208 protein-coding genes, 1 rRNA gene and 7 pseudogenes are annotated in these 228132 nt (G+C 37.6%); 52 read left to right on the forward strand and 164 right to left on the reverse strand.

Annotation, left to right across the window (positions count from 1 at the left end; all coding sequences use genetic code 11):
• Together SLH51_RS01175 and SLH51_RS01180 are read right to left on the reverse strand one after the other, a co-directional pair.
• A 16S ribosomal RNA gene (locus SLH51_RS01175) occupies positions 1 to 74 on the reverse strand; the annotation flags it as partial.
• Positions 75 to 330: 256 nt separating this feature from the next.
• Entirely contained in the window at positions 331 to 1203 is an 873-nt protein-coding gene (locus SLH51_RS01180; protein WP_335958476.1) for a nucleotidyltransferase-like protein, read from the reverse strand.
• Between the two features lie 272 nt (positions 1204 to 1475).
• Between SLH51_RS01180 and SLH51_RS01185 the strand changes: the two genes are divergently transcribed.
• The gene (locus SLH51_RS01185) at positions 1476 to 1829 is read left to right on the forward strand and encodes a YgzB family protein (RefSeq protein WP_335958477.1); all 354 of its coding nucleotides are present in this window, start codon (positions 1476 to 1478) and stop codon (positions 1827 to 1829) included.
• Between the two features lie 277 nt (positions 1830 to 2106).
• Here SLH51_RS01185 and perR read toward each other — a convergent pair whose 3' ends face one another.
• The 4 genes from perR to SLH51_RS01205 all read right to left on the reverse strand — a co-directional run bounded on the left by perR (position 2107) and on the right by SLH51_RS01205 (position 4096).
• Complete coding sequence (gene perR / locus SLH51_RS01190) at positions 2107 to 2544, reverse strand: peroxide-responsive transcriptional repressor PerR (protein WP_335958479.1); 438 nt, start codon at positions 2542 to 2544, stop codon at positions 2107 to 2109.
• Between the two features lie 90 nt (positions 2545 to 2634).
• Positions 2635 to 2934 carry a cyclic-di-AMP receptor gene (locus tag SLH51_RS01195; protein ID WP_335958481.1) on the reverse strand — a complete coding sequence of 100 codons (300 nt, stop codon included), beginning with the start codon at positions 2932 to 2934 and terminating at the stop codon, positions 2635 to 2637.
• Between the two features lie 203 nt (positions 2935 to 3137).
• Positions 3138 to 3611, reverse strand: a complete 474-nt coding sequence (gene bcp, locus SLH51_RS01200; RefSeq protein ID WP_335958483.1) for a thioredoxin-dependent thiol peroxidase — start codon at positions 3609 to 3611, stop codon at positions 3138 to 3140.
• A 62-nt stretch (positions 3612 to 3673) separates the two neighbouring features.
• Positions 3674 to 4096 carry an ion channel gene (locus SLH51_RS01205; protein ID WP_335958484.1) on the reverse strand — a complete coding sequence of 141 codons (423 nt, stop codon included), beginning with the start codon at positions 4094 to 4096 and terminating at the stop codon, positions 3674 to 3676.
• A 189-nt stretch (positions 4097 to 4285) separates the two neighbouring features.
• Between SLH51_RS01205 and SLH51_RS01210 the strand changes: the two genes are divergently transcribed.
• Positions 4286 to 5578: a glutamate-1-semialdehyde 2,1-aminomutase gene (locus SLH51_RS01210; RefSeq protein WP_335958485.1), complete on the forward strand. Its 1293-nt coding sequence runs from the start codon at positions 4286 to 4288 to the stop codon at positions 5576 to 5578.
• Positions 5579 to 5872: 294 nt separating this feature from the next.
• On the forward strand, positions 5873 to 6949 hold the full coding sequence (locus SLH51_RS01215) for an FUSC family protein (protein WP_335958486.1): 1077 nt from the start codon (positions 5873 to 5875) through the stop codon (positions 6947 to 6949).
• Between the two features lie 88 nt (positions 6950 to 7037).
• Here SLH51_RS01215 and SLH51_RS01220 read toward each other — a convergent pair whose 3' ends face one another.
• From SLH51_RS01220 to fabL, 5 genes are all read right to left on the reverse strand, one after another.
• A complete protein-coding gene (locus SLH51_RS01220) occupies positions 7038 to 8783 on the reverse strand; it encodes an ABC transporter ATP-binding protein (RefSeq protein WP_335958784.1) in 1746 nt (581 codons plus the stop codon).
• Between the two features lie 147 nt (positions 8784 to 8930).
• On the reverse strand, positions 8931 to 9458 hold the full coding sequence (ntdP, locus tag SLH51_RS01225) for a nucleoside tri-diphosphate phosphatase (RefSeq protein ID WP_332691436.1): 528 nt from the start codon (positions 9456 to 9458) through the stop codon (positions 8931 to 8933).
• 303 nt (positions 9459 to 9761) lie between these two features.
• Positions 9762 to 9962: a gamma-type small acid-soluble spore protein gene (locus SLH51_RS01230; protein ID WP_335958488.1), complete on the reverse strand. Its 201-nt coding sequence runs from the start codon at positions 9960 to 9962 to the stop codon at positions 9762 to 9764.
• A 172-nt stretch (positions 9963 to 10134) separates the two neighbouring features.
• Positions 10135 to 10335 (reverse strand): gamma-type small acid-soluble spore protein, encoded by a 201-nt coding sequence (locus SLH51_RS01235; RefSeq protein ID WP_335958490.1) that lies wholly within the window; start codon positions 10333 to 10335, stop codon positions 10135 to 10137.
• 69 nt (positions 10336 to 10404) lie between these two features.
• Complete coding sequence (gene fabL / locus SLH51_RS01240; protein WP_335958492.1) at positions 10405 to 11154, reverse strand: enoyl-[acyl-carrier-protein] reductase FabL; 750 nt, start codon at positions 11152 to 11154, stop codon at positions 10405 to 10407.
• Positions 11155 to 11254: 100 nt separating this feature from the next.
• Between fabL and SLH51_RS01245 the strand changes: the two genes are divergently transcribed.
• The 3 genes from SLH51_RS01245 (at position 11255) to SLH51_RS01255 (ending at position 13074) form a co-directional block, all read left to right on the forward strand.
• A complete protein-coding gene (locus tag SLH51_RS01245) occupies positions 11255 to 11476 on the forward strand; it encodes a cytosolic protein (RefSeq protein ID WP_335958494.1) in 222 nt (73 codons plus the stop codon).
• A gap of 190 nt (positions 11477 to 11666) precedes the next feature.
• A complete protein-coding gene (locus tag SLH51_RS01250) occupies positions 11667 to 12632 on the forward strand; it encodes an NADPH:quinone reductase (RefSeq protein WP_335958496.1) in 966 nt (321 codons plus the stop codon).
• A 106-nt stretch (positions 12633 to 12738) separates the two neighbouring features.
• Positions 12739 to 13074, forward strand: a complete 336-nt coding sequence (locus tag SLH51_RS01255; protein ID WP_335958498.1) for a hypothetical protein — start codon at positions 12739 to 12741, stop codon at positions 13072 to 13074.
• A 58-nt stretch (positions 13075 to 13132) separates the two neighbouring features.
• Here the strand turns inward: SLH51_RS01255 and SLH51_RS01260 are convergent, their stop codons facing one another.
• Entirely contained in the window at positions 13133 to 13891 is a 759-nt protein-coding gene (locus SLH51_RS01260) for an SDR family NAD(P)-dependent oxidoreductase (RefSeq protein WP_335958499.1), read from the reverse strand.
• 241 nt (positions 13892 to 14132) lie between these two features.
• On the opposite strand from SLH51_RS01260, the gene SLH51_RS01265 reads away from it, so the two are divergent.
• A complete protein-coding gene (locus tag SLH51_RS01265; protein WP_335958500.1) occupies positions 14133 to 15545 on the forward strand; it encodes a hypothetical protein in 1413 nt (470 codons plus the stop codon).
• 296 nt (positions 15546 to 15841) lie between these two features.
• Here SLH51_RS01265 and SLH51_RS01270 read toward each other — a convergent pair whose 3' ends face one another.
• From SLH51_RS01270 to SLH51_RS01310, 9 genes are all read right to left on the reverse strand, one after another.
• Positions 15842 to 16042 (reverse strand): hypothetical protein, encoded by a 201-nt coding sequence (locus SLH51_RS01270; protein ID WP_335958501.1) that lies wholly within the window; start codon positions 16040 to 16042, stop codon positions 15842 to 15844.
• Positions 16043 to 16177: 135 nt separating this feature from the next.
• Complete coding sequence (locus SLH51_RS01275; RefSeq protein WP_335958502.1) at positions 16178 to 16417, reverse strand: ferredoxin; 240 nt, start codon at positions 16415 to 16417, stop codon at positions 16178 to 16180.
• A gap of 17 nt (positions 16418 to 16434) precedes the next feature.
• Complete coding sequence (locus tag SLH51_RS01280) at positions 16435 to 17427, reverse strand: NAD(P)/FAD-dependent oxidoreductase (protein WP_335958503.1); 993 nt, start codon at positions 17425 to 17427, stop codon at positions 16435 to 16437.
• 262 nt (positions 17428 to 17689) lie between these two features.
• Positions 17690 to 18169 (reverse strand): GlcG/HbpS family heme-binding protein, encoded by a 480-nt coding sequence (locus tag SLH51_RS01285; protein WP_335958785.1) that lies wholly within the window; start codon positions 18167 to 18169, stop codon positions 17690 to 17692.
• Positions 18170 to 18188: 19 nt separating this feature from the next.
• The gene (locus SLH51_RS01290) at positions 18189 to 19652 is read right to left on the reverse strand and encodes an aldehyde dehydrogenase family protein (protein ID WP_335958504.1); all 1464 of its coding nucleotides are present in this window, start codon (positions 19650 to 19652) and stop codon (positions 18189 to 18191) included.
• 80 nt (positions 19653 to 19732) lie between these two features.
• A complete protein-coding gene (locus SLH51_RS01295) occupies positions 19733 to 20455 on the reverse strand; it encodes a TenA family transcriptional regulator (RefSeq protein ID WP_335958505.1) in 723 nt (240 codons plus the stop codon).
• A 155-nt stretch (positions 20456 to 20610) separates the two neighbouring features.
• On the reverse strand, positions 20611 to 22074 hold the full coding sequence (locus tag SLH51_RS01300) for a hypothetical protein (protein WP_335958506.1): 1464 nt from the start codon (positions 22072 to 22074) through the stop codon (positions 20611 to 20613).
• 81 nt (positions 22075 to 22155) lie between these two features.
• Entirely contained in the window at positions 22156 to 22923 is a 768-nt protein-coding gene (locus SLH51_RS01305) for a creatininase family protein (protein WP_335958507.1), read from the reverse strand.
• 217 nt (positions 22924 to 23140) lie between these two features.
• Complete coding sequence (locus tag SLH51_RS01310; RefSeq protein WP_335958508.1) at positions 23141 to 23425, reverse strand: 2Fe-2S iron-sulfur cluster-binding protein; 285 nt, start codon at positions 23423 to 23425, stop codon at positions 23141 to 23143.
• Positions 23426 to 23733: 308 nt separating this feature from the next.
• On the opposite strand from SLH51_RS01310, the gene SLH51_RS01315 reads away from it, so the two are divergent.
• Positions 23734 to 24048 carry a hypothetical protein gene (locus SLH51_RS01315; RefSeq protein WP_335958510.1) on the forward strand — a complete coding sequence of 105 codons (315 nt, stop codon included), beginning with the start codon at positions 23734 to 23736 and terminating at the stop codon, positions 24046 to 24048.
• A 142-nt stretch (positions 24049 to 24190) separates the two neighbouring features.
• Here the strand turns inward: SLH51_RS01315 and SLH51_RS01320 are convergent, their stop codons facing one another.
• From SLH51_RS01320 to SLH51_RS01330, 3 genes are read right to left on the reverse strand one after another with little or no spacing between them, the layout of a single operon-like run.
• Positions 24191 to 24652 (reverse strand): RidA family protein, encoded by a 462-nt coding sequence (locus SLH51_RS01320; RefSeq protein ID WP_335958512.1) that lies wholly within the window; start codon positions 24650 to 24652, stop codon positions 24191 to 24193.
• Between the two features lie 37 nt (positions 24653 to 24689).
• Positions 24690 to 24842, reverse strand: coding sequence for a hypothetical protein (locus SLH51_RS01325; RefSeq protein ID WP_335958513.1), 153 nt, complete (start codon positions 24840 to 24842; stop codon positions 24690 to 24692).
• A 57-nt stretch (positions 24843 to 24899) separates the two neighbouring features.
• Entirely contained in the window at positions 24900 to 25232 is a 333-nt protein-coding gene (locus SLH51_RS01330; protein ID WP_335958514.1) for a 2Fe-2S iron-sulfur cluster-binding protein, read from the reverse strand.
• A gap of 756 nt (positions 25233 to 25988) precedes the next feature.
• Here SLH51_RS01330 and SLH51_RS01335 point away from each other — a divergent pair.
• Positions 25989 to 26204, forward strand: a pseudogene (locus SLH51_RS01335) (IS4 family transposase); the annotation flags it as partial.
• An 863-nt stretch (positions 26205 to 27067) separates the two neighbouring features.
• Positions 27068 to 27307, forward strand: coding sequence for a YczF family membrane protein (locus SLH51_RS01340; RefSeq protein ID WP_335958515.1), 240 nt, complete (start codon positions 27068 to 27070; stop codon positions 27305 to 27307).
• A gap of 14 nt (positions 27308 to 27321) precedes the next feature.
• Here SLH51_RS01340 and SLH51_RS01345 read toward each other — a convergent pair whose 3' ends face one another.
• The 11 genes and pseudogenes from SLH51_RS01345 to SLH51_RS01400 all read right to left on the reverse strand — a co-directional run bounded on the left by SLH51_RS01345 (position 27322) and on the right by SLH51_RS01400 (position 41783).
• Positions 27322 to 28518 (reverse strand): Ger(x)C family spore germination protein, encoded by a 1197-nt coding sequence (locus SLH51_RS01345; RefSeq protein ID WP_335958516.1) that lies wholly within the window; start codon positions 28516 to 28518, stop codon positions 27322 to 27324.
• 19 nt (positions 28519 to 28537) lie between these two features.
• Positions 28538 to 30117 (reverse strand): annotated as a pseudogene (locus SLH51_RS24385) (spore germination protein).
• A 52-nt stretch (positions 30118 to 30169) separates the two neighbouring features.
• Positions 30170 to 31288, reverse strand: a complete 1119-nt coding sequence (locus SLH51_RS01360; RefSeq protein ID WP_335958519.1) for a GerAB/ArcD/ProY family transporter — start codon at positions 31286 to 31288, stop codon at positions 30170 to 30172.
• A gap of 1011 nt (positions 31289 to 32299) precedes the next feature.
• The gene (gene sda, locus SLH51_RS01365) at positions 32300 to 32479 is read right to left on the reverse strand and encodes a sporulation histidine kinase inhibitor Sda (protein WP_335958520.1); all 180 of its coding nucleotides are present in this window, start codon (positions 32477 to 32479) and stop codon (positions 32300 to 32302) included.
• Between the two features lie 56 nt (positions 32480 to 32535).
• Entirely contained in the window at positions 32536 to 33435 is a 900-nt protein-coding gene (locus SLH51_RS01370) for a DMT family transporter (protein WP_335958522.1), read from the reverse strand.
• A gap of 207 nt (positions 33436 to 33642) precedes the next feature.
• Entirely contained in the window at positions 33643 to 34881 is a 1239-nt protein-coding gene (locus SLH51_RS01375) for a M24 family metallopeptidase (RefSeq protein ID WP_335958524.1), read from the reverse strand.
• Between the two features lie 701 nt (positions 34882 to 35582).
• Entirely contained in the window at positions 35583 to 36821 is a 1239-nt protein-coding gene (locus SLH51_RS01380; protein WP_335958526.1) for a M24 family metallopeptidase, read from the reverse strand.
• A gap of 87 nt (positions 36822 to 36908) precedes the next feature.
• On the reverse strand, positions 36909 to 38039 hold the full coding sequence (locus tag SLH51_RS01385; RefSeq protein WP_335958527.1) for a sugar ABC transporter substrate-binding protein: 1131 nt from the start codon (positions 38037 to 38039) through the stop codon (positions 36909 to 36911).
• Between the two features lie 165 nt (positions 38040 to 38204).
• Positions 38205 to 39215 (reverse strand): ABC transporter permease, encoded by a 1011-nt coding sequence (locus tag SLH51_RS01390; RefSeq protein ID WP_335958529.1) that lies wholly within the window; start codon positions 39213 to 39215, stop codon positions 38205 to 38207.
• Positions 39216 to 39264: 49 nt separating this feature from the next.
• Entirely contained in the window at positions 39265 to 40257 is a 993-nt protein-coding gene (locus SLH51_RS01395) for an ABC transporter permease (protein ID WP_335958531.1), read from the reverse strand.
• Positions 40254 to 41783, reverse strand: coding sequence for a sugar ABC transporter ATP-binding protein (locus tag SLH51_RS01400; RefSeq protein WP_335958532.1), 1530 nt, complete (start codon positions 41781 to 41783; stop codon positions 40254 to 40256). Before SLH51_RS01400 ends, SLH51_RS01395 begins: the two co-directional genes overlap by 4 nt.
• 442 nt (positions 41784 to 42225) lie before the next feature.
• Here SLH51_RS01400 and SLH51_RS01405 point away from each other — a divergent pair, with 442 nt between their 5' ends.
• From SLH51_RS01405 to SLH51_RS01420, 4 genes are all read left to right on the forward strand, one after another.
• A complete protein-coding gene (locus tag SLH51_RS01405; protein ID WP_335958533.1) occupies positions 42226 to 43266 on the forward strand; it encodes an autoinducer 2 ABC transporter substrate-binding protein in 1041 nt (346 codons plus the stop codon).
• On the forward strand, positions 43256 to 45073 hold the full coding sequence (locus SLH51_RS01410; protein WP_335958535.1) for a cache domain-containing sensor histidine kinase: 1818 nt from the start codon (positions 43256 to 43258) through the stop codon (positions 45071 to 45073). Before SLH51_RS01405 ends, SLH51_RS01410 begins: the two co-directional genes overlap by 11 nt.
• Positions 45070 to 46716, forward strand: a complete 1647-nt coding sequence (locus SLH51_RS01415; RefSeq protein ID WP_335958537.1) for a response regulator transcription factor — start codon at positions 45070 to 45072, stop codon at positions 46714 to 46716. The genes SLH51_RS01410 and SLH51_RS01415 overlap by 4 nt, the downstream gene beginning before the upstream one ends.
• Before the next feature lie 92 nt (positions 46717 to 46808).
• The gene (locus tag SLH51_RS01420) at positions 46809 to 47870 is read left to right on the forward strand and encodes a substrate-binding domain-containing protein (protein ID WP_335958538.1); all 1062 of its coding nucleotides are present in this window, start codon (positions 46809 to 46811) and stop codon (positions 47868 to 47870) included.
• Positions 47871 to 48047: 177 nt separating this feature from the next.
• Here SLH51_RS01420 and SLH51_RS01425 read toward each other — a convergent pair.
• Together SLH51_RS01425 and SLH51_RS01430 are read right to left on the reverse strand one after the other, a co-directional pair.
• Positions 48048 to 48271, reverse strand: a pseudogene (locus SLH51_RS01425) (IS5/IS1182 family transposase); the annotation flags it as partial.
• Positions 48272 to 48673: 402 nt separating this feature from the next.
• Positions 48674 to 48919 (reverse strand): substrate-binding domain-containing protein, encoded by a 246-nt coding sequence (locus SLH51_RS01430; protein WP_335958540.1) that lies wholly within the window; start codon positions 48917 to 48919, stop codon positions 48674 to 48676.
• Between the two features lie 46 nt (positions 48920 to 48965).
• On the opposite strand from SLH51_RS01430, the pseudogene SLH51_RS24390 reads away from it, so the two are divergent.
• Positions 48966 to 49127 (forward strand): annotated as a pseudogene (locus SLH51_RS24390) (IS4 family transposase); the annotation flags it as partial.
• Positions 49128 to 49294: 167 nt separating this feature from the next.
• On the opposite strand, the gene SLH51_RS01435 reads toward SLH51_RS24390, so the two are convergent.
• The 10 genes from SLH51_RS01435 to SLH51_RS01480 all read right to left on the reverse strand — a co-directional run bounded on the left by SLH51_RS01435 (position 49295) and on the right by SLH51_RS01480 (position 59780).
• Entirely contained in the window at positions 49295 to 50542 is a 1248-nt protein-coding gene (locus tag SLH51_RS01435) for a benzoate/H(+) symporter BenE family transporter (RefSeq protein WP_335958542.1), read from the reverse strand.
• 136 nt (positions 50543 to 50678) lie between these two features.
• Positions 50679 to 51467 carry an enoyl-CoA hydratase/isomerase family protein gene (locus SLH51_RS01440; RefSeq protein ID WP_335958544.1) on the reverse strand — a complete coding sequence of 263 codons (789 nt, stop codon included), beginning with the start codon at positions 51465 to 51467 and terminating at the stop codon, positions 50679 to 50681.
• A gap of 19 nt (positions 51468 to 51486) precedes the next feature.
• Positions 51487 to 53049 carry an AMP-binding protein gene (locus tag SLH51_RS01445; protein ID WP_335958546.1) on the reverse strand — a complete coding sequence of 521 codons (1563 nt, stop codon included), beginning with the start codon at positions 53047 to 53049 and terminating at the stop codon, positions 51487 to 51489.
• A 4-nt stretch (positions 53050 to 53053) separates the two neighbouring features.
• Positions 53054 to 53548 (reverse strand): (2Fe-2S)-binding protein, encoded by a 495-nt coding sequence (locus tag SLH51_RS01450; RefSeq protein ID WP_335958548.1) that lies wholly within the window; start codon positions 53546 to 53548, stop codon positions 53054 to 53056.
• Positions 53545 to 54423: an FAD binding domain-containing protein gene (locus tag SLH51_RS01455; RefSeq protein ID WP_335958549.1), complete on the reverse strand. Its 879-nt coding sequence runs from the start codon at positions 54421 to 54423 to the stop codon at positions 53545 to 53547. Before SLH51_RS01455 ends, SLH51_RS01450 begins: the two co-directional genes overlap by 4 nt.
• A 12-nt stretch (positions 54424 to 54435) precedes the next feature.
• Entirely contained in the window at positions 54436 to 54891 is a 456-nt protein-coding gene (locus SLH51_RS01460) for an SRPBCC family protein (RefSeq protein ID WP_335958551.1), read from the reverse strand.
• Positions 54888 to 57320: a xanthine dehydrogenase family protein molybdopterin-binding subunit gene (locus SLH51_RS01465; RefSeq protein WP_335958552.1), complete on the reverse strand. Its 2433-nt coding sequence runs from the start codon at positions 57318 to 57320 to the stop codon at positions 54888 to 54890. The genes SLH51_RS01460 and SLH51_RS01465 overlap by 4 nt, the downstream gene beginning before the upstream one ends.
• Positions 57321 to 57908 carry a nucleotidyltransferase family protein gene (locus SLH51_RS01470; RefSeq protein WP_335958554.1) on the reverse strand — a complete coding sequence of 196 codons (588 nt, stop codon included), beginning with the start codon at positions 57906 to 57908 and terminating at the stop codon, positions 57321 to 57323. It lies immediately after the preceding gene.
• Positions 57909 to 57916: 8 nt separating this feature from the next.
• Positions 57917 to 59005, reverse strand: coding sequence for an XdhC family protein (locus SLH51_RS01475; protein ID WP_335958556.1), 1089 nt, complete (start codon positions 59003 to 59005; stop codon positions 57917 to 57919).
• Positions 59006 to 59030: 25 nt separating this feature from the next.
• The gene (locus SLH51_RS01480; RefSeq protein ID WP_335958558.1) at positions 59031 to 59780 is read right to left on the reverse strand and encodes a response regulator transcription factor; all 750 of its coding nucleotides are present in this window, start codon (positions 59778 to 59780) and stop codon (positions 59031 to 59033) included.
• Positions 59781 to 60240: 460 nt separating this feature from the next.
• Here SLH51_RS01480 and SLH51_RS24395 point away from each other — a divergent pair.
• A pseudogene (locus tag SLH51_RS24395) lies at positions 60241 to 60898 on the forward strand (IS4 family transposase); the annotation flags it as partial.
• Positions 60899 to 61059: 161 nt separating this feature from the next.
• Here SLH51_RS24395 and SLH51_RS01495 read toward each other — a convergent pair.
• The 19 genes and pseudogenes from SLH51_RS01495 to SLH51_RS01585 all read right to left on the reverse strand — a co-directional run bounded on the left by SLH51_RS01495 (position 61060) and on the right by SLH51_RS01585 (position 83402).
• Entirely contained in the window at positions 61060 to 61782 is a 723-nt protein-coding gene (locus SLH51_RS01495; protein WP_335958564.1) for a LytR/AlgR family response regulator transcription factor, read from the reverse strand.
• Between the two features lie 69 nt (positions 61783 to 61851).
• On the reverse strand, positions 61852 to 62823 hold the full coding sequence (locus SLH51_RS01500; RefSeq protein ID WP_335958565.1) for a sugar phosphate isomerase/epimerase family protein: 972 nt from the start codon (positions 62821 to 62823) through the stop codon (positions 61852 to 61854).
• The gene (locus SLH51_RS01505; protein WP_335958566.1) at positions 62820 to 63998 is read right to left on the reverse strand and encodes a Gfo/Idh/MocA family protein; all 1179 of its coding nucleotides are present in this window, start codon (positions 63996 to 63998) and stop codon (positions 62820 to 62822) included. The genes SLH51_RS01500 and SLH51_RS01505 overlap by 4 nt, the downstream gene beginning before the upstream one ends.
• Before the next feature lie 41 nt (positions 63999 to 64039).
• Positions 64040 to 65011: an ABC transporter permease gene (locus SLH51_RS01510; RefSeq protein ID WP_335958568.1), complete on the reverse strand. Its 972-nt coding sequence runs from the start codon at positions 65009 to 65011 to the stop codon at positions 64040 to 64042.
• Complete coding sequence (locus SLH51_RS01515) at positions 64992 to 66488, reverse strand: sugar ABC transporter ATP-binding protein (RefSeq protein WP_335958570.1); 1497 nt, start codon at positions 66486 to 66488, stop codon at positions 64992 to 64994. The genes SLH51_RS01510 and SLH51_RS01515 overlap by 20 nt, the downstream gene beginning before the upstream one ends.
• Positions 66489 to 66539: 51 nt before the next feature.
• Entirely contained in the window at positions 66540 to 67724 is a 1185-nt protein-coding gene (locus SLH51_RS01520; RefSeq protein ID WP_335958571.1) for a levoglucosan dehydrogenase, read from the reverse strand.
• A 35-nt stretch (positions 67725 to 67759) separates the two neighbouring features.
• Entirely contained in the window at positions 67760 to 68941 is a 1182-nt protein-coding gene (locus tag SLH51_RS01525; protein WP_335958572.1) for a substrate-binding domain-containing protein, read from the reverse strand.
• A gap of 26 nt (positions 68942 to 68967) precedes the next feature.
• Positions 68968 to 69777 (reverse strand): sugar phosphate isomerase/epimerase family protein, encoded by an 810-nt coding sequence (locus SLH51_RS01530; RefSeq protein ID WP_335958574.1) that lies wholly within the window; start codon positions 69775 to 69777, stop codon positions 68968 to 68970.
• Positions 69778 to 70025: 248 nt separating this feature from the next.
• Positions 70026 to 71021, reverse strand: a complete 996-nt coding sequence (locus tag SLH51_RS01535; protein ID WP_335958575.1) for a LacI family DNA-binding transcriptional regulator — start codon at positions 71019 to 71021, stop codon at positions 70026 to 70028.
• 229 nt (positions 71022 to 71250) lie between these two features.
• The gene (locus SLH51_RS01540; RefSeq protein ID WP_335958576.1) at positions 71251 to 72120 is read right to left on the reverse strand and encodes a sugar phosphate isomerase/epimerase family protein; all 870 of its coding nucleotides are present in this window, start codon (positions 72118 to 72120) and stop codon (positions 71251 to 71253) included.
• 33 nt (positions 72121 to 72153) lie between these two features.
• A complete protein-coding gene (locus tag SLH51_RS01545) occupies positions 72154 to 73185 on the reverse strand; it encodes a zinc-dependent alcohol dehydrogenase family protein (protein WP_335958577.1) in 1032 nt (343 codons plus the stop codon).
• Between the two features lie 142 nt (positions 73186 to 73327).
• The gene (locus tag SLH51_RS01550; RefSeq protein WP_335958579.1) at positions 73328 to 74518 is read right to left on the reverse strand and encodes a substrate-binding domain-containing protein; all 1191 of its coding nucleotides are present in this window, start codon (positions 74516 to 74518) and stop codon (positions 73328 to 73330) included.
• A gap of 445 nt (positions 74519 to 74963) precedes the next feature.
• Positions 74964 to 75686, reverse strand: coding sequence for a LytR/AlgR family response regulator transcription factor (locus SLH51_RS01555; RefSeq protein ID WP_335958581.1), 723 nt, complete (start codon positions 75684 to 75686; stop codon positions 74964 to 74966).
• A 236-nt stretch (positions 75687 to 75922) separates the two neighbouring features.
• Positions 75923 to 78841, reverse strand: a complete 2919-nt coding sequence (locus tag SLH51_RS01560) for a substrate-binding domain-containing protein (protein ID WP_335958583.1) — start codon at positions 78839 to 78841, stop codon at positions 75923 to 75925.
• Positions 78842 to 78956: 115 nt separating this feature from the next.
• A pseudogene (locus SLH51_RS01565) lies at positions 78957 to 79843 on the reverse strand (IS4 family transposase); the annotation flags it as partial.
• A gap of 200 nt (positions 79844 to 80043) precedes the next feature.
• Positions 80044 to 80721, reverse strand: coding sequence for a GntR family transcriptional regulator (locus tag SLH51_RS01570; protein WP_335958585.1), 678 nt, complete (start codon positions 80719 to 80721; stop codon positions 80044 to 80046).
• A 177-nt stretch (positions 80722 to 80898) separates the two neighbouring features.
• Positions 80899 to 81621 carry a TenA family transcriptional regulator gene (locus SLH51_RS01575; protein ID WP_335958505.1) on the reverse strand — a complete coding sequence of 241 codons (723 nt, stop codon included), beginning with the start codon at positions 81619 to 81621 and terminating at the stop codon, positions 80899 to 80901.
• A gap of 378 nt (positions 81622 to 81999) precedes the next feature.
• Positions 82000 to 83094, reverse strand: a complete 1095-nt coding sequence (mutY, locus tag SLH51_RS01580) for an A/G-specific adenine glycosylase (RefSeq protein ID WP_335958587.1) — start codon at positions 83092 to 83094, stop codon at positions 82000 to 82002.
• Complete coding sequence (locus SLH51_RS01585; RefSeq protein ID WP_335958588.1) at positions 83094 to 83402, reverse strand: hypothetical protein; 309 nt, start codon at positions 83400 to 83402, stop codon at positions 83094 to 83096. The genes mutY and SLH51_RS01585 overlap by 1 nt, the downstream gene beginning before the upstream one ends.
• A 230-nt stretch (positions 83403 to 83632) precedes the next feature.
• Here SLH51_RS01585 and SLH51_RS01590 point away from each other — a divergent pair, with 230 nt between their 5' ends.
• Positions 83633 to 84619, forward strand: coding sequence for a metal-dependent hydrolase (locus SLH51_RS01590; RefSeq protein WP_335958589.1), 987 nt, complete (start codon positions 83633 to 83635; stop codon positions 84617 to 84619).
• Between the two features lie 47 nt (positions 84620 to 84666).
• On the opposite strand, the gene SLH51_RS01595 is transcribed toward SLH51_RS01590, so the two are convergent.
• Entirely contained in the window at positions 84667 to 84933 is a 267-nt protein-coding gene (locus SLH51_RS01595; RefSeq protein ID WP_335958591.1) for a YfhJ family protein, read from the reverse strand.
• 90 nt (positions 84934 to 85023) lie between these two features.
• Between SLH51_RS01595 and sspK the strand changes: the two genes are divergently transcribed.
• Together sspK and SLH51_RS01605 are read left to right on the forward strand one after the other, a co-directional pair.
• On the forward strand, positions 85024 to 85182 hold the full coding sequence (gene sspK, locus SLH51_RS01600) for a small acid-soluble spore protein K (RefSeq protein ID WP_335958593.1): 159 nt from the start codon (positions 85024 to 85026) through the stop codon (positions 85180 to 85182).
• Between the two features lie 54 nt (positions 85183 to 85236).
• Positions 85237 to 85398, forward strand: coding sequence for a YpzG family protein (locus tag SLH51_RS01605; protein WP_332691472.1), 162 nt, complete (start codon positions 85237 to 85239; stop codon positions 85396 to 85398).
• A gap of 28 nt (positions 85399 to 85426) precedes the next feature.
• Here SLH51_RS01605 and SLH51_RS01610 read toward each other — a convergent pair whose 3' ends face one another.
• The 3 genes from SLH51_RS01610 to recX form a co-directional block, all read right to left on the reverse strand.
• Entirely contained in the window at positions 85427 to 85750 is a 324-nt protein-coding gene (locus SLH51_RS01610; RefSeq protein WP_335958595.1) for a YfhH family protein, read from the reverse strand.
• Between the two features lie 49 nt (positions 85751 to 85799).
• Positions 85800 to 87461 (reverse strand): L-lactate permease, encoded by a 1662-nt coding sequence (locus SLH51_RS01615; protein ID WP_335958596.1) that lies wholly within the window; start codon positions 87459 to 87461, stop codon positions 85800 to 85802.
• A gap of 120 nt (positions 87462 to 87581) precedes the next feature.
• Positions 87582 to 88394: a recombination regulator RecX gene (recX, locus tag SLH51_RS01620; protein ID WP_335958597.1), complete on the reverse strand. Its 813-nt coding sequence runs from the start codon at positions 88392 to 88394 to the stop codon at positions 87582 to 87584.
• Positions 88395 to 88520: 126 nt separating this feature from the next.
• On the opposite strand from recX, the gene SLH51_RS01625 reads away from it, so the two are divergent.
• From SLH51_RS01625 to SLH51_RS01655, 7 genes are all read left to right on the forward strand, one after another.
• A complete protein-coding gene (locus SLH51_RS01625) occupies positions 88521 to 89429 on the forward strand; it encodes a TIGR01777 family oxidoreductase (RefSeq protein ID WP_335958599.1) in 909 nt (302 codons plus the stop codon).
• A gap of 327 nt (positions 89430 to 89756) precedes the next feature.
• Positions 89757 to 90308, forward strand: coding sequence for a GNAT family N-acetyltransferase (locus SLH51_RS01630; RefSeq protein ID WP_335958787.1), 552 nt, complete (start codon positions 89757 to 89759; stop codon positions 90306 to 90308).
• A 64-nt stretch (positions 90309 to 90372) separates the two neighbouring features.
• Entirely contained in the window at positions 90373 to 90492 is a 120-nt protein-coding gene (locus SLH51_RS01635; protein ID WP_335958600.1) for a YfhE family protein, read from the forward strand.
• Positions 90493 to 90825: 333 nt separating this feature from the next.
• A complete protein-coding gene (ectA, locus tag SLH51_RS01640) occupies positions 90826 to 91329 on the forward strand; it encodes a diaminobutyrate acetyltransferase (protein WP_335958601.1) in 504 nt (167 codons plus the stop codon).
• An 81-nt stretch (positions 91330 to 91410) separates the two neighbouring features.
• A complete protein-coding gene (gene ectB, locus SLH51_RS01645) occupies positions 91411 to 92694 on the forward strand; it encodes a diaminobutyrate--2-oxoglutarate transaminase (RefSeq protein ID WP_335958603.1) in 1284 nt (427 codons plus the stop codon).
• Positions 92695 to 92760: 66 nt separating this feature from the next.
• Positions 92761 to 93153, forward strand: coding sequence for an ectoine synthase (locus SLH51_RS01650; protein WP_335958605.1), 393 nt, complete (start codon positions 92761 to 92763; stop codon positions 93151 to 93153).
• A gap of 168 nt (positions 93154 to 93321) precedes the next feature.
• Entirely contained in the window at positions 93322 to 94593 is a 1272-nt protein-coding gene (locus tag SLH51_RS01655) for a HAMP domain-containing sensor histidine kinase (protein ID WP_335958606.1), read from the forward strand.
• Between the two features lie 78 nt (positions 94594 to 94671).
• Here SLH51_RS01655 and SLH51_RS01660 read toward each other — a convergent pair whose 3' ends face one another.
• On the reverse strand, positions 94672 to 95628 hold the full coding sequence (locus SLH51_RS01660) for a 2-hydroxyacid dehydrogenase (RefSeq protein WP_335958608.1): 957 nt from the start codon (positions 95626 to 95628) through the stop codon (positions 94672 to 94674).
• 146 nt (positions 95629 to 95774) lie between these two features.
• Positions 95775 to 96071: a hypothetical protein gene (locus SLH51_RS01665; protein ID WP_335958609.1), complete on the reverse strand. Its 297-nt coding sequence runs from the start codon at positions 96069 to 96071 to the stop codon at positions 95775 to 95777.
• A gap of 291 nt (positions 96072 to 96362) precedes the next feature.
• On the opposite strand from SLH51_RS01665, the gene SLH51_RS01670 reads away from it, so the two are divergent.
• Positions 96363 to 96623, forward strand: a complete 261-nt coding sequence (locus SLH51_RS01670; RefSeq protein ID WP_335958611.1) for a hypothetical protein — start codon at positions 96363 to 96365, stop codon at positions 96621 to 96623.
• A gap of 42 nt (positions 96624 to 96665) precedes the next feature.
• Here SLH51_RS01670 and SLH51_RS01675 read toward each other — a convergent pair whose 3' ends face one another.
• Together SLH51_RS01675 and rlmD are read right to left on the reverse strand one after the other, a co-directional pair.
• Complete coding sequence (locus tag SLH51_RS01675) at positions 96666 to 97574, reverse strand: alpha/beta hydrolase (RefSeq protein ID WP_335958613.1); 909 nt, start codon at positions 97572 to 97574, stop codon at positions 96666 to 96668.
• Positions 97571 to 98965 (reverse strand): 23S rRNA (uracil(1939)-C(5))-methyltransferase RlmD, encoded by a 1395-nt coding sequence (gene rlmD, locus SLH51_RS01680; protein ID WP_335958614.1) that lies wholly within the window; start codon positions 98963 to 98965, stop codon positions 97571 to 97573. The genes SLH51_RS01675 and rlmD overlap by 4 nt, the downstream gene beginning before the upstream one ends.
• 132 nt (positions 98966 to 99097) lie before the next feature.
• Here rlmD and SLH51_RS01685 point away from each other — a divergent pair, with 132 nt between their 5' ends.
• On the forward strand, positions 99098 to 99460 hold the full coding sequence (locus tag SLH51_RS01685; protein WP_335958616.1) for a GAF domain-containing protein: 363 nt from the start codon (positions 99098 to 99100) through the stop codon (positions 99458 to 99460).
• A 70-nt stretch (positions 99461 to 99530) separates the two neighbouring features.
• Here SLH51_RS01685 and pdaA read toward each other — a convergent pair whose 3' ends face one another.
• The 7 genes from pdaA to SLH51_RS01720 form a co-directional block, all read right to left on the reverse strand.
• Complete coding sequence (pdaA, locus tag SLH51_RS01690) at positions 99531 to 100334, reverse strand: delta-lactam-biosynthetic de-N-acetylase (RefSeq protein ID WP_390183868.1); 804 nt, start codon at positions 100332 to 100334, stop codon at positions 99531 to 99533.
• A 159-nt stretch (positions 100335 to 100493) separates the two neighbouring features.
• Positions 100494 to 101165 carry a hypothetical protein gene (locus tag SLH51_RS01695; RefSeq protein WP_335958618.1) on the reverse strand — a complete coding sequence of 224 codons (672 nt, stop codon included), beginning with the start codon at positions 101163 to 101165 and terminating at the stop codon, positions 100494 to 100496.
• Positions 101166 to 101242: 77 nt separating this feature from the next.
• A complete protein-coding gene (locus tag SLH51_RS01700) occupies positions 101243 to 102787 on the reverse strand; it encodes a fumarate hydratase (protein WP_335958619.1) in 1545 nt (514 codons plus the stop codon).
• A gap of 400 nt (positions 102788 to 103187) precedes the next feature.
• Positions 103188 to 103646, reverse strand: coding sequence for a spore coat protein GerQ (gerQ, locus tag SLH51_RS01705; protein WP_335958620.1), 459 nt, complete (start codon positions 103644 to 103646; stop codon positions 103188 to 103190).
• 26 nt (positions 103647 to 103672) lie between these two features.
• Positions 103673 to 104149, reverse strand: coding sequence for a cell wall hydrolase (locus tag SLH51_RS01710; protein WP_335958622.1), 477 nt, complete (start codon positions 104147 to 104149; stop codon positions 103673 to 103675).
• A 763-nt stretch (positions 104150 to 104912) separates the two neighbouring features.
• Positions 104913 to 105554, reverse strand: a complete 642-nt coding sequence (locus tag SLH51_RS01715; RefSeq protein ID WP_335958623.1) for a histidine phosphatase family protein — start codon at positions 105552 to 105554, stop codon at positions 104913 to 104915.
• Between the two features lie 12 nt (positions 105555 to 105566).
• Entirely contained in the window at positions 105567 to 105755 is a 189-nt protein-coding gene (locus SLH51_RS01720) for an SE1561 family protein (protein WP_335958624.1), read from the reverse strand.
• 168 nt (positions 105756 to 105923) lie between these two features.
• Between SLH51_RS01720 and yfkAB the strand changes: the two genes are divergently transcribed.
• Positions 105924 to 107033, forward strand: coding sequence for a radical SAM/CxCxxxxC motif protein YfkAB (yfkAB, locus tag SLH51_RS01725; RefSeq protein ID WP_335958790.1), 1110 nt, complete (start codon positions 105924 to 105926; stop codon positions 107031 to 107033).
• A 106-nt stretch (positions 107034 to 107139) separates the two neighbouring features.
• Here yfkAB and SLH51_RS01730 read toward each other — a convergent pair whose 3' ends face one another.
• The 7 genes from SLH51_RS01730 to SLH51_RS01765 all read right to left on the reverse strand — a co-directional run bounded on the left by SLH51_RS01730 (position 107140) and on the right by SLH51_RS01765 (position 112955).
• A complete protein-coding gene (locus SLH51_RS01730) occupies positions 107140 to 107946 on the reverse strand; it encodes a YfkD famly protein (RefSeq protein WP_335958625.1) in 807 nt (268 codons plus the stop codon).
• Between the two features lie 201 nt (positions 107947 to 108147).
• Positions 108148 to 108762 (reverse strand): YczE/YyaS/YitT family protein, encoded by a 615-nt coding sequence (locus SLH51_RS01735; RefSeq protein ID WP_335958626.1) that lies wholly within the window; start codon positions 108760 to 108762, stop codon positions 108148 to 108150.
• Positions 108763 to 108790: 28 nt separating this feature from the next.
• Entirely contained in the window at positions 108791 to 110170 is a 1380-nt protein-coding gene (locus tag SLH51_RS01740; protein ID WP_335958628.1) for an MATE family efflux transporter, read from the reverse strand.
• Positions 110171 to 110472: 302 nt separating this feature from the next.
• Positions 110473 to 110862: an OsmC family protein gene (locus SLH51_RS01745; RefSeq protein WP_335958629.1), complete on the reverse strand. Its 390-nt coding sequence runs from the start codon at positions 110860 to 110862 to the stop codon at positions 110473 to 110475.
• Positions 110863 to 111283: 421 nt separating this feature from the next.
• Positions 111284 to 111628, reverse strand: a complete 345-nt coding sequence (locus SLH51_RS01755) for a hypothetical protein (protein ID WP_335958631.1) — start codon at positions 111626 to 111628, stop codon at positions 111284 to 111286.
• 94 nt (positions 111629 to 111722) lie between these two features.
• Positions 111723 to 112679, reverse strand: a complete 957-nt coding sequence (locus SLH51_RS01760) for an MBL fold metallo-hydrolase (protein WP_335958632.1) — start codon at positions 112677 to 112679, stop codon at positions 111723 to 111725.
• A gap of 129 nt (positions 112680 to 112808) precedes the next feature.
• Positions 112809 to 112955, reverse strand: a complete 147-nt coding sequence (locus SLH51_RS01765; protein ID WP_335958633.1) for a hypothetical protein — start codon at positions 112953 to 112955, stop codon at positions 112809 to 112811.
• Positions 112956 to 113411: 456 nt separating this feature from the next.
• Between SLH51_RS01765 and SLH51_RS01770 the strand changes: the two genes are divergently transcribed.
• The 3 genes from SLH51_RS01770 to SLH51_RS01780 all read left to right on the forward strand — a co-directional run bounded on the left by SLH51_RS01770 (position 113412) and on the right by SLH51_RS01780 (position 116142).
• Positions 113412 to 113561, forward strand: coding sequence for an FbpB family small basic protein (locus SLH51_RS01770; RefSeq protein WP_335958635.1), 150 nt, complete (start codon positions 113412 to 113414; stop codon positions 113559 to 113561).
• A 136-nt stretch (positions 113562 to 113697) separates the two neighbouring features.
• Entirely contained in the window at positions 113698 to 115029 is a 1332-nt protein-coding gene (locus SLH51_RS01775) for a cytochrome ubiquinol oxidase subunit I (protein ID WP_335958636.1), read from the forward strand.
• A 75-nt stretch (positions 115030 to 115104) separates the two neighbouring features.
• Positions 115105 to 116142 carry a cytochrome d ubiquinol oxidase subunit II gene (locus SLH51_RS01780; RefSeq protein ID WP_335958637.1) on the forward strand — a complete coding sequence of 346 codons (1038 nt, stop codon included), beginning with the start codon at positions 115105 to 115107 and terminating at the stop codon, positions 116140 to 116142.
• Between the two features lie 182 nt (positions 116143 to 116324).
• Here SLH51_RS01780 and SLH51_RS01785 read toward each other — a convergent pair whose 3' ends face one another.
• Positions 116325 to 118100, reverse strand: coding sequence for a M3 family oligoendopeptidase (locus tag SLH51_RS01785; protein ID WP_335958638.1), 1776 nt, complete (start codon positions 118098 to 118100; stop codon positions 116325 to 116327).
• A gap of 171 nt (positions 118101 to 118271) precedes the next feature.
• Here SLH51_RS01785 and SLH51_RS01790 point away from each other — a divergent pair, with 171 nt between their 5' ends.
• Complete coding sequence (locus SLH51_RS01790; RefSeq protein ID WP_335958639.1) at positions 118272 to 118721, forward strand: Lrp/AsnC family transcriptional regulator; 450 nt, start codon at positions 118272 to 118274, stop codon at positions 118719 to 118721.
• Positions 118722 to 118869: 148 nt separating this feature from the next.
• The gene (locus SLH51_RS01795; RefSeq protein WP_335958640.1) at positions 118870 to 119076 is read left to right on the forward strand and encodes a zinc ribbon domain-containing protein; all 207 of its coding nucleotides are present in this window, start codon (positions 118870 to 118872) and stop codon (positions 119074 to 119076) included.
• Between the two features lie 115 nt (positions 119077 to 119191).
• On the opposite strand, the gene SLH51_RS01800 is transcribed toward SLH51_RS01795, so the two are convergent.
• From SLH51_RS01800 to rnhA, 5 genes are all read right to left on the reverse strand, one after another.
• Positions 119192 to 120649, reverse strand: a complete 1458-nt coding sequence (locus tag SLH51_RS01800) for a catalase (protein WP_335958643.1) — start codon at positions 120647 to 120649, stop codon at positions 119192 to 119194.
• 62 nt (positions 120650 to 120711) lie between these two features.
• Complete coding sequence (locus SLH51_RS01805) at positions 120712 to 121164, reverse strand: TlpA family protein disulfide reductase (protein WP_335958645.1); 453 nt, start codon at positions 121162 to 121164, stop codon at positions 120712 to 120714.
• A gap of 79 nt (positions 121165 to 121243) precedes the next feature.
• Positions 121244 to 121789, reverse strand: a complete 546-nt coding sequence (locus SLH51_RS01810; protein ID WP_335958646.1) for a peroxiredoxin — start codon at positions 121787 to 121789, stop codon at positions 121244 to 121246.
• A 244-nt stretch (positions 121790 to 122033) separates the two neighbouring features.
• A complete protein-coding gene (locus tag SLH51_RS01815; protein WP_335958647.1) occupies positions 122034 to 123395 on the reverse strand; it encodes an aldehyde dehydrogenase in 1362 nt (453 codons plus the stop codon).
• A 146-nt stretch (positions 123396 to 123541) separates the two neighbouring features.
• On the reverse strand, positions 123542 to 124168 hold the full coding sequence (rnhA, locus tag SLH51_RS01820) for a ribonuclease H (protein ID WP_335958649.1): 627 nt from the start codon (positions 124166 to 124168) through the stop codon (positions 123542 to 123544).
• Between the two features lie 86 nt (positions 124169 to 124254).
• Here rnhA and SLH51_RS01825 point away from each other — a divergent pair, with 86 nt between their 5' ends.
• Both SLH51_RS01825 and SLH51_RS01830 read left to right on the forward strand, forming a co-directional pair.
• Complete coding sequence (locus tag SLH51_RS01825; RefSeq protein WP_335958650.1) at positions 124255 to 124392, forward strand: hypothetical protein; 138 nt, start codon at positions 124255 to 124257, stop codon at positions 124390 to 124392.
• A 69-nt stretch (positions 124393 to 124461) separates the two neighbouring features.
• Positions 124462 to 124713, forward strand: coding sequence for a hypothetical protein (locus SLH51_RS01830; protein ID WP_335958652.1), 252 nt, complete (start codon positions 124462 to 124464; stop codon positions 124711 to 124713).
• A 163-nt stretch (positions 124714 to 124876) separates the two neighbouring features.
• On the opposite strand, the gene SLH51_RS01835 is transcribed toward SLH51_RS01830, so the two are convergent.
• The 3 genes from SLH51_RS01835 to SLH51_RS01845 all read right to left on the reverse strand — a co-directional run bounded on the left by SLH51_RS01835 (position 124877) and on the right by SLH51_RS01845 (position 127546).
• Positions 124877 to 125731 carry a polysaccharide deacetylase family protein gene (locus SLH51_RS01835; RefSeq protein ID WP_335958653.1) on the reverse strand — a complete coding sequence of 285 codons (855 nt, stop codon included), beginning with the start codon at positions 125729 to 125731 and terminating at the stop codon, positions 124877 to 124879.
• A gap of 80 nt (positions 125732 to 125811) precedes the next feature.
• On the reverse strand, positions 125812 to 126144 hold the full coding sequence (locus SLH51_RS01840) for a hypothetical protein (protein WP_335958654.1): 333 nt from the start codon (positions 126142 to 126144) through the stop codon (positions 125812 to 125814).
• 646 nt (positions 126145 to 126790) lie between these two features.
• Entirely contained in the window at positions 126791 to 127546 is a 756-nt protein-coding gene (locus SLH51_RS01845) for a YkgJ family cysteine cluster protein (protein WP_335958656.1), read from the reverse strand.
• Between the two features lie 195 nt (positions 127547 to 127741).
• On the opposite strand from SLH51_RS01845, the gene glcT reads away from it, so the two are divergent.
• The 4 genes from glcT (at position 127742) to mreBH (ending at position 132375) form a co-directional block, all read left to right on the forward strand.
• Positions 127742 to 128569 (forward strand): glucose PTS transporter transcription antiterminator GlcT, encoded by an 828-nt coding sequence (gene glcT / locus SLH51_RS01850; RefSeq protein WP_335958658.1) that lies wholly within the window; start codon positions 127742 to 127744, stop codon positions 128567 to 128569.
• 183 nt (positions 128570 to 128752) lie between these two features.
• On the forward strand, positions 128753 to 130783 hold the full coding sequence (ptsG, locus tag SLH51_RS01855; protein ID WP_335958660.1) for a glucose-specific PTS transporter subunit IIBC: 2031 nt from the start codon (positions 128753 to 128755) through the stop codon (positions 130781 to 130783).
• Positions 130784 to 130810: 27 nt separating this feature from the next.
• Positions 130811 to 131095, forward strand: coding sequence for a YflJ family protein (locus SLH51_RS01860; RefSeq protein WP_335958661.1), 285 nt, complete (start codon positions 130811 to 130813; stop codon positions 131093 to 131095).
• 272 nt (positions 131096 to 131367) lie between these two features.
• On the forward strand, positions 131368 to 132375 hold the full coding sequence (gene mreBH, locus SLH51_RS01865; RefSeq protein WP_335958662.1) for a rod-share determining protein MreBH: 1008 nt from the start codon (positions 131368 to 131370) through the stop codon (positions 132373 to 132375).
• Positions 132376 to 132689: 314 nt separating this feature from the next.
• Here mreBH and SLH51_RS01870 read toward each other — a convergent pair whose 3' ends face one another.
• The 13 genes from SLH51_RS01870 to SLH51_RS01930 all read right to left on the reverse strand — a co-directional run bounded on the left by SLH51_RS01870 (position 132690) and on the right by SLH51_RS01930 (position 149016).
• A complete protein-coding gene (locus tag SLH51_RS01870; RefSeq protein ID WP_335958663.1) occupies positions 132690 to 133484 on the reverse strand; it encodes a carbon-nitrogen family hydrolase in 795 nt (264 codons plus the stop codon).
• 33 nt (positions 133485 to 133517) lie between these two features.
• A complete protein-coding gene (locus tag SLH51_RS01875; RefSeq protein ID WP_335958664.1) occupies positions 133518 to 133931 on the reverse strand; it encodes a DUF3052 domain-containing protein in 414 nt (137 codons plus the stop codon).
• A 305-nt stretch (positions 133932 to 134236) separates the two neighbouring features.
• On the reverse strand, positions 134237 to 136087 hold the full coding sequence (locus SLH51_RS01880; RefSeq protein ID WP_335958665.1) for a PTS fructose transporter subunit IIABC: 1851 nt from the start codon (positions 136085 to 136087) through the stop codon (positions 134237 to 134239).
• Position 136088: 1 nt separating this feature from the next.
• Positions 136089 to 137012, reverse strand: coding sequence for a 1-phosphofructokinase (gene pfkB, locus SLH51_RS01885; RefSeq protein WP_335958666.1), 924 nt, complete (start codon positions 137010 to 137012; stop codon positions 136089 to 136091).
• A complete protein-coding gene (locus tag SLH51_RS01890; RefSeq protein ID WP_335958667.1) occupies positions 137009 to 137764 on the reverse strand; it encodes a DeoR/GlpR family DNA-binding transcription regulator in 756 nt (251 codons plus the stop codon). The genes pfkB and SLH51_RS01890 overlap by 4 nt, the downstream gene beginning before the upstream one ends.
• A 178-nt stretch (positions 137765 to 137942) precedes the next feature.
• Positions 137943 to 139847 (reverse strand): ABC-F family ATP-binding cassette domain-containing protein, encoded by a 1905-nt coding sequence (locus tag SLH51_RS01895; protein WP_335958668.1) that lies wholly within the window; start codon positions 139845 to 139847, stop codon positions 137943 to 137945.
• 128 nt (positions 139848 to 139975) lie between these two features.
• Positions 139976 to 141031, reverse strand: coding sequence for a nitric oxide synthase oxygenase (locus tag SLH51_RS01900; protein ID WP_335958669.1), 1056 nt, complete (start codon positions 141029 to 141031; stop codon positions 139976 to 139978).
• Between the two features lie 141 nt (positions 141032 to 141172).
• On the reverse strand, positions 141173 to 141652 hold the full coding sequence (locus SLH51_RS01905; protein ID WP_335958670.1) for a glutathione peroxidase: 480 nt from the start codon (positions 141650 to 141652) through the stop codon (positions 141173 to 141175).
• Between the two features lie 91 nt (positions 141653 to 141743).
• On the reverse strand, positions 141744 to 142460 hold the full coding sequence (gene treR / locus SLH51_RS01910) for a trehalose operon repressor (RefSeq protein ID WP_335958672.1): 717 nt from the start codon (positions 142458 to 142460) through the stop codon (positions 141744 to 141746).
• 28 nt (positions 142461 to 142488) lie between these two features.
• A complete protein-coding gene (gene treC / locus SLH51_RS01915; protein ID WP_335958674.1) occupies positions 142489 to 144165 on the reverse strand; it encodes an alpha,alpha-phosphotrehalase in 1677 nt (558 codons plus the stop codon).
• Positions 144166 to 144505: 340 nt separating this feature from the next.
• Entirely contained in the window at positions 144506 to 145915 is a 1410-nt protein-coding gene (treP, locus tag SLH51_RS01920; protein ID WP_335958676.1) for a PTS system trehalose-specific EIIBC component, read from the reverse strand.
• A 268-nt stretch (positions 145916 to 146183) separates the two neighbouring features.
• The gene (locus tag SLH51_RS01925; RefSeq protein ID WP_335958678.1) at positions 146184 to 147497 is read right to left on the reverse strand and encodes a polysaccharide biosynthesis protein; all 1314 of its coding nucleotides are present in this window, start codon (positions 147495 to 147497) and stop codon (positions 146184 to 146186) included.
• 247 nt (positions 147498 to 147744) lie between these two features.
• Positions 147745 to 149016, reverse strand: a complete 1272-nt coding sequence (locus SLH51_RS01930; protein WP_335958679.1) for an ATP-binding protein — start codon at positions 149014 to 149016, stop codon at positions 147745 to 147747.
• A gap of 578 nt (positions 149017 to 149594) precedes the next feature.
• Here SLH51_RS01930 and SLH51_RS01935 point away from each other — a divergent pair.
• Positions 149595 to 150206: an FMN-binding negative transcriptional regulator gene (locus tag SLH51_RS01935; RefSeq protein WP_335958680.1), complete on the forward strand. Its 612-nt coding sequence runs from the start codon at positions 149595 to 149597 to the stop codon at positions 150204 to 150206.
• A gap of 132 nt (positions 150207 to 150338) precedes the next feature.
• Here SLH51_RS01935 and SLH51_RS01940 read toward each other — a convergent pair whose 3' ends face one another.
• The 17 genes from SLH51_RS01940 to gnd form a co-directional block, all read right to left on the reverse strand.
• Positions 150339 to 150872, reverse strand: coding sequence for a chromate transporter (locus tag SLH51_RS01940; protein ID WP_335958682.1), 534 nt, complete (start codon positions 150870 to 150872; stop codon positions 150339 to 150341).
• Positions 150873 to 151454 (reverse strand): chromate transporter, encoded by a 582-nt coding sequence (locus SLH51_RS01945; protein ID WP_335958683.1) that lies wholly within the window; start codon positions 151452 to 151454, stop codon positions 150873 to 150875. It lies immediately after the preceding gene.
• Between the two features lie 32 nt (positions 151455 to 151486).
• Positions 151487 to 153139, reverse strand: coding sequence for a gamma-glutamyltransferase (ggt, locus tag SLH51_RS01950; protein ID WP_335958685.1), 1653 nt, complete (start codon positions 153137 to 153139; stop codon positions 151487 to 151489).
• A gap of 223 nt (positions 153140 to 153362) precedes the next feature.
• Positions 153363 to 154208, reverse strand: coding sequence for a transglutaminase family protein (locus SLH51_RS01955; RefSeq protein WP_335958686.1), 846 nt, complete (start codon positions 154206 to 154208; stop codon positions 153363 to 153365).
• Positions 154205 to 155167, reverse strand: coding sequence for an alpha-E domain-containing protein (locus SLH51_RS01960; protein WP_335958688.1), 963 nt, complete (start codon positions 155165 to 155167; stop codon positions 154205 to 154207). The genes SLH51_RS01955 and SLH51_RS01960 overlap by 4 nt, the downstream gene beginning before the upstream one ends.
• Before the next feature lie 25 nt (positions 155168 to 155192).
• On the reverse strand, positions 155193 to 156623 hold the full coding sequence (locus SLH51_RS01965; RefSeq protein WP_335958690.1) for a circularly permuted type 2 ATP-grasp protein: 1431 nt from the start codon (positions 156621 to 156623) through the stop codon (positions 155193 to 155195).
• Between the two features lie 198 nt (positions 156624 to 156821).
• The gene (locus tag SLH51_RS01970; RefSeq protein WP_335958692.1) at positions 156822 to 158663 is read right to left on the reverse strand and encodes an ABC transporter ATP-binding protein; all 1842 of its coding nucleotides are present in this window, start codon (positions 158661 to 158663) and stop codon (positions 156822 to 156824) included.
• Complete coding sequence (locus tag SLH51_RS01975) at positions 158656 to 160392, reverse strand: ABC transporter ATP-binding protein (protein WP_335958693.1); 1737 nt, start codon at positions 160390 to 160392, stop codon at positions 158656 to 158658. Before SLH51_RS01975 ends, SLH51_RS01970 begins: the two co-directional genes overlap by 8 nt.
• A 172-nt stretch (positions 160393 to 160564) precedes the next feature.
• Positions 160565 to 161566 (reverse strand): C-terminal binding protein, encoded by a 1002-nt coding sequence (locus SLH51_RS01980; RefSeq protein ID WP_335958695.1) that lies wholly within the window; start codon positions 161564 to 161566, stop codon positions 160565 to 160567.
• A 39-nt stretch (positions 161567 to 161605) separates the two neighbouring features.
• Entirely contained in the window at positions 161606 to 162754 is a 1149-nt protein-coding gene (dgoD, locus tag SLH51_RS01985; protein ID WP_335958696.1) for a galactonate dehydratase, read from the reverse strand.
• Between the two features lie 25 nt (positions 162755 to 162779).
• Positions 162780 to 163415 carry a bifunctional 4-hydroxy-2-oxoglutarate aldolase/2-dehydro-3-deoxy-phosphogluconate aldolase gene (locus tag SLH51_RS01990; RefSeq protein ID WP_335958698.1) on the reverse strand — a complete coding sequence of 212 codons (636 nt, stop codon included), beginning with the start codon at positions 163413 to 163415 and terminating at the stop codon, positions 162780 to 162782.
• Between the two features lie 24 nt (positions 163416 to 163439).
• Positions 163440 to 164390 carry a sugar kinase gene (locus tag SLH51_RS01995; RefSeq protein ID WP_335958700.1) on the reverse strand — a complete coding sequence of 317 codons (951 nt, stop codon included), beginning with the start codon at positions 164388 to 164390 and terminating at the stop codon, positions 163440 to 163442.
• A gap of 73 nt (positions 164391 to 164463) precedes the next feature.
• Positions 164464 to 164724 carry an HPr family phosphocarrier protein gene (locus SLH51_RS02000; RefSeq protein WP_335958702.1) on the reverse strand — a complete coding sequence of 87 codons (261 nt, stop codon included), beginning with the start codon at positions 164722 to 164724 and terminating at the stop codon, positions 164464 to 164466.
• A gap of 118 nt (positions 164725 to 164842) precedes the next feature.
• Positions 164843 to 166114 (reverse strand): TRAP transporter large permease, encoded by a 1272-nt coding sequence (locus SLH51_RS02005; protein ID WP_335958703.1) that lies wholly within the window; start codon positions 166112 to 166114, stop codon positions 164843 to 164845.
• 12 nt (positions 166115 to 166126) lie between these two features.
• On the reverse strand, positions 166127 to 166678 hold the full coding sequence (locus tag SLH51_RS02010) for a TRAP transporter small permease (protein ID WP_335958704.1): 552 nt from the start codon (positions 166676 to 166678) through the stop codon (positions 166127 to 166129).
• A 141-nt stretch (positions 166679 to 166819) separates the two neighbouring features.
• Positions 166820 to 167881 (reverse strand): TRAP transporter substrate-binding protein, encoded by a 1062-nt coding sequence (locus SLH51_RS02015; protein WP_335958706.1) that lies wholly within the window; start codon positions 167879 to 167881, stop codon positions 166820 to 166822.
• A 525-nt stretch (positions 167882 to 168406) separates the two neighbouring features.
• Positions 168407 to 169300, reverse strand: a complete 894-nt coding sequence (gnd, locus tag SLH51_RS02020; protein WP_335958791.1) for a phosphogluconate dehydrogenase (NAD(+)-dependent, decarboxylating) — start codon at positions 169298 to 169300, stop codon at positions 168407 to 168409.
• 345 nt (positions 169301 to 169645) lie between these two features.
• On the opposite strand from gnd, the gene SLH51_RS02025 reads away from it, so the two are divergent.
• Together SLH51_RS02025 and SLH51_RS02030 are read left to right on the forward strand one after the other, a co-directional pair.
• A complete protein-coding gene (locus SLH51_RS02025; protein ID WP_335958707.1) occupies positions 169646 to 170503 on the forward strand; it encodes a MurR/RpiR family transcriptional regulator in 858 nt (285 codons plus the stop codon).
• A gap of 27 nt (positions 170504 to 170530) precedes the next feature.
• Entirely contained in the window at positions 170531 to 172072 is a 1542-nt protein-coding gene (locus SLH51_RS02030; RefSeq protein WP_335958709.1) for a gluconokinase, read from the forward strand.
• A gap of 53 nt (positions 172073 to 172125) precedes the next feature.
• On the opposite strand, the gene SLH51_RS02035 is transcribed toward SLH51_RS02030, so the two are convergent.
• The 10 genes from SLH51_RS02035 to uraD form a co-directional block, all read right to left on the reverse strand.
• Complete coding sequence (locus tag SLH51_RS02035) at positions 172126 to 173313, reverse strand: ATP-binding protein (RefSeq protein WP_335958712.1); 1188 nt, start codon at positions 173311 to 173313, stop codon at positions 172126 to 172128.
• Between the two features lie 106 nt (positions 173314 to 173419).
• Positions 173420 to 174103: a Na-translocating system protein MpsC family protein gene (locus tag SLH51_RS02040; RefSeq protein ID WP_335958713.1), complete on the reverse strand. Its 684-nt coding sequence runs from the start codon at positions 174101 to 174103 to the stop codon at positions 173420 to 173422.
• Positions 174104 to 174464: 361 nt separating this feature from the next.
• Complete coding sequence (locus SLH51_RS02045) at positions 174465 to 175145, reverse strand: Na-translocating system protein MpsC family protein (RefSeq protein ID WP_335958714.1); 681 nt, start codon at positions 175143 to 175145, stop codon at positions 174465 to 174467.
• A gap of 240 nt (positions 175146 to 175385) precedes the next feature.
• Positions 175386 to 176252, reverse strand: coding sequence for a fumarylacetoacetate hydrolase family protein (locus SLH51_RS02050; protein ID WP_335958716.1), 867 nt, complete (start codon positions 176250 to 176252; stop codon positions 175386 to 175388).
• A gap of 18 nt (positions 176253 to 176270) precedes the next feature.
• Entirely contained in the window at positions 176271 to 177455 is a 1185-nt protein-coding gene (locus SLH51_RS02055; RefSeq protein ID WP_335958718.1) for an amidase, read from the reverse strand.
• 18 nt (positions 177456 to 177473) lie between these two features.
• Positions 177474 to 178718, reverse strand: a complete 1245-nt coding sequence (locus tag SLH51_RS02060) for a pyridoxal-phosphate-dependent aminotransferase family protein (protein ID WP_335958720.1) — start codon at positions 178716 to 178718, stop codon at positions 177474 to 177476.
• Between the two features lie 29 nt (positions 178719 to 178747).
• Positions 178748 to 180067 carry a Zn-dependent hydrolase gene (locus SLH51_RS02065; RefSeq protein WP_335958721.1) on the reverse strand — a complete coding sequence of 440 codons (1320 nt, stop codon included), beginning with the start codon at positions 180065 to 180067 and terminating at the stop codon, positions 178748 to 178750.
• Between the two features lie 236 nt (positions 180068 to 180303).
• Complete coding sequence (locus SLH51_RS02070; protein ID WP_335958722.1) at positions 180304 to 181329, reverse strand: ABC transporter substrate-binding protein; 1026 nt, start codon at positions 181327 to 181329, stop codon at positions 180304 to 180306.
• 53 nt (positions 181330 to 181382) lie between these two features.
• Positions 181383 to 181739 (reverse strand): hydroxyisourate hydrolase, encoded by a 357-nt coding sequence (uraH, locus tag SLH51_RS02075; RefSeq protein ID WP_335958723.1) that lies wholly within the window; start codon positions 181737 to 181739, stop codon positions 181383 to 181385.
• A gap of 84 nt (positions 181740 to 181823) precedes the next feature.
• Entirely contained in the window at positions 181824 to 182345 is a 522-nt protein-coding gene (gene uraD, locus SLH51_RS02080) for a 2-oxo-4-hydroxy-4-carboxy-5-ureidoimidazoline decarboxylase (RefSeq protein WP_335958724.1), read from the reverse strand.
• A gap of 508 nt (positions 182346 to 182853) precedes the next feature.
• Here uraD and SLH51_RS02085 point away from each other — a divergent pair.
• The gene (locus SLH51_RS02085) at positions 182854 to 184527 is read left to right on the forward strand and encodes a PucR family transcriptional regulator (protein WP_335958725.1); all 1674 of its coding nucleotides are present in this window, start codon (positions 182854 to 182856) and stop codon (positions 184525 to 184527) included.
• Positions 184528 to 184614: 87 nt separating this feature from the next.
• Here the strand turns inward: SLH51_RS02085 and SLH51_RS02090 are convergent, their stop codons facing one another.
• The 14 genes from SLH51_RS02090 to SLH51_RS02155 all read right to left on the reverse strand — a co-directional run bounded on the left by SLH51_RS02090 (position 184615) and on the right by SLH51_RS02155 (position 201123).
• Positions 184615 to 185241, reverse strand: coding sequence for a nucleotidyltransferase family protein (locus SLH51_RS02090; RefSeq protein WP_335958727.1), 627 nt, complete (start codon positions 185239 to 185241; stop codon positions 184615 to 184617).
• Positions 185231 to 186334 carry an XdhC family protein gene (locus SLH51_RS02095; protein ID WP_335958728.1) on the reverse strand — a complete coding sequence of 368 codons (1104 nt, stop codon included), beginning with the start codon at positions 186332 to 186334 and terminating at the stop codon, positions 185231 to 185233. The genes SLH51_RS02090 and SLH51_RS02095 overlap by 11 nt, the downstream gene beginning before the upstream one ends.
• A 38-nt stretch (positions 186335 to 186372) precedes the next feature.
• Positions 186373 to 186882 (reverse strand): (2Fe-2S)-binding protein, encoded by a 510-nt coding sequence (locus SLH51_RS02100; RefSeq protein WP_335958729.1) that lies wholly within the window; start codon positions 186880 to 186882, stop codon positions 186373 to 186375.
• A gap of 99 nt (positions 186883 to 186981) precedes the next feature.
• On the reverse strand, positions 186982 to 189267 hold the full coding sequence (gene pucD, locus SLH51_RS02105; protein WP_335958730.1) for a xanthine dehydrogenase subunit D: 2286 nt from the start codon (positions 189265 to 189267) through the stop codon (positions 186982 to 186984).
• Positions 189251 to 190159 carry an FAD binding domain-containing protein gene (locus tag SLH51_RS02110; RefSeq protein ID WP_335958732.1) on the reverse strand — a complete coding sequence of 303 codons (909 nt, stop codon included), beginning with the start codon at positions 190157 to 190159 and terminating at the stop codon, positions 189251 to 189253. The genes pucD and SLH51_RS02110 overlap by 17 nt, the downstream gene beginning before the upstream one ends.
• A 730-nt stretch (positions 190160 to 190889) precedes the next feature.
• A complete protein-coding gene (gene mutM / locus SLH51_RS02115; RefSeq protein WP_335958733.1) occupies positions 190890 to 191699 on the reverse strand; it encodes a bifunctional DNA-formamidopyrimidine glycosylase/DNA-(apurinic or apyrimidinic site) lyase in 810 nt (269 codons plus the stop codon).
• 91 nt (positions 191700 to 191790) lie between these two features.
• Positions 191791 to 193320, reverse strand: a complete 1530-nt coding sequence (locus SLH51_RS02120; RefSeq protein WP_335958735.1) for a spore germination protein — start codon at positions 193318 to 193320, stop codon at positions 191791 to 191793.
• Positions 193321 to 193329: 9 nt separating this feature from the next.
• Positions 193330 to 194535, reverse strand: a complete 1206-nt coding sequence (locus SLH51_RS02125) for a Ger(x)C family spore germination protein (RefSeq protein ID WP_335958737.1) — start codon at positions 194533 to 194535, stop codon at positions 193330 to 193332.
• The gene (locus SLH51_RS02130) at positions 194532 to 195665 is read right to left on the reverse strand and encodes a GerAB/ArcD/ProY family transporter (protein WP_335958739.1); all 1134 of its coding nucleotides are present in this window, start codon (positions 195663 to 195665) and stop codon (positions 194532 to 194534) included. Before SLH51_RS02130 ends, SLH51_RS02125 begins: the two co-directional genes overlap by 4 nt.
• A 5-nt stretch (positions 195666 to 195670) precedes the next feature.
• Positions 195671 to 195895: a hypothetical protein gene (locus tag SLH51_RS02135; protein WP_335958741.1), complete on the reverse strand. Its 225-nt coding sequence runs from the start codon at positions 195893 to 195895 to the stop codon at positions 195671 to 195673.
• A gap of 213 nt (positions 195896 to 196108) precedes the next feature.
• Positions 196109 to 197560: a sucrose-6-phosphate hydrolase gene (locus SLH51_RS02140; RefSeq protein WP_335958742.1), complete on the reverse strand. Its 1452-nt coding sequence runs from the start codon at positions 197558 to 197560 to the stop codon at positions 196109 to 196111.
• Between the two features lie 2 nt (positions 197561 to 197562).
• Complete coding sequence (locus tag SLH51_RS02145; protein ID WP_335958744.1) at positions 197563 to 198519, reverse strand: aminoimidazole riboside kinase; 957 nt, start codon at positions 198517 to 198519, stop codon at positions 197563 to 197565.
• Between the two features lie 180 nt (positions 198520 to 198699).
• Positions 198700 to 200070, reverse strand: coding sequence for a sucrose-specific PTS transporter subunit IIBC (locus SLH51_RS02150; protein WP_335958746.1), 1371 nt, complete (start codon positions 200068 to 200070; stop codon positions 198700 to 198702).
• A gap of 222 nt (positions 200071 to 200292) precedes the next feature.
• The gene (locus SLH51_RS02155) at positions 200293 to 201123 is read right to left on the reverse strand and encodes a PRD domain-containing protein (RefSeq protein WP_335958750.1); all 831 of its coding nucleotides are present in this window, start codon (positions 201121 to 201123) and stop codon (positions 200293 to 200295) included.
• Positions 201124 to 201326: 203 nt separating this feature from the next.
• Here SLH51_RS02155 and SLH51_RS02160 point away from each other — a divergent pair, with 203 nt between their 5' ends.
• Entirely contained in the window at positions 201327 to 202634 is a 1308-nt protein-coding gene (locus SLH51_RS02160) for an ATP-binding protein (RefSeq protein WP_335958752.1), read from the forward strand.
• Between the two features lie 49 nt (positions 202635 to 202683).
• Here SLH51_RS02160 and SLH51_RS02165 read toward each other — a convergent pair whose 3' ends face one another.
• From SLH51_RS02165 to SLH51_RS02175, 3 genes are all read right to left on the reverse strand, one after another.
• The gene (locus SLH51_RS02165; RefSeq protein WP_335958754.1) at positions 202684 to 203613 is read right to left on the reverse strand and encodes an aminoglycoside phosphotransferase family protein; all 930 of its coding nucleotides are present in this window, start codon (positions 203611 to 203613) and stop codon (positions 202684 to 202686) included.
• Between the two features lie 351 nt (positions 203614 to 203964).
• Positions 203965 to 205572, reverse strand: a complete 1608-nt coding sequence (locus SLH51_RS02170; protein ID WP_335958756.1) for an ABC transporter permease — start codon at positions 205570 to 205572, stop codon at positions 203965 to 203967.
• Positions 205572 to 206489, reverse strand: a complete 918-nt coding sequence (locus SLH51_RS02175) for an ABC transporter ATP-binding protein (RefSeq protein ID WP_335958758.1) — start codon at positions 206487 to 206489, stop codon at positions 205572 to 205574. Before SLH51_RS02175 ends, SLH51_RS02170 begins: the two co-directional genes overlap by 1 nt.
• Positions 206490 to 206686: 197 nt before the next feature.
• On the opposite strand from SLH51_RS02175, the gene SLH51_RS02180 reads away from it, so the two are divergent.
• The 3 genes from SLH51_RS02180 (at position 206687) to SLH51_RS02190 (ending at position 209705) form a co-directional block, all read left to right on the forward strand.
• Positions 206687 to 207274, forward strand: coding sequence for a TetR/AcrR family transcriptional regulator (locus SLH51_RS02180; protein WP_335958760.1), 588 nt, complete (start codon positions 206687 to 206689; stop codon positions 207272 to 207274).
• Positions 207275 to 207443: 169 nt separating this feature from the next.
• The gene (locus SLH51_RS02185) at positions 207444 to 209180 is read left to right on the forward strand and encodes an ABC transporter ATP-binding protein (protein WP_335958762.1); all 1737 of its coding nucleotides are present in this window, start codon (positions 207444 to 207446) and stop codon (positions 209178 to 209180) included.
• A 162-nt stretch (positions 209181 to 209342) separates the two neighbouring features.
• Positions 209343 to 209705 (forward strand): DUF2188 domain-containing protein, encoded by a 363-nt coding sequence (locus tag SLH51_RS02190; protein WP_335958763.1) that lies wholly within the window; start codon positions 209343 to 209345, stop codon positions 209703 to 209705.
• A gap of 155 nt (positions 209706 to 209860) precedes the next feature.
• On the opposite strand, the gene truA is transcribed toward SLH51_RS02190, so the two are convergent.
• The 4 genes from truA to SLH51_RS02205 form a co-directional block, all read right to left on the reverse strand.
• The gene (gene truA / locus SLH51_RS02195) at positions 209861 to 210598 is read right to left on the reverse strand and encodes a tRNA pseudouridine(38-40) synthase TruA (protein ID WP_335958765.1); all 738 of its coding nucleotides are present in this window, start codon (positions 210596 to 210598) and stop codon (positions 209861 to 209863) included.
• A 613-nt stretch (positions 210599 to 211211) separates the two neighbouring features.
• On the reverse strand, positions 211212 to 211322 hold the full coding sequence (locus SLH51_RS24635) for a biotin/lipoyl attachment domain-containing protein (protein ID WP_472779948.1): 111 nt from the start codon (positions 211320 to 211322) through the stop codon (positions 211212 to 211214).
• A gap of 13 nt (positions 211323 to 211335) precedes the next feature.
• Complete coding sequence (locus SLH51_RS02200; protein WP_335958767.1) at positions 211336 to 212631, reverse strand: Glu/Leu/Phe/Val family dehydrogenase; 1296 nt, start codon at positions 212629 to 212631, stop codon at positions 211336 to 211338.
• A gap of 58 nt (positions 212632 to 212689) precedes the next feature.
• A complete protein-coding gene (locus tag SLH51_RS02205) occupies positions 212690 to 213607 on the reverse strand; it encodes a proline dehydrogenase (RefSeq protein ID WP_335958769.1) in 918 nt (305 codons plus the stop codon).
• A 402-nt stretch (positions 213608 to 214009) separates the two neighbouring features.
• Between SLH51_RS02205 and SLH51_RS02210 the strand changes: the two genes are divergently transcribed.
• Both SLH51_RS02210 and putP read left to right on the forward strand, forming a co-directional pair.
• Entirely contained in the window at positions 214010 to 215581 is a 1572-nt protein-coding gene (locus tag SLH51_RS02210; RefSeq protein ID WP_335958771.1) for a sigma-54 interaction domain-containing protein, read from the forward strand.
• Between the two features lie 313 nt (positions 215582 to 215894).
• Complete coding sequence (gene putP, locus SLH51_RS02215; RefSeq protein WP_335958773.1) at positions 215895 to 217421, forward strand: sodium/proline symporter PutP; 1527 nt, start codon at positions 215895 to 215897, stop codon at positions 217419 to 217421.
• 200 nt (positions 217422 to 217621) lie between these two features.
• Here the strand turns inward: putP and pruA are convergent, their stop codons facing one another.
• From pruA to SLH51_RS02240, 5 genes are all read right to left on the reverse strand, one after another.
• Positions 217622 to 219253: an L-glutamate gamma-semialdehyde dehydrogenase gene (pruA, locus tag SLH51_RS02220; protein ID WP_335958775.1), complete on the reverse strand. Its 1632-nt coding sequence runs from the start codon at positions 219251 to 219253 to the stop codon at positions 217622 to 217624.
• Between the two features lie 900 nt (positions 219254 to 220153).
• On the reverse strand, positions 220154 to 221836 hold the full coding sequence (locus tag SLH51_RS02225; RefSeq protein ID WP_335958777.1) for a glycoside hydrolase family 13 protein: 1683 nt from the start codon (positions 221834 to 221836) through the stop codon (positions 220154 to 220156).
• 210 nt (positions 221837 to 222046) lie between these two features.
• Positions 222047 to 222844: an endonuclease/exonuclease/phosphatase family protein gene (locus SLH51_RS02230; RefSeq protein WP_335958779.1), complete on the reverse strand. Its 798-nt coding sequence runs from the start codon at positions 222842 to 222844 to the stop codon at positions 222047 to 222049.
• A 318-nt stretch (positions 222845 to 223162) separates the two neighbouring features.
• Positions 223163 to 223660, reverse strand: a complete 498-nt coding sequence (locus SLH51_RS02235) for a PTS sugar transporter subunit IIA (protein WP_335958780.1) — start codon at positions 223658 to 223660, stop codon at positions 223163 to 223165.
• A 44-nt stretch (positions 223661 to 223704) separates the two neighbouring features.
• Complete coding sequence (locus SLH51_RS02240) at positions 223705 to 224463, reverse strand: MurR/RpiR family transcriptional regulator (RefSeq protein ID WP_335958781.1); 759 nt, start codon at positions 224461 to 224463, stop codon at positions 223705 to 223707.
• Positions 224464 to 225301: 838 nt separating this feature from the next.
• Here SLH51_RS02240 and SLH51_RS02245 point away from each other — a divergent pair.
• Positions 225302 to 226876 (forward strand): PTS transporter subunit EIIC, encoded by a 1575-nt coding sequence (locus tag SLH51_RS02245; RefSeq protein WP_335958783.1) that lies wholly within the window; start codon positions 225302 to 225304, stop codon positions 226874 to 226876.
• 346 nt (positions 226877 to 227222) lie between these two features.
• Here the strand turns inward: SLH51_RS02245 and SLH51_RS02250 are convergent.
• A pseudogene (locus SLH51_RS02250) lies at positions 227223 to 227613 on the reverse strand (VOC family protein); the annotation flags it as partial.
• A gap of 47 nt (positions 227614 to 227660) precedes the next feature.
• Here SLH51_RS02250 and SLH51_RS02255 point away from each other — a divergent pair.
• Positions 227661 to 227834, forward strand: coding sequence for an ester cyclase (locus tag SLH51_RS02255; protein ID WP_335958793.1), 174 nt, complete (start codon positions 227661 to 227663; stop codon positions 227832 to 227834).
• The last annotated feature ends 298 nt before the right edge of the window (positions 227835 to 228132 follow it).

Consider the following 228132-nt stretch of genomic DNA (forward strand, 5'->3'; position numbering starts at 1 on the left):
TTGGTCCGCTCGACTTGCATGTATTAGGCACGCCGCCAGCGTTCGTCCTGAGCCAGGATCAAACTCTCCATAAAAGTTGAGTTGATTCGCTCAAAATGCATCGCTAACGATACTAAGTTATTTCAACCTATCAATGATAGGATTTATTGACGAGAAAACATGTTTCTCTATTTCGCTTGGCTTTTGTTCAGTTTTCAAAGAACTACTTGTCACTCGTTAGCGACTTGAACATCATAACATTAATGCTGAAAAGCTGTCAAATGTTTTTTTCGCGCCTCGTCAGCGACAAGTAATAATATATCACGACCCAATTATTCCGTCAACACTTTTTCAAAACTTTTTTACCCGATAAAATGTTTTTACGATTCCCTCTGCTTTTGTTTCTATTTTCTTAATAGAAACAAAGTCTTTTTCAACTAAGTGACGAACAAGAAGTTCCAGATCCACACAATAGTCTTCTACCTCATTTAAAGACATAAAGTCAGCTATCGAATAAATATCATCTGTCCCTTGTACAAGGGACAGAAAATGCTGACTTCCCATTTCTGTTTTTGAATGAATAGCAAGTTCCGTTGCTAAAATAAGAAGTTCAATGCGTTTCTCTAAAGTCTCTTCACTTTTTAATAACTCTTGATACAACTTATATGTTTGGGGTTCAATATGTCGCACCTGTTCCCACACTGTCACCTCAGGATAAAAGCCATGATGAATAACTGACAACCGAGCGAGATGATGAAGCGAATGCATCATATTACTGAACGCATCAAAATAATGTCCATTGTGAAACAATGTTTTTCCTTCTTCAAATCTTCTTAACATCTTCGTAAATTGAATTGTCATTTTTTTCGAACGGTCACCAGGCGGAAACGATTCAATACGTTCTTTCACATCTTTAAGAAACTCATTACGATCAAAAACAATTTTCCCATTTACTAACCAATCAACTAGACGCCTATGATTTCCTACTATTAATGTTTGATGCATCATAGCTTGACTCAGCGAGTGAAAAGATACACGTCTTTCTCCTAGCTGATAATGTTTTACTTCCCATGAGATATCTTGATTATGATTAATCAGCACAATAACAACGTCAAATCCGTCCGTTACAGATAAAGGAAGTAGGTCTTTTTCTATAATAAGAATCGCAAGCGTTTCTTTCTCACTCGCCCGATCCTGATAAAGTTGCCGTAATAACACGTCCATAAAAATGTCCCCTCTCAAATAACTACTTCGACTCCTACATGTAACAGCTTTCGATTATAGCTTTTTAACAGTCACTTTAGGATTCAAACATAAATAGGTTCTACACAAGACAGTCATTTCCTGCAAAAACACATAAGGAATCTTCATAACCTGTTAACAATTCTACAAAAGAGAATAAGCAAATAATATGCTATACTACTAGTACTTGTTTTAAAAGGTATTGCATTGACATAGCAACCAACCTATTGCTTTAAGATTTAGGAGGGACCAACTTGGCTTTAAAGTATACAAACAAAATAAATAAAATCAGAACATTTGCCTTATCACTTGTCTTTGTAGGAATTCTTGTTATGTATATCGGCATATTCTTCAGAGAGTCGTATATCATCATGACAATCGCCATGTTACTAGGTTTTCTATTCATTATCGGTAGTACCGTTGTTTACTTTTGGATTGGCATGCTTTCAACAAAGACCATTCAGGTTACCTGTCCAAACTGTGGCGGCGCCACAAAAATGCTCGGACGTGTCGATGCTTGCATGCATTGTAGTGAACCTTTAACAATGGACAAGTCTCTCGAAGGCAAAGAGTTTGACGAGAACTACAATCGTAAAAAAAGGAAGTAGAGCAGAGGGCACTGAGTGTAGCCGTTGCCATTGGTGTGAGAAGTGTCTTACACCTTAAAGCCCGCGAATTGAGTGGGTTTCTCAATCCGCGGGCGCGCAACGTGCAGAGCCATTACCGCTTCCTTGATGGACTTTCTTAGTGGCTTTTAGAGCACTCTACTTCCTTTTGTTACTTCCGTATCTCATTTACAAAGCTTTTCCACGTCGCAACCTTTCCGACTAACTCATCTTTCCAATATCAAAAAAACCTCCCTATAAGGAAGGCGAAAAAAATATCTTAATGCTCAACTTTATCTTTGCACTTAGGGCACGATCCATATATTTCCATCCTATGATTATGAATCTTAAATCCCGTAACATGTTCAGCTAATGTTTCTACCTCGTCTAAACCAGGGTAATGAAAATCGACGATCTTCCCACAATCCTCACAAATAACGTGATAATGGTCAGAAGTCACAGAATCAAATCTGCTCGATGCATCACCATACGTTAATTCTTTTACGATGCCAGCTTCCTTAAATACACGCAAATTGTTATATACAGTTGCGACACTCATATTGGGAAACCGTCCCTCTAAAGCTTTGTATATATCATCAGCAGTTGGATGCGCAGTTGATTCATAAAGGAACTCTAGTATCGCATGACGTTGTGGAGTCATACGCACACGTGTGCTTTTTAAAGCATCAAGCGCATGTTGCAAGCGATGATCTGACATTGTCATGCACCTCTCTTCCAAGTAACGATTCTTATTTTATAATGAGTATAATATAAAAGAGGATTTTTTGTCAATGTTCCCCTTGACACTCTACTTCCCAATTGTCATAAATGGAGCTGCATCTTTTACATTTAGCAAGAACGAAGTATAACGATGCGCTTGCTTGCTCTTTCGTTGCTTACGTTTCTCAAGGTCAAGACAAGCAGACTTTAATGCTTCTTGCAACTGTTCTATATCCTTTTCTTCCACTCCAAACAAGAAAGTTGTATTGCCTTTTCTCCAAAAACCTCCTGAACTTGCCAATTCCGTCATCCTGTATCCTTGTTTTTTTAACTGTATTTCCACTTCATCGGCATATACATTATCAATAATGCACACAAGTAGTTTCAAAGTACATCCCTCCATTCATATTCCCTTTACCTACATTATTCGATTTTTACAATCGATGTTCCTACTTATAGATATGTTATAAGCAAATTTCTCAATTCTTTCTATTACTGATAAGAGGGATTTTCATCACTACTAGGGAAAGATACAATGTGATATTTCGTTCAAAATAGGCAATTAAATAGGAAAGTGAAAATGATACACCCTTACTCACTAAGCTCATCTTTCACAAATGTAAGTGCCTCTTGTACATGGTCCTTTACCTTTACTTTTCGCCATTCTTTAACCAACTTACCATCTTTGTCAATAATAAAAGTAGAACGTTCAATTCCCATATATTCTTTACCGAAATTCTTCTTTAATTTCCACACGCCATATTGCTCTGCTACTTGATGTTCCTCATCAGCTAGCAGGATAAATGGTAGTTGATATTTCTCTATAAATTTCTCATGCCTACTTACCGGATCAGGACTTACCCCAATAATGACTGTATTAAGGGCAGAAAAGTTCTCGACTTCATCGCGAAAATCACAAGCTTGAGTCGTACATCCAGGAGTCATGTCTTTCGGATAAAAGTAGAGAATAACATGTTTGCCACGATAATCTTCTAACGAAACGACTTCACCATTATTGGCAGGTAAAGAAAATAGAGGAGCTTCTTGTCCAATTTGTAAATTCATGTACACTCATCCTTTCGGGTATTTTCTAAGATAAGCGTAGCCCAAGTTTTAATGAAAGACAACTATTCTTCCTTCTTTGTTACATGCAAAAATGTTGTTACGACAAAGGCTGCTGGAAGTAAATATCCAAACAGAGCCTGTACAATTGCAATGAAACGCCCTATCCCAATAGGAACTAGATCACCATATCCAACAGATAAAAGTGTGACTGCACTAAAATAAATAATATCTTCTATTAAGTGATTTACCGTCCCCTCAACATGAGAATTCCCTTCTTTTAACACTTCCATCCCAAGTAATTCTAATCCAAGATAAAGAATTGAAAAGGACAAAATAACCGTAATATAAACAAGAACAAGCAATGTAAAATGCCTTAACGAAACCGAATGAGTACCACGGATCGGTCGATAACGTAAAAGCATCAATAGACTCACAATAGTACCAACTGTTGCAATAATTAATACTATAGATAATATCCAATTCACTTTATCACCTCTCCTCCTCAAAATAACTTATGAAGTGACCACACTCTCTAGAATAAAAGAGGATATTTCAAAAGGATAATTTTTGAAACATCCCAGAAGTAATACGCTCTTATGGTACATACTTGCTCTAGTTCTCTCACTATGGTTGAATAATTTACAGAAGATACTTGAATCAGAGGAGGAACAAACATGAACTGGACAAACTCAGAAGATTTATATAAAGAAGCACAAGAACATATTGTTGGCGGAGTCAATAGTCCTTCGCGTGCTTTTAAAGGGGTAGGAGGTGGAACCCCGATTTTTATGGAGAGAGCAAAAGGTGCTTACTTTTGGGATGTCGACGGGAACCGCTATATCGATTATTTAGCAGCATATGGTCCTATTATTACCGGACATGCTCATCCTCACATTACAAAAGCAATTTCACAAGCTGCAGAAAACGGGGTATTATATGGAACTCCGACAAAATTAGAAAATCAATTTGCCAAAATGTTAAAAGAAGCGATTCCTTCTCTTGAGAAAGTGCGGTTTGTAAACTCTGGAACTGAAGCAGTTATGACCACCATTCGAGTTGCAAGAGCGTACACAGGGAGAGATAAAATCATTAAATTTGCTGGATGTTACCACGGGCATTCCGATCTAGTACTCGTAGCAGCTGGATCTGGTCCTTCGACTCTTGGCACTCCTGATTCTGCAGGAGTAACAAAAAGTATCGCTAAAGAAGTCATTACCGTCCCTTTTAATGATATTGAGGCATATAAAGCAGCGCTTCAGAAATGGGGAGAAGAAATTGCAGCCGTTCTCGTCGAGCCAATTGTCGGCAACTTCGGGATTGTTGAACCAGAACCAGGCTTCTTAGAAGCAGTTAACCAACTAACTCATGAGGCTGGGGCACTTGTTATTTACGATGAAGTAATTACCGCTTTTCGTTTTATGTATGGCGGAGCACAGAATTACCTCGGGGTTGAACCTGATATGACGGCACTAGGTAAGATTATTGGTGGAGGTCTCCCAATTGGTGCCTATGGCGGCCGAGTTGATATTATGGAAAAGGTTGCTCCATTAGGTCCCGCCTATCAAGCTGGTACAATGGCTGGTAACCCTGCATCTATGAGTGCCGGAATCGCTTGTTTAGAAGTGTTACAAGCAGATGGCGTTTACGATGAATTAGATCGCTTAGGAGCCCTTTTAGAAACAGGAATCCTTGACCTTGCGAAAAAGCACGAGCAAACTATTACTATCAATCGCTTAAAAGGTGCCCTTACCGTGTATTTCACTTCTGAAAAGGTAGCCAATTATAAGCAAGCAGAACAAACAAACGGCGAGCTCTTTGGAACCTTTTTTAAAGAATTGTTAAAAAGAGGAATCAACCTAGCCCCCTCCAAATATGAAGCATGGTTTTTAACGATTGCTCACACGGATGCGGACATTAACGAGACATTGAACGCTGTAGACGAAGCATTTGCAGCAATGAGAAAATAAGATTTATTTAGGATGATAAATGTGGCCAACCTTTTTTTATAAGAAGGCTTACATTCGTCATCCTTTTTTTATCATACTAATAACACTTGATTAACACGAAAATCCATTGTATAGTACCCTTCGGCATTAAATTTCAGGGTATTCCCGTAACGTATTTGAAATACTATTAAATGAGCAATTTACTTAAGTTGTTTCCCTGAAATGTTATAGGTTCTTAAGTAAGAAGCTATAACATTTTCACCTTTAAGAAAAACAATATGTAAAACAAACGAGACGAAGGAGTTAAGTCAATTTATGAAATTAGGAGCTCGTATATTTAAAACAGGGCTTGCTGTCATGCTCTCACTTTATTTAGCGATGTGGTTCGGACTTGAACCACCCATGTTTGCAGCCCTAGCTGCAGCGATCGCCGTTCAACCATCACTGTACCGAACATTCCAAACGATTTTGGAGCAAGTACAAGCGAATGTGATTGGCGCTGTATTAGCAGTTATTTTCGTTATGACGTTTGGACATGATCCTTTCGTTGTCGGTCTAGTTGTCGTACTTGCTATCGCAATTATTTTAAAAGTTAAATTAGAGCCTACTACGATTCCACTCGCAATCGTTACTGTCATTATTATTATGGAAAGTCCATCGACTGATTTCATTCAATTTGCAACTGGTAGATTTGCACTTGTTATCCTTGGGGTATTAGCAGCATTCATTATCAATCTTTTCTTTATTCCTCCAAGATATGAAACGAAGCTCTTTCACAAGTTTCTAAAAGCAACTGAAGATATTAACCAGTGGACGATGTTACTTATCCGTCATGCAGCTGATCACCGTGCACTAAAGAAAGATTTAAGCCGGCTAGAAGAAGTAATGGTCAAACTAGAAAATGTGTATTTGCTCTATAAAGAAGAAAGAAATTATTTCATGAAAAACAAATACGGCAAAGCTCGTAAAGTTGTCCTTTATAGACAAATGCTCGTTACCGTTAAAAAATCGCTTTTCGTTTTAAAGAACTTTGAAAGGCGTACAGAAGAGCTGAATTTGATGCCTGATGAGACTCATAAAAAATTTGAGCAACAACTTGATTATTTAACAACCTTTCACGACAGAATTTTATTACGTTATGTTGGGAAAGTTCACTCAAGTCACTCCGACGAGTTAATTGATAAGATGAATAAAGGAAAAGAGGATATGATGAACTATTTCATTAGCCTTAAAGATCAACCTTGTATTAATGACAACCAGTGGTTACACCTCTTGCCCGCTGTATCACAAATGATTGAATATCAAGAACAACTCGAGCACCTTGACCACTTAGTTGATAGTTTTTTTACTTATCATGAAAATGAAGTTAAAATTCAAGAACCAGAAGAATAAACAAAGAGATCTGACTACAAGTCAGATCTCTTTGTTTATTCTAAGAATGTATTAAAAATGAGAGAAACGTCTCTTTTAACAACGACAATTACGTTAATTGCTGCACTTCAAACAATTTTTTATAGCTTCCCGCTCGTCTCATTAATTCATCATGACTGCCAACCTCAGCGATTTCTCCGTTTTCAATGACAACAATACGATCTGCATGTGTAATCGTTGATAAGCGGTGGGCAACGATAAAGGTCGTCCGATCTTTTGCTAATTTTTCAAGAGCTTCCTGTATAAAATGTTCACTTTCTAAATCGAGTGCCGATGTAGCTTCGTCAAAAATAAGGATAGGTGGATTCTTCAAGAAGACCCTTGCAATTGCTACACGCTGCTTTTGGCCTCCAGAGAGTTTCACTCCTCTTTCCCCAACCTCGGTGTTATACCCATTTGCAAGTCCCATAATAAATTCATGAGCATTGGCAGCTCTTGCTGCTGCAATCACCTCTTCGTCAGTTGCTCCGGGCCTTCCCATTAAGATATTTTCTTTTACAGAGTCACTAAATAATATATTATCTTGCAGTACCATTCCGATATTATCACGTAAACTCCGCACTTGATATTGTCTTATATCTACTCCATCAAGTAAGATCTGACCAGAAGAAACATCATAGAAGCGTGGAATTAAACTAATAATCGTACTCTTACCACCCCCACTCATCCCAACAAAAGCAATCGTCTCCCCCTGTCTCACATCTAAATGCAAATGCTTTAGTACAGGCTTCTCATCTTCGCTATATTTAAATGAAACATCTTTAAATTCCAAATGGCCTTGTGCTCGTTTTAGAGATTTGGCATCAGACTCATCTTCTATGTCATATTTCTCATCTATAAACTCAAACACTCGGTCCATTGATGCTATTGATTGCGTCAAAGTCGTTGAAGAATTAATCAACCTCCGTAATGGGCCATATAATCGCTCCATATAAAGAACAAAGGCTGTCATTGCACCAACTTCAAGACTACCAGTAATAACAAAATAACCCGCAACAAAAATAACAAGTAATGGCGCAACATCTGTAATCGTATTAACAACAGAAAACGTTTTTGCATTCCATTTTGTGTGGTCAATGGCTCTGTCTAAAAAGTTTCCATTTCGTTTGGCAAACTGAGTCTGCTCATGATCCTCTAATGCAAAACTTCGAATGACGCTCATCCCTTGAACACGTTCATGTAAATGTCCTTGTACTTCAGCTAATGCTTGTGAACGAACCCTCGTTAAGTGTCGTAACTTAGCATAAAAATACTTGACTGAAAATCCATAAAACGGAAACATCGAAACAGCAACAAGCGTTAACCACACGTTTAGGTTTAACATAATAATAATGGCAATAATTATTGTAAAAAGATCGAGCCAAATATTCATCAAGCCGGTAATAACAAAGTTCTTCGTTTGCTCAACATCATGTATGACACGCGAGATCACTTCTCCCACTTTTCGATTGGAATAAAATCGTAAGCTCAACTTTTGAATATGTGTAAATAATTGATCACGGATATCATACAGAACTTTGCTTCCAATCCATTGTGCAAAATATTGACGAAAATACTCAATAGGCGGTCGCAGCACAACAAAAATGACAAACATAACAGCCATAATTTTCATCAACATGGAAATCTTTTCATCTTGTGTCATCGCTTCTGCAAAAATTATATCATCAATAATATACTTCATGACTAGCGGGATTAATAATGGAATACCAAATTTAAATATTCCAATCATAATTGTAATCATGATTTGTTTCCAATATGGCTTGACGAATGCCATGTAGCGTTTTATACTATCCAGCTTCGCCACCCCCTCTGTTTTAAGACAAAAGCCTGACTCATGACGAGAGACAATTTTCACTCTCAAACAGGAGTCAGACCTTTTTTATAGTATCAAAATACACACGTTGTTTTACATTTTTAGAACTCCAGCCAAAGCCAGATTCCTCTATCGATATTGTAAAAATCGCTCATACCAATTTTCAACAAACTGTGGCGCGAACGGTCCTTTTCTCTGGTGGATCCAAGAGATTAATTCATCGACACTTCTTTTTAAAATGTCATCTACAGCAGGTGGATAATTCATCTGTTTTCTGTGCAAATCATATTCATCTTCATCTAAGAGCTTAAAGGTCATGTCAGGGAACACCTTAATATCAAGGTCATAATCAATATACTTTAACGCTTCTTCATCCCATGTAAAAGGTGACCCAAGGTTGCAATAGTAATAAATACCATCTGATCGAATCATACCGATTGTGTTAAACCATTGTTCGGAATCAAAATAGCAAATAGCCGGCTCACGCGTTCTCCAATTCCTTCCATCCGATTCCTTCACGAGAATACGGTCATTCCCTCCAATTACAACCTTTGACGTCCCCTTAAGCACGATTGTTTCTTCCCAAATGCGATGAATCAATCCATTATGCTTGTAGCTATGGATTTGAATATTGCTTCCTACTTTGGGAAAATTCATAATAAACTCCCTTCTGCAATTATTTCGGACGTCAGTAGGTAGAGTAGTGCAAATTATTCCAATTTAAATTTCGCCCTTGTCCTACTCTATTCTCTACTAATAATTCTGACTTAATCATTTCAATTGCTTCCATTCATTCCTATTATAACGTTTCCGTACTTATTTTGAAATGTTAAGATCATTTTTGAATAAAATGCCTAGGAGGGATTAAATACAAAGGGGCGTGCAGAGCCATTGCGGCTTCTCCTAATCAAAAAAACACCCTTTGGACGAAGATGCCAAAGGGTGCTTTGTTTTAATGCATTATTGTTGTTGTTGGTTTGAAGAATTTTGCTGTTTACGAGCAGCTGACTGTGCATTTTGCTGGCGAACTTCTTGTGCGTTTGTTTCACTAGCAAATTCTGTACCGTATTTCCCTTGTGCAGAAGCTGCGTTTTGCTTGCGAACTTCTTGAGCATTTGTCTTAGAAGCTTGCGGTTGACCTTGTTGGTTTTGTCTATTCATGTAATATCACCTCCACGACTATTAAGATGTCCGAGGGGACAAGTCTTTATTCAACCTAAATTAAAAAGCATAGTTCTCTTTTTCATTATTCTCTGTGCAATGAGCCAAGCCGTTGTACAAAAACAAAGCACCCTTTGGACGAAGATGCCAAAGGGTGCTTTGTTTTTGTACATTATTGTTGTTGTTGGTTTGAAGAAGCTTGCTGTTTGCGAGCAGCTGACTGAGCGTTTTGTTGGCGAACTTCTTGAGCATTCGTTTCGCTAGCAAACTCAGTGTTATAGCTGTTACCTTGAGCAGAAGCTTGGTTTTGTTTTCTTACTTGTTGTGCATTTGTTTTTGATGCTTTGTTTGGTTGATTTGGTTGGTTGTTCATGTGATATCACCTCCACGAGTATTAAGATGTCCGGGGGTGAATTGCTTTATTCAACTAAATTATTATTTATTATGTCAAAAGTGAAATTCCACCATCAACAATAATCGTTTGACCACGTATCATTTTCGCCTCTTCAGACAGCAAGAATAATACTGTATTTGCTAAATCCTCAGCTTCTACAATACGACCAGCTGGTGTTCTTGCTGCTGCATCAGCAAGTAATTCCTCACGATTTGGGAAATGTGTTAATGCATCCGTATCTACCGCCCCACCAGATACAGCATTCACAACAATTCCTTTTTCAGCGAGCTCAACCGCTAAATATCGTGTTAATGCCTCAACAGCCGCTTTAGATACCCCAACCGTTGTGTAATTTTTCAAATAACGAATCGAACCTAATGAGCTTAAACTAACGATATGCCCTCCACCTGTTCTTTCCATTCTTTTTGCCGCTTCTTGAGCACAGAAAAGCAATGCTTTACTATTAATATCCATCGTCCAGTCCCAATGACTTTCTTCTAGCTCCATAAGTGGACGTAATACCCCAGATGCTGCATTATTCACTAAAATATCTAACCTTCCATACTCTTCATCAATTTTGTCAAACAGCTCTTTTATTTTTTCAGGCTTTCCTACATTTGCTTTCACGACAAGAGCTTTACGGCCAAGGGCTTTTATTTCTTTTGCTGTATCTAACGCTGCCTGTTTGCTTCTCGCATAATTAATTACGATGTCATATCCTTTGGCTGCTAATTTAAGAGCAATCATTTTACCTATACCGCGACTGCTTCCTGTTACTAACGCTACTTTTTGTTCCATATTCAATCCTCCAGTATACTCTTTTCGTTCCTCATTATATCGTATAGACACAGACAGGAACAGGAACACTATCACAAACAACGTTAGGAGGAATCACTTTATGTATGTTGGAAGAGATATGACAGAGCTTTCCATGATGTCCATTGAACAGTGGACCGATAAAGAGTTAGGTTATTTTCATCACGGACTACAGCAAATGACCCCTTATTTAAATGTAGAAGGCACTAGTATTCACCGTGAAATCATCCGTGAAATTGAAGCGCGAGGTGGCTTACACCAAGAGGCTACTTGGACACAAGGTACGAAACCTCATTACGATTAACTCTAGTCAATCAAAAACTAACTCCATTATGGAGATCCAAGAATAAATGGCAGCTACTTTCAAAAGGAAAACTCACTTTTTTGAAAGTAGCTGTTTATCAGAGCAAAGCTTTCAATAGGAAATTGGATATTTTTCGTTTAGAATAGAAAAAAGAGATAAATTCTATGTACATAGATAAAGGAGAGGTAAAATGAAAGCGGTTGTTTATGAAACTTATGGTGAACCTAACGTACTAACTGTATCTGAAGTACCGAAGCCCTCCATTAAATCAAATGAAGTGCTCGTACAGGTAAGGGCAAGTGGGGTAAATCCTGTCGATACATATTTCCGAAAAGGAATTCGTCCAGTTGATTCTTTTCCGTATATTCCACATTTTGATATAGCAGGAGAAGTAGCAGAGGTCGGCTCAGCTGTTAACAATGTTCAAATTGGTGATCGTGTTTGGGCAACAAATGCTAAAGGCGCTTCTGCTGAATATGTAGCAATTTCAGCTGATCTTGTTTTCCCATTACCAGTCGATAATACGTTTGAAGAAGGTGCAGCCATTGCGATGCCGTTTATGACAGCTTATCTATCGCTGTTTAACAGAGGGCATTTGCAATCAAATGATTCTGTACTGATCTTCGGGGGAGCTGGCGCAGTTGGGCACGCCGCTATTCAACTAGCCAAAAATGCAGGTGCACATGTTATCGCAACTGCGAGTACAGAAGCTAAAGCTACCATTGCCAAAGCAGCTGGTGCTGACGACGTAATTGTTTACCAAACAGAAGATCTCGTAACTCGGGTGAAAGAACTAACTAACGATAGTGGTGTATCCCTTATTTTAGATATGTCTTTGAGTGAAAACATGAAGAAAGATCTTGAAATGATAAAAGTGGGAGGTCGTATCATTACTGTAGGATCACCTGTCAATAACACTCCACCTTTATTGTGGAGACAATTAAACATGAAGCACGCTTCTCTTACAGGGGTATTTTTATTTACCGCTCCTAGAAATGAGTTGATCGATGCAGGAAATACAATAACCAAAGGATTTTCCACTAAGTCACTGCAAGCACATATTGGAAAAGTATTCTCATTCAAAGAAGCAGCAAATGCTCATGAAGCTGTAGAGAAAAAAGAGTATGATGGTCGAGTGATTCTCATTCATTCTTAATTCTTTAGAACACTCACACAAAAGGATATTCCATAAATAATTTTCAAAGTAAGATTTTAATTTCTGGAGAAAATAAAAATAGCTTACTTTGGAAAGGAGCATATTTATGGAAAAGCAATTGTTTTATGTCAATTTAAACCCGATCAGCATGGATACAATAAACCCAACTCGTGTCGATGATGGCCAATTAATTGAATATGAAATTGAAGCAACTCCAGCAGAAAAAAAGGCATTAGAAGATTTATTGCATGAAGTACAATCACATGATTTAGAGCTTGGTAATTTATTTACGTTTCGACATTTCGATGATAGCAAAATTGATGATGATCGCAATGAATACCAACGAGGATTGAATGATGTATACGAAGAGCTTTACCGCTTAGGTACAGCTGAAACAAAAGAAAAAATAAGAGAAATTCACATGATAAACGACGATCAATAAAGAAGTGGGGTCTGCCCCCCGCTTCTTCACTGTACAGTATTAAATTGGAGTCTGACCCTTAGAAATTAGATTTCGACTGTCCTCCATCTACATTAATGGTCGCACCAACAATCCAATTTGCTTTTTCTGAAGCTAAAAATGTGACGACGTTTGCGATTTCTTCAGCCGTACCAAATCGACCAGCTGGTATTTCATCCTGAACAAACTGCTCCATTTTCTCTGGATTTTGCTCTATTCTTTTTTGCCAATTTCCTGTAGGGTGCAAAATAGAACCAGGTGCAACTCCATTTACGCGAATTCCATCTTTAATAACCTCATCAGCGAGTGATTTTGTAAAACTAATCATAGCAGCCTTTGCACTATTATACGTAACTTTTCCACCAGATTCTCGACCAAAAATCGAGGAAATATTAATAATACTTCCCGCTTGTTTTGCTTTTAAATGTGGTAATACAAGCTTGCTAAAATGAACAGTAGAGAAATAATTAAGTTCAAATGCATCATGGAATAAACGTAAATCCGTTTCTGCTGTCGTTGATCCATTACTCCCACCAACATTGTTTACAAGAATATCAATTGTGCCAAAATACTCAAGAGCGTCTTTAAATACCTTCTCTCGCTCGTTTTCATTTGTTAAATCGGCTTGAAAGATAGAAATTCCATCTATTTCACTTTGGGCAAGCTCCAACGCTTTCCTGTCTCTTGCCACAATAGCTACTCGAGCACCTTCTTCTTGAAACCCCATTGCAATTGCTTTTCCAATTCCCTTTGAACCGCCCGTAATCAAAACAACTTTATCTTTTAAATTCAAATTCATTTTTTTTGCCTCCCATTAGTATGCAAGTATTCCCCAATTATACTCAATATGAACCCTCTTCCCTTGCATCTATAATTTTACAGTAGTAGACTAATTGAATCATAGTGTTAGCTATCAAGAAAAAATGTTTCATAATTATTTTATAAATTTGACAAACGGCATTTGGTATTTGGTATACTATTTGTATAATCGTATATAATTTAGTATCCAATTATCCTTCTTTATTGAAATGGAGGGCGTCATGTTAAAGTACTTATTCGGATTTGCGATATGTTTATATTTAATTTCAAATGTAATATCGCACCCTCTCCTAGATTTAGTTATATCCCTAACTGCATTACTAGCTGTATTGTGTAGTTTACTATTTGTAAAAAAACTTGTACTTCTATTTGGAATCATTTTTTTAACGTTAGGATGTACATTGCTTATAACAAGTGAATCTAGTACTGGGAGTTATGTGATGTCATTTGGTGAAATGTTAAATTTGCTTACACTATTCGCCGTTATTCCCGTTCTCGCTTTGCCAATTAAATTAGGAAATTATGCGAAAGAAGTTCAGGCAGTTATCCAAAAGAAAATTAGTAATTCTGGTCAGCTTTATATGGTCTCTTCTGGGATTTCTTTTTTTCTTAGTTCGTTTATGAATTTAGCTGCCCTTCCTATGACTTATTATGCGATAAGATCATCAGCTGATATTTTTGCTATTAAAAATAAAGAACGCTTTATTTCACGCTCAATTACACATGGGTTTGCCATGCCTTTGCTATGGACTCCAGTTACACCCATTGTCGGAATCGTAATAGAGATGACCGGTGTCAGCTTTACTAGCGTATTACCTATGCTAATCATATTAAGTGTAATCGGATTACTCCTTGATTGGGTAACAGCTAATTTTTTGTCAAAAAGAAATACACCTACGAAAAAAGGGCTAGAAGCTTCTACCAACAACTCAGTAACGCAAGTCAAACGAGAAATTTCTGCAGCAAGTGAAGTTCAGTATGATTCTAGTAACTCAAAACGTCTTGTCCATATCTTAATAGCAGTTTTACTTTTAAATTGTGTCATTGTTGTTTTTGATTTAGTATTCTCACTCAGTTTTCTATTCTTAGTTAGCATTTTAGTTATTCCATTTTCATTTGTTTGGTCATTGCTATTAAAAAAAGGTAAGAGTTATTTTACTGGTTTGAAGGAACACTTCAAAACTCATTTACCTAAAATGAAGGATCAATTTTTTCTTTTCTTAACGGCCGGTTTTTTTATTTCGACTATTAGTATCTCTGGCGCTGATAAAACAGTTAATACATATTTGGGTGGAGTAATTGACTTAATTGGCGTCAATATCTTTTTGGTCCTGTTACCTTTTATTCCAGTTATGCTTGCATTTATCGGTATCCATCCAGCCGTTGTATTTGCACTTATTGCTGAAGCTATTAATCCTAGTTTACTAGGTCTATCTCCTATCGTACTTACTGTTGCAATGCTTGGTGGTGCAGTTCCTGCATTTTTAATGGGACCTTATAACGCAACAGTGGGCGTGATGTCAAATATTATTAATACAAGTCCATTTAAAATATCAAACTGGAATTTCCAATTTACCTATCTATATATGATCATACTTATCGTATTTCTTCAAATACTGCAATATATCATGTAAGAAAACGAAAAATGCAATATTATCTCATAAAAAGGTGATTCAAACGAAGTATCTTAGTCCGTTTGAATCACCTTTTTTAAGTCGAGTGATAAGCCTTCTTTTGATTTTTATATTTGCTTTCTATACACAGCTTTATTCTTCTTCTCCTGTCAATGATAAAATGTATTCAACTTTTAGATAATTTTATGAAAGAACGTATAAGGTTAAGAAAAAAATCTTTATTTAGTAGACAACTCAAAAAAGACTGCCGCAAACATGGCCAATTAAATGACCTTTTGCGACAGCCTCGTTTAGTATTATTGCTCCCAAATTACTGGTGGTTGACAGATTACTTTTGATTGTTCATTCTCTATTTTTATCTCTTTTAGCCAAGTGCAGCTTTTACAATTCATTTCACATACAGTCCCGTGCATGGCACAAGGAATAGTCCCTTGTGAAACATAAGCCTCTCTCACTTTAAACATATGGTCCCACCAATCTAACTGTTTCGAAATCATGTTCCTCTCCCTCTCTCAATCCAAAATAAAACAAATGGCACATTGTATACCAAAAAAATCTATTGAAAAACTTTCAACTTTTATATTGTAACACAAATTCACTCTTGTTGAAAGATTTTCGCACCTATATTAATATTAGCCTATTTCAATTTGAAATGGTTCATTCTCGACCTTAATTGATTCTGTCGGACAGCCTTCTTCGGCATCGATAAGATCATCCTCTAAATCATCTGAAACCTGCTGTGTTCCAGTATTATTATCTAATATCACTTCTGCTAAACCTTCCTCATCATAATCAAAAATCTCTGGAGCGACTGCCCCACACGCTCCACATGCTATACAAGTTTCTTTATCTACCATCGTGTATTTTGCCATCTGTATCCTCTCCTGTTTTAAGCAAATATAGAAGTACTATGAAGTGGTTGTACTTTAGCTTTTGGATCTATATAAGACTTTGCATTATTAACTGCTGTAGGGGCCTCTCCAAAACCGGTGGCAATTAATTTTATTTTGCCATCAAATGTACAAACATCGCCTGCAGCATAAACTCCTGGAAGATTTGTTTCCATTCTTGAGTTAACAACAATTGAATTTTTTTCGATTTCTAACCCAAATTCTTTAAGCGGTCCAAGTGAAGATACGAAGCCGTAATTGACAATGACATCATCAACATCAATAATTTCCTTTTCATCGCTTTTATTTTTCTCGATAACAACAGAATTTATCTCGTTTTCTCCTATAAATTCTATTGGATTATATGGAGTTTTAATTTCAACGCTAGATGACATCAGCTGGGTAACACTATGTTCGTGAGCTCGGAACTTCTCGCGACGATGAACAATTGTTACTTTTGAAGCAATTGGTTCTAACATAAGAGCCCAGTCAACGGCTGAATCTCCTCCTCCACAGACAACAACTTTTTTGTTACGGAATTTTTCCAAATCATCAATAAAATAATGGAGATTCTTATTTTCATATTTTTCAATTCCGGGCACAGCTAACTTTCTTGGTTGAAATGCACCATTACCGGCTGTAATAATAACTGTTTTCGTGTAATGTTCTTCCTGATTGGTCGTTAGTTTGATTACCCCATCAGGCATGGTCTCAAGATCCTCAACCGTTTGTTCTAGACAGATTTTTTGTTCAAATTGAGCCATCTGTTCCTTTAATGAATTCACTAATTCTTGAGCTCTAACCTTTGGAAAGCCTGCCACATCATATATATACTTTTCCGGATATAACGTAGACAATTGTCCACCTAGTTGAGGAAGGCTCTCGATTATCTTTACAGAAGCATTTCTCATCCCCCCGTAAAAAGCAGCAAACAAACCTGTAGGTCCGCCCCCAATAATCGTTATTTCATATACTTCAGAATCTACTTTCATTGTAACCCTCCTCGAAAGTTCCCCTTTTTCTACCGTTATCTTTCGTCTAATCTATTTCTTACTAGAGCAAGCTGTGCATTTCTTTACACAAGTCAGTTTACTGGATGGCGATACATTCACTTGATTCTTATTCCCCTTTTTACACATACACCATACCACCCCTTATTGTATTTTGTATACCAAAACTATTAATAAAAAATACATGCTCCTAGTAGAATCACGTCATAACGTTATTCAGAACGCTATGACGAGCTTATTTGTATTATTTTTTAATGTCAGCAGTTGTGATGACCTCTAAGTTCTGATCAGCTAAGTGTTTAGATAATGCTTCTAGCGCTGCAGTACCCACAGCAATGTCTTGTTCGCCATTTCCACCACTAACACCAACACCACCAACAACTTCACCATTAACGACGATTGGAAAACCCCCAACAAATACAGCAAACTTCCCTGGGATCATATGTTGAATTCCAAACGCCTCATTGCCTGGTAACGCTGGGCCGTTTGGCTCTGTATTAAAAAGATGAGTCGAACGCTTATGGCCTGCTGCTGTAAAACCTTTTGCAATTGCAATTTCAGGACCTGTAATCCGAGCGTCAGTCATACGCTCTAATGCAATAACATATCCACCATCATCTACAATCGCTATCGTTTCTAAAACATTAATATCTTCTGCTTTTTGTTTCGCAGCTTTAATCATCAGTTGCGCTTCTTCTAATGTTAGTTTAAGTGCTTGTTTCATCATGCAAACCTCCTAGAAATTAATAGCCTATATAAACTGTTTTAATTTGAGTAAAGAATTCCAATCCAACTCTACCTGACTCTCTAAATGTAGAAGTACTTGATTTTTTCAATCCACCAAACGGTGCATTTATCAAATTACCTGTAGTTGTGCGGTTTACTTTTACAGTTCCAGCTTCAATATCTTTAGTAAACTGCTTCGCAAGCTTCAAATTGTTCGTTACAATTGATGCAGATAAGCCATATTCAACATCATTTGCCACCTTGATAGCTTCCTTATAGTCTTCTACCGAAATAACAGCGATAACTGGACCAAAGATCTCTTCTTGAGCAATACGCATAGTCGGTAATACGTTCGTGAAGATGGCAGGTTCAATAAAGTAGCCAGCATCATAGCTTGATTCTTTTAACTGTTGTCCGCCATATTGTAACGTTGCTCCTTCTTCTTTGCCGATCTCAATATATTTTAATACATTGCTTAGTTGTTTTTGATTTGCTAACGGACCTATTGTTGCTTCTTCATTTAGCCCATTTTTAATAATAAGTTTTTGCGTTTTTTCAACTAACTTTTGCGTGAATTCTTCTGCTACAGATTTCATAACAATGACACGACTCGTCCCTGTACATGCTTGCCCTGTTAAGGAAAATCCACCATTTACAGCTAGCTGCGCAGCTTGATTTAAATCGGCATCATCCATTACAATTAGTGGATTTTTCCCCCCTAATTCCATTTGGGTTCTTGTCGTTAGCGCTACTTTGCGATGAATGTCTTCGCCAGCTTGGGTGGAACCAGTAAATGTGACGGCCCGAACAGCCGGATGTGTCATGAGTCCATCACCAATTTTAGAAGCAGAGCCTGTGACAAAATTTATTACACCTTTAGGAATACCAGCTTCATGTAAAGCTTCTACTAATCTTAGTGCGATAAGGGGTGTATCCGATGATGGCTTAAATACTACCGTGTTTCCCGTTATAAGAGCAGGTGCAATTTTTCTGGCTGGAATCGAAATTGGGAAGTTCCAAGGAGTAATGACAGAAATAACTCCTAGAGGCTCTCTTTGTGTAAATACATCCATATTCGGATCGTCGTTCGGGAAGGTTTCCCCTGTGAAACTTAATCCCTCTACTGCATAGTATCTAAGAGTTTGAGCGGTTCTCTTTACTTCTCCTTTAGCGGCAGAAATAATTTTCCCTTCTTCTCTAGTTAATTCTTCTCCATATTGATCAACTTTGCCCTCTAAGATGTCTGCAGCTTTATTTAAAATGGCTGCCCGTTTCGCAGGCGATGTAGCAGCCCAGTCAGGAAATGCGTTATTAGCTGATTCAATCGCTTTATTTACTTCTTCAGCTGTTGCCTGTTGAAAGACTCCAACCACATCGCTTGTATCTGCAGGGTTAATGCTTTCAAACGTTTTTTGACTTTCACTTAAAAGCCATTCCCCGTCTATGTAAAGTCCGTAATTTTGTACATTTGTTTGTAACATAAAATCACCCTTTCTTACTAGATTAGAAGAATAACTTCGACAGCTTACGTAAAACTGCCGAAGTTATCTATTGTTATCCTTTATACTGACACAGGCTCTTCAATATCACCTTTTAAATATGCTTGATACAATCCGTCCATGTACATACGTCGCATATCAGCCCCTGTTCTAACAATGTCTAAGCAACGTTGCTGTAATTCTGGTGTGTTCGCATGCTCTAGTACAATGGAATATCCACGCTCACCATGAATTTCATCCGATACGATATGCAAGTCAAAGAATTCAATTTCTTCATCTGTAAATCCGTATTGTTCACGAAGAATTGGCGTTTGCTTACGATAGATCGCTGGAACTTGTGATTCAAGACCAACTACTAACGCTGCTGTTGCCACAACGAAATTCTCTCTTGATGCAACGGAGTAGCACCAGCTTTGCAACCCTCGTGTTGTTGCAAGCATATTCTTTGGATCCTCTACTCGCTCTTTTGTTGTTCCACATGTTTCAGCAAAACGAATTAGCAAGTCTGTGTGGCGATCCCCTGCGATTTCTTCTTCGTACATGTTTTGCAATGTAAAGTCTTTTGCATCCGTGTATTGTTCTGGTGTATTCATATAAATATTCGCTAAGTAATCCGCAAATGGCCCGACGTAATGATAGTGATTTTCTGCCCATCTAGCAAAGTGCTCTCTTTTCAACTTCCCTGTTGCCCAAGCTACTGTAAACGGTGCTGCTTCACTATGATTTCCTTTAATCGCTTCCTCTAATTGCTTTCTGAATTCCTCACGTGATAATAGTTCTGCCATGTCGTATTCCTCCTCTTAATTTATAAATATTACACTCAGGTACACTGTATAAAGTATTTGGTATACCATTTATGATTTAAACTAATCTTAGTAGATTCTGGTCTAAGTGTCAACAGTAATTTAAGAATTTTCTGATTTTCCAATAAGCATGCTTTCTACATAATAAATAATGCAATACAGGAAGCGACAAATAGACCAATCATAACAGGTATAAAGTTTCTTCGTACTAAATCAATAGGTTTAACACCTGCAACCCCTGCATCTGCTGCTACGCCAAATGCCCAAGCTGCTAATGTACCACCACCAGCAAAAATAGCCGCAACTTGTCCTAATGAAGCGAGTACAGCTACATCGACTCCAGCACTCCCGCCTAATCCAGCTGATAGAGCACCAACTAAAGGTAATCCTGAAAAACCAGAACCATCCATTCCCGATAAAAGAGAGATAATGACCATTCCAAACGTTAATGTGACATTATTGCCCCCTATATATTGAGCCATTGCATTCCCTAAATCAAATAGAAACCCTGGAGAACCCTCACCTAAAACTGCCGCAGAATGCGCAGGATGTCCTAAAAAGAAAAAAGCAGCAATTGGAATGACTGGAGCAAATATTTTAATCGCAAAGAAGAACCCTTCTCGTAAATGCGAAACAATTCCTTCGATTGATCTTTGACCTTCTCCAAGTATCGTAGAAATGATTAAAAGCGCAACAGCTGTTCCACCTATTAAAGCAGTGGCATCTCCACCTTGAATCGCATTTTCTGGGTTAAAAAATGCTCGATAGACCATTGTTCCAACAATCAATAGTAAGGCAACCGGCACCAAGATAGAAAGAAATCTTGCATGCTTTCCATATTTTTCAGAAGCAACTTCTGAAGCTGCTGCAATCTCCTTTTTTGATTGAACTATCTCTTTATCTAAAAATGTATCTTCAGTTGCACTTTTTAAAATGCCTTTTTTCATATCTCTTTTAATCGTGTAAAAAGCAATTGTGATAGATACAGCACCAACAACAAATGAAAATAGTGCAGTGTACGGTAGTAATTCTGTTGAAGTTAAACCTGCAGCAGTAGATGTTAATCTCGTAGCACCTTGAATAACTAAGTCTCCTGAAAGAGCCATTCCATGCCCAAATAGATTAAGTGATACAGCAGCGCCCATTGCTGGGAGACCCATCTTCATCGCAACTGGAATCAGTACCGTTCCTACTAATGCAACTGCTGGTGTCGGCCAAAAAAATGTAGCGGCAAGGTACATCGTAGCACCTAATACAAAAAAAGCTGAGGTTGGATTAACCATAAGTTTTTTCATTGGCGCAATCATAAGTTTATCTGCACCTTGTGTTTGCAATGATTTTAACATTGCAACCATTAAAGCAATAACTAGCATGATGTCGAATAGTTCAACACCTGCATTTAGAAACGCCGCAAATACAACTTGAAACCCTCCAATTAAAGTATCAGTTGCACCTTGGCCTGAGCGAAAAACCAAACCTAAAATAAAAATTCCAATAATTGAAGGTAACACTACATCACGCCTGAAAATCATAAAAGTAAAAATTGTTACAATCACTAATAAGAAAACCCAATGAGAAGCCGCCAAATTAACTGATTCCATAAGTTAGATGTCCCCCTAGAGTAGATGTATATGGTTCTTATGATCAGCCACTCCCAATAGTTCTCTCTCTATTTTTACTATTTAGACAATTTTCTCTGCTTCTGTCTCTAATACTGTTTCAATTGCTTCTGTTAAATTGCCTAACGCCTCTTCAACAATAGCTTCTCCCATTTCTATACTTGCCTTTGTTGCATCCCCAATACAGCCATTTTTCGTCATTTCTTCATAATTATAATATCCTTGAAGCGTACTCCCTGGTCGTAACATTTTCCATTTTCCAGGTTGAATATCTCCTTTTTCCAGCTTCGAAAATCTAACAATATGTGGAGCTAGATATAATGCTTCTGATACTTCTCTTTCACAACTATGACCAAAAAGCGGAGAATCAATGTATTGTTTCATTGCTTCTTTTGCTGATGCTGTTGTTTTTGCTAAGTAGATTTCTACACCTAAATCTTTAGTCAGTGTTGTTATAGCTAAATTTAAGGTCGTTTGATTTCCTCCGTGAGAATTTAGAAGTAGAAATTTCTCAATCTTATGTTGTTTTAATGATTGAATCATATCCCTTATAATCGCAATAAGAGTGTCTGGACTAAGAGAGATCGTTCCTGGAAAATTCATGTGATGCGGCGATACTCCCATATTAACTGTAGGTGCCACAATCACATTTGGGAATAATCTCTCGGCTAAGCGCTTTGACATCTCTTCTGCAAGTACTGCATCACAGCTTTCAACCATATGAGGTCCATGTTGTTCATGAGCACCTACTGGGATAATAGCCATTTTAGCTGTTTTCAAAGCATGCTCTACTTCTTCCCAAGTCATTTCAGTTAATATATAAGCTTTCACTGTAAGTTCCTCCTTCCCTTTAGTATTCGGTATACCAAAACTCTACCAATTATTATGCATTGGTTCATCTACTATGTCAGATAACATCACGCTTTTTTACTTATTTGAATTATATAGGCAACAAACCCAAAAAGAAAGCGCTTTCTACAATATTACTAGATCACCAAAAGGAAATCTAGCATTAATTATTGTATTTTGTATACCATTTTTAACCGGGCTAACTTTGCTCTAATTCAATATCTTCAGTAATCGTTAACTGACAGGTTAACCGGTATCCTTCTTTCAGCTTATCACCTAACATTTTTTCTTCTTTCCAATTTGGAGGATTCAGATGTTCCGCTCCACTTAACACTTTAGTAGTACATTTCGTACACTTTCCCATTCCACATCCATATGAAAGGTTAGGAAATTTCTTAATTCCAGCTAATACTACTAAATTTGCACCTGGGTCTACCTCTTGAGCATATAATAAATCTTCTTTGTGCAACGTAACTTTTGGCATAAACACCTCTCCTTATCGTTTTAACTATCTGTATATTAAGAACATTATAAACATTATAAAACAAAACCAATTAGAAATCTAGAAAAAGTTGGGTTCCATTAGATTCTATTTTAAAGCCCCCCTCCTCTTTAAACCCTCCATATCCAGCTGACAAGCGAATTACAAGTAGACCCGAATTTTTTCATCAATGATAGAAAATTTCTCTACTTTTCTTTTAAAATTACAGTAAAACGCTTGAACTTAATTGATTTTTCAGATAACATAGTGGTATACCAAATACAATAATATTTAAGAGGAGTGATTTTTAAATGGCAAAGTACATTATCTTAACTAATAAGGATGAATATCAGACGAACCTTGTTACAGCAGGACTTGAAATAATTGAAACTTATCAATATTTTTTCTTTGATCAATTAAAGGCAAAATATTCAATTGCACAAGTACATGACGATTCGATCAAAATTACATTAACAGAAGAAAAGGACGGCAAAACGTATATAAATAATATCCCTGTTAAATTCTTTGAAGTGTTCGAAACGATCGAAGGAGCACAAGACGAATTAAAAGAATTAGCTGGTCCTAATTCAGATAGTTCTAGACTACAATTAGAAGTAGCCGTTTAAATGTTTTAACAAGGTCTGTCTCTCTTTAAGAGGGGCAGTCTTTTCGTTTCTATTCTTTTTCAAATACACTCTATTCGCAAACCAACCAAAAAACATTACCCCAAATAGAATGGCGGAGTAATGCTTCTATCCTTCCAAAATATTATTCAAATAATTCAACAATTAAATCCGTTTCTACACTCGCATTCCCTGGTAAAGACTGTACGCCTACTGCACATCGGGCATGTTTACCTGACTCTCCATATAAATCTATAAATAAATCAGATGCTCCATTTACCACTTGTGGAATATCGCTAAAATTCTCAGTACAATTTACATAGCCTACAAGTTTAACTACTTGCTTAACTTTATTGAAATCTCCGACGACTGATTCAATTACTGCTAAATGATTTAGAGCACAGATTCTTGCTGCCTCATATCCTTCGTCTACAGTCAGAGAATCTCCTACTTTCCCTTTATACTGAACCACCCCATTAAATTTAGAAGTGATTCCACTTATATAAAGTAGATTTCCAACTTGTTTCGCTAATAAATAATTTCCTGATTGTTTCGGGAGGACAGGTAGCACAAGTTCGCGTTGCGATATTTTTTCTTCAATTTTCATAACTATTTTACACCTCGTATATCTTATCTAGTTCTACTTATGCCATTGCTAGATACTTAAAGTAATAGATTTCAAACCTCGCCTCTTGATTACAAAACCGACAAGGGGATTCAAAAGATGCTTTTCTTATATGAGGTACTTTCAACATTTTTATTCCATCATGTACATGCTTTTGACAAACTAAAATCAAATTGACCCCCTCCAGTTATCTAAGTAATGTATTCGTAAATTAGCTGGTAACTAATAACTACGATGACTTTACACGTTGTACTTTCCTACGTTGTACCTGTTTGGTAAAATCTTCATCCCACGAAACTGAGATATCTCCAGTTGTAAATGTTTGACATGCTAGGCGGTACCCTTGTGCCAACAATTCGTCTCCGAGTTTCTTTTTCTCAGCCGGCTTAATCTTATCTAAATTTTCACTTCCCTCTTCAATTTTCACCACACATGTACCACAGAACCCTCCTCCACAACGATTCGGTACTTTCCCATCATATCTAAGTGAGTTTCGTAGAATATTAGAATCAGTGGGTACTTCAATTGATTTATCAATGTTTTTAAAATGGATGTTTGGCATAAGACAACCTCCTAATATATGTTTTCCTTCTCATGGTATACAATGTACCACATAATCCGTTATCGATCAAGTTGTTTTTTGAATTATGCGAATTCTTATGTCGTGTCTTCTTACACTACGTCTAAATCGATAAAAAACAATACATCTTTCAACTGTTATGATGTTCGATCCTGACACATGACAGCATCATTGCAGTTCCAACGAACAATTTCTAACCAAAAAGAGTAGCCTATTTTTATGAGCTACTCTTTTTAGAAAATTCAATACAAAAAGATATTATTCAAATATTATGATAATTTTAAAAAACAAGAAAGTGTTACAAAATTAATATCGCCAGTATTGTTGCTACAACTAACCCACCAACTACCGGGATGCGGTATACAATATACTATGTGTACACTAAGTAATCAATGTAATTATTTTGAATTGTCAGAATGGTCAACATGGAATTTTCTGCTTTAAGACTTTAACCTTCGATACAAAACGTTTTATTATTGCGGACGCAAAAAAATAAAAGCTAATAATCACTATATGTAATTACTCAACTTTCGCACCTAAAAAAACACGTTCATCCATTGACATTATTACTTCTGTTGTCAGTCATGTATATTCCTTGACACGGTTTTCAATAAATGAAAAAACACTTCGTTCTTTGGTATAGTGAGATTGTCGAGAAATCACTACCAAGCAGAAGAGGTGCCTCTATATGATAGATCAAAAACAACCAAATAATCAACTACCAAAAGAATTAAAATACGTACAATCGGAGGTCTTTTCTTTGACCTTTGTGATGAAATCAATGAACTCGACTGGGCTGTCGCATTGCAGCAATTGTTCGAGCTTCTTGAAGATGCCATCAATAAGACAAACAAAAAAATCCAAATACTAATTAAAAGTCAACTCCAGCACTGGTTTGGCAATTTGCCTAATTATATCAATGCTTATTTGCCAAATTCACTCTGCGAAAGTTGAGGTGTTAATAATAGATAACTAACCAAAACCTACGTAAGCAAACGTTAGAGAATATCACTATTGACTTATAAACGAATTCTTTATCCCTACCTAACATTCTGATCAACGCTCCTCAAAACATCCTTCAGAAAATGAGCTAGATAATCAGATTTTTGTGGGAGTACAAGGTTCTTTGCATAGTAGCCCCAACTGACCCATATCACCTTTACTTCTGTATTTTTGCAAGCGATTATGCCCCGTAGTTAATCACCAACATACAGAACCTCTGATGTTCCTAACCGATGCTCGTAAAGAAACCGATGGATTAATTTATCCTTTCCAAATACCTTATTAGAACAACAGACCTCTACTGTACTCTCTACTTTTTTTGTTGTAACACCCTTTGCTTTGAATCGGCAAGTGGTCCATCAAAATTACATAATTATCCATCATTCTCTCTGTCAATTCAAGCGTATTAAAGATAGCTCGCATAAGATAATTTATCTCAAACCAAAAGTGACACTTTTCTTGTACTAACTACGCAGTTTCATAGCCATCTTTTTATAACAAACAATTCCTTTAATATCGGAGACAATCGACTTCTTGTGAGATATTCATCCAATTTCAGGTTTACTTTCGCGTACATCGCCTTTAATCAAGTGAGAAATCCTTGAAATCTGATTCATGACTAGAAGTCTTCTTATTTCTTTTTTTAAAATAATTCATCTTAGTTTAGGATAAAATAATTCTAAGTTCTTATGTAAGGGAAACTGTAGTATTCATTATACAGACGAGATCGTAAAGACAAGATATCGGTTTTCCGCTGCATTTTCAACGCTTATTTTATAATGAAAGAGTAACCCATTTTAGGGGGCAATATTTTAATGAGAGTATTAGTTGTATTTATCGCTATCTTTTTTGTTAGTATTTCTATGTTGATTGTTGCAGACCTTCTAGCAGGTATGACTTTTCGAGAAGCAATTACTATCTTACACAAGTCGTTTTATGTTTTGACAATAGCAGAGTTACTAATCATGGCAACAGCTTTTACAATCCCTTTTATTATACCTGTATTAACCTTTATAAGACAAAAAAGAAAAGGAAATAAAAGGGAAAGTCGATAATTAGCCTTTTTTCCTTATTCTTTAAGATGATGGGGATTGACTCTCATACCAATGCGTCGAATAAAAGCTTCGACTTTAACACTAACCTCAACTTCAGCGAATATGTCCGGCCAATCTTTTTTTAACTCAGCCCATTCACTAGGTTTTGCCCGCTCTAATTCGGCAGCAAAACCAAAAATATCACTTTTTTTGCTTTTTGCATCACTTACCGCCTTCAAAACATTTTCCTTCGTCAATTCCTCCCATTGAGTTTGAAGCTTTATAAGTGCTTCACGCGTACTCATATCTATTGGACATTGACTTTCTACAATAGCTCCTTCTTCACGTATATGAATAGAATAAACAGGTTGACCATCTTTTACTTTTACTTGAATATCCGTTTTGGAATTCACTAATTCAATCGCAATACCTTCTTTTATTCCTTCACACGCAATATTATCTACTGTACCGTCCATTTCATTCAACACTCTTAAGGTCCCTTTTTCCTCATCGCCATCTATCCAGGAAGCAAGCTTTCCGTCCTTAAATAAGGCAATTCCCTTAAGCTGAAGATAGGCTCCCAACTCTGTTTGTTCCAAGTTAGATTTTAGTATCCCTTGACTTGGATGTCCTACAATTTGAATCCCATTTATTGAAGGCTCTCCTTCACCCATAAGTTTTCTAATCGTATCTGCAATATTTACATTTATAGTTTTCCCAAAAATACTTGAGGAAATATCTACACGTTTATTCAAAGCTTTAGCGGAGATATCCTCTAAGGGTGTTAACATTTTTAAAATAGAAGTCGCATCTGTCCCTCTTGCAACAAGCAATTTTGAGTTAAGTCGTAATTCAGGTGCTCGGTCTAAAAAATCAAACAACGGATCAATTCCTTCTTTCGCCAATTCTTCACCGATAATCACAATTTGAGAATGTGCGAAGAATAACTGCCTTGAAACTTTTTGGGATGCTTTTCGCACAGCACCAAAAAGTGTAGGACTTGTTTCTGAATACACAATTATCGGTACTCCCTCTCCTCCTCCGTTCATCGCAACAGATCCTATACCCGGATTAACTACTTGAAAAGAAACCCGAAATTCATTTGTTTCTGGTACTTTATCAATCCCCATTCCCATCACAATACCTAGATCACTTAGTTCTCTGTTATTCCAACAGCCTATAAGCATTACTGCCAAAAACAATAAGAAAAAAACGAGTACTAATCTTTTCATTGGACACTTTCCTACCTCCTTACTTTTCAGGAGTTTGATTTTTTTCCATAAAACGAGTACTACCCTTTTGACTAGTGAACTCCGGCCTTGAATAAAACATATTTAAAGGTAGACGGAATAGTGTATCTTTCTGATCATCAGAAACGAAAGGAGCAAAAGGAGTCATATACGGAACCCCAAATGAGCGCAGTCCGCATAGATGACCGATAATCATGAGACTTAAAAGAGCGATACCATAGAAACCTAACACTGCGGCGGATGCCATCATAATAAAACGGAGCAAACGAATAGAAAAAGCCATATTGAACATCGGCATCGTAAAACTGCATATTCCCGTTAAGGCTACAACAATCACCATAGCGGATGATACAATTCCAGCTTCTACGGCAGCTTGTCCCAAAACAAGAGCCCCAACAATTGATACTGCTTGACCGATTGCCCTCGGCATTCGAACCCCTGCCTCACGCAAAATTTCAAAGGTAAATTCCATAATTAAAGCTTCAATAAAAGCTGGGAAAGGAACCGCTTCTCGCTGTGAAGCTAAACTCAATAATAGCGCCGTCGGGATCATTTCCTGATGAAACGTAATGGCTGCTATATATATGGAAGGTCCAAATAAAGAAATGATAAAAGCTATATATCTTAAAAAGCGAATAGCAGTTGCCACTTCAAAACGTTGATAGTAATCTTCTGAAGTTTGGAAAAACGTAAAAAATGTGACCGGAGCTATTAAAACAAACGGTGTCCCGTCGACAAAAATTGCGATTCGGCCCTCCAGTAAATTAGCAGCTGTCATATCTGGTCTCTCTGTGTTTAGTAATGTCGGGAATGCTGTATTTGTTTCATCTTGAATTAATTCTTCTATGTTTTCAGATTCCAAAATAAAGTCAATTGAATATCATTAAGTCTGCTTTTTACTTCTTCAACGATCTCATCGTTGGCAATGCCTTTGATGTACATGATTGCGACACTAGTTTGGGTTACATGTCCCACTTTCATTCTTTCTAACCACAGGTTCGGGCTTTTAATTCGCCTACGTACAAGTGAAACATTTGTTCCAATGGATTCGGTAAAACCGTCTTTTGGCCCCCGAATAACCACCTGACTTGATGGCTCTTCAATACTTCTCGAATCTCCTCCTGGTGTATTACAAGCAAGAGCATTACAGCAACCGTCGATTATCAGAAGCGATTCGCCTGATAGAAGCGACAAAATGACACTATTCTTGTCTTTAAGAACCTCAACTTCTCCAATCGTTACTGAGTGTTCATAAAGAAACTCAAATTTTTCTTGGCTCAAAGAAAAGCGATCAAATATTTCTTTATCTGCTTTACTCATTAACGAATTAAGAATAAACTCATTTACCGATTCTTGATTCGTTAATTCTTCAATATATAACACCGCTGCTTGAGTAGAGCTTCCTAATACAAATTCGCGAATAATAATGTCAGAGCTATTTCCGAGGAGCTTTTTAATATATTGAATATTATCATGCAAATTAATAGAAAAAAAATCACTCTCATTGCTTTTTTTCATTCTCTTTTGATTTCTTTCTTTGTCCTCCCTATTATATCTACGAAACCGATTCCAATAATCCATGATTCACCTCCTGGTTCCTAATCTGGTTCCCTTCTTGTCATATAGAGGTATCTTATAGTTTCCTATCAACTTGAAAACCCTTAACCTTTTTTAACCAATGGACGATTAAAAGAAACAATGGGATTATTACACCAAATGTAGGCAATAACCAATGTAAAACAATGAGCCCCTCCTCTGCATGCTCAGGAAAGCTCCATGCCGACATATTGGATATAAAAAGAATCACAACTCCTACCGGGTATGCAAGTTTTCTCTGTTCTAATACTTTAAAGATATCTGCTGCGATAGCCATTGAAGCATAAGCGTATACGGTCATCTTAAAAAAAGCACCAATAATCAAGGTAAGAATGACCAAAGCATCAATTCGTTGAATAAATTCTGCAATATTAACGAAACCAATCGCTGTTAATAAAGGAAATGTCGATCGAGAGTAAATCTCTTCCCCAAGTATTGCTATTTCGACACCATGGGTCCAACTTAGAAACAAACCACTTACCAAAATAGCCAATATTCCAGTTTTTCTTACTTGTTGTACCCGATTGATATTAGGAAAGATCGTTGTGAAGCAAATAAGTTCTGCGAATGGAAATAAAAAAATATAAGGATAAGCAGCTATTAAAGTTGTCTTCCACCTTCCATCTCCAAATACAGGATATAAATTACTTAAGTCAATGATTCCTGAAAAAATCATTAAAACATTGCCTATTACCCCTAAAGAAAAGATAAGAATCAAATAAATTTCCGCTAGTCTAAAAAATACTTCGAGTCCCTTATATAAGATGTAAATGACGACCACAATCATAGCAGCTTCTACTACAATAAGCGGTGTCTGGTCATACGCAGCAGAGACGAGCAAATCGCCAGCTTCGCGTAAGTTTCTAGCAGAAATATAAATAAAAAAACCAATATACAGAAGACTCAGACTCCAACCGATATACGTCCCAAAAACTTTTTTCATATAACCGCTAAGGATTAAATCTGGATACGCCCGAAACAGGTAGTCAAATAATAGGAAGAGTAACACCCCGCCTGGTATAGCGAGAAGAATTGCGAGCCATACTCCTCGCTCCCCTTGAAAACCGATTGGAATAACTAGTGCAGTGCCGAAATTGAATAATATAATCATTGCAAATAATTGGCTCCGGCTAATGACTTCTTTTCCCTTTTTCATTATTTACTCCCTTAAATTTAGTTCTATTTTTACTTTTCCCCCAATTCAAATGGTTTTATTAATAAAATACCAACTGATATAAAGTTTTGTTAAATTTACATATTTAACCATTTGTCTTAACTCCATAAAATACTCACAATTAATTAAAATTTCACAGATTGAGAGTAAGTTAAAGAGACTTAACAGCTTTTAAGTCTTTTTATTCATGCAACGCAATCAGTAGATATGAATACGAATATAAAAAATAGGAATTTATAGCTTCTTTGATAAAGGAGAGTAAGTAATTGGGTTTGTATTTGTATAATCGATGTGATTGTAATCAGAAAAAAGGGAAACTATTTACGAAAGCCTATTTTTACCAAGAACAGATTATTAAGTTTAAACTGGGCACCTGATTATTCAAGTGCTGTTTTTAATTTCCTATATGTATGTAACTGTAGTATCTTCAACAAAACTTGTACTGTTTAAAAGACCACTGTGCAGGTTTATAGCTTTAAGGGTATAGCGATTTCTTCTATTAATTGGTTTGAATTGACATTCTCAGATTCAGACCCTTTCTTAATGTTAGAAATCGCACAGGGAAACGTGCAAAAATTCACTTTAATTTTGTTACCTTAGTTTACAATGCTTCTAATATCTACTAGCTAAAACAATTAAAAAATCCTCTACAACGGTCAAGTATAGATGATTCCACTTATCCATTGTAGAGGATTATCTTTTTGAACTACATGCACAAAATTCTCCAACCATTACATCACTTTCCTAAACTTTTTCTTAGTATATATTCGCTTATATCCGCTGGTTCGGCTTGAGGATTATCCGTATCGCGGCGATATAAGAAGTTTGTTTATTGAATAAAAATACATTGCTTTTTCTTTCTAAATTTCCAGCTGTATCGGATAGCGCTAGCTACCTCTGTTTGTTCAAATCATTATTTTATACCAATTATTGATTAGAGTTCTTGTTGAACCGAAACCGCTAGGCAGCTTATGAATAAAGAAGAGGTACAGATTAATTCTTCATACTTTTCGGCAAATCTCTGGTGGTGACTGGGACTGTTAATTCACAGGCACCATCCCAATCCCTTAGTAGTAATTCAATTTCAAACAATTCAATAAAACTACTTTCTAGATTCATATCAACAGCCTTTTCATATGCTTCTAATAAATCACCATTCGATATTTGCAACATATTACCTCTCCTTAAATTATTTCCCACGATCCAAAATTAAGGGTAGTGACCAGCACCTACATACTGCTCTCTAAATTCTTAGCAGGCTGAATTTTTCTTCTACTAACATGCGTTAACATGGCACTCACCAAAATTAAAATGATCCCAACTTTTTGCATTGGACCAAGAATATCTTGGAATAAGAAATAGCTAAACATGACCGTCACAACGGGTTCAAAAATGCTTAAAAGAGCTGCCTTAGAACTCCCAACCCTTTCAATCCCCATTGCAAAGGTGAGAATCGATACAAAAGTTGAAAAAAAAGCTATTCCAAATATCGCAAACCATCCTACAGAGCTAATCGTTAACGAAAAGTCCTGTCTGACCATTGAAAATAAAAATAACGCTATCGCCGCAAAGCTTGTTACATAAGCAGAACTAAGGAATGGACTCAATTGATTTTGAATCTTTTCCGTTTGTACAATGTAAAGAGCATACACCATTGCAGTACCGAGTGCGCACACGATCCCTAGTATATTAATTTGATTAAAATTTGTACCTAGAATAAAATAAAGTCCAGCTAAGGAAAAGAGGATAGCCATTAATCTAGATATTTCAATCGAATGCTTATACAATAAACTAGTCAAAATTACAACAAAAACAGGATACATATACATCACCATTGCGGCTAATGATACCGGCAGTAAGGAATAGGATGTAAACAAAAGAATAGCCATCAGCGCATATCCTCCTGTCCCCATCATAAATAACGTGATCATTTGTTTTAAAGGCTGTCGATACGGAATTTGTTTGTATAAAATCCAAGACCAAAACAAAAGTGCCGCAATGAAAAATCTAAAAAATAATAGAGTACCAATGCTAACATCTGAAGCGTATGCATACTTTGCAAGGATTCCCATTATTCCAAAGCAAACAGCAGAAAGTAAAACAAGAATCGATCCATACAATTTGTCCAACTAATATCACCTCACAGAGCTATATTTTCTCTTCAAAACACATAACTATTAAAATGAAGTAAGTGGTTGGGTAAAAAGAAGGCACAGATCGGCTGCCACCACTTCATATTGATCGTGGATTACCTATCTGTGCCTTCACAACCTACTATCAATTGATTATTCTTGGTTCAGCTTGATTATTGCAGACGAAACCATACTATGGTAAAATTAGTCTACATATAGGAATCGGTTAAAGGTGTGAAGCGGCTCCAATCCGTTTTTACGTACGATTACTTGGTCCTCTGTACGTACACCACCGATTCCAGGTACGATTAGAGATAGTTCATATGCGAATGTTTGGTTTTCTTGTAAAACATTATCGCAGGCTGGTCCAATCTCTGGAATCTCTTCTTCAGGATCCATTCCTGTTGCATGGGCTCCTGTACGGCCTTCACTAACTTCTACCAAGTACTCAGCTACTCCGTACTTCTGGAAGGCTTCCTTAATGACTCGATCGGCCTCAATTCCTGTCATTCCTGCCTGGATTTTTTGTAAGCAATCTTCATATCCTAGCGAACAAGCTTCCATGATACGTTTCGCTTCATCCGTTACATTTCCATAACAAATGGTACGAGCGTTATCAGAAGCGTAATCATTTACACGAATACCGTAATCCATCATGACAAGATCACCACGGTTAATTGGGCGTTCTGTCGGACGTTTAAATAGTACATCTGTGTGTTCACCTGCTTGAATCATGATGTCGTAAGCGATACTATGTCCACCATTCGCAAACATTGCTGCATAGACTAAAGATGTTGCTTCTAATTCCGTAATTCCTTCACTATCGCGTAATAGGTCCATTAGCATTTGAATCCCTGCATCACTTACCCGAGCTGCACGTCTCATAGAAGCGATTTCAGCATCATTTTTAACAGACTTTAAATTCTCGATAATGTGTGAACGTTGGATATCTGCTTCATAAAGTGCATCATTAATTGGGAACCAGAATTCTAAATCCATAAACGCCCAGCCACTTATTCCTACTTTTTTCGGTTTGTCTTTCTCAGCACGTTCTTTTAAGAATGGAGCCCACTCTGAACGGATTTCTCGGATGTCTTCACCTAGCACCTTCATTGCTGAGCTTCCGTGAGCTGATGGGATCTCACTTGATGGAAGAAATAGGACTGGGTCACGTCCAGGAACTAGGTACATTAGCATCGGCTGCGGGTATACACCATCAATCGTACGATAGTTTACTAACCAACGAATGTTCGACATACGGTAGCAGTCACCAAATACTATTAACGCATCTAAGCCTTCTTCTTCAATTTTTTTGTTCGCAAGTTCGACACGTGCTTTATACTCTTCATTCGCAATTGCTTCACCTGGTCCTTGGAAATGGCCATAACGTACTAATTCTTCAAACCTCTCTGGTATCCATTTTAACGCTGCTTCTTTAATCATATTTTATTCCCCTCTCGCTCTTCTTTTTTTAACTATCATGCATTCTTTCTTCACACTGTAAAAGGAAACGTTTTCAAGTAGCCGTAACAGAAATTTTTTTGTGTTTCTTGTTGTTATGCGCTCTACCTGACTCTTAATTAAGAATTACTATTTTACTAGATCCATTAAGATATTTGATTTTAACCCGCTATAGTTTCTGTAGGATCCCCCCTTTACTTGTTGCTAAAATACTTACTTCTTTCGGCTACATCTATACTATATCTCACATCAGTTATTGGGATAAGTAGACAATCTTTTGTTAGGGGGGATAATAATCTGATAGATGATAATATTCAAACTTTTAAATAACCTAGGCCTTTTTAAGTCTTCAAAATGCTATACATCACACTGGATTTCTCCCTAAAATTAGTGAACGACCAGACCCAAAAACGTCCATAAAAGCTTGTATGTAAGAAAATGATAACGGATGAAAAAAGCACTTGTAAGCCTTGAACACTGTTCCCATAGAATGGATGGTTTATGTCTGTAATAGCACCTTACCAAGCTTTTTAAGATTAAATTTACGGCTAGCAGGGTAAGACAAGTATGGTTTTCTTGGACACTTTAAGGCTTGAATTGCAAAAGGAACAGACCGTTTCCTTCTTTTTTTAGAGAAGAAAACAAATCTGTTCCTGTCTATTGCTAGATTATGAGATTGTAATTTAATCTACATATAAGAATCGATTAAACGTATGCAACGGCTCCAATCCGTTCTTACGTACGATCACTTGGTCCTCTGTACGTACACCACCGACTCCAGGTACGATTAGAGATAATTCATATGCGAAGGTTTGGTTTTCTTGTAAAACATTGTCGCAGGCTGGTCCAATTTCCGGAATTTCTTCTTCAGGGTCCATTCCTGTTGCATGAGCTCCCGTACGTCCTTCACTTACTTCTACCAAATATTGCTCTACCTCATATTTTTGGAACGCTTCTTTAATGATTCGATCGGCTTCAATTCCCGTCATTCCCGCATGGATTTTTTGCAAGCAATCTTCATAGCCTAGTGAACAAGCTTCCATGATGCGTTTCGCTTCATCTGTCACATTCCCATAACAAATGGTACGAGCATTATCGGAAGCGTAATCATTTACACGAATACCGTAATCCATCATAACAAGATCACCACGGTGAATTGGGCGTTCCGTCGGACGTTTAAATAGTACATCTGTGTGTTCGCCTGCCTGAATCATGATGTCATAAGCGATACTATGTCCACCATTTGCAAACATCGCAGCATAGACTAAAGATGTTGCTTCTAATTCCGTAATTCCTTCATTATCACGCAATAAATCCATTAGCATTTTAATCCCAGCATCACTTACCCGAGCTGCACGTCTCATAGAGGCGATTTCCGCATCATTTTTAACAGACTTTAAATTCTCGATAATGGTTGAACGTTGGATGTCTGCACCAGATAGTGCCTCATTAATTGGGAACCAGAATTCTAAATCCATAAACGCCCATCCACTTAAGCCTACTTTTTTTGGTTTGTCTGTGGCAGCACGTTCTTTTAAGAATGGAGCCCACTCTGAACGTATTTCTCGGATGTCTCCTCCTAGCACCTTCATTGCTGAGCTTCCGTGAGCAGATGGAATTTCACTTGATGGAAGAAATAACACAGGGTCACGTCCAGGAACTAGGTACATTAGCATCGGCTGCGGATAGACACCATCAATCGTACGATAGTTTACTAACCAACGAATGTTAGACATACGGTAGCAGTCACCGAAGACAATTAACGCATCTAAGCCTTCTTCTTCAATTTTTTTGTTCGCAAGTTCGACACGTGCTTTATACTCTTCATTCGTAATTGTTTCACCTGGTCCTTGGAAATGACCATTCCGTACTAAATTATCAAACTTATTCGGTAACCATTTTAATGCTGCTTCTTTAATCATTTTTCATTCCCCGCTCTCTCTTTTAAGTTTAGCGTTCTTCAGCTTAATCTACTTTCATTTATAAAAAATTTAATGACATTGTGCTTATTAACGTTTGGTATTAAGAGCCCAATCTGTGTAAGCTTCGAGCGCATCGACGTTATTTTCATCAACAATAACAGTTGGCACATTCTGAACTTTATCGATCGTGTATCCTAGAACTTGATGCATGAACACAGACTTAATAAACTCGCGCCCCATATCAACAGGACCAACATTAACAGTTGCTGTCAGCTTTCCATTTTTGATTGATTCATAACCAGACATGAGGCCATCAGCTCCTACTACGATAATCCCATCTTCACCGTCCCAAAGCTTCATACCTCGACCTTCCACAGCTTGAACAGCCCCAATAGCCATTTCCTCATTCTCTCCATAGATAAAATCTACATCAGGGTTAGCTTGAAGCAAGTTTTCAGCTGCCTGCATTCCTTTATCTCGAACATAGTCTCCACGTTGTTCCCCAACAATTTCTAACCCAGGATACTGATCGATCGCCTCAAGGAAACCATTTTTTCTTGAGGTTGACCAATGTCCAGGTAATCCCCAAATTAATAGAATTTCCCCTTCTCCATTTAACTTTTCAGCTGCATACTGACCTACTAGATAACCTGCTTGATAATGATTGTTATAGCTGATGACCGAAACGGCTTTCAGTTCGTCCTCATCCCACATCTCAGCTGGCATATTAAACATATAAATCATGGTTCCTTCTGCCATAGCCTTTTCATAAACGGCGTTCATTGAATCAAAGTCACCTGCTGAACTTACCAAAATGGCATCATAGCCTTGTGAAGTCCAATTCTCAATTGTTGCTACTTGTGATTCTACAGACTGATGCTCAGACGGTGCAGCCATTTGGAATTCGATTTCCACACCAAATCTATCGCTTAATTCATTCATCATCGTATTAGCACCGTGCTCAATAATATCATAGAATTCAGAAGCCGCCGGCGGTGCAAAGCCAATTTTAAGTGTAGTGCCTTCAGTATTATTTCTTACTAGCTCTGCAAATTGATTATCTCCCCATTGATAAACAGCACCTGATGATGTAGCAGCAGATGAGTCACTCTCTGTTGTACTATTTGCTTCAGACGTACTATCACTACAACCTGAAACCATAATAATTGCTAACAGAGCTAATACTAACAATTTCAAACCTGCATTTTTAATTACCACTTTTTTCGAACCTCCTAAAATTTATTTGATATGCTGCCATTTACTTGTGGTTATTCACCTCCTTTCAAGTAACACAGCATGAGTTTTTAGCAAATATTCTTTCATCTTTGTGAATAAATAAATAAATAAATATTGATTATCATGTTTAGCAAAACCATATATCATCTATGCCTCTGCTTTTTCTACCTTCTTTCTATTAAATAGATTTGTCACAATCGGCACAGCTACGGCAAGAAGAATAATCAACCCTACAACGATCGTTTCCCAATATGGATCTACGTTTTTTAGGTTCATGGCATTTTTGATAATAAATAATAGAAATGCTCCAAGTGCCGTTCCGATTAAAGTACCTTTTCCGCCCGATAAAAGCGTTCCACCAATAATCGCCGCTGCGATCGCTTCTAATTCATACCCTTTTCCCATTTCAGGATGGACGGTCGTGAGTCGTGAAGCCAAGAGAATACCTGCAATTGCAGCTGTCAGTCCAGATAAAGCGTAAACTTTAATCGTCACCTTATCGACTTTGATTCCAGATAGACGTACAGATTCTTCACTGCTCCCAAGAGCTAAGACATGACGTCCGAACTGCATTCTACGATATAGCAACAGGAGTCCGATAAGTAACACAATGGCGATAATGACTGGAAATTGAATACCTAAAATACGTCCTTGACCGAAAAAGTCAAAATTGCTATGCATATACCCCCTAAAAGGCACTGCTTCAGTCCAAACATAAAGGATGCCTCGCAAGATAATCATCATTGCTAACGTCGCAATAAATGGAGATATCCTTAGTTTTGTAATGATAAGACCATTCACAACTCCTATTATGATTCCTACAACAAGGGCTGCTATAATGGCTATCGCAATATTTACCTCTTGTGCAAGTAACCAGGCGGTCATACCGCCACTAATCCCAACTGTTGATCCAACCGATAAATCAATACCTCCCGTTGACAGGACAAAGGTCATACCAAAGGCCAATATCATAACGAATGAGGCTTGCTGAAGAACATTTAAAAGATTAATAGAGGTAAAGAAATGTTCTGAAGCAAATGACATCACAATCATAATGATGACAAGAACCGAAAATAAACCTATTAGGTGTCGATCGATTTTTTGAGGCAATTTGAAAGCATTTTGCCTATCAACGATTTCTAGACTTTTATTCTCCACGTTTGTACCCTCCTTAAGAAAACTTTTATTTTTTCTCGTCGTTTACCATTTAACTTTTTCTTGCCATATAACGTTCAATACCGACCGCAATAATGATGATTACACCCGTTATAATTAAACGATAAAATTGGTTAACTGCTAGAAGATCGAGACCATTTAGTACAAGAGCTAGGATCAGGGCACCAATTGCTACACCAACTACACTAGCCTTTCCTCCAAACATACTAGTCCCACCAATAACTGCTGCAGCAATCGCTTCCAATTCATACCCATTTCCCATAAGCGGCTGGACGGATGTAAGACGCGATGTGAGAAGAATGCCTGCAGTTGCAGCCAATAATCCTGATACAGCATATACTGATATTTTGAGTTTATCAGTGGAAACCCCAGATAGACGCGCCGCTTCTTCATTAGTACCCAAAACAGAAACGTACCGCCCAAAGCTTGTTGAATTATAAACAAAGTAAGCTATCACAAAAATGATAAATGTGATCAATACAACCGTAGGAATTCCCAGCACTGATCCTTGTGCAAGAAATGCAAATTCAGGTGTTGCAAATCCCCTAATCGGATCTTCCTTTGTGAGAAGCATTAACAAGCCTCGTGCTATATAAAGCATCGCGAACGTAACTAGAAAAGCTGATACTTTTAATTTCGTAATAATGACTCCATTTACTACCCCTATTATTAATCCAGTCAAAAGTCCGGCTAAAATCGCAATCCCCATGCCGGAACCGCTCATCATCATCCAACCGGTAATCCCTCCAGAAAGACCAAGGATGGATCCTACTGATAAGTCAATACCTCCAGTTGCAAGTACAAACATAACACCTAAGGCAATAAGCATGATAAACACGGATTGCACAAATAAGTTTGCTATGTTGTTGACCGTTAAGAAAACGGGTGACGCTATTGAAAGAAAAAGAAACAATGCGATTAGGAGTACCAGCACTCCAACTCCATCACGTGAAAAAAGCATTAGTAAATTTTTTTTCAAATTCGTTTCCACTTTAGAATTCGTTTCTACTTTAGAATTTATCATGCTTTATGACCTCCCGAAGCGTAAAACGTAATATTCTCCTCTGTAGCTTCTTCACGTGAAAACTCATGGGCAAATTCCCCTTGATGCATGACATAGATCCGGTCAGCAAGCCCCTTTAGTTCGAGCAGATCTGAAGAAACCATGAGGATTCCTCCTCCATTAGCTACAAATTCTGACATCAAGTTATAGACTTCAACTTTAGCCCCAACATCGATACCTTGTGTCGGTTCATCAAAAATTAGCACTTTTGGTTTTGTATACAACCACTTAGCTAAGATGACTTTCTGTTGATTTCCTCCGCTTAAAAACTTGACTTTTTGTTTTTCAGAAGGAGTCTTAATACCTAAACGCTTAATATAATCCTTAGCTATTTGTACTTCCTTCTTCTTATTTATTACAAATTTCATTGCTACAACTTTATTAATAGAAGTAATCGTGATATTTTTACTTACCGACATTCCTGTTAATGCCCCATGTAATTTTCGGTTCTCAGGCAAAAGCCCAATACCAGCCCGGATTGCATCGCGCGGTGACCGAATCCGAAATTGTTTCCCACTAACAGATACGGATCCTGACCTAATTGGATCTGCCCCCATCACAGCCCGGACCGTTTCCGTTCGACCTGAACCAGCAAGTCCAGCAATTCCAACAATTTCACCTTCTCGGACATGAAAGTTGATGTCTTTCAAAATTCCAGGTCGACTTAAATTCGAAACTCGGAGAATTTCTTCACCAATTGGTACTGTCTGCTTTTCGACAAAATTGGTTATCTCCCGCCCAACCATCAATGAGACAAGGTGATCGACACTTGTTTCATCAGCATTCACAGTTTTAATGTGTTTCCCGTCACGCATGACATGAAAACGATCGGTAAACAAGAATAGTTCATGTAGATGATGAGATACGTAGATAATCGAAACTCCTTGCTCTTTCAAAGTATGAATAAAGTCAAACAGTACATCTCGTTCTTCTTCAGCTAGAGACGCTGTCGGCTCATCCATAATGACAACTGAAGCATTCACCGAAAGCGCTTTCGCAATTTCGATTACGCGGTTTTTCAGCGCGCCCAGTTCTGAAACAGGCCGATTCAGATCCTCAACAGTAGAAAAGAAATTTCGATAAAGCTTCTCCGTTTCTTGATACATTGTCTTCTCGTCCAAAAGTTTTACGGCACCGCCAAGGAACGATTTAACAACCTCTCGTCCAAGGTAGACATTTTCTACCGCCGTTAAATGCTGAGCAAGAGAAGGTTCTTGAAAAATAGTACTGATCCCTAATGCCTGAGCATGCTTGGTATCTTGTATTTCTACTTTCTCTCCCCGAACCCGTATTTCACCGCTGTCCTTCTGATAAAGACCTGATAAAATCTTGATTAATGTTGACTTGCCTGCACCATTTTCTCCTACCAGTGCCAGCACTTCCCCTTTCCTCACTTCTAATGACATATTGTCAAGAGCTCGAACACCAGGAAATCCCTTATTGATTCCTGTCAACGAAATAAGGACATCATCGTTCTTACTTGCCATCTGCAGCCCACACTCCTTTCTCATTTTTGTTCAGTGTACGCGGGAATTTTGTCCTATCAACGAATAGATTTAATCCAACAATAATTTTCGACATTTCTCCACTTACTAGATTGGGATTGTTTCTTTGTTTCTGTAAGAAGTTCTCCCATTTTGGCGTTGTCTATTTTTCTTCTCTCCTTTCAAAAATTTTAGTTTTAGTATTGGTGTTGCTGTAAATTTACTATATCTCACCTTAATCATTCAGATAAGTGGACAATCTTTCGTTAGGGGGGTTAATATTCTGATATGACTGATTTTTTAGACAATTAAGCACTCTACTTGTTTTTTTTGTCGACATTTAGATGAAACAATGATATATATTAAAACAGGCCAGTAAGGATAAACCATTTCTTTAGAACTAAACAGGAAAGGGTCTTATGAACTAAATAAAGGAGTGATTTATTTGAGAAAAAAAATCCCGCTAATTTTCATTCTATTTTTTGTAACCGCTTGCAATTTTAACCAATCTTCAGGTGAAGTCATTTACGTCAATGCCGTTAAAGAACAACAAAGGGAAAAAATAAAGAAGGAAGAAGCTCGGGAAGACATGTATACCATTGCTCTTGTCCCGAAGATAAGCGGCACTCCATACTATAATGCTGTTTTTGAAGGTGCCAAAGAAGCAGCACGAGATTTGGGGATAAATCTAATCTTTACCGGAGCTTCTACTACCAGTTTTGAAGAACAAGAGAAGATTGTTGAAAACTTAATTAGTCAAAAAGTAGACGCCATTGCCATTTCTGCCTCTGATCCTTTCAAACTGCTACCGGTCTTAAATAAGGCCCGTAAAAAAAATATAAAGGTTCTAACATGGGATTCAGATACGGACCCCACCGGAAGAGATTTTTTTGTAAATATGGTAGATTCACAAACGTTAGGATTTCACCTAATGGACAGCCTTGCTTCGACTTTAAATGAGAAAGGGGATTTCGCTATCATAACTAGCTCAATAAGTTCGCCTAATACAAATGAATGGATTAAAGCAATGAAGATACGACAGAAGAAGTATTATCCTAATATGAATTTAGTCCAAATAGTTCAATCGGACGACAACTACGAGAACGCCTATCATGAATCGAAAAAACTTATTAAACATTATCCGAATTTATCGGCAATTGTCGGGGTCAGTCCGGTTGCACCTCCTGCAGCTGCGGAAGCGGTAATGGAAGTTGATACTCATGACATATATGTTTTGGGAACTGCTTTGCCAAATACAATGCGAAGCTACTTAGAAAATGAGGTTGCGCAAAATATCACTCTTTGGAGCCCTCAAAAGTTAGGCTACTTGACTGTAAGTCTAGCTAAAAATTGGCTTGATGGAGATTCCCCCCTCGATCAGCAATACGTCCCTAACGTAGGAAACATAAGGGTATTGGACAACGTTGTGATTATGGGAGAACCTATCGTATTTACAAAGGAAAATATCGACCAATATGACTTCTAATACGAAGTTTAATCAATGGTGGAGACCACGAAACTACCAACTACGGACGAAACTTATCATTACTTATGTCTTATTGACGGTAGTACCAATGACGATTTTAGTTTACATCTCATATTATCAATATACGAAATCGATCGAGGAACAATTGGGGGAATATATTCCAAAGATGTTAGACCAAGCAAACCGAAATATTGATAAACAAATGACAGAATTTGAGAGTCTGCCGGAGCTTCTTTATAACTCAACCCGTGTTTTATCAATACTTAGAAAAAATCATTATAGCTCTCAGTCTGAACGTCATAATGATATTTTTACTGTAAACAGTTATTTATCAGAAACGTACCTTTCTGATAAAAGTCCAATTTTAGGTGTTTTTGTCTCTTCAAAAGATCGATTGTTTTCAAGTACAAATGTTTCTTATACAGGCCAAATCCCTACCAAACTAACAAGTTCGGAAGATATCATCTTACAACATGAGACAAACCTCCGTTTTAAAGGGAAGCCGCCATTCTTTCTTCTAGTCAAAGATATCTACGATTATGAAAACCGAAGAAACATCGGCAGCATGTCGATTGCGCTCCACTTATCCTTTATTGAAAATGTATTAACCGAAATCAAACATCGAAATGAATCTGAAATTTCGGTTATAAACAAGGAAGGAAGAATTATTTATCATCCCGATAAACATTTGATCGGCACTAGTGTGAATATGGATGATTACCCAATTCATAATGGCAGCTTCCGAACCGTTAAGAATAATGAAAGAATGCTAGTTAGTGTAAGTGAGTCAGAGCAAATGAACTGGATTCTTATTCATAGCATTCCCTTTAAGCATTTAACAGAGAAAGCGGATTTAATTAAGAATATAACCCTTATCTTCTTTGTGATTATCTGTTCTGCTACAGTTGTCATTTCTATTTTCACAGCTTGGAGTGTAAGTCGTCCTATCTATAAGCTGATTCATTTAATGAAAAATGTTGAAAAAGAGAATTTTCAATCCGTCTTGAAAGTCAACTCCAAAGATGAAGTCGGAATGCTGACAATAAGTTTCAACTCTATGATTTCTAGAATTAGAGACCTGATTCAACAAAACTATCATATTGAGCTTAGGCAAAAACAAGCTGAGTTGTATGCATTACAATCTCAAATCAATCCGCACTTTATGTACAATACCCTTGAAACCATCACGATGGCAATTGAAGAAGATGACGATGATACTGTTGTGCAAATGGTTTCTTTACTTGGAAAAATGCTCCGCTTCTCTTTAAGTAATAAAGATCGCATTGTTCAATTTAATAAAGAAGTTGAGCACATTCGCAATTACTTAACGATCCAAAAGTTTCGATTTGAAGAAAGATTGAATTTCAAGATTGACTCAGATATTGATTTAATACAGCACTATTCACCAAAATTCATTTTACAGCCAGTTATCGAAAATAGTATCAAGCACGGATTGGAGACCCGTAGAGGAACTTTAACTTTAGGGATTACTATATTCACCGCAGAAGGAATACGGCCAGGTACAAAAGATATTATCATTCGTGTTGAAGATGATGGAACAGGCATTGATCAAGAGTCACTGGACAAGATTAATAAACTACTAAAATCTGACCCAATAGCAAGGAGAGACTCTGGTTTTGGTTTAATAAACGTCCATGCAAGGATTATTATGATATTTGGTGAAGAGTACGGTCTTACAGTTCACAGTCCAACCAAAGGCGAAACGGTAGTAGAGATGCGGATTCCAGTTATAGACGGAATTGAAAGCGTTAAAAAATACGAAAGAAAAGAGGAGGAGATACAGTGAATAAAATCAAGACCATCATTGTCGATGACGAGATACGAATTCGCAGAGGGGTTGAACGGCTGCTTAAAAAAGATGGCGATCAATGGGATATTATTGGAACTTTTTCTGACGGAATTGAAGTGATAGAGTTTTTAAAACAAAACCCAACACAAATAGAATTGTTAATTACTGATGTGAAAATGCCTGAAATGGATGGATTGACACTGATCAAAGAAATTAATAAATTAAATCCCAACACTAAATATTCATCCATCATTGTTAGCGGATATGATGATTTTCAATTTCTGCAGACAGCTATTCGTGAAGGTGTTTCCGACTATATTTTAAAACCAATCGATCGAATTGAATTTGCAGAACTGCTTAATAAAGTGAAAGAGAACATTCATGAACAAAGAAAAAGAAACTTTCAATGGAATGATTTAGTGAAACAAGCAAATAAACTCTCAACAACGAAACAAACCCAGTTATTACGTGATGCAATGTCTTCAAAGCCCGAAGACATTGCTATGATGTACTGGGTGAAAGATTTTCCAGATGGCATCTATCAACTTCTATACGTAAGCACTGATGAGTTCCCTGCTAAAACGAAAGAATATACTCCTAAAGACTGGCAGACTATGACCTATGCAGTTGAAAACATAGTAGATGAGTTCACAACAAACTTTTCTAATACGAATCAGGAAAATAGGGGCTGGTGGTGGCGAGAGAGCGGTTTTCACTTTTGGATACTTCTTTTTAATCCAAAGCTAGAAGAGGATGAGTTTTACGAAAGAGGCAGAGAGTTTAGCAATGATCTAAAGTCAAGTATTCAATTATATACGCGATTTCGTTTTTCCATTGCTCAAAGTTATCCTTTTGAAGACATTTCAGTCCTATCCGAAATGAAAAAACAGCTCCAATCTACAATCCGTATGAAAATGCTTGTTGGCGGCAACAAGGTTTTCCCCTCTCTCGGATCAAATGAAATGGAAACGGGTAAAGAAAAATCTACTATTACAGTTGAGGTCAAAGAACTATTAAACAAGCTTATCAATATGATAGGTAGTAGTAATACGACAGAATTTGAAAATGAATTACATTCATTATTTAAATATGTCACAAAGTTTCAATCTCCTTTAGAAATTGAGTACACGATTCAATACATTATCGTTCACATGTATCGCGTGTGCATGGAAAATCTCGAACCTAGCGTTTTTATGACTGACTTGGACGAGATGGTCGATTCACTTAAAACGGAATCAAATTTGTTTCGGTTTAAACATTTACTAAAACAACTCGTACTTCAAGTTCATTATAAGCATATTGCCTATCAAGAAAACCATACGTATGATCCTATCGTAAAAGCGAAGTTATGGATTCAAGAAAATTATAGAGAAAAAATAACCATTAAAGAAATTTCTGAGATGGTTTATATGAATCCCACTTACTTTTGTCAATATTTCAAGAAACAGACAGGCCAAACGGTTTTGGATTATATTACCGACCTTCGCTTAAAAAAAGCGAAAGAGATGTTACAAGAGACAGAATTAAAAGTCACAGAAATTTCCTCTTTATTAGGCTATCAAGATACTAAGTATTTTAGTCGTTTATTTAAACAAAAATGGAATAGGTCACCTTCTGAATTCAAAAAATATCATAAATAACATGTAATTGTAACCGATTACAAAAATATTCCAAGTTTCCCTAACTTCTGTCATTTATATCTTTTTAAAAAGTAAAATGGAGGGAAAAACCAATGAAATGGCTTAAAATATTTGTATTAACGGGCAGTGCAGTCATGTTTCTAATGGTAACAGGCTGTGAGAATAAAAAAATAAACAGCGGTACAGATACGGACCATATCGATTCTAATTTAGGCTCAGACATTCCTATAGATTATGGATTATTTTGTGGAGATGAATGTCAGGAAGCTTTAACGGTACAAACTTCATTTGATTCCATTAAAGGAAAAGTAGGGCTTATTGCTTCCGGCAAATTTCCATATGGGTTAGGAACAGAAAGAATGGGACAAGAAGCAGCTAATAAATATTTCCCAGGGATGGAACTTATTACTGGGAACGGAAATAGTGATCCCGCTCTTCAATCCGCTATTATCAATGATTTCATTTCTCAAAACGTAGATGTGATTGTCATTGACCTTGTTGAAAAAAATTCAGTAAACGAAGCCCTTATACATGCTAAGGAAGCAGGAATTCCGGTCATCACCATTGATAGATGGACACCAGTGGAAGTGGTAAGTCTCATCAAAGCAGAAGATGTTGAGGTGGGCAGAAAGGCTGGACAACACGTAGTAAGTTTATTAGAAGGAAAAGGTAATGTTATTGAGATGAAAGGGACAGAGGCTTCCACTACAACGATTGACAGACATGAAGGGATTTTAGAAGCGTTTATCGGTTATCCTGACATTAAAGTAATAGAAAGTGTAAATGCTGATTTCGATGAAATTAAAGCTTTTCATATGATGGAAGAGCTTCTTGAACGCTTTCCAAAAGGAGAAATTGATGCTCTTGTTTCTCATGCCGACGTCATGACTATGGGGGCAACACTAGCTATCAGGGCTGCCGGAAGAAAAGGCGAAATCGCAGTAGTAAGCGTAGATGGTCAAGCATCCGCTCTGACTGCAATTGAAGCAGGCACTATCGATGCAACCGTTGCTTACCCTATCGCTATGCCAATGGGAATTATTGCAGCAGCAAAAGTTTTGGCAGGAGAAGCGATACCTGAATTTATTCAGCTAGATGCTCCGCTCATCACAAAAGAAAACGTTTCTAATTATATAAATACGTTAGGGTATTGAGGATGTAGGAGGACGGGAAGCAACGGGACGGTTCGAGACTGGTGAAAAAGTACCGTTTAAAGTTCTCCAATTTCAATTAAGCACAAAAATTTGAGGTCCAAAACTTAAGAACCAATGAATTTTTAGAGAATCTAACTCTAAAAAGGGAATACCTTAGCGGTATTCTCCTTTTTCTTAGGAGACTATCGCGGCAATTCTTTTAATATTTACTGCTATAGTCGGCTAATTTAGATTGTTTAGACATACCTAATAGACCGTACCCCCTAGCTCGAAATAGGCCATGAAACCTTTTGAGCTCCGTATTTTCACCTTCAATTGAAGTTTTTTTTATAATTTTTCTAGAAACTCCTCATTTTTTGGTACTGAGAAATTTGATAAAACTCTGTTGTATTTTTCCCAACGAAAAATTAAGTATAAAGCCTTGATTTCTTACTTCTACGTGCAATTTTAGCTACTTTTACCAAACTGACATTATACTTCTGAGCAACATCTCTAATGGATTCTCCCCCTTCAGCGGCGATTATTGTTTCTAAAGGAATTTTTCTCACAATAAAAACTGCACCTCTAATTGTTAGTTTTCTCTAACAATTTGGGTGCAGTTCAGTGTGTGGTATTCTTTTGCATAGAGTTTCTCCTTTGAATCGGGTTTTCAGCGACTATGATTCTACCAAGGAGAGACCCTTTTTTCATCTATTTTGCTCAAATCCTACCGCGCTTTCGCTTGCTGACCTCCTCATCCAAGTAACGGAAATTTCCATTACTTGGATGAGGGGGTTTTTTCTCTTCTCCCACAAACATTTTACTCATACATATTGTACTGTAACTAGTTTAATATTAGGGTACTTTGCCTCCAGCCGAGCAACAAACCCTTGGTAGCGTTGATTTGTTACATAAAAGTCTGGTGCATAATACATTGCGGCTACTTCACCTTCGCGCCCAATTGCATTTGCCAGTTCATCAGCAATATTCATCCCAAGTCCAAAACTATCTGCTGAAACAACTGATACATAATCTTTGCCTGGTTTCATTCCCGCTGCCGGCTGATCCATAAATACAATTTTTGTTCCGCCTTCAGCAAGAGCTTTATAAGCACCCTGGGCTGTAGCATTACAGCAATTAATCGAGCTTCTTCAAGATGTCTTGAAAAAGACGAACAAACAAACACAACAATTACTTAAAAATCAACTATCACAATGGATTGCAGGTTTACCAAGTTACATCAGGGCTTACCTGCCTAATTTGGCCTGCGAAAGTTGATAAACTCTGTATTATTTACTAAAATACTAGTATTAACATTACTTTCTTTTATTCGTACACCACCTCCTCCATTTCTATCAATAAAAGAACCTCCCAAAAGGACTCACACAAAATATTTAAGAAAAAAGAAAGCCTCACCCTATAAATAGGCAAGGCCCCACCTCTATTTAAGCGCTTTCATTTTTTAGATTGTCCATCTCCCTATTTTCTTCTTTCGTAGGAAAGTGATTTCGTTCAATGATAAAAGAGACGAGCACCCCTCCAATAATAGCCCAAAATGGAGCACTAATATTAAAGAAACTAACTCCTGACATAGCAATGACTAATGCGAAGAACGTTCCAATCTGAAATTTCCGTTCAGAAAAAGCAGCTTGCAGTGAACTTACCAACACACCAATCATGGCTAGACCTGCAACCGTACTAACTAAAACTCCTGGCATCGCCGTTACAAATGGGACAACCACTCCAGCTAACAAGCCGAATATAGCAAATAAAACTCCATTTACAACAACAGCAGCATAACGCCCTTCTTTTTTCTCTCCTGCCTCATCAGAAGCACAAATCGCAGTCATAGGTCCCGCTACGTTCGCATTATGTCCACCGAATAATGACGTAACGATTCCTCCAATCCCACTCCATGTAGTCATTTTATTAATCGGTGGTTTATACCCTTGTGCCATAAGAACACCTGATGCCTGAGCATTCTCAGCTCCAATTACTAACAAAGCAAGCGGAATCGCGATCGAAACAATTGCATCAACACTAAACGTCGGGATGACGAGTTGCGGAATGATTAATCCACTTTGCATTTCTCCCATTTGGAATTGATTTAAGAAAGCCGCTAAGATAGCCGACACGGCAAAAGCTGAAAGAATAGGTGGAATTTGCTTCAAATATTTAGAAGAGAGTAAGTAAACGAGTATAGCAGAACCTGCAATAATTGGAGCTGCTTCTAAAGAAGTAATCATTCCAGTACCAAAGCGAATCATCGCTCCGACAATCATGCCCATCACAATTGGGACCGGAATCCAGTACATAATTTTTCCTATTAATCCTGTTACCCCTAAAATCAATACAATAATACCCGCAATAAGGTAAGCACCGGCCGCCTCCTGGAGGGAAAATTGTGTCAAGGCTCCTGCAACTAATACAGCTCCTGGTATCGAGTAAGCACCTGCAATCGGTTGGCGATAACGTAGTGATAAGAATAAGCCTAGTAAGCCACCAAAGAAATAGATCGCAAATAACCAAGAAATCGCTTGTTCGTGCGTTAATCCACCACTAGCTGCTCCACCAATTACAATCAGAGCTGGCCCCGTACATCCAAAGATCGCAGCTAATGTCCCCGCACTAAACGTATTAATGTTTAAATTACTAGACAGATCCGAATGCGTACTTCCTTTTTTATCACTCATTCTCAAAACCCTCCTTTAAAAATGAACGGTTGCACATCTATACAGCGGACTCAAAACAACAGGGTCTGACCCCTAGACGATAGGATGTTATGCTAACTAGTCGGGGGCAGACCCTTTTTCGTCACCATCACCTCAATTATTCACCGATGAAATTAGGCTTTCTTTTCTCGACAAATGCATCGACACCTTCTTTAAAATCTTCGGTTGTTCGTAAAAGGCCATATGCTTTTCCTTCAATTTGTAACCCTGCACTTAAAGGTGTCTCTTCAGCGGCATTTAATACCTCTTTGCAAACCTTTTGCGCTAAAGGTGAGAATTTCACTAGCTCTTTCACAAGAGAATCTATTTCTTGTTCTAATTCATCTTTTGCAACAACTTTCGTTAGTAACCCCCATTGATACGCTTCATTAGCAGGGATCCGTCGTGCTCGCATGATCATGTCTTTGGCTCGTGTTAATCCAACAGCTCTTGCTACACGTTGTGTCCCTCCACTACCAGGAATCATGCCTAAGTTCATTTCAGGTAATCCTAAAAGTGTGTCATCTGCTGCAATTCTAAAATCACACGCCATCGCTAGTTCAAAACCGACTCCAAACGAATATCCTTGAAGTTGAGCAATGACTGGTTTTGGAGAACGTTCTGGTGCAGCAACGTTGACAGCAAGATGTGATAACGCTTCTTGAGATGTTTCCATAAATTCAGGAATGCTTCCACCAGCACAGAAGGCTTGTGTTCCCTCTCCTTTTAAGATAATGACACGAACATCCTGATCTTCATTTAACTCATCAAAGATTTGAGAGATTTGTTTTCTAGCTAGCATGCTGATGTAATTCATTTTTTCTGGGCGATCAAAAACAATCGTAGCTGTTTGCTTTTCTTTATTTTTTTCAATGCGGATATGATCATACTTGGACGTTGTATTCATGTGGAATACCCCTTTCTATTTACCCTACAATTTTTTTGTTTTCATCTTGATAAAGCTCGTATTCACCTGTTCTCAATTTACGACGAAGAACCTTTCCTACTGGACTTTTCGGGATTTGTTTCACAAATACATAATTTCTCGGTCTTTTAAAATTCGATAGTTTCGGATTGTTTTTACAAAAGTCATCTAACTCTTGAACGGTTATGGAAGGATCTTTCGGTACGATAAAAGCCGAGACCATCTGTCCCCATTTTTCATCATCTTCTCCTACAATCGCAATCTCCGAAACTTTTTCATGCTTTGATAAAACATCTTCCACTTCAAGCGGATGAATGTTCTCTCCTCCGGAAATGATCATGTCATCTACTCTGCCAACGACATAAAGTTCTCCGTCATCATCAAGCACTCCAAGATCACCGGTGAAATACCAACCTTCTCGAATGGCCTTAGCCGTAGCATCTGGTCTGTTCCAATAGCCCTTAAAGGCTTCGATCGAATCAAGATTCGCGATGATTTCCCCTATCTCACCTTTTTGAACTACATCATCAGGAAGAGACGAACCGTCTGCTTTTGCCTCTACGAGACGAATATTTTGATGAAAACCAGCTTTGCCAGCGCAGCCAGGCTTAGCTAATACATTTGAACAAATCGTAAATGTATAAATTTCTGTACTGCCATAGTGATTAACAAATACTTCCGGATTGAATTGCTCAATGCATTTCTCTGTTAGCGATGTTGTCATCGAAGCACCGGCGTAACCAAGTTTCTTTAGTTTTGCTAGTTTATATTTAGAAAAATCTTGATGATAGATGATATCGTGGTAGAGAGTTGGAACAAAATATACACAGGTGATTTCTTCGTTACTGAGAATTTCAAGAGCTTCTTTTGCATCGAAGTCTGGCAATGCCGCAAATTTGCCATTTAAAAAGGCGATTGATAACAATGATCTCATTCCCATCGTGTGGTAGAGCGGCATCGTTCCTAGTGTACTTTCGCCATCTTGATAGTGATTTTGAATAATGTGCGCCATCGCAGCTGCGTATTCATTTTTATGGCTTCTTGGGACTCCTTTCGGTTTGCCGGTCGTGCCCGAGGTGTAGAGCATGACGGCAATATCATCATCTGAGATGAGTGGCTCATTGTAGCTCCCAGGACTTCTTTCAACTAATTCATAGTAATCAATATCAGCTCCTTCCACATCACCAAACCCAATCAGGATTGGTCGCTCCTGAAACGTTGCATGTAAGACAGCAGATTGCGCGACACTTTCAAAGATAACAGCTTTTGAGGCAGCATCATTTACACAGTATTCGACCTCTTTCGTAGATAGTCTATAGTTAATTGGTGTATAAACAGCCCCTAATTTTTGCAATGCCCAATACATGACAGCGTTTTCAACTCTGTTTTTCAATAAAACGATCACTCGGTCATGTTGCTCAACCCCCATCCTTTGTAAGGATGATGCAACCTTGACAATTTCTTGCTTAAACTGACTGTACGTATATCTTCTGTCTCCTTCTACAATGGCCGTTCGATTTGTGTAGCGATCGACAATAAAGTCAAACATTACCGAAAGATTCATTGAATCAACTCCTCTCTAGTACTTGATTATCACGTTTTTCATTCACTGTTTTTTCAATGGCTTTTAGAATTCCATCGTAACCAGTACAGCGACAAAGGTGACCTGATAACATTTCTTTTACATCATCCATTGATGGATTTGGTGTTTTATCCAAATAATCTTTCGTTGAAAGAAGAATTCCCGGTGTGCAAAATCCACATTGGAGGCCGTGACATTGTTTGAAATTTTGTTGAAGAGGACTTAATTGACCATTTTCAGATAGTCCTTCAACTGTCGTAATTTCATGATGATCGACTTGGACTGCAAATATTAAACAGCTTCTGACTGCAGCTCCATTAACAATTACAGTACAGGCTCCGCACACACCATGCTCACATCCTACATGCGTGCCAGTTAATCCACAATTTTCACGAAGGAAATCACTCAGCAACAGTCTTGATTCCACCACTTCCTCATACACTTTTCCATTAATGGAAAGTTTCATCTCATGGACACTCACACGATCACCTCCTTTGCTCGGTTGTAAGCACCCACAATTGTTTGTTTTGCTAACACTTTCGCTTGATGTCTCCGATACTCCGCTGAAGCATGTAAATCAGATTCTGGATCAACGGTCGCTTCGACAACCTCCTCCACTTTCGAAAATAAAGAGTCAGATAAACGTTCTCCCTTCATGACATCACTGATCTCTTCAAGAAGAAGAGGGATGGCTTCGACACCACCTAACGCAAGTCGAATGTTCTCGATCCTATTTTGATGATCAACCGTTACTTGACAGGCTGATGCTACTAAGGCAAAATCTCCATGGCGACGAGAGATTTCCTTAAATGAAGAACCGACACGCCCAGACCAAATGGGAATATGAATTTCTGTCATTAATTCAGTCGGCATCACATCTGTTGTTAAGTAGGTGACGAAGAAATCTTCGACGTTTACTTCTCTCTTTTCTTCTTTTGACGAAATAATCGCTGTCCCGCCCAAGGCCATTAACGAAAGCGGAATTTCTGCAGTAGGATCTGCGTGCACTAAGCTTCCTCCAAATGTTCCTCGATTTCGTGTTTGCACATGACCTATATATGGGATTGCCTCACTTAGCAATCCGCTATAGGTTTGAATCATGTCTGAGGTCTCCACCCTGCTTTGTCTCGTAAGTGCTCCTACTTTGAGAACTCCTTGATCAACCTCAATAAAATCTAAATCATCTAGTCGATTGATATCGATTAAGCATTCAGGTGCAGACAGTCTCATATTCATAATCGGCACCAAGCTTTGGCCTCCGGCAATAATTTTCCCATCAAACCCAGATTCATCTAATAAATCCAAAGCTTCATCGACATTAGTAGGGCAATAATAATCAAATTTTCCAGGCTTCAAAGTTTCTCCTCCTTAGGCACTCTTCTCCATTCGCTTTAATTCCTTCCCAAATTTCTTGAAGAAATCTTGAATGATTAATTTTGCAACCCCGCTCAACATGCGCTGTCCGACCATTGCTACTTTGCCAGCTACCTCAGCTTCATAGCTGTAAGATAAAGTGGTTGTATTCTCATCAATCGGAATTAAATCAATCTCTCCAATTGCTTCTACATTGCCAGGTCCCCCTGCTCCTTTCACAATCAATTTATAATGCTTTGGTTTCTCAATATCAGCAATTTCAATCGTAGATTCATATTTTCCTTTTACAGCTGCAATTCCAATCGCTAAGTCGGCTGTGTATTTATTCTCTTCAATCAAGTCTAGCTTTTTACAACCCATGATGCATTTCTCTAATACGTGTGGATCGAGTAATACTTCCCATGATCTTTCAATTCCAGCTTCTAATGTTAAACTTCCTTTTCCATTCATTTCATCTTCACCTCTTTTTGTAATGTAACATCACTTTTTGCGAGCAAGCTCCAAATCTTGTTTGGGCTCAGTGGCAGAGAATCAATCATAATTCCATACGGTTTCAAGGCATCACTTACTGCATTCGCGATGACACCAGGAGCACTCATAGTATTGCCTTCTCCTAACCCTTTTGCTCCAAGTGGTGTGAGCGGAGATGGTGTCTCAATATGCTTAATGGTGACCTTAGGAATTTCCGGTGCAGTTGGACATAAATAATCCATAAAAGAACCCGTTAAAAATTGTCCCTTTTCGTCATAGGCGAGTTCCTCATATAGGGCCCCCCCTAATCCATGCACGAGTCCACCGTATATTTGACCGTCAACAATCATTGGGTTTAGTAGTTTTCCAGCATCATGAACGGTAAAATAGTCTTCTATTTTTACCTCTCCAGTATTAGGATCTATCTCTACGGTGACCATATCAGCCACAAACCCATACGTAACCGAAGAATTAATTAAATCATTCTCATCTGGCGGCTCGGCGATTTTCGCTGTGTAATAATACGTCTCATAAATCCCTGGTTCCATCTCAGCTGGTAACGATAGTGGGTTCCAATGCGCAGCTCCTGCCACTCGCTTTAGTGAAATCGAATTATCTGGATTGCTTTTCGATTTGACAGAAGCACTCTCTATTATAAGATCCTCTTCTTTTTCATCTAGTAAATGTGCGGCAATTTTCAGTAGCTTCTTTTTCACTTTGTGTGCTGCATAGAAAATCGCACTTGATCCAAGGGAAGCAAATCTACTCGAATAGCTTCCAGAGGCAATCGACCATGCACTCGTTGATGTATCAAGTTCAGCAACGACGTTAATGTTCTCAGCAGCTATGCCTAACACATCGGCAACAATTTGTGCCGCAACTGTTTCATGTCCTTGACCTGAGGGAGTCGTACTAATCCGAACGTTCACATTGCCCATTGGATCCATAGAGATCGTCGCAGCCTCTGCACAGCCTGACTTCGGCAGGGAAGAGGAGCGTTCTTGGGGTGTTAAAGCAATCGTGATATAGCCCATATTCGAGCCGGATGGTTCAACGATACAGGACAAGCCGACACCAAATAGCTTGCCTTTTTTTCTTGCCTCTGCTTGCTTTTGTCTGAACTCTTGATATTTGCCTGTTTCCAATACAAGCTCAAATCCTTTTTCATAATCGCCACTGTCATACATTCCACCCGAAGCGGTTTGATAAGGGAATTGTTCTTTCTTAATGAGATTGGTCCGAATAACATCTGCTGGATCTAAATCTAGCTCATGCGCGATCATTTGCATTAATCTTTCTAATGGGAAATAGAGCTCTTGACCGCCATAGCCTCTAATAAGTCCTGTAGGCAATTTATTCGTCATAATCGCATACGCATCAATCATTAAATTCGGGATATCATACGCCCCTGTTGAATTAGCATGTGTCCGGTACAAACAAGCTGGTTCAGGTGCACGAATATACGCCCCGACATTATCAATCATCTTCATTTTTAGACCTTGCACTTTTCCATTTTCGTTCACCGCGGCTTCAATATAGGTCACTCGATCTGTTCCACTTGAACTTGCCGATAAATGCTCTTGACGATCTTCTATCCATTTAACCGGACACCCAACGATTCGGCTAACAACAGAACAGAGAACGATATACGGGTACGTCCCCGCCTTGATCCCGTAGCTTCCACCAATGTCTTTTGGAACAATGATTCGTAAGCGATTGCTTGGAATTTTTAACGCTCCCGCCATAACAGCCTGAATGACAAATGGCCCATGAAAGTTTGCATGTACGGTATATTTATTTGAACTTTGCTCGTACTGAGCAATCACCCCATATGTTTCAACAGGTGTAGCTGAATACTTCGGAAACGTAAATTTGTGTTTAATTATACGATCTGCAAGGGTAAAGGCATCGTCCACATCGCCATAATGAAACGTTCGATGATTCGCGATATTTGACCCGACATTTTCATGGAGAATAGGAGCGTCCTCCTCCAATGCTCGTTCAATATCTACATTCGGTTCCAATGTTTCGTAAGACACCTTCACTAGCTCTGCAGCATCTTCAGCTATATAACGATTTTTTGCTACGACAACCGCTACAGGCTCGCCAACATATCGTACTTTATCAATTGCAATGGGATAGTATTTAACCGGGGCACTTACCCCTACACTAAATGGATGTAAATAGGGCAAAACATCCTGACCAGTCACCACCCCTTTGACGCCAGACACCTTTAATGCTTCTGAAACATCAATCGATTTAATTTTCGCATGCGGATACGTACTTCTAACGATCGCAACTTGTGCGGTACTTGGTGGTGTAGCCAAATCATCAATGTATTGACCTTGCCCTGTTAATAATCTTGCATCTTCTACCCGTGCAAGGGGCTTACCTATCGATTGATCCACTTAAGAAACCTCCTCCCGAAGTAATCGTTCATAATCTGATTTTGTATCAATATCTTGTATTGGCTCTTTTCCTGTCTCAGTATAGTAGACCTGCTCTTTGTACTTCTTCACAATTGAGCGTCCCCCTTCATCCCCTTGTATAAGTCGCAGATCACAAAAGTACTGTTTATCGAATAAGACTGGATGCCCACGTTTGTTCTGATACGTTGCTTGGACAATCTTTTTTTGATGTCTCTCATAATCATGGAGCACAAAGTCAATTTCAACGGCTGATAGTAACGGTTGATCTCCTAACAAAAACATCACAGCATCAACATCACTAGGAATCGATTCGATCCCGACTTTCACCGATTCCGACATTCCAATAGAAGCTTCATCATTCACCACAACCTTGGCACCATTCATTTTCTTTTCTTCATTTAGGATTGGGAACAGGTGCGAATTAACCACAATCGTAACTCCTGATAACGACGAATTTAGAGCATGACGAATGACATGGTAAATGATAGGCTCATTTTTATAAGGCAATAACAGCTTTGCCGTCCCCATTCGTCTTGATAGTCCTGCCGCAAGGATAATACCCCACACGTTCTTTTTTACAGACTCAATAATGATTCACTCTCCTTTTTCACCTCACTTAGCTTTCGTCCCGTTCCCCCTCTGTACACGAGCATGATTTCGGCTAAGATACTAAGCGCGATTTCTTCAGGAGTTTTCGAACCAATATCTAAGCCAACTGGACTATGAATGAGTTGTTGTTTATCAGAATAGATATCTGTTTTAAGCAATTCCTTCATTCTCTTCCGTGGGCCTAGCAAACCGATATAGGCAACGTTCATGTTGATAATTTCTTGAAGGATCACTTGATCTTGTAAAAAGTTATGAGTCATGACAATTACATAAGAGTTTGTCGTGATTTCAACAGTTGGAAATCTCCCCGCTGCATAATGTGTTTTCTTAACAACTGAACTGAAAACTTCTTGCTCAAGATGGCTCAGCCGATGATCTACTAGTTCCACATTCCATTTCAAACTCTGCGCGATTTGAACTAACGGAATTGCATCCGGACCCGCTCCAAAAATCACTAAATGTGGCGGTGGCGTTGTGAAATCGTAGAAGATCCTTACATCATTGCCTCCCCTAACAGTTGATAGAACCGATTGACGATGACATAATTGTCGATGAAGATCTACGACGACATCTTGATATGGAATAATAGACGTATCGATGTGATCTAGATTGATGAGCCATTGTTCACTAATAAAAGACGATGATTTAGCATCAATCACTTTAACGATACAGAGACTATGTGATTGCATGAGAGAAAAGGCAGCCACCAAGCTCTCGGTCGTTTCTGGTTGTTGCACAGGCAAAAAAGGTTCTAATAAAATGGTTATTTTGCCATTGCAGCCAAGACCTAATCCCCAAATGAGATCATTTTCATCTTGAAAGTTATAATGAACGATGGTTCCCCTTCCTGTTTGTAGGACAGATGCTGCATGTTCTTTTAAATCACTCTCCACACATCCTCCACTTACAAGACCTGTAATTATGCCGTCTTCTGAGATGAAACATTTCGCACCGACTTTCTGATAAGATGAGCCCTCTGTTGAAATGATCGTTCCCAAAACACCTCTCACTCCATCTTGATGACAACGCTTTAATTCTTGATAGATAGAAAACAAGTTTTAACACCCCTTTCCTATTAATCTACTTCCAATGGAACTGTTCCCTGTATTCACTTGGTGTTTTGCCCACCAATTTCTTAAATGCTGTAGCAAAGTAACTAGGATTTGCAAACCCAGTATGATGAGCAATCGCTTCAATCGGTAATGAGGAGAGTCTAAGCAAGTCTTTAGCCTTTTGAACCCGAACGAATAATAAATACTCTACTACCGTCATCCCCGTCTCTTCCTTAAATAGACGACTTAAATACGAAGGGCTCAAATACACTTTATCTGAGACTTGCTTTAGCGTAAGTGTTTCATGATACTGATTTTGAATAAATTGAATGGCACTTTCGATTGGATTTGTTAAATCAGTAGAAAGTGCTTGATTGCTTTTCAACCCTTGGTTAATTTCTTTACTAATAGTAGGAGTAAGGACTCTATCAAAGGTTTCAATCAATTCATTCTTCGTAAGCGGTTTCAAAAGATAGGAAGAAAAACCTGAATTTAAAGCATTTTGAGCTAAGTTAAACATTTTTAGTTGAGTTACCACAATAACAGGCAATGAAGGATACAATTGAAGGGCTGCTCTCCCGAATTTTATCCCATCCATGTCTGGTAAAGACAAATCAAGTATTAGAGCACTTGGTTGACTTTGCTTTAACAGCAGCATTCCTCTTTTAGCTGTGTTTGACTTGTAGATCGATAAGAATCGATACTTGCTTTTTTGCACGATACTAGCGATCTCATTGATTGCTACTTTATCATTATCTACTATTAATAAATCCGCCAACCTTTTCCCTCCTCACACATAGTCTATAACAACTCTTGTTAAAATTTTTTCACTATCTTATTATTCCACCTTTAATATTTTGACTTATCATACTATTGTTGTGACGTTGGTTACTTTCTTTGATGAATCAACTCCAACTTAACAAGAGATTGCCTCTGAAAAAAGCCAAGGCTGTCATCAGCAGCAAAATCAACCTGATATTTCGCATTATGTATCATTTTTTTTACTTTGCTCAGAAGTTAAGCGCTGTCTCAGACTGCCTCAACCTTTTGTTGTCAGGTTTATATAAATTACTCAACTTTCGCACCTTGAAAATTGACCTTGTTTTAGATCTATCAAAGCTTTAAGAATGATTAACTTCACTACTTGACGAGTGCCTTGAAACATGAAAAGGCACCTCATTCTTTGGTATAGTGGAATTGACTAGAAACCATTACCACAAAGAAGAGGTGCCTTCTCTATGATAAATGAAAAACACTCAAATGAGCAACTACCAAATGAACTTTCAACTGTACTCTCTGAATTACAAGTAGCGAAACACTTGCGTCAAGCAGGTATTCGAAAAAACTTTGGCTTTTCTTGTGCCTATTTGTTTCAGCTTGTTTTCAGTCTGATCTTTCATCAGAAGAATTGGTTTACCCTTGTCACATCTAAGAAGAATGATTGTTTTCCTGGAAAAGATCCCGTCTATCGTTTTTTTATCATTCCAAGTTTGCTTGGCGGAAATTCCTTTACATTTTAGTGCAGCGACGATTCAAAAAGTCAGTGTTCTTACATCAAAAGACCGTCCAAAAGTGCTCATCATTGATGACTCTACGTTTGATCGCAATCGTAGTAAACAGGTCGAGTTACTTGCCCGTTGTTTTGATCATGCTTCTCTGAAAATGCGATTTTATAAAGGATTTCGAATGCTTACATTAGGCTGGTCAGACGGACACACATTCATGCCGGTTGACTTCTCTTTACTAAGCTCAAAAACGTCTTCTATCAACGGCATTAATCAAGAGATTGATAAGCGATGTTCAGGTTATAAGCGCCGTATCGAAGCGACCCAATCTGCCCCTGATCAAATCCCGGCAATGATTGAACGAGCCTTATCCAAGGGAATTGAAGCTTCTTCAAGATGTCTTGAAAAAGACGAATAAACAAACACAACAATTACTTAAAAATCAACTATCACAATGGATTGCAGGTTTACCAAGTTACATCAGGGCTTACCTGCCTAATTTGGCCTGCGAAAGTTGAGTTCTTAAGTTATAAGTTCTCTGTAAGTAATCCCTCACCCCACTCCCGTCTTCAAACTCTGCAACTCTAACAATTTATGCTTCGATATCCTTGCCGTCTCCGAATAATTTTTAAAATGAGCCTTATACATCTGACCTACTGTTTCCACTCTAGTCAAGTGACCCAAGTTAATGATATACGACCGATGTGCGATCATAAAACGGGAATCGAGAAGATGTTCGTAGCTGGCTAATGGCTCGTTTGTTTGATATTTATAATGTTCCGTATGAATAATCGATTTCCGGTTAGATTTTTCAATAAATAGAATCTCTTCAGGTGAAAGAAAGGTGATCTGATTGTTTCTCTTAATCATTAAATCTTTATTTGCATGACCTTTTTCAATAATGATACGATTTTGATATAATCTTGTTTCCGCACGCTCTAGAGCCGTGAATAATCTTTCTCTTTTGATCGGTTTGACAATATAATCGACAGCGCTTACCTCAAACGCATCTAAAGCATAATTGTCATAACCTGATATAAAGATTACCTCAAGAGACGGATGAAGTCTTTTGCATGTTTTCACTGCCTCCATTCCATTCAAAAAAGGCATTTCAATATCTACTATCGCAATATCTGGTTTTTCATTCATAATTAAGCGAACGAATTCTTCTCCATCTACTGCTTCACCAGCGATTTGAAAGCGTGAAAGATTTTCAATAAAGCACTTTAATAGTTTTCTTGAAGCCTTGTCATCCTCAGCAATTAATACTTTCATTATGACCCCTCCAAGTTCCCAAATATAATCAATATATAAAGAAGCAAGGGAAATGCCCCTTGCTTCTCCTTACGCCCACCACATTTCCGAGATTTCTTCTTTAAAAAGGGATGCTTTTAAAAGTGCTATCGCTTTCCCTAGTCCTTCATCAATGGATGCAAGCATATCTTCGTGTTCAATTGAGAGGACGTAGTCGTATCCAACTGCCCGAAGTGCGCTGATCATATCGTGCCACGTCTTTGCGTCATGACCATATCCTACCGTTCGAAACGTCCATGAACGATCAAGGACTTGACTATAATGTTTCGTATCAAGGACACCATTCACACTGATATTCGCTTGATCTAAATAAGTATCCTTTGCATGAAAGTGGAAAATAGCTTTTTCACGTCCAAGTTTTTTGATTGCTTCAACTGGGGCAATTCCTTGCCAGACAAGATGACTAGGATCAAAGTTTGCTCCTATCATAGGGCCCACATGTTCCCTTAATTTCAGCAATGTTTCTGGATTATAGACAACAAAGCCAGGATGCATCTCAAAGGCAATTTGGTTGATTCCATGTGATTTAGCGAATGCTGCTTCTGTTTTCCAATATGGAATGACAACCTCATTCCACTGCCATTCAAGCATTTCGCCATATTCAGGCGGCCATGAACAAGTAACCCAGTTCGGGAACTTTGCATCTTTGTGATCACCTGGACAACCGGAAAACCCATTTACTACGGGTACTTCTAAACGTTCTGCTAATAAAACGGTTTTTCGCCATGACTCATGGGATTCATTTGCAAACTTCCTGTTAGGATGAAGCGGATTGCCATGGAAGCTCAACCCGCTAATGCTAAGGCCTCTTGCTTCAATGGCTTTTTTGTATTCGTTTAATTTCGTAGGGTTATCTAGTAATTCATCTGGATTACAATGACTTGTCCCAGGGTAGGTTCCCGTACCTAACTCGACTGTTTCTATCCCCATTTCAGCAACTTTATCTAGCATTTCTTCAAAAGGCAGATTTTGATAGAGGACGGTAAAGACTCCTAGTTTCACGACTTGACCTCCTGTCCCACGTTTACTTTCACCCACTTTTGGTTTGTATGACTCTCTAGAATCGCATCTGTAATACACATGGAAAGGTGGCCATCAGCAAATGTTGCAAAGTTTGTTTGATCCTTTAATGGATCTTTTCCTTCATATATAAATGTGTAGAAGTTTTTCATCATATTTTTTAACGCATCAGGCCAGCCTTCATTATGACCACCTGGGTGATGAATCGATCCCTTCGCTTCATCGTTAAACAACGCTGGGTCTGCAAGAAGAGTTTCATTTGCACGGCCGCGATGCCCGAGCCATAGCTTCTCTGGTTCTTCCTGATTCCAATAAGCGGAACTTTGGCTGCCGTTAATTTCAAAGCTTAATCGATTTTTACGTCCTGCACTTACTTGCGATACAGTAAAGACACCACTTGTACCGTCATCAAAGCGAACGAGAACGGATGCATAGTCCTCTGTATTGATTGGTACCTCTTCATACTGTTGGTCCGCTGTCTCTTGAGCTCCAAAAGTAGCCACATTTCCGATTGCTTTCTTTCTTACTGGAATAACAGTCGCTAAATCCGCAAATACTTCAACAATTTGTTTACCCGTTACGTGTTGGACGGTATCACACCAATGGGAGCCAATATCAGCTATCGCACGCGACTTCCCACCTGATTCTGGAGCTAACCGCCAATTATAATCAGTCTCATATAACAGCCAATCCTGCAAATAGCTTCCGTGAACAAGATTTACTTTCCCTAACTCATTGTTTTTAATCATCGTTTCTAATTGCTTTAAAATAGGGAATTGGCGATAGTTAAAGTTAACCCCGTTAACAACGTCATGCTCTTTAGCTAACTCTAGCAATTCTCTTGTTTCGTCACTTGACATCGCTAACGGTTTTTCTGATAAAACATGTTTACCTGCTAAAATAATCTCTTTATTAATCGCAAAATGCAGATGATTTGGCGTACAATTGTGTACGACTTGAATCTCTTCATCGCGCAGCATTTCCTTGTAATCTCCGTATGCCTTTGGAATGCCTAACTCAGCCGCTTTTTGTTCAGCTGCCTCAAGGCTCGATTCTGCTAGTGCTACTACCTCAACAAATCCTAATCGTCTGACCGCTTCAATGTGAGTCGGTCCTATAAATCCTGTTCCAATGACACCTACTTTGATTTTATTCATACTAACTCACCTCTCCTATCTCATTAAAAACTGTTTTTTCTTTATCGTTTCTTTGCTTTGCGTCCAAACGCTACTGCTAAAATAATAATCAAGCCACTAACCATCATTTGCTGACTGACATCTAAGCCCATAATGATTAAACCATTATTAATCGTTCCAATTAAAATTGAACCAAAAATCGTTCCAACGACTGTTCCAACTCCGCCAAACAGACTCGTTCCACCAAGAATAACGGCTGCAATAACAGAAAGCTCTGCCCCTTCACCGAAGGTAAAACGACCGGCCTCAAGTCTACCTGCATATAACATACCAGCAAAACCAGCCATCATCCCTGAAGATACTAAGGCGATTAGTTTGACACGAGCTGTATTGATCCCAGAGAATCTAGCTGCGCTTTCATTTCCCCCTGTTGCAAGAGTTTGTCTGCCAAACGTTGTTTTTCTTAAAATAATATGACCGATTACCGCTATTAAAATCGTCCAAACGAAAAGCATCGGAATCGGCCCTAAGCTTCCAGAACCAAATAAGAAAATAAATGCATCGTTTAAGATTGGTACAGGAGCTGTTCCTGTAACCCACATCGCAATCCCTTTCACAATAATCATCATTCCAAGCGTGACAAGAAAGGATGGAATCAACACCTTTGTAACAAGAAGTCCATTGATTAAGCCAATGATTGCTCCTGTTCCAAGTCCTGCAAGGATACCACCAACTGTACCGAATGATTGGATCGCTAATGCTGCCGTTAAAGAAGATAAGGCCGCAATCGAACCAACCGATAAATCAATTTCGGCAGTTGAGATCACGAATGTTACCGCTACAGCCATAATTGAAATCATTGCTGTTTGTCTAACAATATTTAAAAGGTTATTGGTTGATAAAAATCCATAATCATAAAGCGTGATTGAAAAAATGATGAAAACTCCAATAAAAGCAATATAGACAATGTAATTTTGCCAATCAAAAGCAGGACGTTTTGTTGCAGTTGTAGTATTAATGACTTTGGATTGCATGTTCTAAATCCTCCTCCGATTTAATTTCCTCACGTAATAATTCACTTGTTACCTTGCCATTTTTTAACGTAATAATTCTATCTGAAACAGCTAAAAGCTCTGCTAGTTCAGAAGAAATGACAATAACGGCTTTCCCCTGATCAGCTAACTCACGAATAATTTCAATAATCTCGGATTTTGAACCGATATCAACTCCATTTGTCGGTTCATCAAGGATTAATATATTCGGTTCATTAGCTAACCATTTTGCGAGTACGATTTTTTGTTGATTCCCGCCTGATAAGAGATTGGTAGACTTATAGATACTATCCGTTTTAATATTTAACTTTTCAACGAACTGCTCGGATAGTTGATCTATTTTCTTCTTATTCATAAACCCAGATTTCGATACTTTCTTTAAGATTGGGTAAATGATATTTTCTTTTACTTCATGGGTCAGTACTAATCCTTGTACTCGTCGATCTTCTGGAACTAACGCAATCCCAGCGTTAATGGCATCTTGCGGCTGTTTTATTCTGACCGCTTGACAATCCACAAAGACCTCTCCAGATCTAATTGGATCGATACCAAATAATGCTTGCGCCAGTTCTGTCCGCCCGCTTCCCATTAAACCTGCAATACCAAGAATTTCTCCTTTATATACATGGAGATCTACTCCATTTACTTTCGATCCTGAATGTAAGTCCTTCGTTTCTAACATCACTTCTTCTTTTGAGTATGAACGAGGCTTCCAACCAAAGCTTGACTCCATCGATTTACCAACGATATGTTGAACAAGCTCTTCCATGGTTAAATCAGCTGTGGGACTTGTAATCACAAATTTGCCATCCCGCAAAACAGTTATCCGATCGGAGACTTGAAAGATTTCATCCATCCTGTGCGAAATATAAATGATTGACATACCTTCTGACTTTAATGTCTCAATCAACTCAAACAATGTTTCGGTTTCATTTTTTGATAAGGTTGCGGTTGGCTCATCCATAATTAAGATACTTGCCTTTTGAGCAAGTGCCTTGGCAATTTCGGTCATTTGCCAAAAGCCGACACTTAGATTTTCGATTAACATATCTGGATTAATATTGACATTTAATTGCTTTAAAAGATCTTCAGTTTGAATATACATCGCTTTTTCATCTAAAAATCCATTGCTTTTCTTTAATTCACGATTTAAAAAAATGTTTTGTTTTACTGTTAAGGAAGGGATCACACTAAATTCCTGGAAAATCATCGCTACACCGTTTTCTTGTGCATCTTGCGGCTTTTCAATCTCTACCTCTTTGTCATTAATGACAATTTTTCCGCTATCTTTCTGATAGACACCCGTTAGAATTTTCATTAACGTTGACTTTCCAGCTCCATTCCCACCCATTAGTGCATGAACTTCACCTTTTTCTAACTCAAATTCAACATGATCAAGTACATTTATCCCATTAAAAGATTTTGATATTTCTGACATTCTTAATGCTAGCTTTGTCATAAAATCACCCTTTGTTTAAAGGGGGGTAATGAATTACCCCCTTTATTGTAATTAAGGAATCGTTACTTCTAATTTGTTTACTTTTACCCACTCGCCTTTTTCAGCAGATTCCAAGATTGCATCACTAATCACACAAATTTGGTATCCATCATCAAAGTTAGGGGAAACCTCCGTGTCATCGGCAATGGCTTTCACAAAATCATAGACTTCGATAATTTTCGTATCTCCATATCCGATTCCTAATGCAGGAATTGGCCATAGCCCTTCTCCGTATGGGTGTGCAGGACCTGTATATACTGTTCTAAAGCCTTTACGATCGGCTGGGTCATCGGCAAAGAAAACTTGTAATTCATCGCGACGCTCATAGTTAAAAATAAGTGAACCTTTCTCCCCGTGAATTTCAAATGTAAGGAAGTTGTTTCTGCCGTGAGCGTTACGAGTTGCTTCAATACTTCCAACGGCTCCATTTTCAAATTTTAAAAGTGTCATTAACTCATCATCAACATCAACTTGTCCTTTTGGTACATCTTCCGCTGACTTTACGGTTCCTAATTTATCAACACCGCCAGTTTGGATCGGTCTTTCTTTCACCCATGTTTGTGTATGTGCCATTACATCAGAGATTTCACCAACTAAATATCTTGCAAAATCAACGACATGTGTCCCGATATCTCCTAACGCCCCTGAACCAGCAATGTCTTTTTTAAATCTCCAAGAAAGTGGAGAATTCGGGTCTGCAGACCAATCTTGCAGATACGTTCCACGGAAGTTTAATACTTTTCCGATCGCCCCTTCTTCAATATATTTTTTTGCAAGGGCAACAGCAGGTGTTCTACGGTAGTTAAATGCAACCATATGCTTGACTCCTGCTTCTTTGACCGCATCCAGCATCGTTTTCGCCTCAGCTGCATTACGAGCTAATGGCTTTTCTGAAATAATGTGTTTTCCTGCTTTTGCTGCTGCAATGGCAATCTCTGCATGAGAATCATTCGGAGTTACAATGTCAACGATGTCAATATCAGGGTTGTTGATAATATCCATCCAATTTGCTGTATATTCGTCGTATCCAAGTCGAGCTGCAGCATCTTTCGCTAACTCTTCTGTTACATCGGCCACCATTTTACGATATGTCAGCCCTGGAGCTGGCCAGAAATACATTGGCATCCCTGCATATGCTAGTGAATGTGCTTTTGCCATAAATCCTGCACCAATTAAACCTACGTTATATGTTTTCATTTTGAAATTCCTCCCTTTATTAAGTGAAATATAAATTAGTTATTTTGAAATGCATCTTGAACTTCTTGTGGAGCTGATGTCGAGTAAACCATTTCCCATGCGTCGAGAATATTATCCTGTGTTACTGTTAAAGCAGGTACGGCCACGTAAGATGGCGTTTCCTTATCTAACAGTGCGTAACCAGCTAAAATGGCTTCTGCGACTCCTTGGTCATAAGGAAGTTGGGCTCCTAGTCCTTTAATCGAACCACCTCTTGCAATGTTCAAAGCTACATTTGCACCTAAATCAATGGTTGTAATGACTAAATCATCTCTACCCGCTGTTCTAGCAGCTGCTACTATTCCTTCAGTTGGTACATCCCACACACCAAAGATGCCGTCTAGATCAGGGTTTGTTGTCAACATGGCTGAAGCTACCTGTAGTCCATCATCCGGACCACTAATTCCACTACGAGCTACAATTTCAATGTTTGGATACTTTTCTTGAATCGTAGCCTCAAATGCTTCTGATCTTTGCTTTGTTACAAAGAAATCTGCATCATGGTAGACGACACCGACTTTCCCATCTCCACCAAGCTCTTCTGCCATTACTTCAGCAGCAGCGATTCCATTTCCATAGTTATCAGCGGAAACAACGCTTACATAATGTTCATTATGATTTAAATTGCTTGGTACATTATCCATAAATACTAAGTGAATCCCTTGTTCAGCCGCTCTTCTAAATGCAGAAGAAGTGGAAACAGGATCTGTTGGAATACTAACAATAATATCCGGGTTTCTTGCCATTACGGTTTCAAGGTCGGACACTTGTTTTTCTGCGCTAAATTGCGCATCTGTTACGGCAATGACTTCAATTCCCATTTTCTCAAAAGTCTTTTGCAACCCATTTATTTGCGCATTTGACCAATCATTACCTGCATAGTGCATAACGAGAGCTGCTTTATAATTTCCTTCTCTGATTTTTTCAATGTCTTCTACGGTTAGCTCTAGTGTACTGGCAGAAACCGCCGTTTCTCCATATGGCCCTTCACTTTGAATGACCGCATCCGCATCAATATTCGGATTAATTGTAATTGGCTCTAGCGCAACTTCTTCGTTTGTTTCAGTGGTAGATGGTTGCTCCTTAGCACCGTTTGAAGTGCTCTCTGAATTACATCCAGCTACAACTAGCATTCCTGCTGCAAAAGAAGTAATGGCCAACCATTTAAACTTTTTCATTTTAACGCCCCCATTCTTTATTCGTTTTATTTGTAAAAGTTATTTAGGAAATCCAAACTAATTTGCGCTCCCTTCTTCGGATCATCGTAGCTATCTAATTCCACCGTTACCCATCCGTCGTAATTCATTGCTTGAAGCGCTTCAATTACTCCTTGTAAGTTTTGCTCTCCCTCACCTAATGGCAGGAAGTCTCCACCTTTTAAATCTTTCAAGTGAACGTAAGGGATACGATCCTTATATTTTTTAATAAATTCAATCGGATCTTCGCCGCCCGCTTCAATGTGGGCTGTATCCGGGCAAAAGTTAATCGATGTAAATTGTGCAATCTTCTCGACTTGCTCTGGAGACTCTCCCAATGAACCTAAATGCGGATGATAGCTCGCAACTAACCCATTTGCTTTCGCAATCTCACTTACGCGTTCTAAAGCTTGTCCTAATTTTTCATAGTCGCTTTCTAAAATCCCTGTACTTCTTAGCGCTCCCCCGCCAACGACTAAATGCTCTGCACCGAATTCAGCAGCAAGACTTGCCGCCTTTTCAATTTTTGCTAGCTCTTCCTCGAGGATTTCATCGAAAATAAAGTTTCCTCCAGAATAAACACCAATCAACTTTAGTTTTAAAGAGTCCATCAATATTTGAAACTCTTCTTTCTTATTTTCATATTGCATCAGATTTCCATCGAAAATTTCAAAGCCCTGATATCCTACACTCGAAAGATCCTCTAATGCTTTTTCCGTTGAACCATTTGTTAAATAATAACCATCTTTAATTGAAGTAACTCCTGCCGGGTGTCCAACAACACCACCCCATGTATTTGTTTGATATCCTAGTTTCATATTTTTCTCCTCCAATTCAAATCAAGTAATTTGTACAGTTTTCACACGATCTATTGCTTGCATCACCCCCCTTAAAGAATGTAAAGGATTACAATTAAAACAGTGAACATTCTAGACTCCTACTTAAAAGTGGGAATAATTTGTAATGGATTACATTTAACCAAACTAAAACTCCCAATTAACTAGGAATTATAAACTGATTGTGTCTATATTTTGTAAAGGATTACATTTTAGCAACTTACTTTTTTTCAGACCTTTTTTACGCAAGAATTTCTGATAATAAGCTTGTCATCTAAAATATATTGACTTCTAATAATCTTTTTATTTTTCATCAGCTTTATAAGCAGATCCATCGCTTTGTTCCCAATTTCAAAAGCCGGTTGAGCAATCGTCGTAAGCTCTGGTTCAACAATCGTTGAAAACTTGATATTATCAAACCCTATGACTGAGATATCAGCAGGAACTCGAAAATGTTTAGACTTGATTGCCTTAATGGCCCCAAGTGCCATTTCATCATTAGCGGCAAACACTCCAGTGGGAAGCTGATTTAGAGCCAGTAGCTTATTCATTACATTAAAGCCACTTTCATAAGTGAAATCCCCTTCTTGAATAAGTACCGGATCGACGGTTACATTATATTGGGCCAACGCTTGATAAAATCCCTTTAGCCGATCCTGTCCGAGAACGCTGGTAGTCGGTCCTGATATAAAGGCTATTTGTCTATGTCCCAATTGAATCAGATATTCGGTCGCTTTTCTTGCAGCACTGATATTATCAATTGATACTGTTGGGATACTTGAACCTTCTATATACTCACAAGCTAGAACGACGGGATATTGATTTTCTACTATATTTACAAGTTCTGAATTCATTACTGTTAAAAAAATCATGCCGTCTGCTTTCTTCTGTCTAAGAAGATCTACATAACCACTCTCTAACTCTAAGTCATTGGTTGTATCTTTTATTAAAACTTGATAACCATTTGCGGCTGCAACATATTCGACCCCTCTAAGAACCTTCGAGAAAAAGGGATTTGAAATATCTGGAACAACGACAATGACTGTCTTTGTTTTCAGTGTTCGTAACTGGCGGGCTAATATATTGGGATGGTAATCTAACTCTTTTATCGCTTTCAAAACCCTTCCCATCGTTTCTTTCCTAACCGTATGAGGGTTGCTTAACACCCTTGAGACGGTAGCAGTAGAAACATTTGCCCTTTTGGCTACATCAACGATTCTTACCATTTTTGTTCGCTCATTTCTTTTTTTTTAACTCTATGCTTGCATTGTAAACGGATTCAGCATTAGTGTCTAACTTGTTTCAGACATCATATTTCTGATTTCGGAAGCGCTTACTTTTAATTCGGACACGAATTTCATTCATTCAGACAAAAAAATCACAAATTATAAGAATTTTTAAAGCCCGCAATCAACTTTTGTCGATTACGGGCTTGCTAGTCTACCATATGTTCATTTAAGTTAGAGGCTGATCCTCTCGTCTATCTCCATAAATCTGCTTTACTTTTCCTCTTAAAAATTCAATTGATTTTTTCGCATACCAATCTGGTTCTGCTTGCCTTGTGTGAAACCCTACTTCCATTGATAAATATCCATCATAGTTAATATCTTTTAATGCCTTCAATACCGCGTCAAAATCACATCTACCTTCCCCAGGTGGAAGCCGGTCATTATCAGAAATATGAACGTGATGAAGTTTATCTGCCATCTTGTACACATAGTCACTTGGAACTTCATTCCGATACAAAGCATGGAACGTATCAAACATCACCTTTACATTCGATAATCCGGTTTGCTCACTTAATAGTAAGGCATCATCTGCTGTCTCTATTAAATTACTATCTGCCGGCGTAGGCTCAACGACCATCGTTACACCAAGATCTTTTGCATATTCGGCGACTTCCGTTAACGCTTCTAAGCTATAATTCCAAGCTTCCGTTTGAGATGTCCCGTGAACTACCCAGCCTGCAATCCACATCACAGTCGGGCATTCCCATTCAGAGGCTAACCGAACGACATCCTTATAATGTTGAATCGTAAACTCCCTTTCCTCTTTCAAAGGGGAACTAGGATTTACTCCAGGTCCGCCACCGGGGGCAGGAAGCATTGCAGATACTTTTAAATTCTTCTCCTTAAGTAAACGTAAAATCTCTCGTCTTCGTTCCGGTGATAAATAATCTGGCCAAGCATGCGGACTTGCACATCCAATCTCAATGGCGTCATATCCAAACGAAGACAGTCTTTTAATCACCTCTTCTAATGGATACGAAGGAACCCAAACTGGAAAACCACTATAAGCCCACGTATTAAAAGAAATACCTTTCACTTTCAACAACTCCTTCTTCGTTCCTTTGAATGTTTATTCCCAAACAAACACAGCTTTTTCTGTTTTTCTTTCATCGAATAATTTGAAAGCCTTCTCTGCTTCTTCTAACGTAAACGTATGGGTTACTAACTTTTCTACAGGTAATTGTTTTCTGACAATGAATTCTGCAATCTCATCAAATTCCTGGATTGGGAAATACCACGAACCCATGACTGTTATCTGTTTACGGATTAACTGTTCACTTGGGTGGATTTTCAGTTCCTTATTTTCACCTATAAAAGCAACTCTTCCATGAGCTCTTACACTATTTAATGCATCATTTTCCGCAAATGGACTACCAGAACAATCAATAGCCGCATCTGCTCCGCGATCGTTTGTAATCTTTCTAATTTCTGCTAATATATCAACGTTCTTCCCATTGAGTGTATAATCTGCTCCTAATTCTTTCGCAATCTCTAGCCGTTCATCTAACATATCAACAGCAATCACTGTCGCTCCTAACCCTTTTGCAATCATGACACCTGCTCCACCCATAGGTCCCATGCCGAAGATGACGAGCGTATCTCTTCCTGAAATCGCCATTCTTTTTTGAGCGTGATATAACGTACCAACCGCATCTGTAGAAACAGCAGCCGTAATATAACTCATCTCATCAGGAAGTCTCATGCAGTTTTCTTCAGGTACAACCATATAATCGGCATCTCCTCCATGAGAATCAAAACCGATACATTTAAATTCCTTGCAAAACATTTTATATCCGCTTTTACAATGTGCACATTCTCCACATCCAAGCGCTAAGTATACCGCAACCCGATCACCAGATTTAAAATTTGCTACACCTGCTCCTACTTCTTTTATCACGCCTGCTGGCTCATGCCCAGGAACTGTACAACCTGTTTTTGTTCCTTCAAATACAGAAGTCCCGTAATACAAACTCATATCACTGCGGCAAATAGCTGAAGCTTTTAATTGAACCAGTACTTCCCCCTGCCCTGGCTTGGGAATCTCCATTTCTCTTACTTCTACTTTTTTATCACCAGGAAAAAACACAGCTTGCATCGTCATAGAATAGCCTCCAAAATTGTTAGTTTCGTATATTAAATAACCGCACCTTACAAAAGGAACTCGTATTGAAGCTTCCTTGAAAACTTCTAGACTCGAAACCTTCAAATACAGTTCGATTCCGAAAGATGCATATCTTATCATATTATTTCAATGCATCTTGTACATTTGCAGGTGCTTCTACCCCATAGATAAGCTCCCAAGCATCTAAGACATTTTCTTGCGTTACTTTAATGGCAGGAGATGCGACATAAGGTGGTGCCTCTTTTCCAAGAACAGCATAACCTGCAAGGATGGCTTGAGCTACACCTTGATCATAAGGTAGTTGAGCTCCAAGTCCTTTTACAATTCCATCAGAAGCGATCGATCTCGCAACATTCTCCCCTAAATCAACGGTTGTAATAATTAAATCTTCTCTGCCGGCTGCTCGTGCAGCAGACATGACACCCTCTGCCGGCACATCCCAAGGAGCGAAAATTCCATCTATATCAGAGTTTCTAGTAATCATCGCTGATGCTACTTCCTCTCCATCATTCGGGCCCGTAATTCCACCTTTTGCAACGATTTCAATGTTTGGATACTCATTTTTAATCGTTTCCTCAAAAGCATCAGAACGGTTTTTTGTTACAAAGAAATTAACATCATGATAGACGACACCTATTTTTCCTTCCCCGCCTAGCTTTTCTGCCATAATATGGGCTGCTGCTGCCCCGTTACCAGAATTATCTCCTGATACAATACTTATATAATCTTCACCGGGCTCAAGACCTTCTGCCACTCCATCCATGAATACTACGTTTACTCCTTGCTCAATCGCTTGTTTATAAGCCCCTGCAGTTGAAACAGCGTCAACTGGCACCGAGATCATAATGTCTGGCTGTCTAGCTAACACGGTTTCAATATCATTTACTTGCGTTTCAGCACTGAATTGCGCATCCGTTTCGGCAATCACTTCAATCCCCATTCTTTCAAAGGTGTCTCGCATCGCCCCAACTGCGGCATTCATATAATCCGTACCAGAATAATGCATAACAATCGCTGCTGTGTAGCCTCCCTCTCTAATTTGCTGAAGCTCTTCCTCAGTAAGGATTAAATCCTTGGCTGATTCAGCCTGTTCACCATGTGGCCCTATATCTAAGACATCCAAGTCAGGGATATCTGGATTAATCGTCAATGGTCCTGTAAACGTATTATCTGGATCTGCCTCTTCTTCTATTTCTTTTACCACTTCATCATTATCTGCAACTGTTTCCGAAACTTCTTCACCATTGCAACCAACAACGAAAACACTTAGTCCTAACATGAAAAGCATCGATAGTAGAATTCTCTTTTTCATAATGAAACCTCCCTTTTTTATCAAAGCCTTGAAAAAATCATTTTCATGAATTATCACTTCACGTTTTTCCATCACCTCCTCACAAGAATGTAACCGATTACACATTACGAATAGATCATACTAAACCACTAATTTTACTAGGAATTATAGGTTGAACTGACTTTTCCATTTCGATTGTTTTTACATTGGGTTTTATAACTCTCTTTTATTGCTATAATCAAATTGTAAACGCACTCACTAATCGTGTCTAACAAGCTTTAGACATGTAATCAATTCAATTGGGAGCGTTATCATTTCATTCGATGTTCTATTTCATTCTTTTAGACAAAATAGTCATAATTTTTAAAAAGATTAAAGCCCACAATAATCATTAAGTTATCGTGAGCTTTTGTAATCATTTAATGATGGTTTAAAAAAGGCTGCCTTTACCATTTTCACTGTCTTTTTAATTGGATAATGATTTTAAATGTTGTAATTCTACTAATTTCTGCTTTGAAACCCTTGCTGTTTCGTTATAGTTTTTGAAATAAGCCTGATACATTCGACCAGCTGTCTCTACTCTTGCTAATTGATCAAGATTTATTAGATAAGACCTATGTGTTGCCATAAAACGGGGCCCGAGAACGTTTTCGTAAGTCGTTAATGGCTCATTTGTTTCATATTTATTATCCTTCGTATGAATAACCGTTTTCCTATCCAATTTTTCAATAAATAGAATCTCTTCAGGTGGCAGAAAAGTAATTTGATTGTTTCTTTTTATCATGATATCTTTATTTTTTGAAGCTTTTTCACTTGGTATACCGCTTTGATATAATCTTTTTTCCACTCTTTCTAAAGCTGTATACAGTCTATCCCTTTCGATCGGTTTAACAATATAATCAACAGCACTGACATCAAAAGCATCTAAAGCATATTGATCATGTCCTGTTGTAAAAATTACTTCTAAAGAGGGAAGTAGCTTTTTGCAGGATTTAACTGCTTCTAGTCCATTCAATAAAGGCATATCAATATCAACTAAGGCGATATCTGGTTTATTCTCCATGACAGAGCGGATTAATTCTTCTCCATTGGCCGCTTCTGCAACAACTTGAAATTGTGGAAGCGTTTCAATAAAGCACTTTAATAGTTTTCTTGAAGCCTTATCATCCTCAGCAATCAATATTTTCATTTATAAGTACCCTCCAATAATTGGCCTATTATTAATGTCCACCTATTTGTGAATGTTATTAGGACAACTATGAAAAAAAAGATTTTTTCTACAAATTATTAATCGCATCAATTATATTACATTCCAGTAAATAAGATATGAGGAAGCGTTCCATTTATTTTATTTATAACTTCCTTTTAACTATACTTATTAATAAAAGTACCTATACACTTTTGGCATAGATACTCGGCTTTTCCTTATTTTAATGTACGTTGAATAAGATCGGGAGCATCCTCATTGTAAACAAGCCTCCAAGCTTCTAAAAGATTTTCTTTTGTTACTCTTAGAGCTGGAACAGCCACATAAGGTGGTGTTTGTTTTCTGAGAAGTGCATACCCTGCCAATATCGCTTCTGCTACACCTTGTTGATAAGGAAGCTGGGCACCCAATCCTTGTATGCTTCCATCCTTGGCCATTTCTAGTGCAGCATTAAAGCCTAAGTCAATCGTCGTGATGACCAAATCACTTTTTCCAACAGCTTCAGCTGCCTTCATCGCTCCTTCTGCAGGTACATCCCATACAACGAACATGCCATTCATGTCAGGATTTTTTCTAATCATATCAACTGCCACTTTTTCTCCATGACTCGGGTCGGTAAAGCCTTCCTGGGCAACGAGTTCAATACTGGGGTATTGCTGCTTAATCGTCTCTTCAAAACCTTCTGTTCTTTGTTTTGTTGCAAAGAAATCGGCATTGTGATTGATTATGCCAACCTTCCCTTTTCCTCCTAATTCTTGACCCATAATATGAGCTGCCTCAATACCGTTGCCAAAGTTATCAGCAGATACGATGCTGACATAATCTTTACCATGCTCTAGCCCCTTTGGAACATTGTCCATAAATACTAGCTTTACGCCTGCGTTAGCAGCCTTTTTATAAACACTTGCCGTAAAGATTGGGTCTACTGGAATGCTTACAATGATATCTGGCTTTTGAATCAAAATGGTCTCAATATCTTCTACTTGCTTTTCCCATTTAAATTGTGCATCCGTTACAGCAATTACCTCAACCCCCATTTTCTCAAAAGTTGATGTTACACCTGCAATTTGAGACTTTGACCAATCATTGTCGGCATAGTGCATTGCTATAGCCGCCCTATACTTCTTTTCCTTAATTTTTTTTAGCTCTGTCAAAGATAATTGAAGCGTCTTTGCTGAAACCGCCTCTTCTCCATACGGGCCTGTGCTTAATATCGTATGATGTGGAATATTTTGTGTAATCGAATTGTTTAATGTCTCACTTACAGTATTCAAAAACTCTTTAACATGAATTGGTTTTGACAAATAGTTATCAAACCCCTTTTCCAAAGTATGTTGAATATCAAGAGGCATCGCATTTGCACTTACAGCAATAACAGCGATATCTTTTGTTTGTTCCTTTGCTTTTAACATGTCAAACACTTCATATCCATTCATATCCGGGAGACTTAAATCAAGTAATATCAGATCTACTTTTTCAAAAGCAGCCTTTTCCAACCCTTCTTTCCCGTTGCTAGCTGATAAGAGTGTATAAGAAGGTTGAGATTTAATAATGTTTTTCACCAAGTTCAGATTGGAATCGTTATCTTCAATGTACAGCAAAGTGTAGTGTTCTGACTTTCCTTCTACAGACTTAAGAGGTTCTACCTCGTCTTCCCATCGGATGACAGGCTTTAATTTTTTTGGTAGGGGCAAGCTAAAACAAAATTCACTACCTTTGCCTTTTTTACTCCTTACACTTATGTTCCCGCCCATTTGCTGCACTAGCTGTTTAACTAAAGACAACCCAATCCCTGTCCCCTCTTCTTCTGTACCTTCCACTCGATAAAACGGGACAAATATTTTGTGATATTCTACCACTGAAAAACCAACACCCGTATCAACAATATGAACAAATTGATCGTCTCCTTCTAAATAACTGTTGATCATGATGTTTCCATTTTGCCGATTATATTTAATGGCGTTTTCTAAAAGGTTAAGGAGTATTTGCCTCAGTCGAACAGGATCAGCTAGAACGACCATATGATGCTGTAGATCTAGTTGTTTTTGAATACGAATATTTTTCTTTTTAGCAAGAGGCTGAACAATGTTGATACATTCATCGATAACGTTTAGAAGAGGGACCTCTTCTATCGAAACTTTTAATTTCCCCGTTTCGATTCTTGATAAATCTAAAACTTCATTAATTAAACTTAATAAAAAACTCCCTCCTTTTAAGATTTCTTGCACATAATCGCGTTGTTGATCATTTAACGAGTCATCAAGCTCTAATAACTGTGCAAAACCAAAAATCCCATTTAACGGTGTGCGCAATTCATGACTCATTTTAGAAAGAAAGTCCGATTTAGCCCTATTTGCTTTTTCAGCCTCTTCTTTTGCTTGAATGCAAGTGTTCTCCATTTCTTTTCTTTCTGTAATATCAGAAATACTTACAAGTGAGGCCCGATCACTATGATCACGCATTGTAAGAGGTTTTGAGTTAACTGAAAGCCATTTAATTTGATTATTCTCGATGTCCTTTACTCCCACAATCGAGTTATGGAAGGAAATGCCCTTCTCTAGTGTTTTCACTCCAGGTAGTTCAGAGTAAGGTAAATGGGATCCATCCTCTGCAACATATTCAACTTCCTTCCACCCATATGTATAATCACCTATTAAGCCGATCATCTTTTGAAAGTTTTCATTTAAAGCGGTGACTTTACCATCTTTTTCAATTATGATTACAGCTTCTGACATCGTTTGAAGAACGTCCTCATATAAAGAGTCTGTATTTACCAGCTCATTTTCTAAAGAAGGTTTGTTACTTTGGATGAAAGTGCCGATTACCTCTACAATCTCACCATTATTAAATAAAGGTGCTAAAAAAGCTATATAATCATTACCTGTTAACTTTGTTTCATATTGAATAAATTGACCTTCCCAAGCCTGGTAACAATACTTGTTTATGATACCGGACAATTCACTAGGGAATATATCTTCTAGCTTTTTTCCATACACATCTTCTTGGCTAAATCCAAAGTTGTCGAGCAAAATCCCATCACAATAAGTAAAAATAAAGGTGCTCCTTCTTTTGGTAAATCTACAGACAAGTCCCCTTTCCGTAACGTTTAGTGGAGTATTAGATATAGAGTCAGACATTCATTTTCCTCCTAATTTACGGTATTGAGTCCGTACAAAAATAATAAGTACTCAACTTTCGCACCTAAAAAAACACGTTCATCTATTGACATTATTACTTCTGTTGTCAGTCATGTAATTTAACTGGAATGCCATTGGCTTGTTTCGTTTGAATTGAGCGAAGAATTCCTTTCTTTCCTTGAATAGGAGAAGCTAACTGATAAAGTTCCTTCAAACTAACCTTATTATCATGGATAAGATAACGTTGCTTTAAGTTTTTTACCATGCCAATGACATCAAGACCTTGATCATGGATCTCTTTAATAAGCGGTTGATGTGTAAACCAAGTATCCATCAGCACATAAGAAGCTTCTTTACCTGTGTTCATTGCACGTTGAATCATCGTCGGAATATGTTCAGGTGCAGTTTGTAAAGCTTCTAAACGGCGCTTATATCAGAACTGCGCTTGTCAATTTTATGTGACATTCCATTGATAACACTGTTTTTAGAGCTCAATAAAGAAAAGTCTACAGGCATAAACGTTGTACCGTCAGACCAACCCAATGTAAGCATACGAAAGCCTTTGTAAAAGCGCATTTTTTGAGAAGCGTGGTCAAAACAACGCGTAAGAAGTTCAACCGATTTACTTCGATTTTTATCATATGAAGAATCGTCAACAATCAGCACTTTGATACGCTCATGATTCGTAAGCTTACTTACTTTTTCAATCGAGTGTGTGCTTAATAAAAGTAGAAACCTTCTCCATGAATAAGTAGAACGGTTTAAGAAACGATAGACCGCGTCTTTAGCTGGAATATCCGTAGATTTCTTACTTTCGAGTGTTCGAAACCAGTTTTTGTTTTCAAAGATCAAACAGAAAATGAGCTGAAATAAATAAGCACAGGTAAAGCCAAAAGACTTGGTAATTCCAGCTTTTCTAAGATGTTTCAATACTTTTAGTTCTTTAAAGGTAGATTTTATTTCATTTGGTAGTTGCTTAGTTTGGTCATTATTCGCTATCATATAGAGGACACCTCTTCTGTATGGAATGTTTGATTCTCGACAAATCAACTATACCAAACGGATAGGTGTTTTTTTATGCATTTTTATGTGTCAATGATAGTACTTGAATAACATCAGCAACTACTGCTGGTTGAACTTATTGAACTTTTATCGGTGCGAAAGTTGAGTAATTATTAGCTCAGTCGTTTTTAATTTTTATATTAGCTTTCATTTTCTTTTGATTTTTCGATAGAACTTAGATAGGCTTTCTTCGAATTCTCAATATGAATCTTTGTTAAATATTCAGCCATTTCCACTTCTTGATTTCTTACTGCTTTGAATACTTCGAGATGCTCTTTCATCGCCTCTTCCATTCTTCCTTCAACTTTTCGCCCAATAGTAGCAAACGCTCTTATATAGTCCATTAAATCAACAAGCATTTCATATAACTTAGGGCTTTTTGCTGCTTTGTAAAGAACATGACTGATCTCAATATGCAAATGAGACAAGTCACCACCTCCCTTACCATTTAACGCGAACTCTAGCCGCTCAATCCATAAATCAAGCTCTTCTTTCGTTTGTTCGTTTAATTTCTGTGCAGCTAACTTTGATGCAAGAACTTCCAAGGAAGATAAAATTGTAAATACTTCAATAATATCATCAGTAGATGTATGAGATACTATAACTCCCTTACGTGGGACCGTGTTCACAAAACCTTGTGATTCGAGGCGGAACAAAGCCTCGCGAATAGGCGTTCTGCTTATCTTAAGTTTTTCAGCTAATTCTCGTTCTACTAAGCGGTCACCTGCTTTATATTCTCCTTCCAATATAAGGTTTTTTAAATATAAATAGGCTCTCTCACGAATCGATAAAATATCTTGTTCTAACCATTCCTTCATCTACAACCCCTCCATCATTTTCTATATAGTTATGTAAAGTATACAACAAAGATATTCGAAAAACTTGGCTCGCGCCCGATTCCTTTCAAAATAAATCAAACTCGTTCTTTCCTCTCCTTCAAAAAAAGAGTAGTCAGCATGTTAGGCGACTACTCTTCCATAAGAAGATAGGAAAATTTATACAGATACAGGCTCTTCAATATCACCTTTTAAATAAGCTTGATACAAACCATCCATATACATACGTCGCATATCAGCCCCTGTTCTAACAATGTCTAAGCAACGTTGCTGTAATTCTGGTGTGTTCGCATGCTCAAGTACAATGGAATATCCACGCTCACCATGAATTTCATCCGATACGATATGCAAGTCAAAGAATTCAATTTCTTCATCTGTGAATCCGTATTGTTCTCTGAGAATTGGCGTTTGTTTACGATAGATTGCTGGAACTTGTGATTCAAGACCAACTACTAACGCTGCTGTTGCCACAACGAAATTCTCTCTTGATGCAACGGAGTAGCACCAGCTTTGCAACCCTCGTGTTGTTGCAAGCATGTTCTTTGGATCCTCTACTCGCTCTTTTGTTGTTCCACATGTTTCAGCGAAACGAATTAGCAAATCTGTGTGGCGATCCCCTGCGATTTCCTCTTCGTACATGTTTTGCAATGTAAAGTCTTTTGCATCCGTGTATTGTTCTGGTGTATTCATATAAATGTTCGCTAAGTAATCCGCAAATGGCCCGACGTAATGATAGTGATTTTCTGCCCATCTAGCAAAGTGCTCTCTTTTCAACTTCCCTGTTGCCCAAGCTACTGTAAACGGTGCTGCTTCACTATGATTTCCTTTAATCGCTTCCTCTAATTGCTTTCTAAATTCCTCACGTGATAATAGTTCTGCCATTTCATATTCCTCCTCTTAGTTATAGCCTCTTTGGTTTATGGTATTTTGTATACCAAATCTAACTCTATTAAAACAAACAATTTCGGGCTTGTCAATCGCTTATTTAAATATTCGGATAATTTTTAGTTGAGCTTGCATAATAGCCCATACTCCTATTTTCTCCATAATTGTACAGACTGACTATGCAATGGGGAATTGCGAGGCCACTGAAAAAGGTTGCTTTTTAGCGGCCTTGGGATTTGCTTCTTTTTCATCTATAATAACCCTTGATAAAGCCCTCTTCAAAAAGTGTGTGTGATGACTTAACAAACTGTGTTTATTGCATCGAAGTTTTTCTGTAAAAGAGAAAGACATTCATCTCAATTTTATAATCCCCTCTTATATAATTGACTGTTTAATAATTTTTTGATGTGACACTGGAAAGGCATGCTTTTCTAATTCGCTTATCTCTACCCATTTTCTTGAAGCTTGTCTTTCTCCTGGTCTACCTGAAACGATTGTTTCATAAACAGAGATATTCCAAATCAGATGCGAAAATATATGTTCTACTTTGTGAATAGGTTCTTGAATTTCAGCATCAATATCATAGTCATTTAATAATTTTCCTTTTAGAACACTTGATTGATTATCGGTAATACTCGTCTCGAAATTTGGAAATTGCCAAAGTCTTGCTAATAACCCAGTCGACGGTCTTCTCTCAATTAATACCTCATCACGATCATTCCGAATAACGACGGCCGCCATTAGTTTTGACGTTTGTTTTTTCTTTTTAGATTTTACAGGCAGTTCCGTTTGGATTCCTTTTTCGTAGGCACGACAATGCTCGCGAACTGGACATAATAAGCAGCCAGGCGAAGTCGGTGTGCAAATAAGTGCTCCGAGCTCCATTAAGCCTTGATTAAATGAAGATGGATCAACTTTTGAAACAAGCTCATAGAGTATTTTCTCAAATATAATTCGTGTCGATGATTTAGCAATATCGTTGTCGATCAATAATATTCGTGATAATACACGCATGACATTGCCATCAACAGCTGGTTCTGGTTTGCCGTAAGCAATACTTAAAATAGCTCCTGCTGTATAGGGACCAACACCTTTTAATGTTGAGATTTTCTCTCGTGTATCTGGTACCTCTCCATTGTATTGGCTGACGACCTCTCTTACAGCGCTTTGTAAATTCCGTACACGCGAATAATACCCAAGACCCTCCCATGCTTTTAAGATACGATCCTCTTCCGCTTCAGCAAGATCCTCAAGTGTTGGGAATTCACGTATGAAGGCCTGGTAATAGGGAATTACTGTCTCTACCCTTGTTTGTTGTAACATCACTTCAGAAACCCAAATACGGTATGGATTCTTTGACTCTCGCCAAGGTAATTCTCGCTGATTTTCATTAAACCAATTTACTAAATCTTGTTGAAAAGTTGTAACTTTAAAATTTTTAAGCTGTTCTTGTTCCACTTGATTATTCACTATTCCTTCCTTTGAAATGCCCAACAATGTATTTTCTCTGCTCCTCCGCTAATAAATGGTACAATTTGACTAAAAACAGGGTGATCTGTAGACCGACGTATTTTTTTTAATACTTGATAATGCGATGATGTAGGTACTTCATACATTTCGACATATAAATAAGGTTGATCTTCAGCTACATACCATTGAATGTTTGCTGCTTCATAATTAGGAAGTGTTTTAATAATTTCTGTCATCGCAACTTCATATTCTTTGATTTTTGTCTCATCAACTTTATATTCCATAAAAATCTGTAAAGGTTTCGTCATTTCTTTGCTTCTCCCCTTTTTAATCATCCATATTTCGGGTATAAATAAACTATATCATCTTTTAAAAGATAGTTCATAAAGGGAAAGCTCTTTCCCTTTATGAACTATCGCAAAGCAGTGAGCGAAACCGTTTTAAGCTTCGAGAGAGGTAGTGTTTTTTTCAATCTGCTAGCGCGGCATGTAAAGCCATTGTACACACATCTAAACTTTTAAGGAGGTATCTCAACACGATGGACACAGGTACACATGTGGTAATGGGTGTTGCACTCGGAGGATTAGCAACCATCGATCCGTCTATAGCAAATGACCCAATACTTCCCACCTCGATCATGATAGCTACAATCATTGGCTCCCAAGCACCTGATTTTGATACCATATTAAAATTACGAAATAATGCCGTATACATACGGAACCATCGTGGAATCACTCATTCCTTGCCAGCAGTCCTTCTGTGGCCAATATTAATTACTTTTGGGATCATTTCATTTACCCCTGAAACAAATTGGCCCACAGTCTTACTTTGGTCTTTTATCGCTGTTTTTTTGCATGTATTTGTTGATATTTTTAATGCGTATGGAACACAGGCACTAAGACCTCTTTCTAATAAATGGATCGCACTCGGTGTTATTAATATTTTTGATCCATTTATCTTTTTTAGCCATCTTGTTGCATTTGCAATATGGGGCCTAGGACTAGTATCACCTGGTCCAACCATTCTTGTTCTGTATTTCGTGTTAATTTGCTATTATATATGGCGTATTACAGAGAAACAACGTGTTGTCAATCATGCAAAAACCTTACACCCAGACGCTACACATGTATTTGTTTCACCCACAATCCGTTGGAACCAATGGCATGTTGTCATTAGAACACCTGAAATTATGTTTGTTACAGAGTCTAGAAATAATGAAATTGAATATTTCGAACAATTTTCATTTGATCCTATTCCAGATATTCCTGTTATTAATGCCGCCAGAAAAGACTCTAACTTGTCTGCCTTTTTATCATTTTCACCCTCTTACAGATGGGAAGTTGAAGATAAAAAAGACGGGATAACCGAGGTTCGCTTTATTGACCTACGCTATCGTAGTAAAGGTCACTATCCCTTTGTAGCTATTGTTGCGCTTAATCAAGATTTAGATATTATAAGTTCTTACACTGGTTGGGTATTTAGCGAAGACACCCTTCAAAAGAAACTAAATATTGTTACGGAGTAATGTGATGTGTGAAAAGGCTGTTTTTAAACCTTTTCACACATCTTTTTTTAATGTTTAAGTTCGTCGTCCTGATTCAAATGCGAGAACTTTTCTTTTGTCGAGGTATACTTGTGTAAAAATGGTCCATATTGTTCTATCCACTTAACAACAATTTTCTCGGTAGCATCTTGACCTTTATATGACCAACCACCTTTAGCTCTAGTTGTTTCAAAATCTTCCCATAAATTTTCTACCCAAGTTCTTGCTTGAGATGCTGTAATATTGGAATTAATTGATAATAACTGATCAGTCAAACGTTTAAAACGATCTTCCATACAGTTTCCTCCTTTGACAATGTTTTCGCCTTATAACTTAAAACTCATGTGCTTATACTACTATTGAACACGTTGGAAGGAGGTCCACTAATGCGAAATAAAGCAAAAGGCTTTCCGAATCATATTAAGTTCGAGGGGAATTCACCAAAAGATATTAGAAATAAAAACGAATCCAAGCGAGCAGATTTAAATATTAACACTCGTCCTCGTGATCGTATGAGAACTTCTGATGGTGATACGAACAATTAATATAAGTAATTAATGAACGTTAATTACACCAACGTTTTCTGGAGGTGCCATACTATGGGTAAGAGGAGTCAGAATTTCCAAGCCGGACAAGAATATAAAAGTCCATTTGATTCACCACGTGCGAACCCAAAGCACTCAGCACACCAAATAGGCGGCGAGACCCAAATGAGTCAAACCGATATTAAAGTTAGGTCTCACCGTAAAGCACAAAGATAATGTAATTAGTATGAAGGAGAAGCTTTTTTTAAGCCTCTCCTTCCCTTTTAAGAATTATTGAAATAGGAACCGCTTCAAGAGTCGTCTGATTATCACGATAACCCCAAGCGAAATAACCATTCATATAGGAAATTTGAAAGCTTGATCCTCCTTCAATTTCATATGTTTTACCAGGCTCGTAATCATCAGGATTAAGCAAATATGCTTTTGCTAATAGTACTCTGCGCTCATAAACTGCAAATTCACTTGACATCCCTAATTGCTCCGCCTTTTTCGCTTTTTCGTTTAAACGGGCAATTTCTGTTCGTAGCTCATACTCTGTCATTTCACTAAACCTTTTTTGTTGGTCCATGTCCTTTACTCCCCCATTTCATCCCCTATATTATAGAGGAAAGAACTTGTTACAACAAATATGATAACACTAGGCCAATTACCCCTGAGAAACCTGCATAATAAAGCATCGGCAACATCGTCATTCGGATGATAGTTCCTTCTTTCCCAACAAGACCAACGACAGAAGCTGCAGCAACTACATTTACTACACAAATCATATTCCCTGCATTAGCACCGAGTACTTGTAGTCCTAAAACAAGCATCGGGCTAAGCCCCGTTTGATCTGCCACATTAATTTGAAATAAAGAAAACATCATATTACTAAATGTTGCACTTCCGGAAATAAATGACCCTAATGCCCCTATAAAAGGAGCAACAAATGGCCAGGCATCCCCTAAATAAGCTGATGCTTGATATGCTAGCTCTACTGGCATACTTTCAAGTCCAGCAAAGTTTACTCCAGAATTAATAAAAATCCGAACCATTGGAACCGCTGTAAATAATGTTATAGACGTCCCAATTAGAGCTTTTCCTGACACTGAAAATGCCATCTTTAGTGAAGCCATTTTCATACGATGCATAAAGAAGGTTAAAACAACAACAAGTAAAAAGATCGTTCCAGGTAAATACAAAGGCTGAAAATTAGCACTAATTTCGGTGCCAAGTATACTTTCCCAACCAATAACCCAGTTTAGCAGCCATTGTTTAATTGGCAAAACATCAAGACGAGTTAATACAAGAATGAATCCAAGTAAGACATACGGAAGCCACGCAAGCCAAAGCGATAAAGTGACAGGCTTTTTGCTTTTGTCTATGGCAATTGTCCCAAACCATTCTTTATTCCAAGTTTCTTCTTTTCCAAAATCCCACGTTTCTTCTGGCAAAAACCAACGTCTTTTTAAAGCAAATAGAACACATAGTAATCCGGATAAACCTCCGATAATTGCTGGAAATTCAGGTCCGATAAATGTTGCTACGATTAACGCTGGAACAGTAAAACTCACTCCAGCAAAAATAGCGAACCTCCACATGACGAGTCCTTCTTTCCATGAGCGGTTTTCACCAAAGAAACGGGTCAGTATAAGAATTAAGATAAGAGGCATAAAGGTTCCAACGATGACATCTATTTGCATAACTTGTGACGCCAAATGGCGCAGAAAATCAGTCATCGTTACATCGGCTAAAAAGCGTGCTGCTACTGGAGCTAATTCAGCTCCTTCTTGTAATCCTTGCTGCACGCCAACAATAACAGGGGTTCCTACGGCCCCAAATGAAACCGGACTACTATCGGCTATTAGTGCTAACACAACAGCAGCAAGAGGTGGAAAACCTAAAGCGACAAGCAGAGGTGCTGCAATGGCAGCTGGGGTTCCAAAGCCAGCTGCCCCTTCAATAAAAGCACCAAATAACCACGCAATAAGAATGACTTGAACACGTCGGTCATTGCTAAGTCCAAGGAAACTATTGCGAATCGTATCAATTGCTCCACTAGCTTGTAATGTATTTAACAAGAAAATCGCCCCGAACACAATATATAAAATAGAAAGACCAATTAATATTCCTTCTACTGATGCTGCTGCCAATTGAACAACCGGTACATTCCAAAAATAGTAAGCAATAATTGCTGTAACGAATAAGCTTATTGGCATCGCTTTCATTGCTGGCATCCTCAAAATGACCAAGAAGACTAATACAGCAATTATTGGTGTTAACGCGATAACTGTCATCATCTATTTTCCTCCTCCTTTTGAGACTGAGATGTTCTTTAGTATTGGAATTCTTTCTTTTTTCTATTATATCACCAAATGCTCAACGTTTCACAAACTTTTCCGAAATAAAAAAAGGAGAACTCACTCTTCCCCTTCGTCTATATAACGATCAATTAATTCCATCGAAAATCCTTTGCGATATAGGTGCTGTTTTACTCTTTGCCAATACTCCCAACCAGTATATTTTTTTTCGAATTTCCTTTTAATTTTTTCTCCTTGAAAACAAATAGCTTCCCACTCTTCTATTTGCTCACTTTGAAAATCGACTAGCTTAAACGCTTCAACGATTACTTCCCGAGAAAATCCTTTTGTTAACAATTGATTTGTAAGCTTATCTCTAAAAGCATTGATCGACAATTTGCTGCTGCGCTTTGTTTGTTGCTTTTCTAACCATTTGACTAATTGGTCAATTTGCTCAAGTTTTGAATAATAGTCTAGTGCGTTATCAATAATTGAATCCTTTACCCCTTTTTGCTTAAGCTCTTGTTTTAACTTCAATGGTCCTTTCATGAGTGTTAACCGTTTTGAGCGAATATAGGCAGAAGCAAACTCTTTATCATTTAATAAATCTTGATTTACTAATTGATCAAGTACTTGATCAATATGCCTTGTTTCTTTTTCTTTTTTCTCTAAATACTGACGCATTTCTAAAATTGACCGGGGACGATACGATAGGTAATTAATAGCTAGGTTATATGCTTTCTTCTGTTCATCTTCATCAATTAATTCAATTAATTTCTCTTCATTTATTTCTAGACCTTTCGTTAATCCGTGTTTTATTAATAAGTCCTCATCGACACTTAGGGCATATTCAGCTCCATGTCCTTTACTTAGAAAGATGTTGTAGCGACTTTTGTTTCGTTTTTGAACCTCAATTTTTGCAATTACTGTCATTTAGGCCACCTCGCTTGTAGCTATTTTTTTGAAAAACATTACATTTAAACGTACACTATCTATATATCCCTTTTTATTACATTCCACATTTATGAGCAAGTTCATATAGAACAAGGAGGCAAAACTATGAATATTGCGATTGCCGGAGGCACCGGATTTCTCGGGACTAAATTAACCACTCACCTAGTTGAACAAGGACATACCATTTTCATTTTAACAAGAGATGCCTCAAACAAACCAGCTAAACCTCACGTTCATTATGTCGAATGGCTCAACGAACATGCTGCTCCAGAAGATAGTCTGGGTAAGCTTGATGCAGTCATTAACCTCGCTGGAGAATCAATTGGCCAAGGAAGATGGACTTCCAAACGAAAAGAAAAAATCCTGCAAAGTCGCATCCACTCAACTCGTTCTGTTATTGCTCTAATAAAAAAATTACCTAACAAACCTGACGTATTAGTGAATGCCTCAGCCATTGGCTATTATGGCAACTCATTAACCGAAACATTTACCGAACACTCTAAACCAAGTGAGAAAAATTTTCTTTCGCATGTCGTTCAAGAATGGGAAAAAAAAGCTGAACTTGCTAAAGAACAGGGTGTCAGAGTGGTGTGCTGCCGACTTGGAGTTGTATTGGATAAGGAGGAAGGTGCACTTAACCATATGGTACTTCCCTATCGTCTTTTCATTGGTGGGCGACTTGGGTCAGGGAAACAGTGGATAAGTTGGGTTCATGTTGATGATGCGATTCGTTTGTTTGAATTTGCAATGCTTCAATCAAGCATTGAAGGCGCTTTTAATATTACAGCACCTATTCCCCTAACAATGAATGAATTCGGAAAAATTATCTCAACTGTTTTAAAAAAACCTCATTATCTTCCCACTCCTGCATTCGTAATAAAAATCTTGCTAGGAGATATGAGTACCCTTGTCCTTGATGGTCAAAAAGTATTGCCAAATAAAGCTATATCACTAAACTATCGGTACGTATTTCCTACATTAAATGAAGCTTTAGAAGGTACATTCAAATTGTAATGGTAATATGATCAATTTGGCAGATTTTTTCACGAAAAATTAATAAAAAACAGGTATCTTTTTCTGAAAAAAACATTTAATATATAAATGGATTCAAGAGTAAACGAACGTATTTCACTCAAATTATACTGTTCACCTAAGATAAACACGCTAGAATCCCCTATACTGCTTTATAGACAATTATATGAGCATTGGGAAGGCAATTGGTGCGCCACCAGCGATGCTGGTTCTAGTGGGTTCGATTCCCACCCCGAATTTGATATGAACGACTATTAAATTCGAGGGTGGAGCGACATCTCCCCCTCAATAAAAGGAGGGCTTTTTGTGATTTTAAAAAAACGAGACGTCGCTGATTGTCATGCTTTGTTCGAATTGTTGGTGGACCCGGCCGTGTTTCCATTTGTTCGTCAGAAGGCATATTCATATGATGAGTTTGTATTCTTAACAAAACAGACAATAGAAGCTGAAGAGCGCGGCGAACTCATCTCCCGCACAATTGTCGATGAGTGGGGTGCACCGATTGGGACGATTAATTTGTTTGACATTTCGAATCAAAGTGGTTTCTTAGGAACGTGGATAGGAAAGCCTTACTTTGGCAAGGGCTATAATAAGACAGCAAAGGACGCTTTTTTTGAAGAACTATTTTTCTCTTGTGATATCCAAACGGTATTTATGCGGATACGCAAAGAAAACATACGATCTTACATGGCTGCAAATAAATTACCTTATTGCACTCTTGCAAATGAAATAAGAAGCGATGTCTATAATCAAATCAATGCAGAAAATGATGTATATAATCTGTTTCAAATCGAGAAAGATCAATACCACCTTCATTTAATGAGAACGGCACAAGATGCACTTGAAATAAAAGAAGCGTAAGATGGTTAATATTAATCAATTTTGACTATACTAACTACTAAACTTATAGAAAGTGGTGGTCAGTATGGAAAGTAAGAAGCGCCGTGCTCAAGAAGAACGTAGTACATTGCGAAAGGCTCAAGAAGTCCGTTTCGGATCAGAGTTTCGAGCTGCTGATCGCATAGCAAATAGGAGCAAATCATAAAGATGTGCTGACCTTAAAAGAGAAAGATAGCCTTTTTTAAAGGTTTATCTTTCTCTTTTATTATTAATTTTTAGATTTCTCTAGAGCTTCAACCCCCTATCTAATAAGGGTTTCGAAGTTTAAGATCAATCTGTCTATTTCAATTAGTTAGAATACTTAACCATTTAGAAGCATTTTCAGCAATGATTGCCCCTACATACCTTAATCACAGCTAAGCGTTCCTCATGCTAGTTAATCCCTGTTAAGCTAAGTTGCGTCATGCTCCGACTCCCCTTATGATTATACAAGTAAACAAAATATGGATGTAAGGGGGATACCAACATTAAAAGTCAAATGGCTCCTGCTCCTGTAAAAATAGATTCGGTTAGCTTTAGCAAACCAACTGTTGAAGATGGAGCAGCAATGTGGGAATTAGTAAATGAGTCGACACTCGACCAAAACTCTGCTTACAAATATATTATGATGTGTGAGTTTTTTGCTGAAACATGTGTTGTCGCGAAAGAAGACGATCAAGTTGTTGGATTCGTCACTGCTTTTATTCCTCCAGAGCGACAAGATGTTGTATTTGTTTGGCAAATCGGTGTTCATTCTTCGCAAAGAGGAAAAGGATTGGCTTCAAAACTACTAGATGATCTTGTGCAGCGCGATGGCTGCAAAGAGGTTAAATATGTTGAGGCTACGGTTACTCCATCAAATGAAGCATCTCAAGCGCTATTCCGTCGCTTAGCCCGTAGTTATAATACCGAATGTGAAGTAAGTGAGTGTTTTTCAGAAGACCTCTTCCCTGAAGCAGGTCATGAAGAAGAACTTACTTTCCGAGTAGGTCCGATTAAATAAGGATTAACATAAAAAGGCTAGGTATGATGAACGAACAAAAATACATTACCCAGTATAGGTAATTTAGGAGGAAAAAAGATAATGAGTCAAACAGACATGAAAATTTTTGAAAAGCTTGAATCTGAGGTACGTAGTTATTGCCGTAGTTTTCCTACTGTATTCACAAAGGCAAAAGGCTACAAAATGTGGGATGAAAAAGGAAAAGAATATCTAGATTTTTTCTCTGGTGCAGGTGCACTCAATTACGGGCATAATGATCCGGCAATGAAAGCAAAGTTAGTCGATTATATCTTAAGTGACGGCATCACGCATTCACTTGATATGGCAACAGCACCAAAAGCTGAATTCTTAACAACGTTTAACGAGGTTATATTAAAACCAAGAAATCTAGAATATAAAATTATGTTTCCTGGTCCTACTGGAACAAACACAGTGGAAAGTGCATTGAAATTAGCTCGTAAAGTCACTGGGCGTACAGATATTATTAGTTTTACAAACGGATTTCATGGTATGACAATTGGAGCACTTTCAGTTACTGGTAATGCTTTTAAGCGTAAAGGTGCTGGAATTCCATTACAAAATGTTGTGACAATGCCTTATGATAGCTTTGTTAATGACAACCTCGACACTCTGGAGTATCTCGAGCGTTTCCTAGAGGATGGAGGTAGCGGAGTTGAAATTCCTGCTGCAATGATCCTCGAGACAGTCCAAGGTGAAGGCGGTATTAATGCTGCTAGTTTCGAGTGGTTACAACGCATAGAACAAATTTGTAAGCGTTGGGGCATTTTGCTTATCGTTGATGACGTGCAAGCAGGTGTAGGTCGTACTGGAACGTTCTTTAGTTTTGAAAAAGCTGGAATTAAACCAGATATCGTATGTATGTCTAAATCAATTGGTGGTTACGGCTTGCCACTTGCAATTACACTTATTCGCCCTGATTTAGATATTTGGTCTCCTGGTGAGCACAACGGAACTTTCCGTGGTAACAACCATGCATTTGTTACAGCAACTGCTGCTCTTTCATATTGGAAAGATGAAAGCTTCGAAAAGAACATTCAAGAAAAATCGGAGAAAATCTTTAGCTTCCTAGAAAGAATTGTTACAGACTATCCTGAATTACAAGGTGAAGCTCGTGGTCGTGGTTATATGGTCGGGATTAAGTCTGAAATTGAAGGGTTATCAGGTCAAATTGCTGCAGAAGCGTTTGAACGTGGGCTTATTATCGAAACATCGGGACCAAAAGATGAAGTATTTAAGCTCTTCCCTCCATTAATTATTGATGACGCAGGCTTAGAAAAAGGGTTTGAAATTATTGAAGACAGTGTGAAAGCTGTTCTAGGAGCAAAAGAATTAGTAACATCTTAATAAAAAGAGGATTTCTATACTCCTCTTCTTCATATTTATTGAAATAGATACTCGGAGGTAATAGACATGAAAGTAGTTAAACTAGCAGACGTACTTGGAACAGATCAAGAAGTAGATGGCGGTACTTGGGTCAGCCGTCGCCTTGTATTAAAAAAAGACGGAATGGGTTATTCCGTTCACGATACAATTATTAAAGCAGGTACAGAGACTCATATTTGGTACCAAAACCACCTTGAATCTGTTTATTGTATTGAAGGTGAAGGCGAAGTTGAGACTCTTGCAGATGGTAAGGTATGGCCTATTAAGAAAGATGAAATTTATGTATTAGATAAAAATGACGAACACCTTCTTCGTGCAAGTGAAAAGGGCGATATGCGTATGGTTTGTGTATTTAACCCACCAATTACTGGGAGAGAAGTACATGACGAGAATGGTGTTTACCCTGTTGATGAAGATTAATAGAAACAAAAAACAGCTGGCTAATTATTAAGTCAGCTGTTTTTCATGTTTGTAAAACTTTATTAACGAAAAATATTTTTAAGAAAGTTTATCTACCTTTAAGAAGGATATTGTACTAGTAACAAAGAAGTACTTTAGTAAAAACATTGTAGAAAAAGAGGGAAAATTGTGAGTGACATCATATCTGACCATCAAGTGTTTTTATTAAACCTCTCCTTTATCTTTCTTCTGTTTTTTATTTACCATAAATACATTGAGGGAAAAATTGATAAAGTATCAAATGAATTTTTAATTGGTGTCATTTCAGTGCTTTCCATTATCCTATGTATGACGTTTCCCTTTTCACCGTCTCCCGGTTTCTATTTTGACTTTAGGCAGATCCCTTTTATCATAGGTGTTCTTTATGGTGGACGTAAAGTTGGTTTCTTTCTATTAATTACCTTACTCTTGTACCGAGGAATTCTAGGGATTGATGCTGGTTTTTATTCTTCTATCATTATCTACACAATGATATTTTTTGGTTTGTGTTTTATAACACCTCGTTTTCAAGATGCTGCAAAGTTTAAATCTAAACTACTTATAGCCGTTATAGCAAATGGTTTAAGTGTACTATTATTACTCTATGTTATATTTATTTTTAATGTAAACTTAACAAAAGGAGGCTGGCTCTCTCTTTCCTTATTTTATGGAGTTCAAGTGATTGTCATGTTTTTTTTCATCACATTTATTGAACGTGCTAAAAAAGAAAGTTATGTCCTTAGTGAACTGAAAGAACTTGAAAAGCTAAAAGTCGTTAGTGAAATAGCTGCAAGTATTTCTCACGAAGTTAGAAATCCACTTACTGTAACAAAGGGCTTTCTTCAACTTCTCCAAGATAAGAGTATAGCCGAAGAAAAAAAAGATTTTTATATTCGGCTCTCACTCAATGAGTTGGAACGAGCTGAAGTAATCATATCTGACTATTTAACGTTTGCTAAACCTTCATTAGAAAACGTCGAATTACTGGAGATTAATGAAGAACTAGAATACATTATTAAGGTCGTTACTCCCTATGCGACCATGCGGAACTGTAAGGTTAACTTTCTGAAAATGAGTAATATTTTTATTGCAGGTGAACGTCAAAAGTTCCACCAATGTCTCATTAATATTGCTAAAAATGGGATAGAAGCTATGCCTAAAAACGGGCAACTAACAATTTGTTTAAAGGAATCAGAAAAACATGCGATTATTTCCATTGAAGATACAGGGATCGGGTTAAGCAAGGAGCAAATTCGTAGATTAGGAACACCTTACTATTCAACTAAAACAACAGGTACAGGTCTTGGCACAATGGTTGTTTTTAGTATCGTTAAAGCGATGCGTGGTGAAATACAAGTCAAGAGTGAACAAGGAATTGGAACATGTTTTACCATTACACTTCCTAAAGTAACGATGAACTAAATCTACTTCTGAACGCTATACATATATAACTATTCAACAAAGCGCGCTAGGAACATGTCCTAGCGCGCTTCTAATGATCTACTTCACTTGATGGACTAACGGGCGTCCTTCTAACCCATTACGCAAGTTTTCACTTGCAAGCCTTGCCATGGCCATTCTTGTTTCAATTGCAGCACTTCCGATATGCGGTAACACCGTCACATTTCTCAACTGTAATATACGGTGATTTGAGTGAATAGGTTCTGAATCAAAAACATCCAATCCAGCAGCAAAGATCTCGCCACTATTCAAAGCCTCATATAAAGCATCTTCATCGACATTCGTTCCTCTAGATGTATTGATAAATACTGCTGAATTTTTCATTCTTATAAACTGATCTCTCCCCATCATTTTATAAGTATCTTTTGTTGACGGGGCCAGAAGTACAACATAATCAGACCTCTCAAGCAGTTCATCTAGCTCACAATACTTGGCATCATGTTCTTTCTCAACCTCTTCATTTCTACTTCTATTATGATACAGGACCTCCATTGAGAAACCTTTTGCTCTGCGCGCAACGCCTAAACCAATTCTCCCTAACCCAATGATTCCAATTGTTTTCCTGTTAATTTCTTGACCTGTCAAAAAGAATGGTGCCCAGCTTTTCCACTTATTTTGGCGGATGATATCCATCCCTTCTACCAACCGTCTTCCAGAAGCCATTAATAGTGCAAATGTCAAATCTGCCGTTGCTTCTGTTAATACCCCCGGCGTATGGCCAACTACTATCCCCTTTTTTCTAGCTTCTTCTAAATCAATATTGTCATAGCCGACCGCCATTGTACTAATCACCTTTAAACAATTAGCATGCGCCAGTAAATCTTTATCAATTTGATCTGCCACATTTGTAAAAAGACCATCAGCATCTTGTATTTCTTCAAGTAATCTCTTACGAGGCATAGGTTCGTTTTCGACTTCCCACATGACAACTTCGTACGTTTCTAACAATGACTCAATTGCTTCATTGGGTAGCTTGCAAGTTATAACTATTTTCATAAGTATTACTCCTTGTCATGAACGTTTTCGAGTTAGCTCAATAAGGCTAAAACCATTCTTGTTGAGCTTGATGGGACAATTAATGGCTTCTCTCATTATTCAAGGTATTTTAACAAAAACAAATGCACCCTTGTTGAAATACCTCTTTAGTGAAGATGCAACTGTTGAAATGTTAGATCATCTTTCGTAACTCCAAGTGTCTCTAAAAATTCATACACATCCGTAAAAGACTTCACAGGATACTGCGTTTGACATATGTTTGACGCTTCGCTTATGTTCTCAAGAAATTGTTTATCTTGAGCTAGTTCTTTTTGAAGCTTTAGCAGAAGTTCAAGTATTTCGTTATCTTTCTCAAAGGTGACGTGTCCATTACTCTGATTAAAATAAACAATTAATGGTACCTGAGTAAATGGATGTACAAAATGTGCTTTATAAAGGTTCATCTTTCTCCTCCTTTACATTCGTTCTCTCTGTTACAAGTAAGGATTGCAATAATAAAAGTCATTAATATTATGTAATTCATGCTACAACTATTTCTATTCGACAAATTCCAACGAAAACCTCCTAAGCTCCTGATAAACTAAAGAAAAAACAATCATAATTGGAGAATTCATAGGAATTATGTCACACAATTTTTTTCGGAAATTACCTATCATCATAAAAATTAACAGGCATTTATTATCGCTCCTTTTAATACTCTTAAATGTAACAGCTATTATAAGGAGGGATGCCAAATGTCTACAGAACCTACTCAACCTCTAAAAAATGCCGGACTAGCTGCAGTTCTTAGTGCACTATGGTGTGGACTTGGCCAAATTTACAATGGCCAAATAGGAAAAGGAATCGCCTTTATGATTATTCAATTTATTAACGCACTACTAATGTTCATTTTTATTGGCTTCATAACCTATCCAATCATGTGGATATGGGGAATGGTAGATGCATATCGGCAAGCTGAACAAATGAATATGCAATCTAGAGACGTAGATAATTAACCAAAATGGTCTGGCCACAAAAGAAGCCAGACCATTTCAACTTTATGTTGACAAGTAATTCCGTAAGATAAAAAACGTTTGCTCCCTAATCACTTCTGATTCATTCAACAACTGATGACGCCCATCTTCTATCAATGTGATAGTGCTATTGGGATACAACAAGATTGTTTTTTTTATTCCCAGCGTTCCATTTACGGTTCGGTCGTTCTGACCTTGAATCATTAAAAAAGAAAGATCTTCACGTACCTCCTCACCTTCGTCCTTGAACCACCTACCTAAAGCATGAAGCCAACTTACAGGTAAGACCTTTTCCTGTAGCGGGTCTTCTTTCGTAAAAGAAAGATACGCCTCTTCATTAGAATTTTGTGTAAATACCCTCTTGAACTTTCTTAAAAAAGGTTTTGCTAAAACTAGCCCAATACTAGTCATACGCCATAAATACGGTTGAAATAAGGGAGCAATAAGTGCCATTTTAGAAAACGAACCTTTATTTCTTTTTTCAAATTCCAATCCGATCATCGCACCTGTACTATGGGCTACTAGAAAGGGGCTATTTGTTCTCGGTAAAACGAGTGAATCATAAACAACTTTTAATGTGTCAAGATACTCTTTAAAATAATTAATCGTCACTCGTTCCCCACTAGAAAGTCCATGACCAGGTAGGTCATAGCAAATCACTTCATAGTGCTGTTCAAGTAAGAAACAAATGGTCTTGCTTAATGATCCAGCATGATCGAGGTAGCCATGCAGCAGCAAGACAGTTCCTCTACTTTTTTCAGGCTGAAAATGTTGGGCAAATATGTTATATTCTAATGCTTTGATATAGCCGTACCGGTGTAAAACACCAGAAAAAGGTAACTCATAAAAACTTTTGTATACATTCATATGCTTACTTTCTATACCAAAACGCAGTCGTTCGGCTTGAATCATTTTTACTGCTTGTGTAATCATTCTCTTCTCTCAAGCTCTGTCACACTTTCAACCTGAGATGTCCAAGGAAACATATCTACTGGTTGAATTGACTTCACTTTATAACCTTTTTTACATAAACGATCAACATCTTTTGCTAAGGTGGACGGATTACAAGAAACATACACCATTCGCTTAGGCTTTACTTCAATAATTGTCTGGAGCAACTTGTCATCACATCCTGAGCGAGGCGGGTCTACAATGACAACATCAGGCTTCCACCCTTCTTTCTTCCAGCGTGGGAGCCACGTTTCCGCTTTTCCTACTTCATAGGTAACATGATGATACCCATGATTTTTCGCATTGGCCCTTGCATCGTCTATCGATTCAAGGGTCACATCCATTCCTCTTACTTCGGCTGCGTCACTTGCCAACCACAGTCCAATCGTACCGACGCCGCAATAAGCATCAACAAGCTTTTCTTTTCCCGTTAACTTTGCTGCATCTTTCACAACATTATATAGCTTTACCGTCTGTGCTGGATTTAATTGAAAAAACGCCCGTGCAGATAAACCAAAAGAGAGATCACCGAGCTTTTCTTCTATTACCTCGTCTCCAGCCAAATGAACTGTTTTTTCACCAAAAATGATGGATGTTTTTTGTCCATTAATGTTTTGAACAATTGATGTCACTTCGGGTAGTCGTTTCTGTATTTCCGAAACGATTGCCTCTTTTCTTGGCAATGTTTCTTCTTTTGTGACAAGAACTACTTGAACTTGTCCGGTTGCAAAGCCAACACGTGTTACGATCGTCCTTACGACCCCTTTGTGCTTGCGTTCATTATAGATCGATACATTTAGGTCTGCTAATATTTGTTTAACGACTTGTGTGACTTTATTGGTTGCTTGATGTTGCACCTTACACTCCGAAAGATCGATCAATTTATGAGAGTTCATCGCATATAGGCCAGCAATCACTTCTTCACCTTTTTTAGCTACTTGTAGCTGGCTTTTATTTCGATAATCCCATGGGTCATCCATCCCAATTGTTTCATGAAGCAATCGTTTAGTTACATCAAGCTTTGTATAACGTTCAAAAGCCTGACGAACAATATCTCGTTTCTCACGAAGGGTTGCCTCATATTTCATATGCTGCAATTGACATCCGCCACATTCTGTATAAACTGGACAAGGCGGCTCGATCCGTTCGTTTGACTTTTTCCGAATTTTCATCACTTTTGCTTCTGCAAACCTTGGATTTACCTTAGTTACTTCTGCAACAATTTCTTCATTTGGAAGAGCCCCAGGAACAAAAACAACTTGTTTTTTAAAATACCCTACCCCTTCTCCGTTGATCCCTAAGCGCTTAATCGTAAGCGGAAATTGCTGCCCTATTTGCATACTTACCTTTTTTTCTACTTGTTTTTGTTTCATATCGTTCAACTCCGTCCTTTTATGCGCCCCTATTATAGCATGATCCCACATTTCTTCCTAAACTTACTAGACCGAAAGTTGCTACACATCTGCTAGAATAGACAAAGAGATTTAAAAAGAGGAGAGATTATTTTGTCTATACCTACAGATGTAGCATCATTACAAATTATGGCCCATGTTTACAAACGTGAAGGGTTACAATCAATTTTCAATAAGACTGTGGAAAGTCTTGTAGAACAAGTCCTTTACATTGACTGGGTTGGTATTTATATGTACGAGAATTTAGATCATAGATTGGTAGCAGCCTCTTCCTTTGAAGATGACCTTAAGTGGGAATGCAACGGAGAATTAAAATTCCCTATTACCAATTCAATGGAAGAAGAAATCGGCATGATGGTTGTTCGAAGCCGTCAGCCAATTGCATTTGATGTAACCGATGTAAGTACATTAGAAACAATTGCCGCAGCCATTGGTCAAGAAAGTTATGCAAATTAGGTAAGTGATAAAAGGTCTGACCTTCCATGTATGGGTACCTCCCCATACACGAAAAGTCAGACCTTCTTTTTCATGGAAACGGCAGACTTTCTGTTTGCTTGCTAAACATTAAATCATCGAGGCTTTTGAACTCATAGCCTTGTTTCCTAGCATCATCAATCACACGTGGCAAAGCTTCAGCATTATCACTAGAAACAGAATGAATTAACATGATCGCACCAGGATGAATTCGTTTCATAATTTGATTATAAGCGTAATCGCCACCCTTTTGTTTATCGACTTCCCAATCTTTATAAGCCATCGACCAGAAAACGTTTGTATACCCTAGTTTCTCTGATAGGACTAACGAACGTTCACTAAATTGACCTCTTGGCGGACGAAGATAATTCATTTCTTTCACTCCCGTAATCTCGGTAAAACGTTCTTTTACTTTGTTCAACTCATTCGTTAAGCGTCCGTCCCCTACTTCTGGTAAGCTTGGGTGATGCCAAGAGTGATTCCCAACGATATGTCCTTCTTCTACCATTCGTTCGACCAACTCAGTTGCATTATTTAAGTAATGACCGGTCACAAAAAAAGTAGCAGGAACTTCCTTTTCTTTCAGAATATCGAGAACTTTTGCAGTATAGCCATTTTCATAGCCATTATCAAACGTTAAGTAAAGTTCTTTTTTGGTCGTATCACCAATAAAAAAACCGTTCGATTTCTCTAGTAACTCTAAATAAAGAGGTTCCGTTGTAACGGGTTTGTTTTCTTTTTCGGGTTTGTAACTCCAATTATGAGTCGTATTGCTGTAAGCTGAAGCGAGTGGTGTTACACATCCCATAAGTGCTATGAAAATGAGCGTGGCTACAATCGTTGTTTTCTTTAGCATCATCATCATTCTCCCTCATTTTTTTTGTAGTTTATCACTTATGAAATTCCTTTATGTATGTTTAGTTATTTATCCTATAGTATGTGTGAATTGCAACAATGGAGCTAATGGCTAGCACTTTTTCAGATTCCGGTAAGTCAGCAGTTACATCTACGACATCTACCCCATCAGCGAACATCTCCATCGCTTCCTTAGGAACTCTCCCGGTCGCAAGAAAAGCAACTGTTTGCCCGATGTATCAATGACTTTAAATTCATGCCCTCCCATTCCTCCTTCAACAGATGCGATTTCCATTCCATTTGGATCTTGGATACGTATGTCAAATCGCATGAAGTTACGCCAATTATTATAATAGCGCCCGATTTCTTTCCCTTTTTCGTTATAAAGAACTAATGGGCTTTCCCATTCTCCCGCTTTTGTTATCGTTAGTATCTGTTTTTGATCGACATAAAATGTATAATCAATCGGTAAAAACCCTCGAATACCTAATAGGTGTAACGGCAACTTCCATATTTGCCAATTTTCCTTAACATTCTCTTTCGCATATGCCAACCGTTGCCCTTCTAACGAAAAGAAATGAAATTGTTTGAGCCAATGCAAATCAACTTGAAATAAAATACAACTCGAACTCATCAATTGATTGGTTCTATCAATCGTTACTTTTTTTATTTCTCGCTTTGCTAATTGATTGGTCCACCAAGAAAAGCTATAGAGAATAAGAGTCATTAATGTACAAGACAACAATGCTTGAATTTGTCTTGCTCCTTCTTGAAAGGATTTAAAACCATGAACAAAGTCAATCAGTAACAGAAAATCAAAAGACCAAATCACATAAATGCGATTTGGTCTTTTGAAAATGTTATTTATTGTTTTCTCGCTAAACAGCTCCCGTTAAAATACGACTCTTTTTATTTAAAAACTGGTTCTTTAAACTGTGCTAGCTTTTCAAGTGATGACTGAGCGACATCCGCATGAAGGCTGTTTCCGTGCGAGTCCATAGTGACAATCGCGGCAAACCCTTCAACTTCTAAATGCCACATTGCTTCAGGGATACCAAACTCCATTAAATCAACGCCTTTTACCTTTTTAATACAGTCTGCATAGTATTGTGCTGCCCCACCAATTGCATTGAGGTACACTCCACCATGTTCTTCAAGCGCTTTTAACGTCTTTGGACCCATGCCACCTTTACCAATCACAGCACGAATGCCAAACTTCTTCATAATATCACCTTGATACGGTTCTTCACGAATACTCGTTGTTGGCCCAGCTGCTTTTACATGCCATTCTCCTTGCTCGTCTTTCATCATAACAGGTCCACAATGGTAAATGACTTGACCATTCAAATCAATGGGTGCGTCATGATCCATTAAGTGATGATGAATCGCATCTCTTCCTGTATGCATCATTCCATTAATAATAACTACGTCCCCAACTCGTAACTCACGGATTTGCTCTTCTGTGATCGGCGCTTGTAAGACGACTTCTCGAACTTCACTTTGCTCTTTTGCCGCTACTGCAATTTCCTTATCCGATTTGTTTAAATCAAGTTGTTCACCGTCTTTGTAAAGCCACTTTTGTATTTCCCCTGATTCTTGATCAAGGATGACACCTAAACGACGATACGCCCAGCAATTATAGGCAACTGATACAAAAAAGCTTGCTGGTAATCGGTTCATCGCTCCTACTTTACAGCCAAGCAGTGTTGCTTCACCACCAAAGCCCATTGTTCCAATCCCAAGTTTATTGGCATTTTCTAACACATAATCTTCGAGCTTACGAAGTTCTGCGTTTTCATTCACATCATCCACTTCACGGAATAACTGTTCCTTTGCTAATGAATAGCTAGTTGTCCGGTCTCCACCTATGCCAACTCCGATGAAGCCTGCGCTACAGCCTTGTCCTTGCGCTTGATACACTGAATGCATAATACATTTTCGAATTCCATCTAAATCACGTCCCGCTCGTCCTAAACCTTCTAGTTCGGTAGGCAAACTGTACTGAATATTTTTATTCTCACAGCCCCCACCTTTTAAAATCAGACGTACATCAATCACATCTTTTTCCCACTGTTCAAAGTGAATCACTGGAGTACCTTCACCTAAATTATTCCCAGAATTCTTCCCTGTGAGTGAATCAACTGAATTTGGACGAAGTTTCGTATCAGCTGTTGCTTTTTCAATTGCTCGGTAAATTGCTTTTTTCATTTCAATTTGATTTACACCAACTGGGACTTTGATTTCAAATGTTGGCATCCCAGTATCTTGACAGATCGGTGATACATTCACATCCGCCATACTAACATTTTCTGAAATGGTCGATAGGGATAAGGCAGCTCGTGTCCCTGCATTTTCTTTTTCTTTGGCAGCAGCAATAGCTCGTCGTACATCATTTGGTAGATTTGTAGATGTTTCAACAATTAGTTGATACATACTTTCTTCTAATTTCTTCATTGCATCCATCTCCCTTTTTTACGTACAATCAAAATTTCTTCCACTCCTATTATAATGGCAGTCTAAAAATTCCGAAAGAGCAAAGTGGAAGCGCGTTCAACAAAGGGTAGACTCATTTGCCTTGCCTGTCTATTCCCTCTTGAATGTTATTCTTTTATTGTATGATAAAAATAGCCACTCACGATTAGCAACGGGTTCAGTTTTAGGAGGGAAACCGTAATTTACATGGCTAAATAACATATAAATTATTCATGAAATTTACGACTAATTACCAGTGCAATTAGCATAAGAAAACGTTCGTTCAATAATTGCCGAATTTGCATTCTATATATGGTCAGAACTAAAAACCCGCTCATGAAGTGACCCCAAGAAGTCAGCGGGTTTTTAGCGTTCTACAAACTCATTCAGATGTTTCCATGGACGCCTGGATAGCCGGATTAATTTCCGTGTGAGGATAGTTAATTTGTTCATCAAATTCTACCCAGTCGAGATTTGCCATCATAAGCAAGTAGCGTTTACCACTGGACGGGTCACTGATGATGATATGGTCACGTCCTGCTGTTTCAACGCGCCCGTGGTAAACCATTGCATTCCACTCGTTGTTACCTTGGTAAGTAAAGTAGAATGTACCAATCTTGCCTTTATTGAAGCGCAGAATATTTTCGATAAACGATTCTTCCACCACGCCCATCGGTAGCTGCTGCCCAGTCCCCATCGGAACCACTGGCACATTATACGCGGGTCCAGAAGGCATACCCGCAGGGAAGCCGCTTGGTTGTTGTCCGGTATTGTTCTGCATCATGGGAGCTGGATAAAAACCAGCATTCATTGGATAATAACTAGAATTTCTACAAGTCATGAGAAGGTCATCTCCTTATTATTTTTTCATCTATAAAACTCTGGGCAGTAGCCCGGTACAGCGATGTAGAAGCAATGATTTTTGTGCGCAAATTCGAACTGCGTCATAGGGGATCTTGGCATCGTGGCAGTACATGGATCACGGTATGTTTGCCCCGGACTCGGATTGAAAAACCACAAATTCATTCTGGCTCGAGGATTCCTATGACCTTGCAACAAATTCCTGGCCCTTTGGAGGTCTTCTTCGTTGGGACGCTGTGTATACAATGCTCCATTTAGAACAGGCTCGAAGTGAGGAATTCCAGTTCCCGGTATGGTTTGATAGATGGCATGTCTGATATTGCGCAAATTTTTGAAGTCCGGTTCACAGTCTGCCTCGACCCGATTGGCCACAACTGTTCCTACCATGTCCATCCCTTCAGCTCCCTCACCGATCGCCTCCGCCAGCATGAGCTTTGCTAACTCCTCCACGTCACGTGAAGTATGTTTTATTCGCCTTCCCATTTTCTCACCCCCTTCGCCTTATACAAGTAACTTATTACCTGAAGCTAGTTTTGGTAACTTGCCTATCCGCCCAAACTTGGAAATTGCATCTTCAACGAAAAGAGTCTTGTCCTTTTCCCTAGTTTTTTACTACACAAATATGATTTATTTGAATACTTATTAATCAATGTAAATAAGTATTTATATCTAAAAATGATATGTTTTGATACGTTAGTTTTAGCGAAATTAAAAAGAAAACGATTTCAAAAAGAGATCAGCTTTAAAAATTTGTTATATTCAACGCTAGCTAGCCGTTCATGCAGCATAAAATCATTGCTGCACCACAGAGAATGAAAATGGTTAGGCAGCGGCAATACTGATATTGAGCAGGGTCTTTTTAAGCATTGTCTTTTTTCTATTCTTGAAGAAACTTATTTTCATGGTAGTTGAATAACCTTCACTATCATTTTAAAATAAAATCCCATAAACCTTTGAAATCCTTCAATAAACAGAAGTGAAATAGGAGGCCACTGAAAATAGCGTCTGTATTAACAGGCATTTTAACACTACTTTTAACAAGGGACTAATAGCTATTAGTCCCTTGTTATTTACCTTGCTAATAACGGTGTTTATTCTTGTGTTAAAAACAGGTAAAGGCTGATACAACACATTGAATAAGACCAAATCACATCCGATTTGGTCTTGAAATAATCGTGTTATTTGCTGCTTTCTCTCCCTGAACTGAACCCGTTACACTTTGAGGACGCCTTGTTCCGTTTGCCTTTTAGAGGAAACCTACTTGTGATTGATCATCCATTAACGATTCTAGATGCTGTGTACGATTCGTATAATGAATCAGTGGTTTATTACTATTCTTTGACCATTCAATATGAGTGATACTTGTATTTTGTATTTGAAATGGGCGGTGCAACGTTGGCCACTGATCGCCTGTTAACAAATACATTAATAGAATACTGATAAACCCTCCGTGAGATACAATACCAACATCGTCATTTTCGTGTGCCAACTGCAATTGATCAATTACATATTGACAGCGCTTCGTTAGAGCATCTGTCGTTTCAGTTCCGTTTATTCCAGAGGTTAATATTGAACGTTTCAACGTAGCAGGGAACTGTTCATATATTTCATTTCTGGATAACCCTTGCAATGGACCTAAATGTACTTCTCTTACTTTCTCCCACTTGTGTACAGTAAGACCTTTTGCTTGTCCAATGACCTTAGCCGTATCATACGCCCTCGTTAAATCACTACTATAAAGATAGTTTAGCTCGATATTTTTTAAATAACGAGCGACAGATTCCACTTGTCGTTTGCCTAATTCCGAGAGTGGGTAGTCCTTACAACCTTGAATTTCCCCATTTAAATTCCCTAGTGATTCCCCGTGACGAATCAGATACAAGTTCATGATTTCAACTCCTTATTCTGACCAATCATAACGGAATTGTTTACACTTTGTCTCAATGTCATCTAGCATTGCTAGAAGTCGATCAATTTCTGCCACTCCCGCTTCTTCTGGATCTATATTTTCTAGAACGTTCATCACCATGTCTAGTCTGTTATGCAAATAGTTCATTTGTTCTTTTTTATCATGAATTGCTCCACCCAATTATGTTCGCTCCTTTAGCTAACAAGCATTTTTATGTATAAAGTGTAACAGATTCCAACTACCTTCACAATGAAGTGAACTCTTTTGGAGAAACTAGCCCTTTTGAAACATTGGTTTTTACGTTATGATTAAAAATAGTGACGATAAAAAAGGAGTACGATCTTTGTGATTGACATCTACCCTACAATAACCCCTTCCTATGATCCATGGGAAGCATACGAAGATATAAAAGAGTTTGGAAATTTAAGGCTGACAAACATTGAATTTACAACTACCACTTTATGTAATATGCGGTGTGAGCATTGTGCGGTTGGGTATACATTGCAAACGAAAGACCCAAATCCCCTTCCACTTGATTTGCTTATTAAACGTCTAGATGAGATTCCCAATTTGCGTGCATTTAGTATCACTGGTGGAGAACCGATGCTATCTATGCAATCAGTTGATCAATATGTCGTACCTCTTTTGCAATATGCTCATGAAAGAGGAGTCCGCACTCAAATTAATTCAAATTTAACTCTTGATTTAAAACGATACGAGAAAATCATCCCCTATTTAGATGTTCTTCACATTTCTCATAATTATGGGAGTGTTGAAGATTTTGCTGAGGTTGGGTTTGCCGTAATGGACCGAAAGCCAAGCTTTGCACAACGAGAAAAACTATTTAAACGAATGATTGAAAATGCAAAGATATTAACGAGTCGAGGTGTGATTGTTTCAGCCGAAACAATGATTAACAAGCGAACGCTGCCTAATCTTGAAAAAATTCATAATCAAATTGTTGAAATGGGTTGTCAACGACACGAAGTTCATCCTATGTATCCAAGTGACTTTGCAAGTAAACTAGAGGTTGCTTCACTAGCAGATATTCGCTCTGGTATTCATAGGCTGCTTGATTCACGAAATAAGAGTATTTGGATGTTATTCGGTACTCTTCCTTTTTATCCTTGTAGTGAAAACAAGGAAGACCTTCTCTTACAAAAAAGACTTATGGCAGAGAAAAATGTTACCGTTCGGAACGACCCAGATGGACGGTCGCGCCTGAATGTGAATATCTTTGATGGAAACATCATTGTAACGGACTTTGGTGATACCCCTGCTTTAGGAAATATTCAAGACACATCGTTACAAGACGCTTATCGCACATGGATGGATTCTGACCTTGCGAAGTCATTAAACTGTCATTGTCCTTCGGTAAACTGTCTAGGACCAAATGTGCTTGTAAAGGATGCCTATTATAAAGAGGTAGACTTTCAGAAACGTTATTCAAATATCTAAGGGTGACTTAAAACGTAAGGTCTGAGCCCATGCCGCACTTGACTTGGAAAGATCCAAGATTGTGCTGACTTACCGGGATCAGACCCTATATCCCCTAAACAGCGACTTATTTAGGTTGATTTGCCGCTACAAATGCAAAGGAAAGGTGATCTTGAACTGGGATCCATGCTCCAATTCCTTGTTGCGTTACATTTTTCACTTCTAACTTACGTTTCCCACCTTTAAACGTTAGATATACCTCTCCATATGTTACTTTCCCTTTTTCATTAGCAGCAGGAACATAACTATGCAAATACCCTACTTGCTTAGGTGCGATGTTGTAAGTGTTATTTTTTTTCGTACCTTGACCAATAACGGTTTCAAATGATAATGGTAAATTGGTATGTTCTGTTGCTTTAATCATCATCATCTTTTTAACTGCTTCACTATTTGGGATTTTAGCCGTTAACCCGCCACTCACTTTCTTTTGTTGCTCTTGATGGTAGGTTAATTTTTGTGGGGAGCGTCCACCTCGGTTATCTGTATAATTCGTATTTACTTTTTGAAACTCCCAGTTCACCTCAGTTCCTTCTGATTCATAAGCTAATGGCCACTCGCCTAAATAAATCGAAGCTCTAAAACCTAAAGCTAATTTGGAATCATTAATTGTTGATTCATTTAAAATTCGAATTAAATCCGGGTTTTCTATTTGGACATCTGTTGTCTCTAATAATTCTTCTGCCAAGGCACTTGGTTGTAAATATGGTAAATCTTGAGTTGGATTCGTGTACGTATTTTCTTTTGAAATCTTCACCACAGAATCAGGCACTTTAAACCCTTTATCTTCAACTTTTTTTCCTTCTCCTTCTGCAAATACTTGTACAGATGCTACTAATAAGAACATCGTAATAAGTACTATGATCACTCGTTTCACCAAAATAACCTCCTCATATCAATTAGGGACTTGTTGTCATTAGTTTGATTCATTAAAACAAAAATTATCCATCCCTACCGCAATCATAATTTTTATAACACAATCTCGAAACAAGGATATTAGCTATGATTTTTGTTGCACTTTGATTTAAATGAAAGAAGCAGCTCATAACCCGAGCCGCTTCTTATTGTTATTTATTTTTTAATGTGCCGTTTTCCAATTAAGCTTTTTTCCAACTCGTGGGAAAAACCATTGAATAAGTGGACCAAGTAAAAAAGTGACCAAAATAGTTCCAACGCCAATTGGACCGCCGAAAAGAAAGGCTACAATTAACGCAATTAATTCAGCGATTGTTTTCGCAATCATTATTTTCACACCTAATAAGTCTCTAATGGCAAACATAAAACCATCAATTGGCAAAAGAGCAAATTCAGCTTGCAAATAAATAGATGCTCCAAATGCCAGTATTACAATCCCAAGCAATAAAATCATTAGCTGCAAGAGCAGACCACTAAATAATGTATGTTGAAAAACGACGATTAACCAAAAATCAATAAAATAACCTAGAAGGACAATCGTAAGTAATGATAAAACAATTGGACGTGACCTTGTGATGAGAGCATTTACTATAATTAAGATGATTCCTATAAAGATGACCCAATTTCCAACCGTAAAGGGTGTTTTCATAGCTAACCCCACATTTAAGGCATCCCAAGCCCCCGTACCTAAGTCAGCTAAAATAGTCATTGTTATACCAAACGAAACAATTAGTAATCCTCCTCCGTAACTTAAGGCTCTAATTAATTTAGCTTTCATGTATCATTCCTCAATTCTATTATTTCCATTACGATCCTTTATTTTCTCTGTTGTTTCCCGTTTTTTCGCCGATCTCTTCACTAATTTTCCGCCAATTTCCGAGGAAATAGTACCCCACTGCAATGAGACTACTAATAATAAAGCTTACTCCCATTCCTAATGCAATTCCTCTTTCATCAAACCACATTGAAAAAAGGACAGTTAAAGGATATCTTAAGATCCAAAATGAAATAATATTTAATATTAATATGGGAAACATTGCACCTGCTGCTCTAGCTATGCCATTTAGTACAAAATTAACACCCAAAAAAGGATAGAAAAAAGCAATTGTTTTAACATACATTGTACCAAATTGAATCGTCGCTTCATCTTGAACAAACATTCTAATAAAAAGTTCTGCACCAAAAAAAATAATTGTGCTTATTGTTAAGGAAACTAAAATAATTAGCAGAAGTGCTTGTTTGGCTATTTCATTCACGCGATCCCATAATTTCGCACCAATATTTTGACCTGCCATACTGTTCACTGCTGATCCTAATGTCAGGGCTGGGAGCATAATAAGACTATCTAATCGCTGAGCTGCCCCGAACCCCGCGACCACTCCTTCCCCAAACCCAGTTACAACCGTCATAATAGCTAGAATACCTGCAGAAATTGCCATCATAGACAATCCTGCTGGAAGTCCCATCTTAAATAAAACTATAAAATATCTTCTTTCAGGAAACGTTGGAATTTGAAAGGGGACGTTGGCTCTTTTGATTGAATACCACAACCCATAAGTAAAAGCCGACCCTTGCGAAATGATTGTCGCATAAGCAGCTCCGTCTATTCCAAGCTGAAATACATGAATAAACAACGGATCTAGTACTACATTTAGTAGCACAGCAATAATAATAAAACGAATCGGTGTTTTACTGTCACCTAACGCTCTCAAAACAGTGCCTATGAAATTATAACCAAATAAAAACAAGATCCCTATGAAGTTAATCTGCAAATACGATTGTGCTAACGGCAAGATGTCCTCTGGTGTTCCCATTACCCGTAAAATGGTCCCTGAAAAAAGAAAACCTATTAACCCAAGGAAAACGGCTAATGTCCCTAATACGAAAACAAAAGCATTTAGTGACTCTTTTAAGCCAACTTGATCGTTTGCCCCTCTTCTTTGACTAATAACCGTTAACGTTGCTCCATTTAACCCAATAATAAACGATAATGTCGTAAAAACTACAGTTGCCGAAATTGTAATAGCTCCTAGAGCACTAGGTCCAAGGAGATTTCCCACCCAAAGTGAATCTACAAATTGATACGATGCTTGAAGTAAATTCGTAAGAAAAATAGGCCAAGAGAACATGATCATTTTGCCCATTATTTGCCCTTTGGTAAAATCAATTTGATTCGTTTCTGACATGATGATCTCCTTCTTTTATACAAGGGCTCGTCCACAAGGTAAGAAAAACACCACTTATGCTGAAATAGCGGTGTCCGTTTGTTGATTCGTATGTTTATTTAATAGCACAATTTGATGAATATTTTTGTTGCAATCCACTATGTCACCACAGCAAAAAGGAATAAATTCCAACCAACGATGTAAGCTACTCCAATAAAGAGTAAGATATTCATCCAAAACATTGACTTTCCTGGTATGATTGCCAGTATCACAATAAAATATGAGGTGGCTCCACAAGCTAATACTACGATGAAACAAGCGTTTTACTCATCATCCTTATGTTCAAATGTCTCAGTAATTTGAATCGAGTTCTTAACTGATTGGTAAATAGGACAATTCTTCCTTGTAAGATCCATTATTTTTTCTATCTTTTCATCTGACGCATCAACATGAGATAAAATAAAATGAAGGTGGATATCCGTTACTTCATTTGCTCCTTGTTCATTTCTTTTCACATCTGCTTTGATCCGAATATCTTTATAATCAACTCGCTTTTTATCTAATATTTTTCTTAAAACACCACCGCTACATACAGCAATAGACGATACAAGAAGTTGATATGGTCTAAATCCAAAATCAGCATTACCTGAGACTTCAAGCTGACCAAATTCAAGATCCGCGACAAAACTGTTTTCCTTCATTATAAATTCCATCTACTACACTCCTCCTTTTTTTCACACGTTTACTATTGTACCAGTCTACACATGCAACGTCATGTTCTTTTGCTCTTTTGGCGGTGGTCATTCACAAAAGAAGAAGCTACAATAAAAAAGTCGGCAAAATATAAAGGATTAATTACATGACAGACTTAACACCCAAATCACTCTAGGAATATTCTTTGTGGGATTGCCTTTAGCATTGGAAGTTTGCTTGGTCCTTATTTAGGTGATCTATTTATTCAATTCATCGATTCAATTAGTTTTTTATCATTTTAAGCGGGATGTTATTATCATCTTTTTGTTTGTAACGGTTCATAAATTTCAAACTTATTGTCTAATAGACAATGACAACCGCACAAAGAGGTGACCTTATTTCGGTCACCTCTCCATTAGTCCAATCAGAGCTATGTATGATTTATTTTCTTAAGCTCTTCATTTCTTCTGCTGCTTCTCTTGTCGCTTTGACAATTTCTTCAGAGCTTTCTTTTAAATGTGAGGCTGTCTCTCCGAGGACTTTCACATCATTTGAAATATCTCGTACAACACTAGACACCTCATTAGCAGTATTCTTCACTTGGTCAAATATCTGTTCTCGATTCTCGCGAATAAAATGAATTGCATTACTCGTTTCTTCCCTTGCTTGTTTCAATTCAATTAGAACTCTTGTTCTCCACTCTTTTTTAAGAAAAACAATTGAGAGTAGTAATACTCCAAAAATCCATAACATTTTGAAAGAATTGGTTTGTTTTTTGGGTTCCATTTTATTCCTCCTCTTTTTGTTCTTGCTTATATTTTATCAAGAAAACTAGAGAAAAGGAAAGATAAGGAACAATTTTTCGTGAATGAACAATCATTCATTCCGTGAAATAAAAATAACTTCCCTCTTTCTTCATCGTAACTTCTCCTTGTTCTACTAACAAATCTAAATGTCCAAACGTTTCTGAAAAGGTTAAATCAGGTTGTAACATATGTTTTTTCTTAAATAACTCATAACTAATCTCATTAGCTGACATCTTTTTTTCAGAAATAAGTGCTTTAATAACTTTAGCTCGCTCTAAATGCCCTTGGAGTCTTTGACTTGCTATTTCGTTTACTTCATAAATAGTTTCTCCATGACCCGGATACAATTTAATAATATTTAACGTTTTTAAAAGTTGTAGCGATCGCCGATATTGTAGTAATGTCTTCGGCCTCTCTTCATCTTCCATTGGTGCTTCAAGTAGCGCATTGGAAGAAATCGAAGCTAATAAAACATCTGCTCCTATAGCTGTCTTATCACGTTCACGAACAATCATAATATGGTTTTGAGCATGCCCCGGTACTTCAATGACTTTCCAACCGAAAAGCCCTGGCACATCATCACCATGTTTCACTAAAACCTGAAGGTCCGTTTCTTCTATAAAGCTGATATACGCCTCACTAGTATATTTTACTTTTTCGATCACTTTCATTGGAACACCATGCTCTTTATAAAACAATTCGAAAAACTCTATACACCGCTTTAGAAAAGAGTGATCTTTCGTAAGCCACGGACGTAGATAACGGTGTCCAATGATCGTTGCATGGGTGAATAGACCTGCAAGTCCTACATGATCAGGGTGATGATGTGTCAATATAACTTGCTCAATGTCTTTTAATGAATATCCGAGTTTCTTCAATGAATTTACTAGTACTTCTTCACCTTCTTTTGTTAAAGGCCCTGTATCAACCAATGTTAGTTTCTCTCCACAGATTAAATAGACATGAACTGGTCCAACCTGGAAAGGTGTTGGTATCGTTAATTGATGAATTGTTTCGGCACAAACTTCCACTAAGGTCCCCCTTTCTTCATTTATCACACAAAAAAGAGTGACACTATTTGTTTATCAAACTAAAACAATTTCTTTAAAAAAGGAAATTATTATAGTTTAAAAACAAAACTAGGCACCCTCATCCATGTATTAATTATATGCTTGAGTTAATAAATGATCTGTTTCTAATTTTTCAAAACCGTCGTGACCTGACTTCTTTAATTCATTTAACTCACTGGCTAGCCGGTCTAATTTCTTTTGCATCTCTTCTATCATTTTTTTCTCTGAAACTGTCATGATTTCTCTCTCCCTTTTTCTAGTGTTTAAAAGTGATCGAGCAGTCGCTCACTTTTCACTTACACTTTTACTATCTTTTTTAATGGTAAGAATATTCTAACAATAAGATAAGCAGTTGTAAATAGATTTTATAAATATTTTTTTTCCATTATTTCGTTTATTAACAAGGTTGTGAATAACTATGTTAATAACTATTAAATGACTGTGAATAACTTGGATAAGTTTGTGAATAATTTTATTGATTCGTATCCAAGTCTCTTAATAAGTTAAAATATGTTCCGTTTTCACTTCGAGTCTATGTTTTTTCGATGATTATTAGAACCGAAAAAAAGATTCGACAAATATATACAAAATTATTAAATTCGAAAAATTGTAACAATTCCAAAGGCTACTAACATTAAATCATTGATATACTGTAATTAGGAACAACTAATATAACGTAAGGTGGCGATAAATGTGAGAAGACAATCCACTTCATTTGCAGATCTTGTTTTAGAAAATAAAAAACAACTTTTAAATGATCCAGAAGCATTAGCTAAAATAGAAGAACGAATTGACGAACGTTCTACAAGTGACAAAGAAAAGTATACAAAGGAAACAAAATAAAAGGAGCGAGATTACCAATTAAGGTAACTCGCTCCTTTTTCTTTTACAAATTGGAAATCTTTACGAATAGAACCAACATGATTAACGCACAGTAAAAGTGGTTAGATAACTTGAACTGTGTGAAAGGAAGGAACGTATGGATAATGTTATGCTTGCACGAATGATATTTGGCTCTTCTATTGCTTTTCACATTATCTTCGCAACATTAGGTGTTGGAATTACTTTGATGATCTTATTTGCTGAAATCATGCGAATCATTCGAAAAGATGAAGATTATGGACTTCTCGCCCAACGGTGGACAAAAGGGGTTGCCATTTTGCTTGGTGTTGCGATTCCTTCCGGGACAATTGTCGCAGTAATGCTCAGCTTACTATGGCCTGGTTTTATGGAAATTGTCGGACAAGTCATTGCTTTGCCCTTCCAAGTTGAAATATTTGCCTTCTTTCTAGAGGCCCTTTTTCTTTCTATTTACATCTATGCTGCTGATCGACTCTCACCAGTTATGAGAATTGTTAGTGTATTTTTCGTAGCACTTGGAGCGACCGCTTCTGCTGTTTTAATCACCAATGCACATGCTTGGATGAATACACCGAGAGGCTTTGACCTAGTTAATGGACAAGTAACAAATGTTAATCCTCTCGCTGCTGTTTTTAACCCTAGCTTTTTTGTGACTTCATTGCATGTCGTTGGAAGTGCCTATATGACAGGTGCCTTTATTCTAGCTGCCGTTGCTGCTTATAAACTTTTTCGTGGTGGATTAACAGAAAGAGAGACAATTTATCATAAAAAGGGATTAACACTCTCCCTTGCTATTGCACTTATTATGTCTGTTTATACATTAAACAACGGTCATGATACGGCAATTATGTTGCATGAGCACATCCCCGTGAAACTCGCTGCAGCTGAAGGCTTATTTGAAACTCAAGCCAACGCTCCCCTCGCTATTATGGGGACACCTGACCCCGAAGCTGGAAGAGTCATTGGTGGAATTGAACTACCGGGCATGCTCAGCTGGCTTGCTACAGGATCGACCGATGGCGTAGTAAAAGGATTAAATGACTATCCACGAGATGAGTGGCCACCATTGTTCGTTCATACGTTATTCAATATAATGGTAGGAATCGGCTCCGCTCTCCTTGGATTGGCTGTTCTATTTTGGACCATTTGGTTTGTTAGAAGAAAAAGAGAAAACAGGTACCCTAAATGGCTATTAGCTGGGGTTGTTGCCTCTGGTCCCCTTGCAATGATTGGCATTGAGACAGGATGGATTTTCAGTTGTACCGGCAGACAGCCCTGGACCATCTATGGTGTCCAACGTACTGGTGAAGCCGCCACAAATTCAGGGAATTTAGGAATGTTGTTTGTGCTGTTTATCTCTCTTTACGTCGTATTACTTGTCTTAACGGCACTTGTGATGCATTTCTATTTTAACCGAAATCCTGTTTCAAAAGAGTTACACGCCGTATAAGATTATTCAAAAAGGATGGTTGCTCCCTTTTGAACAGTCTCTTATTGAAACGCTCTATATACGAGGGGGATTATAATGGACGATGTTTATATTGCGATTATCATTTTATGGTCGTTTTTATTTATTTATGCAATAGCAGGATCAATTGATTTTGGTGCTGGTTTTTGGGCGATGTATTACCGAAGAAGACAAGACACAAAAGCTGCTAGTATTGCAAATCGTTATTTATCGCCATCATGGGAAGTTACAAATGTCTTTCTCGTATTACTTGTTGTAGCCTTGGTAAGTTTTTTCCCAGGTGCTGCATCAACACTGGGTACGTTAATGATTGTTCCTTTTTGTCTCGTTCTTTTCCTGCTGACTATTCGCAGTGCCTTTATGGTTTATTCATATTCGGTTCAGAAGTACACAAATATGCTTATCATGATATCGGGTATTACTGGCCTACTTATACCAGCTCTGTTGATTAGTATTTTACCAGCTGCCATTGGAGGGTTTGTTGAAGTCATTGGCGACCGACAATATGTCCTTGTAAACGAGTTGTTTTCTAGTCCAACCTTTTATACACACCTAGGATTTGGCTTAAGCACAGAATTATTTTTATCGTCCTTGCTTTTAAGTGATTATGCAAAAGAAGCAAACTCAGAAGAGACGTATCATGTCTATAGAAAAAATGCGATCATCTTAGGCCCAATTACGTTATCTTTTGCTGTAGGAGCAATTTTGACATTAATTCCTGAAGCATTTTGGATGTTTGAAAATATGGCGAATGAGTGGTTATGGTTTACGTTATCCTTGCTTGCCTTCTCTATTGGCTATAGTGCCCTCTGGTGGCCTGCAAAGAAATTCGGAGTCGGTCGTCCTAGAGTAGCTGTTCTCCTAATAGCGTTGCAATTTGGGTTGGCTAGCTTTGCTTATGGCTCTGCGCATATGCCTTATTTCCTCTATCCAGATGTAACGATCTACGATGCCTTTACAAATGAAGTGATGTTCCGTTCTCTTCTAATTGGATACGGTGTCGGCATGGCCATCTTGATTCCGGTATTTATTTGGTTCTGGCGTCTATTCATGAAAGATAAACGGTACTTACGACAAGAAGGCTCACCTCATTAACTAAGAAAAACCGACGACAGTCGGCTTTTCTGCAATGAGCGAAACCGCGCTTTGCTTTAAGCCTTTTCTGTGTGGTTTTCTCAGAAAAGGCGTGCGGCGTGTGTAGCCATTGCTCTTCTTTTGAGTAAGCTTTCATACTTCCTTGAAGATCAGCAATCTTTACTTCTTTTATAAATTAGACACTATTTGCTTTTTGTTAACTCCAAAAACTCATCAACATCAACTAAAATCATATCGATTGCCTCTTGCCAAAATGTTTTGCTTGTTAAATCAACATTCAGATGCTTCTTAGCTAAATCTTCAACTGTCATGCTCGCTGTATCTTGAAGCAATGCAATATAATCATCTTCAAATGACCGCCCTGTAAAAACAGCTTTCTTATAAATCCCCAAGCTGAATAAAAAGCCAAACGTATAAGGAAAATTATAAAACGGAACTCCCGTAATATGAAAATGAAGCTTTGAAGCCCAGAAAGTTGGTGAATAAGCAGAAAGCTGATTGCCATAAGCTTCTCTTTGCGCTTCTTCCATTAACGCATTTAATTCTTCTGCTGATAACAATTTCTCCTTACGCGCTTCATAAAATCTCGTTTCGAATAAGAAGCGAGCATGTATATTCATAAAAAATGCTAGTGATCTTGAGATTTTGTTTTCCAGAAGTGAAAGTTTAACGTCTTTTGTCGGTGCTTCTATTACTAATGCATCCGCAATAATCGTTTCAGCAAACGTTGATGCCGTTTCAGCTACATTCATTGCATAACGTTGAGCCAATGGATCCATTTCTTTTAAACAATGACCATGATAAGCATGACCAAGTTCATGAGCAAGAGTAGCAACATTAGCCATCGTACCATCATACGTCATAAATATACGCGATTGTTTTGACAATGGAAATGACGTACAAAAACCACCAGGTCTTTTCCCTGCTCGGTCCTCTGCTTCAATCCATCCATCGCGGAGCGCTCCTTCTGTAAATGTTGCAAGCTTTGGACTAAACGTTTTAAAGTGTTTAATAATTAGGTCACAAGCGTCCTCATACGATATGGACGTATCTCCTTCAACAGGTAGAGGTGCATGAACATCATGCATTGCAAGTTTCGTTACACCTAATAAACTAGCCTTTCGCTCCATAAACTCATAAAATCTAGGTTTGTTATCCGTAATAGTGTCCCACATCGCTTGAAGTGTCTCTTCCTTCATACGATTGATTGTAAGTGGCTCTTTTAACACATTGTCCCAACCTCTGGCGCCATATAGGTTAAGTCGAAAACCTGCTAAATGATTGAGAGTTGAAGCAAATAAATCGGACTCTTTCTCCCATGCCTTTTCAGAAGCAGCGGTAGCAAGCTCTCTTACTCCACGGTCTGAACTGTTTAAGCGATTTTGTATTTGTCCAGCTGACAATAATTTCACTACCCCATTTTCCTCAAAAGGGATTTGCATGCGTCCAACTGCTTGATTGTATACATCCCCCCATGCATGGTATCCGTCAATTGCTAATTGTGCAGCCAGTTTCTCTTCTTTAGGTGGCAACTTTTCTTGTGCTTGCACACGACGCTCCTCAAGATTAAACGTCACACCTGTTAATGATGGCCGAGTTACCAATTCATCCCACTGTTCATCCGTTAACACTCCAAGTACATCTTCAATGATGCCCCAAACATTTTGCAGTTTAGTCATCTGTTCTGTAATTTTACCTTGCCAAAGCGTTGCTTCTTTGTCTTTAACATTTTGAGCCGTTAAACAACTAATAAATGCACTTGCTTGTCGTGTACGCTGCATTTGTATTTGAACATTATGTATTGAGCTCTCTAAATGGTCCAGTGTTACTTCTTCTTCAATTGACTGATCCAACTGCTCTATTAAACGATCAGTTTCCTGTACAAATTGTTGAAACTCTTTTGACTTACTCCCTCCTGGAAAAATGGACTCTAAATCCCATACCTCAGGATACTTCATTCTATCACTCCCTCTACACTATTTCGAAACTCGTAGTAATATTCTACCAGAAAATTACTGAAACTTCATTGAAAACTCTAACTATTTGATTGGAAATGAGGAGAAAAGATGCGTATCATTCCTAACTTGATTTATAATAGAACCATAACAATACATAAAGGTGTGGTTGATATGAAACTAGACACTACCGATAAACGTATTCTACAGCTGTTAACAATCAATGGGCGGATGTCATATGTTGATATTGCGAAAGAACTGGGTCTTTCGCGAGTCGCTATTAGAGAGCGGATTAACCAACTAATTGAAGAGGAAGTTATCGAAAAGTTTAGTGTTGTCATTAATTCTGATAAAGTAGGGAAAAAAGTGTCTGCATTTTTTGAGGTAGATTGCGAACCAACGTCCCTTGTTGCTGTAGCAGAAACCCTAGCAGAGAACCCAAAAGTTGCTAGTTGCTATCAAATGACTGGACCTAGCACACTTCACATGCATGTTCTTGTTGAGGATTTTGAACAGCTTGAACACTTTATTAACGAAGAGTTATACGCGTTAAAAGGGATTACGCGTGTAGAAAGCCATATCTTGTTAAGGCGATTTAAAAGTCGAAGTGGAATGAAATTATAATAAAAAATGGAGCTTTCCTTAGAGTAACGGATTCAGTTCAAGGAGAGAACACAACAAATTACACTACTATTTTAAGATCAAATCATGCGATTTGGTCTCTCCTTTTTGTTGTTAAACCAATGTTCTTAGTTTTTCAGGAGTGATTTATATGCAGGAAAAAGGCTGCATTAAATGCGGACATACCGAAGCCAAAACTAAAGAAATTGCTACAACTGGAACGGGACTGTCCAAAATGTTTGATATTCAACACAACAAATTTCTTGTCGTATATTGTACAAATTGTAGTTATTCAGAATTCTATAATAGTCAAACTTGTACTGCATCAAATGTCATTGACTTTTTCTTCGGAGGATAAACATAAACATATCTATTATCATAGCTTTAAACGAATCAAGAGGCAGACTCCAAAAGGAGACTGCCTCTTTCACTTTGTTCCCAAAAATAATAACCACCTTTTGGAAAAAACTCTATTAATTATTAATGTGTTGTAAATATGGTGTTATGTCTAGATCTAAATTCTTAGCCAAACGCTTTCCTAACTCTTCATCTGCACGATAGAAGTTACATATAGCGAGTAACTTCGTTTGTTCTGCAACAGACGAAATATCCGCCGTAATATTTTTCACAAGCGCATCCTGCTCTTCTTTTGAATAACGACGGTACACTTGACCCGCTTGACCAAAGTTGTTTGTCTTATCAATTTCTTGTCTGCCACTAACCCCTTGAACAGACATTTTTGGATCAGCATACGCACCATCTTCTTTTGATGTGTGCTCATAACGGTTCGGTTCGTAGTTAATACGGTCTGTTTGTTGCTTAAATGTCATCGCACCATCACGCTGGTTATTGTGAACTTGTGCGAATGGGCAATTAATCGGAAGCTGTAAGTAATTAGGTCCAACACGATAACGTTGTGTATCAGAATAAGAGAATAGACGACCTTGGAGCAATTTATCTTCAGAAGGTTCAATTCCAGGTACAACAACCCCTGGGTTAAACCCAACCTGTTCCGTTTCAGCAAAAACGTTATCTGGGTTTTTATTAAGTGTCATTGTTCCTACTAATTGATAAGGAATGTCTTCTTCAAACCAATCTTTTGTTGCATCTAACGGGTCAAAGTCAAACTTATCCATATCAGCAGGATCTAAAATCTGCACATAAAAATCCCATTCCGGATAGTCACCATTTTCAATAGCTTCATAGAGATCTTGACTTGCATGATTAAAGTTTTCTGCTTGAATTTTAGCTGCTTCTTCCGCTGATAAGTTCTTGACACCTTTCTTTGGTACCCAACGGAATTTGGCATAAACAGTGTTGCCAAACTCATTAATGAGTTTGAGTGCATGCACACTTGAGCCCCGCATGTGACGGTAATCAGCAGGAATTCCTTCATCAGACAAAAGGTGCATAAGCATGTTTGTTGATTCAGGTCTTAATGACCAGAAATCCCAGTAACGATCAGGATCTTGACGGTTCGTGCGCGGGTCTGGCTTTAAAGAATGAACCAAGTCAGGAAACTTCATTGCATCACGAATAAAGAACACAGGCAAGTTATTCCCAACTAAATCCCAGTTCCCTTCTTCTGTGTAAAACTTCGTAGAGAAACCCCGTGGATCACGTAATGTTTCAGGTGAGTGGGTTCCATGAATTACCGTTGAGAACCGAACAAATACAGGTGTTTCTTTGCCTTCATCTTGAAATAAAGCAGCTTTTGAATAACGCTTCAGGCTATTCTTCACCTTAAACACACCATGTGCACCTGCACCACGAGCATGAACAACTCGTTCAGGAATACGCTCTCTGTCAAAATGAGCTAGCTTTTCAATCAATTGATAGTCTTCGAGAAGTGTAGGTCCATTTTGACCAGCTGTACGAGAATTTTGATTGTCATAAATTGGTGCACCTTGATTGGTAGATAACTTTTTCATTCTTTCCCTCCTCCAATTCCCCTTTTAAATTTCAAGTTTTCGTACAGAAAACTTCTACTATTCTACTTAACTTCTTGACCTAACACGCGGTTAACTCTTTTTCTTAACATATCCATACCACTTCCCCCAGCTTGGAAATGTCTTAGTTTACCTTCAGCATCAAACACATAGTAAGCTGGAACATACTTGTTTTCAAACGCATCTGTTAACTTGTGTTCACTGTCAACAAACGTAGGTTGAATAATATCATGACCTTGAGCCATTGCCTCAATAACAGACATGTCCAAATCGTTCTCTGATCTTGGCATATGAACGGCAATCACGTTTAAATCATCATCATATTCATCACGGAACTCATTAATATCAGGCATTGCCTCTTTACATAGACCACAACTTACAGACCAGAAATGAATCAATGTCGCCTTTCCACTTTGTAACAATTCATCCTTTGTTACTTCTCCATTCAACCAAGCAGTTGCTCCTGTTAATTCTGGCATTTCTTCACGTAGTTTCATAACTTCCACTCCTTGACATGTATATTCTTTTAAACAAAATCTATTAATCTAAATCGATTATTTTTATTTTTTTATCGTCTTACAGGGTTGATTGTCCAGGTTTCCAATTCGCCGGACACAAGCCTCCAGTTTGAAGAGCTTGTAATACTCGTAGTGTCTCATCTACATCGCGTCCAATATTGTTGTGATTTACTACAGAGTACATTAATTCACCTTCTGGACTTATAATGAAGAGACCGCGTAGAGCTACTCCCTCTTCCTCAATTAACACCCCATAATCGCTGGAGACGGCGTGATTTGTGTCTGCAGCTAAAGGATACTTCAGCTCTCCGAGACCATTTTCTTCACGAGACGTATTAATCCAAGCTTTATGTGTGTGTATTGTATCAGTTGAAACACCAATGACCTCTGCATCTAAATCTTCAAACTCATCGTAACGGTCACTCATAGATGTAATTTCTGTTGGACAAACGAATGTGAAATCCATTGGATAAAAGAAAAGAACGGTCCATTTATCCTGTTTCATATTTTTTTCTAAACTCGCTTTTTCAAAATCTTGATTCGGCATTACAGCATCCATTTCAAAGCGCGGTGCCTGTTTTGATACCATACGTTTGTCAGTCATCTATAACAACTCCTTATTAATAATAATTATTATTTGATTACGTTTATCATTGTATAAAACCTCGCTAATGATGTCAACTATAAACAATAATAATTTTAAAGAAAGAATAAACATTGTTTGTTAATATATATAAATAAACCTATGGCATCAATGGATCCATAGGTTTATTTATATATTTATATTTCTTTATTACCTTCTCATCTTTACCCCATTATTGAAAAAGTATCATTAATCAAACGTTTGTTTAACGGAGTAATTTCCGCAAGATCGTCATCGTTTTTTTGTCTTGTTTATACCGAACAGGAACATCAAATAGAGTTGATTGAGTTAAAATACTTTTTTTATGTGTGAAAGTGGCAAAACTTTCGTAACCATGATAAGCGCCTGTCCCACTTTCACCTTTTCCACCAAAAGGCAAGTGAGGGGTGGCTAAGTGCATTATCGTATCATTTATACATCCACCACCAAATGGCAAGCCATGGATTAATTGATTCTGGACCTCTTTGTTTTCCGCAAACACATATAAAGCCAATGGATTCGCCCCCTCTCGAATGCGCTCCATCACTTTATCATATTCGGTAAAGCAAAGAACAGGCAAAATAGGACCAAATATCTCCTCATTCATTATCGAAGCATCCCTTTTAACATTTCTTAGTACCGTTGGATAAATGGTTAACTTCTCGTTGTCACTTTTCCCTCCTACTACAACGTCGCCATCATTCATAAAGGAAAGCAAACGATTAAAATGACGTTCGCTAACAATCTTAGGATATTGTAACTGTTCATACTTTTCATCAAATAAGTTCTTAATATGTTTTTTTAAATGGGAGTAAAACGCTTCTTCTACTTCTTTATGAACGAAAACATAATCTGGAGCTACACATGTTTGTCCGGCATTGATAAACTTCCCCCAGACAATTCTTTTTGCAGCCAAATCAAGCTTTGCGTCTTTATTAACTATAGCAGGGCTTTTCCCACCGAGCTCTAATGTATGTGGCGTTAAATTTTTTGAAGCAGCTTCCATTACTTTCTTCCCTACACTGACACTCCCTGTAAAGAAAATATAATCAAAGCGTTGAGCAAGTAGCGCTTGACTTACTTCCACAGCGCCTTCGGCAACAGCGATATATTCATCAGTAAAATACTCTTTTACTAAATTTGACATGACACTTGATGTAGCTGGTGTTAATTCCGAAGGTTTCAAAACTGCACAATTCCCTCCAGCAATTGCCCCAACTAAAGGCGCAAACGCTAACTGCAATGGATAATTCCAAGGGGCTATAATAAGCGTTACACCATGTGGCTCGTGGTGAATATGCCCTTTTGAACCAACATGCGACAAGGCTGTCTTTACCTTTTCTCGTTTAGCCCATTTTGGTAAATGTTTTTTCATATGGCTAATTTCTTGATAAAGCGGCCCTAACTCTGTAAGAAAAGCTTCTTCCTCGGATTTATTTAAATCCTTTCGAAGCGCTTCTACTATTTCTGTTTCACGTTTCTTTAGCGCCCACTTTAGTAGCGTTAGTTGCTTCATGCGAAAAGAAATATCTCTTGTCGCTCCAGAATAAAAGTAGCTTCGTTGCTTCTGCACTAAACGTTCGTACACTTTTTCCCCCCCTTAACTTGTTACGATAACTAAATCGAAAATGAACGAAAACAAGAAAACAAGTGTACTCAATATTCCATTGCCAATCAATCTACTTGTAAACCGCGGAGAACAAATCTGACAGCAGCAAATCCATTCCTCCCTCCTTACTTTCTTCCATAATCAGCCTTAATTTCTCCCCATTTTTCCGTATGCCACTTTGCAATTTTATTGGGATAATGATTTGTTTGCAGCCATTTTTCAGCACGATCCATTAAAGACCAAATATAAGCCGTATTCTCATTTCTCTCTAATGTCGATTTGGCTTTCTTTTGCTTGACCCATTTTATTGCTGTCATTGAATCAGAATAAATAGTTTTTGAACTTTCCTGCTCTTTTAAATACGCAAGTCCGTGAACAATCGCGAGAAATTCACCCATATTATTTGTTCCAATATGGATTTCATCATGAGCAAACAAGATCTCTCCCGTTTTTGTATCGACTCCTTTGTATTCGACAATGCCTGGATTGCCCCTGCAGCCTACATCAACAGAAATGCTATTCCAATCAACTTCCTCAGTAGTTTCATGCGTTGATGGTTTTGGTTTTGTTTTTGACTTCAACTTATTTGAGCTAGTTCCTCCTGTAAAAGCAGCATCTGCTTCTTCTTTACTCGGGAATGACTTAAATCTTGCCCCTGTATATCCTTTCACTTGCGCCTCACACTCTAACCAAGTTGAATAAATTCCCGGCTTTCTTCCTTTCCAAACGACATAATACTTCTTTTTCGCCACAATGACACCTACTCTTGTATAAGATTTTAATCTAAAGAAATAGTAACAGTGAAACCATTTTTAAACAATCAAAAGGAGGACATCCAATGAATAAACGTAACAGACAAAAAGGCAAAGCACTGACTAATAATCAAACACCGAAAGAATCCTTATTTAACGAAGAAGTGGCAAGTGAAATGATTGATAACGGTACAAATAAATCAAATCATAAAAAGAAAAAATAATTTTTCTTTGATTTGAATATTTCCTACTATTTCATCCGATAATGGTGTTAAAAAGAGGTGTTATCCGGCGTGAATGTGACTATTAACCGAAAGCGTTCAGTTAAGGAGCCAGGTGACCTGATTAGCACAAAAAAAGACAAGCTCTATGCCATTATCGAAGACAGTGGTGAAAAATACCCCTACCACCTGCTTTGCCTTGAAACATTCAAAATTATTCAAAGCTATGACTCAGTACCAACCAACCAAGAAATTGAAGAAGACATCGGTGATAAACTTAACGGTATCTACCAACACACAGACTCACATATAACACTAAATTAGCAAACTCAGGCCCAGCCAAAAAGAAAGTATGCTTCTTACTATCATTTGGCAACGGTCTGAGTTTTCCTTCGTATTTAGTCAAATGCCTTAATTTTTTTAACCCTTTCCTCTCCATAAAAAAAGAACGATTGATCAAATATCACAATCGAACCCTACTCTTCAATCATTTCAAGTCTACGCCCTCTAATTTTACAAACGAATAACCCCGTTCCCGTAAATCTTGAACTGCTAGCGCAACACCTTCTGCAGTTCCACTACTAGGTTGATTCATATGGAGAAGAGCAATGGAGCCCTTCTCGGACCCCATTAACGCTTGATGAACCTGAGCTGCAGAATAGGTCGCCCCCGCATCTCCCAAGATATCAAAATTAACGACCTCAAGCCCTAGCTCATTAACCAATTCAACAGCTATTTCATCGTAAAAAGCCGTTCCTGACCTAAAAAGCGTCGGTGCTCGTCCTGTTAACCGCTCAATTGTTTCCTGATTTCCCATTACTTCTCTTTCCACATCTGCAGGACTATTTGTACCTTCAATCCCCCAAGCTATTTGGCCCGATACAGACAAAGGAACGTGGTCTGTGCCGTGATTCTCAATTTGAAAAAGAGGGTCATTCGCTAAATCCAAAAATAGAGCTTCATGTTCTAGAATCCATCGTTCATTTACAAACAGGGTAGCTGGAACTTCTTCTTCTCTTAAAAATTCAATAAGCTTTTTATCATACCCATTTCCATAAGGTCCACCACACGCATCAAACGTTAAGGCAATTACCTTATCATCCGTGTCCATTCGGGTTTTCACACCATGAACCGCTTCTCCCCACTGTACAGGCTCACGATCACTATATTGAAACAAATCAATTTCAATTAATTCCTCTTCTTGTTCATTTGTATTCACTTCACTTTTCATTGGTATCTTGTTATCTTCTACAATGTCTTCTTTCGAAACTTCCTCTGTCTCTTCCGTTTGGTTACACGCAACCAATCCGAACAGTAGAACCAAACCTATCAACCATCTCATTTAGATCCCTTCCTTTTAAAAGCAATCATCTCTATGTACAACAAACCCCCTAAGAATTATACCTTAGGGGGCTGATTTTTTTACTCATTCTTGGACGATTCTTTTTCATGCTTTTCTGACTCTTCATACCAGTCATCTAATACTTTCGCATCAAGTACTCTACCTTCCACAAATGAAGACTGCTTATCTAGGAATAATTGTTTCCAGTTAACTTCCATATCCTCAGCAATCTTTACTACCGTTAACAACTCCTGCCACGCAACATAACGTTTGTACCAGAAAAATTGAGGTTGCTCTGTCATGTATGGGTAAAGATCGTCAAATTCAGTATGCTTACAATCTACAGTTCTTTCAAATTGGCGCTTCGCTTCCGACACTCGCTTTTCAAAATACTCATTCACATTTACATCCATTTGCAATCCCTCCCTGAAAATCCTACCCTATATATCTAAGACAAAAACAAGACAACACCTAGTAGTTATTATAGTCTATGCATCATCACAACGATAAAGAATAGCTATCTCACCATATACTAATAATAACACGAGATATGCACATTCTAAATGATAAATATTTAGAAAATTATAGAGAATGTACCAAAAGGGTGGTTTTCCCTTTTGGTACATTCTCTAAGCAATGAGTGGAGCCGTTGCTTTCTTTTTAGCCCATTATGAGTGGTCTTCTCATAGTGGGCGTGCATCGTGCGGAGCCATTGCCTTTCCCTTTTTCATTCACACACTTGTACCAAAAGGGTGCTTTTCCCTTTTGGTACATTCTCTAAGCAATGAGTGGAGCCGTTGCCATCTTTTAAGCGTTTAGGAGCGGTTTTCTCCTAAACGCGCGCAACGAGTGGAGCCATTCCCGCTCTTCGCTGAGAAAAGGGCCGAACTGCCCTTTTGTTCTAACTCATAGCAATGAGCCGATGCTTTCTTTTTAGCCCACTATGAGTAGTCTTCTCATAGTGGGCGTGCATCGTGCGGAGCCATTGCCTTTCCCTTTTTCATTCACACACCTGTACCAAAAGGTCGACTGTTTCCTTTAAGCACGATCTCTCTCTTTTTAACGCTCCAATGACTCAAGCTCTTCTTGTAACAAAACCGGCAAATAATTCACATCTCCTGCATCGGCTGGATAAGAGAAGCCTAGCTCCTTATCCTCAACCACTTCTAGTATTTCTTGAATAACCTCATCCATTCCTTGAACATAGAAGCGGTGTAGGAACTCATAACTAACTGGTTCCTTAGGGAGAACCTCTTTTTCACAAACAGATACATCAACGTAATTAGTATACGTTCGACATGGAATTGGGCGCACTTCATATGCCATACATTTGCTTGTTTCAAGATTAAGAAAAACACACGGAAGAGCTAGCTCTTTATATTTTCTTTTAAACTCTTGATCTTTTCGAAAATCTAGCATTTTTATATCATTTAAAATAGACGAATGTTCGTGTAAGTACGATCTAATCTGTTGTAACACTACCTGTTTTCTCTCTTTTTGTTGTTGTGCAATATACATAAGCATCAATTTCACTTCTAAGCGAGTAACAATGATCGGAAAATAACAGCAATGGGCACAGCCAACTTGACAAGTCGGTGTTACGTTGATTTCTTTTTCAATAGTTTCAATTTCCCTATTTACTTGCGCTAACAATTTCTCAAGTGATTCCGTTAAAACCGAGGTAACGTGCTTGCCCTCACTTTCGTCCAATATATCATCAACTGTATTAAAAAAAGGTTGCTCATAATCATAAATCCGCTTATTGATTTGTTCTACTTTTCTTTTTATATCATCATAAGTTAATTGTTGCTTCACATCATACACTCCTTACTCTTTCCCCCTTCCATATTAGTGTATATCTTTACAAAAATCGACTGTTTTCTCGATGTGGCAACTATTGTCTAATATATTACGAATAATTATCATTGACGTCTGTTTTTTTTATCGATATGATAAAAGTGGAAATTAGTGTAGTTTCGACAAAATTCTAGCTATTGAAAGGAGGAAACCATGTTATCCGTAAAAAAAGTACTTAATAATAATGTCTTAGTCGCAGAGCATCCAGATTATGAAGAAGTGGTCTTAATCGGGAAAGGACTCGGTTTTGGAAAAAAGGCCGGGGAATTAGTTGCCGGAGAGCAAGCTGAAAAGTTCTTTGTATTAAAAGAAGCCAAAGAACAAGAACAATACAAACAATTATTGGATTACGTAGATGAACATTTCATCGGCTTAATGAACGATATAATTGAAATGGTAGAAGAGAGATTTTCCGTTCAGCTTCATGAACACATTCATATCGCCTTAACTGACCACCTTTATTATGCGATTAAACGAGTCAAGCAAGGCTTAGATCTCAAAAATCCATTTCTGCCTGAAACCGAACTTGCTTATCCAAAGGAATTTTCTGTAGCCACTGAACTAATTGACTACTTGAGTGATAAATTAGAACTTGAAATTCCTCCTGGAGAAATTGGATTTGTTGCCCTACACATACACAGTGCGCTCACAAGACGTTCGTTAAAAGAAGTGAATCGACATACTCAACTTATAGCTGAATTGGTTCAAGTAATTGAAAAGTCTTTACAACTTCAAATCGATCGAAAGGACGTCAACTACTTACGACTTGTCCGACATCTACATCATGTGATTGAACGAATAAATAAAGGTCAATATTTCGATAATCAAGAAACATTAAAGAATGTCTTGCAAGCAGAATATCCAATATGCTACAATCTTTCTTGGAAATTGATGAAAATTATGCAACAAACATTAAAGAAAACGATTCCAGAGGCTGAAGCTGTATACTTAACATTACATCTTCAAAGACTCTCGAAGTAATAATATTCTTTTCACGTGTTACTGATTATGCAGGCATGAGGGGAAAGGATTAGGTAGTACAAGAATAATTGATAAGAGGATCTCTTATCTTTCTTCTGTGCTAGCTTCCTTGCCACTCATGCCTTTTTTGTTGCATAAAAATCAATTAACATCTTCAAACTAAATATACAAGGAGGAATTATTATGTTTAAAAACTCATTTGGTGTTATGCAACGTGTCGGTAAAGCACTTATGCTTCCTGTTGCCTTATTACCAGCAGCCGGTATTTTGCTTGCGTTTGGTAATGCACTTCAAAATCCCGATTTAATAGCTCGAATCCCTGCTCTTGAAACTGGTTGGGTTGTGATGCTAGCTAGTATTATGGAGAGTTCTGGCGATATCGTATTTGCTAACCTTGCACTTCTCTTTGCCGTTGGGGTTGCCATTGGACTCTCAAACGGGGATGGGGTTGCAGGCCTTGCTGCACTTATTGGATACTTAATTATTAATGTGACAATGAGTGTTACTGGAGGGATCACACCAGAAATGGTTGCAGATGACCCTGGTATCACCAATGTACTAGGTATTCCAACTCTACAAACTGGAGTATTTGGCGGGATCATTGCCGGGTTGTTAGCCGCATTTACGTATAAAAAGTACTTTAATATGGAGTTACCTTCTTACCTTGGGTTTTTCGCTGGAAAGCGCTTTGTCCCAATTGCAACAGCTTTCTTTGCCTTATTTATCGGGATTGTCCTCCATTTCATATGGCCAACGATTCAAATTGGATTGAACAATGTTTCTTACTTAATGGTTGAATCAAACCAAACCATTTCAGCCTTTATCTTTGGGGTGATTGAGCGTGCATTAATTCCATTTGGTCTCCATCATATTTTCTACTCACCATTTTGGTTTGAATTTGGTCAGTATACTAATGCAGCAGGACAAGTTGTCCGTGGTGACCAACAAATCTTTTTTGCACAAATTCGTGATGGCGCTGAGTTAACTGCAGGTACGTTTATGACAGGGAAGTTTCCTTTCATGATGTTTGGACTTCCAGCAGCTGCCCTTGCCATTTATCACTGCGCACGTCCTGAACAAAAGAAATTAGTAGCTGGTATTATGGGTTCTGCTGCTCTTACCTCTTTCTTAACAGGTATTACAGAGCCACTTGAATTTAGTTTCTTATTTGTTGCACCAGTCCTATTTGCAGTTCATGCAGTGTTTGCCGGTCTTTCTTTTATGACAATGCAACTTCTCGATGTCAAAATCGGGATGACGTTCTCAGGCGGTGTTATTGACTTCTTATTATTTGGGGTCCTTCCTAACCGAACTGATTGGTGGCTTGTTATTCCTGTAGGATTAATTATGGCTGTCATTTACTATTTTGGCTTCCGTTTTGCTATTAAAAAGTTCAACTTAATGACTCCAGGTCGTGAAGAAGTGACAGAAGAAAAAGACACACCTTCCAGTTCTAATACTTCTGAATTGCCATATGCTGTGTTAAAAGCTTTAGGCGGAAAGGAAAACTTAACTAATTTAGATGCTTGTATTACTCGTTTACGTGTTAGTGTAAACAATGTAGATAAGGTTGAAAAAGACACGCTGAAGAAGCTTGGCGCTTCTGGTGTGATGACGATGGGGAATAACATTCAAGCGATCTTTGGTCCGCGCTCTGACCAAATTAAATCGCAGATGCAAGACATCATTAGTGGACGTACTCCAACTCCTACTGAAGAGCCAGCTCAAACAAAAACAAATGATGCTGTTTCTGGTGATGTTTCATTCACTTCTCCTTTAGCTGGAAAAGTGATTCCAATAACTGAAGTTCCTGACCAAGTATTTTCAGGAAAAATGATGGGTGATGGCTTTGCCATTGAACCAAGTGAAGGGATCGTAAAATCACCAGTTTCTGGGACGATTATGAACCTCTTCCCGACAAAGCATGCGATCGGAATCTTATCTGACGAAGGAAAAGAAATCCTAATTCACGTTGGTCTTGATACAGTTAATTTAAAAGGGGAAGGCTTTGAAACCTTTATCAAACAAGATGATAAAGTTAAACAAGGACAAGAGCTTCTTCGTTTTAATTTAGATTACATTAAAGAAAATGCTACATCAACGATAACACCCATTGTCTTTACAAACTTAGCTGATGATGAATTCATCCATATTAATAAACAACAACAAGTTCAGTTAAGCGAAGAAAATGTTATCTCCATTAAACAGAAATAACGTTCTTAGTTCACCATTTGAATCAACATGCATCCAGCAAACAAAACGAGGAAGCGAATCTGCTTGCTCGTTTTTGTTTGTATTACGAATGAAAGGACTGATCTTAATGTATGTTGTAGTAAAGGTTGGTACGTCGAGAAATTAAAAGAAAAGGGAATTCGTTATATTGACGGGCGTAAATTCGAACGTTACAAAGCCAATATATCAGCTAATATGTACTATGGAAACAAACAAAAAATCAGTAAAAATACCCACATATTTCCTCCCGATTCCCATAATCGTACAAATACCTGCGGCCTACTTTTAGCATGAGTTAGACACTCCTCCCTCTCATTAACAACAACTTTAGACATAGATACAAAGACCCGATAACTTAATAATTTCTAATACTTTCCTTTTTTCTAGGCAAATCCCTTAGTACTTCCGTATTCCTTTCACATTCTTACATATAAGATGAGAGAAATTCCTCTATGTTATCTTTCTATTCATTGTTAAAATCAAGACTTAGCTAGGAAATGTGTTGAAAAATAGATTTAATAACTAGCACACATTCTAGAATTAGATTTAAAAAAGTTGGTGAAAGCATGTTTGCAAATGCAGAAATAGGAATTGACTTAGGAACAGCCAATATCCTTGTATACAGTAAAGGCAAAGGTATTATTTTAAACGAACCATCCGTTGTAGCACTTAATCTTGATACAAAAGAAGTATTAGCAGTTGGAATCGAAGCAAAGAATATGGTCGGGAAAACACCTGCCAACATCGTTGCAATACGTCCTCTTCGCGATGGTGTCATTGCAGATTTTGATATGACAGCAAGTATGCTAAAAGCAATTATGAAAAAGGCAAGCAAAACCCTTGGCCTATCTCTCCGAAAACCAAATGTCGTGGTCTGCGCGCCTTCAGGTTCAACATCAGTCGAACGTCGTGCTATTTTAGATGCTGTTAGAATCTGTGGTGCCAAAAATGTACACATCATTGAAGAACCTGTTGCCGCTGCAATTGGATCTGGTTTGCCTGTAAATGAACCGATTGCTAACGTTATTGTTGATATCGGTGGGGGAACAACTGAAGTTGCCATTATTTCGTTCGGTGGAGTTGTCACTTGTCATTCGATCAGAGTCGGTGGAGATAAATTTGATGAATCCATAATACAGCACGTTCGAAAAGCTTATAATGTTTTAATTGGTGAACGTACGGCAGAACGTATTAAGATGGAAATTGGATATTCACCGGTTGAACATGAAGCTATGGAAATGGAGATTCGCGGACGCGATCTTGTCGATGGATTACCGAAAACTGTCACCCTACATTCAACAGAAATTCAACAAGCAATTAATGAATCCATGCATCAGCTCCTCGAATCTATCCGAGCTACACTTGAAGACTGTCCACCAGAACTAAGCGGAGATATTGTCGATCAAGGCATCATGTTAACAGGTGGAGGCGCGCTATTTAACGGAATTCAAGAATGGCTCTCAGGCGAGATATCTGTTCCTGTTCATATCGCAGAAAATCCGCTAGAGGCAGTAGCAATAGGAACAGGTCGTTCATTGAAATTTATCGATAAACTTCAAAAAGTTTCAGTATAGACACAGGAAAAGAGCACTCAAAAGAAGGACACAGAACAAGTTTGGTTTCCGAGGCCACTGAAAAAGGTCGATTTTTTTCCTTTTTCAGTGGCCTTTAAGCAATGAGCGCAGCCGTTGCCATTGGTGTGAGAAGTGCCTCACACCTTAAAGCCCGCTATGAGTGGGTTTCTAATCCGCAGGCGCGCAACGTGCGGAGCCATTGCCGGCTTCCTTGATGGACTTTCAGTGGCTTCCTTTTATTCCTTTTCAGTAGCTTCTAGTTTCCCCCTTGTTCTGTAGCCATTTTCTTGTTAAACAAACGTTTATTTAAATAACTACAAATCACCGTATAACTTCGGAACTCTACTTGCAAAAACAGGTACTTCCTTTCGAATGCGAGTAACTTCGTTTAGATTAAGATCAACAGTAAACGTCTCTTCTTCTACCTGAGAAGCCTTTGTTAGCGTCTCTCCCCATGGAGTAACAACCATAGATCGTCCAGCAAACTTAACACCATCATGCGTTCCAACCCTATTACAACTCACAACAAAGACTTGATTCTCAATCGCTCTCGCTTGTTGAAGGATTTCCCAATGTTTCACTCTCGCCAAGGGCCACTCTGCAACGACAAAGACCACCTCTGCTCCTTGTAATGCTAAGGAGCGAACAAGCTCAGGGAAACGCAAATCGTAGCATATAATAACTCCCATCTTTCGTCCATCGAATTCAAATACTTTGACAGCATTATTACCACCTTTTAGATAAAGATGTTCATCTAACATTGGAACAAGATGAATCTTATCATAAGTATAGATAATTTCTCCTTTGCGATTAAGAATATACGAGCGATTAAAAATGCCTCCCGCTTCTTCAACAGCTATGGAGCCAGCTATAATATTCACATGATGCTTACGCGCTAATTCTTTTAGAAACGTTTCAGTTTCCGCTTCATCCTCTCTAATAACTTTTTCAAGAATAGGAAGCGTATAGGCCGTCGTCCACATTTCAGGTAATACAAGAACATCAGGTTGTTGTTCCTTCAAAACTTGGTCCACCCAATCTAGTACTTTTTTACGATTTTCTGCTGGTTTACCTGCGATAATGTCCATTTGATACGTAGCTATCTTCATTTTCTAGTCACCCTCCCATTTTTTCACAAACCATTATTCCTGTTTCGTCCGTTCTTTCCCTTTTTCCGTAACGGCAAATGTCCTTTTCATTGTTTTAATTTTATCAACTTGGCGAAATCGAAGGGCTGACCAATCTTCATCAATAGCGACTTGTCTAACCGGTTCATAGCCTTCTTCACCAAGCATGGCACCGACCTTATCTCTACTACAATCAGAGCCTTTATATTTCTTTGAAGACTTCTTCGGATAGCTTAGCCAGAGTATACCATCTTCTTCAATGACATCAACTGCTTTTCCTGCCATGGTTTTAATCTCTTGATTTGTTGTTCCAAAAATATGAATAAACCGATATATGTCGCTTTTGATTTCAGTATGTACTTCTGCTTCAAATTGAGTGATGACTTCTTCATATTCTTTCGGAGCTCCTAAAATCAAAACTTCGTTCATATTCTCTTTCCACTGTAGTTTTTTAATAACAGGATGCATCGCTATAATCAACCCCTTACGTATTATAGTCTTTTCATTATATCACTTAATAATAATAAGAAAGAAATCGTAGGCTGAGCTCTTTTTAAGAAAGGTTTAGATTATTCGTGCACCTTTCATAATTTCAAATGCAGCAGTAGCTCTAATCACTCTCCCTTCACTATAAACCTTTCCCGTAAGCGCAACCACACTAATATGATATATTCAACCGTAAGTAAAAAAAAGAAGGAGAGACTGATTTTGTCTCTCCTTCTCATTAATAATTATTAAACCGTCTTTTTCTTCCAAATTCCTAATATCGCTGCCGTTACAATAGCACCAACTATAATAGCCAGTAAATACATAAACCAACTACCCGATACAAGTCCAACGACGAAAATTCCACCGTGCGGAGCTGGTAATCCGATACCAAATAATGCTGTCAATCCACCTGCTACGGCTGCACCAGCAACGGCTGCAGGAATAACACGACCAGGATCAGCTGCCGCAAAAGGAATGGCTCCTTCTGTAATAAACGACGCTCCCAAAATATAGTTTGTCTTTCCTGCTTCTTGTTCTTGCTTCGTGAATTTACGCTTAAAGAACGTTGTTGCAAGAGCAATCCCAAGTGGCGGGACCATACCACCAGCCATAACAGCAGCGTGAGGTCCAAAGTTGCCAGCATCAATCATTGCAATACCAAACGTAAATGCTGCTTTATTGATTGGACCACCCATATCAATCGCCATCATTCCACCAAGAATAATCCCTAGTAACATCATATTTGTTGTACCCATTCCGCCTAACCAGCTTTCAAGGCCACTGTTAATTGCACTTAATGGTGTAACAAGTAAAAGCATAATCATACCTGTAATAAAAATATTAAGTACTGGATAAAGAAGAATCGTTGTTATACCAGCTAGCGATTGCGGCATTCCTGCTAATAGCTTTTTCACTAGAAGTGCTACATACCCTCCTAAGAAACCAGCGATTAACCCACCAAGAAATCCCGCCTCGCCATTAAAGGCGATTAAGCCCCCAACCATACCAGCAGCAAAACCCGGACGGTCTGCAATACTCATTGCGATAAAGGCAGCAAGAACAGGAATCATAAGAGCAAAGGCCGTTCCTCCACCAATATCCATTAACATTTGAGCAAATTCATTATTTAAATCAATATCAATTAAAAAGGATAAAGCGATCAGAATCCCGCCACCAACAACAAACGGAAGCATATTCGAAACACCGTTCATTAAGTGTTTGTAGAAACCTCCACCTATTTTGCCTTTTTCTTCTTTATTGCCACTAGCTTCACCAGACCCTTTATAAATAGGTACATTTCCCGACTTTGCTTGTTCCACAAGCTCTTTTGGACGTCTAATTCCATCTGTTACAGGTACATCAATTACTTTTTTGCCTGAAAAACGATCCATCTCTACTTTCGTACTAGCAGCAACAATAATAGCTTTGGCATTATCAATCTCATCTGCAGTTAAACGGTCCTTAATCCCTCCAGAACCATTTGTTTCAACTTTAATTGTAAGACCTTGCTTTTTCGCTTCATCTTTTAATGCATCTGCTGCCATAAATGTATGAGCGATTCCTGTTGGACACCCTGTCACAGCTAAGATATCATAGCCATCTTTAGACGGTGTTTGTTCGGCAGCTTCTTTTTCTAATTGCTCTTGTTCTTTCTTATCAATGGCAGCTAAGATGTCCTCTTCTGACTCTGCTTTTAATAAAGCTTCTCGGAAAGCTTCATCCATTAGGAATGTAGACAAGCGTGAGAGTGTAGCAAGGTGGGCTTCATTTGCTCCTGCAGATGCCGCGATCATAAAGAACAGATGAGTCGGTTGTCCGTCAAGGGCTTCATAATCTAAACCACTTTCTGAACGTCCAAAAGCAATCGCTGGCGTCTTTACTGCTTCACTTTTGGCATGGGGAATAGCAATTCCTTCGCCAAGACCTGTTGTACTTTGTTCTTCCCTTGCCAAAATTGCCTTCTTATAGTCATCCGCATTGTTAAGTCTTCCAGCTTTATCTAAATTTCTTACTAACTCGTCAATTGCTGACGCCTTATCATTCGCACTCATAGTAAGTACGATTGTATCTTTCTTTAATAAATCAGAGATTCTCACACTACTCACCCTTTCCTATTTCACTAATGGTAATTTCCTTCATAAGTGTCTCTACATCTTCTCTTTGAGCAAATCCTTTCGAAAATGCCGTTGCACTCCCTGTCGCGACCGCAAACTTAAATGAATCTTCTAAGTTCATCTTCTCTTTTTTAGCAGCTAAAAAGCCAGCAACAACAGAATCACCTGCACCTACAGAGTTTCTCACAATTCCTTTAGGTGTATTTGCATATAAAATTTGTTCGTTAGTTCCTAAAATTGCTCCATCTCCTGCAAATGAAACGAGAACATATGTAATCCCTTTCTCTATCAGTTTGCGAACGTATGGAACAGCTTCTTTTGGTTCCTTCAATTCTACTGAGAATAACTCTCCTAACTCATGATGATTTGGCTTAATAAAAGTTGGCCTTTTCTCAATAACCTTCTTCATCGGCTCACCACTTGAATCAATGAAAACTTCTGCTTTTCTATCAAGAGCCCCTTGGCATAATGTTTCATAGATATCATCAGGAATCGTCGAAGGTACACTTCCCGCTAGTACAAGGGCATCCCCTTCGTTAAGAACAGATAATTGTTTTTGCAATTGCTCTAAATATTCATTTTTAATGTCTGGTGATACACCATTTATTTCTGACTCAATTTTGCCCTTAACTTTAATATTTATTCGGGTATCTCCATTAACTTGAATAAAATCCGTTTCAATGCCTTCTTTTTCAATAACATCTCTTACATAATCTCCGGTGAATCCGCCTGTGAAACCAAGCGATTTGCTATTGTGCCCGAATCTCTTCAACACTCTTGAGACATTGATTCCTTTTCCACCTGGAGCTTTGTAATCATAAGTTGAACGGTTTAATGCACCTACATTCAGCTCATCAATCTCGACAAAATAATCAAGCGCAGGGTTTAAAGTGACAGTATAAATCATAAGGTAACCACCTCTAAGTTTGTAATTGTACGAAAGTCGTTGTAGTATTCTTCATCCAATTTTGTGCTCGTGATGATAGTGACATCGTAAGCATTGCTAAACTTGCTAAAGGACACTTCTCCGAACTTGGAATGATCAGCTAAAATATAACTTTGGCGTGAACGTGTCACTGCATTTTCTTTGATAAATGCCTCTTCCGGATCAGGTGTCGTACAACCATCCTGTACCGTGAGTCCATTCACCCCAAGAAACGCTTTATCAAATCGAAATGATTCCAGTGTTTGAATGGCACTTCTACCAACAAAGGCTCTTGTTCCATGCTTAACATACCCACCAATAATATGTGTTTCAATATTTAGATCTATTAACAAAGAAATATTCATAAGTCCATTTGTAACAACAACCACTTCCTTCCCTTCTAAAAAAGGAATAATCTCAAGTGTCGTTGTACCTGCATCAAGAAAGATACAATCGCCATCTTCGATTAACGACGCTGCTTTTTCAGCAATCCTCATTTTTTCCCGACTGTTTTTGATCGTTTTTTCTGCTACAGTTGGTTCAGCTAGCTTTTTCTGAAGCAGTGTGGCTCCTCCATGAATACGCTTTAATTTTTTCGCCTTTTCAAGGTCAGTTAAATCTCTTCTAATCGTTGATTCAGAAGCGTTTGTCTCATCGACTAGCTCTTGCATTTTCACTGTCATTCTTTCTTTAAGCAATGAAAGAATTCTCTCGTGACGTTCAATCGTGAGCAAGATTCATCACCCCTCTTTAACTACATACCTAATTATACAATCAACTTCAATCAACTTCAATCATTTTCAACCATTTGTCGAAATAAAAAAGAAAGCGCTAACCACCTTATAGGTTACCGCTTTAGAGAAATTATTATGAATATAACAAAAAACTTTTTTCGACAGTATTCTACTATACTTATTTTTTGTGACTGTTTTCTATTTCTTCAACTAAAAGTGATAATTCTGTCCACCGTTCAATCGTTGTTTCCAGATCCGCTTCTAGCTGTTCCTTTTCTTTCATCCGTTCTTGAATAACACCATAATCGCTACCTGCAGCAATAATTTCTTCTTCAACAGTTTCAATTTTTTGCTCGAGCTCGGTAATCTTGTTTTCAATTTCATTCCATTCTAATTGATCTTTATACGAGAGCTTTTTACGGGGTTCTTTTTTGGACTCTCCTTGCATACGAGAATCTTTTTTTTCTACTTTAGTCTGCTCAAATTCAACCTGCTTTTGCGCTAGATAATCAGTATAATGTCCTTGAAATCTTGATACGATACCTTCCCCTTCAAAAACAAGCAAATGATCAACAACTCGATCAAGAAAATAGCGATCATGAGAAACGGTAATCACAACACCTGGAAATTGATCTAAATAATCTTCAAGAACCGATAATGTTTCGGTATCTAAATCATTTGTTGGCTCATCTAAAAACAATACATTCGGCTCTGTCATTAGCACTTTTAGCAAATAGAGGCGTCTGCGTTCCCCACCTGATAACCGACGAATGTACGTATATTGCATTGATCTTGGAAAGAGAAAACGTTCGAGCATTTGTTCTGCTGTAATAACAGTTCCATCAACGGTATACACAACTTCTGCAATTTCTTTTATATAATCAATCATACGTAACGAGCCGTCTATTTCCTCATCCTCTTGTGTGTAATACCCGATTTTGACCGTTTCACCTGTTGCAATAGTTCCATGATCAGGCTGAATTCGACCAGCTAACATATTTAATAGTGTTGATTTCCCACTTCCATTTGGTCCGACAATACCGAGGCGTTCTCCTTTAACAATTAAATAATCTAGCGATTGTATCAACACCCGTTGATCATAGCTCTTTGTTACGTCAGTCAGTTCAATGACTTGCTTTCCTAAACGCTTTGAACCAATTGCAAAGTCAAATTCTCCTCGTTGTGTCACACCTTCTTCTGCTTTTAACGCTTCGACTCTTCCAATACGTGCTTTTTGCTTCGTCGTTCTCGCTTTAGCTCCGCGTTTAAGCCATGCTAACTCACGTCTTAAAATATTGGCACGCTTTTGATCTCTTTGCACTTCCTGCAACTCACGCTCAGCTTTTTTCTCTAAGAAGAGCTCATAATTGCCTACGTAAGTAAACAACCTTCCTTGATCAAGCTCATACATATTATTCGTAACTCGATTTAAGAAGTAACGATCATGCGTTATTAAAATAATCGACCCTTTATATGTTGATAAGAAACTTTCAAGCCATTCAATTGTTTCATGGTCAAGGTGGTTCGTAGGCTCATCTAACAAAAGCAAGTCTGCTGGTTGAATGAGTGCTTTTGCAATGGCAACACGCTTCTTCTGCCCACCGGAAAGTTGTTTAATAGTCGTTCCAAAATTCGTGATACCAAGTTTTGAGAGTATTGTTTTGGCGATCGTATTTGCTTCCCATGCGTCTAGTTCGTCCATCCGTTGTTGCCATTTTATAAATTGTCGTTGATACTCATCACGTTCGGGTTCTTTCTCAAATAATAAAAGGCTTTGTTCATAAGCACGCATTGCCTTCATTATTATTGTATCGCCAAAATAAATCTGTTCCATTACTGTTAACTCTTCATTTAATTCTGGTTGTTGCGGCAAATATTCAATTTGAAAATCATTGGCATGAATAAGATTGCCTTTATCTGCCGATTCAATTCCTGCAAGAATCTTTAGAAGAGTAGATTTGCCTGTTCCATTAATTCCAATTAGACCAATTCGTTCTTTCTCTCTTATTGTAAATGAGAGGTTATCAAACAATGTCTTATCGCCATAGGTTTTCGTTAATCCTTCTACTTGTAGCATGCTCATATATTTTCCGCCCTTTATTTCTTTACTTATGTATCTATCTTATCGCAACTTAGACTTTGTTGCATCTTCTTACATCAGTTTTCTAAGGTACAGTATCGGTTCAAAAAAAGAGCAACAGTATTGTCGCTCTAATACATCCGGTCTTGATAAAAGTAATTTGGCTTAACTACCTTATTGTCATACCTTTTGTGAAAAATATGAGTGGCAGCAGGAGACATAGGTGGGATAAGCCAGGACCAGTTTCCCGTAATATGTCGCCCTGATCCACTTTCTTGTTCTTCAAACTGCTTGAACTGTTTTGCTGCTGTATGATGATCAACAATACTAACACCAGATTCCTTGAAGGAATGCAGTACAGCAACATTTAACTCCATGAGTGCACGGTCTTTCCATAATGTTGAGTCACGTGTCGTATCAAGCCCCATTACAGCTGCCACTTTCGGCAAGACATGATAACGCTTTTGATCTGCTAAGTCCCGGGCACCAATTTCAGTTCCCATATACCACCCATTAAAAGGAGCTGCCTCGTAGGTTATTCCACCTATTTCAAGCTTCATATCAGAAATAAACGGAACAGCATACCACTTTAATTGAAGGTCCGTAAAATCTTTGAAGTTGGGATGGCTAATCTCAACCTCAAGAATGCACTCTTTTGGAATTGAGAAATACTTTGGATTATTGTTTCCGATTTGAATAACCAATGGCAAAATATCGTAAGGAGTCTTTTCTCCTTGCCAACCAAGCTTTTCACAATAAGTTGTAAAAGCTACCGAATCAGGATCACCAATAATGCCATCTTTTGTTTCATACCCAGCATACCGAATAAGTTGGTGATTCCATATTCGAACGTGCCCTGATTTAAAAACCGTAATCGTCGGAATGATCTTGCCTCCGTTGGTTCCATATTGAAGATGAAAGAAGAGCGCGTTAGCAACTTCCTCTTCGGTTGTCAACATTCGTTCATCTATAACATGCATCGACTGCCAAAATAAGCGTCCAATACAACGATTACTGTTCCTCCATGCCATCCGTGCTCCATGTGCTAATTCTTCATATGTATGTGTATACGTATTCGAACTAGCTATTTCTTCTTTAACTTCAAAAAGTCTTTCTTTGATCGCCTGTTCACCTTTCCCTAATTCGCGATAACAAGTATTAATAAATTTTCGAGTCTCATCTAGCATTTCGGTCCTCCTCGTTACATTACTTCTATTGTTATTATTTTGGGATTATATCCAAATTTCACTCTTATACTTACATCATACGTTACCCAGGTATCAAGAAATTGGTCTAAAAAAAACACGCCCCTTATTTAAGAGACATGTTTAATCTACGAGCAACTTACGAATATCCTCTTCTATTTTCTCCGGAACAACATTTGGTCCATAACGGCAAATAACCTTGCCTTCTTTATCCACTAAAAACTTTGTGAAATTCCACTTTATTTCTGATGATAAAATTCCTTTTTGTTCTTTCTTTAAATACTTATAAAGAGGAGCAGCATTCCTGCCATTTACTCGAACCTTTGCGAATAAAGGAAAAGTAACACCAAAATCAAGCTTACACGCTTCTTCCATTTCATCGTTACTAACCGGCTCTTGTCCCATAAATTGATTACAAGGAAAACCTAGAACAGTAAAGCCATTATCTTTATAATCTTGATATAATTTCTCAAGCCCATTAAATTGGGGAGCGAGACCGCATTTGGTAGCCGTATTAACAATTAATAGCACATTTCCCTTGTAACAATCCAAAGGTATATTTTCACCGTTCGGTCTCAAAACAAAGAATTGATGTACACTCATCGAAACCCCTCCTACTACATATTTACTCATATTAGTACCATTATACAGAGGGGTGTTAACAACAGACGAATGATTTGCTCAAGATTAGTTTTTACCGAGTTCTTCTTGCAAAATCAACAAACCGAAATTTATCAGGACGGTGTCTAGACTCCGTATATTGAAACATCGAAGCATCATCAAAATATACATGGCTCCTTACAACAACAATCGTATCGTAGCCTCTTAAATCCAGAAGCTCGCGATCTTCGTCTGTCGGTGCTTCAACAGTAATTTCCTTTTTAGCAAAGCTGATTGACAATCCAAGAACTTGTTCAATGTATGCATAAATGGACCGCTCACAAATATCGACAGTCAATCCTGGAACAAACGAAGAAAGCAGGAAATCTTTATCTAAGATGATGTTCTCTTTATCAATCTCTCGAACTCGAACAACCTTCCAAATATCCAGTTCTTCCCCTGTCTGAAAATGCTCTTGAATATCTGCAGGCATACCTTGTTCTTCAAGAAACACAACATTGGTTTTTGCCCTTTTCCCCATCTTGTCTGCTAATTCACGAAAGCTAACGAGACCTGAAATCGGAAAATTGATTTTTGTAACGTCTAATACCATGGAACCTTTCCCTTGCATCTTTTGAATGTATCCATGTTCAGACAATAACTTTAACGCTTTTCGTATCGTTTCTCGAGAAGCCATATACGTGTCAGCCAACTCATTTTCTGAAGGAAGAAGCTCATTTGCTCTTAATATTCCATTTTGTATTTTCCCAGCTAAATCATCATATATTAATCGGAATTTATTTATTGTCATCGTTAACCACCTAGATTAGTGTAACATGTTACTTCACATAATACACGAGTGACTCATAAGGGCGAAGCTTCATCGTTATTTCAAGAGCGTTGGAGTCTTCGTAATTTGATAGCAATAATTCACTATTTGAACTTTTAGCAGCCCACTCTTCAGGTAAGGTAAATGTTGCATCACTGCCATAAAAGTTGTTAATGACTAGAACTTTCTCATCCCCATTCGTACGTTCATATACAAAAACTTGAGGATCGTCTTCCAACAAGAGCTTATAATCTCCAACTGTCAGAATGTTGAACTCCTTACGCAGCTGAATTAATTTTTTATAATGATAAAACACTGATGTAGGATCGGCTACCGCTTGTTCTGCGTTAATTTCTTGATAATTGCTTGCAACCGGAATCCACGGAGTTCCTGTTGAAAACCCAGCATTTTCTTTGGCATTCCATTGAACAGGAGTTCTAGAGTTATCACGAGATTTCCGTTTAATAATCTCCATAATTTCCTCTTCTGGAATTCCTTTCCCCTTCATGATTCGGTAATAATTCAGCGTTTCAACGTCACGATAATCATCAATTTTCTCAAAACTAGGATCCGTCATTCCAAACTCTTCACCTTGATAGATGTACGGTGTCCCTTGCATCATATGAATCGTTGTCGCTAACATTTTTGCTGACTCATTATGATAGGTTGTATCGTTCCCATACCTCGTTACTACTCTTGGTTGGTCATGGTTACACCAGAAAAGCGCATTCCATCCTCCGCCTTGATTCATCTCAACTTGCCATTTTGTTAATATTTGCTTCAAAGCTAGAAAATCAAAATCAGCTAATGCCCACTTCTCTCCGTTTGGATAGTCGACTTTCAGATGGTGGAAATTAAAGGTCATACTTAATTCATTGCGGTCTGGATTAGAATACTTAATACAGTGCTCAATAGAAGTTGAGGACATTTCTCCAACCGTCATACTATCATACTTCGATAATACTTCACGATTCATCTCTTGTAAGAATTCATGCACCCGCGGGCCATCTGTATAAAACTTTCGGCCATCTCCTGGTGCAACAGACCCATCATCATTTGGAAACGATTGGTCTTTTGAAATTAGATTAATGACATCTAAACGAAACCCATCAATCCCCTTCTTAAACCAGAAATGCATCATATTATAGACATGCTTTCGTAAGGATTCGTTTTCCCAGTTTAAATCAGCCTGTGTTACATCAAATAAATGTAAATAATACTGCTTTGTCTCTTCATCATACATCCAAGCATTCCCACCAAACTTTGATTGCCAGTTTGTCGGTTCCCCTTCGTCAATAGGCTCCTTCCAAATATAGAAGTCACGGTATTGGTTCTCTTTTGATTTCTTTGACTCTTTGAACCAATTATGCTCAGTTGAAGTATGATTCACAACAAGATCCATGATTAATTTCATTCCACGACTATGCGTTTCCTTTAACAAACGGTCGAAATCCTCCATCGTGCCGTATTCATCATGAATCGAATAATAGTCAGAAATATCATACCCGTTATCCATCTGAGGTGACGCATAAACAGGTGTAAGCCATAGCACATCCACCCCTAGATCTTTTAGATAATCTAACTTTTCAACAATCCCCTGTAAATCACCCACACCATTCCCTGTTGTATCATTAAAACTCTTTGGATAAATTTGATAGACGACTGACTTTCTCCACCATTCCTTCATTCTTCATGCACCTTCCTTTTATCTCTGTAGCAAATATCCCTTTGCTTCATATGGATGTAGCGTAAATTGCTGCTTGATGTTATTTTGTTTTTTCATTTATTACTAGCAAAAAGGCTCAACTCAATTCTGATAGTAAACACAGATGCTTTTTGTAAATGAAGAGTGTCGAGTACAACGTTAACCATCAACTTAAGTAAGAGTCTTCCCACTTTAAATTTGTATATACAAGTTTACTTGTTTCGATTGAAAAAAACAAGGGTGCAACCAACACACAGCTTCCAAATTACTTGGTCACTGAGATTGCTAAATGCACCCTCTCTTTTGTTAAATAAACATTTGTTTAAATATCTTTACGCGTTTTGGCAAATAGGAATGTTAACACAAGCGGTACAACAACAGCAATAACCATTCCGATTGCAAAGATAAGCCATTTCCCCGCTTCAATTGAGAAAATACCAGGCAAGCCACCTACACCAATTGACGGTGCCATGACCGAGTTAAAAGTAATCCACATTGCTGCAATAGCTGAACCAATTACCGCGCAGATAAATGGAAAACGATAACGTAAGTTCACTCCAAACATCGCTGGTTCAGTAATACCAAGGTACGCTGAGACAGCTGATGTAAAGGATAACCCTTTTACCTTTTCATCTTTTAGTATGAAATACATCGCGAGCGCCGCTGACCCTTGTGCAATATTAGAAACAGCCACAATCGGCCATAAGAACGTACCACCAATACTTCCTATTAGCTGAAGGTCAACTGCTAAGAACGTATGGTGCATACCAGTAATTACTAATGGAGCATAGATCGCACCATATAAAAGACCACCTAAAATAGCAAAATTATCAAAAATGCCGACAAATAATGCGGTAATTCCATTTCCGATTGCAAATGTAACTGGACCAATAGCAATAAAAGCAATGAACCCTGTAACAAGCAACGCAATCGGTGCCACAACTAACAACTGAAAACCATCGGGAACACGTTTTTTTAATGTGATTTCAATTTTAGCAAGTACATACGCAGCTACTAAAATTGGCAAGACCTGGCCTTGATAACCTACCTTTGCAACATCCAGTCCAAATAAATTCCAATACGGAATCGTTCCAGCTTCTTGAGCTTCCCCATATGCCCAAGCATTTAGCAAATCTGGGTGAACAAGCATTAACCCTAGAACAATACCTAGCAATTCATTTCCACCAAATCGTTTAACAGCTGACCAACCAATTAAACCTGGCAAAAATACGAAAGCAGTATTAGCAATTAAGTGAATAATATTAGCAAAATCGGCCCACTGTGGAAACATTTCTACAACAGATTGATCTCCGAAAATCCCAGGTGCTGTTAGAATGTTATTAATCCCCATTAATAAACCAGCCGTTACAATTGCAGGCAAAATCGGAATAAAGATATCCGCGAGCATCTTAACGGCTCTTTGTAATGGATTCAGATTCTCTGCAGCAGCTTTCTTTGTCTCTTCTTTCGTAGCCTCAGAAATTTCAGCAAGTGCGATAAACTCTTTGTATACTTTGTCAACCGTCCCTTGCCCGATCACTACTTGAAATTGACCATTTGTTGAAAATGAACCTCGTACAACATCAATGTTTTCTAAAGCTCCTTTATCAACTTTCCCTTCATCTACTAGGGCTAGGCGTAAGCGTGTAACACAATGAGTTGCCGACGCTATGTTTTCCTTACCACCTAAGGCAGCGAGTATTTGTTTCGCTGATTCTCTTAACTCACTCATCTTTATTCCCCTCTCTGTTAACGTTTTCATAACTGTAACAACTTTATATATATATTCAACCTTGTATATACATGCTGATTACGGTTTCATTCTAACTTGTATATACATATTAGTCAACAACTTTCCTCTTTTTTTTGTAGATTTTCCTCCCATGTATGAATTATTCCTTAAAAAGGTAATACCAAACGTAAAAGGAAAGAGGGTGCCTCATTTTCAAAGGTCTTTCCCTTTGGATTGAGACACCCTCTTTAAGAGAGGTAGTTTCATATTATTTTTTTGTTAGGAACAATGTCACCCCTATTTTATTGCATATCGTCACATAATGAAGAAGTGTAAGAAGCACGGCCCCCATATTCATTCCAAGGATAATACCATCCATTTGCATAGTTGGCATGGAACCAAGGAAATACATTGTTACAAATGAAAAAACAGTAGAGTAAAGTGCATGAAGAAATGCATCCTTTACTAATCCAAGCCCGATCAGATACGCTTGCATTGGAATTACAAAAAAATGAAACAAAAAGTATGGAACAAGCAATTGTAAATAGCGAATGGCTGGAGAATTTTCAAAAAAGAGACTCGTTAACGGTTCAGCAAAGAAATAGAAGACTATAACAGCCGGTATTCCATATGATGCTGTTACTAACATGACTTTTCTAAGTAACGAACGTAATTTTTCTATATTTCCTTTTGAATACGCCTCCGAAACAGTTGGTATTAACACAATTAATAGAGAATGAGCAATAAATGCCGGAAAAAAGCCAATCGTAAAAGCAACCCCAGCCATTTTCCCATATTGCACCATCGCAAGTGAATCCACCATCCCTGCCTTCACTAGTGTTTCTTTAATAAAAAATGGCTTTACGGCGAAAGTGGCCGCATGAAATATTCGCAATCCCGTTGTAGGAATTGATACTTCAAGCAAACTTTTTCGCACCTTACTACCAGACAAGGCAGCTCGTGGTCTCTTTTTCAAAACACGCATTTGTACTAAAAAGGCAATAAATAAAAAACTCAGCACAAGGAATTCACTTGCAATCAAAGTTGAAAGAGCAACTAACAAGGCTACTTCTGCTTCAAATGAAGTAGCCATAAAGAGGACTATTAATAGAACTAGCTGTCCGGCTCTTCTTAGAAAATTAGCTAATGCAATTTTCCCCATCCTTTGTGCTCCCATGAAGTATCCTCTTGCAACGGATGATAAAGAAATGATTGGAATCAGCAAAATAAACAACCAGGGCACAAGTGGATGATATCTGTCAAACACTGGAATAAGAGGGAGTAACCATAATGCAATAGCTGAAAAAAACACAGTACTAACGATCGCAAATCGCAAAGCATGCATTAACATACTTCGATGAAAAATTACATCCTTTTCTGCGACAAACTTTGAAATCGATATCGGTAATTCAAGGCTAGCTATAACGACTATAAATAGGATCGTTGGCAAAATTGACATATACAAGCCGAGACCTTCTTCACCGAGTTCTCTAGCTAATATCATATTAATTAGAAACTCAATACACTCACCTATGAATGCTGCAACTATTAACAATAATGCACTTTTCAAAAAGATATTCATCGCTTCTCTCCCTTACTCCTGTCCATAATTTATATGAGACAAGTCCTTAAATTATGGTAAAAGGAAAAAAACTTCTTATCGCAATTTCATGCAAAAAGAAAAGACAGATTGAAATAAGGTTAATGAACGCAGCCTTTGCTTCGTTTTAAGGGTTTCTCAATCCGCAGGCGTGTGTGGAGCCATACTACTTCATCGAGTGTGATTTTTCTTTTAAATATCAAAAAAACCAACCATTATCAGGTTGGTTTTACTCATTATGTAAGATGTTTGAATCAACAGGTAAAACAATTGTCACTTTTGTTCCAACGTTAACTTTACTTTCGTATCTAAGAGTGCCACCCATTTCCGCAATGATGCGGAACGATACCATTGTCCCAAGACCAGTCCCTTTATCCTTTGTCGAATAAAAAAGTGTACCAATATTAGTCAATTGTTCATTAGACATTCCTTTTCCTGTGTCTGTTATCGTTATTTTAACGACAGTTTTATCTTCTTCAAGGTCCACATTCACTTTTCCATTTTTTGGTGTTGCTTCTATCGCATTTTTAATCAAATTAATTAGTACTTGTTTAAATTGATTTTGGTCACTTCGTACAGTTGTTTTATTGGATCCTTCAATTTTCAGTTCTACATTCTCTTTCAAAGCATACGGAGTGAGAATATTAACGATTTCCCTAAGAACTTGGTTCACTTCCATCACTTGAACATTTTTAGAATGAGGCTTAGCAAAATTCAGGTAGTCACTTATTATTTCTTCTGCTCGATTCATCTCACAAAGTGCAATTGAAAAATAATCGTTATTCTTCCCTTTTTCATCCTTTTGCATTAGTTGAAGAAATCCTTTTACAACAGTTAATGGATTGCGCACTTCATGTGCAATTGATGCAGCTAATTCACTTATCGCATTCATTTTAACGGCCCTCTCCATTTCCTCCTGCATTCGCCTTCGTTCTAGCATCTGCTCAAGAAGAAGAGTAGCGAATCCAACAGCCACAATCAAAGTTCCCATTAACACAAAAATGTAAAAAATAACCTGACCAAACTGATACTGAAAATCCCCAAGTAACTGTAAATAAATAGTCAATAACGTTAACTGGATAAAAGTTGGCAAAAAAACCAAACTTATTACAAAACAAACCCTTTTCCACTTTTGATTGACTTGCCGATATCGATTGGCATATAAATTAAAAATAGTAGATGAAACAACCACTACAACATAACCGATAATGATGTGGTCACCACCTAAATAGGTTCGAGTGAGCAAAATAACGCCACAAACAATCCATCCTGCTCTTCTTCCACCATATAAAAAAGCGAGCACCAGCAAGACATAACGCAAATCCCAATATAAACCTTGCTCTTCAAACGCAAACACCATGCATAAAACTGCAGCTATTGCTAGCAAAGTAGTCAAGATCACCTTTGACTGACTTTCCTTTCTATCATTGACAAAAAAACTCATCACCATTAATGGCATTAATACAATTAATACATTTAAAAGGAGTTTTTCAGCAATCATGTAAAGGCTCCCCACCTTTTATACCCACTCTGGGATTCTTTTATTCTTAATAATAGATTACAGCATTATTCGACACTCTCCTCCAAAATCCTGCATATTACCTAATTATTCCTAAAAAAAGGTTGTTCTAAAAGAGAACATTTCTCCTTTAAAACAACAAAAAAAACATTCTTCGGAAAACAAATCTACTATAATTGAAGCTATTATCTTTCTTAAGGGTACCTTGGTAATACCTCATTGATTGAATCAACGACCGCTCCAACGATAAGACTTTCATCCCTAGTTTTAATAAGTGGAGGTGCTAGAGTGAAAACATTATTATATGCTGCTACTGTGACACCATTTTTCCAATCAACACGCCCTTCTCTTTACACTTTGCAATAGCATCATTCCTATACTTCACCTCAATCGGTTCCTTCTACTATCAAAGTTTATTGGATATTTATGTTAAAATGAAAATAGAGATTGTGAAGAAATGTACTTACAAGAACGGGCAGAATACTTTTAGAAGGGTTATTTGGTATTTCATAGAGAATTTATACAGTATTAATTAGAAAATTTCGAAAGGAGAAAACCTCATGTATATTCCTTCGCACTTTAAAATTAAAGATGAAACAATGATTTACAACATTATAAATGAACATAGCTTTGCGACTCTGTTTTCTCAGCACAATGGAGTACCTTTTGCTACTCATTTACCGTTAATTTTGAACAAGGAGAATACATACTTATATGGACATTTTGCTCGTCCAAACCCTCAGTGGAAAGATATCTCGACTCAAACGGTATTAGCGATATTTCATGGTCCTCATTGTTATATCTCTCCATCTTGGTATGAGACGAATAAAGCTGTACCAACATGGAATTATGTAACTGTTCATGTTTATGGAGAAGTCGAACTTTTAGAGGATGAACATGAGTTAACTAACTCTTTACATGATATGGTATTGAAGTATGAAGCTCCTAACAGTTCATACAGATTACAAGAAGTAGATGCTGAGTTTCTTGCTGGTATGAACAAAGGAGTCCAAGGTTTTAAAATAAAAATCCATAAGGTAGAAGGAAAAGCTAAGTTAAGTCAAAACCATTCATTCCAACGACAAGAGCTAGTTCTTAATCAACTAGAACAAATTTCAAATACAGATGAGCAACAGATTTCCTCATTAATGAAGGCAAATCTAAAAAAGTGATTGTTTAATCTTGTTGCACGAACGGGAGCTTGAGTTGAAAAAGCGATTGAAAATAAATGCAAGTAATGATCCAGTTCATAAAACTGATCCCATTTTTATATACAAAAAGCACCGCAATATGCGGTGCAATTTTTAAAAACTTAAAAATATAGCTCCATATCCTAATCCGCCTAATATCACAAATGCAGGATGTACCTTCCATTTTTCAAGAAACAAAAATCCTAATACTAAAAGAATTAACGTATGCCAAACTCCTGCACCTAGATAAGAACTTTCTAAAAAGCGAAACGTCATGACAGCTAATAATATGGCAATCGTTGGTCGTACAAGCGATGTCATTCGTTTTACTTTTGGTGATTCTTTAAATTTATATAAAATTCCTAATAAAACAACCATTAATATCAATGAAGGTGCGACAGTTGCAAAAACACCTATAACTGCTCCGAGCACTCCTCCAACTTCATAACCAATATAGCCAGCCATTTTCGTAGCAATTGGTCCTGGGAGTGCATTTCCTAATGCTAGTACTTCACTAAATTGTTCGACTGTCATCCATTGATAACGCGTGACCACTTCATACTCAACTAACGGAATCGATGCAGGTCCCCCGCCATATCCAACTATTCCTGGGATAAAAAATGCTAGAAACAATTCCCAATAAATCACTTAGACCACCCCCCTTTCCTTTTGCCCCTTATTTTCTTCATTTTTCTTTTTATCAGGCTTTAATAAAGCATAAGAAAGTAAAAGAGCAATCAATAACCCTGGGTGTACATGTACTAGTTCTATTAGTATAAAACTTGCCACTATAAGTCCAATACTTACTATCCATCCGAGACTTTGTTTCGATTTTTTAAAAAAGTCCCATGTTAAGACCGCCATTAAGATCACAACGATCGGCATAACACCTCTTGTCATTCCCGCAACCCAAGGTTGATCTTTAAAAGAGGCCAACGTCGTCAGCAAAATTATCATCAGAAAAATAGTTGGGACAATTGATGACAGCACCGCATTCAACATACCAGGTACACCAGCAACACGATAGCCAATATAGCCAGCCATTTTTGTGTTTATTGGACCTGGCAATGTATTCCCTAATGCTAAAACATCACTGAATTCATCGTCGTTCATCCATTTAAACGTTTTGACTACTTCTTTATGAACAAGAGGAATTGCGGATGGACCTCCACCAAAACCTAACATTCCTGACCGGAAAAATGCGATAAATAACTGTAAATGAGTTTTCATTTTTAAACTCCCCTCAACATAATAATGCTTTTTTAATATCCAAGAGCCAAGCCATCTCCTCTTGGATCAGATCCTCCGAGCTTTATATTGTTAGTATTAATTAATATCGCACCAGCATGCCCCATAATATCCGTAAATTCATCTACCATTTCTACATCATGACCTAACGTTTCAAGTGAACTGACTGTCTGTTTAGGAACACGGGATTCAATTTTTACATTGTTTGAACCAGCGCCCCATGTTCGACCATATAACCATCTAGGCGCTTCAATCGCTGCTTGCACATCAAACTGATAGTCAATAATCCGGGTTACAAGCGTTGCTTGTGTTTGCGGCTGGCCTTCTCCTCCCATCGTTCCATAAACTAGATAAGGTGCATCACCCTTTAATAACATCGCAGGGTTTAACGTGTGAAAAGTTCTTTTATTCGGTTCTAGACAATTAATATGATTTGGATCTAACGAGAAGAAACTTCCTCTATTTTGTAATAGAACACCCGTATTCTTGGGAATAATACCAGAACCAAAATCGTGATACACACTTTGAATAAACGATACTGCATTCCCTTCTTTATCGACTACACCAAACCAAACCGTATCCCCTTTTGGATCTAATTGCTTCTCCATTGCTTTTGACAACTGATGATTAATTTGATCTGCCAGTTCCATTCCATGTGATTTTGAGAGGAGCTCTTCTACTGGTATATGTGAAAAAGCAGGGTCTGTTAGCCATCGGTCCCGATCAGCGAATGCTAATTTCGTAGCTTCAATCAACAAATGATAGTATTCACTTGACCCCTCTTCCATCATTGCTATATCAAAATTATTCAAAATATTCAAAATAGATAATGACGCCATTCCTTGCGTGTTTGGCGGGAGATTATACGCTGTGTAGCCTCGGTAATCAACACTTATTGGCTCAACCCAATCGGACGTGTGACATTTAAAATCATTGAGAGTTAATAAGCCTCCATTTGCGTTGAGGTCAGCCACTATTTGACTTGCTATATCTCCTTCATAGAACGCTTTACTCCCCTGTTCAGCAATAAGTTCCAATGTTTGCGCTAAATCAAGCTGCTTCATCCGCTCTCCTTTTTTGTACACTGAACCGTCTTCTTTTAAAAACGTTCGAGCAAATTCAGGAAAACGTTGGAGGTTTCTAAAATCACGATCCTTTTCATTTAGATTCACTTTAGTCCAATATTCTTGGCTTAGTGTAACTCCAAATCCTTGCTTGGCATAATGAATTGAGGATTGTAATAACTCCTTCCAAGAAAATGTGTTTGATAATGCTTTTCTCGAATATTGATAAGCTTGGTCCCAGCCAGCAACTGCCCCCGGAACTGTATTAGCCGATAAATAACCTCTAGCAGGGATCGTTTGTAATCCTTGTTCTTTATACAAAGAGATCGTAGCGTTCTCCCCAGAACGACCACTACTATTCAGCGCTTTCACTTCTTTTGTTTTAGCATTATAAATTAACCAAAAGTTGTCTCCTCCAATGCTATTCATATGAGGATAGACAACTGCAATGGTTGATGCTGCTGCAACAGCAGCTTCAACAGCATTCCCCCCGTTTTGTAATACATTCATTCCAGCTTGCGAAGCTAAATAGTGAGGGGTTGTAATCATTCCATTTGGAGCCATCGTTGTTGCACGGTAAGCTTGATCTCTTTTATAAGTCATTATGAACCACGCATCTCCCTTCTCTCTTACAGACTATTATAATATCTTTTGTTAATATTTTTAAGTGTTTTTTGAACAAAAGTAATAAATAAATAAAAATAATTAAACAAAAGGGTATAATTTTAGATAAATACATTCCGCATGATAATATATTGCATTGACGAGTGAAGTCCTTTGTATATGAAAAAGACAGGGACAAATTACAGTTCCTGTCTCAAAAAGCTTACATAGCTTTTACCGATATTGACACATTCATTTCTTGTTCAGCAACCCCATAATACACACCCTTTAATGGCGATACATCAGCATAATCTCTTCCTGTCGCTACACAAATATGATGATCAAGCGCCAACATATTGTTTGTTGGATCAAAGCCAACCCAGCCGTGATTAGGAAAATAAACTTCGACCCAAGCATGCGTGACTGAGTCACCACGCATGGCCACCTCTTCACCCGAATAAATGTACCCACTTACATATCGTGCGGGAATACCTTCATGGCGGCAAACAGACAGCATCATATGGGTGAAATCCTGACAAACTCCAGTTTTCTTATCGAAAGCTTCGGCTGCAATCGTTTTAACATCAGTTGTACCTGGCATGTAGGAGAAATTTTCATAAATATAGGAATTTAACCTCTCTATAAACACATAGCGATTCACAGCATTTCGATTCAATGTTTCACTTATCATGTGTAACGCTTCTGTTGAAAGAGTAGTATAATTTGTCTGCATTAAAAATTCGGCAAAATCCTGTTTAAATTGATTGCTTTCCATAACCTCTTCAACTTCATCAGTCATGTTTACAAATGAACAGCGATGGTTCAATTCGATAACTGATCTAGTTTGTACATGCAATTGGTCATGGGGAGCCCATATATAAAAAGTAACTACATCATTCCCCCAGTAATCATTATGTTCTGAACAATAAGCTTCAGGAGTAATCGTTTGTTCATAAGAAAGAACCTTTTGATTTTCACTTGATAGAGGTTTAAATATACTTTGATTAATGCTCTGTCTTATTGGTGAACTGTATTGGTAATGAGTGCTTTGAAGCACTTCGTATTTCATAATGATTTAATCTCTCCTAAGTAGTAGGTATCCATAATTGCAATTCCTACATCATCGCATAATTGTTGAAGCCTTTGAAAGTAGTTATGAATGGAAATAGAGATTTGATCAAGAGACTCGTAACTTACTTCATCTAATAGCTCAGTTAATTTATTATGTAGTCCTTCTGTATAGCTATTTACTCCGTCCTTTTCTAACTTCCCAAATGCATATAATAATCGTTTTACATTAAAGGTAGCCGAACGCGGCAGCGTCTCATCAAAAACCAAGTAATTAACAACTTGTAAGGGCTCAATAAACGCATGATATTTTTGTAAATAAGATTCATATCCCCCCAATGAATTTAATACCGCACTCCAATAATGATAATTCACACTGTCTTTATTATCTCTGGCGCTAATTTTTTTATGATAATACACGTCAAGAGTTCTTGTTAGCTTTCTTAATCGCTCTAAATGTTTTCCAAACATAATAAAGGAATAAGATTCACCTCTTGGCATTAGACCCGTAATTATCCCTTGATATTGAAAAGATTTCTCGAGTATCATTTGAAAAAAGTCATTTAGTTGTTCGATTGTTACACCTTTTATTGGAAATGTTCGAATTTTCAAATATAAATCATTAATTACTTCCCATAGTTCGATTGGAATAATCTCTCGAATTGCCTTTGCATTTTCTCTCACAATCGAAATACACGAGTTAATTGAGTTTGCATTCTCCTTCTGGAAGGCAAGATATTGAATAACATTGGAACGATTGCACTCAGAATACACTTGATAAAAATGAGTGATATCCCCCGATATCATTACCAAATCCCCCCAATTATCTTCTCGCTCTATTTTTGGATTATTATTCTCTAAAATACTGACCAATCGAACGGATAACAATTTCGTTATATTTTCCGCCCGCTCCATGTTTAGTGACAACCAATACAATGAATCCGCAACACGACTTAACATATCTATCCCTCATCTCTATTGTAACTTACTCTAATACCCAAGTATCTTTCCCTCCGCCACCTTGTGAGGAGTTTACTACAAGCGATCCTTTGCGTAAGGCTACTCGGGTTAGCCCACCAGGTACGACATGCGGAACCTCATTCAGTACAACATAAGCACGCAAATCGACATGCCTCCCTATTATTCCTTCTTCTGTAAAAGTTGGTGATTGAGAAAGTGAGATCGTTGGCTGCGCAATGAAAGCTTCGGGATTTCCGATTATCTTCTTACGGTAAATTGCCTTCTCCTCTGCTGTAGCTTGAGGACCAATCAGCATGTTATAACCACCGGATGAATTTCGTTCTTTGAAAACTAAATCATCAAGATTAGCTAGAGCATACTCATAATCCGTTTTATTTGACAACTGATATGTCTTCACATTATGTAAAATGGGCTCTTCCTTTAAATAGAAGCGGATCATATCTGGTACGTATGCATATGTCGCCTTATCATCCGCAACTCCATTTCCCACACCATTGGCTATGGAAACATTTCCAGCTCGATATGCATCAATTAAACCCGGAACTCCAATTAAAGAATCTTCTCTAAAGACAAGAGGGTCTAGGTAATCATCGTCAATTCGTCTATAGATCACGTCAACTTGTTTTAACCCCTTTGTTGTTTTCATGTAGACGACTTGATTGTTTACAATTAAGTCCCGGCTTTCTACCAATTCTATCCCCATCTCTTTAGCAAGGAAACTATGGTCGTAATAAGCTGAGTTATAAACTCCAGGAGTCAACAATACTATTGTTGGGTGCTTTTTATGATTAGGTGCAATATATTTCAACGCATCATGCATTTCATGTAATTGATTTTCTAATGACTCAATCGAATAACCATTAAAAAGATCAGGAAATAATTTCCTCATTACAAACCGATTTTGAAACACATAAGAAAGTCCTGAAGGGTTTCTGATATTATCTTCTAGAACTAAATAATTCCCCTTATCATCACGAATCAAATCAATACCCGCGATAAAGATACGTTTTTTCCTAGGAACATTAATGCCGTGTACTTGGTGGTAAAAATGGGGTGAGGTAACAATTAAATCTCGAGGTACAACTCCTTGTTTCAGAATTTCTTGATCCATATAGATATCTTCTAAAAACGCGTTAAGCGCCAATACTCTTTGCTGCAATCCCTTTTCAACTACATTCCATTCCTCTTTTGAAATAATTCGTGGAAGGGGGTCAAACGGCATCGTTCTCTCTGTCCCTTCTGAATTATTGTATACGGTAAAGGTGATTCCTTGCCGAATAAAATTTTGTTGTGCTAATTGGTAACGTGACTCTACAATCTTTTTGTCTAAAAGTGAGATATTATCATACAATGGCTGATAGTGTGAATGAGGAGATTCTTTTTTAGCGAACATTTCATCATAAAAGTCGGTTGAAACATCGTAATTTTTTATCATAAGAAGCACCTACCTTTGAAGTTTGCTTTAAAGAATTCGTCAAGAATTTCAGTAATCCTCTACAATTTCTTCAATATTATGTAAGATAATGTACCGAAACTATCATTATTCAAAAAAAAAAAGCTCAGTACACGGCTGAACTTTACTAAAGTAACAATTTAGAGGCAATAGTAGACGTAGGTTTTCTTTAGAGCAAACCTACATATGATCAGCCTCGTCATTCACTAATTGAGTACACATTTCATAATAATATCCCTTTTCTCTTAATAGCTCATTATGTGTTCCTTTTTCAGATAGCTGACCATCCTTTAATACAAAAATTTGATCTGCTTGTTTAATAGTGTTTAGCCTATGAGCTATGACAAAACTTGTTCTTCCTTTCATGAGCCTTTGCAGAGCTTCTTGTATTTTTATTTCAGTAATAGTATCAATACTACTCGTCGCCTCATCTAAGATCAGAATAGATGGACTCGCTAACATAACCCTTGCAATTGATAGCAATTGCTTCTGCCCTTGACTAATGCCACTGCCATCCTGGTCAAGGATTGTATCATATCCCTTCGGAAGATTTCTAATAAATGAGTGAGCGTTTGCGAGTCTCGCCGCTTCTTCAACTTCCCCGTCACTTGCTTCTAACCTACCATAACGAATATTTTCCCTAATTGTCCCCTGAAAAAGATAAGAATCTTGAAGTACAAATCCAGTATGTTGACGGAGAGAATTGCGTTTTACGTTTCTAATGTCATACTCATCTATTGTAATCGTACCAACCTCTGGCTCGTAAAATCGTGAAAGCAAGTTAATAATCGTTGTCTTTCCCGCACCCGTCGGTCCTACAAGAGCAATTGTCTCACCAGCTGTCACGTTAAAACTGACATGCGAAATCGTTTTTTGTTTTTCCTCATAGGAGAATGATACATTTTTAAAGGAAACATCCCCTCTTATGTTATCTAGCTCAATTGCACCTTTCATGTCTTGTTCTTCTTCTTCATCAATCACCTCAAATACCCGCTCCGCACCGGCCACGGCAGACAGCAGCGTATTAAATTGATTAGCAAGATCATTTAAAGGTCGAGTAAATTGTCTAGAGTACTCAACAAAAATGACAATTACACCAACCGTAATTAAACCACGAAATGCCAACACCCCACCAATCCCCGCTATAAGTGCAAAGCTTAGGTTATTTAATACATTCATTAATTTCGGAATAAACCCAGAGTACGTTTGCGCCCAAAAACTAGCTCCTTTTAATCGTTCATTCATTTCTTTAAAGTGCTCAATCACATGCTGCTCTTTTGAAAAAGTTTTGACAATTTTCTGACCAGTGATTGTCTCTTCTATATATCCATTTACATCCCCTAAATGTCTTTGTTGCTCTTTAAAAAAAAGACCAGTGCGACGTGTAATCCACTTCATCCCGAGTACCATTACAGGAACGACAGCTAAGGTGATAATGGTTAACATCGGACTTAGCCAAAACATAACAAGAATAATTCCGATAAAAGTTAGGACACTGGAGAAAATTTGAATCACGGAACTATTTAAAGTCGTACTTACATTTTCCATATCATTCGTTAATCTACTCATGATTTCCCCGTGTTGGCGCTTGTCTAAATATGAGATCGGAAGTTTTTGCAAACGATTAAATAATTGCATTCTCATCGAATAGACCGTTTTTTGAGCGACTCCAATCATCCAAAAATTTTGTAACCATACCGCTAGAGAATAAAAAATATAGATAAAGAAAAGGAAAAGCAATAATTTAAATAATCCATTTATATTACTCGTCACTAAGTAATTATCAATCGCCATGCCAATTAAAAACGGCCCTAACAAAGTGAAGAAGGAGCTTAAAATAACCATCATAATCACAAGAAGCAAATATTTTTTATGTACAGATAGATATGCCCAAATCCTCTTTAACGTACTTTTCCAGTTCTTTGGCTTTGCTTTCGTATTTAAAGGCTTTTGACTGTTCACAATAGATTCAGTCAAAGAAATCCTCTTATAACGAAAAGGCTTCATTAATTGATTAGACATCTTGGAACTCCTCCTCTCTCAATTGCGATTGATGGATTTGTTGATAAAGATGAGACTGTTGTAATAATTGCTCATGATTTCCTTCAGCAGCTTTCTTCCCCTCATCTAAAAGGATAATTTTATCAGCGTTCATTGCTGTACTAAGTTTCTGTGTAATAATTAACGTTGTACAAGTATAGTTTTTCAATGCTTGTAAAAACCTCGCTTCAGTCTTAACATCTAATGCACTCGTACTATCATCTAATAATAATAATTTCGGCTTGCGAATCAGCGCCCTTGCTATAGAGAGACGTTGTTTTTGACCACCAGATAAGTTTACTCCTTTTTGTCCAATCTTCGTTTCATATTGATTTGGCAATGATTGAATCAGATCATGAATTTGAGCATGTTTTGCTGCTTCCTCTACTTCTTGTAGCGTTGCATGATCATTTCCCCACTGTATGTTCTCTTTGACCGTACCTGAGAAAAGAAAAACTTCTTGCGGAACATAGCCGATTTTCTTTCGCAGATCATCTATCTCAAATACTTTAATGTTTTGACCATCTAGGAAAATGTCTCCTTTACTAGTTTCATATAATTTAGGAATGAGTTGAAAAAGAGTTGATTTCCCTGAACCGGTTGCCCCTAGAATAGCTAATGTATCCCCTTGATCAACAGTAAAAGAAAGATCATTGATCACATTCGTTTTCATATTAGGGTAATGAAATGAAACATGTTTAAATACAACTGATCCACCATCTAGGTTTGCAGCTGATTCATGACCTCCCTTTTCTCCATCCCTTTCAGATTGGTCAATTTCTAATACATCAGCAATCCGTTCTGCCGATGCCTTCGCTCTGGAAAATACAATAATAATCATGGAAAATACAGTTAAAGCCGATGTAATGCGAGTTGCATAGTTAACAATCGCAACGATTTCTCCTACCTGGGCTCCACCGGCTTGCACTTCAAAACTACCAAACCAGAGAATTGCCATAATTCCTACATTCATGAAAAGAAGTAATACGGGCATAGCCACTTCCATTAGCCGGAGAGCAGAGATCGTTTTCTCCATCAATGCTTCATTGCTTTTTTTGAATCGATTGCCTTCATATCTATGTCTAACAAACACTTTCACTAATCTCATCGCAGTAAGGTTTTCACGCATGACATGGTTCACACCATCTAACTTAGCCTGTACAAGACTAAAAAGAGATCCACCTTTTTTCATCATCCAAATCAGAAATAATACAATCAGTGGAATCATAAAGACAAGAATTAACGCTAGTTTCGCATTCACGAAAAGGGCCATGATCGTCCCACCGATTATTAGCAAAGGAGCTCGGAGCATAATACGTAAACTCATAAAGATTGTATTTTGTATTTGTGTTACATCATTTGTCATCCTCGTAATAAGAGAAGATGTTTGAAACCGCTGTAGCTGTGTAAAAGAAAACGTTTGAATCCTTTTATACAAACCTGATCTTAGATCAAATCCAGTACTTTGACTTACATGCGCCGCGTAAAAAGAGTTAACAACACCAGAAACAAATGCGAGTAGCGACATCCCTATCATAATCGCTCCCCACCTTATTATGGCAGCAAAGTCCTCTTGCATAATTCCATCGTCAATGATTTTAGCGAGCAATAATGGATGAATCAGTTCAACTGTTAGTTCTACTAACATCAATATTAATGCTATATAAACAGGAAATTTATATGGTTTTAAAAAGGAAAAGACTTTTGACATAACAAATTCCTCCACCAATAATATATGAAGTCTTACTTTTCGATAAGCGAAATAACGACATCTCTATTATCATAGCTTATTTTAGTGAAATTCTCTAACATAATTTTGAATTATTAGAAAATAATTTAACAAAAAAAACAGTAGCTTGAAGATCGCTACTGTTCTATCACATTTAGTTTTTGTCTTTTAAAGACACCTTTGCTTTTACATCTCTATTAAACAAATATGTTGGGTAATATCCACTTAAAACATCAGCGACATTCTCAGCAACTTTTCGTTTAAGTTCAAGCTGCGCCTCTTCTGAGTACCATGCTACATGAGGATTTATAATAACATTGTCCATTGTAAGTAACGGGTTATTCTCTTGAATCGGCTCTTGTTCCACAACATCAAGGCCAGCTCCAGCAATTTTGCTTTCTTGCAAAGCGACAATTAATGCTTGTTCATCAACAACAGGGCCTCTTGATGTATTAATAATAAACGCTTCCTTTTTCATTACATTAAATTGTTCTTCTCCGATCATCCCTTTTGTACTTTCAAATAAAGGGGCATGGACCGAGATAAAATCAGCACGTGCACATAATTCATTTAATTCTAGTAGTTCAACTTGTAATTCATCTGCGACCTGTTTCGAAACAAATGGATCATACGCAACTACTCTTAACCCGAATGCTTGAGCTTTTTTTGCTAATGATTGTGGGATTCTGCCAAGACCAATCAACCCTAGTACTCGATTACGCAACCTATAAATCGGCATACTCACTTTGAAATCCCAGTTATGGTTTTTCACTGCGTTATTCAATAGAACAACCTTCCGAGCACATGCCATAATTAGTGCAAACGCATGGTCTGACACTTCATCCATACAATAATCGGTAACATTTCCTACAATGATTCCTTGTTCAGTTGCAGCGTCAACATCAATTGTGTTCACACCAACCCCGTAACGAGAAATCACCTTACAATTCGTTAAGTTTTCAATCACTTTTCTCGTAATCGGTGCATATTGATTAATAATTCCATCAGCATCTTTTGCCGCCTCAATCACGTCTTCTTCCGTTTTGCATTGGACAGCTACAAATTCTACACCGATTTTTTCTAGCACTTCTTTTTCAGGTGCTAATGTGTCATATTCAAAATCGGTCACGACCACTTTAAACGAATGTTTACTCATATGTTCCTCCTTTTATTTAATCAAGGATCACAAATAGCCTTACCATTCCGCTACCGTACCATCCTTATGGCGCCAAACTGGATTTTTCCAGTTATGTCCTACTTCCGCCATCTTTCTTATATGCTCCTCATTCATTGAAATTCCGAGTCCGGGAGCTTGAGGAATTTTCACATGACCATCCTCATAATGAAAAACAGATGCATCTGTTAAGTAATCCAATAAGTCACTTCCTTCATTATAATGGATGCCTAAACTTTGCTCTTGAATAAATGCATTATGCGCTGTCGCATCAACTTGTAGGCACGAAGCTAGTGCAATTGGTCCTAAAGGACAATGCGGAGCAACTGCGACATCGTAAGCTTCTGCCATTGAGAATATCTTCTTACATTCTGTAATTCCTCCAGCATGAGATAAATCAGGCTGTATAATGTCCACATACCCATCTGCTAATGCATGTTTAAAATCCCAGCGCGAGTACATTCTCTCGCCCGTTGCAATCGGAATATTCGTATGTTGGGCTATGTCTCGTAACGCTTCATTATTTTCAGGAAGGACAGGCTCTTCAATGAACATTGGTCTAAATGGTTCTAATTCTTTCGCAAGGATCTTTGCCATTGGCTTATGAACACGTCCGTGAAAATCAATTCCAATCCCAACATACTTGCCTACTGCTTCCCTAACTGCAGCAATTCGTTCAATGACTTGATCAATTTTCTCGTACGAATCAACATATTGCAATTCTTCTGTTCCATTCATTTTCACTGCAGTAAACCCCGCATCGACGACTTTCTTTGCAGCCTGACCAACATCATTCGGTCGATCTCCGCCTATCCATGAATACACTTTTATAGATTCACGACACGCTCCGCCTAGTAATTGATAAACTGGTGCATTAAAGTATTTACCTTTAATATCCCAAAGAGCTTGGTCAATTCCAGCAATTGCACTCATTAAGATTGGACCACCACGATAGAACCCTGAACGATAAAGAACATTCCAATGATCTTCAATTCGTAATGGATCTTTACCAATTAGATAGTCACTTAATTCTTCAACGGCAGCTTTTACTGTACTAGCTCTACCTTCAACGACTGGTTCTCCCCAACCTGTAATTCCTTCATCCGTCTCAATTTTTAAGAAACACCACCTAGGCGGAACAATAAAACATTCAAGTTTCGTAATTTTCATTGAAATCAGTCCTCTCTACACTTTTTTAAGAACGGGCCTTCTTAATAGCTGTAACAAAGTCATTGGATTTGGCAGTAAGTTCCAATAAATATTCATCTGTTATATCACGTTTCGTATCGACAAGCGAACTTCCTAAACCAACAGCTACTCCTCCAGCTTTGATATAGTCTGACACATTTGATAAGTCTACCCCTCCTGTTGGCATTAAAGGGATATGCGGGAGTGGACCATGAACATCTTTTAAATATTTCGGACCAAAAACGTTGGCTGGGAATACTTTTATGACATCGGAACCGTTTTCATATGCTGTCAAAATTTCTGTAGGTGTTAATGCCCCAGCAATACTAATCACACCATATCTCTTTGTAAGACGAATCGTTTCTACATTCACCGTTGGAGAAAAAATAAATTTTGCCCCTGCCATAATGGCTACTCGAGCTGTTTCTGGATCGAGTACCGTACCTGCTCCTACTATGACATCATCTAATTCTTCAGAAACTTGTTTGATTAACGTTAAAACATTCGGTGTTTCTACTGTAATCTCTAATGTTTTAACTCCTCCGTCACGCAAAGCCTTTGCAATAGAAAGAATCGTTTCCGGTTTTGCCCCTCTTATGATCGCTACAACACCATTGTTTTGAATCTCTTGTAATAAACTCATCTTTTCTTCCTCCATTCTTATTTATTAACGACTAACATCGTCTTCCGGCTTGTTGATAAATCTATCTATTTCTTCTTTTTCAGGTAATCCCTCAACATCGCCATTTACCATCGTCACAATTGCACCAACAGCATTTCCTCGTTGAACTGCTTCGTATATTGGTAATTTATCTAACATCCCAGACATAAACCCTGCAGCAAACCCATCACCGGCACCAACTGGATCAACCACTTTATCCACATGAAATCCCGGAACTAACTGTCCTTCTTCCTTTGTGAAATAATAAGCGCCTTCCGCTCCGACTTTGAGAATAACTAACTCTGCACCATGATTTATAAATAACTTCCCTAATTTTCCAGGATCAGTTTCTCCAAACAAAAACTCTCCTTCTGCTACTCCTGGAAGAACAATATCAGCTTGTGCAGAGATCTTTAATAAAATTTCACGTGCTCTTTCTTCACTCCAAAGTTTTTTCCGTAAATTCGGATCAAACACAACCTTGAGTCCGTGTTTCTTCGCAATTGAAATCGCCTCAAATATCATCTCCGAACAATTTTCACTAAGCGCTGGAGTGATTCCTGATATATGTAAATACTTCGCTTGTGCGATATAGCTTTCCTGCAAATCTTCTTTTGTTAATTGACTTGCAGCAGACCCCTTTCGGTAATACTGAATTCTAATATCAGATGAATTTCTAATTTCTTTAAAATAAAGACCAGTCGGCGCAGCCGTATCGATTTTTACTTTGCTGACATCAACGCCCTCTCCTCTAATAAATGAGAGCATCGCCTTTCCTAACTCATCATCTCCTACCGCACTAATCCAACCAGCAATATGACCTAATCTTGACACTCCAATAGCAAAGTTCGATTCTGCTCCTCCAAACTTTCGTGAATACGTATTAGCATACCTCATTGCACCGGTAGTTTCAGGAGTAAATAAGACCATTGTTTCGCCAATAGTTACAATATCCATGCTTTCCCTCCACCCTTCTCCTATTTAATCACTTCTAAAAGAGATGATTAAAGTAACCATCTCTTTTGGTTTATCATGTTAAGAATTCTACAACTTCTTGTAAAGCCCTTTCACCATCTTCACCTATCGCCCGAACAGTAAGTCTGTCACCATTACGAAGCTGCAATGTGATGAGACCAAGAAAACTTTTCAAATTCACTTCAACGACCGTTCCTCGCACGAGCTTCTTCAAATATATTTCGGACTGATAAGGTTGAATTAACTGACTTAACCCTGTAATTGTTTGTTCTTCTGAAATATCCACCGTAATTTCTCGCGCAAATTCGTTTGACATTTGTTTTCCTCCTACATAGAAATGCAATGCATAACGTCTTCAAAAACCTGTCAGACCCCTAATTTGTGAACTAGTATGCGAGTTCACCTTAGGGGTCACCCATAGAGTTCAGCATCAATTATCTTAAAAAGAATAAAGACAACTGTGGCACAAACACAACGATTAACAATGTAAGCACCATCGCGATAAAGAACGGAACAATTGCCTTAGAAAGTGCTTCAATTGACAATCCTGAAATTCCAGAACCGACGAATAAATTAACTCCGAGTGGCGGTGTAATAAAGCCAATTGCCAAGTTAAGAACCATGATAATACCAAAGTGAACAGGATCATACCCTAAATTAATTGCAATTGGTAGTAAAATTGGTGTCAAAATGATAATTGCAGCAATCGTATCCATAAAGCACCCAACGATTAATAAAAGAAGCGTAATTAATAAAATAAGTACAATTGGATTTTCAGAAACTGCAAGCATTGCTTCAGCTACTTGGTTAGGGATTTGTTCAATTGTCAACAAGCGTCCAAAAGCTGTAGCTGTCCCAACAATGATTAATACCGTTGCCGTTGTTAGCGCAGAATCAATAATGACTTTCGGTAAATCCTTTAACTTAAGCTCTCTATAAAGTAACATTCCAGCTACTAACCCATAAACCACTGCAATAACAGCGGCTTCTGTTGGAGTGAAAACTCCTCCGTAAATTCCACCTAATATTATAATCGGAATAAGTAATGCCCATTTAGCTTCCCACACAGCCTTCGCAATATTCGAAAGCGATGTTTTCTGACCTGAACCTGTATACCCTTTTTTCCTCGAATAGAAATACGTATAAATGATTAAAGCGACACCTACTAAAATACCAGGAATGATACCAGCAATGAACATATCACCAATTGAGACACTGCCTACAACTCCATACATAACCATTGGAATACTTGGTGGGATAATTACACCTAATGACCCAGCTGCTGCGACAACAGCTGTTGCAAAGCGCTTATCATACCCTTCTCTCACCATTACCGGAATCATAATTCCACCAATCGCAGCAACCGTTGCTGGACCTGAACCTGATATAGCAGCAAAAAACATACATGTAATAATGGTTGCAATCGCAAAACCACCTGTTTTGTTTCCAACTAATGAATTAGCTACACGAAAAAGACGATCTGAGATTCCACCTTTTCCCATGATCTCACCCGCAAGAATAAAGAATGGAACCGCCATTAACGGAAATGAGTCTAGAGATGTGACTAATTCTTTAGCCAAGAATTCAAGTGGTAACGATCCCGAATAGATTATGGTAATCAACGTTGCAATTCCTAGTGAAATACCAATCGGAACACTTAATAACAGAAGTATTGCAAATGCTCCAAATAAAACTGCTGCAGTCATTATTTCTTCCCCCTACTTTTCCGTTTGGATTTCTTCTTTTATTTCTTCTTGAACTTTTTCTAACTCCGTCTTTACTTCGGTTCCACCTTTTCCAAAAAGAGCTTTAATATGTTTAATGAGGTTTTGAATCAAACGTATTAACGTTAAGCCCATTCCGATAGGGGCTGCCATGTATACAAAACCCATTGGGATTTGATTAGCCGGAGACCTTTGTCCAAACGCAAGTAATTGATTGGCAATATTATATCCGTAGTAAATAACAAAAATAGCAAATGCCATAAATAGCAAATTAGAAATGATATTAAATACAATTCTCCCTTTATCTTTAAAAAGCAATAGCATAACATCAACTTTAATATGTCTTTGTTTCTTCACTCCATAACTAATCCCGATATACACTAACCAAATAAAACAATATCTAGCGAGTTCTTCTGACCACGGAAGTGAATTCCCAACAACATAGCGCATGATTACTTGCAAGAAAATAACACTTACCATTACTGCAGAAAATATGACTAAAAAGACTTCCTCAATATGATCGTCTAACCACTTAAGAATTTTCATCCTTGTTACCTCACTTTCTATTATCAAAAAGGAAAACAAAACTACATTCATTTTAACTACCTTGACCTACACTTTTGTTCCCCTTTTTTAAAAAGGAAAAGGCTCGAAAGGATTCAAGCCTTTTATCCAAAGGGTTTTCAATTATTGTGCTGCTTCAATTGCATTGTTAACCTCATCAACAATGTCTTGACCAATTCGCTCAGCATACTTGTCAAGAACAGGCTGTACTAGTTCCACCATTTCTTCACGTGCTTCAGGAGTGATTTCAGTGAAAGTCATGCCTTCTTCTTGTAAATCAGCAAGATATTGTTCATTGGCCTCACGGTTAAGCTCACGTTGGTAATCACCCGCTTCAAGAGCTGCTTCTTTCACAATTTCTTGTTGTTCTTCTGTTAAACCATCAAAAAATGATTTGCTCATTAAGAAAACAAATGGGCTGTAAATGTGATGTGTGTTCGATACATGATCTTGTACTTCATGATACTTTTGTAAGTAAATCGTTGCGTAAGGATTTTCTTGTCCATCAACTGTTCCTTGTTGCATTGCTGCAAATAACTCTGTAAATGCCATCGGTGTTGGATTTGCTCCTAGCGCACGGAATGCCTCTAAGTGTAAATCATTTTCCATTGTGCGAATTTTCAAGCCTTTAAAATCTTCAGCAGTCGCTACTGGACGTACGCTGTTTGTTAAATCACGGAAACCATTTTCCCAATACGCTAGTCCAACCAAGTTTTGGTCAGGAAGCATATCTAGGAATTTTTGACCAACCTCACCATCTAGAACAGTATCTGCCACTTCTTCACTTGGGAACAAGAATGGGAAGTCAAACACACTGAATTCAGGAACAAAGTTCGCAATTGGAGCCGTTGAAGGAATGGTTACTTCTTGTGATCCGAGCTGTAATCCTTCTGTCATTGTACGGTCATCACCTAATTGTCCACTGTGATACGTTTGAACTTCAATCGCACCATCCGTTCTTTCTTCAACTAGTTCCTTGAATTTCAATAACCCTTTATATTGTGGATGTGAATCATTTAAACCGATACCAGCGCGAATCGTCTTTTGCTCCACTTGTTCAGTAGCTGTTTCGCCACCCGTTTCTGTTTCCGGAGTATCTTCAGTTGCTGTCCCCCCGCCTCCACAAGCTGTTAACATGACTGCTAAAGCAGGTACTAAAAATAGTGATAATTTGCTTTTCTTCATGAGTAAATCCCCCTAAATATGATTTATGTTGGCTCTCTAAAAGAACTAATTCTCTTAAAGCTTTCACAACTATTAATTAAAATATTACTTAAAGCCACTTTAGATAGTGCCCTACAGTTGAAAGCGCTGTTATTCAAGAGGTATATAATATAAAAGAAACCAAGTCTAACTTCCACCTTCAAGTAAACGCTTTCCGAAAGGGCCCTAAATGTTTTACACTCTCCTTGTATCCCCTTTCATTTCATAAAAAGAAATTTTATTTCAAATTCATTATAAAATAAAAAATATATTTTTCAAGCCCTTTTATAAAAAAAATTTTTTCTTTCGTTCAATTCCACTCATAATATAGTCGTCCTACCAGCTAAAAGTGACACATTCCTTCAAATATCGACTTTTTTTGTCATAGTTGAGCAAACTCTACGAAAGATCATACCATACTATTTAATTTATTTTAAAGGAGAATGATCAAAAACATCCATTTCTGTTCATTCCCCTTCACCTGATACTATTTTTGAGACAGAACATCTATTTCTTCTCAATAGCATGTCCACCAAATTCATTTCGAAGTGCAGCGACAACCTTACCTGTGAATGTATCATTTTCTAATGAACGATAACGCATCAACAAAGACATGGCTATCACAGGAGTCGCTGTTTGTAAATTTAATGCCTCTTCTACAGTCCACTTTCCTTCACCTGAAGAATGCATAACACCCTTAATTTCGTCTAACTTTGCATCTTTAGCAAAAGCATTTTCAGTTAACTCCATTAGCCATGAACGAATAACCGACCCATGATTCCAAACTTTTGCAACTTGCTCATAGTCATAATCAAACTCGCTCTTTTCCAATACTTCAAATCCTTCACCAATAGCAGCCATCATGCCATACTCAATTCCATTATGAATCATTTTTAAGTAGTGGCCACTTCCTGCTTTTCCAGCATAAAAGTATCCATTTTCCACAGCTGTGTCACGAAAGATCGGTTCAACAACAGCCCACGCCTTTTCATCTCCTCCGACCATATAACATGCTCCAGTTCTTGCACCTTCCATACCGCCCGAAGTTCCTGCATCCATAAAGCTTACGCCAATTTCTTTCAGCTGCTCATAGCGACGGATCGACTCTTTATAATGGGAGTTTCCAGCTTCAATTACGATATCGCCTTCAGTTAGAAACGGAGTGAGTTCGCCAATAACAGAATCTACAACCGTATGAGGAACCATCACCCAAACAATTCTTGGTGCATCTAGAGATTCCACGAGTTCCTTATATCTGCTGGTCCCCTGCGCACCATACTGAGACATTTTATCGACAGCATCTACATTCACATCAAATGCAACAACCTCATATTTATGATCAATTAAGTTTTGCCCAATGTTCATCCCCATTTTCCCTAAACCAATTAAACCGATTTTCATCATAATCCCCCTAATTTTATGCCTTCTATAAAAAATTAAGCTTTTACACTTGAATACACGAAACTTTTTACTTCCTTCACTACATCTTCTGTTGTGAAACCAACCATTCCAGAACGTCATATCCAGCTCCAGAAGCTCCCATGGATCAACTAAGATAAATTCGGCAAAATAATAACCCCAATCAAAGGCTAATTTTTTATAGCGTAAGAAAAAAAATTTCTTTCATTTTTGATTATATGATAAAAATTATCTTTTTCAAGCTTTTTCACGAAAAAATATTTTTTTATTTGTACTTTTCGTTTATGCTTAGAATGTATGACATTACCCAATGAAGGGAGTAGTACAATGCCATTTACCGACTCGCATCCTACTATTACAAGAATTTCTTCTTCCTATTCGACTTTTAGCAGCAAAGAACAAATGATTGCTGACTATATATTAGAGAATCCAAAACAAATCATTCACTCAACGATAAGTCAAATTGCCGAAGACTTAGGGATTGCCGAAGCGACTGTGTTTCGTTTTTGCAAGAGGATTGGTTATAAAGGTTATCAAGCGATGAAAATTGCACTAGCTTCTGAAATTGTTACACCTATTGAGGATATCCATGAAACGATTAGTGAAGATGATGATGAAAGTACCGTGGCCGAAAAAGTATTCAAATCAAATATTAGAACTCTAGAAGAAACGAAGCAAATCATAGATCAAAACTCTTTCAAAAAAGCAGTAGAAGCATTTTTATCTGCTGAAAAGATAGAATTTTATGGTTCTGGCGGATCTGGTATGATAGCAAACGATGCTCAACACAAATTTCTTCGTATCGGTATTAAGACGTTTTTCTATAGCGATACACACTTACAAGTTATGTCGGCATCTCAACTAACTTCGAATGATCTAGTTGTTTTATTTTCGCACTCAGGAGCATCCAAAGATATTCTAGAAGTGGCAGAGGTCGCCAAAAAGGCTGGAGCGACAACGATTGGCATCACAAACCTAGCAAAATCTCCTCTAAGTCAAGCAGTTGACATAGCCTTATATACCGTATCTGCTGAAACTGAATTTCGCTCAGAAGCACTTGCCTCTCGTATCGCACAATTAAGTATTGTCGATGCTTTATTTGTTAACATTAGTATGCAACGTCAAGAAAGTGTGAAAGATTCTCTTCAAAAGATGCGAAACGCTATATCAATTAAGCGTGTTTAATTAACTGTTTTGAAAGGATTGTATAAAATGACTGCAAAAAATTACGTATTAGGTTTAGATATTGGCACAACAAGTGCTAAGGCTGTTTTATTTCAAAAAAATGGTTTAGTTATAGCGGAAAATGAAAACGCATACCCGGTGTACCATCCTAATCCCTCTTGGGTTGAACAGGATCCCTATGAGATTGAAAGAGCTGCAGTAGCAGCCATTTCCGGTGCTGTTCAAAAAAGTCAAATTAATAAGAATGAAATCTATTGTGTCAGTATATCGAGTGCCATGCATTCCTTAATATGCATGGACCAAAATGACGAACCTATTTCTCCTTCTATTACATGGGCAGATGGTAGAAGCGTTGATCAAGCCTCACGAGTCAAGGATACATTCGGTAAGAGCCTTTATTTAAAAACCGGTACGCCAATTCACCCAATGGCTCCATTAAGTAAGTTAATTTGGATGAGAGAAACAAATTATCAACCTTATTTGCAATCAGCAAAATTTATATCCATTAAAGAATTTTTAATTCAGAGATGGTTTGATAAATACATTGTTGATTATGCTATTGCCTCAGCGAGTGGGTTATTTAATATTCATACATTTGAGTGGGAAGCAGAAGCTCTTTTTGCTGCTGGTATTACTAGTGATCAGCTATCTGAACCTGTCCCTTCTACTACCATTTGTCAAGGACTTAACAAAGAGCTAGCAGAACAATTCCATCTCTCCCAAGACACCCCTTTCGTAATAGGGTCTAGCGATGGTCCCCTTGCTAACCTTGGAATTGGTGCAATTGACCCTGGAGATGTCGCAATTACGATTGGGACAAGCGGAGCAATTAGACAGATGGCCTCAAAACCTCAAACAGATGAATTACAAGAAATCTTTTGTTATGGCGTAACAAAAGATTTATGGATTATGGGCGGACCTACAAATAACGGAGGAATTGTCTTTCAATGGTTGAAAGACGTTCTTGGAGAAGCGGAAGTGCAAAAGGCACTTGAGTTAAATGGTAGTGCGTATGACCTCCTCACCAGCCTTGCTCAAACAGCAAAACCTGGAGCGAATGGCCTTTTATTCCTTCCTTTTCTAAATGGTGAACGAGCACCTTACTGGGATGCCAATGCTCGTGGAAGTTTCATTGGTTTAACACTCTCTCACAAAAAAGAACACATGATTCGAGCAGGATTAGAAGGCGTTATTTATAGTTTATATAGCATCGGTGAAACGCTTGAACGTTTAGCTGGACAACCTGCGACTATTTTTGCAAGTGGTGGGTTTGCACGCTCTTCATTATGGTTACAAATTTTGACTGATATTTTTGGACAAGAAGTACGCGTACCAGCGAGTCACCAAAGTTCTGCTTGGGGCGCCGCTTGGTTTGGCCTGTATGCACTTGGAGAGGTTCCATCACTATCAGCTATTAAAGAATCGATTCCGATGAATAACACATATATTCCTAATAAAACAAATCATGTTATTTACCAGGAATTATATCAAACATATCGAGAACTTTACTTTGCATTAAAACCTCATTTTAAAGCTCTCGCTACCATTCAAAGAAAAGAGAAAAAGTAAAGCTTCCACAGATGACTCATCGCCTTTCATACTTGCGAACCGAGTCATCTTTTTTATTTACTAATTGGTAACATGATTTTTACGGTTGTCCCTTTTCCTTCTTCACTTTCAATATGTATTTTCCCACCATGTTCTTCAATAATCGTAGAACTAATCATAAGTCCTAAACCTGTTCCATTCTCCTTAGTTGAGAAAAACTGCCTACCTAGTTTCAAAAGTTTTTCTTTTGGAATTCCTTCACCTTGATCAATAATATTTATGACAACAAAACCATTATCTAGGGCTACCTTAACATTGATCGCGCCTTCATGTTTCATTGCTTCAATTGCATTTTTAATAATATTTATAAAGACCTGTTTTAATTTATTTTCATCGCAACTAACACATGTTTGACTTAGGTCAGAAGGGATAGTGAGATGGATTTCAATGTTATACAAAATCGCCTGAGTTCTTGTTAACGTCACTACGGTTTCAAGGATTTCGGATATAAACTGTTTATGTATCTTTAATTCTTTTGGCTTCCCTAGTATCAGTAATTCGCTAACGATCATATTAATACGGTCAATTTCAGAAAGCATGATCTTCGTATAGGTAGATGAGTTTGCATTAGTTGAAGTCGAACTCTCAATCAACTGCAAAAAGCCTTTTAAACTTGTAATTGGATTACGAATCTCGTGAGCAATACCCGCTGCTAATTCACCTAATACAGATAATTTTTCATACTGTTGTAGCTTTTCTTGATCCTCTTTTTGCTCCATACATTTCGTTAACACCATCAAATAGTTTGATTTACCTTTTTGATAATAAGGTTGAGTTACTACTTCTATATCAATTATACGTCCCTTTAAACTCGTTAATCTTCCACGACCATTTCTTTGTTTATTGGTTATTACTTCCTCTTTATTATTCATATCGGTCAGTAGATAAATAAAGTCCGAAATATTCCTACCTTGTATCTCTTTTTTGCTATTTGCCCCTAAGGCATCTATTGCTGCTCTATTACAATGCCATATTGTATTTCTGCACAATAATACAACTGGAACAGGCAACATCTCAATCAGTTGGTTATCTTCTCTTTCTACACGATACTTTTTGAATTTATTATATATAGCAATACAACCAAAAAGTAAACAACAAATTACAATCCCTTGAATAAGTAAATTTTCAATAACAGTACTGAAAAATACCAGTAATGAACTTACAACGATAATAGCAATTACATATCCTAACCTACATTTCATAATTCCTATTCCTCCTTCATGATAGAAACAAAAAAAGACCTAACTCCCGAAAAATCAAGAAGTTAGGCCATGCACGACTTTTTAATCCCCACATTTACCTAAAAATTTATTGTAAGATAAACACCATAAGTGACTTATCCTCTTTCAGATCCCAGTCAATAAAAATATCTTTAACCTTACAAGAAAGAATATCACCAAATTTACCAAAGCGATGAAAATACTCTTTTTCCAACTCATCTTTTGTTATAATGAGCTCTTTTTCGAAGCCTCTTTTAATCAAAGCCTTCTCAATCGGGATTAAAATACCATCTCGTTTTACTACAATCACTTTTTCTGAATGAATAATTGTAACAATCTCATCGGGAACTTTTTGAACGAGCTCACTAATTCGAGCAATTTCCTTTTCGAATTTAGGGATAATAGCTGATTTTCCAACAGATAACTGAGGGCAATTTCCAGATAAAATAAGAATAATAACACCTGTGTTATTAGGAAAATTCCAGTCGTGATAGAATTCTGTCACTTCTACATTCAAAGATACTTGCACAACACCTTTAAGTTCCTCTAACACATTTGCAATGATTACTGTTCTTGCGTTATCAACATCTTGGTACTTTCCCTGCAACAGTAATACTTCTTCCATAGGCGACACAAAACCACGTATATGTAACAACAGAAATTTCTCAGAAAGAGTGGCCATACAAGACTCAGGTCCTCTTCCAAATTTCTTTCTTAACAATTTACTGGTGTAACTACTAATATCTTTTACTTTCTCTTGAACATCTGTCATAACAACCCTCTTTTCAAAGGGAACACAATGAAAACCGATATTGCTCCCTTACTTTCATGAGTATATTATGAACCTCAAGAATTACTTTTAACCCTTTCATTAGTATAGTACTTTTATCTGATTATTCCTAATAAAAAGTCCTTTTTATTTTTCACATGGCAAACTATGTTGCATTGTATTTATTCCCTTTCCTATAGAATTCCTCCATTAGTAAAATATCTCTATTGAAAGAGTGAAAATAAAAAAGACCAAAATAGGAAATGCAGACTTCCATTCCTATTTTCGCCTTTTTTATACTAATCATCTAAATCAGATGTCTATGTACTTTTACTCAAGTCACAAAAAATCCCTCGGCTGTATCTCATTTTAAATAAATAACAAGGTAATATTTATCTTTGGCATAACTCCATGTTATAAAGAGGTTTTGAATTAAGCAATTAAAAGTAGATTCTAATTCCTTACTAAATCGTTTGTAATTCTTTCGGATTTCTTGAGACTTCTCAACTAAAAATATTTCATTTTTTTGTTCTTGTTCCACTAATCCACCTACACATTCAACTATGTAAATCGTAGGATGAACTATCCTTAAATTTACAAAATTTGGTTCACTATGGACTTTGCTGCTAATCAATTTCACTTGGTCACGTAAAGCTGACGTAAACACATCTCCCTCGTTATTGTCATCCACTGAAAAACTTTGTCCAGCAGCAAATATGAGAAGTCCATGGTTAGTTTCATAATCCCAATCATGATAAAATGAGTCCAAAACTAAGTCAGTCATCGTTGATAGCTCTTCTTGCGTCTCTTCAAAGAAGGCTTTAAGTAATGTTGTTCGAAACTTTAGTGCTAAGCTTAATTCATTGCGATTTAGTAACACTTCCTCAGCAGGTGTGATAAATTGTTGAACTTTGGCAATAACGAGGTTGTTTTCACTCGCAATTGTACATGATTCTGGGCCTTTCCCAAACATCTTTTTCATCACCTTACATATGTAACTACTTAAATACGTTAAATCTTGTTGCCGACTTCCTTTTTTAATCATTTATACCAATTCCTCCTTCTTACAAAAAACGGAAACAAAAAAATGACCTAACTTCACAAACGTGAGAAGTTAGGTCATGAGTAAGACTTCTATACTATGTATATATTCTTTCATTTACCATATAAATAATATTTAATTGATATGCATATAAAACAGAAAGGTGATTAATGACAGCTAGACAATAATCACCTTAATAATACCATACTCCTCATTATTATTACAACCGTATTGATTATGATTTCATAGCTCCTGTTCGACGACAAAATTGGCTAAAGTATTAAAGCCATCAATTCGACACTCTACAACATCGCCTTCGCGAATAACCGTCGCTCCTGGTGTTCCTGTTATAATGACATCGCCTGGTAAAAGTGTCGTCACCTGAGATAGGAACGAAACGATATAGGCAGGATTATAAATCATATTTTCTACTTTGTTTTCATGCTGTATTTCTCCGTTTAATAAAGTAGCTACCTGTAAGTTTGTTACGTCTGGAACTTCATCCTTCGTGACGATTACTGGGCCAAAACTAAAGAACGTATCAAAACTTTTAGCCCGTTGCATAAACCGTGGATTTTTAGCATGAATATCCGCAGCCGTCATATCTAATGCCGCTGTAAAGCCAGCAATCACATCTTGAGCCTCTTCTTCAAGAATATTTTTGCATTTTTTTCCGATCAAAATAGCCAATTCTGCCTCTGCTGTCGTTTTTTTTGATTGTGAAGGGACTCGAATGATATCACCTGCTCCTACAATACTCGTATCAGGCTTCATAAAGAAAATAGGATCACCTCCTGCTACACCACCTAATTCAGATCTCATAGAGACATAATTCATTCCTATTCCCCAAATCTTACGTGGATTTCGGTAAGGAGGGGCATACGCCACATCATCAAATGGTAGAGCCACAAGTTCGTTAACCCTGTCTACTCCGCTCTCCCTATACCACTTCTCTAATTCTTCAATTTGCCCTGACTCGATCAAACCAAAACAAGACTCTGACCAATTTCTTTGTTCAACCTCATTAATCGTCTTAATCAAAATGACTCCATTATCATGGACAATTCCAGCTACTTCGTTGCTACCTAATTTCACCGTCGCGAGCTTCATCAGTATCCCCTTTTTTAGTTATTTGAATAAATAATCTGCCTGTTCATTGACCCATTGAAGTAAGCGCACATCCTGATTCGGCCCTGCTATAAATGAAAGAGCAATAGGCATACCATCGTAACCAGTAACTGGAACTGTTACTTGCGGCAAACCAGCTAGTCCAGCAATACAAGACAATTGCATCGTTTGTGCTCGACGTTTTTCAATTTCTTCACCTGATAAATTACGAAGAGGTGCACCTCCAGGAGTTGTCGGAATGATGAGTACACCATCATCGCCTAACATCTCAATCATTCTTGTTCGAATGTCTTCTCTAAACCTTTGCTCACTTGGACGATCTTCGTCCTTGAGAGTACTTGCCCAAACAAATCTCGCAGCAATATCTGGTCCAAAGCTTGGTTGCACTTCTGAGATCCATTCACCATGTGTCTTCCAGATTTCAAGCCCCTGCAATGTTCTGAAACAATTTGCCCATCTTTGCAGACCCCCTTGTGCAATAGTGACCCATTTTGATTTGGATGATTGCTCTAATCGATCAGCAAACAATGAGAGCACTTCTCTGCTCTTTTCATCAGCCAACTCCCAAGCATCTGTTCCAAAAAGAAAGTTTGTAAAAGGTTTCTCTATTAAAGTAGGTGAAGTCCCATCAATTAATTCATTTCCAACTACTAACAGTGATTTCGCATCCCTTGTCATCCACCCGACTGTGTCAAAGCTTTCTGCAAGAGGAATGACTCCTTCAATTGGCACAAGACCATGGGTCGGTCGAATTCCATAAACGCCACAATACGCCGATGGAATTCGAACAGAACCACCTGTATCAGTACCTAATGAAAAATCGACTAACTCAGCTGAAACACTAACAGCAGACCCACTCGATGAACCACCTGGAATATGAGAGAATGCTTTCGGATTAACGGGTGTACCATAATGAAAATTTTCTCCATTTAAACTGTACATCAATTCATCCGTAATCGTCGTACCTTGTAAGGAGGCCCCAGCTTGCAACAAGCGGTCTATTGCAAGCGCATTCTGCTGTGCCGGCTCATGCGTCCTTAACCAATCTGGATTTCCTGCACTAGCTGTAACTCCTTTTATATGAAATACATCTTTAACAGCAAATGTAAGCCCTAAGAGGTCTCCAGATTTTAAAGGTTTTACAATGATATCTTCATTAATAAACGCATTATAGCGATCCTTCACTTTTAGTCCCTCCCTTAATTACACACTTTCGATTCGTTCTTTACTTTGATACACATCTAACGCTGCTTGAACACCTTCTCCGACATTTAATTTTACTTTATGGCGCAGGATTACCGCTTCTAGTGAAGCAAGTGTTAGAAGAACATTTCGTTGCTGACAACTATATCCCATCGTCCCTATTCTCCAAATTTTCCCATGAAGAGGTCCGAAAGAACTCGCTATTTCAATGCCAAACTCCTCTAGAAGCATCGACCTCACCGAATCCCCATTTACTCCTTCAGGAATGTTCACACATGTAACCGTTGGTAGTTTATAAGCGTTATCCCCGAATAATGTTAGTCCCATCGCCTCTATACCAGCTATTAACGCCCGTTCATTTAAACGATGACGTTCAAAGCGATTTTCTAACCCTTCTTCAAGTATAAGACGCAGTCCTTCATACAAACCATAAAGCATCGTTGTTGCTTCTGTATGATGATTCAACCGTGCAGGGCTCCAGTAATCTTGCAATTGACTCAAATCTAAATAATTGCTGCGAATCTTTCTTGTATTTGAAGCAAGTTGGTCTTGAGAGACAAGACCCTTTTCAATTGATTTTCTCTCTAATAAAATGTTTTCAATCCGATCATTATATGTCAACGGCGCCATTCCTGCCGGCACCGACAAACATTTTTGCGTTCCGGTAATGAGCCCGTCAATGTTCCATTCATCCGTTAACACTTTCGTTCCTGCAACAGTTGCAACTGCATCAACAATGAGCAAGATGTCTTGTTCTCTACAACCACGTCCAATCTCCTCTAAAGGTTGCATTCTTCCAGTTGACGTATCTCCATGAACCATCGCCACGACTTTAGGTTGGATCTTTTTCATTTCGGCAATGACATCTTTCGGATCAAAGACACCTCCCCACTCACAATGCATCAAATGAACTTTAGCACCGCAACGTTCTGCAATCTCTGTAAGCAGCCCCCCAAAGCGTCCGAATGAAGGAATTAAGACGACGTCCCCTTCTTCAATTACACTACATAACATCGCTTCAATACCGGCTCTGGATGTACCGTCCACAGGAAAGGCCCAGTGATTGTCTGTTTGCAAAACCTGTCGTAGTTGATTCATTGTTTCGTTCATTAGAGACGTAAAAGTTGGGTCAAATTGACCTAAAATGGATGAAGACATTGCTTGTAAAACTCTCGGATCAACCTCTACAGGTCCTGGTGTCATAATTGTTCTTGCAGGAACATGTAATCTATTTGATGGTTGCATAATTTCTACCCTCCCAATATTCAAAAACGTTATTTAGCTAATTTCACTAATGTATTTAATAATACTCGTGTACCAACAACACAATCGTCTTTTTCTGTCCATTCTTTCGGATTATGACTAATTCCATCTTTTGACCTGACAAAAATCATTCCCATATTTGTGATATTTGTCATCATCAACGAATCATGACCAGCCCCACATTGCAGTTTCATAGTTGGAACGCTTAACTCTAAGCACGACGCTTCAATTACATCAACAATTTCACTTGAACACGTGGCAGGATCGACTGCTTTTTTGATATCAACCTCTGCTTTAACTGATCTTTTAGTAGAAATGCTCGTAATTGCGTTTGTTACTTCATTGACCATGCTAGTCCGAAGTTCCTTATCAACATGTCTTAGGTCAACAGAGAATGCTACCTTTCCAGGAATAATATTCACGCCACCTGGTTCTACTTTCACTTTTCCTACTGTTCCTACCCCTTGATATTTTGTTGCAAGTCGTTCCACTTCTAGCATAACTTCTGCCATTGCAAGAGACGCATCTTTTCTCATGTTCATTGGTGTTGCCCCGGCATGATCCGGATGACCTGTTAACGTAACCTCTAACCAAACCGGACCTTGTATATCTGTCACTATTCCTACTGCTAATTCGTGTTCTTCAAGCACTTTTCCTTGTTCAATATGCAATTCAACATATGCTTTTAAGTCTTTGGATTGTCTAATCGCTTGTTTATAAAGAGAAGGATCAAAACCCGCTTGTTCAAATGCTTCACCGTACGTTATTCCATTTGCATCTTTCAGTTGGAAAGTTTTCTCGTCTAGATATCCACTCATACCTTTGCTTCCAATGTACCCTGTCCCAAACCGAGTCCCTTCTTCATCCGTAAAAGATACAACTTCTATTGAGTGGGTTAGTTCAATTCCAGATTCTTTTATCGACCGAATGGCTTCCACAGCACCTAACACTCCAAGAGCTCCATCAAACAGCCCTCCTTGGAGAACCGTATCAACATGAGAACCCGTCATTACAACTGGTGCATCAGGATTCGCCCCTTCTAACTTTCCAATAATGTTTCCTACCGAATCCACACGTACTTCTAAACCTGATTCTTTCATGACATCTATAACGTATTGTCTTCCCTTTAAATCTTCTAAACTAAGCGAAAGTCTTGTAACACCTTCTTCAGTTACATTCGAACCTGCGCCAATCTCTCCTAACTTCATAAGTGTATCCCATAATCTCTGTTGATTTATTTGATGTGTTGCGATCAAACTATTCACTCCTCCCTTTACTAACTCAGCCACTATTGTTTCTTCATTGTATGGTATATAACTACGATCAGTCATTAGTCACTTCATCCAATAATTATCGGTATTTTTATTCAAACTAACTAATCAAATAATTGATTTTTTACGATCAAAACAGGACTAATTGCTATAACTAGCTTTATCAATGGAAGAAAACATCCCTTACGTTTTTTTTTAAAAAGGGGATGTCTTACTAAAGGTTCGGCTATAACCTTCTTAAGACATCCCCAAATCAAAATGTACGAGCAATGACAATCATACCTACTCTTCTATTCTTAATTTGAAGGTAAAAATTCTGTTGTAAAAATATCATTAACTTCAAATTCATTTTCTAACAGTCCTAATTCTAAAAGCTGATCAATTAGTGTTTGCCAGCGCTCTTCAGACATATAACCAAAGCCATGTTCCGCCGCATCTCCACCATATACAAAATCCTCTTGAGCATTTGTTTCAAATTCTAAGTCTTCAAGAGCAAGGTCAGGATTGGCCTTATGAATAACTTCATTGATTTCATCTGGTGAATCTTTATAGAAATTCCAACCTTCTACAAAAGAGGTTACAAACTTTTGCACTGTTTCTTTGTTATCTTCAACATAGTCCTTACTCGCAAACAACACGACATTATAAGGGTCAAATCCAGATTCAGACACCAGCATTGTTTCTGTTGCAACCCCTTCTTTATTCAAGAAAAATGGCTCTGATGTAACAAACGCTTGGCTAACAGATTCAAGATCTTCAATGAAATTGACATGCTGACCAGTATAACCCATTTCCGTAACACCACTTAAGTCATATTTACTCGTTAAATACTCCCAATAAGGGATTCCAGGTTGAATATACGCTGTTCTTCCGTTCATATCTTCAAAATCGTTAATTTCTTCACCTTCGTGGAACATTAACGCAGCTGGACTGTTTTGCATTGCTGCAGCTAATGTGACAAGTTCGATTCCCTCGTTTCTAGCAATGACGATTTGGTCAGCATGAGCTAAACCAAATTGAGCGTTTCCGGATGCAATAATTTGCATTGACGATACTTGCGGTCCGCCCGCTTCTATTTCTACATCTAAACCATGTTCAGCAAAAATCCCTTCTTCTTGAGCCGCATACACTCCACCATGCTGACTTTTTGGAAACCAGTTTAGCACGAGCTTAACTGCTTCAGAAGAAACGGAATCAGCCTCTCCTTCAATTGTACTTTCTCCAATTGAATCCTCTCCTCCACAAGCAGCAAGTAACATAACAACTAATACACTAACAACTAGCATTTTCATTTTGTTTAATCTCTTAAGCGTAATCATCATTTGACCCCTCTCACTTTATCTCTATTTTTCCTAGCGTTTCATTCCATACATATTTAACTACCACGATACGTACTGTACCCACCTGGTGCAATTAACAACGGAACATGATAATGTTCCCTTTCATTTGAAACGAGAAACTGAACAGGTACTACTTCTAGAAATTGTGGATCTTGATTTAAATTATTCTCACGATAATAATCGCCTACATGAAACTGTATTTGATACGTCCCCACTTGCATTTCATTATCTTCTAACAATGGCTTTGTCACTCGACCATCATCATTTGTTCTAGACTCTTTCACTTTTTCTAACTGATTGGTTTCTTTCATTCTCCACAGTTCAATCACAACATTCACAGCAGGCCTACCAGTACTTATGTCCAATACATGAGTTGTTATTTTCCCTGACACTAAGACCCCCTCCTTTCTTCCTATAACTTTACAAATTGCTATAATAAGAGATTGTTTAACGTTAGTAAACAATCTCTCTACATCCTATTTTGTGCTCATATTCTCATCTACTATCATATCAACAAGCCTAAACCTTGCAATTTTCTCAACTTGGCTAAGAGCAGTCTTAAACTCTTTTTCATACTGATTATTTATTCTTGTTTTCATGCTTTCTTTAATTGAATGTTTATCTTGACCTTTTACGGCCATGATAAAAGGGAAATCAAACTTCTCAATATACTTTTTATTTAGTAAGGAAAATTCGCGATACTCCTCTTCAGAAAGTTGACTTAATCCAGCGTTTTGCTGTTCATGTTTTGATGACTCTGAAACTTCCAACCTTGTCCCTAAATCTGGATGTGCTCTAAGTAAGGATAGCTTTAAAGACATATCAGCATTTGTCATTTCCTCAATCATCTTTTCATACATTTGATCAAGACTTGAGAATGGATGATGCCCAAAAGCGCTTTTTGCAACCCACGGTGAATGCTCAAACACAACTCCAACTGAATGCATAAATTCCTGTTCTGTCATCTTATTTACTTGTTCCATCGAGTAATTTATCATGAAACACCCACCTCATTTATTTTCATTTTTCAGCAACTTTGCTACTTAGTTATAGCCATATCATAAATTGTTACAATGATTCAGTCATTGTTCGCAGTAAACAAATGAAAAAACGTTTTTTGTACACTTCAACCAAACCGCAGTCGCATTAATAGATTGCACTCAGGAAACCTATGAATCTACTTATAATAAATAACCGTTTAGAAAGCTAGTACTGCAATGCTTTTCACTCAAAGCTACTCCCTTCCACTTGTCCTTTGTCAAAAAAAAGTAAGATTGTCAGATAAAGTAACTGAGAATTAGTTAGGAAAAGGAACCTTTTCCATTATCAATGTGATAAAGTCAAACAAATATTCATTCAGATTCAATATTCGTCCATTGCTCTATTTTGTACGAAATGACTAACTAAGTGATAAAAGATGTGAGATTTTCTAACGATAAAGTATTAAAATCGTCAAATTTCTTGTACATTATTCACAATGATATAAATGTAAATAAGGAGGACAAAATGAGGTTAATAGACATTTTAAACCTGCCGACATTCAATGAGACAACCGTAGTTGCAGGCGAACAAGGATTAAATAAAACAGTTCAATCTGTCAACCTTATGGATGCTCCTGATATTATTCACTATTTAACCGGTGAACAACTGTTACTTACAACCGCATATTCGATAAAAAACAATCCAAATGCGCTTATTGAGTTAGTAACACAAATGGCAAAACAAGGTTGTGCGGGACTTGGGTTAAAGACAAAGAGATTTATTGAGGAAATTCCAAATGAAGTAATTGAAATTGCAAACGAACTACATTTTCCAATTATCGAAATCCCTTTAAATTACTCTTTAGGTGAGATGCTAAATGAGGCATTGGGATGCATTTTAAAAGAACGAACGCATGAATTAAATTACGCCCTTAATATCCACCGTGAATTTACCGATATCGTTGTTTCAGGTGGCGGCTTCTCAAACATCATCGAAAGTTTAGCATCCATATTAGACCTTCCAGTTATTCTATTAAATTATCGTTTAGATATTATGGCTTACTCTCATGATATCGACAAAGAAGCGTTCTTCGATATTTATTGGTATATTCACGAGAGAATTCATCAAGAAAACCTTGATACATACAAGGTTTTAACCCTCCCAAAAAAAGATACAAATAGTGAATTTACAGAGTTCTCCATTTATCCAATTAGTACAACAAATCAACAAAAAGGCTATATTATTATTTTTGGAAGTACGTTATCAAATGAATCTTCCTTTACACTTGCCATTGAGCAAGCTGCAAATGTCATTTCATTTGAATTTATGAAGCTCCATGCACTTGAACAACATTCTAGAAGATTAAAAAATGAATTCTTCGCTGATCTTGTTGATGGTGCCATTCCAAATGAGGAAGAAATTATTAATCGAGGACGGACGTACCATTTAAATAAGTCACTTCAATACATTTGTATCACATGTAAAATGGATGATTCGTCTGACTTTTACCAAGATTCGTATCCTCTTCAAACCGAAAAAGAAATTAGTTTAAGAAGAGATCGAATTTATGAACTAATCGAATCTATCCTAACAAAACGATTTGAAAATTGTATCGTTTTCACGAAAGGAGATCTCTTTACAACCTTACTCGGTTTTGATTTTTATAACGATGAAATCGAAAAAACAGTATTAGATTCCATTAACGAACTTCAGTCAGACCTGTTTCAAGCTCTTGATTCCTCTATGTCATTCGGGATTAGCAACTATACTGAAAACTTGAAAGATATTCCGACATCCTTTCAAGAAGCAGTTGATGCTTTGCGCGCTGGCTATAGGGAGAACAAAAAGCGATTTATAAAAACATATCGAATCAAAGAACTGGCAGAGATCTTTAAAACGATTCCATCACAAAAGCTTAAAGAGTTCTATAAATCAACATTACGTGATTTAGCCTATCCGAAAGATAAAGATAAAGAAGATCTAGTCCAAACTCTGACTGTATTTTTAAACAACAATTGTCAAATATCAGAAACAGCTAAAATTTTATTTATTCACCGAAACACGGTCATTTATCGTATTAAAAAATGCGAAGAAATACTCGGAATTGAGCTAAAAGGTGCCGACGAAACATTAACACTTAGAATCGCCCTTTTCATCCGCTCATTTTTTAATAACCGCATTGAAAAACAGAACATCTAGGTTCTTATGGAGCATTGTTCTATTAGAATGACTCTAGACAAAGATAAATGAGGAACATACCAATAAACAATGCCACTATCTACCTCATCATAGAGGAGTGGCATTGTTTTTCATTAAAGCCTTTTGATAATCTGCCGGCGTATCAATATCAACAAGGATATTTGGATCATTAACTGGTAAGTGGTGTTTTTTTACTGAGCTAAGTAACCCTCTTCCTCCTTTATCACCTGATAGCGTAGATATATCTAACTTTTTAATATTCCCCCAATATAAAGGATGACCAGGTTTATTTTCATAGAAAGGCCTAATAACAAATGGACACGTCAAGCGTTTCTCTTTACCATTCCCTTCTTCAAATACTGACTGAATCGTCTTTGGCTTTATAAACGGCTGGTCGCCTAAGAAGAGCATTGCTTGGGAAAACGTAGGTTCAATGGTTTTCATAGCGATCGTAAACGATGTACTCTGCCCAAGCTGATACTTATCATTAATAATCCACCTACAGCGCGAAGAGGGAAGTGAAATATGTTCCATAATTTCATCTGCATTATGCCCAATGACAACGAATACTTGTTCAAAGGACTGTGCTAGAACGTGCTTAATCACATATTCTAGCAGGTACATTTGCTTAAATGGTAGCAGTTGTTTAGCTGTACCCATACGTGTCGAAGTCCCAGCCGCCAGAATAACTGCACAAATATCCTTATTTTTCAAAAAATCCTCCCTCTTGTCTATACAGTAGAGCATTCTTTTTTCTTTTTTTGTTCCATGCACGTTTGTAATTCCTCGCCTTAATCAACTCACTGATAATACTGATACTAATTTCCTCCGCTCCTTCAGCATCAATATCAATTCCAACTGGAGAGCGAATCCACTCTGGAATTTTATTCGGATGCAACAAACTCTCGGTTCTTCTTTTAGGCCCTAGTATTCCTAAATATTTAGGTGGGTTATTTATGAAATACGAAGCGATAAATTGATCACGGATGAAGCTATGAGTCATAATGAGAACATAACTATTATTTTTAATAGAGTTCTCGTTTAAAAAGGTCTCAGGGTGTTCTGTAACTAGTAAACTTGCTTGAGGAAAATTGAAAGCATTACACCTGCTATCTCTCGGATCAATGACAATTGTACAATAATCAAACTCAGCGGCTCTTCTTACGATCGGTTCTACATCTGGACCAGCTCCAAAAATATAAAGTCTATCGTTTGATTCATGTAGCTCGAATATGAAATGAGTTTTCAATTCAACATTGAATTGGTACTCAAACACGCGATGATCTTGATAGAATTGTTCAACATCGTCACGTAATACTTCCTCAAATTCAGGTGAACAACTAATCTTCCTTCCATTCGTTGTAAAAAATAAGCGTGCACCTTCCAGTTCACCGCCAACACCTCTTACAGATATAATTGAATCTCCTTGATCAAACTTAGCCAAAACCTGATGCCATAATGAAGCACCAGCATGGTCCTTCTCTTGCCAATAAAAAGGTTCTACCAATACTTTAATTTTTCCATTACACCCCGCTCCCTGCCCCCAACCAAGATCATCTTCTGATTGCAAATCATACGTTAGTGTTTTCGACTTTTTTTCTTTGATTACATTCATTGCATGGATTTGCAGATCCTCTTCCAAACATCCACCGCTAATTAACCCAAACTGCTCATAATTTTCCATAAACAGCATCTTTGCGCCTTCATGGCGGTATGCCGACCCTTCCACCTCGATAACAGTCGCTAAAGCGCATATACTCTGAGGATGCTTGTTTATCATTCTAAGATATTTATATAATTCTTTCATCACATACCTCTCCTTTAGCGGCGCATTCAGATAATCTCTTACAAATTCCCGTCAGAGCTTAGTCTTTTAAGCACACGATAAATTCCACCATACCCGGTACATCTACATAAATTACCTGATAATCCTTCTTTGAGCTCTTCGAACGTTGCATGAGGATGTTTATTTAACAGGGCTTTTAATGAAACGACCATCCCTGGAGTACAATAGCCACATTGGAATCCCCCTTCTTCTAAGAAGGCCTGTTGGATAGGATCGACCGCCTCCCCTTGACTAATTCCTTCTATTGTTTCTATTTTCTTGCCCTCACATTGGTAAGCCATAGTTAAACATGAATTCTGCTGTTTTCCATCAACCATAACCATGCATGCTCCGCATCTGCCAATCTCACAAGAAATCTTCGTACCTGTTAAATCCAAATCAGTTCTAATAATATCAACAAGACGTCTTGACGGATTCACATTTAGATTTACTGCTTTTCCATTCAACTCAAAAGACAGATTGTAATCAGCGGCATCTTCGGTTTTAATTGGTTTTACTTTATGGCTCATTCGCTCCCCCTCCTTCTTACTATTTATCTACTAGTATCCTTAATCTTATCTCCCACTCATAAATCAGCGTATTCCCCTTTATTTCATTTAGAAAAGAGACTATACTCTTTTCTTCTCAAAGGTTTGCACTTGTTGCAAAAGCAGTTCTGGCTTAAGTGGCAATTCCGTGACCCAAACTCCCGTTGCTTGCTTAATCGCGGAAACAATGGCTGGAGCTAAAGCCACCGACCCCACTTCTCCAACTCCGCGAGGACCAAATGAATCCCCTTCTGGAAGTTCGTCAATCGCTTTTACACAATGAGCTTCAGGTACGTCAAAAATAGTTGGAATCAAATACGTATCTAAATTTTTTGTCACATATTTACTTGAACTCATCACGGCATCTTCTGTAAGAGTAAATCCAAGCGCCATAACACTACCGCCTTCAATTTGACCTAAATAACCCATTGGATTTATTACCGGTCCAGCCGCTACCGTATGATCAATTCTCTTTGCAATGACCATTCCCGTTAATAAATTGACTTCCACCTCACAAATAACGGAAGTACTTGTATATAGGTAATGTCCGCCCATAATCGGATCAGGTGTAACAGGATAATGAAATTCCGTTGTACATTCGAAGTCATGATTTCCACTTACTAGCTGTTTATAGGTTATGACTTGTTTTAATGACTCTTCCTCATCAGAGGTTTTAGTCCATATTCCCCCTATGCCTGTTTGTAACTGTCCCTTCGGATATCCGGTTACCTGACTCGTTTTCGTAAATAATGCTTCTAGAAATGGTACCTTCAGTCGATTTAGTGATTGCCATACCATGTTCGTCGTTCTCGACGCCGTGGAAGAACCACTTGGCGGGACAAGATCGGTATCGCCGATAATGATCTGAATATCCTCTTTGCTACATTGGAAATGATCTAATAACAAAATTTCTAGCGTTCCAATAAGTCCTTGACCGAATTCTTCATGACCAAAAGCAACTTCAATTTTCCCCTCTTTATTTAATCTGATCGTTCCGCCAGCATGATCAGGAATTCCGTACCCTAAACCGGATCCGTGCATTGCAATAGACACTCCAATTCCACGCTTAATCCATGGTTTAGTTGATTCTATAATTCCTGTTGCTCTTTTTTCCCAAAGTGGTGATTGTTTTATGCCTTCCCATACTTGTTTTGGGCCATTTGTTGGGACAATTCGTTGCCCCATTGGACCAAGATCATCGATTTTCCGTAAATTTCTCTTTCGTAATTCCCAAGAATCGATCTTCATTTTTTCTGCAAGTCGGTCGATCTGACCTTCTAATGCAAAAATGACTTGATTGCCCCCAAAGCCCCTGAACTCACCTGACACACCATTATTCGTATAAACCGCCTTGCCTTTTACATCAACATGAGGGATACGATAAGGTCCGAGGGCATGTTCAGTTGCAAAGTTTAATACAGGCCCGCCGAGTGTCGAGTACGCACCCGTATCAGAAAGAATCGTAACTTGATGAGCCAGAAGCTCACCTTCAGCATTCATACCGGTTTTCATCGTCACTTTCATCGGATGTCGTTTTAATCCTGCTACGACAGACTCCCATCTTGAATAGTGCATTTTAACTGGCTGCCCACAGGAAAGGGATAGCAATGCACCATAAGGCTGAACATTTAGCTCATCCTTTCCACCGAAAGATCCTCCAATAGGACTTGAAATGACTCGAATCCTTTCCTCATCCATATTTAAAATACGAGACAATTGCATTCGATCTTTATATCCATGTTGTGTTGGAGCATATACAGTTAACCTACCATCTTCACTCGGTACAAAGATTCCTCCTTCGGTTTCAAGGTACGTATGCATTTGGCGCGGAGTCAAATACGTTTCACATACAACAAACTCACATTGTCCGAATCCGACATCAAGGTCGCCTCGAGAATAATTAGTTTGGTGAAGGATATTGCCATCTTTGTGTAACAACGGCGCCCCTTCTTTTAAAGAAGCTTCTGGAGTATCGAGTACTGGCAAATCCTCATACTCGACTTGAATTAATTCTAGAGCTTTTGCTGCTACCTCTTCCGATATAGCAGCAACTGCCGCTACAGCATCTCCTTCAAAACGAACAACATCCTTACAAAAAACTGGTTGATCAGGAGTACTAATGCCAAATCCATTTAATCCAGGAATATCATGATGAGTTAAAACAGCTACTACTCCGGGATATTCAAGTGCTGCTTGAGAATCTATGGAGAGGATTCTCGCATGCGCTACGTTACTTCTTAACACTCTTCCATATATCATGTTTGGAAACTTGATATCAGTTAGATACCTTAGTCTACCTGTTACTTTCTCTTCTCCGTCAGGCCTCATTTTCCAGTTACCACCACTTGAATTACGATCCAGCCACATTTGTTACACCTCCCAGATGATTCTTTTCCCATCTGTCAAACAACTCACTCACTAATAGATTCGCTACAACTGTTTTTTTATACTCAGCAGAAGCAAACGCATCGGTTGTTGCTTCAAACTCTGTTGTAATTGACTTATAAATGCTTTTAAAAAGCTCAGTTGAACCACTTCGATTGCAGGTCGCTAATTCTGTTGCTGACAGCCGTGCCGGTACGGGACCTCCGCCTGCCGCGAGCAAAACACTTCCAAACAACCCGTTATTATCGACTGTTCCCTTGCCAGCTACAGTGACTAGTGAAGCCGTAAACGTTTCTCTCCTTCCGACTTTTATAAAAAAAGAAAAATCGTCTTGCGCCTCAACTTCAATTGTGAGACCAACTAACATTCGATTATCCCTTTTAAACTGATTTGCTTGTAACGTAATGAGCCATTGCTCCAATGGTTCTGTTTCAATCGTTTGACCATTAAACCATCGTAATTTTGCCTCATATATAAGAAAAACAGGAATCGTATCTCCTGCCGCAGTGTAAATATTCCCACCAATTGTTGCTTGGTTACGAATAGAAGGAGCAGCAATACGACGACAAGCTTTCACAAGAGAAGGGAGATATGTCTGCATCAGTTCACTTTCAATACAGTTTGCCAAAGTAACTTGTGCACCTATGACAATTTCCCTTTTCCCAAAAGCTAACTGCTCCGTCACTTCCTGCATTTCAGCTATCTTTTCCAAGCTTATAAGATTAGTAGACATTTCTCGTAAATTTGCCTCCCATTGTGTACGCAACCATGTTCCACCTGATACAAGGCAGTATTCCCCTATTCCAATATGATTCTGAATTTCCCATGCCTCTTTTAAATTGGTAGGACTCCAAATCTTCTGTGCTGTCAACATTTCCTAAACACCTCTTTCTCTAAATCACTCACTAAAGAAGTTGAATGTCACACTACGTTCACCGTAAACGAAATATTCCCATAATTTAAATGATAAGATGAGGTATTCACAGAGTCATTATTCACACTACCTAAAAATGAATTCTCAGATTGTGAAATTGAACTAAAAAAAGAATAGGAACAGCTAACCAAAACAGCAATGTTCAAAAATGAATGCCCTCCAAGCAATGTACGGAGCCATTGCAATGGTTTAAAAAGCCTTCTATGAGTGGGAAAGCGCACAACGTGTGGAGCCATTTCCGCTTCCTCGATGGACTTTTTCAGTGCCCTCTGATTTTTACCTTTTTCAATGCTGCATACTTGCCTTCTTTTCACTTTTTACGAAAGGGTGATCGCCACGTTGCTACATTGTCACATTTCATGACTAACATTTTTTTGAAGTAATAATATTCACATTAACCACCATGTTTTTTCGTGTTTCTTTCTGTTTAAAACAGTTAAAATACCTAAGATGATTTAGTATTCTTTTATCTATTTTGTACGATTTGACTAACTCAAACACTTAATTTGGAAGATAAGCTGACAGGAAATTTCTCTTTAAATGAACAGTAATTGTCCGTATGCAAGTAGAGAAGTAATAAGAATAAGTTCGAAGATGCGGAGCGAAGTGATAAATAGTTTCCATTTCAAGAAAAACAGCGAAGATTTTAATACTCTTCACTGTTGCTCGGTTATTTTTGACACTGCTTACAGTAAAATGACTTCCTCGACGAAATTACATCTTTTATGATGACACCACCACATCGCGGACAGGGCAATCCTTCACGCTCATACACATAGCAATGGTTCGAATAGTTACCTGTTAGTTGATCTTTTTTATGAACAGGTACATCCATATACCCACCGAGACGAATTCCTCTTTGTAAAATTGTGTGAATGGCTTTAAATAACTGCTTTATTTCTTCATCTGTTAATTCATTCGCTTTTCTAATTTGCAAAACTTGAGCCTCAAAACAAATTTCATCTGAATATAAATTTCCAATACCAGCTAGAAATTTTTGATTTACTAACGTTGTTTTTAACATGCCTCTTCTTTTGGCGATAAGCTCTTGAAATAAATTTTCTTTAAATGTTGGTTCTAGTGGTTCTGGACCAAGATCACTAAACGCTTCTTGTACTTGCTCTTCTGTGACCAAGTGCAAATACCCTAAACGTAACCCGATAAAAAACAACTTCATCGCACCTAATGAAAGCGTCACTTGCTTCGTGCGATCGATTTCACCTTCCTCATCCGCTACATACATTAATCCACCTAACATAAGATGTAGCAATAAACTTTTGCCTGAATCAAGCTTAAATAGTAGGTGCTTTGCTCGACGTTCAATTGCCATAATCGTTCTGCCTTGAACTTCTGTTGTAAATTGTGTGACAGGAACATTAATCGTCTTTTCCCTTGTTACAATAACTTCACTAACAGACTTCCCTACTACCTTTTCACTTAAAAGGAGCTTATAATTTTCCATTTCCGGTAGTTCTGGCACACGATTCACCCTATCCTATAAAAGTTCAAGCTTGTATTGATCATTTGGTTTCATTTGTAAACAAACGTTTGTTTAAAGAAACCTACACATTTCACATATTCTTTTTCTTTTGATCCAATGTACGGGGTTCTGATGGACGGTTTTTCAGAAGGATAAGTGGAGCACGAATCATAAGATCAAGCCATTCTCCAAATTTATATGGGGCAAACGGCGCTGTATAGTAACTCCCGAAGCTCCTTAATCCAACTAAATGAATATTAATTAGAATATATGTTATGACAATCCCGAACAAACCAAATATAGCCGCCGAAATCATAACTAAAAAGCGTAGTAGTCGAAACGTAATGCTGACATTATAAGCCGGGATAGCAAAGGATGCGATTGCTGTAATAGCGACGACAATGACCATAACAGGACTTACGATTCCAGCACGAACGGCTGCATCACCGATAACGAGACCTCCTACAATCCCGATTGTTTGTCCAATTGGCCGAGGCAATCGAATACCTGCTTCTCGTAATAACTCAAACGTGATTTCCATTAAAAAGGCCTCGATAAAACCAGGAAACGGTACACCTTCTCGCGTGCCAGCAATAGAAAGCGCAAAAACTGTTGGAATCATTCCTTGATGATAAGAAACCATTGCAATGTAGAGACCAGGTAAAAACACAGCCATAAAGGCAGCTAAATAACGAAGCATTCGAGTGAAGGAACTAATATGCCAACGGTCGTAATTATCTTCAGTTGCTTTCATTAAATCACTAAACGTTATCGGAGCCATTAAAATAAACGGCGTTCCATCTAAGACAACAACCACTTTCCCACTGCTTAAAGCATTAATCGTTTTATCCGGTCTCTCCGTTCTTAATATCTGCGGGAACGGAGAAAGCACATTTTCTTCAATGTATTGCTCAATCACCCCTGTTTCCATCGTAATGTCTTCATCAAGACAAGAAAGTCTGTATCGTATTTCCTCTACAAGATCCATGTTCGTAATCCCTTTTACATAAACAAGAGCAAAATCAGTTTTAGACCGACGCCCTAACTGGCCAAATTGCACTGTCAAGTTTGGATCGCGTAACCGTCTACGGATTAACATGACATTCGTATGGAGAACTTCATTAAATCCATCACGCGGTCCCCGAACAATAACTTCACTTTCAGGCTCCTCAATACCTCGTTGATTAAATTGCCTTGTCTCAAATAAAACTAGCTTATCTATTCCATCAATAACAAGAAGAGTTTCGCCAGACATAAGATTCAAAATGGCTTCATCAAACGTTTGTTTAACAGATAACTCAATGAAAGTAACAACTTCTGTCAATAGATGCTCTAACAATTGATCAGTTGAAAACTCTTGATTCGTCTCAGCAAAATAGATGAGCGGCTTAATAATTCGATCCTCAATACCTGAATCAAAGGCAAGTCCATCAACAAAGTATAAACTAGCTTTTAAATTAGCGCCGATTTTAAAATTTCGTTGAACGATATCATCACTTTCACCAACAATGTCTTGAATCGTCTGGTTCATGACTGAAAGATCTTTTGAAATCTCAAGCTTAAATTCATCAGCCTTCCGTACCTTCTGTTCATTTAACCTTTTTAATAGCCTTCTATACATACCCTCACCTTATTTCTGTTCTAACTGTTCAATTGTCATATGATGACGTATTTTTACTTTTGCCTCTACATGAATCTCCGCTTGCGAAAAAGCTCCCCCATTTCCGTCCCAATGATCTTTTATCTCCTGCCAATAAGAATAATTATTGATTTTTACTTGTTCATGAAGTTTAAAAATGTCTGTATGAAATTCTGTTTGCATCTTCTCAATCACTTTATTCGCCTGACGTTCAATTTCTTTTGCAACCGCTTCTTCAAGCTTTCGAATTGTTTCTTGCGAGTCAAGATCTATGCTCTCAATCCAGTTATCAACAAAAAAGCCCTCTGTTTTAATCGTTATATCGAAAACATCTTTCCCTTCTTCATGTTTATAACGAATCTGATTATCCGCACTATCCGTCTCATAGACAAAAGGTGACTGCTCACTTCCGTAGAAAGCTTCTACTATTTCATTTTCTATTTCACTTGTTACCCAACCATATCCTTGAACGTCATACTCCCCAAGCCAGCCAACCATTTTATTTTCTTTTCCAAGAAAAACCGCCGCGCCCGCTACATTAAATTCTTCCGTTTGAACAATTCGCGGGACAATATAACTTTGATCACTAATGATATTATTTATTAATTCACCAATAAACTTTTGTGGCGGAGTTTTATGACTTCTACCCGCGTTGTCGCTTATCATATTGATTGATAACGCTGGCGTTGTTTCTAAAGGCAACTTATTTTCTAAAATTTCATACCCCTTCCCTTCTGATATAAGGACAAGAACATCCCGTCTCATTTCATGATCTCTGATAAATAGATCGATAAGATGTTTAATGATTCCTTCTCGAGCTAATTCCTCGTTAATAATAACTACTTTTAAATGTTGACTGTTCATCTTACGACTTCTCCTAGCGGCAAAATTACGGGAATTTTTAAAACTAGTCATACCAGCCGAACGAATGTTAAAAAAAGGAACTCCACCAGAACCACCTTCTTCTCCTCCTCCTTCAATTTGACCGGGAATAACCACGTGATTTGTCAATTGGAACATTCCTTTTGGAACAGGTCTACCGGTTTCTCTTTCATACTTTTCTATTACTTCTTCATCATCCAACGGGTCTAAAGCCGTAGCTAAAACAAAGCCTATTTCCTCAATTTCTGTTATATCCCAACATCCAGGTAAAATGAATAGACAAACGAGAAGAAGCGTTACAACCTTACCTTTCATTTGGCTATCTCCTTACTTTGTTGCTGATTCCTATTCTTTCTAGACCTAATCCAAACTGTTAGAAAACCGCTAATCAATCCTAAGAAAATGAGAGCTGCGCCAGTATAACCGACTAAACCGCCTAATAGAAATACTTCATCTAAATTGTTTGGTATAAAGGCAATTATATAAGCAAAAAAGGTAACAACTGCAGGAATCCACATTCCTTTGGATGTTTTTAATAATTCATTTTTAATCGTTTGAACAGCAAGAAGATGGATGATCGCCATTGTATTAAAAATAGCCATGATCCAAATGGTGATCATTACTGGCTCAAATCGTTCAATTAATCCTTCTACTATTTCTACTTCTTGTGCTAACGCAACCGTCGGAAATACAATTACTTTCGCACCGTCAACAGATAAGACCGTATACGAGACAATAACAATGAGAAAGTACAAAAACGCTACAAAAGATATCCCAAGATTTAAAGGCAAAGCCCTTAAGTTGCTTGTCTTCATATAGGCAAGCCAAAAAAACAATAATTCTATTCCCAAAAAAGAAAATATAGTTGGTTCAAAGGCTGATAATAATGGTTGAAATCCCATTGGTAAAATTGGGCGAAGTTCATTAATTGTCATACTATCAATATTAAATAGGAGTAGAATCACATAGACAAAGATGATAAAAGGGATAAACATTAAATTTAAATGGACTACTCCTTGAACACCTTTTGTGACTGCATAGGTTGTTGTTAGCAGAATAATCGCAAGCGTGATTTCTGGTGGCGTTCGATCGAGCAAATACATGCGGACAATAACCGTAAGTATACGTGCTTCATAAGCTAAAAATGGGATAAAATAAAGGGCAAAACAGATAGCTAATAGTTTTGCGATCCATTTCCCAAACCCTGTTTCACCAATAAATTGTAAAAGGTTTTGTCCAGGAAAATTCTGTTGAAGGCGAACCATCAAGGAAACCAACGCCATTATAATCACACTACTCAAAAGAACTGAAATCCATCCATCTCCAGTATCCATCGCTTCAGCCAATGTACGTGGTAACGTTAACACCCCAATAGCAAGTAACATCGAAATTAACGTTAAAGACATTTCCAGAGGGGATATACGATACTGGTCTTGATTGGTCATGCGATTCACCCCTGCCCATTATTGGATTTATTATTATTTTGCTTGACGCTTTGCATAGTCTTGGTTCGTTGGCGCTGATTTTCTTCCTTCATCCAAGGAAGTTTCAAGATTTGATTTAACCACCTATTAACAAATTGTATAGTTAAGATAAGCAGTAATGTTGCCACACCAGTCCAAAATGTAAACTTGACAGGCAAGAAGCCGAATAATCGATCGATCAACTCTTCCATAGGTTCACCCACCTAATAAAGTTCTCTTCTTATTTAGCTTTCGCATAATCAAATAAATTATGTTTATTTTTATAAGATATTGGTAGAAATGGAGGAGTTATCATTGGAATGATTAAGTTGCTACAAAAGTGTTTTACAAGCACAAAAACCACTTTGGAGTATTGTTACATACTCCAAAGTGGTTTTCTTCAACTGTTGCCTTTACAGCAATGCTTAAAAGACTTTAGCCAGTTCCCATTTCTTGATTTTAAAGTTGCTCTTTTTTGATGCTTGGAATCGTATTGTTTCGTTATCCGGCGCTGGGTAAAAACGAGCAGTAAACGTTTCTTCGCCTCCATTAATAAAGATTTCAAGAGAAGATGTATCAATAAATAAATGTAAAGAGGATAATGTATCGAGTTGACATTGACGTTTTTCGACTACACCATCAACGTAACTTTGTCTTTCAAGCGTGAAGATTTTTTGTTCTTTTGAATACGCTATTCTAGCCGCTCCTCCGATTGAGAGATCGAAACAGCCGTCTGAAACAGCAATATCCTCTAAAATCAATTCAACAGCCTTTCCACTCACACCCTTAAGCTGTACGGATTCATTCTCCATTTCAACTTCATGTTCGATTGCGGCTCCTACTCTTAAATTCTCCATCTCTTGCACTGGTAGTTGAAAGATTTTCCCTTCGACAAGCTGCAATTCACGAGGGATGGTCATGTTATGTAACCATTGATGTTCAATCGTCGGATGGTCTTGTTCATCTTGGTCAGGGACACTCATCCACGCAAACAGTAATCTGCGCCCCGATTCGTCCTCCGTTGTTTGAGGAGCATAAAAGTCAAAGCCTCGATCTAACTCAACGAATTCACCATGTTCGTATGTACCTGCTTTTACATCAAATGTTCCAACTACATACCCAGCTTGATACACATTCTGATATTTCATTCCATCAGCCTCTAGTCCCTGAGGAGAGAAAATCAGTGCATCCAACCCGCTGAGGTAAAACAGATCGGGACACTCAAACATATAACCAAAATCAGCAAGTTTTCCTGTTCCTCCACCTGTTAAAATCCCAATATGTGTCCAATCAACTAAATTGTTTGAACGAAGCAGAGCAACAGCCCCTTTTAATTCTGTCGTTTGAGCTCCAACAACCATAAAATATTGACCGTCCTGCTTCCAAACTTTTGGGTCGCGAAAATGAGCGGTATATTGTGATGGTAATTCGACGACGGGTCCCTTTTTTTCAAATTGAAGGCCATCACTTGAAACAGCAAGACATTGATACGTCTTTCGGTCCCCATTCTCATCTTTCACGTTCCCCGTGTAATAAACATACATTTCCCCGTCATGTTCAATCGCGCTTCCTGAATAACAGCCATTTTTCTCATACCACTCAGAAGGGGTTAATGCAATTTCTTCATGCTTCCAATTCACTAAATCTGTTGATGAATAATGTCCCCAAAACTTTGCTCCATGCCCTGTTTTAAACGGCATCCACTGATAATAAAGATGATACGTTCCGTTCCATTGAATGAAGCCATTTGGATCATTTAATAATCCGACTGGAGGCATAATATGGTAATGCAAGCGATAAGGATCCTGATCGACTAATTTCTTCTGCTTTTCTATTTCATCATAAGCTTTGTTCCTTAGTTGTTCATCCTTATTCATGGTTATCCCCTACTTCCTAAAAGGTGTTTTCGCACTTCCTCAAGAGTAGGTAGTGCTGTCATCGCACCTTTTGTTGAAGCAGCTAACGCGCCCGACACCGCAGCAAACTTAGCCATTCGAACAGCCTCTTCAAGTGAAAGGGTCTTGATATTTCCTTCATATTCATGCAATGAATACAACATGCCTGAGACAAATGCATCTCCAGCACCGGTCGTATCAATCGCCTTTACCTTTAAAGCCGGCACATGTTTATGTCCCTCTGACGTAAAGACATAGCTCCCCTCTGCTCCTAGTGTAATAATCAGTAACGGAATACGATATTCCTTTAACTTTTCTACACCTTTTGTAATGTCTTTTTCCCCAGTAATAAATTCCAACTCTTCTTCTGATATCTTTAGAAAATCAGCATGAGCGAGCATAGATTTGATCGTTTCTTGTGCTTGCTCTTTTGAATCCCAAAGACTTAAGCGTAAATTCGGATCATAGGAAACAATCATTCCTTTTTCTTTCGCTACTTGCACGGCATGTTGCGTCGCTTCTTTTGCAGGGGAGCTAATCATTGAAATTGAGCCAAAATGCAAAACTTTATGATTCTCAAAATCATCCTCCACAATCTCGTTAGCTTCTAAAAAGCGATCTGCACTTGGATCTATGTAAAAGTCAAAGCTTCGCTCTCCGTCTTCTGCATTAGTAACAAAGACAACACCCGTCCGTACATCTGGCGTTAAGAGCATTCGATTCGTTTGTACTCCGTATTGCTTGAGTGTATCACGTAGGAATCTGCCTAATACGTCATCCCCAACCTTACCTGCAAACGTTGACTTAATCCCTAATTGAGCTAATCCAACAGCAACATTAGCCGGAGCTCCACCAGGACTTTTTTGATAGGACGTGTTGGTCTGATCCAATGGTATAAAATCAATTAGTGCTTCCCCTAAAGAAATAATTCCATTTTTCATTATCATGTTCCTCCCATGTCAGTTTCCTTCTATAATGATCCTTTCCTAAATAACAAAAAAAAATCATAAAACAAAGAGAGTATCTCTAGTAAGGTCTGTCCAATTTATATCTAATAGGAAGCAGATCCTTGGATAAGAGGTACCCTCTCCATTGTAATAGATCATCAATAGAAATCACACTTATTTTGTTTCTTCTTTCCAACCAAGTAGAAGAGTTGCAACAAAAGCACCTGTTACTGCGATAAGAAAACCAATTCCGTAGTTTATTGGGTCTTTCGCAATTGCAAACATCGGAATTCCTGTTAACCCAATCCCATTAGCCATTACTTGAGCAAACACAATATACGCTCCTCCAAGAGATCCTCCAATGGCAGCTCCAATAAACGGACGACGGTATTTCAAATTCACACCGAAGATGGCTGGTTCTGTAATTCCAAGGAAAGCAGAAACAGATGCAGGAAGAGCGATTCCTTTTGTTTTCTTATTTTTTGTTTTAAAGAATACAGCAAGCGTCGCTCCCCCTTGTGCTACATTCGCCATTGCCCAAATTGGCAATAGATAGTTCCCTCCGATTTGAGCAAGTAATTCTGCTTCAATCGCGTGAAAACTATGGTGAACCCCTGTTAATACAATCGTTGAATAAAGACCTCCAAAGATAAGTCCTGCAATCGGGCCAGCTGTGCCGTAAATGGCATCTAACGCTGTTGTAATCCCGTTGCCGAGTGCTCGTCCGAGTGGACCAATCACTAATAGAGCGAAGAAACCAGTTAAAATAACAGTTAAAAAAGGCGTTAATAGCAAGTCAACAACATTTGGAATCACTTTTCTTAGCCCTTTTTCAATTTTCGCCATAACATACACAGTTAACAAAACAGGAATAACTGTTCCCTGGTACCCTAGCATTTCCACACCAAACCCAAAAAAGTCTAATGTTGATGGTTCAGCATTCGATAAACCCCACGGATTAAGGAGCGCTGGATGTGTCATAATTCCACCGATAACAGCTCCTAAGTATGTGTTTGCACCAAACTCTCTCGCTGCACTATATCCAATTAAGATCGGCAGGATAATAAAGGCCGCTGATGAAAACATATCTAGCATGACAAAAAGGCCACTTTCTGGGTCAACCCAGTTATACGTATTCATCATTCCAAGTAGACCCATTAACATACCTGCTGCAACAATGGCAGGAATAATTGGAACAAATATGTTCGAAAGCGTACGAGCGAACCTTGCAAAAGGATTCATTTTTCTTTTAGCCGCATCACTATGAGAAGCTGGTGCCTTCTCTTCCTCTTCGGACACGCCAACAAGAGGACCAAAATCAGCAAATACTTTGTTTACCGTTCCTGTTCCAAATATAATTTGGAATTGACCTGAGCTAGAAAATGCTCCTTTTACCCCGTCTAATTCTTCAATCGCTTCTTTGTTAATTTGACCTTCATCTGAAATAACAAGACGAAGACGAGTCGCGCAATGTGTCGCACTAACGACGTTCTCTTTCCCACCTAGTAGTGAGACAAGTTGTTTAGCAACTTCACGATGGTTCATGATATTTCCCTCCTACAAACTTTATAATATAAAAAAGACCTAAAATATATAAAGTACACATAGGTAGTTCAAAGACGAACTACCTATGTCGCTTTATACATTTTAGGTCTTGCCTGCTTTACCAGTTACAATCCTACGATATAATGTTTTCATTGCTCTTATCTTACATGATGTAAACGTTACCGTCAACATACAACGACAAAATCCTATTGGCAATTTTCTCTATTTCATCAACCGTTGAATATGTAACGAAATATAGGCGATTTCTGAAGGAGGAAAGCTAATACCGTACTCTTCGTTTAAGTATTGTGCGACAGATTGAGAGCATTCGTAAGCAGTTTGATATTTTATTTTGATGAGATTCAGCATATCTTCATCAATTGGTTCAAATTCACTTCCTTGCTCGATCCGATTTAAGGCAAAACGCAAGTGCGTAATTAAACGCTGGTAATTTATACTCGATTCCTCTATTTCAATTGCCATTGTTTGTTCCACTTTTTCAATAAAGTCACGTAAGATCGTCGCTTTTGTCATAGAGTCGCTCATTGAGTGTCCACCTAATTTGGCTGTATGAATATGAAGAGCAATATGAGCAACTTCATCTAAAGGAATATCAACTCCGAGATCTCTTTTTATTTCTTCTTTAGCCCATAATCCAATTTCAAACTCCTTTTTATATAAAAGCTTAATTTCATTCGTTAGTTTGTTTTGAATCGTAAATCCTTGATCTAATCTTTCTAATGCGAAAGAAAGATGGTCCGTTAAAGCAACATGAATGTGATCATTTAATGGTTCCTTTAAATGGCCTTCCGCATAACTTATGATTTTCTCTGCAAGATTTATGTGTGCCTCAGGTAATGTAGCTAGCAACTGTTGAAACTTCTCAGATGATTGTTCGTGTAAAACAAAGATCTTTTCTATTTTATCTTTCGGAATAACGTCATTTTTTCTTTTTTGAAAAGCAATGCCATTTCCCATTACGATCTTTTCGTTTGGTCCGTCAATGACGACTACAGCATTATTGTTTAAGATTCGAAAAATACGCATACTCATCCCCCGGTCAAAATGATATTGTTTATGTTATTACATCTTACCATGAATTGAACGTCCTCCCTTCTTATAAATAGAAAGTTAAGAACTATGCCTTATACTGAAATAAAAAGCCCTTTGCCTTTAAAGCAAAACGTATTCCCGTTATAATTGATGTAAGATTGCGGGTTAAATTACAGTAAACGATCTTTATAGGGGCCAATAATATGAAAATGGAATTTGTGAAACTAAATGAAATTATAGAATTATCCAATGGCGGGCATATTTTATATGTATACGAGGATATAGAATGTTATGTAGACAACGCTGTATCCTATATCGTTAGTGGCATTGAAGAGAACCATCATCTTATTGTCATTGATAGCAAAGAGAGATACCTTCTCATAGAAGAAAGACTAAAGCACCATCTTTCTTCAGAAAAATTATCCATGGTCCATTACATAAATAATTTTGACTTTTATAGAGTGTACGGTGATTTTCACACAAATAATATTCTCCTGCATTTTCAGGAACTTATCGATCCTTTTTTTAACGATGATCTTCCGATTCGAACTTGGGCACATGTCGACTGGAAAGAGCAAAGCGATATAGACCTTAAACTAAAGGAATTTGAAGATGAAGCCGATAGCACTGTAAATGACGCTGGACTTGTATCCGTCTGTGCCTACCCAGCTAACTCAATAACAGTTTCCCTCCATATGAATATGATGCGCAATCATGAATATTTAATGACAGATAAAGAACTAATTCGTTCAAGCCTATATGAACATTCGAACAAGACAGTGATTTTCCCTTCCTTATCTGTTCAGAGCAAATTGCAATCCGAAATGGATTTATATAAACAAAAGCTAGATTTTGTTCATGTCGTCTCACATGAAGTTCGCAACCCTCTTACTGTCATTAAAGCTTATTGCTCGGTTATTATGAAGCAAGAGTCCGGTTTAAGTAAGGAGAACCTTTTAAGAATGAGGGATATACACGATTACGTTGACGTCATTGATCATGAGATGAATCACATTATTCAAACAGAACAAATGCTTTCTAAAGACTTACTATGGAAAAAAGAGATCATTGATCCACTTCCAGTTATTCGTGAAGTCATTGAATTTATGTCTATTAAAGCGCGGACACAGCATCAAATTCTTCAAGAGACAGTAAATATCAAAGGAAGCGAACAAATACTTGCTAATAAGATCGGGTTAAAGCTCGTGTTATCAAATCTTTTAAGCAATGCGATTAAATATAGTGAAGAGCGATCAGTCGTTTCTTTTTGTGTTTCCTCCTACGATAATTCATTGATCATTCAAGTCAAAGATCAGGGAATTGGTATGAGTATGGACCAAGTAAATAAGCTATTTAAAAAGTATGGAAAAGTAAATCCCGATAAAAGCGGTTCCGGAATTGGGTTATATATGGTCAAAAAACTCGTTGATCAATTTAAAGGTGACATTCATATCGATAGTCAACTTGGTAGAGGCACTGACGTCATTATAACCTTTCCATTATCGATCTAACATTCCATGTTCGGAGCGTTTATAAGAACGCTCCTTTCTCATGTAAGCACTAACTAGTTAAATAAGTAACATCACCAAAATTAGCTTTATAAAGCTTTTCAAAAATCTCGATGCCCCCAAAAAATTGCGTGTTATACGATCTATCCTCATCTACAGTCCAGGCCGTCGCTAATACCGTATGACAATAACCCCAGAGAAGAAGTCGCTCTTTGTCTAAATGAAGTTCTTCCGTAAAAATCTCTACTCGCTTTTTTATTACGTCATAAGCGTTATGAACTGGTAGCTTATTCAACATGTATTGAATAAGATCGTACTCAACCTCCCCAATTAAGCCCTTTGGGTCAATTGCCGTCCAAGTTCCATTTTCAGATGCGAGCACATTATAATGGTGAAAATCACCATGAAGGAGTTTATAAAATTTTGTCGTTTGATGTAAGTATGTAAAAATTCTGAGTGCCTGATCTAACGTTTGTTGAGAAATCGGTCCTACTCCATTTGGATTTACATAAACGAGTTGTCGCAATTGTTCTTCTCTTGATCCAGTTGTAGGAATTCTCGTATGTACAGGAGCAGGTTTCGTTATTGCCTTTATTAAATGGGCTGCGATATAGCAAGCATCCTCATCATTGTTTACTTCAGCTAAAGTATGACCAGGTGATAGCTTTTTCAATACTATAATCCCATATCTCTTATCTGAATCAATTAAAGAGACCATTCTATCATTCGCAAATAGCTGTAATGCTTCTAGCTCATTTAAAAAGCCTTCATCTGGTATGCAGATCTTCACTACTATTTCTGTTCCATCTTCCATTGTAGCTGGAGCAACGTAATTGATGGAAAGAAAATAAGGTTCTTTCAGCTTAATGGACCATTTTTGTTCACAGTATTGAATAAGCTTCGGCAACTGCTGCAACCAAGCTTCTCCTTTGGCTTTATAATACAAACGAACAGACTGAACAAAGTGCTCTTGTAATTTCATGTTGATCTTCACCTCCGTATCTTTCAATCGTCTACATGAGTCAAATACTATATTAAGACTGATAGAAAAGTAATTAACGTGGCCTCTAAGCAATGAGCGGAACCGTTGCTTTGTTTTAAAGACTGCTATGAGTGGGTTTCTCATAGCAGCCGCGCAACGTGTGGAGCCATTGCTACTTCCTCGAATCTGCTAAAAAGGACTTTTTCAGTGGCCTTCAGTTTTACCTTTTCAGTGCCTTCCTAAATAACCACTTCGGTACACCCTTTGAGAATCAATACACTTTCCAGGATTTATGCCTTATTGTACGTTTAACTATTTCAGTCCGTTACCTTTTTTCGCAGAAGATAGGTATTATTGCCCTACAATATCGCGCTTTCTATATCCGATAAATCCTATTATAACTAGAATTGCTGCAAGAGATGTCAACATAAGAACAGTTGAAACGTTCAATTCTTCTACCGGCACTTGTGGCACATGGCCAAATGGTGATAGATTCCTCATCCATTCCGGAAATTGCAGCAATCCACCTAAATATACGACTAGAAATGAATAACCTAAATACAACCAGGAAAAGCCTGTAAACTGTGGGAGTAATCCAATAAACAACACAGCTAACCCAATCATCATCCACATAGCCGGTAAATAAACCATACCTGCTTCTAACATCGCAGAAAATGAAATGGCCTCATCCATTACTGCAGTAGACGCTGACCACAACCCAAGTAAAGCAAGGAATAGCATCATAGAACCAAAAAACATTGATATAATGAAATAACTTCCCATTACTCTCATGCGAGATACCGCTCGCGATAATAAATGGTCCGTACGTTCTTTTTTCTCCTCGCCTTTTAGTTTTAACATAAACATTAAAGCTGGAACCGTACAAATCATCGAGATGACAGACATGAGTATCGCTAGAAATTGTTCCGTTAACGATAAACCCTCAACTGGTGATAACATCTCTGTCATCATTTCATTATTTGAAAAAAATGATTCTAAGTCACCAAATACAGAGCCGTAAGATAATCCTAATACATACATTCCTATCGCCCAAGCAACAATGCCCGTTCTTTGGAGTCTAAAAGCAAGACCAAATGGACTTTGTAACAAGCGTGATGCATATTTCCGACCTGGTTTAGATGGGAAAAATCCTGATTCTAAGTCGCGAATTTTATTTAAAAATAAGGTGATAATACCCACGATTATTGCAGATCCGACTGTTAAAATAATTGGCCACCAAACATTATTTACATATGCCTCTGTTTTTAAAATCCATCCTAAAGGAGAGAACCAAGAAAGTGTTTCATTGCTGACATCACCAACTGCACGAATAAGATAAGCGACTCCTAATACTATAAATGAAAATCCAATCGTCCCTCTAGAATTTTCAGACAGTTGAGCAAAAAGAGCGGTGATCGCTGTAAAGAAAATACCGGTAGCCCCTAAAGCAGCTCCGTATAAAAGGGAACCTTTTAAATCTATACTTTCAATTTGAAGACTAGCTAACCCAAAACCGATTAATAAGGCTAATAACACATTTGCACTAACCATCACAATGATAGTCGCACTCACATTTGACAGTCGTCCAACAGGGAGTGAACGTATTAACTCAATTCGACCATCTTCTTCATCTGCACGTGTATGACGTGTAACGAGTAAAGTACTCATGATTGCCACAACAATTGCTGTAAATAAAAGCATTTGATGAGCCATCATCGGGCCAGCCGTATAGTTATCTAAACCATACCCAACCCCAACCATCGCTGTCATTGCAGGGTTCCTCATTGTTTCAGCAATCGCTTGTCTTTCATGTTCAGATGAATATAAGCCTGTAAATGCCGAAGCAGTTACGATCGTAATTAATAAGAAAGAGATTAACCAAATCGGTAGACGAATACGATCACGACGGATAATGAAACTAGCCAGTGTTCCTGTTTGACTGAACAGCTGTTTCCGCATTATAATTCACCTCCCACTCCTGTTTTTGAAATGTTTCCAGTCCCTTCATAATGACGCATAAATAAATCTTCTAATGTAGGTGGTGAACTCTCTAGCTTAGTTAGCCCAAACTGACTAACATGCTGCATAACCGCATCAAGTTCTTCTGCATCAACTTGAAAGGAGAGCGCTTGATCTACTTCCTTAATATCGTGGACCCCTTTTAAGTCATATAACGTTTGAATTGGTCGTTTTGTCTCAACTAGTAGGCTTGTTCTTGTTAAATGTCGTAGCTCATCCAACGTTCCTGTTTCAATCATTTGACCTTGACGTATGATCCCTACCTTGTCGCATAACCTTTCTACTTCTGATAAAATATGACTCGAAAGTAGTACACTTTTCCCTGCAAGTTTGGCATTAATGACACAATCTTGGAACACTTTTTCCATTAATGGATCAAGACCTGAAGTCGGCTCATCTAAAATATATAAATCGGCATCAGACGCAAAAGCAGCAACTAATGCTACCTTTTGTCTGTTTCCTTTTGAATACGTTCTACACTTTTTCGATGGGTCCAAATTAAATTTTTGAATTAATTGTTCACGACGATTGTTATGTTTCACCCCACGTAATTTCATAAATAAATCAATGACTTCTCCACCCGTTAGGTTTGGCCAAAGATTAATATCACCAGGTACGTAGGCAATCCGTTTGTGAATCTCAACTGCATCTTTCCAAGCATCCTTGCCAAAAATCTGCACTTCCCCTTCAGTCGCTTTTAAAATGCCAAGCAGAATTCGAATGGTCGTTGACTTTCCAGCTCCATTTGGACCAATGAACCCATAAACTTCCCCCCTATTGACTTCTAGGTCCACACCATTAAGTGCAGTAAACTTCCCAAACCTCTTTGTTACATTCGTAGTTTTTACAATTGTCATGTCAGGTCCTCCCCCATGTATTCATCATTTTTTCTTTGCTTTATTCTTATGCGAACGTTACTACAATACTAATTTATGAAATATTTTAACTGATATAGTTCATAATATACAAAATTACACCCTATATCAAGAGTTTATGAACTATATCGTTTGTTATATTACATAATTTTTATTAAACTAATAGGGAGGTGAACGAAATGGATGGGTTTCAAAGACGCAAAGAGCAAAAGAAGCGAAATATATTAGAGGCTTCACTAGCCTTATTTATGGAATATGGCATTCAGAAGGTATCAATATCAGAAATCGCCAAACATGCCAACGTATCACAAGTGACTATTTATAACTATTTCGAAAATAAACATACATTAATTCATGAAGTATTTCTCTATTACATCGAAAAAGCTTCAAGGGATTTTGAACAAATCGTACATGATAACATTCCATTCCCCGATAAAATAAAGAAAATTATTTTTAATAAGAAAAAAATAGCGAATCAAATTCATGTGGAGTTTTACCAATACATGATGAAAGAGTACTCAGCAGAAGGTAATTATATTGAGAAGATCTATGTTGAAAAGGCGATACCTTACTTTACCCTTTTGTTTAATGAAGGAAAAGAACAGGGATACATTGACGAGAATTTATCGAATGAAGCAATTTTATTTTATATCCAAATGTTAAAAGACTACATGCAACGAGAGGATGTCCATCAGAAGATATTGCCGTTAACAGAAGATATTACGAATATATTCTTTTACGGAATCGTCGGAATGAGAAGGGACTGATGGAATCGATTGATCTAATCTACTCTTAGAGGTTTAAGGGGTTCTTAAAGATTCTCTTAAGCCTTTCTTACTGTTCTCAATTTTATTAAAGGAGTACACCTCTTTATAACTGTTTTTCACTAGGAAGGTTTCCCATTCTACAAAACGATCTACAAAGGAGCTCGAGCTCATGAGAAATAAACAAAAAAATAGTTTAAAGCCATTTATCAATCTTATTTTATCTACGAATATCCCCAAATCACCCCTAACAATTGGTTTGTTAGGTAGCCTTATTACGACGATTATCGGCCTTTCTATCCCACTTTTAACGAGAGAAATGGTCGATGGGTTTTCAGTTGGGTCTTTGAACACTTTACTCATTGTTGCCATTGGGATCGTGTTTATTGTACAAGCATTAATCGATGGCTTATCAACTTACTTACTAGCTTATGTAGGTCAGAGAATTGTTGCCAAGTTACGTGAAGCAATGTGGTTTAAATTAATTCGCCTGCCCGTGAGGTATTTTGACAAAAAGAAAAGCGGGGAGACTGTAAGCCGTGTCGTGAATGATACAGGAATTGTGAAAGATTTAATCTCACAACATTTTCCACAGTTTATTACAGGAATTATTACAATTATTGGTGCCCTTATTATCTTATTTATTATGGATTGGAAGATGACGTTATTAATGCTTATCTCCGTTCCTATTACAATACTGATCATGCTGCCTCTTGGCCGGAAAATGGCAAAAATCTCTCGAAGTTTACAAGATGAAACGGCTACTTTTACAGGAAGTATTCAACAAACATTAAGTGAAATCCGCTTAATGAAGGCTTCTAATGCTGAAACCGTAGAAGAGGCAAAAGGCGTATTTGGCATTGGAAAGTTAATGTCTTTTGGCTTAAAAGAAGCACGAATCTTTGCGATGATCGGTCCTCTTATCTATCTTATTATTATGGTTATTATCGTAATCATCATCGGGTACGGAGGAATTCGTGTTGCTGAAGGTTCGATGACTACGGGCTCTCTCGTCGCCTTTTTGCTTTACTTATTCCAAATTATTTTCCCAATTACCTCCTTCACTATGTTCTTTACGCAATTACAAAAAGCAAAAGGAGCGACAGAGCGGATCATTGAAATACTTGATCTCGATGTTGAAGAAGGTCAAGAAGGACTTGAAGTTGATATCACCAACCTCCCTATAAAGATTGGTGACGTGTCCTTTGCGTATAGCGAAGATAAACCTGTATTGAATAAGATTTCCTTTGATGTCCAACCTGGGCAAATGATTGCTTTTGCCGGACCTAGTGGTGGCGGAAAATCGACGATTTTTGGTTTACTTGAACGTTTTTATGAGCCTAATTCTGGTGATATTTTCATTGGTAATAGATCCATTAGAGATCTATCCATGAAGTCATGGCGAACTCAAATTGGCTACGTTTCACAGGATAGCCCAATGATGGCAGGCACCATCCGCGAAAATCTTTGCTACGGTTTAGAAAACGGAGATCAAATTCCGGACGCTCGCTTATGGGAAGTTGCTAAAATGGCTTATGCTGATCAGTTTATTAAGGATTTTCCTCAACAATTAAATACAGAAGTCGGTGAGCGCGGTGTGAAATTATCAGGTGGGCAACGGCAGCGTATTGCGATCGCTCGTGCCTTTTTAAGAAATCCCAAAATGCTTATGATGGATGAAGCAACAGCAAGTCTTGACAGTCAATCAGAAGGAATCGTCCAACAAGCATTAGCCCGACTCATGGAAGGACGAACGACCTTTGTCATTGCCCATCGCTTATCAACGATTGTTGGTGCTGACAGCATTATCTTTATAGAAAAAGGAGAAATTACAGGTATCGGTACTCATCAACAATTAGTTGAATCACATGCTTTGTATCGTGAATTTGCCCAGCAGCAATTAACATAGAAGAGAATAAATTAAGTAGCGAGGTGTCGCAATTGTATGCAACACCTCTCTTTTTCATTCGATCGTGTTCAACTCAAACCTCACCAAAAAGTCATGATAATGTTTAACTCTCGCCAAAGAGGGGAAAACACCCATAATTACAATAATAAGGGAGTGTTAGTCATGGCTTGGAATATGAATAATTATCCTGAATCTATGAAAAACCTTGAAGGTCCAATTAAGCAAAAAGCAATTGATGTAGCAAATCGTCTCGTTGAAGAAGGCTATGAGGAAGGAAGGTCAATCGCCATAGCCATCACCCAAGCGCAAAAGTGGGTAGGCGAACAAACGTCCCAGTATCACTTAGTCCCCCACACCAATGGTTGGGCAATCAAAAGGGCAAATGCAGAGAAAGCAAGTTATGTATTTGATACGAAAGCAAAAGCATTACAAAAAGCTCAGTCGCTTTCTAGCAATCAAGAAACTAGCTTGGTTATACACAAACAAGACGGAACAATTGAACGACAACAAAACTTTGCACATTAAGTAGTAAACTAAAATAGCATCTATCCCTTTCGTACCAACTGTTTATTCATCACAAAAGAAACCACTCTTCTCCAAGAAGTCGGAGTAAGAATGGTTTCTTTTAGATCATTCTTCATTAGATAAAGGCATCTGTTCTATCATCCGTCCTTCTCTATCTAAAATTCAATCTTTTCCAAATACAGTCCACCCGCTTCTGCTAGGCGTCCTGTTTGTATTCGTTCTTTTGCCTGTAAAATATCCGGGATCATTTCGGCTTCTATTTCACCTAATCCAACTTCTATCAACGTTCCAACCATCTTTCTTACCATATTGTATAGAAAGCCATTGCCACGTACGCGAATGTCGATAAATCCATCGTTTTCCTTCATATCTAACGAGTGGATAATACGCACCATCGATTTTTTCTTAGACTTCGCATTTGAAAATGCTGTAAAATCATGCTCCCCTAAAAAATATCGACTTGCCTCTTGCATTCGTGCAATATCCAGTTTCTCCTCAATATGCATACTGTGTTTTCGCATGAACGGATTCGTATAGTCCTCGTTCCAAATCTTATACAAATACGTCTTATCTCCTGCATTATAGCGAGCATGAAAACGGTCTGGAACAGTTGTAACCTTGGTTACACTAATATCTTGTGGCAGATATCGATTTAAATAAGCCTTAATTTCCTTTTCATTCCAGTGTTCATTAGTCTTAAAATTAGCTATTTGATTAAGTGCATGGACACCAGCATCCGTTCTACTGCATCCAATGATTTCAATCTTTTTTCCAACCATCTCAGATAATACATTTTCTATTTTTCCTTGAATTGTATTTTCATTGTTGCCGAGCCGTTGCCAGCCTTTATAGCGTCCACCATCATATTGAATGGTTAATTTATAATTGTTCATAGTTTTCTCCTTCAATTCTAATTACTCGATTGTACTCATTTTAGAACCCTAAAGGGGTAAATGGGACAGTAACTTCGATTCATCAATATATTTAAACATCACCATGCAAAATTTTTAAACCTTTAATCAAAAACGGGTCGCGGTACCTGTCCCCTTGACCCTTCTCTGAATATACCTTCTAAACCAGCTTTAATCAAATATATGTATAAAAGGTATCTTTAAACTTGCACAAATTATCTTCAAGTTACCGATATTTGTTATATTAGCAGTTCGACTATAAGATGTATTACGACCTAGAGCTTTATAGAGATTCTTTTTTGGTTGTATTTTTTCATTTTTCAAACTACCACTAGAGAGATTCCTAAAATCTAAATAAAAGAGGCCCTTAAAACAAACATAATAAATTCATCACAAAGAGGAGTCCATCACCTGAACTCCTCTTTCAAATTTTTATTTTTCCAGCTCTAACACTGCCACACACTCCACATGTGTTAAGTACCTGCGTTTACTAACAATAGTTAATAATATTACTCGGGTTACAATACTATGCTAAGTTCATCTTCAATCATTGGATTCAGTATTTTTAAACATTCAGTCAAATTCAGAAAAATTATTAGTCACAACCACTAGAAAGTTCCCATTCATGTACATATGCTCTTTCATAAATGAATACCTTATCAATCGTTCCATTAGAAACACTAACAACTGGACGGTAAGTATTCACTAATACCTCCTCCTTAAATCCATCCTCGAAATTTTGAAGCTTCAGCCATTTTTCTGGATCCTACCATATAGGCTGCTAATCGATTATCGACTTTGTGTAGATCAGCTGTATAAATAACATTGTTAAAGGCTTCTACTAATTTTGTTTTTAATTTGGTGGAAACCTCTTCTTCCGACCAATAATATCCTAAATTGTTTTGGACCCATTCAAAATAAGAGACGATTACTCCCCCTGAACTAGCTAACACATCAGGAATAAGTAACACGTTTCGTTGACTAAGAATTTGTGTTGCTTCCATTGTCGTTGGGCCATTAGCAGCCTCAACAACAATTTCCGCCTTAATACGATGGGCATTTTTAGCAGTAATTTGATTGGAAATGGCTGCAGGTACTAAGATATCACATGGAAGTTCAAGTAACTCCTGGTTGGTAATTGTATTTTTAAATAAATTAGTTACGGTTCCGAAAGAATCTCGTTTATCTAATAAATAATTTATATCTAATCCATCTTCATCATAAAGAGCTCCATAGGCATCAGAGATACCAACTACTTTTGCCCCTGACTCCATAAGAAACTTCGCTAAGTAACTCCCCGCATTTCCAAAACCCTGAATGACAACCTTCGCTTTTTTCAATTCTATATCTTTACGTTTAGCTGCTTCTTCTATGCAAATTGCCACTCCTCTTGCAGTGGCTGTTTCCCTGCCATGAGAACCACCTAAAACTAAAGGTTTTCCAGTAATAAATCCTGGTGAATCAAACTCACGTATCCGGCTGTACTCATCCATCATCCAAGCCATGACTTGTGAATTAGTAAATACATCGGGTGCTGGAATGTCCTTTGTTGGACCAACAATTTGGCTAATCGCTCTCACATAGCCTCGACTTAATCGTTCTAGTTCACCAAAGGACATTTCCCTAGGATCACAGATAATGCCGCCTTTTCCACCTCCATATGGAATACTTACAATGCCGCATTTTAAAGTCATCCAAATAGATAATGCTTTCACTTCCTCTTCTGTTACTTCTGGATGAAAGCGAACTCCTCCTTTAGTTGGTCCCACTGAGTCATTATGTTGAGAGCGGTATCCAGTAAATATTTTTACGTTACCGTTATCCATGCGAACTGGAATACGAACACTCAGCATCCTAAGTGGCTCTTTAAGCAGTTCAAAAACTTCACTCTTATACCCCAATGTATTTAAAGCTTCTTTAATAATTATTTGTGTTGACTGTAATTGATTTAGATTATTAGAATGCTGTAGATTTACTTCCCCTAACTTGTCTTCTTCTTTTATGGACAGCCTCATTTTATTCACCTCGAAAGATTACTACAAAGCTATTTTCTACTAAAATAATTCTGATTGTTTATTTTGAAAGTAAACCTCTTAATGCGAATGCCACATTTTGCGGACGTTCAGCCATACGTCTCATAAAATATCCAAACCAATCCTGTCCAAACGGTACATAGACACGCATGTTGTAACCTTTTTTTACTAATTCTAACTGTAAATCTGTCCGAAATCCGTAAAGCATCTGAAATTCAAATTGACTGTTCTGGATTTCGTTCTCTTTTACAAACGTTAGCACTTTCTCAATAATATGGTGATCATGCGTTGCGATTGCCGTATAACTTCCACTTAGTAAATGGTCTTTGATGATGTTGGAATAATTTTCATCGATTTTCACTTTGTCTTGAAAGGCTACTTCAGGCGATTCTTTATACGCACCTTTTACTAGTCTTAGAGAAATGCCTTTTAGGTTTCTAATGTCTTCTTCAGCTCTAATTAGATAAGCTTGAATAACCGTTCCAACATTGTCATAATCTTTTCTCAACTCTTTCAAAATATCTAATGTCTGCTGACAGTGTGAGGAATCCTCCATATCAATTCTTACAAAATTGTTATACTTCTTGGCAGTACCAACAATACGCCGCATATTTCCCAAACAAAACTCTTCGCTAATATCTAACCCAAGCTGTGTCATTTTAAGCGATAGATTGCAGTCAACACCTGAAGATGCCATAGCATTTAATGTCTTAATACAGTATTCCGTTGCTTCTATTGCTTCTTCCTTACTGTCTACAAACTCCCCCAAATGGTCAATTGTACACATTAATCCTTGTTTATTTAATTCTTTCACTTTAGCAATTGCACTCTCAATGTCTTTTCCCGCTACTACTTGAGATGCTCCTATTTTTAACCCCCACCTTTTTGCGGCAACATTCATTGCTTTGTTTTGCGAAAGAAACATAAAGAAGAATTTCATTGGTTGATGTAAAATCATTTTGATCCCTCCAGTATTCAGGCTAGATTTTTTCTCGCTACTCTTCTATATGCAAAATGCATGCCAATTAATTTTTTAAAGTCTTTCAAGGGTTTATAAAATTAAGCCTAGTTACCCATACACTTATGTTTACTATTACATCCACTTTAGACAACATTGTAAACGTTATCACCCTTTGGTTTTACTCAATAAAGTTTACTATTACAACAACTTTTTTAAAAAGGAGCAAAGTCATATTTGGACTTTAACCGAATACCTTTTTTAGACTATTAATCAAAACAGTCTAAAAATTTATTGAAAAAATATATACAATTTTTAGTCAATTACGTCTATAATAAATTCCAACATATACAGTCATGTAAACATTTTACAAAATCTTGATTTTGTTGGGGGGTTTTCAATTTGCAACACCAAAAGACTCTTGAAACATTAGCACTGCCATGGAAAAGCGACCTTGATAAAAATAAAATGGACGTTTACAGGCATACGACTCTTTTAACTGACATTGATCTTATCGAAGAAGGTAGAGATATTGCTATAAAAGGAGAAAATGATGAAGTTTGTGGATGGATTCCTAATTCAACATTTATGAAAGAGGTTTTTAAACAATGGAAACTGACAACAGCTTATTATAATACTTTACTTAACACGGTTGAGGCTGCTGTTACAACTGTTGATTGTAATGGAAATATCATATTTTTGAATCGTATCTCAGAAGAAATGTACGGGCTTTCATTAAATGAGGTGCATGGCCAATCTATTACAAATTTTTTTGAAAAAGAAGCGATTGTTCTAATGTCAACAATAAAAGAACGACAAGAGGTTATAAACAAATACAACCAGCCTCACCCTAATGTTCATGTATTGATTAATACATCTCCTGTCTATGTTGATAAAGAAGTCGTTGGAGGAATATCAATTGAAAGAGATATTACGGAGATGGTTAAGTTAAATGATGAGTTGGCTTCAACAACAGCCTATTTACATGATTTAGAAAGCACTACTCAAAGCCAACAGAACCTATCTCCTTTCAGCAAAATTAAAGGTAGAAGCCCTGTTTTAAAAGAGGCTATTAATCTAGCAAATAAAGTTGCCAAAACAGATGCCGCGGTCTTAATTACTGGGGACAGTGGCGTTGGAAAGGAGCTGTTTGCTGAAGGAATACATAAAGCCGGAAAACGATCTAACCACCCCTTTGTTGCCATTAACTGTGGTGCAATTCCTACCGCACTTTTTGAAAGCGAACTTTTTGGGTATGAACAAGGAGCCTTTACCGGTGCTGTAAAAGGAGGGAAAAAAGGAAAATTTGATGCTGCAAAAGGAGGTACCATTTTCCTTGACGAAGTCGGAGAAATGCCACTTGAATTACAAGTTAAGTTATTAAGAGTATTACAAGAAAAGCATTATTATCGTGTTAGTGGAAATAAAGCAATTCCAACTGACGTACGGATTATTGCTGCTACAAATCGAGATCTAGAAAAGATGATTGATGAAGGAAGTTTTCGGGAGGATTTATATTACCGTTTAAATGTCATTTCAATATCTATTCCTCCATTACGGGATCGTATCGAAGACATTCCTGAGTTAATCCAATTATTTTTAAAGGAATTCTCTCTTAAATACACGATGCAGATCCCAGAAATCGATCCAGAAGTTATGTATACCTTTCTTCAACACCCATGGCAGGGAAATATACGGCAACTTCGCAATATTATCGAACGCATTATCATTTTGGCGAGCGATAACGAAGTGATTAAGCCGCATCACCTTCCTAAGAATTTTGTGAAAGAAAATAATCCTCATACATTAAATATCCAATTCGAGGAAATACAGAAACTGAACGGTCAAAGTGAAGAAGAGATTCAATATGCATTACAAAAAACGTTTGGAAATAAGGCAGCCGCAGCGAAATTATTGGGTATTTCAAGGGCCACTTTATATAACAAACTAAAAAAGCATAATTTAAAAGGATAGAGAAGGTGAGAACGACTAGTTCCCACTTTCTTTCATTTGTGTCAATTTTCTAAATAGTTTAGACATTACCCAATACACTTTTGTCTATATTTTTGCCGTTACTATTATAGAACACCACTTATTATTATTGGCATAAAAATTGCAAGTAAAAGATAAACCCCATTATTAAGAAAACGTTATTAAACAGAAAGGAGTGTATGTTGATGGATTATAGCCTTTCATTTTCCACATGGATTTGGATCTTTATTCCATTTGTAGGAATCATCAGTTTATCTATTTTTACACTATTTTTCGAAAAGGAGTGAAGAACTGAATGAATACAGCCACTATTATTACATTTATTGTTTATTTAATCGGAATGTTAGGTATTGGTTTATGGACCTACAGAAGAACAAATACCATTTCTGATTATTTCTTAGGAGGAAGAAGTCTAAATAGTTGGGTAGCAGCAATGAGTGCACAGGCCTCGGACATGAGTGGTTGGCTACTTTTAGGTCTTCCAGGCGCTATCTATGCATCGGGCTTAAATGGAATGTGGATCGCCATCGGATTAGCGGTTGGAACATATTTAAATTGGCAGTTCGTTGCAAAACGATTACGCAAATATACTGAAGCTGTAAATTCAATTACTATACCAGACTATTTTGAAAGTAGATTCAAAGATTCGACTAAGACGTTACGTGTTATTTCTGCGGTAACGATTATTGTCTTCTTTTTATTCTACGCATCCGCCGGTATGGTTGCGGGAGCTGTCTTGTTTGAACAAGCTTTTGGTATTGACTATAACTTGGCATTATTTATAGGAGCTATCGTCATTGTTTCTTATACCTTTCTTGGCGGATTCCTAGCTGTAAGCTTAACAGATTTTGTTCAAGGAATTTTAATGTTATGTGCTTTAATATTTGTGCCTACTTTATTCATTATTTCACTCGGCGGACTAACAGGACTATGGAGTAGCATCGGACAAGTCAACGTTGACTTGCTCGATATTATGAAATCTGTTGGAATTGAAGATGGCCAATGGATAACGAACGTAACTTCATTTAGTATAATTGGAACCATTTCATTACTAGCATGGGGACTTGGATACTTTGGACAACCTCATATTCTTACTCGATTTATGAGTATTAGAAGTGTTGCTGAAATTCCAAAAGCTAGGCTTATTGCTGTCGTATGGGTTGTCCTCTCTCTTATTAGCGCAGGATTGATAGGACTCGTTGCAATCACACAATTTGATGTGCCATTAGATAATCCTGAAAGTGTTTTTATCGTACTTGTACAAACCTTATTTAATCCTTGGATTGCAGGTATCTTACTGGCCGCCATTTTAGCAGCTATTATGAGTACAATCGATTCACAATTATTAGTTTCCTCAAGTGCAGTCGCCGAAGATTTTTACAAGCAGATTTTCAGAAAGAATGCTAGTGAAAAAGAGCTTGTATGGGTCAGTCGTGGTTCTGTTATTTTCATTTCGATTCTTGCTGTCATATTAGCTAAAAGCGGGGGAAATGTATTAGAGCTTGTCTCTTATGCTTGGGCTGGGTTTGGAGCAGCATTTGGTCCAGTTATTATCCTCTCTCTTTTCTGGAGACGGATGACAAAAAATGGAGCTCTAGCTGGTATACTAACTGGTGCTTTAACCGTTATTCTATGGGGTAATATTAAAATGTTAAATAGCATAGGCTTATATGAACTTGTTCCTGGATTTATCCTAGCATGGATTGCTATTGTCATCGTTAGCCTCATTGATAAAGACCCATCCTTTGAAATTAAGGAAGAATTTAATTTAGTGGTTAACCATTCGGGTGAGCAACGACATGAACATAACAAATCTGTATGAAACAATTAAGATAGTAGATAGAAAATAGTAAAGTTGATCACTATTAATACAAAAAGGTAGACTGGCCCTGGCAACTCTCGTCCATCTACCTTTTTCTCATTCCTTCTTTTAGGTTGCGTTAAAACTTTAGTACACTTTTAAAAACGGTGGGAGCTCGGCTCCCACCGTTTTTCTTTAATATATTTCTGATACAGTTTAAATTATTCTGCATCCATAAATGGATATGCAATTTCTGTAGTCGGAGTAAAGTTTTCTTTGATAATACGAGGACTGGTCCAACGAATCATGTTAAATACAGAACCTGCTTTATCGTTTGTACCAGAACCACGAGAACCGCCAAATGGTTGTTGATTAATCACCGCACCCGTTGGTTTATCATTGATATAGAAGTTTCCAGCTGCACCAGATAAGCGGCGTTCTAAGTGCATAATTGCTTGACGATCTTGTGCAAAGATCGCGCCTGTTAATGCATACATAGACGCTGTATCTACTGCAGTCAATGTTTCTTCTAATTTATCATTTTCATATACATAGATTGTTAATACTGGCCCAAAAATTTCTTCTACCATTGTTTTGAAGTTTGGATTTGTTGTCACAATGATTGTCGGTTGAACGAAATATCCAACAGAATCATCATAAGTACCACCAGCAATAATTTCTGCTTCTTCAGAAGCTGCAGCATAGTCGATGTAGCTTGTGATTGAATCAAAAGCTGTTTTATCAATTACCGCACCCATGAAGTTTGTAAAGTCTTGGATATCCCCTACTTTAAGCTTAGCAGTTTCTTCCACTACACCAGCTTTCACTTCTTCCCACATGCTTGCAGGGATGTAAGCACGAGAGGCTGCTGAACATTTTTGTCCTTGGTATTCAAACGCACCACGAACAAGGCCAGCTGCTACTTTGTCTGCTTGTGCAGTTTCGTGAGCAAACACAAAGTCTTTTCCACCAGTTTCCCCAACCAAACGAGGATATGATTTATAGTTTGCAATGTTTTCTCCTACTGTTTTCCAAATGGTTTGGAACGTACTTGTTGATCCAGTAAAATGGAACCCAGACATACGAGGGTCTGTTAATACGACTTCCGATACTTGTGAACCACGAGAAGGTACGAAGTTGATTACGCCTTTTGGTAATCCTGCTTCTTCTAAAATACGCATAAAGTAGTAGTTTGATAGTAAAGCAGTTGTTGCTGGTTTCCAAACGACTACGTTCCCCATTATTGCAGGGGCTGATGGTAAGTTCCCACCAATTGCTGTGAAGTTAAATGGAGAAATTGCCAATACAAAACCATCTAACGGACGGTATTCCAAACGATTCCAAATATTCTTCACACTCTCCGGTTGAATTTGATAAATTTGATTAGCATAATCAACGCCAAAACGTAAGAAATCTGCTAATTCTTGCGCAGCATCAATTTCAGTTTGATAAGCTGTTTTGGATTGTCCTAACATTGTAGCAGCATTCATTACGTCACGGTATGGACCAGAGATTAAATCAGCAGCTTTTAAGAAAATGGATGCACGGTGTTCCCATGGCATATTTGCCCATGATTCTTTTGCAGCCATTGCCGCTTCTACAGCATCACGCAACTCTTTTTCTCCAGCTTGCGAAAAGTTTGCCAAAACATGTTGATGATCATGCGGCATAACCACTTGCTTCACTGTATCTGTCTTAATATTTTCTCCATTAATAATCACAGGGATATCGACTAAGATATCAGATTGGCGGTTTAATTCTGTCTTTAATGTTTCCCTCTCTTTTGTACCTGGGGCATATGTATTACCAGGCTCATTTTTAGGTGTTGGGATTTTGAAAATTCCGTTACTCATACTTTCACATTCCTTCCTGTGTGGTTTATCTGTATACACCTATAAACAATGCAATATTTGTGCCAAAAAGTAAAAAAGAGCAAAATTTATCTAAAGCCGTTCTTAAACACCTTTTCATCCCAATTACTGAAATGAATTTGGACAATTAGTTTACAAAAGTGTTCACTTTTTACACTTTTGTATATAAAGAATAGTCAAGAACAGTTTTCGTTCCACCGCTTTTTACAGAGCACCCTCTGATTTTGCTCTTTGACCTCAGCTGACTTTTCCCTATACTCTGCATAATCACTAGTAAAACTTTATACGGTTCAACTGTTTCTAAGTAAAATAAAGTCCTATTCATTTGAATAGGACCTTTCACTCACTGTTACATCTTTTTTCATCTAATCTACTCTTACAAGTAATGAACAGCATTCCACGTGGTTTGAGTGTTGATCGCAGATAGAATGATGTAGTGGTGTTTACCTTTAATTTTAATTATTTTTCTTCCACAATCCGTGCCCGATTGTTGAATAGTATGGTTGTACTACGTAATACAAGAGTTAGTCTGGCCTGTTTGCAGAAGACTGATCTTATTGAAAATCAATCACATTTTTATAACATTTTTGATTCTCAAAACTATGGTTTTATAATCTTTTATCACCAGAAGAATTGCAGTGGTAAACAGTCTGTCATTCTTTGGTACACTTTTTGTCATTTAGTGGTAAATGCTATGTCAGAGGTGGCACATTTCAATGGCTGTAATCAATAAAGAAAGTTTAACGGAATAATTCTAATAATCATGCCTGGATTAACTACTTAAACTCCAAGTTGGTGGGATATGACATTCTATGCTTCTAGTAGTTATTTTCGCACCAAAACGATAAATAAAGACCCCGTTCAACGAGGCCTTTACATTATTCATTTTAGGAGATATACTCTTGCTTCATAAGGTTTTAAAAGGATTGAGATATTATCATCGTTTTCGTCTACTTCATAATTGCTGATTAATAAATTTTTTGAGTTATATTGAATTTGGCTAGGCATTTGGAACTCGGGAGTTTCACTAGAGAAGTTTGTAATAACAAGCAATGTTTCATCCCCGAATACCCGTGTAAAAGCATAAATTTGTTCATGATCATCTAAAATGAGATTATAATTACCATATACAAAGACTTTATACTCTCTCCGTAACTTAATTAGACTTTGATAATAATAGAAAATAGAATTTGAATCTTCTAGTGAGTTCTTTACATTGATTTCTTTATAATTTGGATTTACTTTTAACCAAGGTGTACCTACTGTAAACCCAGCATTTTCAGTATCATCCCATTGCATAGGTGTACGTGAATTATCGCGTCCCTTTGCATAAATATAGTCCCAAGCCGGTTTTACGTTTCCATTACATTCTAGATGTTCACGATATAGGTTTAGGCTCTCAACATCGTTGTAGTCGTCGATAGAATCAAATTTTACGTTTGTCATTCCAATTTCTTGCCCCTGATAAATATATGGGGTCCCTTGAATCGTCATAAGGAAAGTTGCTAACATTTTTGCTGATTCCTTATGATACTGTTGATCATCACCAAATCGTGAAACAGAACGGGGCTGATCATGATTTTCAAAATATGAGGTGTTCCAACCATTATTATGCAGACCTTCTTGCCATTTTGTAATGACCTGCTTTAAATCTCTAAGTTTCCATGGAATTACTTCCCACTTTCCTCCAGGCCCACTATCTAACCCCATATGCTCAAATTGAAACAGCATATTAAACTTCCCAGTTACCTCATTTGTATATAGTGATGCCGCTTCATCTGGTGAAACCCCATCTGCTTCTCCCACGGTCATAATATCGTATTTGGAAAAGACCCTGTCTTTTAATTCTTCTAGAAAATCTTGTATTCCCGGCTGATTCCTGTGACAATCCCAGGCTGGAACATATTTCTCTCCCGATGGATTCAATGCATCGGGAAGTCCAGCTTTCTTCTTAATAAACGTAATGGCATCAACACGAAACCCGTCAATTCCTTTATCAAGCCACCAAGTTACCATTTTGTATAGCTCTTCTCGAACAGCTGGATTTTCCCAGTTAAGATCTGGCTGCTTTCTACTGAACAAGTGTAAATAATACTCCTCGGTAACCTCATCATATTCCCAGGCAGATCCTTTGAAAATGGATTCCCAGTTATTTGGCTCCTTCCCATCCTTGCCTGGACGCCAAATGTACCAATCCCGTTTCGGATTATCCTTGGATGAACGGGATTCAATAAACCAAGGATGCTCATCAGAGGTATGATTAATGACCAAGTCCATAATAAGCTTTATTCCTCGTTGATGGGCTTCTTTCAAAAGTTGATCGAACTCTTCCATTGTTCCAAACTCATCCATAATATCTTGGTAATCAGAGATATCATACCCATTATCATCATTTGGAGATTTATAGATAGGACAGATCCAAATAACATCAATTCCTAGCTTCTCGAGATAATCTAATTTGGAAATAACTCCTTGTAAATCTCCAATCCCATCCCCATTGCTATCCATAAAACTACGAGGATAAATTTGATAGACAACACTTTCTTTCCACCATTTTTGATTCATATTTACCTTCCCTTCTCTTCATACTTTCATATTTTCAAAAAGCTTGCTTACAGCTATTAATCCATGATTGAATTATTTCTTCAGTTTTTATGACTTCTAAGTCATTCTCATTCTTTTTCTGTTAACTTACTAATTTTCATTATTTTTTGTCTTAAAATATGACTTCTACTACAACTGAAAGGTACAGCGAAAATAATGAATAAAGGCTAATCAATCCTCCATAACTACTTTAACCTCTACACCAAAATGATCAGATACTACAGATTTATTGCTATTATTAAAGATTACTTTTGAATAACTAACAGGAGCAGGCTGGTTCATCAAAATTAAATCAATTCGTAAGTCCTGCTTGTTATTATTCCAACCTGCAATTTTCCCTTTAACAGTAATTCCTTCATCTTTTTCCTGAGCGAGGTGGTACGTGTCATAAAGGTCTTGATTTAACAAGTACTCATAGCCTTCACCTTTTAGAAAAGCGTTATTGTTAAAGTCACCCAAAAGGAAGCACAGCTCATCCTTATTTACATGTTTAAGAAGGGTGTCTGCTTGATGCTTAAAAGGTTCCTCTTCATCCTGCCACCATCCCATATGACATGAATAGAAGGAGATAGGTCTGTTATTGAAGTTAATTTTAGCACCCACAGTTTTTCGCGTTTTCCAATAATCGGTATCTGTACCTTTGGAAACGAAGAATGAATAATCCTCTATAATTGGATGCTTTGTTAAAATAGCTAAACCTTCTTCATATATTTCGAACCCAATATGGGAGAGATCCCAAACAAATGAATAATCCGTAACTCCAATTTTTTTAAGCTCTTGTAACAATATGAAGCCAAAATTATCTCTTTTAATATTATTGTATGCATATTCTCCCTCAATCAATTGACTAACCTCTTGCAATGAAATAACATCATATGATTTTTCTTTAATAATCTGGGCCAAGTATTTGATTTTCTCTATTTGATTTTCCTCTTGCCAGGAATGACAGTTTAAAGTTAATAATTTCATTTGTACGACGCCCCCAAGTGACTTTGAATATATTAAATTAGTAAGAGTCTATTTGTTGTAAGATTCTTCACAACCTTACTTGTTCCGATCAATCTCTTCAGTTCTTCCTTTGTAGGAAAAAAGTTAATCACCTTTTACGTGTAGTGGTCAACGCTCCACTTGCAATTGCAAACAGATCTTGTTATTACTAAAAACTTCGTTAAATAAATATCTGAATTTTCAAATAAATTTAAACCTACTGAATACAGGTATTTATACATTTTTTCACTATAAAAAATCTACTTAACTTCTTAATTAATTTTCGTTGTTTAACATACATTACTTCAAACTACACTTTAAAATTAACTCTTTTCTATTAACTTCTAAATTTGAAGATTGTTCCATGCACCCTACTTTTTCCGACGTATTTGTAATAATAATTGGAGTGACAATCTCTTTATTGTTATTTTCCAAAAATTCTATGTCAAAGTTTAATAGATCATCGCCTACTTTTACAGCTTGTCCTTCTTGGACTAGTGCTTCAAATCCCTCCCCTTTAAGTTCAACAGTCTCTAATCCTACATGTATTAGAATCTCTAAACCTTTAACAGATTTAATCCCTATCGCATGTTTAGTAGGGAAAACCTGAATGATTTCACCGTCAATTGGGGAAATAACTTTTCCTTCTTTTGGTATGATTGCTAAACCGTCTCCCATCATCTTCTCTGCAAAAACAGGATCTGGAACTTCTGTTAGTGAAATAATCTCTCCAGTCAATGGAGAATATATTTCTTCAATTTGAGATTTCACCTTTTTCGAGAAAAACTTTTGTAACATTACAATCACGCTCCTATTTTGGTATTGGATATCCTAATTAACGCTTAAAATTTTATATTTTTTCGATAATCAACATAGTGTCTGAACAGGGTCTCACCAATAATAAAGAAGGAAGAAAATGTATTAATTGGAAATCTATCATTACTTTGAATTTCCGAACTACTTGCATATAAGTTGTAGGGAGTCATTGTTGCTAACTTATTACTTTTAAGGTTTGTTATAGAAATAAATGGTATCCCCTTTGTTGTTAATGACTGCACGGCAGGAAAAATGACTGGTGTATCACCTGAAAAGGAAATAATAATGATAAGATCCTCAGCTTTTAAACTTTGCAGTGTTATTTCAAATTCTTTTGGTGCTCTTATTACAAATAAATGGCGTTGCATTATATGAAACATCCTTTGTAACTCATCGGCACAGTTCAACTGTAAACTACCTGTTCCGTAAACAAATATTCGCTCGGACCGATCTATTAACTCACATATATCTTGAAAATCTTTTGTTTTCGTATATTTTAGCGTTTCCTTTATATCTTCATTTAAACTGCCAATACTATTTACTTCACTATCCACCTTTTCGTGATCTTGCCATTTTAAAAATACACGAAATTCACTGTAGCCACTAAAACCTAGTTTTTGTGCTAAACGTAGAATAGATGAACGGGAAACATTGCACTTATCTGCTAAATCGTTAATTCCTAACTGATAACATGAGCTTTTATTGTTTAGAATGTACTTCAAGATATGAAAGTCATTTTCGTGTAGCTGATTATAATGTTTATTAATTAATTCTTCGATCTTCATTTTTTCATCTCCTCATCGTTCATTTAGTTTAGTATATACACCAAACCTTTTTCAATGTATTAGAGCAGAGGACATGAAACATCAGAAAATATTTAATAGGATTTGTAGGAAGGTGGTAACCTACACAAGTTCTAAAGACATATTTTTAGTACTTTCACCATTTTTAAAATATCAATTCAGAAACTGGAAACTTCTTCATTTCTCCTCCTTCATTATTGTTAACGCTTACGAGACTAGTTATATCACACAGAAAAAATGGGGACAATAAAGTTCCATCATTATGGTATCAATCACACTCTTAGTTCTTTTTCACATCCCCTAAGAATTTTCCCGTAACTTACAAACTCCTAAGAGTATAATTACCAGTGTTACTTTTTCTAATGATACAGATATTTATATAAGTATGAGTAAAATGATCATGACTGTTCTTACTCTTGGGCATAATCCATTCAATAATTCTATTTAGTTTTATGAAGATGGGAAGTTTTGTTTTTAACTCCTAAAGTTGAAAATGTTATATCGTACACCCAACACATTTATAATTTCCCTTAGATAAAAACCTACATATCAAACTCCTAGTCTTTTACATATTTTAAACCCTATTATTAGGTTGATCCTCATGAATAAATAAGAAATGTGAAAATTCTCAGCATATGAGAAAAAGAACAGAAGCAGTGATTGAGTCCACAATACTCGTACTTTATTGTTGCTACTTTTTTTATATGCTATAAAGTATGTGTAAGCGTTAACAGCTAATAAGGAGTGAAAAAAACAAAAAAAGAAAGAATTATTAAATCGTTTACAAGAGTAATAAACAATACAACAAGGAGTGTCCATAATGAAAGATAAACTATTAAACAGCATGCAGATTTTTGCGAGAGCTGTAGTTATTCCAGTATTTTACTTACCTATTGTAGGTATAATTTTAGCTCTTTCTGCTATTCTTACTAACCCAATTATTGTGGAAAATGGTGGTTTTCTATTCAATGTAGGTAAATTCATTGGTAGTGGTCTTTGGCCTATTTTAATTAACTTAGGAATTGTTTTCTGTGTAGGTATAGCAATGGGAATGGCAAAAGATAAGAAAGGAGACGCTGCTCTTGTAGCATTATTCTCTTATTTGGTTTTTCTAGGAGCTAACCAACATTGGCTTGATTTAACAGGAAAATTAGTAGAATATCAAGAGGCTTCTGATTTATCTGGTAGTGGACAAACAATTATATTAGGCTTTCAAGTAGTAGATATGGGAGTTTTCCTAGGAATCATTCTTGGAGTGGTAGTAGCACTTGTTCATAATAAGTTTTATAATAAGGAGTTTTCAGGAGCATTTGGGGCATATGGGAATACTAAACTAGTATTCATATTACTAATTCCAATATTACTACTATTAGCAATAGTTTTAAGTTATTTTTGGCCTACTGTTGCCATGGGCATCTCAGCATTGGCAGGGTTCATAGATAAGTCAGAATCTATAGGTGTATTTATATATGGCTTCTTGAACAGATTCTTAATTCCAACTGGATTGCATCATTTAGTAAATACACCATTCCTCTATTCTGATTTGGGAGGAAGATTAATTGTTGATGGAAAAGAATATTTTGGAGCTGTAAATATATTCTTAGCTCAGCTAACTGATCCATCTATAGAGGTATTCGATTCATCAGCAAAATATTTACAGTATGGTATGGTTAAAATATTCGGGCTAGTTGGGGCTGCTTTAGCTTTCTATCATACAGCCAAACCAGAAAACAAGACTAAATTAAAAGCTATTTTAATACCGGCGGTAGCTACATCCGTCTTGGCTGGTATTACAGAACCTTTAGAATTTACATTTTTATTTGTAGCACCATTATTATGGCTAATTCACTCTGTAATGGATGGTTTGTTTGAAACTATTGCCGTTTTATTAGGAGTTAGAACGCATGGAGTAGGTGGACTTATAGAATTTTTATCTTATAATATACCGGCCGGAATTTCAAGAACTAGATGGCCTATATATATAGCGGTAGGTCTTGTTCAATTGGCAACATATTATGTTGTTTTTAAATTCTTAATTAAAAAGTTAAATCTTAAGACTCCAGGAAGAGAAGATGGCGAAGTTAAATTATTTACTAAAAAGGAATATAAGGAAAAGATGACCAATAAATCTGGAGAAGCAGGAGACAAGGACTCAGATTTGGCAGCTGAAATCGTTCAAGGTCTTGGTGGAAAGGAAAATATCGAATCTGTTGAAAATTGCTTTTCACGTTTAAGAGTAAAAGTTACAAATGCTAGTTTAGTTGATGAACCAATTTTAAAAGGAACAGGTGCAGCAGGCGTAATAAAAAATGGTGATAATATTCAAGTCGTCTATGGACCTAAAGTAAACGGAATTAGGAATTCTGTTGATAAGTATTTAGCTAGTTTAAATTAATGATTCGTAATATTATTAATACAATTCAGGTAAATTTCAGGAATACAGCAGATTAATGAAAGTAGTCCATTTTTTAGTAACAAGTTAAATAATACGGAATTTAATTTAAATACTAGAGTTGTAACCGTATTAAACGTTCTCATGTTGTAATATAAAAAATAAGGCTTAGAGATAAAAAAGTCTCTGAGCCTTATTAATTGCAATATTTAATAAGAATAGTGCTTTCCCTCCATGAAATCTGCTGAGTTTCCTCACGTTAATTAGGATATTACATCTCGCTAGTAAATCCGTTCCTCTAGGAAGAATTTTATTTATTCATAACCACTTGATACTATTAACAACGGTTTTAATCTTCTTTTTCAAACACTTTTGTACTTCTCACCATATCAAAAGTGCGAACTAGTCCTTCGATTTCCTTTCGTTTCGGTTCTAAAAACGGTGGTAATGATAGCTTCTCTCCAAGAGTCTCAAACGGCTCGTCTCCCATAAAACCTGGTTCATCTGTTGCAACCTCAATTAATCCTGACATATATCGATTCGAAAAAGTACCGGTTGACATAGCCAAATGTTTGGAATCCGGAGCTTTCAATGCGTTTAATCCATTTTTTCTAGCGAAGAACGGTCCTGGGTACGCATGCCAAATGGCACCGTTCCAAAGCCTTGACGAGCAGGAGGAAGGTCCAAATTGCGTTCGACTACTAGTTGGGCGCCGTTCCTCCTCTTCCTACTTCAAATAGAAAACTTCGATGCCTTCCCAGGGTTCAAAATGCTAGTCAAAGCGATAATGTCTGAAGGTGACCAAGTACCCGTTTATTTAATTTTTGAGAGTACACATACAGGTTTTCCATTTTTGGGTATTTCCGCGACTGGCAAAAAAGTTAGATTTTCACTAATGATGATGTTAAGAATTGCTGACGGCAAGATCATTGAGAAAAGGTCACATGTTGAATGTGAATGACATTCTTCGCCAGCTTAACGCTTAATTATTAAAGATAAAACGGAATGAAATAAGCCAGAGACCCTTAGACCTTTCAAGGGTCTTTTATATTGTTTTAAGGCTATTAAATCCTACATGATAACAACTACCGTGCTAGTTATTTTTTAAAATATAAAAACTAACCTTAATATTTTTATTTTCTTATTTAGATCATTATTAAACCAAACACTTCTTAGCTTAAGTGATGCTAGTATATTTTCATGGACACATCTTAGTTAAGTTCTAAAAAATTTGACTAGAATATTTAACGAGAGGATGT

This window comes from Halalkalibacter kiskunsagensis, assembly GCF_037027555.1.
Lineage (GTDB): Bacteria > Bacillota > Bacilli > Bacillales > Bacillaceae_D > Halalkalibacter > Halalkalibacter kiskunsagensis.

Excerpts from the sequence above, each read along its gene's own strand:
- SLH51_RS01180 (WP_335958476.1), bottom strand. The coding sequence starts at position 1,203 with ATGGACGTGTTATTACGGCAACTTTATCAGGATCGGGCGAGTGAGAAA.
- perR (WP_335958479.1), bottom strand. The coding sequence starts at position 2,544 with ATGTCAGATCATCGCTTGCAACATGCGCTTGATGCTTTAAAAAGCACA.
- bcp (WP_335958483.1), bottom strand. The coding sequence starts at position 3,611 with ATGAATTTACAAATTGGACAAGAAGCTCCTCTATTTTCTTTACCTGCC.
- SLH51_RS01210 (WP_335958485.1), top strand. The coding sequence starts at position 4,286 with ATGAACTGGACAAACTCAGAAGATTTATATAAAGAAGCACAAGAACAT.
- SLH51_RS01215 (WP_335958486.1), top strand. The coding sequence starts at position 5,873 with ATGAAATTAGGAGCTCGTATATTTAAAACAGGGCTTGCTGTCATGCTC.
- ntdP (WP_332691436.1), bottom strand. The coding sequence starts at position 9,458 with ATGAATTTTCCCAAAGTAGGAAGCAATATTCAAATCCATAGCTACAAG.
- SLH51_RS01230 (WP_335958488.1), bottom strand. The coding sequence starts at position 9,962 with ATGAATAGACAAAACCAACAAGGTCAACCGCAAGCTTCTAAGACAAAT.
- SLH51_RS01235 (WP_335958490.1), bottom strand. The coding sequence starts at position 10,335 with ATGAACAACCAACCAAATCAACCAAACAAAGCATCAAAAACAAATGCA.
- fabL (WP_335958492.1), bottom strand. The coding sequence starts at position 11,154 with ATGGAACAAAAAGTAGCGTTAGTAACAGGAAGCAGTCGCGGTATAGGT.
- SLH51_RS01245 (WP_335958494.1), top strand. The coding sequence starts at position 11,255 with ATGTATGTTGGAAGAGATATGACAGAGCTTTCCATGATGTCCATTGAA.
- SLH51_RS01250 (WP_335958496.1), top strand. The coding sequence starts at position 11,667 with ATGAAAGCGGTTGTTTATGAAACTTATGGTGAACCTAACGTACTAACT.
- SLH51_RS01255 (WP_335958498.1), top strand. The coding sequence starts at position 12,739 with ATGGAAAAGCAATTGTTTTATGTCAATTTAAACCCGATCAGCATGGAT.
- SLH51_RS01260 (WP_335958499.1), bottom strand. The coding sequence starts at position 13,891 with ATGAATTTGAATTTAAAAGATAAAGTTGTTTTGATTACGGGCGGTTCA.
- SLH51_RS01265 (WP_335958500.1), top strand. The coding sequence starts at position 14,133 with ATGTTAAAGTACTTATTCGGATTTGCGATATGTTTATATTTAATTTCA.
- SLH51_RS01270 (WP_335958501.1), bottom strand. The coding sequence starts at position 16,042 with ATGATTTCGAAACAGTTAGATTGGTGGGACCATATGTTTAAAGTGAGA.
- SLH51_RS01275 (WP_335958502.1), bottom strand. The coding sequence starts at position 16,417 with ATGGCAAAATACACGATGGTAGATAAAGAAACTTGTATAGCATGTGGA.
- SLH51_RS01280 (WP_335958503.1), bottom strand. The coding sequence starts at position 17,427 with ATGAAAGTAGATTCTGAAGTATATGAAATAACGATTATTGGGGGCGGA.
- SLH51_RS01285 (WP_335958785.1), bottom strand. The coding sequence starts at position 18,169 with ATGAAACAAGCACTTAAACTAACATTAGAAGAAGCGCAACTGATGATT.
- SLH51_RS01290 (WP_335958504.1), bottom strand. The coding sequence starts at position 19,652 with ATGTTACAAACAAATGTACAAAATTACGGACTTTACATAGACGGGGAA.
- SLH51_RS01295 (WP_335958505.1), bottom strand. The coding sequence starts at position 20,455 with ATGGCAGAACTATTATCACGTGAGGAATTCAGAAAGCAATTAGAGGAA.
- SLH51_RS01300 (WP_335958506.1), bottom strand. The coding sequence starts at position 22,074 with ATGGAATCAGTTAATTTGGCGGCTTCTCATTGGGTTTTCTTATTAGTG.
- SLH51_RS01310 (WP_335958508.1), bottom strand. The coding sequence starts at position 23,425 with ATGCCAAAAGTTACGTTGCACAAAGAAGATTTATTATATGCTCAAGAG.
- SLH51_RS01315 (WP_335958510.1), top strand. The coding sequence starts at position 23,734 with ATGGCAAAGTACATTATCTTAACTAATAAGGATGAATATCAGACGAAC.
- SLH51_RS01320 (WP_335958512.1), bottom strand. The coding sequence starts at position 24,652 with ATGAAAATTGAAGAAAAAATATCGCAACGCGAACTTGTGCTACCTGTC.
- SLH51_RS01330 (WP_335958514.1), bottom strand. The coding sequence starts at position 25,232 with ATGCCAAACATCCATTTTAAAAACATTGATAAATCAATTGAAGTACCC.
- SLH51_RS01340 (WP_335958515.1), top strand. The coding sequence starts at position 27,068 with ATGAGAGTATTAGTTGTATTTATCGCTATCTTTTTTGTTAGTATTTCT.
- SLH51_RS01345 (WP_335958516.1), bottom strand. The coding sequence starts at position 28,518 with ATGAAAAGATTAGTACTCGTTTTTTTCTTATTGTTTTTGGCAGTAATG.
- SLH51_RS01360 (WP_335958519.1), bottom strand. The coding sequence starts at position 31,288 with ATGAAAAAGGGAAAAGAAGTCATTAGCCGGAGCCAATTATTTGCAATG.
- sda (WP_335958520.1), bottom strand. The coding sequence starts at position 32,479 with ATGTTGCAAATATCGAATGGTGATTTATTAGAAGCATATGAAAAGGCT.
- SLH51_RS01375 (WP_335958524.1), bottom strand. The coding sequence starts at position 34,881 with ATGATTAAAGAAGCAGCGTTAAAATGGATACCAGAGAGGTTTGAAGAA.
- SLH51_RS01380 (WP_335958526.1), bottom strand. The coding sequence starts at position 36,821 with ATGATTAAAGAAGCAGCATTAAAATGGTTACCGAATAAGTTTGATAAT.
- SLH51_RS01395 (WP_335958531.1), bottom strand. The coding sequence starts at position 40,257 with ATGATAAATTCTAAAGTAGAAACGAATTCTAAAGTGGAAACGAATTTG.
- SLH51_RS01400 (WP_335958532.1), bottom strand. The coding sequence starts at position 41,783 with ATGGCAAGTAAGAACGATGATGTCCTTATTTCGTTGACAGGAATCAAT.
- SLH51_RS01410 (WP_335958535.1), top strand. The coding sequence starts at position 43,256 with ATGACTTCTAATACGAAGTTTAATCAATGGTGGAGACCACGAAACTAC.
- SLH51_RS01420 (WP_335958538.1), top strand. The coding sequence starts at position 46,809 with ATGAAATGGCTTAAAATATTTGTATTAACGGGCAGTGCAGTCATGTTT.
- SLH51_RS01430 (WP_335958540.1), bottom strand. The coding sequence starts at position 48,919 with ATGGATCAGCCGGCAGCGGGAATGAAACCAGGCAAAGATTATGTATCA.
- SLH51_RS01435 (WP_335958542.1), bottom strand. The coding sequence starts at position 50,542 with ATGAGTGATAAAAAAGGAAGTACGCATTCGGATCTGTCTAGTAATTTA.
- SLH51_RS01440 (WP_335958544.1), bottom strand. The coding sequence starts at position 51,467 with ATGAATACAACGTCCAAGTATGATCATATCCGCATTGAAAAAAATAAA.
- SLH51_RS01445 (WP_335958546.1), bottom strand. The coding sequence starts at position 53,049 with ATGAATCTTTCGGTAATGTTTGACTTTATTGTCGATCGCTACACAAAT.
- SLH51_RS01460 (WP_335958551.1), bottom strand. The coding sequence starts at position 54,891 with ATGAATGGAAAAGGAAGTTTAACATTAGAAGCTGGAATTGAAAGATCA.
- SLH51_RS01495 (WP_335958564.1), bottom strand. The coding sequence starts at position 61,782 with ATGAAAGTATTAATTGCTGAGGATGACAAGGCTTCAAGAAAACTATTA.
- SLH51_RS01505 (WP_335958566.1), bottom strand. The coding sequence starts at position 63,998 with ATGAATAAAATCAAAGTAGGTGTCATTGGAACAGGATTTATAGGACCG.
- SLH51_RS01510 (WP_335958568.1), bottom strand. The coding sequence starts at position 65,011 with ATGCAATCCAAAGTCATTAATACTACAACTGCAACAAAACGTCCTGCT.
- SLH51_RS01515 (WP_335958570.1), bottom strand. The coding sequence starts at position 66,488 with ATGACAAAGCTAGCATTAAGAATGTCAGAAATATCAAAATCTTTTAAT.
- SLH51_RS01520 (WP_335958571.1), bottom strand. The coding sequence starts at position 67,724 with ATGAAAACATATAACGTAGGTTTAATTGGTGCAGGATTTATGGCAAAA.
- SLH51_RS01525 (WP_335958572.1), bottom strand. The coding sequence starts at position 68,941 with ATGAAAAAGTTTAAATGGTTGGCCATTACTTCTTTTGCAGCAGGAATG.
- SLH51_RS01530 (WP_335958574.1), bottom strand. The coding sequence starts at position 69,777 with ATGAAACTAGGATATCAAACAAATACATGGGGTGGTGTTGTTGGACAC.
- SLH51_RS01535 (WP_335958575.1), bottom strand. The coding sequence starts at position 71,021 with ATGGTAAGAATCGTTGATGTAGCCAAAAGGGCAAATGTTTCTACTGCT.
- SLH51_RS01545 (WP_335958577.1), bottom strand. The coding sequence starts at position 73,185 with ATGACGATGCAAGCTGTGTTTTTTCCTGGTGATAAAAAAGTAGAAGTA.
- SLH51_RS01550 (WP_335958579.1), bottom strand. The coding sequence starts at position 74,518 with ATGAAAAAGAGAATTCTACTATCGATGCTTTTCATGTTAGGACTAAGT.
- SLH51_RS01555 (WP_335958581.1), bottom strand. The coding sequence starts at position 75,686 with ATGAAAATATTGATTGCTGAGGATGATAAGGCTTCAAGAAAACTATTA.
- SLH51_RS01560 (WP_335958583.1), bottom strand. The coding sequence starts at position 78,841 with ATGTCTGACTCTATATCTAATACTCCACTAAACGTTACGGAAAGGGGA.
- SLH51_RS01570 (WP_335958585.1), bottom strand. The coding sequence starts at position 80,721 with ATGAAGGAATGGTTAGAACAAGATATTTTATCGATTCGTGAGAGAGCC.
- SLH51_RS01575 (WP_335958505.1), bottom strand. The coding sequence starts at position 81,621 with ATGGCAGAACTATTATCACGTGAGGAATTTAGAAAGCAATTAGAGGAA.
- SLH51_RS01585 (WP_335958588.1), bottom strand. The coding sequence starts at position 83,402 with ATGACGAAACCTTTACAGATTTTTATGGAATATAAAGTTGATGAGACA.
- SLH51_RS01590 (WP_335958589.1), top strand. The coding sequence starts at position 83,633 with ATGGACACAGGTACACATGTGGTAATGGGTGTTGCACTCGGAGGATTA.
- SLH51_RS01595 (WP_335958591.1), bottom strand. The coding sequence starts at position 84,933 with ATGGAAGATCGTTTTAAACGTTTGACTGATCAGTTATTATCAATTAAT.
- sspK (WP_335958593.1), top strand. The coding sequence starts at position 85,024 with ATGCGAAATAAAGCAAAAGGCTTTCCGAATCATATTAAGTTCGAGGGG.
- SLH51_RS01605 (WP_332691472.1), top strand. The coding sequence starts at position 85,237 with ATGGGTAAGAGGAGTCAGAATTTCCAAGCCGGACAAGAATATAAAAGT.
- SLH51_RS01610 (WP_335958595.1), bottom strand. The coding sequence starts at position 85,750 with ATGGACCAACAAAAAAGGTTTAGTGAAATGACAGAGTATGAGCTACGA.
- SLH51_RS01615 (WP_335958596.1), bottom strand. The coding sequence starts at position 87,461 with ATGATGACAGTTATCGCGTTAACACCAATAATTGCTGTATTAGTCTTC.
- recX (WP_335958597.1), bottom strand. The coding sequence starts at position 88,394 with ATGACAGTAATTGCAAAAATTGAGGTTCAAAAACGAAACAAAAGTCGC.
- SLH51_RS01625 (WP_335958599.1), top strand. The coding sequence starts at position 88,521 with ATGAATATTGCGATTGCCGGAGGCACCGGATTTCTCGGGACTAAATTA.
- SLH51_RS01635 (WP_335958600.1), top strand. The coding sequence starts at position 90,373 with ATGGAAAGTAAGAAGCGCCGTGCTCAAGAAGAACGTAGTACATTGCGA.
- ectA (WP_335958601.1), top strand. The coding sequence starts at position 90,826 with ATGGCTCCTGCTCCTGTAAAAATAGATTCGGTTAGCTTTAGCAAACCA.
- ectB (WP_335958603.1), top strand. The coding sequence starts at position 91,411 with ATGAGTCAAACAGACATGAAAATTTTTGAAAAGCTTGAATCTGAGGTA.
- SLH51_RS01650 (WP_335958605.1), top strand. The coding sequence starts at position 92,761 with ATGAAAGTAGTTAAACTAGCAGACGTACTTGGAACAGATCAAGAAGTA.
- SLH51_RS01660 (WP_335958608.1), bottom strand. The coding sequence starts at position 95,628 with ATGAAAATAGTTATAACTTGCAAGCTACCCAATGAAGCAATTGAGTCA.
- SLH51_RS01665 (WP_335958609.1), bottom strand. The coding sequence starts at position 96,071 with ATGAACCTTTATAAAGCACATTTTGTACATCCATTTACTCAGGTACCA.
- SLH51_RS01670 (WP_335958611.1), top strand. The coding sequence starts at position 96,363 with ATGTCTACAGAACCTACTCAACCTCTAAAAAATGCCGGACTAGCTGCA.
- SLH51_RS01675 (WP_335958613.1), bottom strand. The coding sequence starts at position 97,574 with ATGATTACACAAGCAGTAAAAATGATTCAAGCCGAACGACTGCGTTTT.
- rlmD (WP_335958614.1), bottom strand. The coding sequence starts at position 98,965 with ATGAAACAAAAACAAGTAGAAAAAAAGGTAAGTATGCAAATAGGGCAG.
- pdaA (WP_390183868.1), bottom strand. The coding sequence starts at position 100,334 with ATGCTAAAGAAAACAACGATTGTAGCCACGCTCATTTTCATAGCACTT.
- SLH51_RS01700 (WP_335958619.1), bottom strand. The coding sequence starts at position 102,787 with ATGAAGAAATTAGAAGAAAGTATGTATCAACTAATTGTTGAAACATCT.
- gerQ (WP_335958620.1), bottom strand. The coding sequence starts at position 103,646 with ATGACTTGTAGAAATTCTAGTTATTATCCAATGAATGCTGGTTTTTAT.
- SLH51_RS01710 (WP_335958622.1), bottom strand. The coding sequence starts at position 104,149 with ATGGGAAGGCGAATAAAACATACTTCACGTGACGTGGAGGAGTTAGCA.
- SLH51_RS01715 (WP_335958623.1), bottom strand. The coding sequence starts at position 105,554 with ATGAACTTGTATCTGATTCGTCACGGGGAATCACTAGGGAATTTAAAT.
- SLH51_RS01735 (WP_335958626.1), bottom strand. The coding sequence starts at position 108,762 with ATGAAAGCTAAATTAATTAGAGCCTTAAGTTACGGAGGAGGATTACTA.
- SLH51_RS01740 (WP_335958628.1), bottom strand. The coding sequence starts at position 110,170 with ATGTCAGAAACGAATCAAATTGATTTTACCAAAGGGCAAATAATGGGC.
- SLH51_RS01745 (WP_335958629.1), bottom strand. The coding sequence starts at position 110,862 with ATGGAATTTATAATGAAGGAAAACAGTTTTGTCGCGGATCTTGAATTT.
- SLH51_RS01755 (WP_335958631.1), bottom strand. The coding sequence starts at position 111,628 with ATGGAACCCAAAAAACAAACCAATTCTTTCAAAATGTTATGGATTTTT.
- SLH51_RS01765 (WP_335958633.1), bottom strand. The coding sequence starts at position 112,955 with ATGACAGTTTCAGAGAAAAAAATGATAGAAGAGATGCAAAAGAAATTA.
- SLH51_RS01775 (WP_335958636.1), top strand. The coding sequence starts at position 113,698 with ATGGATAATGTTATGCTTGCACGAATGATATTTGGCTCTTCTATTGCT.
- SLH51_RS01780 (WP_335958637.1), top strand. The coding sequence starts at position 115,105 with ATGGACGATGTTTATATTGCGATTATCATTTTATGGTCGTTTTTATTT.
- SLH51_RS01785 (WP_335958638.1), bottom strand. The coding sequence starts at position 118,100 with ATGAAGTATCCTGAGGTATGGGATTTAGAGTCCATTTTTCCAGGAGGG.
- SLH51_RS01790 (WP_335958639.1), top strand. The coding sequence starts at position 118,272 with ATGAAACTAGACACTACCGATAAACGTATTCTACAGCTGTTAACAATC.
- SLH51_RS01795 (WP_335958640.1), top strand. The coding sequence starts at position 118,870 with ATGCAGGAAAAAGGCTGCATTAAATGCGGACATACCGAAGCCAAAACT.
- SLH51_RS01800 (WP_335958643.1), bottom strand. The coding sequence starts at position 120,649 with ATGAAAAAGTTATCTACCAATCAAGGTGCACCAATTTATGACAATCAA.
- SLH51_RS01805 (WP_335958645.1), bottom strand. The coding sequence starts at position 121,164 with ATGAAACTACGTGAAGAAATGCCAGAATTAACAGGAGCAACTGCTTGG.
- SLH51_RS01810 (WP_335958646.1), bottom strand. The coding sequence starts at position 121,789 with ATGACTGACAAACGTATGGTATCAAAACAGGCACCGCGCTTTGAAATG.
- SLH51_RS01825 (WP_335958650.1), top strand. The coding sequence starts at position 124,255 with ATGAATAAACGTAACAGACAAAAAGGCAAAGCACTGACTAATAATCAA.
- SLH51_RS01835 (WP_335958653.1), bottom strand. The coding sequence starts at position 125,731 with ATGAGATGGTTGATAGGTTTGGTTCTACTGTTCGGATTGGTTGCGTGT.
- SLH51_RS01840 (WP_335958654.1), bottom strand. The coding sequence starts at position 126,144 with ATGGATGTAAATGTGAATGAGTATTTTGAAAAGCGAGTGTCGGAAGCG.
- glcT (WP_335958658.1), top strand. The coding sequence starts at position 127,742 with ATGTTATCCGTAAAAAAAGTACTTAATAATAATGTCTTAGTCGCAGAG.
- ptsG (WP_335958660.1), top strand. The coding sequence starts at position 128,753 with ATGTTTAAAAACTCATTTGGTGTTATGCAACGTGTCGGTAAAGCACTT.
- SLH51_RS01860 (WP_335958661.1), top strand. The coding sequence starts at position 130,811 with ATGCATCCAGCAAACAAAACGAGGAAGCGAATCTGCTTGCTCGTTTTT.
- mreBH (WP_335958662.1), top strand. The coding sequence starts at position 131,368 with ATGTTTGCAAATGCAGAAATAGGAATTGACTTAGGAACAGCCAATATC.
- SLH51_RS01870 (WP_335958663.1), bottom strand. The coding sequence starts at position 133,484 with ATGAAGATAGCTACGTATCAAATGGACATTATCGCAGGTAAACCAGCA.
- SLH51_RS01875 (WP_335958664.1), bottom strand. The coding sequence starts at position 133,931 with ATGAACGAAGTTTTGATTTTAGGAGCTCCGAAAGAATATGAAGAAGTC.
- pfkB (WP_335958666.1), bottom strand. The coding sequence starts at position 137,012 with ATGATTTATACTGTCACTTTAAACCCTGCGCTTGATTATTTTGTCGAG.
- SLH51_RS01895 (WP_335958668.1), bottom strand. The coding sequence starts at position 139,847 with ATGAGCATGCTACAAGTAGAAGGATTAACGAAAACCTATGGCGATAAG.
- SLH51_RS01900 (WP_335958669.1), bottom strand. The coding sequence starts at position 141,031 with ATGCTAGATGAGACTCGAAAATTTATTAATACTTGTTATCGCGAATTA.
- SLH51_RS01905 (WP_335958670.1), bottom strand. The coding sequence starts at position 141,652 with ATGAGTGTACATCAATTCTTTGTTTTGAGACCGAACGGTGAAAATATA.
- treR (WP_335958672.1), bottom strand. The coding sequence starts at position 142,460 with ATGACAATAAATAAATTCCGATTAATATATGATGATTTAGCTGGGAAA.
- treC (WP_335958674.1), bottom strand. The coding sequence starts at position 144,165 with ATGAAGGAATGGTGGAGAAAGTCAGTCGTCTATCAAATTTATCCAAAG.
- treP (WP_335958676.1), bottom strand. The coding sequence starts at position 145,915 with ATGAGTGAGTTAAGAGAATCAGCGAAACAAATACTCGCTGCCTTAGGT.
- SLH51_RS01925 (WP_335958678.1), bottom strand. The coding sequence starts at position 147,497 with ATGAATATCTTTTTGAAAAGTGCATTATTGTTAATAGTTGCAGCATTC.
- SLH51_RS01930 (WP_335958679.1), bottom strand. The coding sequence starts at position 149,016 with ATGATTGCTGAAAAACTCCTTTTAAATGTATTAATTGTATTAATGCCA.
- SLH51_RS01935 (WP_335958680.1), top strand. The coding sequence starts at position 149,595 with ATGTATATTCCTTCGCACTTTAAAATTAAAGATGAAACAATGATTTAC.
- SLH51_RS01945 (WP_335958683.1), bottom strand. The coding sequence starts at position 151,454 with ATGAAAACTCATTTACAGTTATTTATCGCATTTTTCCGGTCAGGAATG.
- ggt (WP_335958685.1), bottom strand. The coding sequence starts at position 153,139 with ATGACTTATAAAAGAGATCAAGCTTACCGTGCAACAACGATGGCTCCA.
- SLH51_RS01955 (WP_335958686.1), bottom strand. The coding sequence starts at position 154,208 with ATGAAATACGAAGTGCTTCAAAGCACTCATTACCAATACAGTTCACCA.
- SLH51_RS01960 (WP_335958688.1), bottom strand. The coding sequence starts at position 155,167 with ATGTTAAGTCGTGTTGCGGATTCATTGTATTGGTTGTCACTAAACATG.
- SLH51_RS01965 (WP_335958690.1), bottom strand. The coding sequence starts at position 156,623 with ATGATAAAAAATTACGATGTTTCAACCGACTTTTATGATGAAATGTTC.
- SLH51_RS01970 (WP_335958692.1), bottom strand. The coding sequence starts at position 158,663 with ATGTCTAATCAATTAATGAAGCCTTTTCGTTATAAGAGGATTTCTTTG.
- SLH51_RS01975 (WP_335958693.1), bottom strand. The coding sequence starts at position 160,392 with ATGTCAAAAGTCTTTTCCTTTTTAAAACCATATAAATTTCCTGTTTAT.
- SLH51_RS01980 (WP_335958695.1), bottom strand. The coding sequence starts at position 161,566 with ATGAGTAAACATTCGTTTAAAGTGGTCGTGACCGATTTTGAATATGAC.
- dgoD (WP_335958696.1), bottom strand. The coding sequence starts at position 162,754 with ATGAAAATTACGAAACTTGAATGTTTTATTGTTCCGCCTAGGTGGTGT.
- SLH51_RS01990 (WP_335958698.1), bottom strand. The coding sequence starts at position 163,415 with ATGAGTTTATTACAAGAGATTCAAAACAATGGTGTTGTAGCGATCATA.
- SLH51_RS01995 (WP_335958700.1), bottom strand. The coding sequence starts at position 164,390 with ATGGATATTGTAACTATTGGCGAAACAATGGTCTTATTTACTCCTGAA.
- SLH51_RS02000 (WP_335958702.1), bottom strand. The coding sequence starts at position 164,724 with ATGTCAAACGAATTTGCGCGAGAAATTACGGTGGATATTTCAGAAGAA.
- SLH51_RS02005 (WP_335958703.1), bottom strand. The coding sequence starts at position 166,114 with ATGACTGCAGCAGTTTTATTTGGAGCATTTGCAATACTTCTGTTATTA.
- SLH51_RS02010 (WP_335958704.1), bottom strand. The coding sequence starts at position 166,678 with ATGAAAATTCTTAAGTGGTTAGACGATCATATTGAGGAAGTCTTTTTA.
- SLH51_RS02015 (WP_335958706.1), bottom strand. The coding sequence starts at position 167,881 with ATGAAGAAAAGCAAATTATCACTATTTTTAGTACCTGCTTTAGCAGTC.
- gnd (WP_335958791.1), bottom strand. The coding sequence starts at position 169,300 with ATGAAAATCGGTTTAATTGGTTTAGGGAAAATGGGGATGAACATTGGG.
- SLH51_RS02025 (WP_335958707.1), top strand. The coding sequence starts at position 169,646 with ATGCCATTTACCGACTCGCATCCTACTATTACAAGAATTTCTTCTTCC.
- SLH51_RS02030 (WP_335958709.1), top strand. The coding sequence starts at position 170,531 with ATGACTGCAAAAAATTACGTATTAGGTTTAGATATTGGCACAACAAGT.
- SLH51_RS02035 (WP_335958712.1), bottom strand. The coding sequence starts at position 173,313 with ATGAAATGTAGGTTAGGATATGTAATTGCTATTATCGTTGTAAGTTCA.
- SLH51_RS02040 (WP_335958713.1), bottom strand. The coding sequence starts at position 174,103 with ATGACAGATGTTCAAGAGAAAGTAAAAGATATTAGTAGTTACACCAGT.
- SLH51_RS02045 (WP_335958714.1), bottom strand. The coding sequence starts at position 175,145 with ATGATTAAAAAAGGAAGTCGGCAACAAGATTTAACGTATTTAAGTAGT.
- SLH51_RS02050 (WP_335958716.1), bottom strand. The coding sequence starts at position 176,252 with ATGAAGCTCGCGACGGTGAAATTAGGTAGCAACGAAGTAGCTGGAATT.
- SLH51_RS02060 (WP_335958720.1), bottom strand. The coding sequence starts at position 178,718 with ATGCAACCATCAAATAGATTACATGTTCCTGCAAGAACAATTATGACA.
- SLH51_RS02065 (WP_335958721.1), bottom strand. The coding sequence starts at position 180,067 with ATGACTGATCGTAGTTATATACCATACAATGAAGAAACAATAGTGGCT.
- SLH51_RS02070 (WP_335958722.1), bottom strand. The coding sequence starts at position 181,329 with ATGATGATTACGCTTAAGAGATTAAACAAAATGAAAATGCTAGTTGTT.
- uraD (WP_335958724.1), bottom strand. The coding sequence starts at position 182,345 with ATGATAAATTACTCGATGGAACAAGTAAATAAGATGACAGAACAGGAA.
- SLH51_RS02085 (WP_335958725.1), top strand. The coding sequence starts at position 182,854 with ATGAGGTTAATAGACATTTTAAACCTGCCGACATTCAATGAGACAACC.
- SLH51_RS02095 (WP_335958728.1), bottom strand. The coding sequence starts at position 186,334 with ATGAAAGAATTATATAAATATCTTAGAATGATAAACAAGCATCCTCAG.
- SLH51_RS02100 (WP_335958729.1), bottom strand. The coding sequence starts at position 186,882 with ATGAGCCATAAAGTAAAACCAATTAAAACCGAAGATGCCGCTGATTAC.
- pucD (WP_335958730.1), bottom strand. The coding sequence starts at position 189,267 with ATGTGGCTGGATCGTAATTCAAGTGGTGGTAACTGGAAAATGAGGCCT.
- SLH51_RS02110 (WP_335958732.1), bottom strand. The coding sequence starts at position 190,159 with ATGTTGACAGCACAGAAGATTTGGAGTCCTACCAATTTAAAAGAGGCA.
- SLH51_RS02120 (WP_335958735.1), bottom strand. The coding sequence starts at position 193,320 with ATGTATAGAAGGCTATTAAAAAGGTTAAATGAACAGAAGGTACGGAAG.
- SLH51_RS02125 (WP_335958737.1), bottom strand. The coding sequence starts at position 194,535 with ATGAAAGGTAAGGTTGTAACGCTTCTTCTCGTTTGTCTATTCATTTTA.
- SLH51_RS02130 (WP_335958739.1), bottom strand. The coding sequence starts at position 195,665 with ATGACCAATCAAGACCAGTATCGTATATCCCCTCTGGAAATGTCTTTA.
- SLH51_RS02135 (WP_335958741.1), bottom strand. The coding sequence starts at position 195,895 with ATGGAAGAGTTGATCGATCGATTATTCGGCTTCTTGCCTGTCAAGTTT.
- SLH51_RS02140 (WP_335958742.1), bottom strand. The coding sequence starts at position 197,560 with ATGAATAAGGATGAACAACTAAGGAACAAAGCTTATGATGAAATAGAA.
- SLH51_RS02145 (WP_335958744.1), bottom strand. The coding sequence starts at position 198,519 with ATGAAAAATGGAATTATTTCTTTAGGGGAAGCACTAATTGATTTTATA.
- SLH51_RS02150 (WP_335958746.1), bottom strand. The coding sequence starts at position 200,070 with ATGAACCATCGTGAAGTTGCTAAACAACTTGTCTCACTACTAGGTGGG.
- SLH51_RS02155 (WP_335958750.1), bottom strand. The coding sequence starts at position 201,123 with ATGAGTATGCGTATTTTTCGAATCTTAAACAATAATGCTGTAGTCGTC.
- SLH51_RS02160 (WP_335958752.1), top strand. The coding sequence starts at position 201,327 with ATGAAAATGGAATTTGTGAAACTAAATGAAATTATAGAATTATCCAAT.
- SLH51_RS02165 (WP_335958754.1), bottom strand. The coding sequence starts at position 203,613 with ATGAAATTACAAGAGCACTTTGTTCAGTCTGTTCGTTTGTATTATAAA.
- SLH51_RS02170 (WP_335958756.1), bottom strand. The coding sequence starts at position 205,572 with ATGCGGAAACAGCTGTTCAGTCAAACAGGAACACTGGCTAGTTTCATT.
- SLH51_RS02175 (WP_335958758.1), bottom strand. The coding sequence starts at position 206,489 with ATGACAATTGTAAAAACTACGAATGTAACAAAGAGGTTTGGGAAGTTT.
- SLH51_RS02180 (WP_335958760.1), top strand. The coding sequence starts at position 206,687 with ATGGATGGGTTTCAAAGACGCAAAGAGCAAAAGAAGCGAAATATATTA.
- SLH51_RS02185 (WP_335958762.1), top strand. The coding sequence starts at position 207,444 with ATGAGAAATAAACAAAAAAATAGTTTAAAGCCATTTATCAATCTTATT.
- SLH51_RS02190 (WP_335958763.1), top strand. The coding sequence starts at position 209,343 with ATGGCTTGGAATATGAATAATTATCCTGAATCTATGAAAAACCTTGAA.
- truA (WP_335958765.1), bottom strand. The coding sequence starts at position 210,598 with ATGAACAATTATAAATTAACCATTCAATATGATGGTGGACGCTATAAA.
- SLH51_RS02200 (WP_335958767.1), bottom strand. The coding sequence starts at position 212,631 with ATGAGGCTGTCCATAAAAGAAGAAGACAAGTTAGGGGAAGTAAATCTA.
- SLH51_RS02205 (WP_335958769.1), bottom strand. The coding sequence starts at position 213,607 with ATGATTTTACATCAACCAATGAAATTCTTCTTTATGTTTCTTTCGCAA.
- putP (WP_335958773.1), top strand. The coding sequence starts at position 215,895 with ATGAATACAGCCACTATTATTACATTTATTGTTTATTTAATCGGAATG.
- pruA (WP_335958775.1), bottom strand. The coding sequence starts at position 219,253 with ATGAGTAACGGAATTTTCAAAATCCCAACACCTAAAAATGAGCCTGGT.
- SLH51_RS02225 (WP_335958777.1), bottom strand. The coding sequence starts at position 221,836 with ATGAATCAAAAATGGTGGAAAGAAAGTGTTGTCTATCAAATTTATCCT.
- SLH51_RS02230 (WP_335958779.1), bottom strand. The coding sequence starts at position 222,844 with ATGAAATTATTAACTTTAAACTGTCATTCCTGGCAAGAGGAAAATCAA.
- SLH51_RS02235 (WP_335958780.1), bottom strand. The coding sequence starts at position 223,660 with ATGTTACAAAAGTTTTTCTCGAAAAAGGTGAAATCTCAAATTGAAGAA.
- SLH51_RS02240 (WP_335958781.1), bottom strand. The coding sequence starts at position 224,463 with ATGAAGATCGAAGAATTAATTAATAAACATTATAATCAGCTACACGAA.
- SLH51_RS02245 (WP_335958783.1), top strand. The coding sequence starts at position 225,302 with ATGAAAGATAAACTATTAAACAGCATGCAGATTTTTGCGAGAGCTGTA.
- SLH51_RS02255 (WP_335958793.1), top strand. The coding sequence starts at position 227,661 with ATGTCTGAAGGTGACCAAGTACCCGTTTATTTAATTTTTGAGAGTACA.